This is a genomic window from Aquibacillus rhizosphaerae (assembly GCF_030282825.1).
Taxonomy (GTDB): domain Bacteria; phylum Bacillota; class Bacilli; order Bacillales; family Amphibacillaceae; genus Aquibacillus_C; species Aquibacillus_C rhizosphaerae.
Genome location: NZ_JASTZU010000027.1, coordinates 1 through 163,057, shown reverse-complemented (window position 1 = coordinate 163,057; position 163,057 = coordinate 1). Strand labels below are relative to the sequence as shown.

General features: G+C 34.2%; 141 protein-coding genes, 15 tRNA genes, 2 rRNA genes and 3 pseudogenes. 44 read left to right on the top strand and 117 right to left on the bottom strand.

The window, feature by feature from the left end; translation table 11 throughout:
* The 4 genes from QQS35_RS08400 to QQS35_RS08385 form a co-directional block, all read right to left on the bottom strand.
* Window positions 1-92: ribosomal RNA gene (locus QQS35_RS08400) — 16S ribosomal RNA — on the bottom strand; the annotation flags it as partial.
* A gap of 377 nt (window positions 93-469) precedes the next feature.
* The gene (locus QQS35_RS08395; RefSeq protein WP_285931513.1) at window positions 470-790 is read right to left on the bottom strand and encodes an MGMT family protein; all 321 of its coding nucleotides are present in this window, start codon (window positions 788-790) and stop codon (window positions 470-472) included.
* A 129-nt stretch (window positions 791-919) separates the two neighbouring features.
* Window positions 920-1,774: a DegV family protein gene (locus QQS35_RS08390; protein ID WP_285931512.1), complete on the bottom strand. Its 855-nt coding sequence runs from the start codon at window positions 1,772-1,774 to the stop codon at window positions 920-922.
* Between the two features lie 213 nt (window positions 1,775-1,987).
* Entirely contained in the window at window positions 1,988-2,986 is a 999-nt protein-coding gene (locus tag QQS35_RS08385; protein ID WP_285931511.1) for a DoxX family membrane protein, read from the bottom strand.
* Window positions 2,987-3,588: 602 nt separating this feature from the next.
* Between QQS35_RS08385 and QQS35_RS08380 the strand changes: the two genes are divergently transcribed.
* Window positions 3,589-4,287: a DUF421 domain-containing protein gene (locus QQS35_RS08380; RefSeq protein WP_285931510.1), complete on the top strand. Its 699-nt coding sequence runs from the start codon at window positions 3,589-3,591 to the stop codon at window positions 4,285-4,287.
* 314 nt (window positions 4,288-4,601) lie between these two features.
* Here the strand turns inward: QQS35_RS08380 and qoxD are convergent, their stop codons facing one another.
* From qoxD to qoxA, 4 genes are read right to left on the bottom strand one after another with little or no spacing between them, the layout of a single operon-like run.
* Window positions 4,602-4,904, bottom strand: a complete 303-nt coding sequence (gene qoxD, locus QQS35_RS08375; RefSeq protein ID WP_285931509.1) for a cytochrome aa3 quinol oxidase subunit IV — start codon at window positions 4,902-4,904, stop codon at window positions 4,602-4,604.
* A gap of 1 nt (window position 4,905) precedes the next feature.
* The gene (gene qoxC / locus QQS35_RS08370) at window positions 4,906-5,505 is read right to left on the bottom strand and encodes a cytochrome aa3 quinol oxidase subunit III (protein WP_285931507.1); all 600 of its coding nucleotides are present in this window, start codon (window positions 5,503-5,505) and stop codon (window positions 4,906-4,908) included.
* Window positions 5,505-7,448 carry a cytochrome aa3 quinol oxidase subunit I gene (gene qoxB / locus QQS35_RS08365; protein WP_285931506.1) on the bottom strand — a complete coding sequence of 648 codons (1,944 nt, stop codon included), beginning with the start codon at window positions 7,446-7,448 and terminating at the stop codon, window positions 5,505-5,507. The genes qoxC and qoxB overlap by 1 nt, the downstream gene beginning before the upstream one ends.
* A 2-nt stretch (window positions 7,449-7,450) precedes the next feature.
* Window positions 7,451-8,446: a cytochrome aa3 quinol oxidase subunit II gene (qoxA, locus tag QQS35_RS08360; protein ID WP_285931505.1), complete on the bottom strand. Its 996-nt coding sequence runs from the start codon at window positions 8,444-8,446 to the stop codon at window positions 7,451-7,453.
* A gap of 313 nt (window positions 8,447-8,759) precedes the next feature.
* On the opposite strand from qoxA, the gene QQS35_RS08355 reads away from it, so the two are divergent.
* From QQS35_RS08355 to QQS35_RS08345, 3 genes are read left to right on the top strand one after another with little or no spacing between them, the layout of a single operon-like run.
* Window positions 8,760-9,455, top strand: coding sequence for a response regulator transcription factor (locus tag QQS35_RS08355; protein ID WP_285931504.1), 696 nt, complete (start codon window positions 8,760-8,762; stop codon window positions 9,453-9,455).
* A complete protein-coding gene (locus tag QQS35_RS08350) occupies window positions 9,452-10,849 on the top strand; it encodes a sensor histidine kinase (RefSeq protein ID WP_285931503.1) in 1,398 nt (465 codons plus the stop codon). The genes QQS35_RS08355 and QQS35_RS08350 overlap by 4 nt, the downstream gene beginning before the upstream one ends.
* 18 nt (window positions 10,850-10,867) lie before the next feature.
* Complete coding sequence (locus tag QQS35_RS08345) at window positions 10,868-11,620, top strand: glucose 1-dehydrogenase (RefSeq protein WP_285931502.1); 753 nt, start codon at window positions 10,868-10,870, stop codon at window positions 11,618-11,620.
* Between the two features lie 73 nt (window positions 11,621-11,693).
* Here the strand turns inward: QQS35_RS08345 and QQS35_RS08340 are convergent, their stop codons facing one another.
* The 3 genes from QQS35_RS08340 to QQS35_RS08330 all read right to left on the bottom strand — a co-directional run bounded on the left by QQS35_RS08340 (window position 11,694) and on the right by QQS35_RS08330 (window position 14,412).
* Entirely contained in the window at window positions 11,694-12,155 is a 462-nt protein-coding gene (locus QQS35_RS08340) for a GNAT family N-acetyltransferase (RefSeq protein WP_285931500.1), read from the bottom strand.
* A 341-nt stretch (window positions 12,156-12,496) separates the two neighbouring features.
* Window positions 12,497-13,081: a YitT family protein gene (locus tag QQS35_RS08335; RefSeq protein ID WP_285931499.1), complete on the bottom strand. Its 585-nt coding sequence runs from the start codon at window positions 13,079-13,081 to the stop codon at window positions 12,497-12,499.
* A gap of 98 nt (window positions 13,082-13,179) precedes the next feature.
* Window positions 13,180-14,412, bottom strand: a complete 1,233-nt coding sequence (locus tag QQS35_RS08330; RefSeq protein ID WP_285931498.1) for a hemolysin family protein — start codon at window positions 14,410-14,412, stop codon at window positions 13,180-13,182.
* A 177-nt stretch (window positions 14,413-14,589) separates the two neighbouring features.
* Between QQS35_RS08330 and QQS35_RS08325 the strand changes: the two genes are divergently transcribed.
* Window positions 14,590-15,585, top strand: coding sequence for a TIGR00341 family protein (locus tag QQS35_RS08325; protein ID WP_285931497.1), 996 nt, complete (start codon window positions 14,590-14,592; stop codon window positions 15,583-15,585).
* Between the two features lie 68 nt (window positions 15,586-15,653).
* Here the strand turns inward: QQS35_RS08325 and QQS35_RS08320 are convergent, their stop codons facing one another.
* From QQS35_RS08320 to QQS35_RS08300, 5 genes are all read right to left on the bottom strand, one after another.
* Window positions 15,654-17,465 carry a bifunctional diguanylate cyclase/phosphohydrolase gene (locus tag QQS35_RS08320; protein ID WP_285931496.1) on the bottom strand — a complete coding sequence of 604 codons (1,812 nt, stop codon included), beginning with the start codon at window positions 17,463-17,465 and terminating at the stop codon, window positions 15,654-15,656.
* A gap of 55 nt (window positions 17,466-17,520) precedes the next feature.
* Complete coding sequence (locus QQS35_RS08315) at window positions 17,521-17,643, bottom strand: hypothetical protein (RefSeq protein WP_285931495.1); 123 nt, start codon at window positions 17,641-17,643, stop codon at window positions 17,521-17,523.
* Window positions 17,644-17,658: 15 nt separating this feature from the next.
* Window positions 17,659-18,243: a DUF5317 domain-containing protein gene (locus QQS35_RS08310; protein ID WP_285931494.1), complete on the bottom strand. Its 585-nt coding sequence runs from the start codon at window positions 18,241-18,243 to the stop codon at window positions 17,659-17,661.
* Between the two features lie 378 nt (window positions 18,244-18,621).
* Window positions 18,622-19,908 carry an ATP-binding protein gene (locus QQS35_RS08305; protein WP_285931493.1) on the bottom strand — a complete coding sequence of 429 codons (1,287 nt, stop codon included), beginning with the start codon at window positions 19,906-19,908 and terminating at the stop codon, window positions 18,622-18,624.
* A gap of 215 nt (window positions 19,909-20,123) precedes the next feature.
* A complete protein-coding gene (locus QQS35_RS08300; RefSeq protein ID WP_285931492.1) occupies window positions 20,124-20,597 on the bottom strand; it encodes a CBO0543 family protein in 474 nt (157 codons plus the stop codon).
* A gap of 193 nt (window positions 20,598-20,790) precedes the next feature.
* Between QQS35_RS08300 and QQS35_RS08295 the strand changes: the two genes are divergently transcribed.
* From QQS35_RS08295 to QQS35_RS08280, 4 genes are all read left to right on the top strand, one after another.
* Window positions 20,791-21,306: a CBO0543 family protein gene (locus QQS35_RS08295; RefSeq protein ID WP_285931491.1), complete on the top strand. Its 516-nt coding sequence runs from the start codon at window positions 20,791-20,793 to the stop codon at window positions 21,304-21,306.
* Between the two features lie 91 nt (window positions 21,307-21,397).
* Window positions 21,398-22,312 carry a cation diffusion facilitator family transporter gene (locus tag QQS35_RS08290; RefSeq protein WP_285931490.1) on the top strand — a complete coding sequence of 305 codons (915 nt, stop codon included), beginning with the start codon at window positions 21,398-21,400 and terminating at the stop codon, window positions 22,310-22,312.
* Window positions 22,313-22,332: 20 nt separating this feature from the next.
* Window positions 22,333-22,647, top strand: a complete 315-nt coding sequence (locus QQS35_RS08285; RefSeq protein ID WP_407933950.1) for an ArsR/SmtB family transcription factor — start codon at window positions 22,333-22,335, stop codon at window positions 22,645-22,647.
* An 87-nt stretch (window positions 22,648-22,734) separates the two neighbouring features.
* The gene (locus QQS35_RS08280; protein WP_285931488.1) at window positions 22,735-22,881 is read left to right on the top strand and encodes a hypothetical protein; all 147 of its coding nucleotides are present in this window, start codon (window positions 22,735-22,737) and stop codon (window positions 22,879-22,881) included.
* A 63-nt stretch (window positions 22,882-22,944) separates the two neighbouring features.
* Here QQS35_RS08280 and QQS35_RS08275 read toward each other — a convergent pair whose 3' ends face one another.
* From QQS35_RS08275 to QQS35_RS08225, 11 genes are all read right to left on the bottom strand, one after another.
* Window positions 22,945-23,772: an alpha/beta fold hydrolase gene (locus QQS35_RS08275; RefSeq protein ID WP_285931487.1), complete on the bottom strand. Its 828-nt coding sequence runs from the start codon at window positions 23,770-23,772 to the stop codon at window positions 22,945-22,947.
* Window positions 23,773-24,156: 384 nt separating this feature from the next.
* A complete protein-coding gene (locus QQS35_RS08270) occupies window positions 24,157-24,357 on the bottom strand; it encodes a cold-shock protein (protein ID WP_285931485.1) in 201 nt (66 codons plus the stop codon).
* A gap of 282 nt (window positions 24,358-24,639) precedes the next feature.
* Window positions 24,640-25,188 (bottom strand): hypothetical protein, encoded by a 549-nt coding sequence (locus QQS35_RS08265; RefSeq protein ID WP_285931484.1) that lies wholly within the window; start codon window positions 25,186-25,188, stop codon window positions 24,640-24,642.
* Window positions 25,189-25,378: 190 nt separating this feature from the next.
* On the bottom strand, window positions 25,379-26,794 hold the full coding sequence (locus QQS35_RS08260) for a SpoVR family protein (RefSeq protein ID WP_285931483.1): 1,416 nt from the start codon (window positions 26,792-26,794) through the stop codon (window positions 25,379-25,381).
* 155 nt (window positions 26,795-26,949) lie between these two features.
* Window positions 26,950-28,245: a globin-coupled sensor protein gene (locus QQS35_RS08255; RefSeq protein WP_407933952.1), complete on the bottom strand. Its 1,296-nt coding sequence runs from the start codon at window positions 28,243-28,245 to the stop codon at window positions 26,950-26,952.
* Between the two features lie 284 nt (window positions 28,246-28,529).
* Window positions 28,530-28,790 carry a metal-sensitive transcriptional regulator gene (locus QQS35_RS08250; protein ID WP_285931481.1) on the bottom strand — a complete coding sequence of 87 codons (261 nt, stop codon included), beginning with the start codon at window positions 28,788-28,790 and terminating at the stop codon, window positions 28,530-28,532.
* 25 nt (window positions 28,791-28,815) lie between these two features.
* Window positions 28,816-29,163, bottom strand: a complete 348-nt coding sequence (locus tag QQS35_RS08245) for a rhodanese-like domain-containing protein (protein ID WP_285931480.1) — start codon at window positions 29,161-29,163, stop codon at window positions 28,816-28,818.
* Between the two features lie 208 nt (window positions 29,164-29,371).
* Entirely contained in the window at window positions 29,372-29,533 is a 162-nt protein-coding gene (locus tag QQS35_RS08240) for a hypothetical protein (protein ID WP_285931479.1), read from the bottom strand.
* 101 nt (window positions 29,534-29,634) lie between these two features.
* On the bottom strand, window positions 29,635-31,005 hold the full coding sequence (locus QQS35_RS08235; RefSeq protein ID WP_285931478.1) for a dipeptidase: 1,371 nt from the start codon (window positions 31,003-31,005) through the stop codon (window positions 29,635-29,637).
* Between the two features lie 339 nt (window positions 31,006-31,344).
* The gene (locus QQS35_RS08230; RefSeq protein WP_285931477.1) at window positions 31,345-31,812 is read right to left on the bottom strand and encodes an S-ribosylhomocysteine lyase; all 468 of its coding nucleotides are present in this window, start codon (window positions 31,810-31,812) and stop codon (window positions 31,345-31,347) included.
* A gap of 116 nt (window positions 31,813-31,928) precedes the next feature.
* Window positions 31,929-32,666 (bottom strand): YhcN/YlaJ family sporulation lipoprotein, encoded by a 738-nt coding sequence (locus QQS35_RS08225; RefSeq protein ID WP_285931476.1) that lies wholly within the window; start codon window positions 32,664-32,666, stop codon window positions 31,929-31,931.
* A 306-nt stretch (window positions 32,667-32,972) separates the two neighbouring features.
* Here QQS35_RS08225 and QQS35_RS08220 point away from each other — a divergent pair, with 306 nt between their 5' ends.
* Window positions 32,973-33,212, top strand: coding sequence for a YhdB family protein (locus QQS35_RS08220; protein ID WP_285931474.1), 240 nt, complete (start codon window positions 32,973-32,975; stop codon window positions 33,210-33,212).
* A gap of 49 nt (window positions 33,213-33,261) precedes the next feature.
* Here QQS35_RS08220 and QQS35_RS08215 read toward each other — a convergent pair whose 3' ends face one another.
* From QQS35_RS08215 to QQS35_RS08190, 6 genes are all read right to left on the bottom strand, one after another.
* Window positions 33,262-34,827, bottom strand: a complete 1,566-nt coding sequence (locus QQS35_RS08215) for a bifunctional GNAT family N-acetyltransferase/carbon-nitrogen hydrolase family protein (protein WP_285931473.1) — start codon at window positions 34,825-34,827, stop codon at window positions 33,262-33,264.
* 649 nt (window positions 34,828-35,476) lie between these two features.
* Window positions 35,477-36,499 carry an anti-sigma-I factor RsgI family protein gene (locus QQS35_RS08210; protein ID WP_285931472.1) on the bottom strand — a complete coding sequence of 341 codons (1,023 nt, stop codon included), beginning with the start codon at window positions 36,497-36,499 and terminating at the stop codon, window positions 35,477-35,479.
* On the bottom strand, window positions 36,496-37,227 hold the full coding sequence (gene sigI / locus QQS35_RS08205; protein WP_285931470.1) for an RNA polymerase sigma-I factor: 732 nt from the start codon (window positions 37,225-37,227) through the stop codon (window positions 36,496-36,498). The genes QQS35_RS08210 and sigI overlap by 4 nt, the downstream gene beginning before the upstream one ends.
* A gap of 365 nt (window positions 37,228-37,592) precedes the next feature.
* A complete protein-coding gene (locus tag QQS35_RS08200) occupies window positions 37,593-38,420 on the bottom strand; it encodes a S1C family serine protease (RefSeq protein ID WP_285931469.1) in 828 nt (275 codons plus the stop codon).
* Window positions 38,421-38,599: 179 nt separating this feature from the next.
* On the bottom strand, window positions 38,600-40,627 hold the full coding sequence (locus QQS35_RS08195) for an ABC transporter ATP-binding protein (protein WP_285931468.1): 2,028 nt from the start codon (window positions 40,625-40,627) through the stop codon (window positions 38,600-38,602).
* Window positions 40,627-42,384 (bottom strand): ABC transporter ATP-binding protein, encoded by a 1,758-nt coding sequence (locus QQS35_RS08190; protein WP_285931467.1) that lies wholly within the window; start codon window positions 42,382-42,384, stop codon window positions 40,627-40,629. Before QQS35_RS08190 ends, QQS35_RS08195 begins: the two co-directional genes overlap by 1 nt.
* An 822-nt stretch (window positions 42,385-43,206) precedes the next feature.
* Between QQS35_RS08190 and QQS35_RS08185 the strand changes: the two genes are divergently transcribed.
* From QQS35_RS08185 to QQS35_RS08170, 4 genes are all read left to right on the top strand, one after another.
* A complete protein-coding gene (locus QQS35_RS08185; RefSeq protein ID WP_285931466.1) occupies window positions 43,207-43,761 on the top strand; it encodes a beta-class carbonic anhydrase in 555 nt (184 codons plus the stop codon).
* A 190-nt stretch (window positions 43,762-43,951) separates the two neighbouring features.
* Entirely contained in the window at window positions 43,952-45,475 is a 1,524-nt protein-coding gene (locus tag QQS35_RS08180; RefSeq protein WP_285931465.1) for a spore germination protein, read from the top strand.
* A 1-nt stretch (window position 45,476) separates the two neighbouring features.
* Entirely contained in the window at window positions 45,477-46,589 is a 1,113-nt protein-coding gene (locus tag QQS35_RS08175; RefSeq protein WP_285931463.1) for a GerAB/ArcD/ProY family transporter, read from the top strand.
* Window positions 46,586-47,710 carry a Ger(x)C family spore germination protein gene (locus QQS35_RS08170; protein ID WP_285931462.1) on the top strand — a complete coding sequence of 375 codons (1,125 nt, stop codon included), beginning with the start codon at window positions 46,586-46,588 and terminating at the stop codon, window positions 47,708-47,710. Before QQS35_RS08175 ends, QQS35_RS08170 begins: the two co-directional genes overlap by 4 nt.
* Before the next feature lie 71 nt (window positions 47,711-47,781).
* On the opposite strand, the gene QQS35_RS08165 is transcribed toward QQS35_RS08170, so the two are convergent.
* Window positions 47,782-48,123 (bottom strand): hypothetical protein, encoded by a 342-nt coding sequence (locus QQS35_RS08165; protein ID WP_285931461.1) that lies wholly within the window; start codon window positions 48,121-48,123, stop codon window positions 47,782-47,784.
* 331 nt (window positions 48,124-48,454) lie between these two features.
* On the opposite strand from QQS35_RS08165, the gene QQS35_RS22915 reads away from it, so the two are divergent.
* Window positions 48,455-48,742: a TIGR04104 family putative zinc finger protein gene (locus QQS35_RS22915; protein WP_407933951.1), complete on the top strand. Its 288-nt coding sequence runs from the start codon at window positions 48,455-48,457 to the stop codon at window positions 48,740-48,742.
* Between the two features lie 33 nt (window positions 48,743-48,775).
* Here the strand turns inward: QQS35_RS22915 and QQS35_RS08160 are convergent, their stop codons facing one another.
* Window positions 48,776-49,846, bottom strand: a complete 1,071-nt coding sequence (locus QQS35_RS08160; protein WP_285931460.1) for an undecaprenyldiphospho-muramoylpentapeptide beta-N-acetylglucosaminyltransferase — start codon at window positions 49,844-49,846, stop codon at window positions 48,776-48,778.
* 165 nt (window positions 49,847-50,011) lie between these two features.
* On the opposite strand from QQS35_RS08160, the gene QQS35_RS08155 reads away from it, so the two are divergent.
* Complete coding sequence (locus tag QQS35_RS08155) at window positions 50,012-51,388, top strand: MATE family efflux transporter (RefSeq protein ID WP_285931458.1); 1,377 nt, start codon at window positions 50,012-50,014, stop codon at window positions 51,386-51,388.
* 19 nt (window positions 51,389-51,407) lie between these two features.
* Here QQS35_RS08155 and QQS35_RS08150 read toward each other — a convergent pair whose 3' ends face one another.
* From QQS35_RS08150 to QQS35_RS08140, 3 genes are all read right to left on the bottom strand, one after another.
* Window positions 51,408-52,835 (bottom strand): aldehyde dehydrogenase family protein, encoded by a 1,428-nt coding sequence (locus QQS35_RS08150; protein WP_285931456.1) that lies wholly within the window; start codon window positions 52,833-52,835, stop codon window positions 51,408-51,410.
* A 141-nt stretch (window positions 52,836-52,976) separates the two neighbouring features.
* Window positions 52,977-54,161, bottom strand: coding sequence for a NupC/NupG family nucleoside CNT transporter (locus QQS35_RS08145; protein ID WP_285931454.1), 1,185 nt, complete (start codon window positions 54,159-54,161; stop codon window positions 52,977-52,979).
* A 94-nt stretch (window positions 54,162-54,255) separates the two neighbouring features.
* Window positions 54,256-54,768: a hypothetical protein gene (locus tag QQS35_RS08140; RefSeq protein WP_285931452.1), complete on the bottom strand. Its 513-nt coding sequence runs from the start codon at window positions 54,766-54,768 to the stop codon at window positions 54,256-54,258.
* A gap of 87 nt (window positions 54,769-54,855) precedes the next feature.
* Between QQS35_RS08140 and QQS35_RS08135 the strand changes: the two genes are divergently transcribed.
* From QQS35_RS08135 to QQS35_RS22905, 3 genes and pseudogenes are all read left to right on the top strand, one after another.
* Entirely contained in the window at window positions 54,856-55,023 is a 168-nt protein-coding gene (locus QQS35_RS08135) for a hypothetical protein (RefSeq protein WP_285931451.1), read from the top strand.
* A 75-nt stretch (window positions 55,024-55,098) separates the two neighbouring features.
* Window positions 55,099-55,209: pseudogene (locus QQS35_RS22910) on the top strand (spore coat protein); the annotation flags it as partial.
* A gap of 157 nt (window positions 55,210-55,366) precedes the next feature.
* Window positions 55,367-55,450, top strand: a pseudogene (locus tag QQS35_RS22905) (hypothetical protein); the annotation flags it as partial.
* Between the two features lie 134 nt (window positions 55,451-55,584).
* Here the strand turns inward: QQS35_RS22905 and QQS35_RS08130 are convergent.
* The gene (locus tag QQS35_RS08130; protein WP_285931450.1) at window positions 55,585-56,178 is read right to left on the bottom strand and encodes a CBO0543 family protein; all 594 of its coding nucleotides are present in this window, start codon (window positions 56,176-56,178) and stop codon (window positions 55,585-55,587) included.
* 176 nt (window positions 56,179-56,354) lie between these two features.
* Here QQS35_RS08130 and QQS35_RS08125 point away from each other — a divergent pair, with 176 nt between their 5' ends.
* The 3 genes from QQS35_RS08125 (at window position 56,355) to QQS35_RS08115 (ending at window position 59,359) form a co-directional block, all read left to right on the top strand.
* Window positions 56,355-57,428, top strand: coding sequence for a DUF3231 family protein (locus QQS35_RS08125; protein WP_285931449.1), 1,074 nt, complete (start codon window positions 56,355-56,357; stop codon window positions 57,426-57,428).
* A gap of 422 nt (window positions 57,429-57,850) precedes the next feature.
* Window positions 57,851-58,222: a DUF2294 domain-containing protein gene (locus QQS35_RS08120; RefSeq protein ID WP_285931448.1), complete on the top strand. Its 372-nt coding sequence runs from the start codon at window positions 57,851-57,853 to the stop codon at window positions 58,220-58,222.
* A gap of 129 nt (window positions 58,223-58,351) precedes the next feature.
* Complete coding sequence (locus QQS35_RS08115; protein WP_285931447.1) at window positions 58,352-59,359, top strand: sodium-dependent bicarbonate transport family permease; 1,008 nt, start codon at window positions 58,352-58,354, stop codon at window positions 59,357-59,359.
* 197 nt (window positions 59,360-59,556) lie between these two features.
* Here QQS35_RS08115 and yhbH read toward each other — a convergent pair whose 3' ends face one another.
* From yhbH to QQS35_RS08060, 11 genes are all read right to left on the bottom strand, one after another.
* Window positions 59,557-60,717, bottom strand: a complete 1,161-nt coding sequence (gene yhbH / locus QQS35_RS08110) for a sporulation protein YhbH (RefSeq protein ID WP_285931446.1) — start codon at window positions 60,715-60,717, stop codon at window positions 59,557-59,559.
* Between the two features lie 187 nt (window positions 60,718-60,904).
* A complete protein-coding gene (locus QQS35_RS08105; RefSeq protein WP_285931444.1) occupies window positions 60,905-61,054 on the bottom strand; it encodes a hypothetical protein in 150 nt (49 codons plus the stop codon).
* A 128-nt stretch (window positions 61,055-61,182) separates the two neighbouring features.
* Window positions 61,183-62,487, bottom strand: a complete 1,305-nt coding sequence (gene odhB, locus QQS35_RS08100; RefSeq protein WP_285931442.1) for a 2-oxoglutarate dehydrogenase complex dihydrolipoyllysine-residue succinyltransferase — start codon at window positions 62,485-62,487, stop codon at window positions 61,183-61,185.
* Window positions 62,474-65,335, bottom strand: a complete 2,862-nt coding sequence (locus tag QQS35_RS08095) for a 2-oxoglutarate dehydrogenase E1 component (RefSeq protein WP_285931441.1) — start codon at window positions 65,333-65,335, stop codon at window positions 62,474-62,476. The genes odhB and QQS35_RS08095 overlap by 14 nt, the downstream gene beginning before the upstream one ends.
* Before the next feature lie 962 nt (window positions 65,336-66,297).
* Window positions 66,298-68,193, bottom strand: coding sequence for a PrkA family serine protein kinase (locus QQS35_RS08090; protein WP_285931440.1), 1,896 nt, complete (start codon window positions 68,191-68,193; stop codon window positions 66,298-66,300).
* 620 nt (window positions 68,194-68,813) lie between these two features.
* Window positions 68,814-69,293: a tRNA (cytidine(34)-2'-O)-methyltransferase gene (locus tag QQS35_RS08085; RefSeq protein ID WP_285931439.1), complete on the bottom strand. Its 480-nt coding sequence runs from the start codon at window positions 69,291-69,293 to the stop codon at window positions 68,814-68,816.
* Window positions 69,294-69,374: 81 nt separating this feature from the next.
* On the bottom strand, window positions 69,375-70,238 hold the full coding sequence (locus tag QQS35_RS08080) for an amidase domain-containing protein (RefSeq protein WP_285931438.1): 864 nt from the start codon (window positions 70,236-70,238) through the stop codon (window positions 69,375-69,377).
* Between the two features lie 103 nt (window positions 70,239-70,341).
* The gene (locus QQS35_RS08075) at window positions 70,342-70,866 is read right to left on the bottom strand and encodes a methylated-DNA--[protein]-cysteine S-methyltransferase (protein WP_285931436.1); all 525 of its coding nucleotides are present in this window, start codon (window positions 70,864-70,866) and stop codon (window positions 70,342-70,344) included.
* Window positions 70,867-70,988: 122 nt separating this feature from the next.
* Complete coding sequence (gene queG / locus QQS35_RS08070; RefSeq protein ID WP_285931435.1) at window positions 70,989-72,128, bottom strand: tRNA epoxyqueuosine(34) reductase QueG; 1,140 nt, start codon at window positions 72,126-72,128, stop codon at window positions 70,989-70,991.
* A 40-nt stretch (window positions 72,129-72,168) separates the two neighbouring features.
* On the bottom strand, window positions 72,169-73,878 hold the full coding sequence (locus QQS35_RS08065) for an ABC-ATPase domain-containing protein (RefSeq protein ID WP_285931433.1): 1,710 nt from the start codon (window positions 73,876-73,878) through the stop codon (window positions 72,169-72,171).
* A 400-nt stretch (window positions 73,879-74,278) separates the two neighbouring features.
* Window positions 74,279-74,352: transfer RNA gene (locus QQS35_RS08060), tRNA-Gly, on the bottom strand.
* 480 nt (window positions 74,353-74,832) lie between these two features.
* Here QQS35_RS08060 and QQS35_RS08055 point away from each other — a divergent pair.
* The 8 genes from QQS35_RS08055 to hpaB all read left to right on the top strand — a co-directional run bounded on the left by QQS35_RS08055 (window position 74,833) and on the right by hpaB (window position 82,382).
* Entirely contained in the window at window positions 74,833-75,762 is a 930-nt protein-coding gene (locus tag QQS35_RS08055; RefSeq protein ID WP_285931432.1) for a metal ABC transporter solute-binding protein, Zn/Mn family, read from the top strand.
* 12 nt (window positions 75,763-75,774) lie between these two features.
* Window positions 75,775-76,527, top strand: coding sequence for a metal ABC transporter ATP-binding protein (locus QQS35_RS08050; protein ID WP_285931431.1), 753 nt, complete (start codon window positions 75,775-75,777; stop codon window positions 76,525-76,527).
* Complete coding sequence (locus tag QQS35_RS08045; protein ID WP_285931430.1) at window positions 76,528-77,397, top strand: metal ABC transporter permease; 870 nt, start codon at window positions 76,528-76,530, stop codon at window positions 77,395-77,397. It begins immediately after the preceding gene.
* Window positions 77,394-78,266: a metal ABC transporter permease gene (locus QQS35_RS08040; RefSeq protein ID WP_285931429.1), complete on the top strand. Its 873-nt coding sequence runs from the start codon at window positions 77,394-77,396 to the stop codon at window positions 78,264-78,266. Before QQS35_RS08045 ends, QQS35_RS08040 begins: the two co-directional genes overlap by 4 nt.
* 299 nt (window positions 78,267-78,565) lie before the next feature.
* Complete coding sequence (dat, locus tag QQS35_RS08035; protein WP_285931428.1) at window positions 78,566-79,429, top strand: D-amino-acid transaminase; 864 nt, start codon at window positions 78,566-78,568, stop codon at window positions 79,427-79,429.
* Window positions 79,430-79,523: 94 nt separating this feature from the next.
* Window positions 79,524-80,027 (top strand): DNA topology modulation protein, encoded by a 504-nt coding sequence (locus QQS35_RS08030; RefSeq protein ID WP_285931426.1) that lies wholly within the window; start codon window positions 79,524-79,526, stop codon window positions 80,025-80,027.
* A 33-nt stretch (window positions 80,028-80,060) separates the two neighbouring features.
* A complete protein-coding gene (locus tag QQS35_RS08025; protein ID WP_285931424.1) occupies window positions 80,061-80,648 on the top strand; it encodes a DJ-1/PfpI family protein in 588 nt (195 codons plus the stop codon).
* Window positions 80,649-80,954: 306 nt separating this feature from the next.
* Window positions 80,955-82,382, top strand: a complete 1,428-nt coding sequence (gene hpaB / locus QQS35_RS08020; RefSeq protein ID WP_285931423.1) for a 4-hydroxyphenylacetate 3-monooxygenase, oxygenase component — start codon at window positions 80,955-80,957, stop codon at window positions 82,380-82,382.
* 63 nt (window positions 82,383-82,445) lie between these two features.
* Here the strand turns inward: hpaB and QQS35_RS08015 are convergent, their stop codons facing one another.
* Entirely contained in the window at window positions 82,446-82,652 is a 207-nt protein-coding gene (locus QQS35_RS08015; protein WP_285931422.1) for a hypothetical protein, read from the bottom strand.
* Between the two features lie 125 nt (window positions 82,653-82,777).
* Here QQS35_RS08015 and QQS35_RS08010 point away from each other — a divergent pair, with 125 nt between their 5' ends.
* Complete coding sequence (locus QQS35_RS08010) at window positions 82,778-82,915, top strand: lmo0937 family membrane protein (protein ID WP_285931421.1); 138 nt, start codon at window positions 82,778-82,780, stop codon at window positions 82,913-82,915.
* 61 nt (window positions 82,916-82,976) lie between these two features.
* Here QQS35_RS08010 and zupT read toward each other — a convergent pair whose 3' ends face one another.
* The 5 genes from zupT to QQS35_RS07985 all read right to left on the bottom strand — a co-directional run bounded on the left by zupT (window position 82,977) and on the right by QQS35_RS07985 (window position 89,000).
* On the bottom strand, window positions 82,977-83,786 hold the full coding sequence (gene zupT / locus QQS35_RS08005) for a zinc transporter ZupT (protein ID WP_285931419.1): 810 nt from the start codon (window positions 83,784-83,786) through the stop codon (window positions 82,977-82,979).
* A 1,130-nt stretch (window positions 83,787-84,916) separates the two neighbouring features.
* Window positions 84,917-86,161 (bottom strand): ABC transporter permease, encoded by a 1,245-nt coding sequence (locus tag QQS35_RS08000; RefSeq protein ID WP_285931417.1) that lies wholly within the window; start codon window positions 86,159-86,161, stop codon window positions 84,917-84,919.
* Window positions 86,154-87,080: an ABC transporter ATP-binding protein gene (locus QQS35_RS07995; RefSeq protein WP_285931416.1), complete on the bottom strand. Its 927-nt coding sequence runs from the start codon at window positions 87,078-87,080 to the stop codon at window positions 86,154-86,156. The genes QQS35_RS08000 and QQS35_RS07995 overlap by 8 nt, the downstream gene beginning before the upstream one ends.
* 21 nt (window positions 87,081-87,101) lie before the next feature.
* Window positions 87,102-88,004: a M23 family metallopeptidase gene (locus QQS35_RS07990; protein ID WP_285931415.1), complete on the bottom strand. Its 903-nt coding sequence runs from the start codon at window positions 88,002-88,004 to the stop codon at window positions 87,102-87,104.
* Window positions 88,005-88,364: 360 nt separating this feature from the next.
* Window positions 88,365-89,000: a LysE family transporter gene (locus QQS35_RS07985; RefSeq protein WP_285931414.1), complete on the bottom strand. Its 636-nt coding sequence runs from the start codon at window positions 88,998-89,000 to the stop codon at window positions 88,365-88,367.
* A 194-nt stretch (window positions 89,001-89,194) separates the two neighbouring features.
* Between QQS35_RS07985 and asnA the strand changes: the two genes are divergently transcribed.
* From asnA to QQS35_RS07965, 4 genes are all read left to right on the top strand, one after another.
* A complete protein-coding gene (gene asnA, locus QQS35_RS07980; RefSeq protein WP_285931413.1) occupies window positions 89,195-90,214 on the top strand; it encodes an aspartate--ammonia ligase in 1,020 nt (339 codons plus the stop codon).
* 222 nt (window positions 90,215-90,436) lie between these two features.
* Window positions 90,437-90,853 carry a gas vesicle accessory protein GvpU gene (gvpU, locus tag QQS35_RS07975; protein ID WP_285931411.1) on the top strand — a complete coding sequence of 139 codons (417 nt, stop codon included), beginning with the start codon at window positions 90,437-90,439 and terminating at the stop codon, window positions 90,851-90,853.
* A 95-nt stretch (window positions 90,854-90,948) separates the two neighbouring features.
* Window positions 90,949-92,283, top strand: a complete 1,335-nt coding sequence (locus QQS35_RS07970) for an amino acid permease (RefSeq protein ID WP_285931409.1) — start codon at window positions 90,949-90,951, stop codon at window positions 92,281-92,283.
* 113 nt (window positions 92,284-92,396) lie between these two features.
* Window positions 92,397-92,627 carry a hypothetical protein gene (locus QQS35_RS07965; RefSeq protein WP_285931408.1) on the top strand — a complete coding sequence of 77 codons (231 nt, stop codon included), beginning with the start codon at window positions 92,397-92,399 and terminating at the stop codon, window positions 92,625-92,627.
* 97 nt (window positions 92,628-92,724) lie between these two features.
* On the opposite strand, the gene QQS35_RS07960 is transcribed toward QQS35_RS07965, so the two are convergent.
* The 13 genes from QQS35_RS07960 to QQS35_RS07900 all read right to left on the bottom strand — a co-directional run bounded on the left by QQS35_RS07960 (window position 92,725) and on the right by QQS35_RS07900 (window position 110,594).
* Window positions 92,725-92,928 (bottom strand): heavy-metal-associated domain-containing protein, encoded by a 204-nt coding sequence (locus QQS35_RS07960; RefSeq protein ID WP_285931406.1) that lies wholly within the window; start codon window positions 92,926-92,928, stop codon window positions 92,725-92,727.
* 241 nt (window positions 92,929-93,169) lie between these two features.
* Complete coding sequence (locus QQS35_RS07955; RefSeq protein ID WP_285931405.1) at window positions 93,170-93,337, bottom strand: hypothetical protein; 168 nt, start codon at window positions 93,335-93,337, stop codon at window positions 93,170-93,172.
* 372 nt (window positions 93,338-93,709) lie between these two features.
* Window positions 93,710-95,758: a methyl-accepting chemotaxis protein gene (locus QQS35_RS07950; RefSeq protein ID WP_285931404.1), complete on the bottom strand. Its 2,049-nt coding sequence runs from the start codon at window positions 95,756-95,758 to the stop codon at window positions 93,710-93,712.
* Between the two features lie 134 nt (window positions 95,759-95,892).
* A complete protein-coding gene (gene uvsE, locus QQS35_RS07945; protein ID WP_285931403.1) occupies window positions 95,893-96,846 on the bottom strand; it encodes a UV DNA damage repair endonuclease UvsE in 954 nt (317 codons plus the stop codon).
* Window positions 96,847-97,218: 372 nt separating this feature from the next.
* On the bottom strand, window positions 97,219-99,246 hold the full coding sequence (locus QQS35_RS07940; protein WP_285931402.1) for a bifunctional metallophosphatase/5'-nucleotidase: 2,028 nt from the start codon (window positions 99,244-99,246) through the stop codon (window positions 97,219-97,221).
* Between the two features lie 618 nt (window positions 99,247-99,864).
* A complete protein-coding gene (locus QQS35_RS07935) occupies window positions 99,865-100,401 on the bottom strand; it encodes a YdhK family protein (RefSeq protein ID WP_285931401.1) in 537 nt (178 codons plus the stop codon).
* A gap of 469 nt (window positions 100,402-100,870) precedes the next feature.
* Window positions 100,871-102,529: a glycerol-3-phosphate dehydrogenase/oxidase gene (locus tag QQS35_RS07930; protein WP_285931400.1), complete on the bottom strand. Its 1,659-nt coding sequence runs from the start codon at window positions 102,527-102,529 to the stop codon at window positions 100,871-100,873.
* 181 nt (window positions 102,530-102,710) lie between these two features.
* Window positions 102,711-104,207, bottom strand: a complete 1,497-nt coding sequence (gene glpK, locus QQS35_RS07925; RefSeq protein WP_285931399.1) for a glycerol kinase GlpK — start codon at window positions 104,205-104,207, stop codon at window positions 102,711-102,713.
* 90 nt (window positions 104,208-104,297) lie between these two features.
* Entirely contained in the window at window positions 104,298-106,691 is a 2,394-nt protein-coding gene (locus tag QQS35_RS07920; RefSeq protein WP_285931398.1) for a glycoside hydrolase family 31 protein, read from the bottom strand.
* Window positions 106,692-106,704: 13 nt separating this feature from the next.
* Entirely contained in the window at window positions 106,705-108,012 is a 1,308-nt protein-coding gene (locus tag QQS35_RS07915; protein WP_285931397.1) for a TRAP transporter large permease, read from the bottom strand.
* Between the two features lies 1 nt (window position 108,013).
* Window positions 108,014-108,499, bottom strand: coding sequence for a TRAP transporter small permease (locus tag QQS35_RS07910; RefSeq protein ID WP_285931396.1), 486 nt, complete (start codon window positions 108,497-108,499; stop codon window positions 108,014-108,016).
* A 209-nt stretch (window positions 108,500-108,708) separates the two neighbouring features.
* Complete coding sequence (locus QQS35_RS07905; protein ID WP_285931394.1) at window positions 108,709-109,740, bottom strand: TRAP transporter substrate-binding protein; 1,032 nt, start codon at window positions 109,738-109,740, stop codon at window positions 108,709-108,711.
* A 314-nt stretch (window positions 109,741-110,054) separates the two neighbouring features.
* A complete protein-coding gene (locus tag QQS35_RS07900) occupies window positions 110,055-110,594 on the bottom strand; it encodes a glycerol-3-phosphate responsive antiterminator (protein WP_285931393.1) in 540 nt (179 codons plus the stop codon).
* Between the two features lie 519 nt (window positions 110,595-111,113).
* Here QQS35_RS07900 and QQS35_RS07895 point away from each other — a divergent pair.
* Window positions 111,114-111,323 carry a hypothetical protein gene (locus tag QQS35_RS07895; RefSeq protein WP_285931391.1) on the top strand — a complete coding sequence of 70 codons (210 nt, stop codon included), beginning with the start codon at window positions 111,114-111,116 and terminating at the stop codon, window positions 111,321-111,323.
* 137 nt (window positions 111,324-111,460) lie between these two features.
* On the opposite strand, the gene QQS35_RS07890 is transcribed toward QQS35_RS07895, so the two are convergent.
* From QQS35_RS07890 to QQS35_RS07860, 7 genes are all read right to left on the bottom strand, one after another.
* Window positions 111,461-112,231 (bottom strand): SDR family oxidoreductase, encoded by a 771-nt coding sequence (locus QQS35_RS07890; RefSeq protein WP_285931390.1) that lies wholly within the window; start codon window positions 112,229-112,231, stop codon window positions 111,461-111,463.
* 20 nt (window positions 112,232-112,251) lie between these two features.
* A complete protein-coding gene (locus tag QQS35_RS07885; RefSeq protein WP_285931389.1) occupies window positions 112,252-113,520 on the bottom strand; it encodes a nickel pincer cofactor-dependent isomerase, group 22 in 1,269 nt (422 codons plus the stop codon).
* Window positions 113,521-113,864: 344 nt separating this feature from the next.
* A complete protein-coding gene (gene gndA, locus QQS35_RS07880) occupies window positions 113,865-115,274 on the bottom strand; it encodes an NADP-dependent phosphogluconate dehydrogenase (RefSeq protein WP_285931388.1) in 1,410 nt (469 codons plus the stop codon).
* A gap of 61 nt (window positions 115,275-115,335) precedes the next feature.
* Entirely contained in the window at window positions 115,336-116,733 is a 1,398-nt protein-coding gene (gene uxaC, locus QQS35_RS07875) for a glucuronate isomerase (protein ID WP_285931387.1), read from the bottom strand.
* Window positions 116,734-117,756: 1,023 nt separating this feature from the next.
* A complete protein-coding gene (locus tag QQS35_RS07870) occupies window positions 117,757-118,926 on the bottom strand; it encodes a toxic anion resistance protein (RefSeq protein WP_285931386.1) in 1,170 nt (389 codons plus the stop codon).
* A gap of 26 nt (window positions 118,927-118,952) precedes the next feature.
* Window positions 118,953-119,579, bottom strand: a complete 627-nt coding sequence (locus tag QQS35_RS07865; protein WP_285931385.1) for a 5-bromo-4-chloroindolyl phosphate hydrolysis family protein — start codon at window positions 119,577-119,579, stop codon at window positions 118,953-118,955.
* Window positions 119,580-120,537: 958 nt separating this feature from the next.
* Window positions 120,538-121,869: a DNA integrity scanning protein DisA nucleotide-binding domain protein gene (locus tag QQS35_RS07860; RefSeq protein ID WP_285931384.1), complete on the bottom strand. Its 1,332-nt coding sequence runs from the start codon at window positions 121,867-121,869 to the stop codon at window positions 120,538-120,540.
* Window positions 121,870-122,108: 239 nt separating this feature from the next.
* Between QQS35_RS07860 and QQS35_RS07855 the strand changes: the two genes are divergently transcribed.
* A complete protein-coding gene (locus QQS35_RS07855; protein ID WP_285931383.1) occupies window positions 122,109-123,713 on the top strand; it encodes a hypothetical protein in 1,605 nt (534 codons plus the stop codon).
* A 260-nt stretch (window positions 123,714-123,973) separates the two neighbouring features.
* Here QQS35_RS07855 and QQS35_RS07850 read toward each other — a convergent pair whose 3' ends face one another.
* The 7 genes from QQS35_RS07850 to QQS35_RS07820 all read right to left on the bottom strand — a co-directional run bounded on the left by QQS35_RS07850 (window position 123,974) and on the right by QQS35_RS07820 (window position 129,852).
* Window positions 123,974-124,507, bottom strand: a complete 534-nt coding sequence (locus QQS35_RS07850; protein WP_285931382.1) for a hypothetical protein — start codon at window positions 124,505-124,507, stop codon at window positions 123,974-123,976.
* Window positions 124,508-124,566: 59 nt separating this feature from the next.
* Window positions 124,567-125,373: a hypothetical protein gene (locus QQS35_RS07845; protein ID WP_285931381.1), complete on the bottom strand. Its 807-nt coding sequence runs from the start codon at window positions 125,371-125,373 to the stop codon at window positions 124,567-124,569.
* 98 nt (window positions 125,374-125,471) lie between these two features.
* On the bottom strand, window positions 125,472-126,014 hold the full coding sequence (locus QQS35_RS07840; RefSeq protein ID WP_285931380.1) for a hypothetical protein: 543 nt from the start codon (window positions 126,012-126,014) through the stop codon (window positions 125,472-125,474).
* 231 nt (window positions 126,015-126,245) lie between these two features.
* Complete coding sequence (locus QQS35_RS07835; RefSeq protein WP_285931379.1) at window positions 126,246-127,070, bottom strand: hypothetical protein; 825 nt, start codon at window positions 127,068-127,070, stop codon at window positions 126,246-126,248.
* 33 nt (window positions 127,071-127,103) lie between these two features.
* Window positions 127,104-127,694, bottom strand: a complete 591-nt coding sequence (locus QQS35_RS07830; RefSeq protein ID WP_285931378.1) for a recombinase family protein — start codon at window positions 127,692-127,694, stop codon at window positions 127,104-127,106.
* A 283-nt stretch (window positions 127,695-127,977) separates the two neighbouring features.
* Window positions 127,978-128,919 (bottom strand): bacteriophage abortive infection AbiH family protein, encoded by a 942-nt coding sequence (locus QQS35_RS07825; protein WP_285931377.1) that lies wholly within the window; start codon window positions 128,917-128,919, stop codon window positions 127,978-127,980.
* A 261-nt stretch (window positions 128,920-129,180) separates the two neighbouring features.
* Window positions 129,181-129,852, bottom strand: coding sequence for a hypothetical protein (locus tag QQS35_RS07820; RefSeq protein ID WP_285931376.1), 672 nt, complete (start codon window positions 129,850-129,852; stop codon window positions 129,181-129,183).
* A 454-nt stretch (window positions 129,853-130,306) separates the two neighbouring features.
* Here QQS35_RS07820 and QQS35_RS07815 point away from each other — a divergent pair, with 454 nt between their 5' ends.
* A complete protein-coding gene (locus tag QQS35_RS07815) occupies window positions 130,307-131,557 on the top strand; it encodes a hypothetical protein (RefSeq protein WP_285931375.1) in 1,251 nt (416 codons plus the stop codon).
* A 152-nt stretch (window positions 131,558-131,709) separates the two neighbouring features.
* Here QQS35_RS07815 and QQS35_RS07810 read toward each other — a convergent pair whose 3' ends face one another.
* Window positions 131,710-132,648 carry a four helix bundle protein gene (locus QQS35_RS07810; RefSeq protein WP_285931374.1) on the bottom strand — a complete coding sequence of 313 codons (939 nt, stop codon included), beginning with the start codon at window positions 132,646-132,648 and terminating at the stop codon, window positions 131,710-131,712.
* 240 nt (window positions 132,649-132,888) lie between these two features.
* On the opposite strand from QQS35_RS07810, the gene QQS35_RS07805 reads away from it, so the two are divergent.
* Both QQS35_RS07805 and QQS35_RS07800 read left to right on the top strand, forming a co-directional pair.
* Window positions 132,889-133,860 (top strand): ParM/StbA family protein, encoded by a 972-nt coding sequence (locus tag QQS35_RS07805; RefSeq protein ID WP_285931373.1) that lies wholly within the window; start codon window positions 132,889-132,891, stop codon window positions 133,858-133,860.
* Window positions 133,853-134,131 carry a hypothetical protein gene (locus QQS35_RS07800; protein WP_285931372.1) on the top strand — a complete coding sequence of 93 codons (279 nt, stop codon included), beginning with the start codon at window positions 133,853-133,855 and terminating at the stop codon, window positions 134,129-134,131. The genes QQS35_RS07805 and QQS35_RS07800 overlap by 8 nt, the downstream gene beginning before the upstream one ends.
* Window positions 134,132-134,198: 67 nt before the next feature.
* Here the strand turns inward: QQS35_RS07800 and QQS35_RS07795 are convergent, their stop codons facing one another.
* From QQS35_RS07795 to QQS35_RS07760, 8 genes are all read right to left on the bottom strand, one after another.
* Window positions 134,199-137,195, bottom strand: coding sequence for a type I restriction endonuclease subunit R (locus QQS35_RS07795; RefSeq protein WP_285931371.1), 2,997 nt, complete (start codon window positions 137,193-137,195; stop codon window positions 134,199-134,201).
* 18 nt (window positions 137,196-137,213) lie between these two features.
* A complete protein-coding gene (locus QQS35_RS07790) occupies window positions 137,214-139,049 on the bottom strand; it encodes a DUF262 domain-containing protein (protein ID WP_285931370.1) in 1,836 nt (611 codons plus the stop codon).
* Between the two features lie 4 nt (window positions 139,050-139,053).
* Window positions 139,054-140,418 (bottom strand): restriction endonuclease subunit S, encoded by a 1,365-nt coding sequence (locus QQS35_RS07785; protein ID WP_285931369.1) that lies wholly within the window; start codon window positions 140,416-140,418, stop codon window positions 139,054-139,056.
* Window positions 140,418-142,427, bottom strand: a complete 2,010-nt coding sequence (locus QQS35_RS07780; protein ID WP_285931368.1) for a type I restriction-modification system subunit M — start codon at window positions 142,425-142,427, stop codon at window positions 140,418-140,420. The genes QQS35_RS07785 and QQS35_RS07780 overlap by 1 nt, the downstream gene beginning before the upstream one ends.
* A 286-nt stretch (window positions 142,428-142,713) precedes the next feature.
* Window positions 142,714-145,809, bottom strand: coding sequence for a DEAD/DEAH box helicase family protein (locus tag QQS35_RS07775; protein ID WP_285931367.1), 3,096 nt, complete (start codon window positions 145,807-145,809; stop codon window positions 142,714-142,716).
* Window positions 145,810-146,292: 483 nt separating this feature from the next.
* On the bottom strand, window positions 146,293-146,583 hold the full coding sequence (locus QQS35_RS07770) for a helix-turn-helix domain-containing protein (protein ID WP_285931366.1): 291 nt from the start codon (window positions 146,581-146,583) through the stop codon (window positions 146,293-146,295).
* Window positions 146,584-147,052: 469 nt separating this feature from the next.
* Complete coding sequence (locus tag QQS35_RS07765) at window positions 147,053-147,223, bottom strand: helix-turn-helix domain-containing protein (RefSeq protein ID WP_285931365.1); 171 nt, start codon at window positions 147,221-147,223, stop codon at window positions 147,053-147,055.
* Between the two features lie 59 nt (window positions 147,224-147,282).
* Window positions 147,283-148,386 (bottom strand): AIPR family protein, encoded by a 1,104-nt coding sequence (locus QQS35_RS07760; protein ID WP_285931364.1) that lies wholly within the window; start codon window positions 148,384-148,386, stop codon window positions 147,283-147,285.
* A gap of 903 nt (window positions 148,387-149,289) precedes the next feature.
* Here QQS35_RS07760 and QQS35_RS07755 point away from each other — a divergent pair.
* Complete coding sequence (locus tag QQS35_RS07755; protein ID WP_285931363.1) at window positions 149,290-149,910, top strand: hypothetical protein; 621 nt, start codon at window positions 149,290-149,292, stop codon at window positions 149,908-149,910.
* A gap of 181 nt (window positions 149,911-150,091) precedes the next feature.
* Window positions 150,092-150,259, top strand: coding sequence for a hypothetical protein (locus QQS35_RS07750; RefSeq protein WP_285931362.1), 168 nt, complete (start codon window positions 150,092-150,094; stop codon window positions 150,257-150,259).
* Between the two features lie 127 nt (window positions 150,260-150,386).
* Here QQS35_RS07750 and QQS35_RS07745 read toward each other — a convergent pair whose 3' ends face one another.
* The 5 genes from QQS35_RS07745 to QQS35_RS07725 form a co-directional block, all read right to left on the bottom strand.
* Window positions 150,387-150,983: a HEPN domain-containing protein gene (locus QQS35_RS07745; protein ID WP_285931361.1), complete on the bottom strand. Its 597-nt coding sequence runs from the start codon at window positions 150,981-150,983 to the stop codon at window positions 150,387-150,389.
* 88 nt (window positions 150,984-151,071) lie between these two features.
* The gene (locus QQS35_RS07740) at window positions 151,072-151,323 is read right to left on the bottom strand and encodes a hypothetical protein (protein WP_285931360.1); all 252 of its coding nucleotides are present in this window, start codon (window positions 151,321-151,323) and stop codon (window positions 151,072-151,074) included.
* Window positions 151,324-151,418: 95 nt separating this feature from the next.
* Window positions 151,419-152,027, bottom strand: coding sequence for a hypothetical protein (locus QQS35_RS07735; RefSeq protein WP_285931359.1), 609 nt, complete (start codon window positions 152,025-152,027; stop codon window positions 151,419-151,421).
* Window positions 152,028-152,089: 62 nt separating this feature from the next.
* Window positions 152,090-152,272: a hypothetical protein gene (locus tag QQS35_RS07730; protein WP_285931358.1), complete on the bottom strand. Its 183-nt coding sequence runs from the start codon at window positions 152,270-152,272 to the stop codon at window positions 152,090-152,092.
* A gap of 126 nt (window positions 152,273-152,398) precedes the next feature.
* On the bottom strand, window positions 152,399-153,271 hold the full coding sequence (locus tag QQS35_RS07725) for a phosphotransferase family protein (protein ID WP_285931357.1): 873 nt from the start codon (window positions 153,269-153,271) through the stop codon (window positions 152,399-152,401).
* A 764-nt stretch (window positions 153,272-154,035) separates the two neighbouring features.
* On the opposite strand from QQS35_RS07725, the gene QQS35_RS07720 reads away from it, so the two are divergent.
* Window positions 154,036-155,271, top strand: coding sequence for an IS110 family RNA-guided transposase (locus QQS35_RS07720; protein ID WP_285931356.1), 1,236 nt, complete (start codon window positions 154,036-154,038; stop codon window positions 155,269-155,271).
* A 166-nt stretch (window positions 155,272-155,437) separates the two neighbouring features.
* On the opposite strand, the gene QQS35_RS07715 is transcribed toward QQS35_RS07720, so the two are convergent.
* The 3 genes from QQS35_RS07715 to QQS35_RS07705 form a co-directional block, all read right to left on the bottom strand.
* Window positions 155,438-155,929, bottom strand: coding sequence for a hypothetical protein (locus QQS35_RS07715; protein ID WP_285931355.1), 492 nt, complete (start codon window positions 155,927-155,929; stop codon window positions 155,438-155,440).
* 192 nt (window positions 155,930-156,121) lie between these two features.
* On the bottom strand, window positions 156,122-156,352 hold the full coding sequence (locus QQS35_RS07710) for a hypothetical protein (protein WP_285931354.1): 231 nt from the start codon (window positions 156,350-156,352) through the stop codon (window positions 156,122-156,124).
* 870 nt (window positions 156,353-157,222) lie between these two features.
* Window positions 157,223-157,639 (bottom strand): hypothetical protein, encoded by a 417-nt coding sequence (locus tag QQS35_RS07705; protein WP_285931352.1) that lies wholly within the window; start codon window positions 157,637-157,639, stop codon window positions 157,223-157,225.
* A 247-nt stretch (window positions 157,640-157,886) separates the two neighbouring features.
* On the opposite strand from QQS35_RS07705, the gene QQS35_RS07700 reads away from it, so the two are divergent.
* Complete coding sequence (locus tag QQS35_RS07700; RefSeq protein WP_285931351.1) at window positions 157,887-158,432, top strand: hypothetical protein; 546 nt, start codon at window positions 157,887-157,889, stop codon at window positions 158,430-158,432.
* Window positions 158,433-159,008: 576 nt separating this feature from the next.
* On the opposite strand, the pseudogene QQS35_RS07695 reads toward QQS35_RS07700, so the two are convergent.
* The 17 genes and pseudogenes from QQS35_RS07695 to rrf form a co-directional block, all read right to left on the bottom strand.
* Window positions 159,009-160,070, bottom strand: a pseudogene (locus QQS35_RS07695) (site-specific integrase).
* Between the two features lie 197 nt (window positions 160,071-160,267).
* On the bottom strand, window positions 160,268-161,272 hold the full coding sequence (locus QQS35_RS07690; RefSeq protein ID WP_285931350.1) for a tyrosine-type recombinase/integrase: 1,005 nt from the start codon (window positions 161,270-161,272) through the stop codon (window positions 160,268-160,270).
* Window positions 161,273-161,407: 135 nt separating this feature from the next.
* Window positions 161,408-161,489 (bottom strand) — tRNA-Leu (locus QQS35_RS07685).
* 5 nt (window positions 161,490-161,494) lie between these two features.
* Window positions 161,495-161,568, bottom strand: a tRNA-Cys gene (locus QQS35_RS07680).
* A gap of 4 nt (window positions 161,569-161,572) precedes the next feature.
* Window positions 161,573-161,647 (bottom strand) — tRNA-Gly (locus QQS35_RS07675).
* 6 nt (window positions 161,648-161,653) lie between these two features.
* Window positions 161,654-161,728, bottom strand: a tRNA-Gln gene (locus QQS35_RS07670).
* Between the two features lie 13 nt (window positions 161,729-161,741).
* Window positions 161,742-161,817: transfer RNA gene (locus QQS35_RS07665), tRNA-His, on the bottom strand.
* A 16-nt stretch (window positions 161,818-161,833) separates the two neighbouring features.
* Window positions 161,834-161,904: transfer RNA gene (locus QQS35_RS07660), tRNA-Trp, on the bottom strand.
* 26 nt (window positions 161,905-161,930) lie between these two features.
* Window positions 161,931-162,016: transfer RNA gene (locus QQS35_RS07655), tRNA-Tyr, on the bottom strand.
* A gap of 24 nt (window positions 162,017-162,040) precedes the next feature.
* Window positions 162,041-162,116, bottom strand: a tRNA-Phe gene (locus QQS35_RS07650).
* Between the two features lie 41 nt (window positions 162,117-162,157).
* Window positions 162,158-162,234 (bottom strand) — tRNA-Asp (locus QQS35_RS07645).
* Window positions 162,235-162,284: 50 nt separating this feature from the next.
* Window positions 162,285-162,361 (bottom strand) — tRNA-Met (locus QQS35_RS07640).
* A 39-nt stretch (window positions 162,362-162,400) separates the two neighbouring features.
* Window positions 162,401-162,476, bottom strand: a tRNA-Val gene (locus QQS35_RS07635).
* Between the two features lie 7 nt (window positions 162,477-162,483).
* Window positions 162,484-162,558, bottom strand: a tRNA-Glu gene (locus tag QQS35_RS07630).
* Between the two features lie 17 nt (window positions 162,559-162,575).
* Window positions 162,576-162,667, bottom strand: a tRNA-Ser gene (locus tag QQS35_RS07625).
* 1 nt (window position 162,668) lies between these two features.
* A tRNA-Asn gene (locus QQS35_RS07620) sits at window positions 162,669-162,743 on the bottom strand.
* A 13-nt stretch (window positions 162,744-162,756) separates the two neighbouring features.
* Window positions 162,757-162,872: ribosomal RNA gene (gene rrf / locus QQS35_RS07615) — 5S ribosomal RNA — on the bottom strand.
* Window positions 162,873-163,057 lie beyond the last annotated feature (185 nt).

Genomic DNA, 163,057 nt, shown 5'->3' with positions numbered 1-163,057 from the left:
CCGAAGGGATCCAGTTGCTTCACGCGCTCGACTTGCATGTATTAGGCACGCCGCCAGCGTTCGTCCTGAGCCAAGATCAAACTCTCCATAAAATGCGAGCTTGGTTGCTCATTACTTAACTAGCTTTTTTCTTACTTAACATACTGATTGTTTTGTTCAGTTTTCAAAGATCAATGTCGCGGTGTTGTTTTTGCGACAACTTAATTATCATATCAAATTTTCTTGATGAAGTCAACTACTTTTTATCATTTGTTTCGGAAGTTGATGTCTGTCTCAAAAGCGACTTTAACAATATACCATGTTAACAAGCTTAAAGTCAATGACTTTTTCAAACTATTATTACTTCAATTTATGTTCACTGCCCTCGTTTCTTGGGCGGATTAATAATATACCATGATAGCTATCTATTCGCAACACTTAGTTCAATCCAATGAAATTCAGAAGAATACTATATAATGAAGGAAAATAATCAATCATAATACAATTTGTTGCATTGTTGTTGATATACCGCTAAATAAACCTTGTTATTTCTATCAAATTCAACCCCCTCTTTCTCTAATAATATTCTTTGTGTTGTATAACCCTCATCCTTTAAACTAATCTTGCCTTGACTATTTATAACCCGATGCCACGGTAATTCATATTTTCTACTCATGGAATGAAGTACTCTTGACACTTGTCTAGCAGCCCTAGGATTACCAGCAACTTTAGCTATTTGACCATAGGTCATCACTTTTCCGTATGGGATACCTTTTATAATAGTAACAACTGTTTTAGTAAAATCATTCATAATATTGCCCCCTGTCACAATATACAATGGAATAATGTAATTTTACAGGGACAAAAATCCTCCCCATATCTCCATCTGCAAAGTAAAAGGATAAGTGAAATTTCACTCATCCTCAACTATTCTAATTATTTACTTTTTCTTTTCCTTAAGCCACGCAACACTCATCGTACCATGACCGGTATGAACTCCAGCTACTGGGACAAGCGTTTGAATTTTAACTTTTATCTGTTGATGTACCTTCTCCAATTCTTCTTTCCATTTATATGCTTGTTCTTTTACTCCTGCATGCGAGATACACAATTCTTTTAATTGATGCTTCGCAATTGCCTCATCAATAATCTGAAAAACTTTTCTTTTTGCTCTCTTTTTAATTCGAACCTTTTCTGATACGACAACTTTTCCATCGTCAAATTTTAAGATTAAATTTATTTGCATAAGGTTAGCAAAAACCGTCTGCGTAGTACTAACTCTTCCACTTCTTTTCAATTGTTCTAAACTTTCAGGTAGTAAATACATTTCAGCTAATTCAGGTAATGCTTTAACTTCAGTCACAATATCTTCATAGGAATAGCCTTGCTCTTGAAGTTCCAATCCTTTTTCAATCATTTTCCCTAATGAATAATCCCCAATTCTCGAATCAATCACTTCTACTGGGAACTCAACCATCTGTGACGCAGTTATTGAGCTCTGAAATGTGCCCGTTAGTTCACTTGAAGCGTGGATTGCGATACCGTAATCATAATCTTCTTCTTTTAATTTCTCGTATAACTCAACAAATTCCCCATATCCAGGCTGGCTTGTTTTTGCGCCTTCTCCATGTTCCTTTAGCAACTCATAAACACCGTCTTTTGTTATATCAATATTTTCTCGATAAAGCTTATCATTGATAATAACACCCATCGGTAATACATGGATATTATGCCTCTTAATATACTCTTCTGACAAGCCACAGGTACTATCTGTAATCCAAGCAATTTTATTCATCATGCATTCCCCATTTCAAAAAGTAATATCTCTATTTATTCTAAATAGTGCTCAATATAAGAAAAATTATGTTAAAATTACAACCTTGACTTTATATGTTTTTATTAATTTTACTCCATTTATTGTTACGTGTAAAATTAACACTAAATAAGCCCTTGAGTTGGTTTTTTGAATCGTCTTAACCGTTTAACGCCCCCCTTGCCTCTCATATAATCAAGCAAATCTATAGTAAACAAGGACGAATGTTGATAAGACAAATACGAAGTTCAAGAACACAAAAACCATCTGATCCAATCTTGTCTTATGAATTCGGATTGGAGGATGATAGAAGGATACACCTTCAATGATAAATATTAATAAAACAATATGAATCATTGCATGACCAATGATTTCTGTCATACCGAAAATCGTTGTAGTCAATATAAATATTATTGTTACTACTACTGCTAAAATTCTATTTAAAATGCCAACAACGAGTAAATACCCTACTACGAATTCAATAAATGCAGCAAGCACTATAAATACAGCAGGATCAAAGCCAAATGTAGGTACCCCGTGTGTTTCGACGATATTAATTGTCATATCTGGATACACCCATTTTTCAACGGCTACCCAACAAAGACTCAGACCCGTTCCAAGATACAGAAAAGGAAATCCCCAATTTTCCAACTTTGTGTTACCAACTAATAAAACACCTATTATTGCGATATAAAATCCATAGTCTAACATATAAAACCAACCGGTATTGGTCCACTCATAAGCAAATAATCCTAGCATGATAATTGCTGCAAATTTAGTTGCGATGTGATGAGGGATTAAAAGTCCTGCAATAATAATCCACATAACAATCGCTTCCCATGTATAGTCAATCGCAAAATCCGGTGCAAACATTGTCCCTGATAAAACTTGAATGATAAAAGCTATAGCTGTACCATATTTTAGTATATATCTTGAATATTTTCTTAACCCTGCTAAAGCAGTGTCTGCTTTTTTCGCTATTGGTATATCCATAAGCTTATTCATTACTTGAGATAGAATTGCAAGAAGAACTGCAATAAGTAAGGAGATTGTTATAAATAAAGGCGAAAGTATCTGCTCTATAGACACTTTTTCAGCTGGGACAGAGGCAAACCACTTTACATGCCCGAGAACTATCATTGGTGTTAACAACACAAGGAAGAACATAAATATAGAAATAAATTTTTTAGACATTTAAATTTTCACCCTTTACACTCATTTGCTAATATTGTCTTCATTTTCAGTGCAATTATGATATAAAAACGAATTAAGTACAAGCATCTACCATTAAGTTCCTTACGGGATATTAACTTTATTCTACTCTGTTCACAAATTAGACTAATTTTTCTTTTGTTTTTTATCAGTTAATTATAATAAAGTCACAAAAAAACCTTTTTCCAGAAAGTTAATTTGGAAAAAGGTTTTAATATTTTGAGAATTTCTTTGTTGTGTCCACTATACGTTGGTCTCCTATCAGATATATTTAGAATAAATATTATTGTGTACGTCGATCAATGACTTGTTGTTGAATTTCATATTCATTAAACATGGTATAACACTCCTTCTATTTCGGGCGGCGCTCGATTACTACTTGTTGAATCTCATACTCATTCATCTTCAATCACCTCATTTATTTGTTAAGTTAATTATAGCTATCTACTTCCTTAAAATTAACGGCTGTAAGGTTGAACAGGACTAAGACTGTAGTCTGATTTTGAAGTAAGACCTAAGATATTAATAATTTCCAGAATTAAATCACTGCCGTATGGAATTATATAAATGAAGGAGTGATCACTTTGGGTTTAAATGAACTAATAATAAGAATTGGATTATCATTTGTAGTCCTACTAGTTTTAACTAGGATAATGGGTCGTAAAGAATTATCACAAATGACTTTCTTTAATTTTGTTTCAGGTATTGCCATTGGTTCCATCGGTGCTAACTTAGTTGTAAGTCAAAACCTTAGCATTCGTAATGGGATTATTGCATTAGCTGGTTGGAGTATTCTAACTGTTGTTATGGGGTTAGTAGATATAAAGTCAAAAGCTGCAAGAAAAGTAATTGCAGGAGAGCCTTTAATACTTATTAAAGATGGCCAAATAATGGAAGGCGCATTACGTAAAGCTCGGTTAGACATTGACGCGTTAAATGCTATTTTAAGAGAAAAAAATACGTTTTCTGTTGCAGATGTTGATTATGCAATATTTGAAACAGATGGTAAGTTATCAGTAATGAAGAAACATTATAAGAAATCCGTAACAAAAGAAGATATGCATCTGCAAAAAGTTTCCGAGGAAGTTTACTCTATGCCAACAGAAGTAATTTCCGACGGTACAATAAATCAAAAAAACTTAGATACTCTAAAGCTTGATCAAGCATGGTTAGAAAATCAACTCGCTCAAGCTGGAATTGATGATTTATCTAAAGTTTTTTATGCAGAAGTACAAAAAGATGGCAGCTTATACATTGACAATCATGATGATGTCGTTCATTAGCCAAACAACTTTAAAAAGAGTATTCAAAAGCTAAGAGGGAATGACTACATTTTTTAAAAACTCATAAAAGAGTAATCAATTTCATAATACCAATTTTGTCGTCACCTACAAAAATATAGTTGGATAAAACCATTTCCAAACTATATATTGCCCTTAGATGACTCGATAAGGTAATTATGAAATTGACTCAGAGAGATGAATACACGGAATCGTATATTCTTCTCTCTTTTTGGAATGCATTTCTACTATTTCCAAAGGTTAAGGTATAGAAAAACAGCTCCTATGATAGGAGCTGTTCCAATTGAACAATATTATTAATGTGCGGCATGACCTGTAGTCAAAATCCAAATCGAACCAGCAACAATAACCGCCGCAATAAACACACTATATACTATATTAATCGTATTTATCATACCTGACTTTCCTTCATTAATATGCATAAACATAATCAGTTGAACACCAGCTTGAAAAATTGCTAACGCACCAATCATCCACATAATTACTGATTTTGAAAAGTCTGTGCCTAATGCAATCCAAGCTGCCAACACAGTCATAACAATTGATAATAGAAAGCCAATTACAAGTTTTCCAGGGAAGACTTTATTTGTTTTTTCCATCCTACATCACCAACCCTCTCAAATAAACGAAAGTGAAGATAAAAATCCATACAACATCTAAGAAATGCCAATAAAGGCTAATTATAAATGTTTTACGTGCAGTTACTGGTGTGATACCTCGGCGTGCAATCTGAATGATTAACAAAGTTGCCCAACCAAGCCCCAAAGTTACGTGTAATCCGTGTGTGCCAAGTAAAGTAAAGAAACTAGACAAAAATCCACTTGTTTGTAACGTTGCACCCTCATGAACATAATGAATGAATTCATTGATCTCCATGTAAAGGAAACCCAGACCTAATGCCATTGTAACGACTAACCAAGTAATTAGCCCTTTTACATTGTTATTGCGCATTTGATATATCGCCAAACTACATGTAAAACTACTTGTCAATAGTAAGAATGTTTGGATCATGACATCCTTAAAAATAAAAATCTCATGCCCTGCTGGCCCATTTGCAGTATTTCCTTCTAAGACAAAATACCCTGCAAATAACGTGGAGAACAGGACAATTTCTGCACCCAAGAAAATCCAAAATCCTAATATATTCATTTCATTTTGTTTTGTTGAATATTCCAATGGTAAGGATGTTTCTGTCGCCATTATAGATCACCTCTCCACTTACGTTCTGTTTCCTCTACTTCTTCAGCTGAGACATGATAGCCATCATCATAATCAAATGAATTTGCAACTAAACACGCAATTATTCCAAGCGACCATATAGCCGCTAATGTAAACCATTCGAATACAAGGAAGAAACCGACTATACCAAACGCTATACCCATCAATATAGGAATCGCAGAGTTACTAGGCATATGAATTTCTTTTATATCTTGTTTCTTAAGCTTAAACGTTCCTTTTTTCTTCATCTTCCAAAATGGATCTAGTGAGTCAACTTTAGGAACAACTGCAAAATTATAATGTTGTACTGGTGAAGCTGTAGCCCATTCTAGAGTTCTTGCATCCCACGGATCACTTCCTACATCACGAGATGCAAAACGGAAGCTCCAGTAGATGTTATAGCAAAGCGCAGCAAATCCAGCTGCCATTATTAAGGAACCGGCTGCCGAGAACCCTAACCAGCCTTCCCAGCCAAGTCCTTCTGAATAAGTGTACATACGACGAGACATTCCATCTAAACCAACGAAAAACATTGGCATAAACGTTAAATTAAAACCAATTACGAATAACCAGAAATGCCATTTACCAATTTTTTCATTAAGTGTAAAACCAAACATCTTTGGCCACCAGTAGTATAGGCCTGCAAATACAGCGAATACCACACCTGGAATCAACACATAATGGAAGTGAGCAACTAAAAACATTGTATTGTGATACTGATAGTCAGCAGCAGCCATTGCAAGCATTACACCGGTAACTCCACCGATTGTAAAACAAGGAATAAATGCTAACGACCAAAGCATTGATGTAGTAAATTTAATTCGACCTTTTCGCATCGTAAATAACCAATTAAATATTTTAACACCTGTAGGAATAGCAATCATCATAGTTGTAATGGAAAAAACGGAGTTAACAGCCGCACTGTTTCCCATCGTATAGAAATGGTGTACCCATACAAGCATACTTAAAAATGCAATACCAACAATCGATGCAACCATTGTCTTATACCCATATAAATTTTTTCTGGAAAATGTTGCAATAACTTCGGAAAACATACCAAATGCAGGCAATACAACAATATATACTTCAGGATGACCCCATAGCCAAAAGAGATTTAGCCAAAGCATTGGATCCCCACCAGCAGCTACAGTGAAAAAGTGTGCACCGAACAATCGGTCCATCGTCATAAATGCTAATGCAACAGTCAAAATAGGAAATGCTGCAACGATAAGAATCGATGTAACCAGCGAAGTCCATGTAAACATCGGCATTTTCATAAGTGTCATGCCAGGTGCTCTCATTTTAAGAATCGTAACTATAAAGTTAATACCAGTTGCTAGTGTTCCAATACCAGCGATTTGTAAAGCTATCGCATAATAGTTATTTCCGACTCCAGGGGTAAACTCTTTACCAGCTAGCGGAAAATAAGACGTCCATCCTGCATCCGGGGAACCACCGATAACAAATGATATATTAAACAGCATCGCTGCAACAAAAAAGGTCCAAAAACTTAAAGCATTTAGCTTAGGAAAAGCTACGTCTCTTGCACCAATTTGTAATGGTAGAACAACGTTCATAATACCAATTAACATCGGCATTGCCATAAACAAAATCATAACGATACCATGTGTGGTGAAAACTTCGTCATAGTGTTGCGCATCTAGAAATTCCATATTGGGTCGAGAAGTTTGAGCTTTCATCATTAAGCCATCTACTCCACCTCTAAAGAACATCGCAACACCAGCTAAGATATACATGATACCAATTTTCTTATGATCTACTGTTGTAAGCCATTCTTCCCATAAATAACGCCATTTTTTAAAATAAGTAATCCCAACAACAGCACCAATTATTGTCAGCAAAATTGCAATTTGTGAAGCCAGTATTAATGGATCACCTGTAACCAAAATTTGATCAACACTCATTCTTACTCGCCTCCATTTTCATCACTACCATGGTGATTGTGATCGTTGTGACTTGTAGAATCACTTTCATCCGTTTGTTCATCATCTGAAGATTCCTCTTCGTGATCTTCTTCCTCATGTCCATGGGGAGCTTTATAATCACTAAAATCTAAAAATTCATCAGAATAGCCATGTGAATGGTCAATCCATTGAAGGTGTGTCTCATTGAACGTCATTCGACCTACAATTCCAGGGCTAAGTATTTTTTTATATTCTTCTTTTGTAAGAGTTGATGCAGTAGCTTTTACTTCTTCTACCCATTCGTTAAAATCTGCTTGTGTTTGAGCTAGCACTTCAAAATCCATATGCGCATAACCAGTTCCATTAAAGCTTGTATTTCTACCTAGATATGAGCCTGGATTATCAGCCACTAAATAAAGTTCTGTCTGCATATTTGCCATTGTATATTTTTGACCACCTAACGATGGAACCCAAAAAGATTGCATTGTTCCGGCAGAAGTCATCTTAAACTTTACAGGCCGATCTTCAGGGATATTTATATAATTCACCGTTTCTATATCTTGCTCTGGATAACTAAACACCCATTTCCAATCAGCTGAAGTAACGTTAATTATAAGCGGCTCCGTATCCTCATAGCCTTCTGGTACATCTTCTAAGTCATAGGTTGTCATTACCGTAGGAATCGTCAGTGCAATAACAATGATAACCGGGATGACAAACCAGGTAATCTCAAGCCATTTACTACCTTCTTCTTCCTCTGGCTCATAGTCCATGTTGTCTGGTTTTTCACGATATTTCCAAACAATATAACCAAACAAAATAAAAACAACAAGTACAATCACTGCCATGAAAATAATTGAAAAAATGATAAGTTCTGTTAAGTTTCTAGCTACCGGCCCTTGAGGGTCAAAAACAACTAACTTACTTTCACAACCGGTTAATGCTACAGTAATACTTAAAAGGGATAACAAATAGAATATTCGGCGGAAATTCTTCACTAAAATAACTCCTTCCTAGACAGGGCATAATTATATTTCAAGCACAAGGCGTAAAAAAATAGTTAGTATACTTAAATGTATACAAAGTACATAAATAGTTCATTGACTATTGTCCCATTGTGACAGGTAAATTTGATGAAAGTATGAAGAAGTGTAATTTGACATAAAATGTTCATATTTTATGAACCTAAGTGTGAGGGAATTAACAGATGATAGGATGAATCGGCTATTATTTTACTATCCAAGCCTTTTTATTTATCATCAAAGAATGGAATGTTAACTTTACTAATGTGATTGAGAGTGTGATTGATCAATGAATAAACCAACAATTCTAATTGTCGACGATGAACCACAAATGAGAATGCTTTTAAACATTCATCTTCATGAATCTTTTCATTTATTGGAAGCAACTGGTGGACCAGAAGCAATTGATATTGTAAAAAAAGAGAAGGTTGATGTTGTATTGTTAGATATTATGATGCCTACATTAAACGGGAAAGAAGTTTGCAAGAAAATCCGTCTTTTTAACAAAAAAATCCCTATTATTTTATTAACAGCTTTAAATGAATCAAAAGACAAGGTAGAGGGACTAACAATAGGTGCTGATGATTATGTCGTTAAACCTTTTGATCCAGAAGAACTTGAGGCGCGTATATATGTTCAATTAAGGAAACAGCCAGGTGTAGCCAACAACCACTCGTTTATCACGATAAACGACATAACAATCAATTCCAATTCTAGAGAAGTTTTTGTGTTAGGCAACCTACTAAAATTGACTCCAAAAGAATTCGATTTATTATATTTACTGGCATCAAATTTAAATTGGGTTTTCACACGTGAACAACTGTTAGATAAGGTTTGGGGTGTTAATGACGTAGTCGACATAAGAACAGTTGATTCCCATGTTCGATATCTTAGAGACAAGTTTAAGAAAGCTGGAATCCACACTCAACTAATTAAAACGATATGGGGAGTTGGATACAAATTTTCTTCAGGTGATTCAGAGTGAAATTAAATAGTGTAGTTGTTAAACTTGGGGTTACTATCTTATTTCTACAATTAATAATTCTCGTTCCTTTGGGTTACATTATTGTCCAAATCATCTCTAATTACGCCTATAATGATGTGGAAACTCAACTCGTAGAATTGTCGAATCAATATGCACAAACCTTTGATTCTATTGAGGACCAAGATGCTTTAAGCACTGTGAAAAACCTAGCTGAGATGACCGATATGGAAATTGTATTATTTGATGTGAATGGTGAAATTAAATCAAATTTTGGAATTACTGATTTAAATAAATACCCACTGATTTCTCAGAATGAGTTACAAACATTACAACAAGGAGAGCCTGTCATAAATGAGTATACAAATAAACAAAACAACTATTTAAAAGTCGGCCAACCAATCTTGGACAATGGTAAACAAACTGGAAGTATCTATTTACTTTCCTCATTAGATTCGACTTACCAATCTATCTATAATGTATCAAAACTAGTTATTTTCGCCAGCATTGGGGCAGTTGTTTTAGCAATAGGATTTACTTTCTTTATGTCTAGAAAATTAGCATCTCCTTTACTACAAATGGAACAAGCAACAAAAAAAATAGCTGATAATAAAGACTTTAGTACTAGAGTCACCTATAAGGGAAATGATGAAATTGGATCTCTTGCAACAGCAATCAACAACCTTTCTAGCACATTAGAAAGGTACCAAACAAATCGAAATGAGTTTTTCGCGAATATAACACATGAATTAAAAACACCGCTCACCTATATAAAAGGGTATACACAAGCACTGAAAAAAGGGTTATATCAATCAGAGGAAGAAAAAAATAATTACTTAATGATTATTGAAAATGAAACGACACAAATGAATAACTTAATGGATGATTTAATGGACCTATCTAAAATAGAGGAAGGAAAACTAAATCTTCATATGGAAGACATAGACTTAATTGAAGTAATAGATATGGTTATTAACAAAGTAAAAATAAAAGCGAATCAAAAAGGTATTGATGTTGTCTTTAACAGTCCGTCCCATGGTGCGCTTATTAATGCTGACGGCCAACGAATGGAACAAATATTCACAAACTTACTTGAAAACGCAACTCGATATACGGAACAAGGAACGATTCAAGTAACTATAATCAACGAATTACAAGGCATTAAAATATCGATTGTTGACACTGGTATTGGTATAGCTGAAGAAGATCTTCCATACCTATTCGACAGGTTTTATCGAGTGGATAAGTCTCGGTCGAGGTCAAATGGTGGTACTGGTTTAGGACTTTCCATTGTTAAAAAGTTAGTTGAAATCCATGATGGGACGATCGAGGTCCAAAGTACCTTGGGTAAAGGAACTACATTCATCCTTTATTTCCCGATTGACTTAAACGAATAAAATAGAAAGGGTGTTATCATGAATTTTCAAAAGAAAGTAGTAATTGTTACTGGTGCCGGTAATGGCATAGGAAAAGCAATTGCAGTGGAATACGCGAAGGCAGGGGCATATGTAGTTATTGCAGATAATGATGACAAAGCAGCAAACCAGACACTAGACCTAATCCAATTAACTCAAATTGGAAAAGGTGTTTTCATCAAAACAGATATTCGAAATTATGATGAAGTAACACACTTAATGAAAGAAACGTTCAACCAATTTGGGAGAATAGATATCCTAGTAAACAATGCTGGCGTGTCACGATTTAAATCGATGTATGAGCTCACTTTAGAGGATTGGGATGATGTATTAAATACGAACTTACGTGGAACGTTCTTATGTGCAAAAGCAGCAGCAGCATATATTAGATCAAATAAAGCCGGTGGTTCTATTGTAAATATTGCTTCTACACGTGCTTTTATGTCAGAAAAAAATTCAGAAGCATATGCCGCTTCCAAAGGTGGCATAACTGCATTAACCCATGCACTTTCTATCTCTCTACAAGATGATCAAATAACCGTTAATGCAATTAGTCCAGGTTGGATAGAAACCGGTGATTACGCCGATTTACGAACGATTGATCATAAACAACATCCATCAAATCGTGTTGGCACACCAGAAGACATTGCACGTGCCTGTTTGTTTTTAACGAATCCAGACAATAATTTTATAACTGGTGAAAATTTAATAGTTGATGGTGGCATGACTAGAAAGATGATATATGAACATTAGTACGTACATTTTTTAGAAGCGAATTTGGATTCTCAACCTAATAGATGAGAATCCATTTTGCGCTTATCTAAATTCAAATATTTAAATATACGAATTCCCTTATTTTCTTAAATCCGTGGCTTTTATAAAAATTATGGGCGCTATCATTATTTGTCCAATAGTCCAGCTCAATTTTTTGCGCTTTTTTCTGTTTACCTATTGCATAGATTTCTTCCATTAACTTAGTACCATATCCCATCCCACGAACTGACTCAACAACACAAAGCTGATGGACATATATCGTTGTATAACTTTTTCGAAACGGATTCTCTGGATACTCCACTACTTCTGCCCAAGCATAGCCGAGCGCATTGTCCTCCTCTTTTAATAATAGAAAAATAAAGTTAGGCATTTCAATTATATTTTTGAAAAAGCTTTTGATTTCTGCATAATTATACTTTTTAAAAGTAGACGGATATAACTGGTAATGTAAATCATGTACAGATTTATTCAGCTTAGCTATCGTTTGAAAATCTTTTGAACTTTCTATTTCCATGTTAACGCCTCTTTCCTCTCTAATACGAAACAATCTATTATAAACATATTAGTCAAAACATTTGGTAAAGTGCACCTTTTTTGTTAAAAATAAGACGGTAATATCTATTTTTTTAGAAAAAATTAACAAATTACCATTGGCAGCATAGGCTAATGGTAATTTGGAGGTGACCGAAATAAACTATCATGATAACTCCCACGGTTATACCTGGTATTAACAAAATCAACGAGTTAGAACGCAACTCAATTTGTCTTCTTATTTAATTCCAATTAAAAGTATCTCACCCACAATAAACTCAATAGGGTTTGTTGTGCATTTTCGATAGTACTAACTACTGTTGGTTAAGTGTCTTTCAATGGTTTCCACGTGTACAGGCTTGTAGTTATACCAATTACAATAATTGCTACAACCGAGAGTAATAAGGTATTAGTAGATATTAAAAAACCACCTATTAAAATCACTAGTGAATCAATCACAAAGATGATGACACCTACGTTAAACCCAGAAATATCTGAAATGAACTGTGCAATTAAATCAGTACCACCTGTGCTAGTTTGTGCCCGGAGCATAATACCAATACCTAAACCGACAAAGACACCTCCTAAAACAGAACTAAATGGAGCCTCCAAGATAATTGGTGATTCTCGTAATGTTCTAAATAAATCAATAAAAAATGATGAAACTAACATACCATGTAAACTGTTATAAAAGTATTTTCGATATTTAAACCAAGCAATAATAAAGATAGGAAAACTCAATAATATAATGGTTAAGCCTGCTTTCCATCCCCAAATGTATTTTGTTATTAATCCAATACCTATCATCCCCCCATCCAAAACATGGTAGGGAATAAAAAAATAATTAATTCCAATTGATAACAAAATGCTTCCAACTACAATAGCTAGGCCTTTTTTTAACATATACATAAGATCACCAACTTTTTATACTCTTGGCACTATGTATATGCTTGTACTATCCAGTTAAAAACAATAAAAAAAAGCAGGTGAAATCATCCTGCTTTTTGCTATTCAACTGATTTTTTTGTGATTTTCACTTGAATTAATTTATTGTCTTCAATTTTTTGCACCTCGAAATGTAGATGATGGTACTCCAACTCTTCCCCTTCTTCTGGTATATATCCTAGCTCTTTGAATACAAAGCCAGCAAGAATATCTTCTTCTTCTGGAATTTTCGTTCTAAATACTTCGTTCAGTCGACGAATTGTAAGTTTACCATGACAAATAATATGTGATTCTGTTAACTCATCGATAAGGACGTCATCATCTTCGTCCGTTTCATCTTCAATCTCAAGACCTATCATTGCTTCAATAATATCCTCATTTGTAATAATCCCCGTAGTGCCTCCGTATTCATCAATAACAATAGCTAAATGCTTTTTCTCTTTTAGCATCATTTTAAAAACCTTTTCAATCGTAGTTGTTTCAGATACAAACAATGGATCAAGATCAGTAAATTCACTCAATTTTTTTGTTTGATCTATCGACCATTGCAGAAGAAGTTTCGAATGAAACACACCTACAATATAATCCATATTCTGTTTATAGACCGGATATCTTGTATAACTATTTGATAGTACACACTCTCTAGCTTGATCAAATGTTGCATCTAAAGGAATTCCTTCAATATCAATTCTAGGTGTCTTTAAAGCATCTCTAACGTCCTTACTATAGAAATCAATGGCGCCTTTAATATGATGCGTTTCATCACGATGGAATGTACCTTCCGTCAAGGCTATATCAACCATTGTTTTTAGTTCTTCTTTTGAAACCGTTGCTTCATTATTGCTACCTTTGGACAGTATTTTTATAATTGCATTTGTAAATTTTGATAAAAGAAATGTTAATGGTTTTAAAACTATTAACAATACTCGAATAACTGGTGATACTTTATAGGCTATTTGTTCCGAAAAAGTTGCAGCTATCGATTTTGGTACTACTTCAGCAAATACAATTAATACAACAGTTAAAATCCCTGTAGCCAAACCAACATTAAACCCTTGTTCAATAGCTACTATCGTTACTAAAGTCGGAAGCATTATATTTGATATATTATTCCCAATTAAAATGGCTGTTATTAGCTCATTCGGTTTAGAGACTAAATTCAGTAAATTTTTCGAACGCATATCTTCATTTTCTGCCTTTGTTTGAACTTTCATCCTATTTACAGCTGTTAACGCTGTTTCACTTCCGGATAAGAAAAAAGACATAAGTATAAAAAAACCAATCGCGATAAACAATTGTTTCCTCCTAAATTATAATGTAGATGATTGTATTCTAACTCATATGGCATATATTATCACACAATCATAGATCGTATAGTATTTTAAGCAACTAAATCAAGTCGTGAATAGCATCGATCATAAAAAACATACTACATTAATAGAAGTTTCCAAAGTGACAATAGGGGCGAAAAAATGGAACTACAATTAATAGAAGTATATTTACCTAAGAAAACACTAGAAAATTTTATAACTAAATTAGATGAATTTTCAATCATTTCACATTGGAATTCTAGCTCATCAGAAGAACAAGAAATTGTTAGAATACTCGTGAAAAAGACTCGTTCTGAAGAAATTTTAAATTTTCTAGAAATTGAAGCTAACTATAGTGACAGTTTTCATGCTTTGTTATTTAATGTGCATACCTATATTCCAAGAATTGAAGAGGAAGATGAAAAAGTAGAAAGAAAGAGTGACAAAGCAGAACTTATTCGTGCCAGCAGGCATGAGTTATATGCAGTTGTCGAATCTTCCAGTCAAATTTCTCGAAGCTTCACCTGGTTCTTATTGTTATCAGCCATTGTTGCTACTGCAGGCATAATAAAAAATAGTCCAGCGATAGTGATTGGTGCTATGGTGATTGCTCCGCTAATTGGTCCATTTACATCACTCGCGTTCGCTGCTATCTTAGGCGACTATAAACTAATGCGACAGTCTGTAATAACATCCCTATATGGATTATCTGTACCTTTAATCATTGCTGGATTAGTAGGAATCTTTTTCGATTTACCTGTGACTAGTGATGAGTTTCAGGCTCGTACTCAAATCGAAATTATGGATATCGTTGTAGCTCTCGCATCTGGAGCTGCTGGTGCTTTGTCTTTCATAAAAAGAATTTCAGAAGCACTTGTGGGAGTAATGGTCTCTGTAGCATTACTACCACCTACTGTTGTATTCGGTATGATGATAGGTTCAGGAAATTGGTCCGCATCAATGACACCATTCTTACTATTACTCGTTAATATAAGTTCAATTATATTGTCAGCAATTTTAGTGTTTTGGTTAAGTGGAATAAAACCTGTTAATTGGAAGAAAATTCAAATTGCAAACACTTCTCGCATATTCGCTTTAATTTTTATAAGCTTGGTAATTCTTATTCTGTTTATCGTTATTTATATTATCCAAATATAAATAACGATATTTCTTAACCATAATAAAAAGCAGGTTTCTACGCCTGCTTAAAAAAACATCTTATTAGTTTAGATAGTGGTCGATTCTTTCTTTTCATCTTCTATATAATTGTTTTCTATAAAATCAATAAAGCCTTCAACATAAAACGGATCAAACTGAGTACCTGAACATACCGATAATTCAGTGATAGCTTCACGATAGGATTTAGTTTTCTGATAAGGTCTCTCCGTAGTCATCGCATCAAAAGAATCGATAATACACAATATCCTAGCTAGTTTTGGTGTTTCTTCCTCTTTCAGTCCATGTGGATATCCTTTACCATCATAACGTTCATGATGTAATTCTACTAACGGAACAATTTCTTGATACTTTTTGTTTAAAGACACTATATCTTTACCCCATGTTACATGTTTTTTTACGAGTTCCCACTCATCTGCATTCAATTTACCTTTTTTGTTAATTACATCCCGCGGAACTTCTATTTTACCTATATCATGAATTAAAGCACCTAAGATAAGCACTTTCTTTTCATGGTCTGTAATATCTAAATGCTTGCTAAATTCAACAGCATATTTAAAAACTCTTTTACTATGACGGTATGTATAGATGTCCTTTGCCAACAATATATTCAATTGTTGCTCCAGCTCTTTCATCGGCTTATCAATACTAATAGAGTCGATTTCATTACCATAAATATGTGTATTGTTTTTCCCTTGTTTTTTAGCATAATACATAGCTTGATCTGCGTGGCTTATATATTCTGATGCATTGAGTATCTCTTTATTCCATTCCATAATCCCAGCTGAATAAGAAAGACAACCATACGGAAGCAACTCTACACCCTCAAAATATGTATCATTTACATCTTTTCTCAAATGATCTATAAACGATGCCGCCTCGTATTGATTCGTATTCGGCATCATAATGACAAATTCTTCGCCACCAAACCTTGCGACTGTATATTCGTACTTACTACAAGCTTTTTCTAATAACTGTCCAAAGAAGGTGAGTAAATGATCTCCTTTTAGATGACCATTCCCATCATTATATTTCTTGAAATCATCTATATCTAACATCGCTAAGCTAAGTGTAGCTTGACTCTGTTTTAATTCCAATAATTTATTAGTTAAAACCTCTTTAAAATAACCATGATTCTTCAAACCTGTTAAATGGTCAATATTTGCCTTATTTCTAACGGTTTGATACAGCTTAAAGTGTTGCCTGAAAATAAATGAAAGTAAGACTGCTATTCCAACAAATAGAGCTAGTCCAAAAAATGGAGAAGATTGTAATAAAAAGCCAAGTACTAGTGATAGCAACAAAGTACTTATATAGGTTTCGACAGTTCCTGCAATCATACCTTTAAATACAGTTAATAAACTTTGTTTTTTTGCTATCCAGAAAAAAAATCCAATTAAAATTACGTTAACCAAGAAGTATGGTACCATTGCTAATAAATAAGAAAATAATAATTCCTGATGAATTACCCCTATGGAACCACCCGTTAAAATGAAGGTGTAACCTCCACCTATAATCATCAATGTATAAGTTGAAAAATTAAAGATATGTTTCCACCATTTTGTCTCTCTTTCATAGAAGAAATTTACCAAACTACTAAAAAACAATACTACTAAGGTGACTTTAATACCGAAAACAAATATACACGCTAAATAAATAGCTGAATCCATGGAAAGAAAATTTCCTTCTGGGGGTAATTGTATTTGAAAATGAATAAGTATTAAGGTAGCCCCTATTAGAGCAAACCCTAATACCCATTCACTTAATGATACAAATGAAAAATCTCCATGTAGTAAAAACATAACAATCCCTAATATAGAAACACACGTTACATATATATTCTTTTTAGCCATAAACTCCATTTATACCACACTCTAATCTATAGAATAAAGGAAGAGTATGATACTCTCTTCCTTATTAACTTCCTCCACCAAGTCTAAAACCAGAAGTTAATCCCATTACTAATGATGCTATTATTATAGCATTAATTACGATTCCTGTAAGCTTGATTCCATTGTTACTTTGAAGTGCTTTTTTCATCTTAATTCACCTCCCTTAAATAGTTTCTGATGGAACAGAAGATACTTTCTTTTTATCATCCTTGTTTTCAAGCATTTTGTTTTGGATGAAAAGAAAAATACCTATATTCATAATTACATCACCAATACTTATTACTTGGCTTCTTGGATACGGTGACGTAATTGGAATAATATCTCCTAGAAATGCTAGTTTTGTAGATTCAGTTAAGAGGGCATGTTTACCATAAAAACCATCCTTGATTGCTTCAATATACATCGGATCTAAAATAATTGAAGCTTCTTCAGAAACCGGCATGCGTCCTCCGTTAATAGCCATAACAATAAAATTCAGTAATACACCGACAAACAATAAATTCATTCCCGGTTGGTGTCGATTCACCCAAAGAAAAAACAAACCTGTCATGTAAATAAATATAAAAATATAATTGCTTATTTCACCTAATAAAGCGATTTTATTTTGAAAATAAAAAGTTAGAATTTGTACAAAAAGTAAAATCGGAAAAATCCAACCCCATTTAAAAATCGGTTTTGCAAGAAACTTTAAATTTCCTTTACGGAAAAATCCAATGATTATCGACAATAATATTCCATCATAAACCATACACTATTCACCTTTTTCTTTCGAAAGAATCTTACAAATCTATTTTATAGCTGATATCTTGAATTTCAACTTCTTCTATTACATATTATCAAAGGATTGCGAAATATCAAACTTACTGTGGAAATTGCAAGAATTCCGCTTTAGGTCTATTGAATTATATGGACTCCTGTTTTTATAGTTAATTGTATAAAAATAATCAAATATTATACATTTCATACAAAATACGATTAGAAAGTGCTAGTTTTTTTCAATTAAACAGTAATAATAAGATAATATTACCATATTAACGACAAAAAAGAACAATGTATTCACATTGCCCTTTTTTAATTGATATTTTAATAGATTGTCGAAAACACCAGAACCTATAAATCAATTTCTTTAATGGTCTAATCCTTCATTTACTAATGGTAACGTAAAAGTGAAAGTTGTTCCTACCCCTTCATCACTATCAATTTGGACCTTACCACCATGGCTTTTTATAATATTAAATGAAATAATTAAACCTAATCCGGTTCCTTCCTTTTTTGTGGTGAAAAAGGGTTCACCAATTTTTTTCAAAACTTCTTTTGGAATACCAGGTCCTTCATCAATTATTTTCAAAATAGCGAATCCATCTATTTGATCAATTTCAATCGTAATTATACCTTTGTCCATAATTTCAATGGCATTTTTAACGATATTTATAATCACTTGCTTTATCTTTGTATCATCACATTCAACTATTAGCTTATCTTGTTTCAAATTTGTTTTTATCGCAATACTTTTCATTACAGCTTGCGATTCCAACAAAAGATACACTTCCTTTACAACGTCTATAAGATTATGATTCTCTCTTTCTTCTGAGTGAGGCTTAGCAAGTAATAATAATTCACTCGTAATTTGCTGTATACGCTCAAGTTCTTGCTCGATAACTTGGTAATACATTTTGTTATGGTTATCTTCTCTTAACAATTGGAAAAATCCCTTAATCGTTGTTAATGGATTTCTTATTTCATGACAGATTCCCGCTGAAAACTGCCCTGCGAAAGTTAGTTGTTCCGATCTCATAAGAACATTATCTGCACTTTTTTCTAGCTTGATTTGATCAATAATCGAAGGAGATGATTGCGACTGATTTCCGTACAAATTAGAAGGAACTAACGAATCATCGGTCATAAGGTATTCATGTACGCTTAACATTTCTGTTAATAATAAAGCTGAAAGGCTACGACCATCATATGCGCACACAGAAAAAATATGATAGTCACAAATATATGTATCACATTCATATTCGATAAGTTTCTCCATGTCTTTTATCTGCACATTCCTCCAAGTTCTTAGTGGGATACTACCTTTCAAATATGGATTTGCCAAAGATATAAAATCCTCTACAGAAGGACTAGGTTGATCAGCATTATAAAGCGTATCTGTTTCAGCAAAAGTTATTTGATTAAGCAGTTGATCGGATATATTATTGTTCCGAAGTTCAGCTTTCACACGATTAATTCGATCATTCGAATCTACAAAAATAACTCCCTCATCATTCAACAACCCTTCGATAATATAGTTCACAGCATTAACTATATACTTCTTTTCATTATTAAATACATAGATAATGTGTCCGCCATTTGAAAGACTATTATGCCTTAAATTTGATTCCACAACCATATCATTAGACAATCCCATATTTAGTTTCCTTTCATCTCACGTTATCAAGCCATTTTTAATGTAATTAAGTTAATTAATTATAACAATTATACCCAATTTATAAAAGGTGGTTGACATTTTTCTGTAAATTATTTAGTAAATTCAATATTTCACTTAATTGAGTCAATTTTATAACTACCTTATTCAGTCATCTGTGACAAAATTGGTATTATAAAATTGATTAAATTAACAAGTTATTGCTCAGACTTTGTTAATAATCTAATTAAACCAGTTATCCATCTGACGATTAAAAATGTACCAGTTAATGAAAAAAAAGTATAATACCATGTCCACTTGTGATAAGTAATGAGCTTGGTTCCTCTTTCTAAAATTATTTCTATTACTGTCATCGGAAGGCTATATATAATCGACTGATATAGCATACCGAATACACTTGATTTGTATGTTGTGCGGTTATAAAAAACGCACATTACAGGAAACAACAGGTTTTCAAATAACACACTACTTTGAAATGTTTTTGGAAATAAACGCACGGGGTATTCTATCCAGTTACGTACAGCTACAATATTCCCTAAAAATCCTGAAATGAAGGTTTTTAATAAGAATACTATAATCCAGTCTTTTCTTGGTTTTTTATTTAGTGCAAAAGGTAAAAGTGCTAAACCTAAAAATGTCAAACTATATAACATTGATTTCTCTTTATTCATAAGATAACACGCCCCCTAATCGGTTACATATACATCATCCAAATAGTATTTTCTCTTTTTTATGTTTTATTCTCATAGCATGTACGCAGAACAAAATGCTTTTATTATTTATGTACATAACTTTCCTACAATTTGAAAACATATAACTATATCTAAAAATTGAACTTACTTCAAATTGCGAGGGCGAATTTCTATGCACATTGGATTAGCTTTATTAATGATACTTTCAGTTTGGCTTCGTGGTGATTGGCGGAATTGGCAAAAATATCACACTGTTATGCTCTATTATGCAATAGGAAACTTAACATATAACTTCTTAACTGCGAATTACTTTTTATGGCGTATGGATGGAGATTTTATTTCGAATCATACACTTACTGAAATGATTTATACATTTATAATTTTCCCTGGAACTGCACTATTATTTATTTGTAACTATCCCTCCGATTTAAGAAAGATAATTAAACATTATTTATTCTGGATTGGTTTATATGTGGGTGTTGAAGCATTTATGACAATTACTGGCCACATTGACTATCAGTATGGCTGGAATTTAGTTTGGTCTGCTGCCTTTGATTGTATTATGTTTCCTATGATGAGATTGTTCTATAAACGCCCGTTATTAGCATATTTCATTTCCATTTTCATTGCTATTTTCTTTCTCTGGTATTATAAGGTACCCGTTCACTTACCTGTAGAAGAACGCTAAACCTTCACTATTTTTTTAAATCAACATTCAAATAGTATAATTTTTATGCTATCATATGAATATATGATCATATGATAAAGGGGTTGATGAATTGGGACATTCTCATGACCATAATCACCAACACGGGCATCATCATAATGCCAATAAGAAAGCATTACTTATTAGTTTTTTACTCATTTTTACGTTTATGATAGTCGAGGTTATTGGTGGATTTATTACAAACAGTTTAGCGTTACTTTCTGACGCCGGTCATATGTTGAGTGATGCAGCTGCTTTAGGTCTGAGCTTATTTGCTATCAAGTTTGGAGAAAAGGCTGCTACATCTAATAAGACCTATGGTTATAAACGATTTGAAATTATCGCAGCATTTATTAATGGTATTACATTACTTGGTATTTCTGTTTATATTTTTTGGGAGGCGTATCATCGTTTTTTCGAGCCCCCAAATGTAAGCTCTGGGATGTTAATCATTGCAGTCATCGGGCTAATAATTAATATCATTGTTGCATGGATTCTACTACAAGGTGATACGCACGATAATTTAAATATGCGAAGTGCTTTACTACATGTTTTTGGAGACCTTCTTGGCTCTGTGGGAGCTATTATCGCTGGAGTACTTATTATCATGTTTAACTGGAATATTGCAGATCCAATAGCAAGTGTCATTGTTGCTATGTTAATTTTGATAAGTGGATGGCGTGTAACGAAAGACTCCTTCCATGTTCTAATGGAAGGAATCCCAAACAATATCAATATTGATGACGTTGAGGAAAAATTATTAAAAATAGCTGGTGTTAATAGTGTTCATGATTTACATGTATGGACCATAACATCAGATTTTCCATCATTGACTTGTCACCTTGTTGTAAAGAAAGATATTGATCGTGACCATTTGCTTAACGAAGCATCAAACTTGTTGCATGATACTTTTGAAATTAAACATACAACCATTCAAATTGAAGGTGAAACATCAAATATTCGAAATCATGAAGATTGTTGTAATTAACATTAGGAGTGACCTTAATTGTGGGAAATAAAAATAATAATGACCATAGTGAGTTAGATGAAGAGACACTGTTTATTGTCTCGCAAACATTCAAAGCACTGGCGGACCCAACCAGAATAAGAATTCTATATTTACTTTTTGAAGGAGAATACGCAGTTAACGACATTGCGGAACAACTAAAACTTAGACAATCAAATGTCTCTCACCAGTTACGTTTTCTAAAAAATCTAAGACTAGTAAAATATAGAAGAGACGGAAAAACAATCTATTACTCCCATGATGATGTGCATGTTATAAATATCTTAGAACAGTCAATTAATCACGCCCTTCACTAATAATTTTAATAATCAGGAAGATTATCTGTATAAAATAACCTGCTTATAAGGATAATAGGTTTATCTATTATCAAAGGAGGATCTATCTTGGACGAAAAACAATATCAACCAAAAGATAGCGGTAAATTGACCAATGAGAATTATGGTACAAAAAAAGATAATCGAAAACAACATGCCATAACATCCGAAGGGACAAAAGATTTAGAAGAAGTCCAAAAAGATAATATGAAGTGATGTTTAATATAGGCTATTTTTATGTTTTTCAAAAGGGATGCAATAGCGCATCCTTTTTCTATACTATTTTTCAGATGTGTATGTAACAATGTCATTGTATAGCTTAAGGGGCCTTTCATGTGTCAATAAATGGCCAGTTTTTTCATAAGTAATTAACTTAGCGTTGGGGAGATCAGTTACCAGACGATTTCCTATCTCAACAGGGACCACCTTATCTTCACTGCCCCAAATCAATAAAGTAGGTACTTGTATTTCCAGTAACTGCTCCGTAGTAAAATCACCTTCTCGATGTCTTAATAGCCTTAATAGAGATATATAAAAATCTTTATCCATTAAAGGAATCTGAAATTCTTTAAGTAGTTCCTCTGTAATTAATTGGTGGTTATAAAACACGTTCTCAACGCTACTTCGAACATTTTTTCTCTTAATGTACCTCTCCAAAAAAAACCGAGAAAACGGCAAGTATGATCCAAAAAATAAGGGGTTTTTTACTTTTTCTAAATATCCAGAACTACTTAATAATATTAAGTTCGTTAATTTATCAGGAAAGTACTTTGCCATATAAAGTGCTATTTGCCCACCCATAGAATGACCTACGATTGTGACTTTATTTAGATTAAAAAAATTCAAACATTCTACAATTAACTTCGCATAATTTTTAAAGGAATAAATGAACTTTTTTGATTTTTCACTTCGTCCAAAACCTGGTAAATCGATAGCTACAACAGAAAATTTTTCTGCTAACAGAGGTATTATATGTTTAAACGTATAGGTGGAAGATACAAACCCATGAATTAAAATAATTGGAGGTTTATTGTTTAACACGTATTCACAATAGACATGAAGATTTCCAATAGTAATCATTTCTTTATGAATTTGTTTTGTTTTCAATCTTAAACACTCCAGTTAACGTATTTTTTAAAGAAAAGCGCAGGGGCTTCAATCAAGATAATACCCTGATTCTTCGATGTCTTTCTATGTAGCATTCCTTTAAGCGAGCCTTGATGTGAGATTGCCTCAAGATCTTTATGTGGAAGACGTTGGAGTTGGATGTAGTATTCTATGTTTTTCACATTTAGGAAATCTCGAAATTTTCTAGACCACTAGTTCTTATTTTTATTATTTTAACCCAAATAAAAGAAAAAAAGACGAAAGGAGTAACTTTTCTCCCTCGCCTATGTGTAATTATATTCATTATGTCAGGAAACCATCACTAAAGGGAGTGATAAACTCCTCTTAGTGATGATTTTAGCTTTATCTGAATAATTAAACGTATTATACTTTACTTACGTTTGTGGCTTGTGGTCCACGTTGTCCTTCTTCGATGTCAAAAGATACTTCCTGACCCTCATCTAAAGATTTGTATCCTTCACCTTGAATAGCAGAAAAATGAACGAATACATCATCACCATCTTCTCTCTCGATAAACCCAAAACCTTTTTCACTGTTAAACCATTTTACTTTTCCATGTTCCATGTCTTAAAAATCCTCCTAGATTGTACAAAAAATAAGTTAAATAGTTCTATTTAACCTTCGTAGGTAGTATAACCAAGTATATAAAAATTTAAACACAATTTTATTTGTTTTTTGAGATATAAATAGTTTGCGATTATAGTTACATGTTCAATAGCAAAATATTATGAGGGAATTTTTAAATAATCATTGATTACAACTCGCTGGCTTTTAGGATAGATTGGTTGGCGAATATAACAAAACTGCTTGTTGATCTGCGATAAAATGTTACCTATATTATAAACTTTATTGCACCTTAAAGATGTGTTGCAATGCTACCAATACGGTTAAAAATATAATGACGAAAAACGAAGGCCAATACCATTTGTTAACTGTATTGAGTGGTTGCCTATTTTCATCAGCAACCATCTTTTCGCCCAGAAATACGAAAATTCTCACGTAAATCCAATAAAGAGTGTAAGAATCCCAAAGATCCCATCCGTTTTTATAAGTGATAAAACCAATATGTTTAAGTAGAATTTCGAAAACAAACGTTATATTGATAATCATAAAAAAATAAGGAAATGTATGCTTGGTTGGTTTAAAGTAAATTAAAAAAAGTACCAAGAAACCAAAGCTACAAACAACAGCTGGTAAAATGTGAGGTAATGGTAATACAAATCGATAAAAACCTGTCATTACAAAAAAAGAACATAAACTAACTGCAATTACGATATTTGTTATAAAAATCCGACCATATTTCAGTGGTGATTTATTTATAATTAGTAAATTACCCACAGCTCCTAGCAGGGTTACCCCCATCACAATTAAATAAAACAGTTGATTTTGGTCCATTATATCATCACCTTTAAAAAATTATCCTATCTTTATTTACTTTCCGATTTCAAATCTGAAACATTTTTCATATGTATATATTGTTTCACTTCTCAACAATTATCATAAGTTTATTTCCATAGAAAAAAACACATGTGTTTGTACATGTGTTTAATCTGTAATTAGTACTTACTGTATGAAAGCTACTTCTTCACAAGTATTTCTTTACTACTTTATTACCCTCATAGGTAAACATACATGATTTATCTTCGATTATCGTCTCCATATGAACCGTTCGACCCCAAAGCTGATGAATATATGGTAATGTCTTTTCTAAATACGTTAGATCTAATTCAACACCTTCATAATGATGCTTTAAATAAAGCTCACCATTTTGGTAGTAATCGCCATTTTGAACAGTTATATAAGGAAATCCCCCGTTTAAACGCATCATAATTAATTGATCTCGTACATTTTCCCAATTTTTATCTGTAACCTTGTATTCATTGCCTTGTTTCTGGAATAGGTATAAATCTTCTCGATCAACAAAGTCTTTCGTCAAATAATTTCTTAAAAAACTAATATCAGATTCAATTTCACGTACTTCAAACATCTTCTCTCGGCCTTTGCCTGGAGTAGCACCCCATTTTTTCATTTCCTCCGTCGGGTTATCAAAACGGTCCTCAATATCTTCAAACATTTTAACACCTAGATAATATGGATTAATCTGTGTTTTTGATGGTTGAACCACTCCAGCATTAAGTGAAGCAAATTCAATCGCCTCATCAGTTGTTAAATCCATCTCTCGTAGTATCCGCTGATGCCAATAGGATGCCCAGCCCTCGTTCATTATCTTAGTTTCTAACTGTGGCCAGAAATATAACATTTCAGCGCGCATCATTGTTAAAATATCACGTTGCCAATCTTCTAAACTCCTGCTATGTTCTTCAATAAATAGTAATAAATCCTTTTCTGGTTTTGGTGGGATTCGTTTTTTTCTTTTTTTCGGGGTAGGGTTTATCATAGACTTATCATCATCTATTTGCCATAAATCATCGTATGGAGTTTCTTTTTTCACCGGTTCATACTCAAAGTCTTCCTCTGACTCCCAGTCAAGTTTTGGTTGACTAAGTGTTGGATCAATATGCTCTTGAATTGCTAATATTGCATCTAGAAAAGACTCCACTTCCTTGATACCATACAATTTTTCATACGCTGCTATTCGGTCGGCAGTTGCAGACATACTATCCACCATATCTCGTTGCGTATTTTGAAAACGTGCATTGTTCTTGAAAAAGTCACAGTGTGCTAAGACATGTGCAACAATAAGTTTATTTTGAACTAGACTATTGGAATTTAATAAGAAAGCGTAGCACGGGTTTGAGTTAATAACTAACTCGTATATTTTACTCAAACCTAAATCGTATTGAAGCTTCATCTTGTGGAACTGCTTTCCAAAGCTCCAATGTGAAAAGCGGGCTGGCATCCCGTAGGCACCAAAAGTATAGATTATTTCCGGAGGACAAATTTCATAACGCATTGGATAAAAATCAAGACCGAAACCTTCAGCAATTTCTGTAATCTCTTCAATCGCTCTTTCCAGTAGTTTTTGATCTGCTTGTTTCAAAAACAATCTCCCCTTTTGATGTATTACCTATAATATATGAGTGTGGCATCAAAATGATGAAGACATTGGACAATTATAGTTAACTATATTTATAATGATTTCTAAATTTTATAAAAATAAAAAAACTCACTTTTGTGAAAGTGAGTTTTTTATTATTACGTTGTCAGCCCGACTAAATCATCAATAGATGTTGCAACATGGGACATTGCATTATTCACTTCATCTAAACTAGTCCTGAACGTTTCAATTTCTTGTTCAATCGAATTACTTTGGCTCTTACTTGTCTTCATTTGTTCAACTATACGATCAAATAACTGATTGATTTGCTTGATACTTTCTGTTCCTTCTGTTACCGCTGCTCGTACTTCTTCAATATAAGAGGAAACCGAGTTAATTTGATTATCCGTTTTCGCAATAAGATTTGCGACACTAGATACTGACTGCTTTGTTTCTTCAGCTAACTTTCTAACTTCATCAGCAACAACTGCAAATCCTTTTCCATGTTCTCCAGCGCGTGAAGCTTCAATTGCTGCATTTAATGCAAGTAAGTTTGTTTGTTCAGCAATTCCTGTAACAATAGAAACAATTCCACCAATTTGATTTGAGACATCCTGCAATCCTTCTGTTTCTCGTTTAATATTATCCATTTTTTGGTTAATTTCATCCATTTTCACTTGTTGGTTTTCAACATCATTTTTCCCATTTGTGGATGTCTCTTCTACACTAACCGATGTTTGAGTCCCTTTTTTTGAAATTTCTAAGATGTCATCTAACTTAATTACCAATTCTTGAATCGAAGCAGTCGATTGCTGGAAAATTGCAGCCAAATCTTCGGAAGTATTGCCGATTTTTTCATGCAATTGGTTTTTTTGATCTTCTTGTATTTGATTAACACGATTATTCTCTGCTTGGAAGGCATCTAATACAAGTTGTTGTTCAATATTAAGTATCTTCGTAGTAGCACTAACAGCCATTGAAAATTCTTTTTTATTTTGAAACTTTTTATCAAATAACTCTATTAAAGACATAAGTAAATCTTGAAATGCACACATATACCATTTCGGCATTAAACCTATTTTAAAGTGAATATGAGCAATTCGGATTCTTTTTTCAACAAAAATATCATCTATCTTTCCATCAAACATTTCTTGAATATGAATTTTTAACGTTTTCTTTAAACGCTCTACCGAACTGTTATTTTCTATTATTTTCATTAACGAACCTTCATATTCTAGGTTCTTATAAAATTGACCAACAATTTGGTCTATTTGTTCGGTAACTAAAGGTTTAAGTGATGCTAAGATTTGTAGATCCGCTTCTGTTAAGTTAATCATTAAGAGTTGCTTATGAAAATCTGAATTCTTATCAATTTTTAAATGTGTTTGACCTACTAATGCTTCATTAGGCAATCTTATTTCATGATTTCCTTTTCGTTGCTTGTTAAATAACAAATTCATTTCCTACCCCCATTTTTCACTGAACATATAACACTTAATTTATTGCTTATTCTCAAATAATTATTTTACAGTAAAAAAGCAGTATATTCTATGGTCAATTTTTCAATTTAATCTATAAAATTACAGTTAATATTTTTAAAAACACTAAATGATACATACAATTATAATACCCGTGCCGGTATATAAAATAACAAAAATAAAAAAGGACTACTATTCCTTTTTAAATTATCTAATATAGCACTTGCTTTATTAAAGACGAGACATGCCGAATATATAAATTAGCGACTTTTCACTAACAAGTTTACTGCTTCTTTCACTAAATCTTCTGTATTTTCTCCATCTTGTTCTGCTTGTCGGACACACTCAACCAGGTTGGAACTCACTACTACACCCATAGTACGATCAATTGCTGTCCTTGCAGCTGACATTTGAGTAATTAGATCTCTACAATCACTGTTTTCTTCCATCATTTTTAAGATTCCGCGTAATTGACCTTCAATACGCTTCACTCTATTTTTCATTTGATCTGTATATTCCATCCTATATTTCTCCTTCCATAACTGTTTACTCACATTTACAACTAGTTAAAGTATAGCCAATTACTTTAAATCCTTTATTATGGAGAAAACGAATGCCTAAATTTTTCTCCGTTCGATCAGAAGCTATTACTACTAACTCTTTGCTCGGAATTTCTTTGTAGTATCTTTTAAGATAAGCAACTGGCATTACGATTGAACCTTCAACTTCCTGCTTAGCCGATGAGTTATAGTCCCTGATATCTAATTTAAGACTTATTTGATCCATTTGATTACTACTCACATCTATACAAGGTATCCCTTTAATTGGCACATATCTTAAATACATTAAATATAATATTATACTGACAAAAAAAGCAGTGATTCCTATAACCATGCTATTTCCCCCTGTCATTAATAACAACTAACAATTTACATCTTATGCCCTTAAGGGTATATATGTCAATAAAATGTCATCATTAAATTAACTATTTTACGTTTTATTTTGAATAGTCATTCTAGGGAGTTAGCGAACTATTAAAGGGGAATGATACTAAACACGGATGTGCACTAATTGTTAGTACACACCCGTAAGCTTGTATTACCTAAACATCATCATTTCTTCCAGATGCTCCAACGTTTGTATTTGAAATTTTTCTGTTGTTCGTTTTAGAATCGATATTTTTCCCTCGTTCACCATGTCCCAAATAAGAAGTCTTTTCTTTCTCTTGTGTCTTCACAAAACGATCAAAATCTTGATTTATCATACAAAAACCTCCTCGTTCATAGATTGCCCTTACTATGGTCCATTACTCCTTGATAAAACGAAAAAAACAAGGAGCTCAGGGTTAGAGCTCCTTGTTTTATCTTATATTTCTTTTACTGCTTCCCAATAGTGAACTAATGTTTCCATACCCTTATGGAAATTTTCTAATGGAAAACTTTCATTTGGTGAATGTAAACGATCTTCAGGAGTTCCAAATCCTAAAAGTACAACTGGCATATGGTAAATCGAATCAATCCATTCTACTACAGGGATGGACCCTCCCATTCGAACAAATACTGATTCTTTACCAAAAGCCTTTGTATAGCTACTCGCTGCTTTTTTGATTAAAGGATGATTCGGATCTACTTTGTATGCCTTAGCGGAAAGCGGCTCTCTTTTGATATCTAGAGTAACTCCAGACAATACGTTGTTTTCTAAATGGGATACTAATAAATCTTGAATACGATTTGGTTCTTGACCTGGAACAAGTCGACAAGTTAATTTTGCAGTTGCCGATGATGGAATAATTGTTTTTGTTCCTTCCCCCTGATAACCACCAAATAAACCATTAATCTCTAATGTTGGTCGTGCCATTGTATGTTCTTTTGCAGTATAACCTTGCTCAGAAACTGTTTCTTTAACTCCAGTAGATTTAGAATAGTCTTCACCTGGCACCTCTTTTATCAGCTGACGTTCCTCTTGTTCCAAGTCTTCGACACCATCATAAAATCCTGCTACTTGAATGACTTCATTATCATCTTTCAAAGATGATAATAAATGAGCCATCGCCATCGCAGGGTTTCTTACAGCACCGCCATAAATACCAGAATGGAGGTCACTAGAAGGTCCTGTTAACGTAAATTCAAGGCCCGTAAAACCCTTTAGTCCATAAAGAATAGTAGGTTGTCCACTGTCAACCATCCCCGAGTCAGAAATAACAGCAAAATCCGCTTCGAACTGTTCTTTTTTCTCCTCTAAAATTTCATATAAATTTTCACTACCAATTTCTTCTTCCCCTTCAACACAAACCTTTACATTAATTGGTAATTTTCCTTCTGTTTTCATAAAAGCTTCAAACACGGCCAAATGCATAAACACTTGACCTTTATCATCGCTAGAACCACGTGCATATAACCGTCCATCTCGAATTTCCGGTTGAAACGGTTCACTATCCCATAATTCTATAGGATCAGCAGGTTGCACATCATAGTGGCCATAAAAAAGAACTGTAGGCGCATCATTACCTGCACCTTTCCATTCACCGTAAACAAGCGGATGACCTTTTGTTTGTTGGACTTCTACTGTTTCAAAACCTATTTCAGTTAAATAATCTGCAACAAAATTGGCAGCAGCCCCAACATCCTTTTTGTGGATACTATCTGTACTCACACTTGGTATAGAGAGGAATGCAGCCAACTTTTTCAATAGAATTTCATTATTTTCTTGCAAATATGTAAGAGCTTTTTCACTCATAATGTCCTCATCCTTTATATGTTTTATTTTGACCTATTGTATCATATTGTACTCCTTTTCCACTGAAACAAAGCAACTTATCTAGTAAGAAAAGCGCAAGCGCCATGCTCACCCTAGGACAATTAAAACGAACATGTATGTGGGGCTCTTTACCATTGACTTAGGACCTCGAGGAGGGAGGCGCTAAAGCTAAACACCTCCGAATTTTAATGCTTTCTTAGCTTTTAAAAACAAACAAACAGTAATCTCCACTGAAAAGATTACTGTTTTCTTTATACCTTACTAATGGATATGTCTAATTTTTAGAATTATTTGTTTAACAGATGCTTAAAATAAAAATTATTCAGCAAAAACAATGTGCCATTCTTCTTTTCGATCAAGCATACGAGAAGCTATTTCTTTCGCTCCCTCTAAACTATGGTTAGCTGCCCATCCACATTGAACTTCATTACAAGCAGGTACCTCATCAGCTTCCAGAACATCTTGTAACGTTTTAGCTAATGCTTCTATAATTGCTTCAAAGCTATCGTTATTTAAAATAGCAAGGTAAAAACCTGTTTGACAGCCCATCGGTCCAATGTCCAAAACATTATCAATATGATTACGAATGTTTTCCGCCATCAGGTGTTCAATGGAATGTAAACCAGGCATATCCATATGCTCTTTATTTGGCTGACAGAAGCGAACATCGTATTTATAAACCTTATCACCACTTTGGCCTGTTGTGACACCAACTAATCGTACATAAGGTGCTTTTACTTTTGTATGATCTAAGTTGAAACTTTCTACATTCATTTTTTCAACCATTTCGTCCACTCCCTAAAAATTATACTAATCAGAATTGGGCTAATAATATCACATTAAATGATCGGTATCAATTTATAAAAATAAAGCGAGAGCAAAATATGCTCTCGCTTTACAAATTACCTAGCCTGTGGAAATACGCGTTCAATCATTTCTCCAAATTGTTGAAAAAATCCTTCTATAGGTTGATCATTATTAACGTTATCTGCATAATTATTTGTTAAATTAACAAAATCTGGGTTCGTTGATACGTAAACATTTTCAATATCATTATTTACATCTTTAACGGCACGAGAAATTCGTTTTTCAATTTGATCACTTACATTATCACCATTACCACCATTTTGAGCGTTTTTTCCATTATTATCTGTAGTTCTGTCTAACTCCACTGCTACATATGCATTGTTGTCGGTTGTTAACACATATGCTGAACCTACCTCATCTACCTGTTCAGTAATACGCTCTGCTGCATCATCTGCTACTTCAAAATTGTTTTCGTCGTTACGCGTTGTATTACCATTATTATTGGTTTGAGTGTTACGATCATTAATATTTGCTTGGTTATTTATATTTCGATTATTTACACCGTCACGTCTCAAATCGTTTTCTCTAACTGCCCCGTCGTAAGCACCTCGGTTTGCTCCATAGTTATCAATTCCGTTACGTGGGTTTCTAGTTTCATTATTAGTCATATATTCACCATGATTTTCCGTTGGAAAATCAGTGGCGTTATTAAATCTTGTCTGTTGTACACCATCATTTAATCCTTGACCAGTCTCGTTGCCGTTATTACCACAAGCTGTTAAGGCTAACGTTGATGTCGCCACAACAGTTAAACAAGCAGATTTCCAGTTCATTGGCTACTCCTCCTTTATAGAGTCAGTAATAGTATGCTACCTTGTTTTTTTCCTTATACGGTCTCAAAAAAACCAATGTTTGGATTAGTGATATTTAACAACTATTATAATTGCGCATAACAAATTATTTTTAAAGAACACTTAAGTAATACAAGGCATATATAATTTAATGAGTGCCTTCATGTGAGAACAATGTATGTTCCTTTAATTCACGTTAAGTTATGGAACGAAAACCAAAAAACTAACTATTTACAAACGACTTCTTTGGGCATATTAAAAATAACCCTTTCAGAAAGGGGAGTGTTTATGTATATCCCGGATTATGACAAAGCTTTATATTTCACCTTATGGGGACAATGGGATGACTTACTTGTCCTAATGGTACGAACCAATGATGATATGTTATCAAAAAAAATAGAAGTATTCTTACATGCTTTCCATTATAATTCAAATGAGCAGCAAGTAATGACCAGTCATGAGGAATTGCTACACTACATCGATCATGCAATGGGCCAAACGCCTGCTGCAGCTATGATGGAAGTATAATTATAATAAAAAGGGGGGTTATCCTGGATACCCCCCTTTTTACTTATTGCTATTTAATTGGTTTTACCTCTGTCTCGATGTTGTTATATTTCACTTCAAACAAATCTCTTCGTCGGTCACGTAATTGCCTAACTGTTCCTGATCTTCTTTGTCTCCGTAAAATTTCTAAGTCCACATCACCAACAACGACTGTCTCAATGTTAGGATGACATTCTCCAATAATACCATCCCTAGCAAATTCAAAATCGGACGGGGTAAAAATTCCTGATTGAGCATACTGAATATCCATATTTTCCACTTGGGTTAGGTTACCTACAGTACCTGCAATAACCGTATACACTTGATTTTCGACAGCACGTGCTTGTGCACAATATCTTACACGTAAATAACCTTGACGGTCATCGGTACAGAAAGGAACAAAGATTATATTTGCTCCTTGATCAACTGCATAGCGAGCTAATTCAGGAAATTGGATATCATAGCAAATTTGAATTGCAATTTTACCACAATCCGTATCAAATACTTTTACCGTATCACCTGGTTGAATTCCCCACCATTTTCTTTCATTTGGCGTTACATGAATCTTATATTGCTTCTCAATGGTTCCATCGCGCCTAAATAAATAAGCTATATTATAAATATGGTCCTCTTCTTCTACAAAGTGTGACCCACCAATAATATTGACGTTATACTTTACTGCTAAATTGGTGAAAAGTTCAATATAATCTTCTGTATATTCTGCTAGCCTTCGAACAGATTGGGAAGGAACCTTCTCGTCTAAGAATGACATTAATTGTGTTGTGAATATTTCTGGAAATACTGCAAAATCAGATCCAAAATCATAAGCAACATCTACATAATATTCTACTTGCTTGGCAAATTCATCAAACGATTCAATATTTTTCATCATATATTGAATCACAGTGATTCTTACTGGAAATGCCGTTTTAAAATGACGTTTCGATTTTGCACGATAGTCAATATTGTTCCATTCCATTAATGTCGCGTATTTTAATGATTGACGATCATCTGGTAAGTATCCAGGATTTATACGCATTATTGTAAATCCGTTCATTATTTGAAAAGTTAATACAGGATCAAATATATTTTGAGACGTGACTTCTTCCACGTACTCTCTTGGGGATAACTCTGCTTCATACTTATGATAATTAGGAATTCTACCACCTATAATAATACTTTTCAGGTTAAGTTCTCTAGCCAACTCTTTTCTCGCTTCATAAAGTCTTTTACCTATTTTCATCCCACGAAATTCAGAATCTACCATTACTTCAATCCCATATAGATTATATCCCTCTGGATTATGGTTTGTTATATAACCCTCATCTGTGATGTCATCCCATGTGTGTTTGTCATCATACTCATCAAAGTTAACAATTAAACTGGAACAACTACCTATAATTTCACCATCATATTCTACACAAAATTGTCCTTCAGGAAATTGGTCTAAATGACTTTCTAAATGCTCTCGTTTCCAAGGTTCCATGTTAGGAAAACAAACTTTTTGCATTTGTATAAGCTGATCTATATCTTCCGTTGTAATATTTCTTACTTCAAGTTTTTTTTCAAAATTCGACAAGTCTAATTTCTTTGACATTCTTTGATCGATCCTTTCATGTTTATTTCGCTGTAGTTATTAGTCTTTCCAATAGCTTCTGTGATTTTACAGCTTCATTAAAACCATAACTATTCGATTTTGGTCAGTTTGGATGCTTCTAATGAAGTGATGGACACAATCCTAAAAGCCTTATTTAAAATTGTATCCTGGATCCAGGAATCGATGTTTTTATGCTATCAACTTCTAGTGTATTCATATGCATCACTCTTATAATAGAGTTCTTAAGTAAAAAAGAAACCAATTGGTAGAGCGTACTAGTGGAACTATGAACAAAGAATGTATCACTTTAGTCTGCTAAGGGATACCAAACTCTTTTAAAACTATTCATTCTATATTGTCTACAAATTCTGTCTTTTTTGTGTTAGGTGAAAATACTCCTATTAAACCAACCATACTAACACAGGTTTTCTTTTCAAAGTAACTCTTCTACATTGATTTACTAAATCTAATTGTACTTGATGATGGAAAGTTCAACAAACAATTGCATCTTTTTAGAAGATATTACTTAATTATGCATAGCGAAAAAATTAATTTTGTCAATACAATATCATTAAAAAGTCTGTTCTCTAATAGAGTATTAATGGTTAAAAATCTATAAATGTCCTACAAGAGCCAAAAACGTCTGCAATTAATTTGCAGACGTTTTTTCCTTTTTCCCTTTGCTATTTTTATCACCATTCAATTTCTTCTCAAGCCCCGGTGGGATTTTATCATTTGCTCTATTTTCCATCACTTGATCGATTTTTTCATCAATAGATTTTCCAGGTGAATCAACAACTTTTTCCTTTTTATCAATGAGCACATCTTCGACCTTTAAACTATCTTCTTCTATGACCTCCGTTTGCATTTGAACTTCAGTAGGCTTACTTGGGAGCTCAGTTTGGTTATTGTCAATCGTATCTGTTGCTTCATTATGATTATAAAAAGATTGAATAAGTTCTTCTTCTTTTCGATTCATGTTTTCTTTTTCACTTAGAGTCACCTCTTCCGCTTCCAAGGAAGATGCCATTATTTTATTCATAGAAGTTTTACTCTTCTGGGCTTGTTTGCGAATTTCCTCTGGAATGACAAATGTAGCTATTTCAAAATCACTATTAGAATCGTCTATAAAATAGTTATCAAGTACTTTTGTCACATTGTTATTGCTTTTAGGCTTTTCCAAATAACTTACACCTATAATGACTGTGTTTGCATCTACATTCTTATCTTGTTCTCTAATAGTATTTATTATAATATCCGTGGCATTTTCTATAGATTCCCCTTCAAGAGAACTTAGATTAAATAGCATATCTTCAGCATCCTGATTTAATGGGTAAACACCCTGTACAACCATATTTTCATCTAATTCCAATTCCAAGCTCGGATTGATATCTATACTTACAAATGCGTACGCACTAGGTTCATCGTACCAAGCATATAGTGGCAAGGTCAAAATCATTAATACCATAACCATAGCTATGATATTCACTTTATGTTTCAGTTTCTGTTGTAAAAAAAACACCGTATGAAACCGACCTTTGTCTTGTAATTGGAAGTTAACCTCTTCTCCTAATTCTACGTTCTTTATTGGTTTAATTTTGTTAAAACGACCATTACGATCTAACACAATTGTATAACGATGACGCTGTTTAACGACGATCCCCTTTTTCACATTCCGACCCCTTTCAGGTAATCTTTTAAGTAAACATAGTCACCGCTTAAGATTATAAAAATAACTAGAATATATTTCCTGTTTCTTTCAAGCGTTTTTTTACTTACATTTACAAGATTAACTAATAATTTTATTGGGACTTTTTTCTTCTTAATTACATAATCTCTTAGTTGCTCATCATCATATAAAACACGTGCAACCTTAATCGCGGAAGCTCTTGCATCATTGTGCTTAGGGGAAATAATCGTTAACTCTTCAAACGATATTTTATATTCTTTCAATTGATTACTAAGCTGAACAATCTCCGCTTTCCGATGCCATTGATCATTCTCGTATTGATATAAATTCGTTGCAGCTTTGATTTGGGTTGGATTCTCCATTTGCTCTTCATCGTTAGATTCGTCGAGTGACAATGTCGCATATTTATTACTTTCTTTTCGAATGTAATCGATAACCTTTCTTTTGATAACAAGACTTGCAAAGGATAAAAATGAACTACCTCTATCAAACGAATACGAATTCATTGCTTCATTAAAAGCTGATAAACCAACACTAAACTCATCATCTCTCGTTGGACTGATATATCTTTTACATACTTGAGATACATTTTTAGCGATAAATGGCTGATAAATTTTCAATAAGTAATTTTGTATTTCGTGATCGCCTTGTTGAACTAATTCCACTTGTTGTTCTAAAGAAATGTAATCATTTTTTGGCTGGCATTCCATAGCTTTTGCCACCACCAATACTATAAATTTCGTAACTTCTATTGTTTTTTTGTCTGCACAAAACAATTTGTTTTATTTTTAACATATTTATATATAATTTCTTCAATTTACTCATTTGGGTTCTCCATCTTAATCATAATTAATAATAAGTACAATCATATATCAACTCTTTCTTTATATCTATTTGTTTTCGTTAACAATTTATTAAAAAGTTATATCAAAAATTAGTACTTAATGACCACTTTGTTAACGTAGTTTAAAATATTTGTCAGGTTTTGTATCAGAAAAGAAACCAATGAGTAATTAATCTTACTCATTGGTTTCTATACTAGATATCACGGTATATGACATTTACTTCTTCCCTATTAATCATTTGTATCTTGACTTTGATAGTAATAATCGATGGGAACAGCTAAACCTACTTTCCCATGTGTATCATGATTTAATGTAGCAAAAATGACACCAATTACTTCCCCATCACTATTGATAACAGGACTTCCGCTATTTCCTCGATATACTGGTGCTTGTAACATAAGCACTTGTTTATCCCAACTTTCAAGCTGAGTATATCCTAAAATTTCTCCCTCATTAGCAATACCATTGAATCTTAAAGGATTTCCAATAAAATAAATGTGTTCATTCTCGTTGAATGTTGTTTCTTTAGCCAAATTCAGGTGTGGAAGTTCTTCCCCATCTACTTGTAATACTGCTAAATCAATATCTGGATATGCATGAACAACTTCTGCAGCAAATAAACCTTGGTCCGGATAAGCTACCATTATATTGCTTTCATCCTCAATAACATGATGATTAGTAATGATTACACCATCAGCAGCAATGGAGAATCCTGTCCCCTTACTGTTACCAGCCTCTATTACAACAACTGACTCCTGATACGTATCAATAGTTGGATCCGAAACTAGTTTTGCTGATGTAACCAGGAAATCGATTGCCGGAATCGAATATGTTTGAGGAATAATCGCAATAACATTTATAAACATGGCTACTGCGATAGACCAAAAGGCCCATTTAGGAAATGGTCGCTTTACTTCTTTCCTTTCCTTTGCATCTGCCTCTTTTTGGTGAGCTTTTTTTTGTTCCATTTCAATTATTACAAGGAGCTCTTCTTCATCAATCTCTTCATATAAATCTTCGTCAATAATATCCTCATGAAAATTATCTGATTTGCTCATATACTCACCTCAAGTGCACAGAATTAAGCCTACAACAATGATTACTAACAAAATATATTATCTTAATCAATTTCATAATACCAATTTTGTCGTCACCTACAACAATATATAGTTGGATAAAACTATTTCCAAACTAAATATTGTCTTAGATGACTGAATAAGGTAATTATGAAATTGACTCAACTAACTGCTATTTTAATTTTACCTTGTTGCATTTGGTACATATTGTAATAAATACCTTTTTCTCTTATCAACTGGTGATGATTACCTTGTTCTTTAATTATACCATGATCCAAAACAAAAATATGATCTGCTTGTTGTATAGTAGAAAGTCGATGAGCAATCACTAATGTTGTCCTTCCATCTTTAATTACCTCTAGTGCTCGTTGAATCATGGATTCTGTTTCCGTGTCGATATTAGCTGTTGCTTCATCTAAAATCAGAATTGCTGGATTAAATGCTAATGCTCTAGCGAAAGATATTAATTGTCTTTCTCCCATTGACAATGTACTAGCACCTTCATTTACAGGTTCATCATAACCTTTAGGGAGTTTCGCTATAAAGCGATCTGCTCCCACTGATTCTAAAGCTTTAATCGCCATTTCCCGGGAAATATCTTGGTCATTCATGGTTACATTCGACAAAATCGTTCCGCTAAATAAAAATGGATCTTGTAAAACAATCCCCATATGACTTCTAACTTGTTGTCTCGACAATGTTTGAGTATCTATTCCGTCAATCATTATTCTACCTTTTTGTGGATCATAGAAACGAAATAAAAGATTCATTATTGAGCTTTTTCCCGAACCAGTATGGCCGACAAATGCGGCTGTTTTACCAGGAGAGATATTAAAATGAATATCCTTTAAAACAAAGTCTTCATCATTATAAGCAAAGGATACAGAGTCGAAAATAACATGCCCATCATACCGTTTAATTGGTTCGTTACGTCTTTCTTCTCCTTCGTGATCAATCAGTTCGAATACTCTGCTTGATGCAACTCGCGCTTGTTCCAACAGGGGTAATTGATTGACAATGTCATTAACTGGACCAAATAAACGGTTTAAATAATCTACAAAGGCATACAAAACCCCTGCACTTACAACACTTTCTATACCAAGTGACGAAGAACCAAAATACCATATCAATCCGACAAAAGCCAAATTTCTTAATACCGTCACCAAGTTATGAGATGTTAATGCACTTAACTTAACTAATTTCCGTTGGTATAAAAAATGTCTTTCATTTAATATCTCAAATTCACTTTTCACTTGTTTTTCTTTGCTAAAAGCTTGAATGATGGACATTCCCCGAATAGATTCATTAATATTGCCGTTTATTTCACTAATTGTCGATCGAATTACCGTATTGTATTTAGTCCCAAAATATTTATATAGTTTCATCCAATAGTAAACAATCGGAATTAATAATAGACAGAATACAGCCAATCGGGCATCTAATAGAAATAGTGCCACATAAATCCCTGCCATATATATGATACTAGTTATAAAGATAGATAATACTCTTTCATATAAGTCTCTAACGGCTTCTGTATCATTTGTTATTCTAGCTACTATTTTTCCGGCCGGTCTATCAACATAATAATTGATTGGTACTTTTTGCGTGTGATGAAAAACATCATTTCTCATTTTTTGCACGATACGATTAGATGCTTTTTGCAACAGAAAGGTTTTACCAAATTGAAAAGCTGCCGCAATGAGTAATAATAGGACATAAATGACCAACAAGTACACAATCGGGCGTTGTTCCGGTTTGAAAAATTGATAAAGCTGATTAAGTGATAATTTTTCAGGAGAATAACGTTTGTTTAGCTCAGGTGTTTGTATTATTAATTCACCATTACTTATGGTTCTTGTACCAGATAGGGGAACCGCTTCATTTACCCAATAAAAGTCTCTATTAACTTGTAATAGGGTTCCCTCTCCAATCTTTTTATCATCAGCATCAAATCTATCTGACCTTTTGTAAAAGTTACGTTTATAAACAACTGTTTCTTTATCTGCATTCTCCCCGACTTGATACCAGGTCGATTCAATTCCTGTTATGTGTTCATCGATGATACGTTTAGCGATAAAAGGCCCAGCTAATTCAAGTGACACTGCGATTAGCAAACAAATTAATCCAATAAAAATAGTTTTTTTATAGAACATGGCATACGCAAACAGTCTTTTTTCAGTGGATTTCATTAAGAGACCTCCCCCTGCTCTACTACCTGTTGTAATTTATATTGTCTGCTGTACCAGCCATTAGTATCTATTAAATCCTGGTGTGGGCCCATTTCAATAACCTTCCCCTCATGCAAAACAACAATCGTGTCAGCGTGCTGTACTGCTGACATTCGATGAGCGGTAATAAAGGTGGTTTTACCTTGGCGATCATTTTTTAGATGGTTAATAATCATTGCTTCCGTCTTCCCATCAACTGCTGACAAGGCATCATCTAGGAGAAGAATTTCTGGATCTTTTATAAACGCACGGGCCAAGGCAACCCGTTGTTTCTGTCCTCCCGACAAGGTGACTCCGCTCTCCCCTACTTTTGTATCTAGACCTTGAGGTAAGTTGTTAATATCATCTAAAAACGATGCCATTTCCATTACGCGATTTATTTCCTTATCTGTCGCATTTGTTCTCCCAAATTGGATGTTCTCTCGGATTGTTTTTGAAAACATCACTTGGTCTTGAGGAACATAACCAATCCAAGCTCGGGTTTGATCAATCGAAAATTCTTCAATTGGTACTCCTGAAATTGTTAACGTACCTTTTCGGCCTGGATACTCTCTTAATAGTTGTTTTAATAAAGTGGTTTTACCTGCGCCTGTTTTGCCAACAATACCGATTGTTTGTCCTTTAAGTACTTCCAAGTTAACATTAGTTAGACTCTGTACTTCACTTCCAGGATAAGTAAAGCTGAGTGTTTTAAATATTATATTGTTTGGGGAAAGAATAGATTTTGCATGTTTATCATATTTAGGTTGATCCAAATCATTCGGATAGGTTAATGTTTCATTGACACGATCTAAGGAAGCATTTCCTCGTTGCAATACATTAATTAATTCTCCAACAGCAAACATTGGCCAAATTAACATTCCTAAATATACATTGAAAGAAACAAGCTCACCTAAAGTAATGGCATTTTGAAATACGAGCGTCGTTCCGTATCCTAAGCCAATTGTATAGGATAACCCTACTAGAATTTTCATCGTTGGCTCAAACAGCGCATCAACTTTAGCTACCTCTAAGTTTTTTTGATACACATCCTCTGTCATATCATTAAATCGTTTTTCATCCTGGGTTTCTTGCACATATGCTCGAATCACTCTCACGCCACGTATGGATTCTAAAACCTCATTATTCATATCACTAAATGAAGCTTGCGCCTTCATAAACCGTTCGTGAATGATACTTCCATACTTATGCATGACAATTGCCATAATTGGTAGTGGAATTAATGCTACTAAAGTTAACTTCCAACTAATTGTAAATCCCATAACTACAATAATCATAAACATAAAGATACTAGAATCAACTAGCGTTAATATTCCAAAACCTGTCGTCGTAGCAATTGCTTTTAAGTCATTGGTTGACTTGGCCATCAAATCCCCTGTCCGAAACTTACTATAAAAAGTTGGTGTCATGCGTAAAAAGTGATGCATTAATCGTGTACGCATTAATTTCTCCATAATAGCGGCGCCACCAAACAGGGTGTAATCCCACAAAAAAGAAATCGTATAACTTAGGAATATAAGTGCCCCATAGAGCAATAGTAAATCTATAATTCTTTCCATTGTTAAGGTGTCAAATTGTATCTCATCTATCGCCATTCCCACTAATTTAGGTGGTATAATATCAATAAAACTAGCAACAATTAATGCTAAAATAGCAAACGTGTACCTTTTCCAATATTGTTTGAAAAACCAATCTAATTTTTTAAAAATCATAAACATATCCGTCACCTACCTATTTATTTAACTAACCGCTTTCCTTCCACTCTTCCATTAAAACCTCTGCTTTCTTTTTTATAATCATTCATGTTTCTCCTTTCTATTATTTACTAATTTTGTTTTGAAACGATCAATACCATTCGATCAATGATTGGGCTATTTTTCTTAAAGGTAATTACAAATACTAATTTATATCGCTTCATAAATTCTGTAAAAAACCAGTCAATCTTTCTGAATATTATAAACACAAACCTCACCTACTTATTCCATGAATTAAATTGTTATCCGCTCTCTCTCCATGCTTTCATAAACCAATGCTTTCTCATTTGCTTCATCATCGTTACCTCTCTCCTTCCAACTTTTTATTAGTTTTATTTCTAAAACGAATCATCGAAATAAAACCTAATTTATAGAAACTGGATAGTATCCAGACTTCGCTGAATTAAATTACATTTTTTTCCTTTTAATAACAAAAAAACGCACACGTCCCTAGACGTATGCGCTTCTTTAAAAAAGAATAGAAAAAGGCCACGGACAAATAGTCGTGACCTTAACAGTTATAAATAAAAACAAATAGTTTAATTATAGTAAGTTGCTCTTCTGAAGGTCACTTCACATATTAAGTTAGCTGAATGATTTACTACATGTACTTTTTTCATTTTCGTGACCTCCTTTCGATTTTTTAATGCGTTTTTATTATATTATGAAAATTTTGGTAAGTCAACATAATTTTTACTTTACTGTATGCATTTTAGGCTCATAAACTGTGATTACTATTCATTATCTGATATTATTATTTTAAGTTCTTTAAAAGGAGATGTAGTTATGTACTTAGATGAATTAATTGAATATAATAAGGCATTTGCTAAGGAACAAAAATATGTTCCATTTGAGACAGACAAGTTTCCGGACAAGCGAATCATTATTTTTAGCTGTATGGATACCCGATTGGTAGAACTTTTACCAAATGCATTAAACATTAAAAATGGAGATGCAAAAATCGTTAAAAATGCAGGAGCTATCATTAAAAACCCATTTGGGAGTATTATGCGAAGTTTATTGGTAGCTGTCTATGAACTTCAGGCAGATGAAATCTTAGTAATTGGGCATCACGACTGTGGAATGAAAGGCTTTAATGGTAAACAACTTATCGAAAAAGCCCAACAAAGAGGTGTTAAACAGGATACAATCAAAACACTAGAATACGCCGGAATTGATGTGGAAGATTGGTTACAAGGATTTGACAGCGTGGAAGAATCTGTTCAGCATAGTGTAAATGTCATTCGCAATCACCCTTTATTACCTGAAAGTGTCCCTGTTCACGGTCTTGTTATTGATCCAAATACGGGACAATTAGATGTCATTCAAAAGGGATATTAGAATAAAAACCTCCTACTCTTGGAGGTTTTTGTTTATTTTAAGCCTTAAAAACACCTTCTCTCGCCTTCATCAAATCCAACTAATTCCTATCTAGAAAAATTAAAAACATTATTCCACTTCAATTATCACATATTTTCACTTTAATTCTCCCATACTAAAGATAGAACTGTGCATATGTGGAGGGAAATTCTTGAATAAGCGACCACGTCCATTTCAGAAAAACAATAATGAGGGCAGTTTCCCTTTGTCCATTGAGAAGTTAAAACAAAAAATAAGAGATCACTTACACGATGAAGCAGACCTTACGTTTAAACAATTAGACGTACAGAATAAAAAAATAGTAGTATTTTATATTTCCCATTTGGTTGATAAAACTAGCTTAAATGAAAGCTTACTCACACCTTTAATATATGGACAAGAAGAATCGACTGCATCAAACCTAATAAATAATTTACCGTTAGGCAATGCAAAACAGCAGGATAAAGTAGAAGATGTATGCAATGAATTAATCAGCGGTTCTGTTGGAATCTATATCGAAAATGAAAAACAAGTTACCACTTTTATACTATTGAAAATGCACCAAAGACCGATAGAAAAGCCCGAAAGAGAATCGATTGTTATCGGTCCACAAACTTCATTTACGGAATCAATAGATATTAATTTAAACGTTGTCCGCTCTAACATCCATTCAACTGAATTAGTAGCCGAAAAATTTACAATTGGTGAGCGTTTACCAACAGAAGTACGTCTTGTCTATTTAAAGTCACTTGCCAATGATGAAGATGTTCAAACGATGCGACAACGACTGAATGATTTAAAAGTAGATGATATAGAGGACAGTTCTGTTCTCGCGCAATATATAGAGGATTCATCGTTATCAGTTTTCCCACAATTTTACTTAACAGAGCGGGTTGATCGTTTTTCCTACGGGGTAAGTAAAGGTAAAGTTGGTGTATTAACAGATGGTAGTCCTGAAGGAATAGTTGCACCAAGCACCTTTTTTAGTTTTTTTGAATCAACAGAAGATGTCTATTTTCGATGGAACGTTGCAACATTTTTCCGTATGCTTCGGTTCATCGCAATGTTTATTTCGTTTATAATGACCCCGGTTTATGTCGCTGTTGTTACATTCCATTATGAAGTACTACCCACTAATTTATTAGTTACGCTTGGGGAATCACGATCTAAAGTGCCTTTTCCACCGATAATGGAAGTATTGTTTTTAGAATTAATCATTGAATTACTTCGCGAAGCAGGGGCAAGGCTACCCACTAAAGTAGGACAAACCATTGGTATCGTTGGTGGGATTGTCTTAGGTCAAGCAGCTGTTGAAGCCGGTCTTACAAGTAACGTCTTGATTATTGTAATTGCAATGAGTGCATTAGCATCTTTTACAACACCAAGCTATCTTATGGGTTCTGCGATTCGAGTAATTCGTTATCCGCTAATCATTCTGGCCGGAATGTTTGGAATTATTGGCGTAACATTTGGATTATCACTTTTGATTATTCATTTATTGAGAATATCATCACTAGGTCGCCCCTATTTCTTACCAGTTTATCCATTTGTATATAAAGATTTAGATAATGCGTTGTTCCGGTTACCTTTTGGAGTGGGAAATAAACGTGCTTTATCCTACCGCTTAAAGGATGACATGCGTTATAAGGAGAAAAAATCAACAAAGAAAAAAGATATAGATGATTTGGAGGGATAGGATGGATGTCAATATAACTATTAGGCCGGGCCTACGTGTGAAAGCTTTCTATTTGTTTTTCATCATATCTAGCATCCAAACCGGAACGGGGATTATGAGTACACCTCGGTATATCTTTAAGGAAGCTAAACAAGATGCTTGGATATCTGTTATCATTGCAGGATTATGCATGCATCTTATCATTTTCGTCATGTTTGCTATACTTAAAAAATATAAAAACACAGATATTTTTGGTATTCAAACAGATCTTTTCGGAAAATGGATTAGTAGAGTGCTCGGTACAATTTTTATTATTTATTTATTTAGTAGTCTAGTGTCTATTTTGATTAATTACATTCAAGTTGTTCAAGTTTTTATATATCCAATGTTGTCTCCCTGGCTGCTAAGCATCATGATATTATCTATCGTTACTTATGCAGTGCTTGGTGGTCTAAGAGTAGCAGTTGGGGTTACGTTCACCTTCTTTATCCTGACATTATGGTTAATTTTTTTTCTTTATAAACCAATGACCTTAATGGATTTCGGTCATTTTAAACCGATGTTTGAAGCTACACCAATGGAGTTATTAAAAGGTGCTAGAGCAACCACTTACTCTTTTCTTGGTTTGGAAATTCTTTTCTTCTTATATCCCTTTATTGATAATAAAAAAAAGGCTCAACTACCTACTCAGTTAGGAATCGTGATGACTACATTTCTTGTTCTGTTAGTCACCTTTATCTCCATAGGTTTTTTTGGCGGTGATTTATTGGAGCGTTCGATTTGGCCTGTATTAATCTTGTATAAATTAATTGAATATGCCGTCATTGAAAGGTTCGACTTAATTATTGTGACTCAATGGATGATGGTTATTGTGCCGAATATGATATTAATTACCTGGATGATTTCTTACGGACTAAAACGTATGTACCAGTTACCTCAAAAGAAGGCGGTCTATGGTGTTGTATTCTTATTATTTATTTGTGGCGGATTAATTAGAGATCAATTTACAATCCAATTAATTATCGACTATGTTGCACAAGTTGGCTTTTGGATTGTATTTATTTACCCTTTTGTTCTGTATCCACTAGTAATTATTAAAAAGAAAATGAATAAAAACAGGGGGAATCATAGTTGAAAAAAAGGTCGCTTATAGTGCTTATGCTAACACTGTTAGTTGGATGCGCTCCTCCAAAACAAATTGAAACACTTGGGATTGTAAGCAGCTATGGAGCAGATTTACTTCATGAAGATAAAGCTTTAGACAACACATTTCTCTACAAACAATTTGATCCAGACATCCCAGAAGCGATTCAAGCCGTTGAAAGTCAAGCTAATACCTATGAAGGCGCACTAGACACAGCTAACTTAAAAACAAATTATAAACTCGTTACTGGACAAATACGGGTTAAAGTTTTTGGGAAAGAGCTTGCAGAAACCGGGATTATGCGTGTGCTAAGCCCGCATTTCAAAAATGCTGAGGAGCCAGCTAGTTTATATTTACTAGTTAGTGAAACGACAGCACGAGAAGTCCTAACAATTGATACGTCCATTGATTTAAGCAAGTACCTTTACAACTTAATTGATAATAATCAGAAGCGGGAGATTCTCCCTGAGAGTGATTTCTTTGATTTTGTTCATAAATATGAGGACATAGGCATTGATCCGATACAACCTTTGGTAACTATTGAAAAACAAAAGCCTGTAATTGAAAGCATTGCTCTATTTCAAAACGATGTATATGTTGATTCATTATCACCAAAACAAACATTCTTAGTTAAGTTAATGACTGAAAGCTTTAAAGCAGGTAAACAAGAAATGTCTTTATCCAAACAACCCTTTGAAGAATTTATCGAGGAAGATGAAGATAAGCACAAGGATGAAGAGTTTCATTTCGTATTAAGTGAAATCAGGAGTAAATCCAAGATATTACTAAATGACAAAAAAAATCTTTCATACGACGTCAATATTTCGTTAGATGCTCGACTAATGGAATTATCTGTTCCATTGCTTATTAAAGATGAGAAGGTATTAAAAAAACTAGAAAAACAAATTGAAGATAATTTTAAAGAACAATTACAAGAGGTAATGGATAAGACGAAAGAACTGAATGTAGACCCAATGGGGTTTGGAACCACCTATAATCAAGAAACACGGAATAATGAATTAACAGAGGAAAAATGGCGTGAAATGTATCCCAATATTGACGTTAATTTTAATATAGATGTAAATATAATTAGACATGGAATCTTTGACTAGATAAGTACCCTATAGTTTACATATATAGGGTACTCTTTACTGTCTAATTCTCAATCCAGTCGTGATAAGTTTTATTTATGTTTATAAGCTGGAAGTTTTCTCTCATAAAAAAAATATGAAATGCCTCGTAACAAAGATGAGAATAAAGCAATAATACCAATCAAATCTCCTATAGCACCTAAACTATTCGTAAAAAACATCCACAGAGCAAGTCCAAGCATAATAACTGATCTAATATTACCAGACACACCATTGATTGGTGTCCAAAAACCCCAAAAAGTTTTCGTTTCTGTTTCTATCTCATTGAAACATACATAATGATAAGATCTTACTCGTAACATGTTTGTTGCAGTAACGAGTTGATCCCTATTTTCAATTTCTTTATAGCAATATCTACAAATGCTTGGATTCATTATTCTTTTCCCTTCATCAAGCTTTTATATCTATTATATCAATTCAATCTACAGCTACAAAATCCCTTGGTATATCTACTAATTAAAACTATTGTACAGGAGTAGTTAACAAAATCCAAAGAATTGTTTCATGTAACCAGTTTCCTATACGTAGTACGAATAGGATTTATTCCACTAGCATTTTTAAAATGGTAAATAGTTTTTTCGAAAAGGTAGTAGCTCTTGGTAATTTGGCAAAATCAATTAAGTAGGATAGAATTATGAAAGTAGAAGTGTTCATTAAACATTTCTACTTTCTTTAGATAAGTATAGTAAAGATGAAGGTGATTATATCAAATTACAACAATGTACAACATGTAATAAGCAGTTTACTTGGAAACAAATTCTAAAGTCATTATTTTTAGGAAATCAACCGATGAAATGTGAAAATTGTGGTACTGTTTATCGGATTAGTAATAGCTCCAAATACATTTCTGTTTTCTTCATTCTTGGCCTTGCTTTTATTTTACTACTAATCGAACTTCCTACAAACATTCGATTTTCCATACTTTTATTCGCTTATGTTATATTTTTATTGATTTTTCCATTTATAGCTACCTATAATCGACAGAAAAAATAAAAAGGATAACAGGTCGTAAACCTGATATCCTTTTTATTTTCTTACCTCTTTGATTACTTTTATAACTTTATCCTTCGCCTCAAAGCTTTCATAGCGCCGCATATTTTCAAGCATATCTTGCTTTTTATTTTTTAGGTTTAATAGTTCTTTTACTAAACTTTCTTTTGTTAATTCTTCTTCTTCCAATACATTGGCATAGCCCTGTTTCTTAAAAGAATTTGCATTTAGAATTTGGTCACCCCTACTCGCGTTTCGTGACAACGGAATAAGCAACATTGGTTTTTTTAATGCTAGAAATTCAAAAATAGCGTTAGAACCTGCTCTAGATAATATAAAATCAGTTGCAGCTAACAAATCACTTAACTCTTCATTTACATACTCAAACTGTGCATATCCTGGTGCTTTAACAGCTTCATCAACATTGCCTTTTCCGCATATATGGATGATTTGAAATTCATCTAATAAAGTAGTCAACTGAGAGCGGACAGCATTATTAATTTTCTGAGCACCACCACTCCCACCCATAATAAGTAGCACCGGTTTTTCATTATGTAAGTTAGCAATCTGCAGTCCTTTTTTCTTACTACCTTGAAATAACTCATTTCGCACTACAGCACCTATCCACTCGGCCTTTTTTTCTGGTAAATGTTGCATCGTTTCAGGGAATGTAGCTAATATTTTTTTGGCAAATGGAATTGCTAATTTATTTGCTAGTCCGGGTGTATAGTCCGATTCGTGAATAATAGCCGGTATACCTCTCATTTTAGCAGCTGCAAGTACAGGAACAGAAACAAATCCACCTTTTGAAAAAATAACAGTTGGCTTCTTCTTTCCCAATATTCGGTAAGCTTGCATCGTTCCTTTAAGAACCTTAAACGGATCTTTTAAATTCTCTAACGATAAATATCTTCGTAACTTACCTGTTGAAATTGGGTGATAGGTTACATTTTCTAATCTTGCAATCAGTTCTCTTTCAATTCCATTTTTAGAACCTATATAGTCAATTTCCCAACCTTCTTTTTGAAAGTTTGGGATGATAGCTAAATTAACAATAACGTGTCCAGCAGTTCCTCCGCCTGTAAACAAAATTCGTTTCTCACTCATGTATGTGTTACGCCCTTTCTATATATCCCGCCTTAATAAGTTCTATTGCGCCCAAGCGTGATTTTTTTATCATAAGTTCTTTCATATAAATAAACACTAAAACTGTGTTATAATCCTATAACCCTCTTTATCCTAATCCAATTTAATTAAAAAAGGAAGAGTTACATGTATGAAACTAACACAAACAAACAAAAAATCAAATTATTCTTAGTTATCCTTATACCTATCTTAATAACACAACTAAGCATGTATGCTATGAATTTTTTTGATACGGTTATGTCAGGAAATGCTGGAGCCGGCGAATTAGCTGGAGTCGCAATTGGTTCAAGTCTATGGGTACCAATATCAACTGGTATAAACGGCATTCTAATGGCACTATCACCTATAGTTGCTCAAATGGTGGGAGCAAAAAAAGAACAAGATATACCTAAAACTGTCCAGCAAGGTATTTATCTTTCTATTGGCTTAGGATTAGTTGTATCCATTATCGGATTTTTATTCATAGAGCCCATTTTAAGTTTCATGGATTTAGAATCTCATGTTCGTTATGTAGCAAAGTATTATCTTATTACGATTGGAATTGGAATTATTCCTCTTTTTATTTTCAACTTACTTCGTTGTTATATTGATGCATTAGGGCAAACAAGAATGTCTATGTTTATTATCCTATTATCTTTACCACTTAATATCATATTTAATTATGTTTTTATTTTTGGAAAATTAGGATTTCCAGCATTAGGAGGAATAGGTGCAGGTCTTGCCTCAGCATTAACCTATTGGTTATGTTGTGGAATAACGATATTCGTTGTGTACAAGGTTAATCCTTTTAGAGCACACAAAATTTTCAGCAGTTGGACACCTCCATCTCTTCACGCATGGTGGGAACAATTAAGAATTGGAGTTCCGATTGGGTTTTCCATCTTTTTTGAAGTTAGCATTTTTTCAGCTGTAACCCTTTTTATGAGTGTGTATAATACATTTACAATTGCAGCCCATCAGGCCGCGATAAACTTTGCATCTTTTCTTTATATGATTCCATTAAGCATTGCTACGGCACTAACAATTGCGGTTGGTTATGAAATAGGAGCAAAACGCATTAATGATGCAAAAGCATATTCTTACATGGGGATTGCTTCTGGTGTTGTCATAGCCTTTCTAGCAGGATTTATACTTTACGCATTTGATGATCCTGTCGCTAAATTATATAACGCCAATCCTGAAGTAGTAGCACTGACAAAGAATTTTATTTTCTATGCGATTTTTTTTCAATTTGCTGATGCTTTTGGAGCACCTTTACAAGGGATATTACGAGGCTATAAAGATGTAAATATTACGTTTTGGATGTCCCTTGTATCCTATTGGTTAATTGGGCTTCCGAGCGGTTGGATACTTGCTAACTATGCAAGCTTTGGGCCATATGGTTACTGGATGGGATTAATAATAGGATTAAGTGCCGGAGCCATTACTTTATTTGGTCGGATGATTTATTTGCAGAATAAATTGTCTAAACAATTTAACAAAAAGATACTGAATCAATATTGATCCAGTATCTTTTGTGTTCCTATTTATTTAAATTTAAAACAATTAATCTTTCTTCTGTCATTTCTTTTATTGAATATTTCGGACCTTCTTTTCCGTTCCCGCTATCCTTAACTCCACCATATGGCATCAGGTCCACACGATATTGTGAGGCGTCGTTAATCATTAGACCACCCACTTCGATTTTACGAGCAGCATAAAATGCTCTATCCAAGTCTTGTGTGAAAATCCCACCTTGCAAGCCATATGGGGATTCATTAACTTCGTCAATACAGGTATCTAAATCATCAAAAGGTAATATGCTCACAACTGGTGCAAAAACCTCTTCACATACGACACGCATATCTTTTTTAACGTCAAACATTACGGTTGGTTGCATTACTGTACCTTTACGTTGGCCCCCTTGAAGAACAGTTGCGCCTTGATTAATCGCTTCATTTATCCAGTTTTCAGCTCTCTTTGCCTCTTGCTCCGCTATCATCGGACCAACATCAGTATCAGGATCATTTGGATCTCCAACTTTCAATCCTCTAACTTCGTCAACAAAACATTGCTGAAATTCACCGAGCACAGATTCATGAACATAAATCCGTTGTACAGAAATACAAACTTGACCTGCAAAAGCAAAGCTTTTTTGGGCTAATGTCTTAGCAGCTAATTCTACATCTGCATCTTTATCAACAATGACAGGTGAATTGTTCCCAAGTTCTAAGATTAATTTTTTCAACCCCGTATTCTGTTTTAATTTTAATCCGACTTCTGCACTTCCTGTGAATGTATATAAGTCAATACGCTCATCTTTCATCATTTGATTACCAACAGTTGATCCAGAACCAACAACAACATTAAATAACCCTGAGGGTAAGCCTGCCTGTTCAAAAATTTCTGCTAGTTTTAACGCAGAGATTGGCGTAGTACTAGCTGGCTTTAATATAACGGCATTGCCAGCTGCGATTGCCGGAGCTACTTTATGAGAAACAAGATTGAGCGGAAAATTAAATGGACTAATCGCTCCCACTACCCCTACAGGAACTTTAATCGTAAACGCCATACGATTTTCAGATCCCGGGGCAGCCTCTACTGGTACACCTTCCCCGTGAATCCGCTTGGCTTCTTCTGCAGCAACCTCAAAAGTTTGAGCAGACCGTTCAATTTCACTACTTGCTTGTTTTAATGGTTTTCCAGCTTCTTTTGTTATAACCAAAGCAAGTTCTTCTTTTCTCTCCATTAATAATTCCGATACACGTTTTAGGATTTCAAACCGTCTATATGGTGATAATTGTTCCTTTTTGTAAGCAACTCTAGCACTAGTAATCGCTTGATCCACTTCTTTTTCTCCAGCCTTATATACGCTTGCATACGTATCTTGGGTGTACTTATCTATTACTTCTAACTTTTCAGTTGTTTCTATCCAATTTCCATTTATGTAAAGCGGGTATTGTTTTGCCATAAATTACTTCCTCCCTTTTTCATCTCCTATCAACTATATTCCACGCATTCCTTTTTATAAACCTTTCTTCCCTACAACAGAAGTCTACAAAAAACCTAACAGAAAGAGGTCTCCTATACTAGGAGACCCTGGTTTTCCATTTTATAAAAATAGACCTGCCATCGTGGCAGAAAGGATAGACCCTAATGTTGCACCGATTAAAAGCTTTAGCCCAAATCGCGATACTGTTGCACCTTTTTCTGCATCAATTCCTTGCACAGTTCCAGCGATGATCCCAATCGAAGAAAAATTAGCAAAGCTCGTAAGAAAAACAGATACAATACCAACTGTTTTAAGAGATAGGGTGTCGACCAATGGTTGTAGTTCAAGCATGGCAACAAATTCATTCGTTACAATCTTTGTTCCCATTATTCCTCCTGCCTGAATCACCTCACTCGGAGCAATCCCCATTAATATACCAATTGGGGCAAAAATATAACCTAAAATTTGTTGAATGGTGGTACCAGCAAAAATAGCTTGAATAATCCAATTCACTAACTCTAAAGAAGCAATAAATGCAATTAACATAGCTGCGACAATCAGAGCAATCTTTCCACCATCTAGCGCGCCGTTTCCCATTGCTTCAAATATGCTTTTGGATGTTGATACTTCTTTTACATCTACATGGTCGTCCTTTTTATCCACTTTAACTGGTGCGATGATAGAAGCAACGATTAACGAACTGAACATATTTAATGGAAGTGCTACTAATACATATTCAGCAGGAAGCATTTGCATGTATGCACCGATAATGGATGCAGAAACAGATCCCATTGCTGAAGCACTTACAATGTATAATCGATTGTTTGATAAGTGTCGAAATTGTGATTTTATTGCAATTATTGCCTCAGATTGGCCAAAGAAAATACTATTTACCGCATTAAAAGATTCAACTTTTGGCAATCCAGTTATTTTTGAAATGAATCCACCTAAATAGCGAATCAAAGCAGGTAGAATTTTTAAGTATGTTAGTACAGATAAAAGAGTTGCAAAGAAAATTATGAGCAGTAACACATTAAAGAAAAATACATTACCACCTTCCATTAAGTCACCTACAACAAAACTTACACCTGCTGTACCAAATTCAATTAACTTATCAAAGCCATCAGCAATCCATCTAATAATACTACTTCCAATTGCTGTTTCAAACATAAACCAAGTGGTTATCACTTGGGCGATTAACATAATTATAATCCCCATATAATTGATGTTCTTCCGGTCATTTGACATTAAGTATGCAATACCCATGACAATTACAATTGCTAATAAGCCTAGAAGAATACTCAATTTTTATAATCCTCCTTTATTGTTTGTCTCTTTAACTAATTTCCCCACCAACCTTTATTTAATGCAAACAAAAAAGGCTGGAAACAGCCTTTTTTTAGGATTGAAACGAATTTGCAACTTCAACTAAATCTGATTTTGAAATGTTATTAGCATTATCTTCCTCCATTAGTGTACTGGATCGATAAGTCATTTTATATGTGATACCACTTTTCTCCCAATAGAGTACTTTAGCAAATGCATTATCTACATATATCCCTGTTATCTCATCCTCTAATGTCACAGATTCTGTATCTATCCATTCTTCATCAATATTACCGTCAATAAATTGAACGGATAACAGGTCATTATTTCTCGTATAAAAGCTTACGTCTAGAGCTTCCATATCAGTATCTTTTACAAAATATCGATCTGATATTAAAAAGTCTACTTCAATAGGTACATAGCTAGGTATTTCTGGTTGAAAGGACAGTTCATTTATGGCTGTTTTAACCTCACCTTTTTCATAGGAGTAAAAACCATCTGGTATTGTTTGATTGTTTTGACATCCTACTAAAACAAATAGTAGGGCGAGTGTCGAAATTATAAAAAAGTTATATTTTTTTGTCATTTTCTGTCCTCCTCACTCAATTAACATTTTACCATTATTACCCATATTTGAAAATGGTTTTCGTTAATTAGTAGGAGAAAACTTACAATGAAAAAGCCAAATCAAAGATTAAGTAGAAAGCTTAAAAACTCAGAACGGAAGCTTTTCTTGCTTATCAACAAAACAAAGATGGTGGATTATCATCAAGCTCGTCCCATGCATTACTGCAACAGCTTTAAAATGTTAGAAGATAGAAGAAATTCTAAATCCGAATAAATTATTTTAAAGGAGGAGTTTTAAATGGGGAAAAGTAAAAACAACTAAACCAATGCAACTGGAGTTAGTCAATATGCAAATCAAGTAGGTAATATTGAACAGTCCTCAAGAGAAGCAATCTATATTTTAAATTCAAATGAAGTCACCGTAGCTACTACCGACACACAAGTTGTAGTTTGTCTATAAGTTCGCCCTGCAAGTAGCCATTGCAATAGTCATTCAAATATCCATCGCTAATAGTGATCGTGCTGCACAAGTTACAGAAGATTTACTCGGTTATTCCCAAATTAATCAGGCAAATCGTCAGCTAATTGGTATTGATTGATTTTATAATGTCACTGTTACTACAACAGATACTGTAGCTGCCTCTATTCATGTACTACTTCAGATTCTTATAGCACTAGTTGGCCAACTAGATATTTTGTAAGAGTAAAGTGTTAAAACCTGAGATATCTCACAATTAGTTTATGCAGCTTTTAGTCTTATGACACAATAAATTTCAGAAATGGCAAGAAGGCATTTATACCTCCTTGCCATTTCTATGTAGATTTTCAAAAAAAACTAGTGAGCATTACTATGTAAAAACGTCTTCCTTTTTTTCCTTAGATATTTAAACAATTTAGTTATGATAATAGATAACACCAAGATAAGAAGGTAGTTTAAGAATAGATAAAAGTAATTCATTCCTTTATTTAATTGTATTATATCGACTGAAACTAACAATGGTTTTACAATAAATGAGAAAATTCCACTTAGTATTACTCCATAGAAAAATACATTTTTATTACGGTTTAAACACCATTGATATAAAAGCATGAACGCAACAGGAACCAATGAAGCATCTAAAGCAAAGTTTACTGGCATTATTGGTATTGCCTGAAAGGGGTAGGTAACATATGAGGTTCTCATCGCAATTGCATCCGAATAAGTGAACCAAGTATGTATATTAAATCCATAAAATCCTATATGAAATGCTTTACTTTTATCTATCGCGAAAATAACAATAATAAGCGGAATAATTAACATAAATACAATAGCCCAAAATTGCCATGTTTCCCAAGTAGAGTAATCCTTCCAATATTCCAACCACATTTTAACCAATTTGTCTTGTTGTTTAAGAATGGATTCTAACTGATTTGATTGATCTTCTGTCACAACCAACACTCCTATATACCAAAGTTATTACTTGGCTTAGTATCTCTTTACTACTTTCCTTTATACCATATGACAATCCAAAGATAGTAATTGTTTTTATGACAAGTTAACGCTTCATTAATAATTTTAAAAAAATCACTAATACTATCTTTATTGGATTTTTGGAGGGTTGCAAAATGGAAACAAACTCATCAAATTATGAAAAAGTATTGAAACAAATGAAAGAACATCAAAAAAACAAAAAGTTAGTTTCTTCGGAATTAGGAGATTTGTTTGCGAACTACCTTGGAGACTCTTTGTTCAGTTGTGTTTTCCAACATCATCTTCAAGTGGTAGAAGATGATGAAGTGAAGGAATTTTTGAAATATGCATTAGATACTTCAAAAAAACACTTGAATACCATTACAGATATATATATCAAAGAAGGTATTCCAGTACCTGTTGGCTTTGGGGAACAAGATGTTCGATTGGATGCTCCTCGACTTTTCAGTGATATTTTTATGGTCTTCTATATTACAGAAATGTCGAGAGCAGGACTGATGACTTATGGGAGTGCCCTTTCAAGCGCATCTAGATATGACATCATTGATTATTTTGACATGTGTATACAAGATACTATTACAACATATAAAAAAGGGTTACATTTATTACTTTCTAAAGGATTTGATATTGTTCCTCCGGCTATTCCTTATCCAAAAAAAGTTGATTTTGTAGAAAATGATTCGTTTATTTCCGTTATTGCGGGTAAGTCCAGACCGTTAACAGCATTAGAAATCAAACATCTTCAAGTTAATATAAATACAAATACACTCGGAAAGGCTTTTATGCTCGGATTTAGCCAAATCGCATCATCAGATAAATTAAGAAAGTATTTTCAAGAAGGTGCTCAATTAGCGGACAAACAAATTAAACAACTAGGAAAGGTTATGATGAATGAAAACGTCCCATCTCCCAAACTAATGGATGAACACCTTACCGACTCTACTACACCGCCATTTTCAGATAAATTAATGCTATATCATGCAGGCCTTGCGAATGCGATTGGAATGCAAAATTATGGAATTGCAGTTTCTAAAATTATGAGACACGATATCCATCTTCAATTTGTAAGACTCACTTCTGGAATAGCTAAATATGCCGATCAAGGGTTAAATATGATGATTGATTACGGTTGGTTTGAAAAACCACCCACTGCTGCTGATCGTAAAAAGCTTGCTGATCGGTCTACAGGAAGTAATCCAAAAGATTAATATACATTCCGAAGCTTCAAAAAAAGGGAAGAGTGGGACCGATGTATTTCTTACCAAAAAGGTATTGGACATGCACCAACTTTTATAGGAAGAAATATTTATATAATTATTAAAACTCCCGTTATATAAACTAATCATTACTAAATGGACGAGATTACCATTAAGTATTAGAAAATATATACCACAAAAAACTGTTTGACATACTAATCAAATAACGATATAGTATTAATAATTTCAGACCGAAAGATGATTATTTTAATTTCGTCATTTCTATTGAACTTTAGCATTTCGTTAACACCTCAAGTGCTGACCTAATGAAAAAGTATTCTTTAAGCGATAAGAATTAAAAGTAACATAAATCGGTATATTCCTTTATTAGTTAGTTTAGGAATATACCGTTGTTTTGTTGGAAAGGAAATCTCATGAATAAAACTAAAGGGTTTATTGAAGCAGAAATAAGCAAAGCGATTACGCAATGGGAAAAAGATTTCCTAGGACGTGGTTCCGTCTCTGTAAAGACTGATATTTTAAGGGATATGATTATTGTTAGTTTACAAGGAGTTCTTACTCCTGCTGAGTATTGTGTATGCGAAACAAAAGATGGAATCCTTTCAATCAAGAAAATAAGATCTAATTTGGTAGAAATCGGAATAGAAAATTTAAACGAAATAATTAATGAAATAACGAATGAAGATGTTCGAAGTTTTCACACTGATATTAGTACACTCACAGGTGAACGAATGATGGTGTTTAAATTATCAAGCGATTACGAGAAGAAGTTTACAACATCATAATATAGGGAGATCTTAAATAGCACATAAGCTAGTTAAAGATAAACCGACAATTGTAGTTCAAGTAGTGAAAAACACTTGAATACTCAATTGTCGGTTTTTTTTTATGGATAGTTTTGAGGAGGAAGCATCATGTCAGAAATCATATTAGAAAATCTATTATCACCCGTTGTTTTATTTTTCATATTGGGGATTATCGCTGCAATATTCAAATCTGATTTAAAGTTCCCGGATGGGCTTAGTGAAGGACTAAGTATCTATCTACTTATCGCAATTGGTATAAAAGGTGGGATTGAGCTTTCTCATTACTCAATTGAATCAGTTGTGGCTCCTATACTTGGGGCATTATTTTTAGGAATCATCATTCCGTTTATTACAATTTTTATTTTAAAGGTTATTAAATTAGATTTAAAAAACTCAATTGGATTAGCAGCTACATATGGTTCTGTAAGTATTGTCACCTATGGAGCTGCCATCTCTTTCCTAGAAAAGAACGGAACTGCTTATGAAGGTTTTATGAATGCGTTAGTAGTATTAATGGAAAGCCCCGCAATCTTAGTTTCTATTTTATTACTTAAGGTTATAGAAAATAAGAAGATTATGCCTGTTATGTCTTCTCAAAATATCGGATTTGTTCCAAATTCAGTGAATTTAATTGATAAGGAAGTAATTAAAGAAAGCCTTTTTGGAAAAAGTATATTACTACTACTGGGAAGTTTGATGATAGGTTTAGTCCTTGGGGAACGTGCTGTACCTATGGTAAAACCTTTATTTATGGACTTATATAACAGTGTTTTAATCCTTTTCTTGTTAAACATGGGATTAATTGCTGGTCAACGTATATCTGAAGTAAAAAAGCATGGCTTTAAGCTTTTGCTTTTCGGATTAATAACTCCCTTACTATTTGGATTTATAGGCATTGCTGTCGGAAACGTTGTAGGTTTGTCCTTAGGAGGTACAACATTGATGGGAGTCTTAGCGGGAAGTGCCTCTTACATTGCTGCTCCAGCTGCATTAAAAACTTCAGTACCAGATGCAAATCCTTCAATCTATTTAGGTTTATCTTTAGGTGTTACTTTTCCTTTCAATCTTATTATTGGAATACCTGTGTATTATGAAATAGCAAAGTTGATACAGTAACGGGATATAACTGGTGTTAATTTATTAATATCACCGATATACATTTTTTGAATAGTGAACAGTATTGGTATAGTCATCATGGTCATCTATTTTATTTCCTTTTAAGTTTTTACCAGATAAATTAAATAATTGATTATCTAAACTAGTCCAACAATATTCTACATTTAAAACCGTCCTACAATGAGGACGGTTTTAAATTAAGCATATACTTCTTCATTCTGTGTACCAAAAAACTTCTTCATTGCATAGAATACATCGGATTTGTTTTTTAGTACGTAATAATTGAATTTAGGATCTTCCATTTGCTTAAACACTTGCATTAATGTGGAGTGGCGGTTATATTGATTGACTTCACCATAGCCAAACATACTAGAACAATCAATTAGTTCCTGAACAAGTGAGGCACATCTTTTGTTATCGGAAGTAAGATTATCACCATCCGAGAAATGAAATGGATAAATGTTATATCGATCTGGAGAGTATTTATCATCAATTAACTCTAATGCTTTTCGATATGCAGATGAACAAATCGTCCCTCCACTTTCTCCTTTATGGAAAAATGATTCTTCATCTACTACTTTTGCTTCTGTATGATGCGCAATAAATTCAATTTCTACCGTTTCATATTTGGATTTCAAGAACCTATTCATCCAAAAGAAAAAACTTCGTGCCATATATTTTTCGAATTGTCCCATCGAACCGCTTGTATCCATCATTGCTAGCACAACAGCATTTGATTCTGGTTTTTGGATGTCATCCCACGTTTTAAACCTTAAATCATCTGGATAAATTGGATTGAATTGTGACTTTCCATCCATTGCATTTCGTTTGAACGCTTCTAGCATTGTTCGTTTTTTATCAATATTCCCATGTAACCCCTTTTTACGTACATCTCTGAACTCTACATCTGTTGTAATGATATTATCTTTTTCTTTCTCCTGTAAATTAGGAAGCTCCAATTGATTAAAAAAGGCCTCTTCCAATTCTTCAAAAGATACTTCAGCTTCATAATAATCTTCCCCTGGCTGATTACCTGCTCCTGGGCCCTTACCAGCACCTTGTTTAGGCTTCCCATCTTTGGCAACAACATCACCCACATTGCTACTCCCGTCACCTTGGCCAGCATGCTTATTTTTATCTTGACTATAACGGATTTTATACTCATCTAGTGAACGGATTGGAATTCTAACTACATCTTTCCCTCTCGACATAATGATGTTTTCTTCGCTTACTAAATCGGGGAGTTTCTTTTTGAGGACATCTTGTACTTTGTCTTGATGGCGTTTTTGATCATCATACCCTTTTCTATGGAGGGACCAATCTTCTTCTGAAATCACAAAACTTTTGGAATCAGTCACTAATTCCCCTCCTTTATTTGTTTAATCTATTATATGCAAGCAAACTTTATTTGATTAAACATTTTGAAAAGTCAGATCTAAACATCGAAATAATATTCTAAAAATTATAACTTTATCCTTCTTTATATAGTTGTTACTCAACAATATCACTCTTACTTTTCTATCAAATCTAATTACTTGGCAACCTTCAGAGAACTTTAGATACAATAAAACCAATTGCAATTGGAGCAACTGGTTTTATTAGAAAACTGAACGGACGGGGTAACAAGTGAACAATTAGTGATAAAACAACAGTAACTCCTGATAAATAGATTATAAGTTTATTTTTATTTTTCATTTACTTCTCCTTTAATCCTTTAAATTGCGTTTTCCGACTATACCTTAATATCATTCGACTAAAAACGACAAAAAGCGTTAATCTAATTAAATATTAGATTAACGCTTTTGACTATAAATTGCTAAATATTATCCCTCAAGTAATAAATCATACGGGTCTTCTAATAGTTCTTTAATCCTTACTAGGAACTGTACTGCATCTTTACCATCTACAATTCTATGATCATAAGATAGAGCAATATACATCATAGGTCTGACCTCAATAGAGTCATCAGGCATTGCAATCGGTCGTTTTTGTATCGTGTGCATTCCTAATATCCCGACTTGCGGTGTATTTAAAATTGGTGTGGAAAGTAATGATCCAAAAATACCACCGTTTGTAATCGTGAATGTTCCACCTTGTAAATCATTCAATTGTAATTGTTTGTCTTTCGCTTTCTTTCCTAAATTAGCAATCTCAGATTCAACGCCAGCAAAGTCTAAGCGGTCAGCATCACGAACAACTGGAACTACTAGACCATCATCTGTAGAAACAGCAATACCTATATCGTAAAATTTCTTTAGTACAATTTCATTATCTTGAATTTCCGCATTTATATTTGGAAAATCTTTTAGTGCCCCTACAACAGCTTTTGTAAAGAAGGACATAAATCCTAGTTTTACACCATGTTTATCTAGAAACTTTTCTTTACGTTGGCTACGTAATTTCATTACTGCAGTCATATCAACTTCATTAAATGTCGTTAACATCGCCGCTGTATGTTGTACTTCTACCAATCGATTAGCGATTGTTTGACGACGACGTGACATTTTAACTCGCTCAACCGGTTTATCAAATTCTGTTTTCTCAGAAGACTTGGACTCAGTTTTTTCCTTCTTCTTTGAATCACTTTGTTTTGAGGCTCCTTTAGCATGTGCGTCAACATCCTCAGGGCGAATTCGACCTAACGGATCACGTGGATAAATATCACTAAGATTGATTCCTAATTCACGTGCACGTTTTCTCGCTGCAGGAGAAGCAACTACTTCATCATTTTTACCAGCTGTTTTTTGATCTACATTAGATGTTTCAGTTTTTTCTTTCTTTTCATTGTTTTGTTCCTTTTGTTCTTTCGGCTCTTCTTTTTTATCAGAATCAGAGCTTGCCTCTTTCGTTTCCCCTGCAGATTCATCAGAAGAAGTATTACCACCGGATTCTCCATTTTCATCTACTTTTGCAACAACGTCTCCAACTTCAACGTCGTCTCCTTCTTCTTTTAGCACTTCACCGATGACACCGGTATAATCCGAATTAACTTCTACATTAACTTTATCCGTCTCTAATTCTAAAATCGGATCACCTTTTTGTACGTGATCACCCTTTTTTACAAGCCACTGAGCAATGGTGCCTTCTGTTATAGATTCTGCTAACTCTGGGACTTTAATTTCCTTCACTGGAATCTCCTCCTTTAGACAGTTCTAAGGCTTCTCTAACTATTCTATTCTGTTCTGTTTTATGAATGTTTGGTTCTCCTACTGCTGGAGAAGAACGTTCACAACGACCTATATAGTCTAGCTGTATTTCCCCATTTAGTAGTTTAAATAGTGGCTCTTTAACAAAATTCCAACTACCCATATTTCTTGGTTCTTCTTGTACCCATACCAACTCTTCAAGGTTTGGACAACCTTTTATTACTTTTTCAATTTCTGCTAGAGGAAATGGATAAATTTGCTCTAATCTCATTACATGAATCTCATCGTGATTATTATCAGAATTACTCATCGCTTCCTCGATATCTACCATTACCTTTCCGCTACCAATAATTAATCGCTTAGCTTTTTTATTTGTTTTTGGCAGTCCTGGTTGTGGTATTAACGATTTAAATTTACCTTCTGTAAATTCTTTTGCTTCAGAAGCAACACGTTGATTTCTTAATAAGCTTTTTGGCGTCATCACAATTAGCGGTCTCGCTGAATCACTGTCAACAAGTGCTGCTTGTCGTCTTAATAAGTGGAAATACTGCGCACTAGTTGTTACATTCGCTACAATCCAGTTGTTTTCTGCAGCAAGTGTTAGAAATCGTTCGATTCTGCCACTTGAATGCTCTGGTCCCTGTCCTTCATGTCCATGAGGAAGGAGGATAACCATATTAGACTTTTCTCCCCATTTCGCTCTACTAGCAGCGATAAACTGATCAAATATTACCTGGCCTGCATTGGCAAAATCACCAAACTGCGCTTCCCAGATAACTAATGTTTTGGGTGCTTCCACACTATAACCGTACTCAAACCCTAAAACACCCGTTTCAGATAATGGACTATTATGAATATCAAACGATGCTTTTGCCTGCTCAAGTCCATGCATTGGGCAATAACGTTCGCCTGTTTCAACATCGTGTAACACTAAATGACGATGCGCAAAAGTTCCGCGCTCCGTATCTTGACCAGTTAATCTAATTGGAATGCCGTCTTGTAATATAGAAGCATAAGCTAAAGTCTCGGCAGTTGCCCAATCAGCTTTCACGCCATCTTCAAATGCTTCCCCACGCTTTTTCAAGATTCTTTCTAACTTTTTAAAGCTATTAAATCCATCTGGTCGCTGCAACAATCCTTGGTTTAAAGCTTTTAACTGATCTAAAGGTACAGCAGTTTCAATATCATTTAAACCATTCCGAAGTGCTTTTGGAACTGGTTTAGCCTCTGCTTCTCCTGTACTGTTTTCTTTCATGTTTGCATAAATATCATTCAGCTTTTGATAAACTGCATCTTTCATTACTTCTAAGGCGTTTTCATCAATAATACCTTCATTTTGTAATCTTTCTGCATAAATCGATGCAACAGTTAAATGATTATCTATATCTTTATATAATTGCGGTTGTGTAGCTCTTGGCTCATCCATTTCGTTGTGCCCATATCTACGATAGCCGACTAAATCAATTAAAAAGTCCTTCTTAAACTTCATCCGATATTCGTAAGCAAGTTTCACCGCTGACACACAAGCTTCTGGGTCATCAGCATTCACATGTACAATTGGAATCTCAAAGCCTTTTGCTAAATCACTCGCATATCGTGTTGATCTACCTTGTACTTGGCTAGTTGTAAATCCGACTTGATTATTTGCAATCAAATGAATCGTACCGCCAGTACTATAACCAGGTAAAGCACTCATATTTAATGTTTCAGCAACTACACCTTCTCCGATAAATGCTGCATCACCGTGAATCAAAATACTAAGTGCTTTATTAATACTTTGTTCCGGATATCCACGTTTAAATCTAAAATCTTGTGCCGCTCTAGTAAAACCTGCAACCACAGGGTTTACAAATTCCAGGTGTGAAGGATTGTGTGCTAATGTAATGCGAGTAGGTGATGGCTTTTCTTCTCCAGCTTTCCTCTCTGCACCAAAATGATATTTCACGTCACCTGTCCATCCGTAAGTAATCGCTTGTGATCCTGCGGATGGGAGCAACTCTTTGTCTGATGAATGATGAAACTCAGAGAAAAGTTTATCAAATGGTTTACCAAGTATATGGGTTAAAACACTTAAACGTCCTCTGTGTGCCATCCCCATCAGTATATTTTCAGTCTCGTCATAGAACGATAGCTGAACAATTTGATCGAGCATTGGAACCATCATTTCTAAACCTTCAATGGAAAATCTTTTTTGCGCTACGAAGGTTTTTGCAAGAAAGTTTTCAAAGCCTTCTACATCTGCTAACTTTTCTAATAGCTGTTTTTGTTCTTCTGAATTAAAACTAACTTTATATGACCCTGTGTCAACCTTAGTCTGAAGCCATTTACGCTCTTCATCGTTGTTCACATGATCATACTCAAAAGATATTGTACCTGCATAATGCTCTTTCAATAACTGGATAGCATCTAATGCAGTCTTCACATGACTAGGTGATTTTTCCCAAATTAAGTCAGAAGGAATCGCTTCCAAATCATCATTCGTCAATCCATATGTTTTTGGATCAATTAGTGGTGATTTTCGATTTTTATCTAGCCCAACAGGATAAATATCTGCTTCTAGATGACCATAACGACGAATAGCCTCAACAAGTTTCATTGCAGAGGTAAGCTTCTTTATGTCTTTAGTTGATGTTGTGTACGATACAGTCTTTTCATTCTTCCCTGTTTGGTCTAGCCATTCTGGAGCACCGTGATCATCGAACATCGCTCTGATGGATGCATCAACTGCTTCCGGGTTCTCCAAGTATGTGTCATATTGTTCTTCTAAATACCCCATGTTTGGACCATGAAAATTTTTCCAGAATCTTTCACTAGATTCTTGCTGTGTCACGTCTTATACCCCCATTAGAAGTTCACTTTCTTCTATTTTCTTTCCCATCCATAATCATTATAGAATTACCGTTTAACTACATCAACTAATATACCCTATTTTCCATACAGAAACAACAACTTAATATTGATAATTCAAATGATTTCGCCAACTTAATTTATATCAATAAAAAATATATGTACAGAACATGTGTAACTCCTTATACAAGATTCCTAAAGAATTACACTCACTACTAGTCCCTGACAAGAATTATTGTTTTTACTAATCGCATTATTCGCAAAAATTGTTGTTTTTCAACCATAGAACTTGATACAAAATCTGCACTAACCCTAACGCGATATATTTTCTTTTCAGGATGACATATGGTCAGGCACTGCGGAAATTCACTACGCTTTCCACGGGCTTGCACTGAGCCTCGTAAATCGCAAAGAACGCTTCCTTGAAAAAGAACAACGCTTTTTCTGCTGCGATGTCATTTCACTGGAGCTTTCCTTACTCTGTGGGGTCTCATCGTCTTCTCTGTTCCCGTAATAAGGAAGGCTTCTTAGAACAACATCTCACGCAGAAAATTGTTTTGTATTTTCAAGGAGTCTCCGTGAATTTCCTTCGCTAGTATGATTTATTTAAAAACACGCAATAAATCCTCCTTGAAATGTAGATTTGTTATTAGAATTCAACTAATAGATTTAGTTTGAAACTAGAATGCGTAGACTCCTACCGGAACAGCGCGGGTTGAAGATCCACTCAGAAGTGAACTTCTTCTGAGTTAGCTGAAGCCGTGTCCGTGGAAAGCGGAGTATTCTGCCGGAACGGATTCTTACCATGTAATCCATTGAATCGGAAATATAAAAGTTAAGAATACTTTAGTTCAGACTTTATATTTATTTTTCATAAACAACAAACTTTTCGAAAACTGCATTATAAAAAGGTGATCCCGGAAAATTTAGGATCACCTTTTAGACCTATCTATTCAATAAACTTCCGACATACCTTAGTAATTCGTTTGCAGATGCTGAATTATACCCATATTCATCGACCAACGTAACAACAACTTCATTTATTTTTTTCAATTGTTGTTCATCTGGTGTTTTGGTTGAAGTAGTAATTTTCACTACATCTTTCAAGTCGGCAAATAACTTCTTCTGAATAGCTTCTCTTAGTCGTTCATGTGATTGGTAATCAAATTTCTTACCTTTCCGTGCATAGGCCGAAATTCGGATTAATATTTCTTCACGAAATGCCTTTTTGGCATTTTCAGAAATCCCTATTTGTTCTTCGATTGAACGCATTAACTTTTCATCAGGATTCATTTCATCACCGGTTAACGGGTCGAACATTTTCGATTTATTACAATAAGCTTCTACATTGTCTAAATAATTGTCCATTAACGTTTTTGCAGATTCTTCATACGAATAAACAAACGCTTTTTGCACTTCCTTCTTTGCCAATTCGTCATATTCTTTCCTAGCGGTGGAAATAAAATTCATATACTTTTCCTTGTCATCTTTTGAGATGGAAGGATGATCTTCTAGCCCATCTTTTAAGGACCTAAGCACGTCGAGTGCATTAATTGTGGTCATCTCTTTTTTTATTATTGTAGAAGATATTCGATTTATAACATAACGAGGGTCAATTCCACTCATACCCTCATCATTAAATTCTTTCTTTAATTCTGTTACATCAGCATCACTGAATCCTTCTACATTTTGACCGTCATATAGGTACATTTTTTTAAGTACACTTAAATTCCCACGGTCTGATTCCTTAAGACGAGTAAGAATGGTGAACATCGCCGCAACTCGTAAGGTGTGTGGTGCAATATGAACATCTTTTATGTCACTTTCACTAATCATCTTTTCATAGATTCGTTCCTCTTCTGTTACCATTAGATTATAGGGAACAGGCATAACAATCATACGAGAATGAAGTGCTTCATTTTTTTTATTGGAAATAAATGAACGATACTCTGATTCGTTTGTGTGGGCTACAATCAATTCATCAGCAGATATAAGTGCAAATCGACCAGCTTTAAAATTACCTTCTTGTGTCAAAGATAATAGATGCCAAAGAAATTTTTCATCACACTTTAACATTTCTTGAAATTCCATCATACCTCGATTCGCTTTGTTTAATTCACCATCAAAACGATAAGCTCTCGGATCTGATTCCGATCCGTATTCTGCAATGGTAGAGAAGTCGATGGAACCAGTTAAATCCGCTATATCTTGAGATTTGGGGTCAGATGGACTAAACGTACCAATTCCCGCTCGCTTATCTTCTGAGAAGAATACGCGTTCTACCATTACATCTTCAATACGACCACCATATTCTTCTTCTAGCCGCATCATATTAAGTGGTGACAAATTACCTTCTATCTTTATACCAGTTTCGTCTTCAAAATCGGCTCTTAAGTGTTGTGGAATAAGGTGAAGGGGATCTTCATGCATTGGACATCCTTTAATTCCATAAACTGCACCTTCATCTGTTAGGGTATATTCTTCTAATCCCCTTTTTAGTAATGAAACTAAGGTTGACTTTCCACCACTAACTGGACCCATTAACAATAAGATACGTTTTTTAACATCAAGTCGTTTTGCTGCAGGGTGAAAGTATTCTTCAACAAGTTTTTCCAACGCTTCTTCCAAGCCGAATAATTGATTTCCAAAAAATTTATAGATTTTCCTCCCATTCACTTCTTCTATACCCTTATGTTTAATCATATTATATACCCGTGAATGGGCAGATTGTGCCAAATAAGGGCGTTCCTTAAGAAGTTTCAAATAGTCCTCTAACGTACCTTCCCACTTCAGTCTCTCTTGGTCCTCTCGATAATCTTGGACCTTTTTTAATATATCCATAGGCGACCTCCCAAAAAATGATATGACACAAGCTGTTTACTATAACCTATGTCGCAACTTAAAGGAAAATGAGTAGATTAATCCTATTTCGCATTTTGCGTTTTTTGATTCATTAAAAACCTATTTTTATATAAGGTGTAAATAGTTGTCTAGGTTCTATATATATGCATGACATGTTTAGTTGTTTATCGATTTTAGATTTCTATATTGTAATCTTCACAATTGACCTTAAATTAGGTATAATGAATTTAGTCTACATATAAATTTGGGCAAATACTGAAAATCATTTGAAATTTACATACTTTTATAATGAATAAGCAATTATAACTTGAAAGGCTTTAATGAGGAGGTAATTAAGTGGGAATTGTATTAGTCCTAGGTGTTGGTGTTGTATTTTTAGTGTCTATCTTTGCTGCTGGCTATGATACGGACAGTATTTCAAAAAAATAAGTATTGTTTTTTGACACATGGGAATAGATCCATGTGTTTTTTGTTTGGTGAATTTATCTTAGTAAATTTAATAGAAGGCAAAAAAGCCCCAGAAAGTTCTTCACTTTACGGTGGCTTTTTAAATAGAGAATTTTTAAATAAAAAAAGTACTGCTATGAAAACAAAACTTTCTAATGTAATCCTGGAAATCCTTGTTGTTTTAACACATCATATACAATAATAGCTGCTGTGTTTGACAGGTTTAATGAACGCACTTTATCATTAGACGCCATGTGAACCCGTAAACACTTATCTTCTTTTCCTTCTAATAATTCTTTCGGAATTCCATTTGTTTCCCTGCCAAACACAAAAAATAAATCCTCGTCTGGGTTACTAAAATCATAATCGGTATAATATTTTGTTCCGAAGTTTTCAATATAATAAAAATCACCCATTGGATTTGCCTCGTATAACTCTTCTATTGAATCATAATAACGTATATCCGTATCATGCCAATAATCAAGACCTGCTCTTCTCAACATTTTATCTTCTGTAGAAAACCCTAGCGGCCTAATTAAATGTAAAACCGCATTTGTTGCTAGACACGTACGGGCTATGTTGCCAGTATTTGCAGGAATTTCTGGTTGAAATAGTACAATGTGTATGGCCATTCTTTTCACCTCTTACTACTGTTAATTTGACCATTATAGCATAAAATCATGTGTGGGCCACATTGTTATTTACAATACGGCTCACTCACCAATCCGAAAGAACTTATACTTACATTCAGATGTCCATGCGTAAGAGTCTTCATAGGACCAATAACGGTGCCGACTATTGTTCGTGTGCGCATTGACTAACGGCATTCCGTCGTTATCCTTATCAACAACAATTGTATTATGATCCCATTTCCCGTCCCCTTCAAAATCATAGCAGATGATATCACCGGGCAAAAGATCAATGGCATTTTCCAATTCCTTACCTTTAAGACCTTGGTTTGAACCACTTAAATACCATCGTAACGAATGTGCCACAGCCCAGCTGTAACTCCAGGTGTTATCTTCATACCACCATCCACTTCCTCTATTTGGCGCTCCTTTCATTGGCGCACCACCTGCATGTAAGCACTGGGAAACATAATTTGTACAATCAACACTAAACTTCTTATAATCTGGATTATAATCATTCCACCATCTCTCAGCATACTGAACTGCTGTTCTCCGGTCGTATTCAAACCGTTGATCAGGTCCATTCTCTCTTTGTAATGGATCGATGGTCGGTATTGGCTCTTGTTGTTCTTCCGAAAGAATTTCCTTGTCTTCTACAAGCGTTCCTTTATAAAATAATGCTTGATGAAATCTTTCATCCTCTTCATGATAAAATTTTTTTCCATTTTTAACAAAAAATATTACATTCAAGTTATACTCTACTTTCATCTCTTTACTTGCTGTTTCATAACTACGAAATAATCTACCTTTTCCTGAAATTCGAGGAACCTTATTCCCTCTTTTTTCATGATATTTCTTTTTATCAAGAATCCAATTTGGTAAATCATCTACTCGATCCATTTCTAATTGCTCTGACCAATATTTTTTAATTTGATCAACTACTTTCATCGACATCACTCCTTCTGTTTAAGCCTATGAACTCAACTCGGAAGCAATGATTATAAATTAACCTCTTGAATAAAAAACCAAAGACACTAGTTTGATTAATTAATCAAACTAGTGTCTTCTCTAAACGCAAAAGATGTTTTTTCTTTTCCATTCCACCGTTATAACCAACAAGTGCGCCATTGCTCCCGATAACACGGTGACAAGGAATGATAATAGACAATGGGTTTTTATTTATTGCACCTCCAACAGCTCTAATAGCTTTAGGTGCTTGAATACACTTTGCAACATCTTTATAGGATCTTGTTTCACCATAAGGAATCTCTTTAATTAGCGCTTCCCAGACCTTCTGTTGGAATGGTGTTCCTAGTAAGTGATAATCTATCGAAAATTCCTGTCTTTCCTCCTGGAAATATTCTATTAATTGTTTTTTGACCTGATCAAATCTTGATGGATCCTTGACTATAGAAGATGAAAGAAAAAATCTTTTACTCCACGTATGAAGAACCGACGATAATTGTTTCATTTCCCCAAAATCAATTCTGCATAAACCTTTATTAGTCATGATGATCGTTAATGGGCCGACTGGCGTTTCCATTTCATCATAATAAAGATAAGATTGATTCCCCATACGAAGCCTCCCTAAAGATATTTTTCATTCATTTATGCTTTTTTATCTTATGCATTTTCTTATATCTAATTGTACTAAAAAGATTCAGCAATAAAAAGCGCTATGGAAGAGTTTTACAAAATTTATACATGAATAGATTGAAATGCCAATCCTTTCTCCATTTCAACAAGAACCTCTGGATCTGATTCTTTTACCATCGCTTTCTTAATTTCTTCAAATCCATCTTTGGTACTAATTTTCCCAATTGCCCAAGCTGCTGTCCCACGGATTACTGGTCGCGGGTCTTCGTTCATTACTCGAACTAATTCACCTATAGCTGACACTTCCTTGTAGTGCGCTAAGCCAATAATTGCGTTTCTTTGAATCGGTTTTTTGCCACGCCAAGAACCTGCCATATCACCGAATTTCTCCTTGAATTCCCGGTTTGACATTGATAACAACGGAACAAGCCTTGGCTTAACTAATTCCGGTTCTGGTTCCATTTCAGGATGATGGTGGAAGTCTTTCCCTTTATTCTTTGGACAAACTACCTGACAGGTGTCAAACCCATACAATTGGTTCCCTATTTTTTCACGATACTCATCTGGTAAAAAACCTTTTGTTTGTGTTAAGAAGGCAATACATTTTTGTGCATTTAACCTGCCACCTTCCACCAAAGCACCAGTTGGACAACTATCAATACACTTTGTACATTCACCACATCCATCATCAACCGGTGAATCAGGAGGAAATGGAATGTTAGTAATCATCTCACCTAAGTAGACATAGGAACCAAATTCTGGAGTTATAATAGCACAATTTTTCCCACTAAAACCAATCCCAGCTCTTTCAGCTACAGCACGGTCAGACAACTCACCAGTATCTACCATCGGTTTGTAGGTAAATCCATTAACCTTATGTTTAATAAATTCACCTAACTTCTCTAATTTGTCTCTCAATAAGTGGTGATAGTCCTTCCCCCAAGACGCTCTACAAAAATTACCACGACGATCACCTTTAACACTCTTTGGGGCATCTTTCAATTTTGTAGGATAAGCAAGTGCAATCGCGATAATTGACTGTGCTTCAGGCATTAATCTAGTCGGTTCGGTTCGTTCTTCAATCGTACCTTTTTCAAATCCAGATTTGAAACCTGATTCTTGTTGGAGTTTAAGTCTAGATTTTAATTCTGTAAATTCGTCAACGGAGGCAAAACCAATTTTATCTATACCAATTTGTTTGCCGTAATTAATCACTTCTTCTTTAAGTGTTTCATAAGCCATTCCATTCCCCTCCTTTCTTTTTCCATAAAACTTATTTATATTAATCCAATATCTTTACATTAGCTGTACGTATTCGATTTAGTGTTGCTGCAATTTCAAAACGACGCGGTCTTGCTAAATCACCAGGATGTTGATTTGGAAAAGCAGCAAATGAAGCTAAGCCTTTTTCATCAATTTGTTCTTCTATCCGATTCAGTAGCTGTTCCAAGGATTGTTCGTTTTTTAACATCCCCTGTTTATCTAAATACCGAATGATTTCAGCAATCATGTTCGTTTGAGAACTATCCACTAATTGTTCTATATAGTGTAGCGATATATCTGTTTTGCCCATAATAATCGTAGATAAACCTTTAGCCTGAACCTTTGAATTCTTACCTCTCTGTGTTTGTAGACTAGCAGGTAGAAAGTATCGCTTGCTAATAGATCCGAAACCTTGTGCATCATAAGCATCTCTGACATTTGGATATTTTTCAGCTATTTCCTTCGCCTGCTCTGTGACATTTTTGGGTTCATATTGGTCCATCATGATAACTTGGTCAGCTACATCAAAATAATCACCTGAGCCACCCATTACTAGTATTGTTGAAACTTTTAGGTGGTCATTCATTTGTTTAACTTTATCAATAAACGGAGTGATTGGTTCTTTTTCTTTAGCAACTAATGCTTGCATTCTAGAATCTCGAATCATAAAGTTAGTAGCACTCGTATCCTCATCGATTAAAATGGTAGTGGCCCCTGATTCAATTGCTTCGACGACATTAGCCGCTTGTGAAGTACTACCACTTGCATTTTCTGTAGTAAATCGTTTTGTATCTTGTTGATGTGGAAGGTCATTTATAAATGAAGATATATTTACAGTACTTATTTGTCTTCCATCTTCGGCACGAACTTTAACGGCATCAGGGTTGGTCACAACAAATTCTCTACCGTCCCCTACTATATGATGATACACGCCACGTTCAATTGCATTCAACAGGGTACTTTTTCCATGATACCCTCCGCCAACAATGACAGTTACACCTTTCTTAATAGCCATACCCTCAAGTGGTTGATTTTGATGTGGTAAATGAATCTGAACCTTATTTGTGTCCGGACTTTTAAATGGAATTGCTTGTTTTAAAGGTTTATTACTTATACCACTTTGTCTTGGCAATATCGAACCATTCGCAATAAAAGCAATCCATTCATTCTCTTCCATTTTCCTCCTAATTGCTTGATGTTGATCAGCCAATTTTACTGCTGCATGGATGGAATCATCTTCTATAGAAAAAATAGATTTTGATAAAATCCCTGGTATTGCATCAAATAAAAGCTTTTCTGCTTCATTTCCGTTTATTCTTCGTCCATTAGCAGGTAAACCAATCGATAAACAAATTGTCACATGGCTTGGATCTATACTTACTGCGGTTCTATCTAATATTTCTTGTCCTGGGGCATCAATGGCAATCAAGCCACTTTTACCTGATCCTTTGCTTTGTTTATTATTTTTTGCTATAGCTGCCGCTACAGAACGAGCAATTGTGTCTTCTGCATATACTTTACGAAAATAATCATCTTTCCAAGATGAATCAATTTTACGATATACATTAGGAATTATAATCCTAATTTTAGATGGGGCAGCAAACGGATCACCTTGAACGTAATCAACCATTAATTCAAAATGATGAAAGGAATATCTACCTTGAATCGATTTATATGCTTTAAAACTTTTGCCATCTATTTCTGACAATAACTTTTGTAGTTTTTTCAATTCGTCATACCACCTTTTTAAAACACCTTTATACCATAGAATACAACCTATACTAATATAGTTTCAAGTGATGGCTATAACAAATGACACATTAAAACGGCATGCTTTCAAAGAAAAGCATACTTGCTCAAAACCAAAAGTTTAAGGTGAGTGAAAACAAGCTTTATTTGTTAACATTCATTTGCTCGCGAGGAGACTGAAACGTTCCCAATGGAAAGCGAGTCTTTTTACGTAGCGCCAATTTACCACTGTACTAGGAAAGTATTGTAGAAAGGTTAAGAATACTAATGCAGACTTTATGTTTATCTCTCATAAACAAAACTTATAGAAAAAAGCATAAAAATAAAACGCAATGCTTCGTTGCTTATTCAACGAAACACTGCGTTGCTCACGTGTTTAATGGAGCGGGTGAAGGGAATCGAACCCTCATCATCAGCTTGGAAGGCTGAGGTTTTACCACTAAACTACACCCGCATATAGGTAATATTAAAATTTTATATAAGTCACACACGATATGTCCCTGCATCTTCCAGCCTATTCAAAGAAGATTAATGCTTCGGGACAACTCGAAGCTTACTCGGTGGATGTGTCGCACGTGGCTGAGGTTTTACCACTTTCTACACCTGCATATACTAATATTTTTTATGTAAAGTTATTTTATGTTTCTGTCATATAATCTGTCAAAACTTATGTGATGTTTTATATTATAACAACCGAACAAAATGTATGCAAGAGAAAATCTACTTTTTTTGTCGAAAGTTTTAATAATTAAAATATTGTAAATATTATTGACTTTCTTTCATTATTGCATATAATTTGCCTTAGAGAAACTTTTTGCGACTACAGCAATTAAATTAACCATATGCACACTACTGAATTTCACAACATAATGTGAAATTATATTTTTTTAAAAAAGTTGCATTAAGGAAACAAAAATAGAGGAGGTAAATTAAAATGAAGAAATGGTTTATCAGTTGTTTATGTCTAGTAATAATAGGGTTAGGAGGGTGCTCGGTAAAATCAAACACTTCGGAGGAAGCAAGCAATGAAAATATTGAGGTAGTTACAACGATTGCTCAAATTGGTGATATCACAAAAAACATCGGAGGCGATCATGTAAATGTCAGCAGTTTAATGGGACCTGGGGTGGATCCACACTTATACAACGCCGTACAAGGAGATATTCAAAAATTAGATCAGGCAGATATTATTTTTTATAATGGATTACACCTTGAAGGACAGATGGGCGAGATTTTTGAAGAGATGAAACAAAACAAACCCACGATTGCAGTTGCAGAGAATATCCCCTCTGACAATTTACTGGCTGACCCTGCAAGCCCAGACATCTCGGATCCACACGTTTGGTTTGACATAAATATATGGAAATATGCAGTCGAAGCAGTTAGAGACGGATTAATTGAATTGGATCCTGATAATGAAGAGACGTATGTTGAAAACACCAATGCATATGTACAAGAACTAGATGAGGTAAATGACTATGCTATTAGTAGATTCGAAGAGATACCGAAAAAAAGCCGCGTACTCGTTACTGCTCACGATGCATTTAATTATTTTGGTGAAGCTTATGGTTTTGATGTACTTGGTTTACAAGGTTTAAGCACAGAATCAGATTATGGCGTAAGTGACATAGAACGAATCATCGATGTATTAGTGGAACGGAATATTAAAGGGGTATTCGTAGAAAGTAGTGTATCTGAAAGATCTATTAATGCAGTTGTGGAAGGTGCAAAACAAGAAGGCCACCAAGTAACTATTGGCGGGGAGCTATATTCTGATGCAATGGGCGAAGCAGGTACAGAGGAAGGAACCTATATTGGTATGTTTAGACACAATGTAGATACAATTGTTAACTCTCTAAAATAAGGAGGAATTAGAATGGATGCTTTATCAGTGAAGAACTTAGCAGTTACGTATGATAAACAGCCAGTATTAGAAAATGTATCGTTTTCTGTACCAGAAGGATCATTAACAGGAATCATTGGTCCAAATGGCGCTGGAAAATCAACGTTAATCAAATCTATACTACAATTACTTCCTACTTTATCAGGAAACGTAGAAGTTTTTAATCAACCGTATAAAAATCAAAAAAAACTTATAGGCTATGTTCCACAACGAAGTGAAGTAGATTGGGAGTTTCCTACCAATGCCTTAGACGTTGTATTAATGGGACGCTATAGTCACATTGGCTGGTTTAAACAGGCAAGTAAAAAAGAAGTTGAGTGGGCAAAAACCTGTCTGGATAAAGTTGGTATGGCTGCATTTGCGAAACGTCAAATTAGTCAATTGTCTGGTGGACAACAACAACGGGTATTTCTTGCTCGCGCACTTGCTCAGGATGCCAAAGTTTACTTTATGGATGAACCTTTCAGTGGTGTTGATGCCGCTACAGAAAACGCTATTATTAAACTCATGAAACAGTGGAAAGCAGAAGGGAAAACAGTCCTTGTTGTTCACCATGATTTGCAAACTGTTGAAGATTATTTTGATCATGTATTGCTATTAAACAAAACCCCCATAGAGTACGGGGAAACACAAGTAGTGTTCACGCTAAATAATTTAGAAAAAGCATATGGCGGAAAAATAGCTTTCTTGCAGAAAGGCACTGCTAGTTCTCAGGGGGTTAAATAAATGGACTTCATATTTGATCTATTTTCTGGAGCTAATATTAGATGGGTGCTGTTTGGAAGTCTGTTATTAGGTTGTGCCAGTGGAATCATTGGGAGCTTCGTATTATTAAAAAAACAAAGTTTGATCAGTGATGCCATGGCGCATGCCGCCTTACCGGGTGTATGTATCGTCTACATTATTTTTGAAATAAAGTCTGTTCCGATGTTATTAATAGGTGCAACGATTACGAGTTTAATAGCAACTCAATCGATACAAACAATTATTAAACATTCTAAGATTAAATCGGACGCTGCCATCGGGATAATCATTTCTGTTTTTTTCGGTTTCGGTATTGTATTACTCACATTCATTCAACAAAACTCTAGCGGAAACCAAGCCGGTCTTGATTCATTCATATTTGGTCAGGCAGCATCATTAGTAAGGAGCGATATTCAATTAATTACGGTTGGATCACTACTACTAGTCATCTTGACGACATTATTTTTTAAAGAGTTTAAGATTAGTATTTTTGATCCGCTTTTTGCGAAAGGGATAGGATTACCTGTTACTTTCTTTAACGGAGTATTGCTTGCACTAGTTGTAGGGGTTGTCGTAATTGGGATACAAATGGTAGGCGTTGTACTTATTGCTGCACTATTAATTACTCCCCCACTTGCAGCAAGGTACTGGACAGAACGATTAGGAATGATGGCTATTTTAGCTGGTGTATTCGGTGCAATATCTGGAGCATCCGGTGCTGTCTTAAGTACAATGATAGCCAATCTACCAACAGGACCGATGATGGTATTAAGTGCATCATTGATTTTCCTATTATCTTTGTTATTTGGTAGTAAAAAAGGAATTGCACTAAAGGCGGTGAGACATCTATGACCTATACGTTATGGATTATTTTAACAGGTTGTTTAGTCGGCCTCACTTGTGGTGTGACTGGTTCTCTTTTAGTATTAAGGAAAATGTCAATGCTTGCCGATGCAATTAGTCACACCGTCTTATTGGGTATTGTTGGAGCCTTCTTTGTCAGCCATTCATTAAACGGTTTACCCATGCTAATTGGAGCTGGAATTGTTGGAATCTTAACAGCTTTTTTTGTCGAGTCTTTACACTCATCCGGTGTACAATCCGATGCTGCAATCGGAGTTGTGTTCACCTCCCTGTTTGCACTTGGGGTGGTCTTAATCTCTTTTATTGGTGACCAAGTACATCTAGATACAAAGCATGCGCTTATGGGTGAAATAGCCTTTGTTCCTTGGGATATTTTAGAAATAAATGGTGTTAGTTACGGACCAATTGCTGTTTGGATGCTAGGTATTGTATTCATAATAAGTATTATATTAATATGGATCTTTTACAAACAGATTAAAATATCCACCTTCGATCCACAATTTGCGAAATTAATTGGAGTGCCAGTTGTCTTCATTCATTATTTGTTAATGACAATGGTATCTTTATCCACGGTTGCTGCTTTCGATAGTGTTGGAGCTATACTTGTAGTAGCAATGCTCATTGTACCAGGAGCAACTGCTTACTTGCTCACTGACCGATTTTTCATCCTCTTATGCTTAAGCGGTGTGATTGGTATTCTATCCGCAATTGTTGGTTATACACTTGCTGTGTATTGGAATGTTTCAATCGCAGGAGCAATGGCTTGTGCAGCAGGAATCTTTTTCTTATTTGCCTTTTTATTTAGCCCTTCAAATGGGTTAGTAGTTCGCAAAATAAAAAACTTAAGGTATTCTTGATTTTTTTGCTTTCAATGCGTCTAAAAGGTAACTTCTTTATAACTTTACTTTATGCATCAAGTGAAATCTTCTTAACGATTTCACTTGATGCTTTTCCACTATCAGAATGATGTTCGATTTTCTATATAGAATCTAAGTACAAAAAGTATAGAATCTAAGTACAAAAAGAGATTAATTGTTTCTAAGTCATATCAGAATAATGTATCATGTAACATAATGCATATTTAAATATTAATAAACAGTTCCTACAAGCACATACACTTAAAATAGAATAACTGTTTAAAAGGAGGTTCATTTTTATGACAGTCTATCAAAACATTTTAACGCAATCTGGATTCATGGATAACACACAGTTAACCTACCCCTTTGAAGAAAGAGGGTTACAATTCGGTGACGGTATCTATGAAGTAATTCGTATATACAAAGGCAGTTATTATTTACTTACAGAACATGTCAATCGTTTATTTCGGTCTGCCGATGCGCTAAAAATAACATTACCTTTTACGAAAGAAGAATTATATATAAATTTAGAACAACTTATAAAACAAAACAATATTACTAAGGATGCAAAAGTGTATTTACAAGTCACACGCGGATCCGCAGCTCGGGATCATGTTTTTCCAGATGTTGAAGCAAATTTTTACGCCTATGCACAAGATCTTCCAAGACCAACTGAAAACCTGCGGCATGGAGTTGCAGCAATCACGATTCCTGATATTCGCTGGCAAAACTGTTATATAAAAAGTCTTAATTTGTTACCAAATGTACTAGCAAAACAAGAAGCAAAAGAACAAGGATGCTTTGAAGCAATTTTGCATAGAGAAGAAACAGTTACTGAATGCAGTTCCTCAAACGTTTATCTCGTTAAAGGAGATACGATTTACACACACCCGGAAACAAACACGATATTGCATGGTTGTGTACGATCAAGAATAAAAACATTGCTAGACAACCATTCCATTGCATTTAGGGAAACAGCATTTAATTTAGAACAACTAGCAGATGCTGATGAAGTTTTCTTATCAAGCAGTACAGCTGAAGTGATGCCTATTATTATGATTAATAATAATAGTGTTAAAGACGGAAAACCAGGGAAAATTACACAACTACTTCAAAAGATGTATGAGCAAGATAGCAAAATCCATGATTCTATTTTCTCTTAAGCCACCAAATATGGTGGTTTTTTTACTTTAGTACTTTTTAACACCATCTTAGTGTATGATATTATTTCACACATAACGGAGGAGGCGGGTTTATATGAAGAGAATTATGATTATTGGTAGTGGTGGTTCTGGAAAGTCAACACTTTCGAAACAACTTGGAAGAGTGCTTTCTATTCCCGTACACCATTTAGATGCTTATTTTTGGAAGCCAGGATGGCAAGCTGTTTCAAGAGAAGAAATTTCAGCAATTCAACAACAAATATTTGAAAAAGATACGTGGATCATTGATGGGAATTATAGCGCAACGATGGATAAACGTATCGAAGCTGCTGATACAGTCATCTTTCTTAATTACTCTACCGCTCGCTGCTTATATGGGATTGTGAAACGTCGGATTCAATTCCATAGTAAAACACGTCCTGATATGGGGCAAGATTGTCCAGAAAAACTAGATTTAGAGTTTTTCATGTGGGTTGCTAGTTATCAAAAAAATAAAGTGCCAATAGTTAGGGAGAAACTAAAAGTCGCTAATAAAATTCAATTACTTGAGTTTAAGAATCCAAGACAAACAAAAAACTTTTTAAAAAATCTATCATAACAGCTTTTCATGACTTCTACAGGAGGTATTACAATGGCAATAACACATGTTGGTATACTATTATTCGATGAAGTGGAAGTGTTAGATTTCGCTGGTCCTTTCGAAGTTTTTTCGATAACAGAAAATAACGGACAGAAGCTTTTTTCTGTCACGACTGTTTCAGAAAAAGGGAAGTTAATCCATGCAAGAAATGGGTTAAAAGTGCAGCCGGATTGGAGTATTAGGACTGCGCCTGAATTTGACATCTTGATTATTCCTGGAGGATACGGTGCGGAAGCAATTGAAATTAATAATCAGGTGCTCATTAATTGGATTCAAAACCAAGCTCACGCCACTCGTTTAATAGCTTCTGTTTGCACAGGTGCTTTCTTATTAGCGAAAGCAGAGTTACTTATAGGAAAAACGGCGACAACCCATTGGATGGATATAGACAAATTACAAAAAGATTTTCCAGAATTAACTGTAAAAAAGGGCGTAAAATATGTTGATGAAGGTAATATCATTACATCTGGGGGAATTTCCGCTGGAATTAGCATGTCCCTATACATCGTCGAAAGATATTTTAGCACTACTATTGCTATACAAACAGCTAAGCGAATGGAATATGATTGGAAATTATAATAAAAGCGCGGGGCGCCTTCGAAATAAGAAAGACCTTGTTTCGAAAGGTGTCTTACTATAAAGTATTTCTTTGTGCTCATCTTAGGGCAATTAAGATGAACAACTATGTGGTGCTCTTTACCATATAGATGTTTGTCTCGGAAAGGCGCTAAAGAAAGCATCTCCGAATTTTTCATAAGTTTCATACCATTTTCCCCATAAATAAATTACAATCTTCCACTCTTTTATTGTTAGTCACATAAAAAAGCATCCCTTATATAATATAGAAAAAGAAATAAAAATTTAACTATATTAGGAGAGGAATCTATGCCAATTATAAACGGAAATCAATATATAAATCGCATAGATAATTTAAATGCAAGCATTTGGTATGACGGAAAACTTATAGATGAAAAAGTATCCGATCATTCTGCATTTAAAGGCGTTATAAAAAGTCAGGCAAACTTGTATGACTTACAACTAAAAGATGATTTAAAAGATACGATGACCTATATTTCCCCTACAACTGGAGAAAGAATCGGCACTTCCTATATGCAGCCTAAAACAAAAGATGATCTAGTTAAAAAACGTAAAATGATACAACATTGGGCTAAAACAAGTGGTGGTTTACTTGGAAGAAGTCCAGATTATATGAATACCGTTATTATGGCTTTTGCCGCTTCTGCTTCTATTATAGATGGAAAGGAAAACTGTTACCCTAACAATCTTATTAACTTTTATGAAAAAGCTCGAGAAGAAGATTTATCATTCACCCACACCTTTATTTCTCCTCAAGTGAATCGCTCGCAGTTATATTTTGAAGAATCCGATGAACCAATAGCTGCCAAGATTGTGGGTAAAAATGAGGATGGAATAATTATTAAAGGTGCTCGCCTTTTGGCAACGCAAGGTGGGATTACGGATGAAATACTTGTATTTTCACCAGGCGGTATTACAGATGAAGCACACGCTTTTGCTTTTTCCATTCCCTCCAATACAAAAGGTTTGAAATTTTTATGTAGAGAGTCATTTAGTGAGGGTGAATCATCTTTCAACTACCCACTTAGTTCACGATTTGAAGAAATGGACTCAGTTGTTGTATTTGATAATGTAACTGTTCCTTGGGAACGTGTATTTTTCTATCATAATCGTGAAGTAGCCAATTATTTTAAAAGTAGGAGTGCGTTTGTTCCATTCACACTTCATCAAGTTGTGGCAAGACAGATAGTCAAAGCTGAGTTTGTTTTAGGGATAGCACAAGCAATCGTTGATACAATTAACATTGGAGAATATCAGCACGTGCAAGAAAAGATATCTGAAATCATTGTTTCTGTTGAAACAATGAAAGCACTAATAATTAAAGCAGAAACGAACGCAGAACTTGATGAATTCGGACTAATGAGACCAGAACCAAAACCACTACACATTGCTATAAGCATATTCCCTAAGATTTATCCAAGATTAACTGAAATAATACAAATACTTGGTTCCAGTGGTATGGTTTCTATTCCGTCAGAAGCAGACTTTCAATCGGATATCAGAGATGACCTAGACCACTATTTACAAGCTTCAACCAAAAATGCATATGATAGGGTGAAACTATTTCGATTAGCTTGGGACCTTACCATGAGCTCATTTGGAACAAGACAAACACAGTATGAACGATTCTTTTTTGGCAACCCTATTAAACTCTCAAGTGAATTATATTATAGTTACGAAAGATCACATCTTATCAATTGGATTGAATCCTTTTAACACATCTGGAAGCAGATGTGTTTTTATTTTATACATTCATGGCAATTAACTGCTTTTATTACTTCATTTCTTCAGCTCACGTTCTAGACGCTCTTGATATATTAGGTCAGCGATCTCGTAAAATGCGTGAATACGCCCTATATAGTACATTTTGTTAATTGCAGTATTAGCTTGCTTCTCTTTTCTTTTATATTCCGCTAATAGCTCTTGTTCCTTCTCTGTTAACATTTTTCTTTTTTCTACTGGAAATGCTACTACCTCTCTAAGCACAATATTACCTCCCTTTCTGTTTTCTCCTAGTATCTCCATTTAGTGCTATGTCTTATACTCCCGTAATGTTTAATCAAAGCAACAATGGGAATAGTTACTAAAAGATAAAGAAAGGAATGATTTTTATGTTCTGGACAATTATTGGACTAATTCTTTTATTTTGGTTTGCTGGACTTCTTCTTGACCTTGCAGGTGGTCTCATCCATATCCTACTTGTAGTAGCGTTAGTAGTATTTATCGTTAAATTAATAAAGAAAGTTTGATAAATCTAAATAAAAAATAGCCTCTTGTCAAATCTGACGAGAGGCATAAGATAAATAAATGTTAAATAAATAATAGTAAACTGAGTGCCATAACTGCCATTCCACCTATTAAACCATAAATAGAAATGTGTGCTTCATCATACCTTTTTGCGGCAGGTAATAATTCGTCTAAAGAAATAAAAACCATGATTCCTGCTACTGCTGCAAAAATTATACCGAAGATTACATCGTTTAAAAATGGCATTAAAAATAGATACGCCACTATCGCTCCTACAGGTTCAGATAGCCCTGATAAAAAGGAAAGTTTGAATGCTTTCTTTTTATCACCTGTAGCAAAATAAATTGGTACAGATACAGCAATCCCCTCGGGAATATTGTGAATCGCAATAGCTATTGCGATTGCAATTCCTAAGTTAGGATCTTGTATTACGGATGTAAACGTAGCAATACCTTCCGGAAAATTGTGAATCGCTATTGCAAGTGCTGTAAAAGTTCCCATTTTTAATAAGTCAGGATCTTTTATCGCCGTTTCAGGCTTTTTCATATCTTCAACTTTTTTTAATTCATGTGGGTTTCCTTGTTTAGGGATAAACTTATCAATTAATGCAATTAAAAGCATTCCACTGAAAAAACCGGCGACTGTTAACCATTGTCCTACACTCGGACCCATTGCTCCAACCAATGAATCTTGTGCTTTAACAAAAATTTCAATCATAGATACATAAATCATAACACCTGCAGAGAAGCCTAATGCCAGTGATAAGAATTTAGTGTTTGTACTTGATGTAAAAAATGCGAGTATACTCCCTACACCTGTGGCAAGACCCGCCATTAATGTTAACCCAAAAGCTAACAGTAGATCTTCTGGCATACTCCAACCTCCCCTATTTTGGGTAAATTAACTCATTATCCATTTACTTTTATAATTCGAACAAAAACCATGAAAAATACTTACCACGTATATTCTATATATATATATATATAGAATTCTACTTTTCATTATACACATAATTATATGGACAACTTAAAAAATGTTTACTACAGTAAACATTTTACACCCGAGTAAATTTTATAGTCAACTATTATATTTTATTTTCAGATAAATGGAACACTTATAGTCTTACAGTTTACTCCTACCAAAAAAATATTTAAACAAACGTTTGATTAACATACCATTCTACATTGCATTGGTTTAATATACCAGAACCTCTTTCCTATAAAAGATTATATGCAGGTCTTTATTTACTTGTTAAATCTTTTTATAAATAATAATAATTAACTATGGCTCTTTTTGTATCCATTGTTATCTTACAACCGTAGAACTTGATAGAAAGTTTGAACTAACTTTATCGTTTCTTTCTAAGATGAGTGCTAAATCCAGCGCTATGGAAAAATACTCCCTTTGCGGGGAAAGCACCTTAGCCTCCACAGGACAAGGAAAGCTCCGGAAGCAATGCATCGCATGCAGAAAATTGGCCTGAATTTTCATGGAGTGTCGTATTTTTTCTCCGCTTAGTATAGCTTTACTATTCAAAAGTGAAGAAGAATTTCAAAAGCATTAGTTTTATCGAGTAAAGCTTATTATCAATTAGGAAAACTTTGAACCAGTGAAGGAGATGCGTAGACTCCTACGGGAACAGCGAATGTTTTAGCGTGGGGCGAGTAACCACAGTCCCACGAGCTGAAAATCCACTCAGAAGCTATATTCTTCTGAGTTAGCTGAAGCCATGCCCGTGGAAAGCGAAGTATTCTGCCGAAACGGAGTATTGCACTTAATTCTCATTCAACATAAAAAGATAGTTAAGAATACTAGTGCAGACTTTATATTTTATATGTTTTAATCTATTAGAAAATAACCATAATAAAATACTTTAGAATTTGCATTACTCAGATAAACGTAAAAGATTTGTTTTCATTGTTGCTTATACATGAATAGCCTACAGAATACCTTCCATATAAGGGTATTCTGTAGGCTATTTTTATCTTATCATCAGATACAAATTAAGCGCGAATCCACTTCCAAATCTCACTAGGCGTAGCATTTTTACCATACATTAAAATACCAACTTTAAATATCTTTCCAGCTAGTTTCATAAATAACCAAACACTTACTACTAATATAGCTAATGAAATGATTATTTCAATCCATGGCCATTCTTCTAGAATTGAGAGCCGAAGTAGCAAAACCCCTGGAGAAGTAAATGGGATATACGTACCGATTTGAGCCATCAACCCATTTGGATCACTGAAAACTGGACCAATAAATATAAATGGTAAGAACGGTAACATCATCACCATACCTTGGAAGTTACCTGCTGTTGAAATATCCTCCATTGTTGCACCAATTCCAACAAAAATGGCCGCGAATAACAAGAATCCCAAGACAGCAATACCTATTAATAAAATTAACTCAGGTACGAATAGGTATTCTATGATTGGCAAGTCAAATCTCCAACTTAAAAATGGCAGTACTAAAATAATTGAAATGATAGATTGAATGATTCCTAAAACAAAGTATCCAATAATCTTACCTTGCATCAAATCCGCGGGTGTTAATGATGATAAGATGATTTCTGCGATTTTATCTTTCTTTTCCTGGGAAGCACTTTGGAAAATTGCCATTCCAGTAAAAACAATGGAAAGCATAATAAATCCAGCAAAAGCTCCAGGGACGATGCGCTCCATTGAATTGATATCAGAATCACCATTTGCAACTTCAGCTTCTTGACTCGCTGACCCTGTATCTAGTGACTGTTCAGAAAATACAATCCCTCGAGATATGACCTCCAATTGTTCCTTAGACAAGCCTAGTTGTTCCATTTGTAAGGATTGAAGAGGTGCCTTTAATAATTGAACCTGATTTATAAAAAAAGAATCGATTTCTTCACTTGTATACACAGATACAACACCTTCGTCTATAACATTGTTATCTATAATTAAGTATGCAGTATCTTCAGTATTTTCCAATTCATCTTTTATTTCAGAATCAGTTAAATCAGTTAATTCCATTTCCCAATCAAGTTCACGTTCAGCAACCGTATTCTCAAGATTTTCATATATATTTAGTTGATCATTTATGAGAACCCTTGTACTACTAGCTTCCTCACTATCTGAATCACCAAACAAACTACTTATTAGCATAAATCCAATAATAATAACAGGAGAAGAAAACAATCCAATTAGAAATGTTTTATTCTTTAAATTACGTTTAATTTCCCATTTTGCAACCTTCCATGAGTTACGCATTGACTGCACCAGCTTCCTCTATTAGTTTTTTTCCGGATGCAATATCAATAAATATTTCATGCAGTGTTATTCGGTCAAAGATTAATTCCTGAATCATTATCTGATCTGGTAAATGTTTTAACCAAGTAGTAGGTTTAACATCTTTTGTTAGATAAAGAGTAGATGAATTCTCTCTTTGTTCCACTCGTTGTACTTCTGGTAAGCTCTCTAAAATAGTAATATCATTTTTCCCTTTAATCGTACACTTGAAGTTAGCATATTCTGTTTTAACTTCATCCATTGTTCCATAAATTACCTTCTGCCCCTGATGCATCATGAACAAACGATCTGCCATTTCCTCGACCAAATTCATTTGATGTGAAGACAAGAGAATCGCAGTGCCTTGATCTGCTAAATTTCGAATTTCATCTTTAAATAACTCCTGACTAACTGGGTCTAATCCAGAGAATGGTTCATCCAAAATAAGTAATTCGGGCTCATGAATAATTGATGCGATAAATTGCACCTTTTGTCCCATACCTTTTGATAACTCTTCAATAGAAACATTCTCTTTACCTTCTAAATTAAATTTTTTTAAGTAGGTAAGTGCCCTTTCCTTCGCATCTTTAAGCGGATAATCTTTCAGTTCAGCTAGATACAACAGTATATCCATTACTTTTACGTTTTTATATAATCCTCGCTCTTCGGGTAGATACCCAATCATATTACGGGGAATCTCCTGATAATTTCGAAACGATATACTCCCTTCGTCTGGATACATAATTCCCATAATATTTCGGATCGTTGTTGATTTACCTGCACCATTAGGTCCTAAGACTGCCATAATTTCCCCTTTTTGAACGTCAAACGAGATGTTTTCTAGAACCTTCTTCCCCTTAAATGTTTTACCTAAATTCTTCACCGACAACATAGTCTCCAAACTAGTTGCTCCTCTCTTCTGTTAATTTCGAATTAATCGATTTCTTGTGAGGAATTCACCATCAAATCGTATTGGAACTCCAGCCCCATCTTGTTCTGCATGGATATGCAAATGTGGCTCAGTTGTATTACCAGAATTCCCTACAGCACCTATGTACTGTCCATCCTGTACAGTATCTCCTTCATTTACTTCCATACTATTTTGTTTCATATGAGCAATATAAACGATGGCATCATTATTATCACAAGAAATTGCAACATAATTACCCTCTGGTTGATCTGGATTAGTATCAGGTGGTGTCAGATCAACTAATTCTCTTCTTGATTCGATTACTTCTCCTGTACATGGACTATATAAAGCATCACCGTATATCTCATACTTAGATAAGTCTTCTGGATATAGACCACTTGCTCTGATTCCAAACGAATTTAACGCTACAACGTCTAAAGCGTACTGTTGTGACTGGTAGGCATGGTGATAATTCATTTGTGTGTGACTTCCACCTTGGCCAACATAATATGTATTTTCTCTGAGTGGAAAGGATAATTCTACCGTCTCTTCCTGTACCGTATAACTAGTCAAAACAAACATGTTATACATACCAAATATGATAATCAAAAAAACATTTATCCCTAAGTTAAATTTCTCTTTCCTATTAAAACTTAATCGAAAAGTCTTATGTCGAACTTTCTTCCACGATAAGTATATAGCAAAAATCAGAAGAATTAATAGCAAATATCGCAAATAGTAACCGATCCAGTCCCACCGTCCAGATTGAAAAATCCAAAAGGTAACCAGCGTAGTCGAGGTCATTTGCACAATCCATTCAAGCTTGCTCTTAGATTTCTCTTTCCACAAACTTATCATTAAAAAAATGGGAAGAATTAATTGGATAACAATTATTTGGAAAATAGTAAGTAACATGAATACCCCACCTATGTATTGTTAGCCTCTTCGAATATGAGAAGAATAGACGATAATACTTTTTCGATTTTAATGCGTTTTTCTTTTTTACGATTAATTAATAAAATAGTTTCATAATAGTTTGAAATATTAATTTACTATTGGAGTTTTCCATTCATTATGTTCTATTTTATCCGATTTTCTTCCCTAGGTAGTTAAAAACCCGCCATATTATCTCGTTTAATGCGTTAATGTGCATTAAACGAGATAATATGACGAAAAAGTGGGGTGAATAATAATTTCGTTGGCCAATGGAATAAATAGTACCTATCTAGTATGGAACCTTGTCCAATCTTTCGGGATATGATACAGCTATATATCCTATCCGAATATTGTTTTTAGGCCATGAAAACCAAAATAAACTCCGAAACCAATTAAGGAAAATCCCGAGACAACAGCAATCACTTTAAGAGTTGTATCATTTAAAAATCTACGGAATCCTGTTGTTAATGCAGCAACAAAAACATCCCACAAAGCTAAGCCAATAAAAATCATACTACTATATATTAATAGCATACCTGAACCGCTCATCTCAGCTGTTTTAGCTAATACAGACCCATATATAGCTAGCCAAAACATAATAGATATCGGACTAGTAGCAGACATAATAAATCCGGTAACAAAACATTTTAACAATGACTCTTTTTTATTTGTTTTACGAGTTAAACTAATGGAATTTATGCCCATAATACTTTCTATTCCTGAATAGAGAAGGACAAAACCACCAAATAACCAAAGAAAAACTTGTACAATTGGATAATCTAGAAACTGCACCATTCCTAAATAAACAAGTAACATAAAGGAACCATCTGCAATCATAGAACCAACTCCAACAATCCATGCGTGCCAGAAGCCATGCTTAATCCCTTTATCTATTCTGGCAGAATTCACTGGGCCTACTGGAGCTGCTAAAGTTAATCCTAATACAATATAGCTTAATAATATATTTATACTCAAAGAAAATACTCCCTCCCGCAATAGAAGCTTGTACATTCTATGATGGGAATTGATATCTAAGACTCCATTTTTAAAATAGACCTCTATTTCAAACAAGTTTCTTCAACTCAATCCCTAATTTTCTGTAACAATAGGGAAATCATTTTCATAAAGTAAATCTAGTCATTAAACCCAATCAAAAAGGATGATTTTAAATGAGTAAAACGGAAACAATAGCAACCCCAAATCAATACAGATCGATACTAAATCTAACGGAAACAGAAATTGCCATCAGAGATATAAAACAATATTTCGAAAAAAGTTTCTCTAAGTCACTAAACTTAATGGAAGTGTCTGCACCTTTGGTTTTAAGCGAGGGAACAGGAATAAATGATAACTTAAATGGTGTGGAACGAGCAGTGTCCTTCGATGCATTAGATATTAAGCATAGCCAGATGGAAATCGTTCAATCCTTAGCCAAATGGAAAAGGATGGCCCTTAAAAAATATGGATTAACAAACGGCGAGGGAATTTACACAAAGATGAATGCAGTACGAAGAGATGAAATATTAGACAATTTACACTCCATGCAAGTGGATCAATGGGATTGGGAAAAAGTCATCTCAAAAGAACAACGAAATCAAGATACATTAAAAAAAGAAGTAAACAAAATATATGCCACAATTAAAGCTACGGAAAGTCACATCCATCAGTTAAACCCTATGCTTGAACCTGTATTACCAGAAGATATTTATTTCACTTCCACCCTTGAGCTTGAAACAATGTACCCTCAACTCACGCCAAGCCAAAGAGAAGATATAATCACGAAAGAACACGGCGCTGTTTTTATCATGCAAATTGGCGGGGCACTACGTTCTGGGCAAAAGCACGATGGTCGTTCTCCTGATTATGATGATTGGACACTAAATGGAGATATCATCGTTTGGAACCCATTTTTAGACCGGTCCTTTGAGATTTCCTCCATGGGTATAAGAGTAGACGAAGAAGCACTTTTAAGACAATTAAAACTAGCTAATAATGAGGAGAGGCTTAGGCTAACATATCATCAAGCCATTTTAAATGGAGACCTTCCTTATACAATAGGTGGCGGTATCGGACAGTCCAGATTATGCATGTTTTTGTTAAAAAAGGCACATATTGGAGAAGTTCAAGCTTCTGTATGGAATACTCAAATTTTAAAAGAATGTGAGGAAAATAATATTCCACTCTTATAATAGGCGGAATTGGACTAATAAGTGGAATCTAAAATAGATATTTGAAAATAGTGTACGATACGTTTTTAGCTTGGATAACTTATCCAAGCTTTTTTTCTGCAAATATTGTCAATCATAATTTGAAAAACAGTGGGGAAATTAATTAAAAAGAACTTTGGTAAAGCTAGCGACTGAGAATTGACTCGCAAAATATACAATAAATACAACGAAAGTGGTGAGTTTATGTCTAATAAAAAACAGGATCAGGTTACTACGGATGATGCATTACTTGATATGCTTTTGTCTTTAGTAGAGGAAGACGGAGTTGAGTTAGCAGTTACACTTACAGTTAACGGAGCAGTTATCTCTGGGTACCTCATCGGGGCAAGTGACTACTATGAAGGTATTACTGAATCAGCTTTAGCATTACAGGATAACACGTTATCTAAAATAATAGCTAAAAAGTTTAATGACATGAAAAATGCTTATGTGAAACAAAAACAAAATGACGAGGAGAACAACGAGAAAACACCTACTTTTATTCACATGAAAAATGCCACATATTTCAAACTAGATAAACAGGATACATCAGGAAACACCACTTGGTGGAGAGGAAGAATTTCTTCAGTTGATGCTGTTTCATTTGATTATTTTACCTAAATCAGCTAAGCAGGTTGCAAAATGGACGTTTAGTTCCAGATACATAATCAACAAATATATCGGAACAATAATACCAGTTTGAAGGAGGTATTATCATGAGTAGTTCTAGTGGCGATCTTAAATGGTGGCAGTTATCGTTAATTGGTATTGGCTGTACCATTGGGACAGGCTATTTTCTAGGGTCAAGTATTGGTATTAGTATTACAGGAGCCTCTATTGTTTTTTCTTTTATTTTAGGGGCAATCGGCACTTATCTTGTATATAATGCATTAGCAAAAATGACCGCCAAAGATCCACAGCAAGGTTCATTCAGTTATTATGCTGGGGTAGCATTTGGCAGATGGGCAGAATTTAGCTGCGGTTGGAATTACTGGTGTTCAAACATTCTAATTATGGGTAGTCAGTTAATTGCGCTATCTATCCTTTCACGTTTTTGGTTTCCGGCAATCCCATTATGGATATTTGCTGCAGGTTATGCTGTCCTTTCTATTTTAGTTGTTCTAACAGGTACAAAAGGTTTTGATAAACTTGAAAATCTTTTTGCTGTCATAAAATTTGCAGCGATACTTATGTTTATCATCCTTGCTATCGCAGCATTGATGGGCTGGATAGGTGGCGATAATGATCAGACTAATCTACCCACTACTAGAACTGAGTTATTTCCCGGGGGGTTAAAAGGCTTTTGGGCATCCCTTATCTACGCATTTTATGCTTATGGTGGAATTGAAGTCATCGGAATTATGTCCCTCCAACTTCAAAAGAAAGAGGATGCTCCTAAGGCTGGCAAGGTCATGCTCATTGCATTAGCAATCGTCTACGTGTTATCCATTGGACTTTCCGTAACGATGGTGTCTGTTGATGCATTTCATGAAGAAGAAAGTCCATTTGTAACAGCATTGGCAGATTACAACCTTGACTTTTTCCCTCATGTTTTTAATGGAGCGATTATTATAGCCGGTTTCTCAACGATGACCGCTGCTTTATTCGGTGTTACAAACTTGCTTGCAGCAATAGCAGAAGATGGTAATGCCCCCTCTTTATTCGCAAAAAAGAGCAAAAAGCTAAAAGACTTACCTATTCCATCGCTTGCACTTGCAACAGCTGGCTTATTAGCATCTATTATTACTGCTCTGCTTCTACCCGGAAAAATTTATGAATACATCACAACTGCAGCAGGTATCTTGTTGTTGTACAACTGGTTTTTCATCATTCTTTCATCCTTTAAAATAATTAAGGATAATCTTTTGCATAAAGTCTTTTCTTTTGTTGGATTAGCATTAATCCTTGCAGCAATCAGCGGAACGATGTTTGAAAAGAGTATCCGTCCTGGATTCTTTGTTAGTTTACTATTTGTATTGATTATTGGTTTGGTATGTCTGAGGATGAAGAAGGTCTGGAAAAAATCTAATAATGATATTCGATATTATTAACACCCTCTAGGGTAATATCTATTTCTTTCCATCATTAATTTAACTTGACCAAAGAATGGTTTGAAAACAAAGGGCACAATAAAGTTATCTTGTAGTAAACGAGAGATTTATTCATGCCACAACAAGGTCAAGAAGTAAGTGCACAACAGCAACAAAATCAAACACAGCAAGGTTTTCAGCATTCTACAAACAATTTTAGCACTGGTGCACAAGCAGCCTTCCAAACAGGTTTTGTAGGAACAGATCCCAAAAAGTTAAACAGCAGAATCAACAAGCTAGCCAAAATCAAAATGGTGGTAATGGATTTAGTTAATATAAATATTATTAACCCTGGGTTTTCTTGAAACTCAGGGTTTTTAGAAGACATTTGATAAGAGTTTAAATAATTTCTAGATAGGCTCTAAAATCTATTGATTAATATTTTCCATTTTGACTTACACATCAAACATAGTAATTGTTTTGTTCCAAGTTTATAATTATTTCTTCTTTAGAAACTTTTTGCTCGTCAAACCCAACTTTGACCTCACCATCGTCCGTATCAATTAACACCCGTTCTACTCCATCCATTTTATTTAAAATCTGTTCTATTTGTTGAATTTGCTTACTACCAGTTACTTCTTTAACAAATATTGTTGCTTCATTCATATACAATCATTACTCCTTTTAACTTCAGTTCCTTCTATTGTTACCAATTAGTAACTATTGGTTCCTATATAATTATTCCACAGAGAAATAAGTAGTAAACAAACCAAATTAAGGTAAGGGTTTATCTTAAAACCAATTGGAGCACCTTTCTCTTTATTTAAAAAGATTTCCCTAAAAAAAGTCCCACACTCTTAGTAAGAGCGCAGGACCTTCAGAAATAAACGATATTTCTTATACACTATTAATCTTCAGACTCTTCTGTACCTTCATCACTATTTTCTTCTGTTTCAGTATCTTCTCCGTCTGTGTCTGTGTCTTCATCCCCACTACATCCTGTTACAATTCCACTTACCATAAAAACTGTCAACAATGCTAATAACCCTTTTTTAAACTTAGTTAGCTCTTTCATTTTTATTGCCTCCCTTTAAATTAAATGAATGTAACATATTTCCATCATACTGTATTAAAGTCAATAATTTTCCCTAATTACGAATAATTTACATAAATAAAAGCTAGTGTTTACCTTTTTAATAATGGCTTAATTTATATCACACTACGTTAACTAGATTAGATAAAAAACCACATTTTATTACATTTAAACTGTGTTAACTTAACTGTAGTGGTTCATGTTGAAGGATGGAACATAGTTATCGTCTTTCATACAAGAGGTATCTTGACTGCTTAAAGTTGAGGACATTGTGCTGTGGAAACCAAAAAACTGCTAGCATAAGTGTCATGCTAACAGTTTTTTACATTTTCTCTTTTATAGATAGTTACAGACTTATATAGAGAAGCGTTTGACTATTCGCTCTAAGTTTGTTGCCATTGTTGCTAGTTGGTCCGATGCTGATGCAATTTCTTCCATAGCAGCCATTTGTTCTTCTGCAGCTGCTGATGTTGTTTGTGCGCTTGCAGCCGATGTATCAGACAGATTTTCCAACTCCTTCATATGACCAAGAACACTTTGTGTTTTACCGGAAATGTCTTGTGTCACATTTGCAATTCCTTGAATTTGCTGAACGATAAGTTTAGTAGATTGCTCAATGTTAACGAAAGCACTTGCAGCTTCTGAACTTCTTCGTTGTCCTTCCGTAATTTCGTTTTGAACACTCCCTTTCATCATCGAAGTCGCGTGTTCAATCAACTCCAACATTTTACTCATGGAACTTCCTATCCCCTCTGCCACATTTTTAGACTGATCTGACAGTTTTAAAATCTCATTAGCTACAACCGCAAAGCCTCGACCGTGTTCACCTGATCTTGCTGCCTCAATGGATGCATTTAATGATAAAAGATTAGTCTGTTGCGCAATATCACCAATCGCGTTATTCATTTGACTAGCTTCGTTGGAAAGGTTCGACAGCTTCGTTATCATTTCTGTTGAATCGTTAACAGCATCTAATATCTTAGCCATCTGACTTTGTACACTATCGATTGTTTGGCTTCCATTTATTACATCTTTATCTGTTTTATCTACAGAACTCACAATAACATTCACAGATTCACTAATCGTGTCCATAGCTTTTACCATCTCGTCAACTACTTGAGAGGTTTGTTGTGTAGCCTCTGCCCCAGCAGCTGCACTCTCAGACGTCTCTTGGATTGTTTCCACAACATTTTGCACAGATTTAGAAGTTTCTTCTGTACTCATCTGTATAGCCTGTGAGGAGCCTGCTAGTTGAGAAGAAGTTTGATTCAACTCAGTAACCATGGTTTTTAAGGAAGCTCTCATATCATTAAAGTCATCAGCTAATAAGCCAAATTCATCTTTTCGTGTCAACGTAATTTCTTCATTTAAATTACCATCTCTTATACTACGTGCGCCACTTTGTAATTTTTTCAATGGTTGAAGCACCATTCTTAGTGTCAAAACTAACAAACCAATACCTACTAAAACAGCAACAGCAATAACGATTAAAACCTTGTGTAAAATAGGTAATGCCGCTTCTTTATAGTCCTTAACTCCGATCATACCAATAACTTTCCATCCTGAAACAGGTTCAGTTACTTGGTATAATTCAGTAGCTAAATCTCTTTCACCATCATTCATAACCGTTTCTTTTTTGAAAATACCATTCATTTCTTCACTTGTACTTTCATCTATAGCAATTCCTTCGAAAGGTGCACCCGGAGCAAGAATACCCGCTTCAAAGAAAAAGCCTGTTCCTGTTACAACTTGTTCATTTGCATTAAGAACAAACATAGAACCAGTATCGCCAATTCTAGCATCCTTAACTGCATCAATCATCGTATTTAATTGCAGTGTCATTTTTAAGACACCTTCATTATTTGGTAAGGCTTTAATTATTTCAGTAGTATATTCACCAGTTGTTTCGCTTTGATTTATATTTGAAAATTGAATATTATCTGTCGTTTCTAATGCTGCTTGATACCACTCTTCGTTTAGTGGTTCATATTCCTCAGCGTTTTCAAGTTCTGGTGAAGCAATATAGCTACCGTCAGTGTAAACCACTTCAATTGATTCAAAGTCTGGATTAATTTCGATAAATCTTTGCATGTGATTATTTATTTCTTCTGTATTTTCGTCTGCAAGAGCAGGCTCAATTATGTCAGAAAATTGGTTAAACCTTTCTGTAGAAAGGCTTATAAATTGACTAGCATTGCTTTCTACTAATGATAAATTAGAATGAATACCCTTTACCATCTTGTCTTGTACTTCATCTAATGCCTGTTGATATCCAAAGTAACCAATAATTGCACCTGGAACAATCAAAATGATAAGAAACATTAAAATTAGCTTTGTTCTAACTAACTTTCTTTGTTGCTTTAACCAGACAAAAGCTTTGTTCAAATTCTGTTTGATTCTCATGATAGACTTCCTCTCCATATTATGCCTTACTTTTACATTTATCGACAAAATACGCAAAAAGTTTAGGCTATCAATGAAAACTCTCATTCTTTTTTCCATCTATATGGAATGAAATAAGGACCAAAGTTCTATATCTATACCTCTATCGCTCCACCGTTAATTCGCTTGAATTTTCGTATTTTCGCTAGGTTTTCCACCAACTTCAGTGCCGCTTTATCTTTTGCTTTGGCTTCGATCATGATGTCTGCTGATTTTCCATAATCCTTTAACGCTTTTATAAAAGGCATCGCAAAATCCATATCAACATGATACGCATGCGCTCGTATCATTTTTTCTGATCTAGGTGAAGACAAATGGAATTTAGGTAGCCTACCTGTACCTTCCCAAGTAGCAAAAATCCTAGGTAGTAAATCCTCAAAAGGCTTTTCACTAAGATTAACCCAATGATGATGATAGTCGAATACAAATGGGACACCATGTGCTTCACAAACCCGTAATGTTTCTTCTGCAGTATAAGTCTTATCATCGTTCTCCAGTGTCGTTTGCATTCGTATATCCTTACCTAGTTTCATAAAATTCTCGTTAAATTTAGCAATCGCTGCTTGCTTATTTCCATAAGCTCCACCAACATGAATATTTATACTTGCATCTTTATGTAATCCCATTGCTTCCAACATCTCATAATGATAGGTCATATCAATAATTGCATTTTCTGTTACGTGATTCTTTGAACTTGTAAATAATGTGAATTGATTCGGATGGAAACTAACACGTAATTTATACTTATGTACTAATGCACCAATCTCTTTGAATAAATGATCAAAAGGTGTTAAATAATCCCATTTCACCTCTGGATGTGTGGCAAGCGGTACGAGCGAAGAGGACATTCGATAAACATCAATGCCGTGAGCTATATTAAAATGGAGCATTCGAATCGTGTTTTTCAAGTTTTGCTCTGTAGCATGATAAAGTTTTTCTTTTCTATTATCCTTGTCTTTTTTCTTCCAATTTGTAAATGTGATTGTTCGAGAAGGAGATACTTCCCATAAAGAGAGCGCTGTTGAGACATAACCAAATCTGAGTATCATTGTTTTCACTCCAACCGCCTAGTTTAGATTATTATAGTGTGTGTGATTCAAGATAATTTTATAACGGTTGCTATAACGTCTCGATGATTCTTCTAGGTTGCAGCTCTTCGGAGCGAGGAGACAGGAAAGTTGTCCCAATAAAAAAGCGAGATCTATCAAATGGAAACGTGCTATCCATCTAGGAGATCTCGCTCAATTTTCAAAAAAGAGAAGTAGGTCAAAATCAAAAGATAGACAACGATTTTGTATTGCTACCCCTTGAAAAATTAATTGATGCCAGACTCGAATATTAGATTCGACGCCTGACACCAACTTTCATAATTATATTTTCGACTTTTTATTTAAGTACTAATTTACTAAAAACCACATGCATTACCACTTATTTAACCTTCTATATACGATAAAACCAAATCCGAACAAAAGCAGCATCCCACCGAATAAGATGATATTGTAGCTATTAGTTGCAGTATTAGGGAGGCGTTTGCCTTCTTTATTGTCATTAACCTTTTGGTCATTATTTTGCACTGAATTCGTATTTTCACTTTTAAGTGTAGGTTTTCCAGAGCCCGATTTGTTGTGATCATTAGGTGATTTATTTCCATCTCCTGATTCATCTTGATTCGTCTCACCCTTTGGCTTTTCTTGATCGTTTCCATCTCCTAAATCCTCTTCATCTTTGGGTTGTTCCGGCTGTTCTGGTTTCTCTGGTTCTTGCGGCTTCTCAGGCTCTTCTCCTAACAAGTCAACAATGCGCCCTTCAATAACAGGGTCAACCACACCATTCAATTCATTCACCATATAAGCACGTAATTGTTCCCAATCGATTTCACCGATATCTTTTGTTCGTCCTTCAGCATATGCTTCGATGAATACCTTATAGCCGTCTCCCCCTTTTCCAGTGAAGTTATTTGTCGTTACTCCATATGTTTGTTCAGCTCTGATTTCTTCATATTTACCATTTATCTCCACTTCCATCATCACTATCCTAGAGCCTGGATCTTTCGTGCTATCGTAAGTGAATTTCATACCAGCAACGTGTAAGAAACCTCCACTTTCTCCTGGAGCTTGTCTGACACTGTGCTCAAGTATTTCTTTAATTTCAGCACCAGTTAATTCAACGATCACTGGATCATTTCCAAATGGTAACACCGCGATAACTTCACCAACTGTAATTGGGCCTTCCTCTATCGCTGCACGAATTCCTCCACCATTTTGCATGGAAATAACAACATCAGGAAATTTTTCTTTTGCTTTTTCAAGCATAGCATCCGTGATTAGATTACCTAACTCCGTTTCATTGGCGCGAACACTGACATCGCTATCGCTAAGTCGTGGATTAGCGATAAGTTTTGCTGCAACTGCACCTGTTTCTTCATTGGTTAACTTTTCTACCTCTTGTTTATATGGAGCAAGAATGTCAACTGCTTCCTGATCTGCTTCTTTTTCACTGACATCAATCAATTGTCCTGTATAGCTTGTAACAACACCATTTTCATCAAAATCAATATCTAGCTGCCCTAAAAATTGAGCGTACTGATAAGCTTGCACAATCACAGTAGGGTCTTTTTCTGCACCATCCTTGTCAGTCGCAACCACTACTGGTTGCTCTAATCTTGAATGGGAGTGACCTCCAACAATGACATCTATACCGTCTACGTGCTTTGCAAGCTGTAGATCATTTCCGAAAGTAGGATTACTATTATATCCGATGTGATTTAATGCAATTATTTTATCAACACCTAGACCTTCAAATGCTGCAACGGCGCGATTTGCCTCTTCGATGTAGTCTAAGAACTTCACATTGACTGGACTAGATATGTTTGCTGTATCTTCAGTCACTAAACCGAAAATACCAACTTTCTCTCCATTAATTTCTTTGATGATTCCATCAAAGACTGAACCACCCCTCGGAGAATCAGAGTATTGCTCATTATTTATATAGTCATCCATAAAGGGATCAGCTGAAAAGTCAACGTTCGTGCCAAGCATTGGAAAGTTCGCGGTAGCCACAAATTCAGAAAGCGACTTATGTCCATTTTCTCCCGAACCAAGATCAAATTCATGATTACCGAAAACCATCGCATCAACATCCATCAAATTTAATAGACTTAAGTCCGCTTGTCCTTTAAATTGATTAAAATATAATGTACCAGAAAACACATCCCCAGCATGTAGTAATAGTGAATCTGGTTTTTCAGTACGTACTTCCTTGATGGCTGTTAACATTTTTGGTAATGGCTCCACATGTGCATGTGTATCATTCATGTGCATAATCGTTAATGAAAAGTCTTCCTGGAGCTCTTCCGCTGAAAGTTTACTAGTAGGCATAACAAGCGTGAATACTAAAACAATCATTACAAAAAATCTTAAAGACAACCCGTATCGTTTTTGATTAATCATAAAGCCAAAATACCTCCCCAAATTTTAAAATCCGGTACATTTAAATAGATTCAATCGTTTAACTAGCATCTCCCCTATTTACTAGATACACCTTCATTATAGAGAGTTATGTTTAAGAAATAATGTATAACTGGTAAAATTTGTGTAAACCAATATATAAGAGAGAATAACACTTCTCCTTAATAATAGACCAAAAGATAAGCAGGACCATTATTCAATAGCAACAGAAATAGTAAATGCTGGTACTAGTAAACTTAAAGCTAGAAATTCCATTTCTATTAACATTGCTTTATAAATCGGGTTGGGAATTCCCCCTTCATTTATCGATATACTATCCGAATTCACCAGTTGGAGTCGTTTAGCAAAGTAATACCCTTGCATTTCTTGACATTACATTTCTTTTGATCATGGAACTGTTTTAAGGTCTCAACACCTTCTGCAACGATGTTTAATTTCAAAGCCTTAGCTTTGCATTATCTTTATCCTCCTGAAGATTAGCGATAAATGTTCAATTGATCTTACTTCTATATGTGTTTCTATTATTCACCACACTTATTAAAAAAAAAGACAAGGTATTATACCCTGTCCCACTTCTACGATACTAATATTAATCCCTCTCTATTCCAAAGGCTCTAGCTCCTCTTCGGTTACCCATTTATGATTAATGGCCTCTTGCCCGTCAGTTGTCATAAAATCAACCATATAAACCGTTGTTTCTTCAGAGGAGACAATCTCCTGAAACGAGCCTTCCATGCCCATCATATGACTAGCTGTTGTTTTCACTTCGGTTCCCGGTTGCAAAGTTTCATTTCCAATGTCAATAAACTCTTCGTGTACAACCCACTTATGGTTTTCCACTCTTGGATGTTCATCGGAAGGTGTGTAAGAAGTTACATATGCCGTTGTTTCATAAGCACCAACGATTTCCACTTCAACTCCCATCATCATCTCACCCATGTGATCAGCCCTGCTAATTGCTTTACTACCCACTGGGTAAGTTGGATTTTCTGCTACTTTTAGATCCTCCGGCACTTCACTAGAGCCTTGTAAATTCATGTGAGAATGATCCATCTCTTCCATTTCATCCGCACATGATGATAAAACAATAACAAAAAACAAAAATAAAATAGAAACCAACCATTTATCCTTTTTCATTTTCTAAAGGCTCCTTCGTAAAAAGACTCTGTATAGATTAGACTTAGCAGTAGTATTAATATAAATACATTAACAGAATTTTTGTATAAATCATATGTATCAAGATAAAGCAGCAATGGAAGTTTTACAATTAATTTGTAATGATTATTAGTAATTAATTTTGACTATAGTCAAATGGGTGTAGAGTGCACAAAAATGTGCAAAAAGTAAAAGGGACGAATCTTTTTGTTCAATTGGAAACAAAAGACCGCCCCTTCATTCTCTATATATAAACTTGATACTCAACTGCTTTATGTGATAATAGCTTAATTATTACTCAGTGATATTACATCTTAAGCACCACAATTTTTCCGGCTCATTCACAAAAAGACGGTTTTCACACATACGTTTCCCTTAGGTTTGAAATCCCCATCCCTCTTGTTGACATATACTTGTTTTAACGTGGACTCTATAGACTGGTTCAATCCATTTATTCTTCAACAGGATGTGTTGCCTCATACAGCAATTGATCGAGTTCTTCTGTATAGGCAGTCGTTGTTTCCTCTGTCCAACCAAGTTGCTTTTGCATGTATCTAATAACGACATCTTTATTTGATTTCACCCAATTGATCGCAAAGAAAATGCCACCAGTTCTTCTGATGAAGAAATCTACAGGTTTATATGCTTGTTCATGTTCCAATGAATATTGCACCATTGCATACACAACTGGGTTAAGTCCTTCTTCAGATGCAATGTCCTTTCCATTTTCATATATGGAAAAAATAATAGGAACATTAGAGCCATATCTATTTATTAGAAAGGTTGCCTCTTTTTCATCGATTCCTACTTGCTTAGCTTCTATTAACTTCTCTTTCTTAAAATGAGTAAATCCTTTTGAACCACCAACATCCCCACCAGATAACCTTATTTGCTTTGTATCTGCTTTTGTATATAAGATCTCCTCTTCTTTTTTCAGCTGGTCTGTAACAAGGTCAACAACACTTTCTCCCATTTTTCTATAACCTGTTAATTTCCCACCAGCAATTGATATTAATCCTGAATCAGAAACAAATATCTCATCTTTACGAGAGATTTCTGATGGGTCTTTTCCTTCTTCATGAATCAGTGGTCTCAAGCCAGCCCAACTTGACTCCACATCTTCAGCAGTAACCTCTACCTCAGGAAACATAAAGTTTATTGCCTCTAGCACATAATCCCGGTCCTCAACGGTCATTGTTGGATGTGCGATGTCACCTTTATAAACAGTATCTGTTGTACCAACATATGTTTTTCCATCACGTGGAATAGCAAAAACCATTCTTCCATCCGGCGTGTCAAAGTAGACCGCTTGCTTTAGTGGGAAACGTTCTCCATTAAAAACAAGATGAATTCCTTTCGTAAGTCTAAGTGTTTTCCCTTTTTTAGAGTGATCCTTATCTCTTAATGTATCTACCCATGGGCCAGTAGCGTTCACGATTTTTCTAGCATGAACCTGGTGCTTTTCCCCATTAATTTGATCTTCTAGGTTAACTCCAACAAGCTTGTTATCTTCATAAACCATGTCAACAACTTTAGAATAGTTGATAGACAGCGCACCTAGTTCTACCGCCTTTTTCATAACCTCTATTGTTAAACGTGCATCATCTGTCTTGTATTCCACATAATAGCCTGCTCCCTTCATCCCATCTTTTTTCAATAAAGGTTCACGTTTTAAGGCCTCGTCGACACCAAATATCTTTCTCCGCTCTTCTCTTTTCACACCCGCTAAAAAATCATAGACTCTAAGACCAATATTCGTCATAAATGGCCCGAACTGCCCGCCTTTATAAAAAGGTAAAAGCATCCATTCTGGGGTTGTAACATGGGGAGCATTCTCGTACACAATCGCTCTTTCTTTCCCTACTTCCGCAACGACCCCTATTTCAAACTGCTTCAAATACCGCAGACCACCATGGACTAGTTTTGTTGATCTACTAGAGGTACCAGCAGCAAAATCTTGCATTTCAACAACCGCTACCTTCAATCCTCTGTTTGCTGCATCTAATGCGATTCCTGCTCCAGTAATACCTCCTCCAATTACAAGTAAATCCAGCGGTTTTTCTGTCATTTTTTCATAGTTTTCTTTTCGGTTAAAGCTAGAGAATGCCATAAAATGTATCCCTCCATATAGAATTTCACTTCTTTAAATCATGGTTTGTAATTACGTAAGTAGTACCTTGTTTTTTTAAAAAAAGAGACCACAATTCGCCTTAAGAAAACTTCCTAAGTAAAATGCGGCCTCTCATTCTCTAAGTGCAATATATTAACTTGTATAATAGAAATTTGGTAGTTTATTGTTTAAAAACTCTTGTTGCCTCAATTGCCTTTTTCCAACCACCATATAGTTCATTCCGTTTATCATCATCCATCTTAGATGTAAACGTTGCTTCTCGCTTCCACTGAGAAGCAATTTCTTCTTTATTTTGCCAAAATCCAATTGCTAATCCGGCCAAATATGCAGCACCTAGGGCTGTTGTTTCGTTTACTTCTGGTCGTTCCACTGTGTAACCTAAGATATCACTTTGGAATTGCATAAGGAAGTCATTTTGTACCACTCCACCATCGACTCGAAGTGTTTTTATCTGGATACCGGAGTCAGCTTCCATTACATCTATCACATCTTTTGTCTGGTAAGCAAGTGATTCAAGCGTTGCACGTATAAAATGTTCTTTCGTTGTTGCACGAGTAAGACCAAACATAGCTCCGCGAGCATCGGTATCCCAATATGGTGTACCTAGACCAACAAAAGCAGGAACTAAATACATCCCTTCCGTTGACTCTACTCGGTTTGCATATTTTTCTGTATCCTTTGCCTTCCTGATCATTCGCAGTCCATCTCGTAACCACTGAACAGCAGAACCAGCCACGAAAATACTTCCTTCTAGTGCATATTCCACTTTGCCATCAATACCCCAAGCGATTGTCGTCAAAAGGCCATGGTCCGAAGTGACTGGTTCTTCACCAGTATTCTTTAACATAAAGCACCCTGTGCCATAGGTGTTTTTTGCCATCCCTTTTTCAAAACAAGCTTGGCCAAACAAAGCTGCTTGCTGATCACCAGCTATACCGGCAATAGGAACGCGATAACCAAAGAAATGATAATCAATCGTGTACGCATAAATCTCTGATGATGGCCTTACTTCAGGTAACATGCTTTTAGGAATAGTTAATAAGTCTAATAGTTCATCATCCCATTGTAAATCATAGATGTTGTACATCAATGTTCGAGATGCATTGGAATAATCCGTTACGTGACGTTGACCACCTGACAGCTTGTAAACAAGCCATGAATCAATCGTCCCGAACATCAAATCACCATTTTCAGCTTGTTCCCTTGCTCCCTCTACATGGTCAAGAATCCATTTCACTTTTGTTCCACTAAAATAAGGGTCTATCAAAAGTCCTGTTTTGTTACGGAACAATTCACTATGCCCTTGTTCCCGAAGTTCCTTGCAAATGTCTTCCGATTGGCGTGATTGCCAAACAATTGCCTTATAAATAGGTCTTCCTGTATGTCTATTCCAGACAACAGTCGTCTCCCTTTGATTGGTTATGCCAATACTAGCAATCCGATATGCTTCTACTTCAGCTTTACGTAAAGCTTCCGCAATACATGCTAATACGGAAGTCCAAATTTCATTAGCATCATGTTCCACCCAACCAGATTTTTCGAAAAACTGTTGGAACTCTTGTTGAGCAACGCCTTTAATTTTTCCTTCACGGTTAAAAAGAATGGCCCTTGTACTCGTTGTCCCCTGATCTATAGATAAAATATAATCTTTGTCCAAGCTATCACCTCTATAAAGTACAGGCAATCACTACTCACTATAGATATCCATGGAGCCTATCCGGTAGTGATTGCTGTTACATCCACAATATTATTTGATATTCCATTGAAACGGCTCATTAATATCCACTTGTTGTCCATTAACGATTACCGTACGTGTTTCCTCTTCAGGGAAATACAACGTAACATTGTTATATGGTGGGTTATATTTACCTTCGATAGAAAGACTTACTTCTACTTGTTCATTTGTAGTTTTCATACTTGTATTAATGTAAGCAAATTCCCCATTCTGATAGTCAAGGCTTTCTCCATCATCTTCGTAAACTGAAGCAGTTGTATAATCTACTCCGATTGTTGGATACATTAACAGTCCTCGTGAATCTTCTTCTTTATTCACAAAGTTGATTTCCCCATCTCTAATTGGAAGCATGGCACCTGCTTGTGCAAACATCGGAATAACATCTATTGGTGCATCTACTTCTAGGTTTGTACCACCAGCATGATAGCTTCCACTATTTATGTCATACCAGCCTCTTTTATTATCCGGCAAGTAAACCTTTCGCTTCGTTGCACCTTTTTCAACCACATTACAAATAAGAAGGTCTTCTCCAACTAGGAAGTCATCATTTTCCTCAAATGTTTTTGCATCATGATCAAAATAGTATAACGTTGGTGTCAACATTGGCTGATAATCTTTATTAGCCTTGTGTAACAAGTGATATAGATATGGAATCCACTTCACTCTTTCTTCCATAAACTGTCGAATTGTATCGATATGATCTGGGTACATCCACGGAACATTTACCGTCTTGTCATCATTCCAAGAATGAATCGTAAACCTCGGATGAAAAATCCCATTTTGAATCCATCTAATAAATAACTCTGGATCAGGTGCGTTGCCTGAAAAACCACCAACGTCGTGACCAAAGTTGTACATTCCGGACATGCTTAGTCCTAATCCCATCTTAATATTATATCGAATGGTTTTCCATTCCGTATAGTTATCTCCTGACCATGTTTGAACATATCTTTGCATGCCAGGTATTCCTGACCTAGAAATCAAATATGGACGAGTATTTGGTGCATGCTCTATTTGAGCTTCATAGGATGCCTTCATCATGAGTAGTGTTTGGATTGGTTTGATATAGCTTACTGGAATCACTTCACCAAAACCATTTGCCAATGCATCTTCATCCCATATTTCATATTCGTTGTTATCATTCCATGTCGAATCAATACCAAGGTCCAATAATTGTTCTTTGACTTTATCTTTCCACCAGTCATAAGCAGCTTTATTGGTAAAATCTATATAAGATCCTACTTCATCCCAAAACTGCGACACTTCAGGGTTTTTCCCGTCTTTTGATTTTACAAAATACTCTAATTGTTTCAGTTGTTCATATAATGGGTGGTCATGTAACAGAACAGGTTTGATATTCGCACATAGATTAATTTTGTTCTCATGGAAGTTATTAATCATTTCTTTTGGATCTGGAATTCTAGACAAATCCCAATTAAATACATAGCGTTTATTTCCAATACTTGTGTATCCAGAAGAAAGCTGGAAAGAATCACAAGGAATATTATAATCTTTACATGCCTCAACGAATTTCTTTAGCTGTTCCTGTGCATCTGGGGCATCCGTGTATGTCATCGTAGAACCGGAATAACCTAAGCTCCATTTAGGAGGCATAATCATTTGACCAGAGAAGCGTGTGAACTTTTCCACCACTTCCTTGATACGAGGTCCCAGAATGAAGTAATAATCAAGGTTGCCTCTTTTAGCTTGATAATATCGATAATGTCCATGGTAGTTATCTAGTTCTGCTCCCATATCAAATACGGAGTCACTGTAATTGTCATAATAAAGACCGTAGGCCATTTCAGTATCATCATTATAAGTAATATAAAAAGGCATATGTTTATATAATGGATCCGTATGTTCTGCATCGTATCCCATCGCATCAATGTTTAGCATTCGATACCTTTTACCTTTTTTGTCCAAAGATCCGCCTTTTTCACCCAAGCCATAATAATGATCATTACGAGGTCTTTCTAAATAATGGAAGACACCTTCACCTAAGCTATCATCAAAATTATAGCTTTGTGTTTTTCGATCATTGGCTATGTTGATCCATTTCCCTTCAAACTTTCCATACCAGTTAAGTTGAAAGCCTTTTAAGTTGACGATTACCTTAAGTTCATTGGTTGAGATTTCAACTGTGTTGTTCTTCTCTTCCATTTGATAAGACGGAAGAGAAAAAGGACTTAAATCAAATTTATCTCTACCTTCTACAGGCACATCCTCCATCCCAGGTGCCACTGACCATGTACGGTTTAACAGTGGATGATTATCCGTTGGGACATATACTCGAAATGTATCTTGTTCGAGTATATAAAGTTCAACGACATCATTATCAGGAGTTGAAAATGAAATGGTGTTCTGTTGCTTTGTTTTCACGCTAAAATGCTTCTCTTGTAACATTGTTGTCTCCTCCCTAATTCATTAATCCTAAAAATTTTGGTAGTGCTAAACTGATCCATGGAATATAGGTAATTAACATTAAAGTAACGATTAGTGCAGCGAACATTTTTAGCAATGGTCTTAATACCGATTCAATCGAAACATTCGCTACACTACAGCCTATAAATAATGCACTACCAACTGGTGGTGTCATAATACCGATACAAAGGTTGAATAATAGTACAATACCAAAATGAACTGGATCCATACCGATTTCCACTGCAATAGGTAAGAAAATAGGTGTAAATATTAATACGGCTGGTGTAATATCCATAAAGGTACCTATAATTAATAAAATGATATTCATTAACAATAAAATAATAATTGGATTATCAGAAGCAGCTAACAACATGTTCGTTATTGCTGCTGGTATCCCAGTAAATGCCATTACCCAAGACATAATAGAAGACGCACCAACAAGAAATAATACAATTCCTGTCATCACAACTGTTTCTTTTAATATTGCTGAAATGTGCGAGAATTTAAGTTGACGGTAGAATAATGCCAAAATAACAGAATAGAATACAGCAACTGCTGCACCTTCTGTAGCTGTGAAAATACCAGCAACAATTCCACCAATAACAACAAAGATTAATGATAAGCTTGGTAATGATTGTAATACAACTATTAAACCTTGCCTAAAGGTTGGTCTTTCTGCTACCGGATAGTTGTTACGCTTTGCAATAAAGTAAGCGACAATCATAACGGCAAGTCCCATTAAAATACCCGGCAAGTAACCTGCCATAAACAATGCAGAAATAGAAGTCCCACCACTTGCAAGGGAATAAATAATCAGTGCTCCACTTGGTGGAATTAGCATTCCTGCAGGAGAAGATGCTATGTTCACCGCTGCTGAAAACGATGGGTCATATCCTTCTTTTTTTTGCAATGGAGTCATTACTCCACCAATCGCAGCTGCTGAGGCAACCGCAGAACCTGAAATCGATCCAAACAACATATTACCCACTACATTTGTGTGTGCTAATGAACCAGGTAACCTTCCACCTATTAGTTTTGCCAAGTTTATTAATCGAATGGCAATCCCGCCATTATTCATAATACTCCCGGAAAGAATAAAGAATATAACAGCAAGTAGTGAAAAAGTATTAATACCCTGAACCATCTTTTGAGCAGCAGTGAAAATTGCTACATCAAAAGGAATGACTGTTAATGCTGCAATAAAGGACGAAACACCGATACTAATTGAAATCGGCACACCAATGATTAGTAAAAGAAAAAATACACCAAATAATACGAGAGAAGCTAGTAATGCTGTATCCATATCACTCACCCACTTTTTCTGCTGGTTTTGCGTAGAATTTTATATTTAAAATTTTATAAAGAACAATAATAATGCCGCTTATTGGTAAGATGGAATAGACTACTCCCATAGGAATTTGCAGGATAGGAGTGAGTTGAGTCATCGTTGTCTCAACTAGTTGGGAGCCACCTTTTATTAAAACCAATATCGCAAAGGCTAAAATAAAAACATCATTGATAACGGAAACAACTAACCAACTCTTTCCTTTTATTTTATTTTTAACAAAAGTTAAAGCTAAGTGTTTATTCGATCCAAACGCATAGCTGGCACCGAGTAATGCAGTCCAAACCAGCAAAAAACGAAGTAATTCATTCGTAAAAGTACTTGGTTCTGACAAAACATACCGACTGAAAACTTGCCATAATGCGCCAATAACTAGAACAAATGTTAGGAAATAGGAAATGGATAGGATCAACCGATCTAGCCATTTTTTTATTGTGTACAGCATTCTTTTGACAACTCCTCATTAAAATTTATGAAAATGATATATAAAGACCTATTTGACTACCTCGTCTCTGTTATCATATCCACGATATGATTTTTACCATCTCTATAAAAGTACTATTATTTATTAACAAAAAATATACTGTAATAGTTTTCCTCATTCTGACTAGATAATATACAAGGTGCTCAAATAAATGAGCACCTTGTCCATTTTTACTTATCTAATTCTTTCATCTGATTAATAATCTCAGCGATTTCCGCGTCTTCACTGAACTCATCATGAAGAGGCTGAACTGCTTCAATGAATGGTGCCTTATCTACTTCGTTAAACTCTACACCCATTTCCTTTGCTTCATTAACAGCTTCTTCAATTGCTGCATCCCAAAGTTCTGTGTGTGATTCTCTAGCTTCGTTTGCAGCCTCGTTAAATGCTTGTTTTTGCTCATCTGTTAGACTATCCCAAGTTTTTGTACTAACGATAAGAATGTCAGGAATGATTGTATGTTCGCTATAAGAGAATGCCTTCGCAACTTCACCATGCTTCCCTGTTGTTAACGCTGTCGGATTACTTTCCGCACCATCAATAACCCCTTGTTGAAGTGCTGTATAAATTTCACCATATGGCAATGGAGTAGGTGTTCCACCTAGTAAATTCACCATTTCTATAGCTGTCGGACTATCCATTACTCTGATTTTAAGTCCATTTAAATCTTCTGGCGTTTCTATTGGCGTATCCTTTGTGTAGAAGCTACGTGCACCTGAATCAAAATAGGATAGACCTACAAATCCATTATCACTAGTTGATTGGTAAATCCCATCGACTACATCAGATTCCATTACATTACGATAATGTTCTTGACTCGTAAAGATATATGGAAGAGAGAACACAGAATACTGATTTGAGAAACTTTCTAGTGCACCAGCACTTACTTTCGTCATATCAACTGCGCCACTTTGCACTTGCTCTAATACTTCTTTTTCACTACCTAATACACCATTTGAGAATATTTCCATTGTAACAGTTCCATCTGTTTTTTCTTCAACACTTTCAGCAAAAGTTGTTAGAGCTGTGTGTATCGGGTGATCTTCACTTAGATTGTGAGCTAGCTTTAATTCTTTGGATTCTGCAGCACCATCTGATTCATTGTTTCCTTCACTTTCACCTTCACTTTCTGAATTCGTTCCACATGCCACTAGTGTCATGAAAAATAAAACGGATACAAATAACATTAAAATTTTCTTCAAGGTAAATTCCTCCTATTTTTTTCTAAATTACGTTTATTTGTTTTCCCAACAAACAAACATTCATAAAGTTAGTGTGAAGATAACCTATGGATAGTATGCCCATTATTCAAAAATGAACAACAAAAAACCTCACCAAAAACCATACTTTTTTTAAAAAAGTGGATTTCTAGTGAGGGGCTCCATTTCTCCGTCACATGTTTTAACTTGTATCCTTATATTAAACTAATTTGTAAGCGCTGTAAACAACTTTTTTATATTTTTTGTTTAAAAAGTATATTTTGTCGAAAGAACTCCCGATTATCAAGAATTTTAAATTATAAATTCCATAAATCACCATTAGATGTTGTTACAGCTTTTGCTCCTCCATCCAAAGCATTCCTTACATCTTCTTCTGTTCTAATAAGTCCACCTGCAATGACAGGCAACTTCGTATTATCGTAAACTTCTCTAATAATCTTAGGCACTAAACCTGGTAATACTTCGATGTAATCCGGTTTTGTCTTATTGATCATATCAAGATTGCGCTCTAATGCATGGCTATCAAGAACGAATAAACGTTGGATTGCTAATATGTTGCTTTTTTTGGCAATGGATATTACATTCCCACGAGTTGAAATAATTCCGTCTACTTTAACATTTTGAACTAAAAATTCCACTCCATATTCATCGTTTTTTAACCCTTGAATTAAATCTGCGTGCACGATAACCTTTTTATTACTTTTTTTTGCGTATTTTATAATATTTCCAATCTGAGAAATTCTAGTTTCTAAAAAGACTAAATATTCATGGTCGCTTTTCAGTAATTGTTCAAAGTCCTTCATATTTTTCACAGCAGGTAAAACACCAGTTAGCATATTGAAGCTCCTTTTCCAAAGCAGTTATATTTCTTTTTAAAAATCTTCAACCATCTATAGGGCTAAACTATATACTTTCTTTCACATTTTATCAAAGATTAAGAAAAAAAAAAGCTTTCTTTATGCTTCATACTTGAGTTATTTTATTAGGCTTATATACCTAGAAGAATGGCCTAATATACTCTAACAATTCCTTTTTCTAGCACTTCAGTTATATTCAGTAAGAAAGGTATAAATAATAGGATATGAAAGACAATAACTTCTTAACGCTGTGTAACGAAAGAGTATGAATTGAAAAGCGGAACATACGTTGCCAAGTAAGGAGCATTTTTCCTATAACCAACTTTTAGCATTCTTTATTCCTTTAGGATTTTCAGCGAGTTTAACTGCCATTACACATGTAATCATAAATGGGACGATGAGTAGAGGAGAAAATGAGGCCTTTATTAACGCCTGTTATGCAGTGGCTATGTCCATTTTTGGCATCATAGAAAAGCCGTTAATCATCTTTAGACAAACATGCTCTGCGCGCAAATCCCGAATCTTACTACAGTAATCATTGCGTTATTATTTCTTGTTCATTTGGTTCCGGAATGGAACGGATTAAATGGCTCTGTCGCATCAACACTCGGAGAAATTATTGGTTTAATCGTTGTCATCATCGTATTTAAAAGAATGGGAAGTGCACCAGGTGAAAAAGAGAAAACATCACTTTTTACTAGAATCTAGTCTTATGAAATAAAGAGTATTTGTAAGAACTATATTGTTTATGAAAATGAGGTGGAAGTGGTTCTTGGCTTAAGGATTAAAAAGACTTTGGGTTCTAGCCAAAGTCTTTTTGTTACTATGCGTATTAATTCATACAATTATATTGTCATACTACCAAATCCACCATCTACACGAAGGAGAGAGCCTGTAACAAAACTCGAAGCCTTATCAGAAGCTAGATAAATAGCTGCTCCCTTTAACTCTTCTGGGTTACCAAAGCGATCCATTGGTGTGTGTCCCATAATGGAGGCAATTCGTTCTTCACTTAAAATTTTACGATTTTGTTCTGCTGGGAAAAATCCAGGAATAATCGCATTAACACGAATACCATGTGGCGCAAATTCTTTTGCCAAAAATTGCGTTACGCTATTTACTCCTGCTTTAGATGCAGAATACGTAAATACTTTAGATAATGGTGTTGTAGAGGATACAGACGAAATGTTGATAAAGCTTCCTTTTCTACCTGTTTCAATCATGCGTTTTGCGAATGCTTGAGACGTGAATACAAGCCCTTTTAAGTTCACATCCATTATATGGTCCCATTCTTCCATCTCTAGCTCTAAGAATGGTGTTGCGCTATTTGTACCAGGTGCGTTAAGGACAATGTCCCATCCACCAGACCAAGCTTCTATTTCTTCAACCAAATTATGGATGGATTCCATGGAGCTAACATCGGCTTGAAATGACTTAGCCTCCCCACCATTTGCTTCAATTTCCTTTGTTACCGCTTCTGCTTTATCCATATTACGTCCAACAATGGCTACTTTTGCACCGTGTTCAGCAAGTCCTTCTGCCATTGAGCTACCAAGTACACCATTTCCCCCAAGAACAACAGCAGTTTTGCCTGTTAAGTCAAATAGATTTATCATATTTACTCCCCCTGTTTAGATTAAAATAAATTACCTTCGTTTTTAAAATTCATTTCATATACGTCTGAGATTAGTTCCATGTTTTCATGAGCATTTACTTCATCTAATAATGCCTCTGACACTTCTATTTCATCAATTTCCAATGTGTTTTTAATGCGTACCATTTTCACTTTTGTAAAATCTAAGATGTTACACGTCTTAATGGCAGCTTTGATTGCCTGTTTCTGTGTAGGTAATGCCGTAGATATATGCGTAGGTCCGACAACAGTTGATGTTAAGCCATTAGCATAAGTTGCCTCGCGATCCATTTTGGCAACCAAACGTTGTGTTGTGAAATCTGCAGTTCCAACACCGTTTGCATTGCCTTCGGTCTCATGTGTTAAATCTAAGACAACCATTTTTGTTACGTCAGGTCCACCGTATGGATATGGAGTTGGGTAACGACCAGTTATGTTCGGGTCCATTCCATCACCACTAATGTTTTTACCAATTTCATCTATAATAAGTACATCAATTTGGTCAAAATATATTTTCGGTAGAGATTCTTTTGCTAATTTTTGCATGTCAATCTCTTTTTCTTCTATTTCATTTGGTAACCATACTTCAATCTGTTTCACTTTATCAAACGCATTTTCTACAGTGGCCACAGAGAATAAAATCGGCATTTTCTCTAGCGAAATTTTTGTCATTGCTGGAACATATTCTGCCATGTGCTTAAAGCCTAACTGATGACAAGCTTCAGCACCTTTTTGTTTCCCTAATCCAATACTAATCATCTTCATAATTCCACTTTCTACAGGGCCACGAAAAGCAGTATGCGGTTTAACACGGTTAATGACAACAACTCCATCCGCTTCTGAAGCAATTTTATCAAAATATACTGGCAATCCATTGGATAGCTGATCTATTTTGATTACCTCCATCGAGGAGCGAATTTCACACCCGACGCTTTCTTTGGTAACTCCCAAATGCTCAAGCACAGCCTGTTGCCCTTCTGCAGTTGCTCCACCATGGCTCCCCATACAAGGTACAATAAATGGTTTCGCTCCTAATTCTTGGAGGAACTTAACCGTAACCGCAGTCGTTTCGACAAGTCGATCTAACCCTCTACTACCAACTGCAACGGCAATTTCCATCCCCGGTTTCACCGTTTGTTTTACTTCTTCCCTTGCTAATTCTGACTGCAATACTGCACCAAGGTCATCAATTTGACTAGCGTCAAATTCTTGCTTCACTTTTGCCATTTTAGGAATAGGTATGTCTTCTAAAAGTTCTTGTAGAATCCCCATGTATAGACACTCCTTTATTTAAGTTTTAAACGATTGGTCCATAGACACCTGCTAAAGCACTCGGCCATAGGAGATTGAAATATAATAAGTTCTTAACTAAGATACCCAAAATCCTATAAAGTATCCCCAATCATACTAGTATTTATCCCGGTATCTTTACTTTAATTTAAAGCCGGTTGTACATTGGGATTAACAACTTTATAGACATTCCTGTATTTGCGTTAGTTAAGCAAGCTAGTTAATTATTATAAACCTCCCTCTCTATACGGGGGAGGTTTTTGTTATTATCTATGTTGCACGTAAGTTTTTCTCAAACCGTGCAGGAGTTAACCAAGTAGCTCGTCTTACATCCAATTCGTGTGAAAGCTTCCTTCTTTGTCAACACGTTGGTAGGTGTGTGCACCAAAGTAATCACGTTGTGCTTGCAGCAGATTAGCTGGTAAAGTTTCTGTACGGTAACTATCATAATAAGCAATCGCACTAGCAAAAGCTGGTACTGGAATACCGTTATCAATCGCTACTTTCACTACTTCACGCAACGAAGATTGATAGCTTTCTACAATTTCCTTGAAGTAATCGTCTAACAACAGATTCGTTAATTTCGGATCACGATCATATGCTTCTTTAATATTTTGAAGGAATTGCGCACGGATGATACATCCTCCACGGAATATCATTGCGATATCACCATAGCGTAAGTTCCAATTATTTTCTTCAGAAGCAGCGCGCATTTGCGCGAATCCTTGTGCATAGGAAACGATTTTGCTCATGTAAAGAGCTTTTCTTACGGCTTCAATTAGTTCTGTTTTATTCCCTTTAAAGCTATCTGTAGATGGGCCATTTAAGATCTTGCTAGCTTTGACACGTTCCTCTTTCATCGCTGAGATAAAACGAGCAAATACAGACTCTGTAATGATTGGTAATGGCACGCCAAGGTCTAGAGAATCTTGACTCGTCCATTTACCAGTACCCTTTTGACCAGCCGTGTCTAAGATGACGTCTACCATCGGCTTACCAGTGTCATCATCTACTTTTGTGAAAATATCTGCAGTGATTTCCATTAAATAACTGTCTAATTCACCTTTATTCCATTCAGAGAATACTTCATGAAGCTCCGTAGCATCTAATCCTAGTACTCTTTTCATGATGAAATACGCCTCACAGATTAGCTGCATATCGCCGTATTCAATTCCATTATGAACCATTTTCACATAGTGGCCAGCACCATTTGGTCCGATATAAGTCGTACAAGCATCTTCTCCAACTTTTGCAGCAATGGCCGTTAAAATTGGCTCAACAAGGTCGTATGCTTCTTTTTGTCCACCTGGCATAATGGAAGGACCTTTAAGTGCTCCTTCTTCTCCACCGGAAACACCAGCTCCAATAAAGTGGATACCACTTTCATCCAACTCCTGGTTACGACGAATCGTATCCTTAAAGAATGTATTCCCCCCATCAATTAAAATATCACCTTTTTCCAGGTATGGCTTTAATGATTCGATCGTTGCATCTGTTGCTGCCCCGGCTTTTACCATTAATAAAATCTTTCTAGGTTTCTCTAGGGAATTGATAAACTCCTCGACACTATATGTGCCAGCAAAGTTCTTTCCTTTTGCCTCTTCTTGCAAAAATGCTTCTGTTTTTTCTGCTGAACGGTTGAAAACGGAAACTGCATACCCTCTACTCTCAATATTCAAAGCTAAATTTTTACCCATTACGGCTAAGCCAACTACACCAATTTGTTGTTTTGACATAACTGATTTTCCTCTCTTTTATAGAATCATTTTTCTATTTCTACCACCATGAATGATTAACTTAAATATTAAAATAACGTTCCGCATTGTAATAACAAATATTTTTTACGTACGTCTCTAGTAGCTTCTTGTCATTTGGCACTTTACCTTCTACTACCCATGTTCCTAGTAAGTTGCAAAGAATGCGTCGGAAGTACTCATGACGTGAAAACGATAGAAAACTTCTAGAGTCTGTTAGCATACCAATAAAGTTACTAATTAGACCTGTATTTGCTAATGTCTTCATTTGGTCTTCCATGCCATCAATATGGTCATTGAACCACCATGCTGTACCAAACTGAACTTTCCCCGGGATTTCACCATTTTGATAGTTTCCTGCCATCGCAGCTAACACATTGTTATCTCGTGAGTTTAGAGAATATAGCACTGTTTTTGGTAAATTTTCATTCACCTCTAATGCATCTAAAAACTTGGATAAAGGCTCTGCTAATAGACGGTCTCCAATCGAGTCAAACCCGCTATCCGGTCCGATTTTATCGAACATACGTGTATTGTTATTACGTAATGGGTTAATATGTAATTGCATAACCCATCCTTTTGCTGCATATAACTCTCCCAAATATATTAATGTATAGGTACGGTATTGATTCACTTCTTTCTGAGACAATGGATCGCCATTTAGTCGTTTTTCAAAAATCGTCTCCACTGCTTCTTTTGTTGCCTCTTCAAAGAACATAACATTTATGCCGTGATCAGAGCTGCGACAACCTAATTCGTCAAAGAAGTCTACTCGTTTTGCAAATGCGTCCAACAAAGCTTGGTAGTTTGTGATGCTGATATCCGCAGCTTGCTCAAGTTTTGTTATCCAGTCTAGAAAATCAGGTGTATCAATATTTAATCCTTTATCTGGCCTGAATGAAGGAGATACTTTACAATCAAAATCCTCCTTTGCCAATGCAGTGTGATATTCTAAACTGTCAGTAGGGTCGTCTGTTGTACCAACGAAAACTACATTATCTTTTTCCAAGATCGAACGCACAGATAAGTCAGACGTTGCCAGTTGACGATTAGCCTCTTCCCATATAGCGGGCGCCGTTTCCTCATTTAATAGCTCATCAATTCCAAAATATCTTTGAAGCTCTAAGTGGGCCCAATGATACATCGGGTTTCCAAAGGTGTTTGGAATCGTTTTCGCAAAAGCCAAGAATTTCTCGTAGTCACTCTTGTCTCCAGTTATATATTCCTCACTTATTCCATTAGCTCTCATCGCTCTCCATTTATAATGATCGCCTGCTAGCCAGATTTCTGAAATGTTGCTATAATTCTTGTCTTCCAGTATTTCTTTTTGGTTCAGGTGGTTATGGTAGTCTATGATTGGTAGTTTTTTCGCAACTTCATGATACAATTCTTTTGCTACATCGTTATACAAAAGAAAGTCTTCCGTAATAAACGTTTTCATTGTTTTAATACACCCTTCCTTGCTTTGTTTTATTGCGAACATGTGTACCTTATATACTGTAATTAGTTTGTTCGCTAAACAAATTAATCATTGTATACTATACTATAAGTATTTGGTTTATTTATCAAGACCTATTCATCTGAAAATGTAAATGTTTCGTTACGGAGGATTTTACCAGAAACCAATAATGCACATACATCAAACATTAGAAGAAATTTTAGAAATTAGATCTATTTGTAGAAGTGAATTAGCAACCGGACTAAACAAAGCTACTGGACTGCTTAAGTGAGTGATTTCTTAGAAGAGAAGATTGTGATAGAAACTACGGAAGGAAATTTATCAACTTGAGGAGGAAAGCATACTCTAGTGGAGCTACATGGAATTGGTGGTTATAGCATTGCAGAGCCCTTCCTGCTAGAAAAATATTTCTTATACTTTTGAGTCAATTTCATAGTTACCTTATTCAGTCATCTGCGAAAATATATAGTTTGGAAATGATTTTATCTAACTATATGTTGTTGTAGTTGACTACAAAATTAGTATTATGGAATTGACTATTTTATGTGAAAGTTAATTCTTTTTCAGTTCTTAACATACTATTAGCTAGTTCTCTATTTATACCTAGGATCATCCACCATATGTATAAGCTTGTTTAGCGTCTTCCAATTTCGGACTGTTGCAGGTACTTCAAGCTTTTTTAAATGATTATTTAACTTGGAATTTCGAATACTCTCGTAGAATAATACATCCCCTAAATTACACAACGTTCTCTCTCATTTGTATGGGATAAGAGCTTTTCACTATATTCTAGAGTGTGGGGTGTAGGCAACAAAGCAACATATAAACATTCTCCAACAGCAGATGCAAACGCCTCTGCTATCTTCTTAACGTAAAAAGGAGATTGAAGGACATATATCGTGACCTCACACAGTTACAACTGTTCTCTCAAATAAGAGAACGACATTCTATCCTTCTTTTATTTGAGAGATACCTAAATTTCCGCTTTATAGTTTAGACTGAATGTTAACCTTCTTTGATTTGCAACAGCTTCTGTTTTAAATCGCTCTCCATCCTGCTTAATTCTTGCTCTGCATCTCTTCGTTTTCTTCTTCCCTCATCCTGAATTTTTAGTGTTTCCTCAAGCGTAGTCACTAAGCTTTCTTGTGTTTTCTTTAATGTCTCGATATCAACAAGACCTTGTTCATTTATTTTTGCTGTCTCAATTGTATTTGTTTTTAGCATTTCCGCATTTTTTAATAATAGATCATTAGTTGTTTTTGATACTTGCTTTTGTGCTTCAACAGCATGATGTTGTCTAAACATCGTAAGGGCAATCGCAACTTGGTTTTTCCAAAGTGGAATGGCTGTCAAAATCGAGGATTGGATTTTTTCAACGAGTACCTGGTTCGTATTTTGAATCAGTCGAATTTGTGGAGCACTTTGAATTGTAATTTCCCGACTTAATTTCAAATCATAAACCCGTTTTTCCAAGCGTTCTGCAAATTGAATCATATCATTCACTTCTTGAAACTTCATTTGATCATTTGTAGTTTCTGCAGTTTTCTTTAAAGTTGGGATGACCTGATTTTGCAACTCTTCAAGCTTTAATTCTCCAGCTGCAATGTACACGTTCAAGGCTTGAAAATATTCCTTATTATTTTCGTAAAGTTTTTCTAGCATATCGATATCAGATAATAGGTTTGTTTTTGTTCTATCTAACTTAACACTGATACGGTCAATTTGTGCTCCTGTTTTCTGGTATTTCGACAGCATCTCTTGAATGGAACCTGACATATTCCCAAATATTCGCTTCAAAACACTTCTCTTCTCAGGCTTAAGTTCTTCAGGGTTCATCCCATTAAACTTCTTCATTAAATCACTAATAATCTCACCAACTTCACCCGTATCTTTCTTTTGGACATGGTCAAGCATCGAATGAGAAAATGCTAACAACTTGTCTTGCGCCTGGGTTCCATATGAAATCATTGCTTGATGGTTTTTTGGATCAATTTGTTTTGCTAGTGTATATGCCTTTTCCTTATCTTCTTCCGGGATATCATCAATAAGCCGCGGTGACTTATTTTCATTTGTTGCAGATTTAGCTTCATTTTGCAATTCGCCAAATGGGTTTACCAACAATTCATCCATTAAATTATTCTCATTTTCTTGCAAGGTATCCTTATTATCCTTCATCATTTATTCTCCCTTTCGTCAAATAGTTAGGATTCTTTATTTGAATTTATCGAATGTTTGGCGACATCTAATTCAAAGTCTAGTTGTTCTATGTCATTAGACAGAATTTGATAGAGATCTTTTTCTATTAATACTTTTAACTCTTTTATCGTTCTAGTTGTTTTATATAAAACCTGTTCAACCTCAGCATTTTTCTGGGGTTGTGAAGCTAACAGTGCATATTTTTCGATCATCTCAACTGCAGAATCTAAATGGGAAAAATAAAACTTGTCCCCTTGAAAAAATCTTTTTGGTTCTTTTGTTGTAACTGCATAAATCTTCCTAATGATTCTTAAAAGTTCAATCATATCTTTTAGGAATGAAATTTGCCGAATCGATAAAAACACTTTTTGTATCCGGTAAATTTTCTTTTTTGCGTCAGCTAAATTCTTTCGAATATATCTATCTTCTTTAACTGATAGATGGTGTTTTTTTAAAAATCGGATATAAAAAACAGTGGATACAAAACCATATGCTATAAATGCTCCTGCAAAGGCAATTACTGATGAAAACAAAAACGATTGTTCAAATGCGAAAAAACTAACTAGCCATGTACTAATCATCACTGGGATTGAAATCATTATTCTAGCTATGACTGTTAGAAACTTGTACATCATCTATCGACTCCTAACTTTATTCCTATAAATAATTTACGGTTTTACTATCACATAAGTTTCATTTCGAGCTAGAGAATAAACCAATAAGTAGTATCCTTACTATTTATAACTATATCTTTAAGGGTTTATACAATCAATAGACATTAAATGTACTTTATCCCAGGACTTGAGGAGTAGGCTTGTGGATGTGTTGTATAAGACTATTATAGAAAATTAATCCACGAAGATAATATTATTAGAGAATTCGATTACCAAATCGAACTAACAGCGAATTGGTCAAATGGATATGAAGTTTTTATTTAAACTAGGGTGTAATCAATCAAAACATGACTTAAAGCAATAAGCAACTGAAAGTAAAAAAGAAGAGAAAAAATAATTAATTAAATCTAGAAAATCTCAAAATATCTTGGAAGATGTTTGCAAAAGTAAGATATTAAGAAGACATCATCTATTTCTCCGTCCTTCCTATTAAAAGAGTAAATGAAGGAAATGGATGATGTTTTTCAAAATTAGGATATAAAATATTCAATTAGGTGACTTTCCAGCTAATTGAATATAATTAATAGTCCAATTGGTTATTATTTAAAACATAAAAAAAAGTTGGATTTTATTAATCCAACTTTTTTCACTATAAAAATATTTAATTATTAGTTTACTTGGATACCGGTGGCCGGGGTCGAACCGGCACTCCAGAGGAACACGATTTTGAGTCGGTTAAAATCCGATTGGTGGCAGTTAAGCCTTTGGTTTCAAGGGTTTATCTTACTTCGATACTCTCTCTTATAAAATCCCCGCACACGATTCGATAGTTTTGAGTGTACTATTTAATTATACTATATTTTTTCTCATATTTCTCTTCTTTTATTTCTTGCTTTATTCCTGCACGAATCTTATTAATTTAATAGATTAGGTTATATCACATAAAACATCTAAAAACCTTCGATTTTGCCCATTATTATAAGCTAAAAACTACTGAGTTGTTTTGTATTACTGTTATAGGTCCATCTTCTGAAATTACAATTCCTAATATGTCCTTGTTATGAGAAAAAGAAGCCATTGATTTATGCCTAGAACCACCTGGGATTTTAGCTTTTGCCTTTGTAGGTTTTAGTATTGAACCAAACCCCACTATTTCCATATTACTATTTAGCAAAACAGCACCATCTGTTTTGGTGAGATTAGGAAAAATATCCACAAATACTTTTTCACCGATGAATTGAACCTTTCTAGGCTTAATCCATTGAGTTTTTTCAACATCATCAATATATTTATTCTTAAAGTTAAATACAATTGATGCACCTTTACCCAAATGACTAATTTCAAGAATAAGTGCTGTCAGCTTGTTAGCGTTATCTATATTTAAGAGTAAGTATTCTCTAAAAATATTAGATAGTTCATTATAATTACGAATTCTTGGGGTATTATTTATATACTCCATTATTAATTCGTTTCCTCTACCTATTCTCAAACCCTTTTCTCTTAGTGAAAAAACAGGTGCATTAAATCCCTTAGTTGTGTTTCCAATTAAATTAGTCATTAACCCTTTTTCTGTAATAAGTAAACCTGAAACTATTAAATTACTATTTTCATGAGGTTCACAGATAAGAAAAGTATTTAATCCATCAGCAATCTCAAGAAGTGGTTTAACTTCCTTAAAACTTGTTAAATCTGGATTACTTTGTAAGTTAATAATCTCATAGGAACCTTTAATTGTAGAAGATTTAAGTGTCTCCTCTATTCTCAACAAATTATCGCCAATAATTATCCCTGTATGTATTTCTTTACCTTCTATAGTGTGATTTTTCCAGCCAAGAATTTCTCTAATAATTTTTCCATAATTAATTGATTCATGTTGAGTAACCGAACGAGCAATACGGGGAGTCGATTCTGAATAAAACTCTTCTAATACTGCGGGTATACTTAACCTCTTAATAAGATCTAAAAGTTCATTTTTATCAATGTTTGGATGTTGAAGAATAACTTCTTGTACCCTATTAGCTGCATGACATGTGTGTTTTATAAAGCATTTTATACTTTTGTTAGAATGATTCTTATGATACTTATGATATTTATTGGGTATATAGATTCTATAATCTGTATTGGGAATATCTTGTATATAAAAATCATAACTTCTATAGGTTAAACGATTAACATTAAAGTTCTTATCACCAAAGATAATTTTCGATTCAGTCTTAGAAAAAATAACAATACTATTCTTTTGTTCTGCTTTAATTCCTAGTACATCAGATATGTAAGTTACCAAATAGTTTAAAACTTGTTCATCCATCCCTTTTCTCCTTACTAATATTTTATATGTTAAACCTAAATAATCTATATTATTAGTTTATCCCCTATCGACAAAAAAATCTAATAAATAGTAGCCTACTCATGGAAAGTTAAGTATGGGGGAATGTTATTAATAATTTTTGAAGATTTTAAAGAAAAACTAGACATACTATTCTATTATATTATTATACAAATAAATTTAGATATTTAATTTAATTAAATATCTTGAGGAGTGAAAAAGTGACTACTTATAGACAACCCACTAAAAATATTGCTAGAAAGAAACTAATTAAAGAGTCAATTAAATATCTAACTAAAGGTAAAGATGATTCTATTTTAGTAAACGAAAAAAACTTTAGTATAATGACAGAACATTACACCAAACTTATTGACCAATTTTTAAGAAGTCAACGTAAATACTTGCCTGATAGCACATTAAGTTCAATCTTAGAAAACTGGAATTCCTTTTATAAATCTAAAGTAATTTATAAGAAACCGAGTGATTTAAAGGTACTATATTTGTCCGGTCCAGAGCCAACAAATGATTTAAAGGTGTTCTTAGAAAACGGTATTAGCCCTTATAATATTTGGGCAGTTGAAAAAGAAACCAAGTATTTTAATGACGCATTGTATGATTTAAAAAGTAATAATATTTTTATAAAAATTCATAAGGGATCTTTAAAGAGTTTTTTTGAATCTTATCCCGAAACGTTTGATATCATCTATTACGATGCGTGTAATAGTTTAATCTCAGATTCTAATAATCCATTGGATGTTCTACAAGAATTATTTTTAGGTAGGAGATTGGATTCACATTCTGTTTTAATTACTAATTTTAGTGAACCGGATATAAGCACTTGGGAAGAATGGAGCCAAATTTTTGCAAGTTGGTACTCTGTAAGAGATGAAGGCGTACCAACTTCATTATTTGAAAGTGAATTTGCGGATAAAGATTATAGATATAATAATATAAAGGAATTCGCTAAGTATACTAAAGGTAATTTACCTGAATTTTATAGTGATTTTATAAGGAGATTTATACCTATCTTTGCATCAGATATTATACCTTATTTAAGAATAATTTCTTTTGACTCCGTTAACTCAAAATTTTTTAAAGATAATAAAATACTTAATAGTTTATTAGCGGAAGAAAATGTAAGTATAGATTCCATAGAAGATTTATTAAAAAATGTACCACATCACCTACTGTCTGAATCTTCCTACCCACTATTTAACTTTGCTAGGATGATTAAGTCTTTATTTGAAGGTAAACCTAAAAATGGACTTTATAACTTTTTATTTAATAAAAAGGAAGTTGTCTTCAAATCAATACTTGTTTTCTCAATTTTAAAGAACTACGAAGAACATTATTCGGGCTATAATACATGGGTGAATAAAATATGTAAACCAAATTTAATGAAGACTATTCATGATAGTGATTTTTTTGACAAAGCAATACCTTTAACATGTGATGTTCCAATGAAAAATTTAATAATAGAATTAATTATAGGTCAATACGGATTTCCGTATATAGCTAATGCCAAAACTCAATTATCCTTAAAATATAAAGCTAAAGAAACATGGATGTATTCAGATGTATTTGTTCTTGACCAAAGCAGATATTTATATGACTTAATACCCTCTATTGATTTGTTTTCTGACTTTTTCAATCAAGACCTTTTCGACCAAATAAAAATTAGAGTATGTATAGATTTGATATTAAAAAATCATCACGACATTGATAATCACCTATTTCGGGGGGGAACCATAGAAAGTTTATATAACTTTAACAGTGTACCTTATTCTTCAATTAAAAAAAGAGAGAATATTAACAATAGCATCTAGTATGTGACAATACATTAAAATTTATAATATGAATATTGCTAACAAGTAGATTTGCCTTGCCCATTTTTTTGAGCACGAATATTAATGGGGTGAAATGGGGATATACTCCTATACAAATTGACTTGAATTCAATACAGTTGAAACATAATATATAACAACAAATTTTCTTAACCAAAAATCCCTTAAAAGTTCCGAAAACTTATATTTTGAGAAGTTATTACTAACAAGTAAATTTTCTTATTGCCTAGCTTTTGAATCTTCTATATACTATCTAATTGTTCAAAAGTTATATCTAAATTCCTTTTAAATTCTTTTTCATACTGCTGGAAAGAGAAACCGATGATAATATCACTAACTGATATACTGTTCTGTTTTAGCCATTTTTCAAATACAAAGACTATGTTTCTAGCCATCTTCAATTCTGGTACTTCATCTAATCTTCCTGGTAGTCTATGTGCAGAATGATTATTTCTCCAATCTGTTACTTTCTTCCAATAATATGAATACTCATCTTTATTTAATTTGAGTTCTGAATAAATAAAGGCTTTTAAATCCTTCGTAATTCCTAACTTTTTATAGTGTGTTTCATTATTATAAGTTCCAAAAACCATACACCATAAATTAATTGCCTGATAATAATGAGCATTTGCGGTATATACCCAAAACTCTTGCGAACCGAGATTTTTTAGCTTTTCAAGACTTCTATTTATTTGTCTATAACTTTCGTAATGAAATAAAAAATCTCTTAAAATGTATAATTGTTCTTTTAATACATTCTCATTAAATATTGGCAATTGAAACATCTCCTAATACTAGGTTTCGGTAAAAACACCTTTAGACGTAGCTATTTCCCTTATTCTACTTCTCCTAATGTCTTAATCGACAATATATCTTTGGGTTCGACAATTTGATCAGCTTTTAAAAATATCATTGGGTGGTCTTTGGGATACTCATACCTAATTGCATCAAAAATTAATAAATAATCTAGTGAATACTTTATGAAATGTTCTTGTTTTATATATAGAGAACATTCAAATCCAAATGTATCCTTATGAATATTGAATAGATTTGTTTTAAAAGAAATACCACTTGGAACAGAGATTGCCTCCCATTTAGCTTTTAGGTTTAAACCTACCACTTCACCTAAATGTTTTATAATCTCTGGGCACAATCGTATCTTATCAATATTAGTATCTTCTTTTAGCGAGTAAGAAAATAAAAAACCATTTATATTTGAATCTTTTTTATACCGTAATTCCAGGTAACGTGATGTTACTCTCTTATCCTTATATTCAAAAAATGGATATCCTTCTGAATCTAACTTAAAACTAATCCCATTATCTAACAAGAAATCTTTGAAAGAGTTATTCGTTTTTTTTGCCAGAGTTTTAAGGTTATATAAACCTCCATACTTATAGCTATCCTGGCTAATAATGGAAGCAGCATGATGAACAACAATTTCATTATAATCAAAAGTTGAGACTTTAAAATAATGTTTGATTTCTTCTATTGACACTCTGTCAAAATTTACAATTCCATGTTTGGATAATGAAAATCTATTTCTATGATCCCTTACAAAATGTCTAATCTTTGGACCAATTATTTCCTCTAAAGATTCATATATTGTTACTATGCTAGTACAGTCTAACAATTTATTCAACCTTTTCCCTCCAACCTATTTTTTACTCAGGATATCGAAATCTACGTTTATAGTAACTTTGACAAAAGATAGTGTTTAATAGTCTCCTAAAATCATTCTTATTTTTCAAAAAAGAATTTCCATAGATCTAGTATTGGACTCAAAAATTCAATGAACTTACTTTTGTTTTCATCACTTAATTGATAAAACAATGAAAAACCTGCAAAGATAGTTGCTGCTATAGATAATACAACTGTAATAATTGAAAGTACAAAAGACCTTCTTCTTAGGGAGTTGTTTGTTTTAATTTCAAGTAATCTTACAGTGTCGTCTATCAATTTTGCAAAGTGTTGAGAATGTTCATATGTTTTATCGACAATATACTTGGTGTTATCCACAACCATTTCAGTAGCACTTCTACTAATATATCTAGGTCTTGATGGTTCAAATTCAGTAATTTTACTTATCTTAGATTTTGCTCTATCAAAGTACTTATCACCAATTTCATTTCTAAATCTCTTAAGAATTTGTAAGTTTCTTTCTAAGTCATACCTTATTCTTATCAGTTTATGATAATTAGGTTTGTCATTTTTTATAGATGAAAATGTTTTATTTTGCTTTATAGCAATTTTCTCACTGGTATCAACAGCATACTCTCTCATCACCAGTATCGGCAGAAGTAAATTTACAAATTCCTCTAACATATAAACGATTTGAAAATCAATTGAGTAATATCCCGGAACCCCTTCTAATTTTGGAGTTACACATTACCTTTAATGAACTATCTATAAGATAAGGCCTTCTCCCTTCGGTAAATAGTTGCCAATACCCATCCTTGGATATATCACTAAAAGTACTATCCATTCCTATAGAATTCCAGAATGAACTTCTTTTCAATTTTCATCATGTTTAAGAGTACAAGAATATTGCTTTACCTTATAGACTTCGATACTTGGAGGAATTAGTCCCTTTTTAGTAAAATATAAGGGAAAGTATCTATTAATTTCTTTCATAGTCCTCCACTTTAATTCTATAATTAAATCTTCTAACATCTGATTCTTCACAATATCGTGTGATAAACCTTTTCCTCCCCAAAATTTTAAAATGTTCTTAAACCTAATATCAAAAGATTGACCATCTTTTATATCACTTTCTACCAACTTCTTATATTCGGTAGTAAATTCAGCTGATGGAGTTATGACAAACTGCAAGATAATTGAAGAAGATGATATATGTGTTCCGTTTATATGTATTTTTTGTACAAAATCTGAAACATTTCTTTCCTCAGTCAAGTCTATAAATCCGAAGTTACTCCAACGTCCACCTTGTATACTTTTTTTTACATCATTACAGAATTCATCTACTCGTTCTGCTTGCCCATGTTCGTAACCTAATGGATAATTCTTCACCAATTTTTTTAATCCTTTGTTCAGCTTATCAATGTCCTCAATGGGTATGTATTCAGCTACGTAAACAGAAAGCAAGTCTAGGTCGATATCTTGTGGAATTTCAGATGTACTACTCTTTTCCCTTTTCCATCCTTCTACACTAATTCTAGCTGATTCTATGACTTTTGGAATATATTTCGATTTCACCTTCCAGTTATCATCCAAAGCTATCTTCTCTATATAGGGGATAGTAAATTTAGTAAACTTTTTTTCGAACTTTTCTTTCATACTTAATCTAGTTCTACTATGTGGATTCTTTATTTCTATCATTTATACTCCCCCAAGGTAATTCTCAAACACTAATTATGTATTTGATTTATGTTTTTTTAACGCTCTATATATAGTAGCTCTGCTTATTTTAGTAATCTCACAAATCTCATTAACAGTCATTTTATTATTATCTCTTTCATAATACAGTTTAAGTGCATACTGTATTCCCTTATGACTTTGGGTGTATTTTCTTGGTCGTCCTTTATAAACACCTCGTTCTTTAGCAAGGACAATCCCTTCTATCTGTCTTTCCTTAATCATATCAGCCTCAAATTCAGCAATACCCGACAATACAGTAACCATTAACTTGCCTATAGCTGTAGTGGTATCTATCTTGTCACCACCCATATTTAAAACTACAAGTCCAACACCTTTATCATTTAATAGTTCAATAGTAGCCAACGCATCTTTTGTACTCCTGGCAAAACGATCCAATTTTGTTACTATTATTGTATCATTTTCTTCAACCTTTTCTAGCAGTCTATTAAATTCAGGTCTATCTTCTTTTTTTCTACCACTTGTCTTTTCCTTAAAAATATAATCACACTCGTATTCCTCTAACTGTTTTAGCTGTGATGATAAATTTTGGCTTATACTCGAAACTCTCGCATAACCATACCGCATTCTATCAAATCCTCTCTCCATTTATGAGATATGTATATGAGACACTTATAACCCTATTATACCAATAAATCCATTTTGTATCATTTGACTACACTCTATTGATACAAAAAAGCAGCTATTCTACCTATCAAGTTTTCTAAAAATATATGCGTGATAAAAAAACCTTTAGCTCTTATAGGTAAATATGAAGTTAAGTCTTCATTATCTCTTCTTGGCAAAATAAAAAAAGAACCCTAGAAATCCTTCCTATTAAGGGCTTCTAAGAGTTAAAAAAGAATTTATTTTATCCGCTAATATGATATATGTTAAAATGACCTTTAAATCCACATTTTTTCAAATATGTCTTGTATTGATCCACATTCCAAATGTCAAAATCATTAAAATGCCAGATAACATTCACAGTATTAATGCGTTTACAGATTTCTTCCAAATAAATAGCATCCACTTCATTAAACGAGAAACCATATGAATATATATTTGTTATATCAGCATCCGCTAAATTTTCAAAAAAATAAAATTTATATTTAAGGGCTTTTTCAGTTTCCTTCCTTAATTGTCTGTCAATACTACTTAGACCGTTCTCAGAACCGATATTACTCTGCATGTAACTTTCATAGTAATCCTCTTTGTTTCCATGACCAAAGAATATCTCTTCTTCTTGTTTTCCATGTACATGACATATATTTTCCGGATGAATATCATATACCATTTCTAATGTTTCAGTATAATTGAAGGTCAAATACTGATCTCCATCATTTAAAAGTTTTATAAAATCTCTCTTAGGGGTTGCTGTAATTAGATTAATAGAATTTACCCATTCTGAAAAGAATTCTTGTATTCTTAAAGCTGGAATGACTAAATGAGATACTAAGTCCTCATTTCTATATGATGTTTTCCACATATCTATATCCCCATCTTTATCCAAAATATCATCGTACCAATCAAATGCTTCACTAAAATCTAATTCACCTAGTGACTTTTCTATGTTACTCCACTTTTCCTCATTTTGCTCCGCAACATTAATTAAATAAAAAAGCATCGATAAAACTTCTATGTCATCATATTCTATTCCACCATCAGGTAAATCTCTTTCATTAGGCATTGTAAACTCATCAAACTTTATTTCTGGATAAATTGAAATTAGGTAATCTCTAAAATGATTGTATGATGTTTCTAACCTATGATCTAAATCGAACCCATTTCCAATTACAAAAAGATTAGCCATTATATCATTCCTTTGCCACTAGAATTAAATTTCTTACTTAGATAGTAACAAAAGAAATACAAGATTGTAATTGATATAAAGAATATTACACAACAAGTTAAATGCAGAGAATAAAGAACATTCAAAAGCAATGTTTTAATATACAAAAAAAGAAATGCTGTTGAATCAACATTCCTTTGTTCACACAACCTGTTTTTGTAAACAAAGATAAGGTTTTTATTCCCCTATCTTTGCTTTCATTGCCCGTCCTTATTTTTAACTTTATCTAGTTATTGTTTTTCTTTTAAACCAGTGAGAACATTCAGGATTCTCATCCAATACAAAAATATCAATTTCCCCACCAATAGTTTCGACCTTTTCCGTGACTTCAGCGAACCCTCTTAAATAAAATTCTAATGTTTCATCAAATGTCCAGTCGTCAGTATCCATTTGAAAATAAGGCATAATTATAGGATAGCATTCATCATCTCCTACGATAGCTTTCCTCCCACCATATTGGAATTCCTGAAAGTGAGATTGATAAGTATGAATTTTTGGTTTTGATACACCATTATCATTCTCAAATCTTGCAAATAATATTGAAAAGCGATTATGAACACTAAAAGGGTCCCGGCCAAGTTTCTCACGCAACGTTCTGTTCCACATCGTAACAAGTTCATTAAGTAACTGTTCGCTTGTAAAATTCGATAATACTGATTGATTTTGTTCTATAAAATACTCTGTAATTTGGCTATTATCAAAATACCGACTTTCACCTAAGTGGACTTTTCGTAATCCAGCATGTGCAAATACTAGGTGATTCTGAGCAGGAATAATCTTTTCTTGATCATCGTTATAGCTCACAATTTCCCCCTTATCATTATGTGCATGCTCTCGACTATCAGCCCTTACCACTGCCTTATTTTTCCATGTATAGGCTAATACCATTGTCATTAATCGGTTCCTCCATCCTCAGATTAGTTTACTTATATTCTACCATTTTTAGTGGGCTGCTCAGCTCTATATAAAATAATACAACTTACTCTATACAAAAATCATTTTCCAATTCAGCAAAACACCGTCTCTCTACTTCTTTTAAGCATTTATTTTCAGTTTAACAATATATATGAAGGCCTTGAAACATTCCAAAAGTAACAAGGTAATGTTTTGGAACTCTATCTTTTACCATCCCAAAAAGTATAGTTTTGTGCTATATATGTTGTACGTTTATTTATACTATAAGGTTTATAATCAAAGCCATCTTGTTAATGTTGCAATAGTCCTTCTTTTAATCAATATTTTGTTGTAAAACAACCAGAATTTACTTGTTTTGCGATTATTTACTTATATCAATTGCCATCCTCTGCCTTTATGCTTAATTAGTACAATTAATTAGGTTGGTGATACTATGAGGCTGATATCCTCTAAGGAATTAACTAAAGAAAATCTATTGGAAAATTTATCGTCTATTTTAGAAAAATGGGTAAGCTCATCTTCAAAAATATTAATAGAAGAAATGAAACTATCTTTTGTTGTTGATGGTGTGAAGTATGACCTAAGCAATAATGATGAAGAAGTCGTGTTTAATCTCAATTCTGAGTTAGATTTAAACACTGAAACTCCTATCATAAAAGATCATAATAGTGAAATTAATTCAGAAGTGTTTTTGGTTAATGATATAAATGAATGGATGTTTTCTATTGATCCGAATTTAAACATACCTCCTGAAATAGAAAACGAATTGGAATTTATAGGAAATACATCAAATTTTTATATTTATGATGAAGAAAAGTCTTTCCCTGTTTATTCAATTGAAAAATATTGCGTTAAACGTAAATTACAATTCTTAAAGAATTGTAATGAACAGTTCATCCCAAAATCTTTACTTGTTTCATTAATTCCTCTAAACAGTATTGAAAAAATTCCAACTGCCGCAATATATTTTTCAGATAATGAATTTCATAATTGTGTGCACCTAAGCGATATAGAAAATATTTTAGATACAAAAATTTATACAAACCTGAAGGATAAATTTTCATTAGTAACTGAGGATTCCATTAACAAATCCAAATTAATTAAACACCTCAAATCAATTGAACCTGTTGGAATGTTTTTCAGATGGAGCCCTTTTAACGACAACCATCTTCAGAATGTTTTTGATATATATTCAACAATGGAAGAAAACGGATTGTGCCTTGTAAGTAATAAGGAATTTGACGAAAAACGCTTGATTGATTATTTGTCTGAAAGCCATTTAAACTACTTTCCTAAAGAATTGAAGGTAAAAGAAAAAGCAGTAATTCACGGTGCAAGATTAGTAGATGATTATTTTTCAAGGGAACTCCGTCTAATTTATAAGACGGACCAAATTCTTAGCAAATGTACAACCCTTATACATGAAAAGGACTTAAACAATAAACATTTCCGATGTCCAATCGCCCTTCTACACAAACTTAAAGGGGAATTTAGTAGCCAAGAAAAGATGGAGGAGTATAATAAACTTTCCCCTACTGGCTTTACTACGAATAATGAATTGATATTTGACAGTATTCCTTCTAATATTCAGGAAATTATGAACCTGTATATATTAGAATATAAAGAGAAAGAAAAATTAGCTGAAATAAAAAAAACTAAAGCTAAATTAAAACAACCTGATTAATGCTATTAATGGCATACTGAAATCAACAAGATTATAAGGCATGTAGAACAAAAATTTAAAAACGTATATTTGACTCATTTAATCAAGAAAGGATAAAGAGTATTAATTAATTTCTCCTTATCCTTTCTAAAAGTCAACTTGCTTTCTCGTTGCTAATTTTTGACATTTTTGTAGTTAGCACATTCCGAATAGAAGAAACGGAATTTCTTTTTAATATACAATTGATGTGCTTCGGCAATATTAGCAACACATGAAGTTGCTTGCTTTCTCATTTCGCTTACAAGGTTCTTTTCCTTCCAATACTCTTTTTTTCTTGTGACTTCGTATATCTTTTCTACCAACAGCAAAGCATTATTATATGCTCCAAAGTTTCTTACATTAGGTGTGTATGGGTTGGGAAAATCTAATACTTTCCCCTCTTTTTCTTTAATATTGGATAAGGTTTTCGTCAGAATACTTACCACTTGATCAATCATGTTATCCAATTCCTCGAATTGAGTCTTGGTGATATACTTCTGTCCCAATGAGACTTTGAGCCATGCAGATGTTTCTTTTGCTGAGCCTATTGCAATACTGTATTGGTTAAATTTTTCTCGAACATAGATTTGCTCCCCTATTTGTATACTTTTTTTAATCGACTCTGCACTTCTCTCAATTTGTTTAACAATATGATCAACCTCGAAGGAGGGGAAGTTCTTACATAGTTCAATTATTCTTTTTTCTATTTCCTTTGCCTTCTTATAACCAATAAATTGTTTTACATCTCTTACTTCTAGGGTAGGTTGCTGTTTCTGTCGAGGGATAATTTTTTTTGAGGATTTTGATGGCGTCATTGCACACGCATCATTGAAAGGAGGGATTTGGATGAGATCTTCGAGATTATCGTATATTTGATCAACTCTGTACTTATTCAAGTAGTAGTCAATTACAATTCCCTCAAATTCAGTTATATCTTTTAGATCTTTGAGAATCCAAATTAATCCTTTCTCAGCTAGTTTATTTAGTGTTTCACCAACGTCCATGATGCTGTAATTAGACAATTCTCTTTCATTTCGATACCAGTTTTGTATTTCTTCTACTTTTTTATTCAATCTTCATTCGACTCCTTTTCTTTATAAAGTATAGATTTTTTTCTTCTTTATACTTCTATTGTACTGCCTCGTTTCTTTAATAAATAGTTTATTAGGTTCAACCATGTTCTAGCATTATTTATGAAACTTATGAAATTATCACACTTACTAGAACCATACTAATATGAATTTATCTTATATTTATGATTATGGTGCATAGTATAAATTGTTAAATCTATTAAACAAAGGAAGTGGTTTTACATGAAAGAACAGATCTTGATTGCCATAGATTGCGGCAAATCAAATAGCAAGGCTCTAGCAAAATATAAAGGTAATACTTACACAACAACTTTTCCAACGAGAATGCAACAAGTTAAAAGGTTTGGGGTAGAAATTCAACCGAATTCCTATCTAGTCGAGTTCAATGGAGATGAATTTCTTCTTGGCGAAATGGTCTCTGAAAGTTATTCTGATTTCAACTTAAACAAGAATTCCCTCATCCATAAAATAGCCATTTACACAGCCATTACTCGTCTTCTCCAAAAGGCAAATGCTCCAAGTAATGTTGATATTCGCTTAGCTGTCAATGTACCAATCACCACTTACAAGGATTCCATTCAAAAAAGGAACTTTAAATCTATGGTTGAAAATGAGAATCGAACAATCCACTTAATCGTAAATGGAAAAGCATTCTCATTTGACTTGTCGGATGTTACGATTGCATTTGAAGGAATGGGTGAAGTATACGCCAAACCTGAAAAATACAGAAAAGGATATACAACAGTGATAGATGTAGGAGGCTTAAACTGCACATTTTGCCAGTTCAAAGGCGTGCAGCCCATGGTTAACACGATGATCTCGTCAGATTTAGGGATTAACATTTTAAAGGGAAAAATTGGAAAATATATCAATGAACGTTATGGACTTTCTGTTTCTTCTGATGATCTGGAACACGTATTGCGATGTGGATACTTTGCAAGTAAAGGAGAAATCTTTGAAGAAAGCAAGGTGTTTATTGAAGAACTAAAGTATGATCACCTGCAACAAATCGTACAATTTGCCAAGAGTCGTGGATATACTTTCAATATGTCAGACATCCACTTTGTAGGAGGTGGATCCATTACTCTAAGAAGGTACATTAAGCAACTATTTTCCCATGCAGTCATTATCGACAATCCCCTCTACAGCAATTGCCTCTCTTTCCTAAAAATTCTCGAGGTCAAATATGCCTAATGCCAGATATACCATCAGCATCCTCTCTAAAGACTCTGATTTGATTCAGTACATTGAGAACAAAAGAAAGTCAATTGGATTAAGTGCCTATATTCGGGAATTGATTCGAAAAGACATGGAAAAACAAGATACCTCAGATTTAGAGCAAATATATGAATATGTAGCAAAACGAATTAAGGAAGATGGGTATATCTCACCAGAATTAAGTGCTCAAAAAGTGAATGAGCTTATTGATGAGCAAGATAAGGATATTATCAAGGACCTCTTCTAATTCTTCACACTAGAAAAGGACCCCAAACGCAGGGTCCTTTTCTAGTGTGGTTTATCACTGTGTTAATTTATGAAACTGTCCGCTCATTTAAGCCATCGTAAACTTCTTCAAACATATCATCCATAATAAACGATCTAAATTCACCGTTTTCTAACATCTTCATAAAGAAATTTTCATTTTGCGACATTCTCGAAATAACAAAATCCAAAAATGCTTTTTGGTAGGAAAATTTAAAATTCTCCCGTGTATTATTCTGTGCTTTTTGAGCCAAGTCCTCATTATTTATCATATCTTCTTTTATCTGATCTCGAGATAATTTATCTGTTTCTGAAAACTCTGTACCAAATCGATCATTAAGTCTGTCAATAATAGAAGAAAGTCTTTCTTTTTCCTCTTCTCCTGATTGTCCTTTCCCATGACTTTGGGGTTTTAATTTGGTTTCTCCATCAGGATTGAGTGATATGTTACCTTCAAATACTTTTTCGTTACGATAGTATTGCAGTGCAACATCATCTGCCAAATACACTCCGTCAGAAACGTTTTTAGGTAGTTTTCTTAATAGATAATTTAGATATACATATAACTTGTGAAGATCAATATCTGCAAATGGCCCTATCTGCAAAATAAAAGCATATGTTCTAACAAATTTAGTAGAGGCTCCCTTAAAGTCTTCTTGCTGCTCTTTTGATAATTCCTTGTTATAACGATTCACGGCTTTGTCCAGGATAAAATTCAACTTTTCCTGTGTCTTACTTGTCTTCTTTTTCTCACTAAATTCTAATGTACAAACCTCTTCGATTTCTTCCTTTGTGTACACCTGACAAGCATCTAATTCTCTTTCTAAATCATAGAGCAAGTTAGGATCCGTTGTACTTTCTAATCCCGTAACTTCGTAATATGGTTGAAAGGCTTTTTGTATATCTTCTGCCTCATTCACAAAATCAAGTACAAAGGTATCATTTTTACCCTTACAAGTTCTGTTTAGCCTAGAAAGTGTTTGTACAGCCTTTATTCCGTCTAGTGGCTTATCTACATACATAGAGTGAAGTAACGGTTCATCAAAACCTGTTTGGTACTTCTCCGCAACCAATAGAACTTGATAATTATCCGTATGAAACTTATCTGATAATTCTTTTTCTCCAAAACCGTTCATATCAGGTTCCGTATATGGCACACCTTTATCCTCAACTGTTCCTGAAAAAGCTACTAAAGTGTTTAAATCGCCATAGCCATTTGCTTTGATATACTTATCAAATGCTTGTTTATATCTTACTGCGTGAAGACGGCTCCCTGTAACCACCATAGCCTTAGCATGACCGCCAATCTTATGCCTAGTCACTTGTCGAAAGTGTTCCACAATAATTTCAGTTTTCTGAGCTATGTTATGTGGATGTAAAGATACATACTTCGCTATTTGCCTTGTTGCTTTTTTACTAGAAACTTCTGGATCATCTTCAATACTTTTGGCCACTTTATAGAAGGTTTTATATGTTGTATAATTCTTTAATACATCTAAAATGAAACCTTCTTCAATTGCTTGTCGCATAGAGTAGACGTGGAAAGCATGTGGTATTCCCTCTTTATCATAGGTTCCAAACCTTTCAATCGTTTTCGGTTTTGGTGTTGCAGTAAAGGCGAAGTAAGAGATATTATCTTGTTTTCCACTTTTTGCAATTGTCTCTGCAATTTTCTCATCTACGTCTTCTAAGTTCTCTTCTGCTAGTCTATCAGCCTCAAAAGCATCTTCTAACGATTTATCCGATAAGATGTTAGTCATTGCTGTCGAAGCCTTTCCACCCTGAGATGAATGAGCTTCATCTATTACTATTCCATATTTACCAGCAGAAAACTTCACTAGCTTTTCTATAATAAACGGGAACTTCTGCAAGGTAGTGATAATCACCCTAGTTCCTCCAGCAATAGCGTTAGCCAATTGGGTTGAATCTTTATCTATTTTCTCTACCATTCCCGCTTTATGCTCTAATTGATAGACAGCATCTTGTAGCTGCTTATCTAACACTCTTCTATCTGTAATGATAATAACGCTTGTAAACATTGCGTTATCTCCTTCATCATGGAGTTTAGCAAGACGATGAGCTAACCAAGAAATACTATTCGTCTTACCGCTACCCGCACTATGTTGAATCAAGTAGTTTTGACCAATTCCTTTCTCTTTCACATTTAGCTCTATCTTCCTAACTGCATCCAACTGATGGTAGCGGGGAAAGATAACCGTTTCTCTTTTATCTATAATTTCTCCAGTGGAATCCAATATGTCTTCTTGATTAACATAGACAAATCGAAAGAGAATATCTAGTAAGCTATCTTTTTGAAGAATATCATTCCATAAGTACGATGTGCGGTAGTCATTATAGACAATAGGGTTACCTTTCCCTCCATCGTTTCCTCTATTGAAAGGCAAAAAGAATGTTTTTTCTCGATTAAGCTGTGTTGTCATGTAAACTTCATCCGTGTCTACAGCAAAGTAAACAATTGCTCGTTTCTTGAACTGGAACAATAACTCCCTAGGGTCTCGGTCTTTCATGAACTGATTCTTTGAATTGTCTACTGTTTGATTGGTTAGTTGGTTCTTCAGTTCCATAACAACAATAGGCAATCCATTCAACAAAAGAAGCATATCAATACTATTGTTATTTTTACTGCTGTAATAAACTTGTCTGCTAACGGCAAAGATGTTTTTACCGTACAAATCAATAAGCATTTGATTCATATCACTAACCGGCTTATTGTATGCCAGTTTTAGGGTTACACCATAATCCTTCACTCCATGCCTCAAACAATCAATCATTCCACGTTTATCAAGTTCTTTTTGTACTCGGTCTAAAATCTTCTTTTTGTATTGGTCTTTATAGGCTTTTCGTAAACGTTCCAGTGATTTTGGTTGTGACTTCTCCAGAAATTCGAAAAAAGTCTCTACATCAATTGCGTACTTTCTAAAATCATCTAAGGCTTGACCAGAAATGGTTCGTTGATTATAACCTGAATAAATCAGATTCGCTTCTATATTAGCTTCAAAACCTTTTTCAGAATAGTCAATGCTCACCTTCTCACCCCCTTTCTTTTACATATTTACAATCTGCTCTATACGGTCAACATCCCAAATTCGTTTACAAATCTCTTTATATAATTGCTGTCTTTCTAATAGTTGATCCTTATTAAATTCATCATAAGGCATAAAGTCTAAATTACTCTCCTGCATAAACCGTAAAAATAGCGGGTTATTAGTATAGCAATTTTGATTTAGAGTCCTCGCCAATAGATTTTCACTGTCGTACTTCACGACCTTTTTATCATAGCTCATTGCTTGAAAACTTCTGTTCTTATCTTTAGACAAAATTAATAGACCACTAAAGCTATTCCTATACTCTCTAAATTCATCTTCTGTACTGAATTCAAGCTGATGCTTCCCTTGTGTATAATCATCTGCCCAAATATGCTCTATGTCATAAGGATTCTTTTGTTGACGATTTACATAATCACTGAATCTAATGTTTATCCCACTTTGCTGTTCAACATAATAAGTCATTCTGGATAAAATGTGTAACATGTACCTCCTGGTAAACTGATTCAAATAAAAATAATCAATTCCATCTAAGGTTTGTTCCATATTTCCAATATAATCTATAAGTATTTGAGCAAGCTCCTCTGCCGTCTTCCTTCGAATTGCTTTTGTCAAATTAAAAATTGTGTACCTAATAGAAGAATAATCAACTGTTTTGAAATTAAAAACACGCTGAGCAATATATTGATCTATAAAACAAGAGACCATTTTTATTTTCTTATCTATTATCTGTGTACTGTCACTTGGAGAAATAGATGCTAGGATTAATTGATATTGTAGAGTGAAACCTCTATCTGCGTTATAGAACACGCAATCATAATCATTGTGAAATTCTCTTGAATATTTCTTCAACCGTATATAAATGTCTGAGAACGTCTGAAATTCGTCCATAATAATATATTCGAAATCTTGGCTATTACTAAGGCCAATCACAGACTTATTTTCCCTTACCCACTTATGGAAAGTAGTCCCTATAATCTCAAAATCCTTATTTTCAGCATCCCTTTTACCTTCTCTAATTGTTTCAGCGTACTGGGACCTTAACCAATTTTTTATAAAATCAGCGTCCCCATCTTTTTCTATATCTTTTAATTTAAGGATTTTATCTTTCCATAGATCATTAGCTTCGTTTCTGACACTATTATGATTTATTTCCGATAATAAATATCCCTTTAACATTTCAGTAGGCGTTAGTCTAAGTCCACGGTCATTCATACTAACGAATATTTTATGAGCATCTTGTTCTGAGTCTGTCTTTATCTCAATGAATACAACTTTCTCTATTAACCATTCAATAAAAACAGGAAGGGCACCTCCTTTTAAATAATCATCGGGAAACAAAACCTCAATATCTTGATAGCGATTATATAGATTAATGACACTTTCCGATGTTTCATTAGTTAAATCATAGTAACCATTGTCATATAAACCCTCTAAACATTTTTCTCTCTCTTCCACATTAATGCAGAAGGTCTTCTCTCCATATTTTTCGGAATAAATCAGATTATCAATGTTTACCTTCTGTGTACCTACTTGATGTTGCAAATTGTTTAGGTATATAAGAAAGAGTGTTGTTGATGATAATCGTTGTTGACCATCAATAATAGCATTATCATTTGTTAGAATAATAGGGCCTAAGAAATAATCACCATACTGCTCCACATCTCTTTGCATATGTCCCTCTTGATAAAACTCGAAGAATTCATTTGTCAGGTCTTCTATCAATTCTTCTATTTGCTTCTTCTCCCAACCATATTCTCGTTGATAGTATTGAACTGTATATCGGTTATTAAAGAGAGTTCTTACGTTCGTTGCATTACCTGTAATCTTGTTCATGCAATCACACCTCTTCACCTTTATAGTTCCGCAAATCAATTTTTCCTGTCACTGCTTCATAGATGAGAGATTGACGGTATTCTTTTACTTTTTCAATTTGACTCCTAGTGTCCGATATTACAAAATCAATATCATTGGTTATTTCATTAAGGTATTTTACAATTGCCTTTTGTTCATCAATCCCTGGTAATGGGTAAGTAAAGTTAACGAATGTTTCTTGATATAAGTGTTTGATAGTTGAACCAGTTTCCATATATTTAATGTATCTATCAAATATATTGGAAGACAAAACCCAATACATGTATTCAGTCAAATACTTTTCATTTGAGCATCTAGTAACAAATATCCCACTATTCAAAATTGCCTTTTCAGGCTTATTCTTCACAGTAGCAACCTTTCCAATAGTACCATCCTTTGTGATTAGTAGATCATTTTCCTTTAATTGAATGGCTGGTGCTTCATTGAACCTTTCTTCACTAATATGATAACAAGTATTCCAATTCACCAACCCATTAACAAAATCTGTACCCGTAACAAGATAAGGACCTTCGTCAATGAATTCATCTGATCGAAGTCCTTGCCAACCAATTCTTCCTTTTACATAAGTGCTATATTTTACTTTATTCTTCTCCCAATGCTCCGGTATCTCCCCAATCCAATCCACACCTGAATTTTTCATTTTCATATCGGGATTCAACCCTTTTGTCACCGCCTCAGTAATAATTGCTTGACGTTTTTCCTCAAGTAATTCAATTAACTTTTCTTTATCAGTGATGAGCAAATCGATTTTAGAAGTTTTTTCATCTAAGAATTTCACTATTTCTCTCTGATTTTCTATAGAAGGGATGGCTATTTCTATATTAGATAATACTTTATTCGACAATTGCTTTTGAGCAGTTCCATAAGCAAAAAAATCTAAACAATTAAACCATGCTTTTGTTCTAGTATAATAAAATAAATATCTTGGTAACAACAAGCATTGTTTAGGTCTTATAATCATCATCTGAGCATTTATAAATGCTGTCTTATACTTAGAAATAACAAACAATCCAGCAGACCCAATTGTTCCCCTAACAGAGACAATTAAGTCCCCGTTTTTTAGTTTTCCCTGCCTTAGTCGAGAAAATTTCTCCTCGGTGATATACCTTACTTTGTTAAATGTTAAGCCTCGTTCGTTCAAATTCTCTCCTGATAAAAATGGAATTCCTTCATTCACTAAATTCTTATCATTTGGATATTCTGTTCCCCTATCACCATCAATAATTTTTGCAATATATTTAATCTTTTTAATTGACCAATTTGTAGGGACATTACCCAACCATTCAATGCCACTACCTTTATAGGCTGTGGAGTTCTTTACTTTTTCCATTACCCCATCACCTTCTTCAACTTCTCCAAAATACTCTCTTCTAACTCTTTTATCTCTTCTTTTATCTCGTCCGAACTTCTTAATTCTGTATATTCATAAAAGTGACGTGTAAAAGGAATTTCGTAACCTACTTTTGTCTTAGATTCATCAATCCAAGCATTTGGAACATGTGGTGTTACTTCTCTTTCAAAGTAATCTTGAATAGAGTCTTTCAATGGTACAATCTCTGTATCACGTAAATCAGCATCTGGTTCAGGGTTCCCTTTACTATCCAAACAAACATCAGCAGTCTCATCTTTATCAGATAACGCAGTTAGAATAGCTTTACATAAAGGGGCACCGATCTTTATATCGTTTTCTTTAAATTTCTTCTTCAGTTTTTTCGTGAACTCTTCTCTATTCTTATATGTCTCGTCCGATTTTATTGATAATAAGGCATCCACTATGTCTTTTTGCTGTTGTTCACCTAACTCTATCGCCTCTAAACCAGCTTCGCCTTTTTTCTTAGACTTTGCTAAGTTAGCAAAAGCAGTCTGATTATTTAATTCTTCTACTCTTTCTTCGTTAATCTCGAAATTTAAACGTAACGGTCTTTCTACTGTAATCTTTTGATAGCCAAAGTCTTCATTATCAAAAATTTTTACCTGTTTACCTTCTTTAAAGTCACCATACAATCTAATAATTTCATTAATATGTTCTTCTGTTAATTCCTTACGCTTACTACCCAAACTCTTTCTCATTTTTTGATAGAACTCTACAGCATTTACAAGTTGGATTTTCCCTTTACGAAATGGACTCTTGTTATTAGTTAGTATCCATACATAAGTTGAAATCCCAGTATTATAGAAAAGGTCCGTTGGCATAGCAACAATTCCTTCAACCAGATCGTTCTCAATTAAATATCTCCGTATTTCAGACTCACCACTACCCGCATCACCAGTAAATAAAGGAGACCCATTCATGATAATGGCAAGACGGGATCCCTTTGGATTATCTTCTGTTACAGGTTTCATCTTAGATACAAGGTGTTGTAGGAAAAGAAGTTGTCCATCACTAATACGTGGTAAGCCTGCTCCAAACCTTCCGTTATAACCCTTTTCCTCATATTCAGCCTTCACCGCTTTCTCAGCTGGCTTCCATTCCACTCCATAAGGCGGATTAGTTATTAGATAGTCAAAAGTCATTTCAGAAAAGGCATCATTTGATAAAGTATTCCCAAACCGAATATTCTTGGCTTCCTCACCCTTTATCAAAACATCTGCCTTACTAATCGCATATGATTCCTCGTTAAATTCTTGAGCAAAAAATTCTAATTCTGCTGTCGGGTTTAGTTCTTTTAAATATTCTTGAGCAACGGATCCCATACCCCCTGTACCTGCACATGAATCGTATAATGTTTGTGTTATACCTTGCTTCGTCAAGATATCTTCATCATCTAAGAATAATAGACTTACCATCAGACGCACGACCTCACGAGGAGTGTAGTGATCACCAGCCTCTGCATGCTCACTGAAACGACGAATTAACTCTTCAAATATGTATCCCATTTCTACATTAGATACGACACTTGGATGTAAGTCTATATCACTAAACCGTTTTACAACAAGGTATAGCAAATCGTTACGCTCCATCTTATCTATCTGCTTATCAAAATCGAAATACTCGATGATGTCTCTTGCTGTCTTAGAAAACCCATTTATATAATCTCGCAAGTTATCAGCTATGTTATCTGCATCACTTAGTAATTTAGAAAAGTCATATTTACTTACATTACTAAATCTTTGTTTTGCCACTCTATTAAGTATTTCATCTCTTGACTCTTCTGGGATATCCTTAAATTGCTCATACTGATTTAGCACCTCTTCTTTTGTGCTATCCAACACGCTGTCAAAACGTCTTAATACAGCCATCGGTAAAACTACTTTCCCATAGTCTTCAGGCTTATACGGTCCTCTTAGCAACTCTGCTATAGACCAAATAAACGAAACCTTTTCTTGAAAATTAATCATCCAAATTGCTCCTTTATGTTAAATAAACTATTTATAAATCTAATACTTTTATACTACCAAATATTTGTATAAATAATAAGACATAAGCTAGACAACTACATTAGTAATTCAAACCATTTATTAAAAGTTGATGTAATGGACAGATTATTGGAGCTTTATTCTATATAAACAATTCAAAAATCCTGCCCTAATGCAAGAAAAAAATTTTACTAGGGTTGGCTATGTATATCAGCCTATATAAAAAGAGGAAGTTGTGTATTTACAACGTCCTCCACAATTAGATTCATCATTGAAACTTTTCTATTCCGTATTTGTCCTTAATGTACTTTTCATCAATGAATCCTTCAATTGTATATGTTCTTATATTCCCTGATTTTCTCTCCTTTATGTTTAATAGGTTTTTGAAAGAACCAACCTTGTTAGGTATAACTCTAAAACCCTCATCCTTTAACTCTTCTCTTGCAACAGCTTGAAGGAAAGAATCAATTTCCTTTTTCCTACTGAACTTAACCAAGTTCTTTGTTTCCATTGACAGTGTCAAGTGTTTCGAAATCACCTTATACATTCTTCCGGATAAGGTGTTTCCTTTACCTCTCTTTATATCCTTTAACCAAGCCAGAGCCTCTTTGTCTCTAGTATATGATAGAGTTTCAGCCCTTTTGGCATTCAAATGTGCCTGTAAGACGAGCTTTGCGAATCCATATTCGATAGAATTTTCAAAGAAGTTCTGTAAGTCTTTCACAGTAGATAGCTTCATATATCTTTTCATTTCAGATGTGAATTGGCTTCTTCCGTAAATGAAATAATCGTGTTTCAGTTTATCGTAGAAAGCCTTGTCTTCAACTATTCTTTGTAGCATATCTTGAGATGTAACCTTACTCCTCTTGACTACTTCTTCCTTTTCGTCTATCTCTACTTTCCCATACATTTCAAGAAACTTACAATTAAATTTGTTCTCCAATTCCCGTAGCAACACATCTGGATTCTTGTAATTATAGTATGTTTTTGGGAGCACAATCTCGCTTTGAATTAGTGGAGTACACACATGCAAAGTCCCCTCTTCATCAGCGTATAGACTATTTTGCATCTCTAACTCATCGAGTGTTGTTCTACACTCTATCTGATTTTCACGCAACATCTCAATTGCCTGTTTAAAATTATCTGCTTTTTTGACCTCTTCATTCAAAATGGCATGATACGGAAATACCTTCTTCTTCTCTTGAGGTTTTGCCTTTTGAATAAATAATTTCAAAGCATGATAAGTGTTTCGAAAACGATGAGACATTTGAACAATCCTTGTCATTTCATGGTTCAATGATCTATGAGAGCAAAGAACCCATACTTCATCACTTACATTGTTATTCAAAATAGAGACTCCTGCTGATAGAGAGGTTGTAGCTAGAATGACCTGCACATTACTTGGAATCATCCCGTCACTTACAATCAATTTTTCTTCTTGCGACTTCAATTCTTCTTTATTCGATACCACTTCTATTGACTTGATTCCCTCTTTGTTTAGCTTTCTACTGAAGTCATTAATGATTTCCTTTCTTTCAACGAATACCAAAAGCCGTCTGTTAGGATCTTTCCTTGCTGCCATTTTGATGATTTCTAGCATTTTTAATTCTACTTGCCTAGAGGATCCATCCAAAAACAAATATCCTGTGTTTACAAATGGATTCTCTCGATCTATTTGGTTAATCTTTATGACGAAGTCATAGTCCTCTGAACGGAGATTTTCTGGTGTAGCTGTTACATGAAGGGAAATTCCTCGTGCTGTTAGCAAAGAAGTTTCAGCAATACAGAATTCTCTGACGGCATCTGGCTTAAAGTTAGCATCGAGAGATAACATATGGCATTCATCAAACACCATTATTTTTGGAGGTTCATTTTGTATTTTTTGTTCTTCTAGTCGAACAGTTGTCTCATCACAGTGTTCTTGTTCTAATTTTAATTTTAAGACATAAGGGAAATGATCAAGGGTGGTTAAAATATTCCTAGAGTTTCTAATTATTTCTTCTCGTTTGCCATTCGTATAGCTATCGCTACCTGTTACAGTTTTTGAACGTGTTATTCGTTCAAACTGATTCCTTAAATTATTCACGAGATTCCGACGTGGGATGATTAGTGTGGAAAAGCCTTCAGAAGAGCAAGAGGACAGTTGGGGATTTTCTGTTCTTTTCGTCATGTTTTCGAGGATTTTTAAAATAGCATAACTTTTTCCTGCTCCTGTGTCACTGGTCAGTAAAATACGTTTGCCTCTGTACTGTTCACTGCATAGAATTTCTTCAATCTTACGGAAAACTTTAGGATTTTCTGCTATTTTCCCTTGAATATCCATGGATAAGTCAGCTCTCAATTGAAAATTCTCAGACACAGTAAAAATTTTACTTGTTGAGATACCATATTGCTGCAATTTATAAATCAATGTTCCAATGGTAACTTCATCATACCTCTCTATCTTCTCCATTTCGTTACCATAACTTTTGTTTCCATCATCAATTGCTTCCGCTAACACTATCTTTTGCTCATCTGTGATAAGACCTTCTTTTTCCATATCATTAAAAGCCATCAAAAATCTAATCCACTCACGATAATCCGAAATTAATGGTAGTTTCTTTAACGCATTAAGGAGTACATCAAAGTTTATTGCTGATGTCACATATTCTTTGTTATATTCTTTTGTTATAATGTGATTTACAACCTCACCATTTGTTAATTCCTTACTTGTATTGCTTAACTTCATCTTCTCAGTGATAAAGTTTTCCAAGAACGGTTTTAGGTCAAATCCCCTCAGTTTCTTATTCACTTTCACTTCTTTTCCAGATGCAAAAATCGTCTTTACAGGATAGATGCTTTCATCAAAAGAAACCCCAATTTTTGCACTTAGTTTGTCTCTTACTTGCTTATAAATTAGAGCAATCACCTCATAATCCACCTGTAATGTTGTAACTACTAAATAGCAGTGAAACCTTTTTTGCTGCAGCTTTTTTCCACTTGAAAAACTTTCTTGAACGTAATGAAAGTATTCATACAGCCGATCGATGATTTTCCGTATTACAATGTCCGGAAAATTTTCCAAATGATCTATATCAAAGCAGAAAATATTTGTCCGGTAATCTTGGATTTCTCTCGGGTTTCTTTTGGAAGCAATCCATGATCCTGTTACATGTGGTTGTCCGTTTTTAAGTATTTGAAGAAACTGACTTTCCACTACAGAATTCAGTTTAGAATTGTTCCATACATTCGCATTATCTAAGTCTATTGTGATATTCCTTACATGGTGCATTGCTTCGTCCTTAGTTTTAAATCCTCGTTTGTATGGTTGGATCAGCATCTTTCTTTCTTTGGTTTGAATATTGTTTTGCACGGTGTTTCTCACTATAAGCATCCTTTCTATATTTAGATGCTTTATAGTAGATGTAGTGTAAAACAGATATATCGTTAAGTGAGTTCTACCTTGGTTGATACTTATTTTAGCTACATGAGGGCAAGAAAAATGAGTTTAATACTATATAAATAAATCAAAAATTCTGCCCTATTATGGAGTTATCTAAAATAAAATAGTTTTACTTGGGTTGCATATAGATTGGCATATCCATCCTATTCCATGAATTACGAATCACTCTACTAAACGGGTATTAGAGAAATTTTCTAAGTTATACTAACCCTAATATGGTTGTGTACTTTTCAGAGTCATAGAGAGCTCATCACCTCTAGGAAAAACTAAAATATTTTTCTTAGTACACAAAGGATTATTGTTTGGTAATCCTGGTTTAGAATTTAGACTCATATAGTATTCCATTAAAAAAAGCTACCGATTGAATGGGTACATTAATCCCCCATTATCAGTAACTTTTTTACATCAATTTGATTTTTCTTTCTCCAGAGCCTTTGTAGAGATAATCCGGTCTAAATATGCGTATATCTCATCTGTAGACCAACACATACCCCTAGTTAAGATGATAATTTTCGTGTCAAAATCCGGTTGCCGCTTTGACTGTTCGATTCTCCAACAGTAGGAACTGCTGTAGCCGATCACTTCAGACCATTCGAGTAAGGATAATCCATTAGCAACTCTATACTCTCTAACCAATCCCGCAAAATCATTCACCGCCATGTCGATTTTATCCATGTTCCTTTCCCTTTCAATCATTCTAGTTCTCCTCCTGTAAGTATTGAATCAAACAATACCTGTTTTATGGTTCTATATATAATAGACAAAGGAGCGAACTTAATAACTGTATCCAGTGAAACATTAAGGTCAAAAACTATGAATGGTTTTAAAGAAATAGGATTAAGGGTTTTACTCTTCTTTTGCCACAGAGCTCATTAAGACCTAATCATATGACTGATCATACAAGATGGTAGAGGAAAGTGGATTATTTTCGCTCTCTGAGTTTTTCCTTAAAAAGCAAAATCTTTATATGGGTGCCTTCACTATTTTCTATCGTTGATGCTTTTTTCTCTTAAAGATTCAATATTAACAACATTATCTTTCGGAACAAATATCCCTTCTCTTCTCTTTTCTTCATAAGTACAATCTGAATTTTCACTGTACCTATTTGTTATTTCATATTTCATAATCATCTCATCATCTAGGTTAAAGTATTCAATCAAAAGTTTTACAATATCATCTGGGGGATTTTTTTCCCTTTTTCAATACGAAATATATAACTAGGCGAGGTACCAATACCTAATCCAATATCTTTAAAAGTTAAAGATTTCTTTTTTCTTTCCTCGCTCACTAGCATCGATATATCTAACTTCTGAAAATTCAATTTTCTCAATTCCATCTTTCCTTTCCTCTTATATATGTTAGTTAGAAACAACGAAGGAACTTATAATTAATCTATTATAAGTAAATCCTTGTTTTTTCTTCTAAGTCCGCAACCAACATAATATTTTGTATTTCTTGATAGATGTTCTTTTCTCTACAAATTTCAGACACCTTCAACCCTTCATCTTCATATTTCTTTAGATTATTAACAATTTTGGGAAATACTTTTGTGGTTAAGATCTTTAAGCGATCAAGATCATAACCCTTTTTTAAACAGGGATATAGTGTCTTTTCAGGAATATATAAAGCAAAATTTATAGCGTTTAGAATATTGAACATCAAGGAATCAGTAATGACTCCTTTCTGTAGCCATCTCCCGTTTTTCAAATTTCTTTTTACAAAGGCTACACACTCTTCATCCAATCGTATAAATTGGTAAAAATCAATCAAATCTTTCAATATATAACGAGTTCTTTCAAGATTAAGTTTACCAGCGTTATGTTTTTTTACTGTCTCACCTTTTCTACGAAGATAACTTTGAAACTTTCTATAATCCTTATTAACAAAGTTGTGGGCTTTTTCATCAACTTGGAAAATACCCGCTATGTGCAAAATTGTAGCGATGTCCAAATCATGCTCATCGCTCTCCTTATACTTTATTTTATAATCAGGAAGAGTTTTTTTCACCCATTCATATCGGTCCAATTTTTCACCAATGCTAATTTCCTTCGTTGGTGTACTTGAATTCTTTCCAATTATAATATCAACTATTTCATCTTCTGGAACTTCAAAATATACTGCTATTAATACGTAGCTATTCTTACTACCATATTTCACCAATACTTCTTTGGTGTGATTGCCATTATAAACTCCTTCACCAATCTTAAAGAAAATTGTAGTTGTCCCATCATCATTCTTGATATATGACTCCGCAGTAATATGAATGCCGTTATTGATATATATAAATAGCTCCGGATTATATCGAAGTGTTTTTATCATCTCGGGAACATATTTATTTTTCTTTCCCATATATTCTCTAGGGTTTGGATTATTTGGAATATCCTCCTTCAATTCCATCAAAGCCCTTCCCGACACTATACCTATTAGCATCTTTTTGCTATTTACCATATATTCTCTAAAGTCCGCATTAATTGTCGCAGACATTAAGTTATCTTCCATTTCCCTTCAACCCCCTCTAATCTACTAAAAAATAGTTTACCCTGAGTAACCAACGTGAAATAGAATATCATAAAACACTTAAAATTGGAATATTATTACAATTGACTATATTCAATGGTAAATTAAAAAGGGGGCAGACACCTTGCAAATCCTATGTTTATATAAATTTATGTAATTCCTTCCAATAACTAAAAACACACTTTTACCATCCTTTTATATTTTCCTTACTTTTTTCATTATTAACGTAATAGCTAAGTTTTTTTCTAGCCTTTTATAAACCTTATAGATGACCTGCTCTATGAAAATAGTAAGTCCATAACTGGTGCCTTATTCTTTCTATAATTGTTATTCATAATTTTTTTAGTTTTTATTTACTATGTTATGTCCAGTCCCTTTAGTCCTTATATAGATGTTACCACTACACGGAGAAGTGCCTTTTTCAAAAGATAATCAATAGCTTATTTATCTTTATATACTTATATAGGGTTATGATTCGGTCATCCTGTTTTATTAATCTAGTAAGTATTCCTTGGATGAAATTAATCAAGTATTTTTCTCGATGTCTCCTTATTTTCAATTACAGTTTTCAAATATTGTTCAGACTCTTCTTTAGCACGAACCTAGCATTTTACTTTCTATTAGAACTTTAATGACAACACTCTTATAGACTAACAATCTTTATAGCAATACAGTATAATTAAAAGAGCCTAGGAATTCTTTAACTCCCTTTGACATAGACTTGCACTTCCGATGGATTAAAAAAGGTAAAAACCAGACAATGAATTGTTGTAAATCTATTAAGACCCAAATCAAACTACCTACATCAGTACACGACAAATAAAATCCACTTAAACTTATCTACTTCTGATAAGAATTTATTTCAGCATCTATGGAGGTTAATCAATGACTAACTACACCGTTCCAACACACAGGGATATCAACTTCAACGAGTATAAGGGTATATTTGAGAAGTACAAAAATAATAACGATATTCGTGAAATAACTTTTCAAAACGAATTAGTTAAGCCCTTCATCAGAGGGATACGAAATGACCTTGATGTTGAAAGCTGTGACACAAAACTAACAACTACTAGACATGACTACTTGCAGTATTGTGGTACATATATAAGTAATGGTAAAGAAAAGGCAGCTACACCCGACTTGGTAATAACTAAAAAGTGGAATTGGTTTAACAGGAAATACAGTCTTGACTATCGGGCAGTTGTAGAGGTTAAGTCACCTTTTGGAAAGGAGTCTATTTATTCAAAGGGTTACATTAATTACTCTTCTGATTTAAAATGCGAATTAAAACGTCACTTATCCGCTAAGATAAATAGTAAAGTAATCCTGACAGACTCTTTAAAGTGGGAGTTTTACAAAAGAAGTGGAGGTGGTAACGAATTAATACCGATTCGAACAATTGAATTGTATAATTTAATCGACGCAAGAGGTCACTGGAAGTGGGATAGTGTTGACTCGTTCAATAGTCTCAAATACTACTTAAAGGATTTTCTTGGTAGTTAAGTGTCACAAGAACTCGTCTAACAAAAAAACATTTAGAACACACCTTGATATGTTTTTTAAGCATATTAAGGGGCATTTATTCGTCCTTTTGCGTTTGGGATGGCAGCAAAACGAATTATCTATAATAGACAAATAATTATCACATCAGGTAGCTAAATTTAAAATTAAGGAGGAAAAAGGAATGCCTATTGGAGAAATCTTGAAAAGAAACCTAGCTAAAAAAGCGAAAACATTCCAAGCCCTACATCAGCAACATGTTAATAATTTGGAAAGATTCCAATTGAACAAGAGAGAAAAGGAATATCAACAAGATCAAGAAATATTAGAGCGATTAACAAGAAGGGATTAACACCGTTTCATATTGATAACATCCAGGCTATGCCCTTTTATCGCTATAACTTATCATAACTTTAGATCGTTGAACCGTTATAAACTGCTACTTTTCATAAACTTTGGATTAGTTTTCATTAATAATTTCACTCATATTTAAGAATGTATAATCTTGAATATTCTCCAGTTCCAGATTCCCAACCATCTTTTACCTTGTGATATAAGATTGATGCTAGACGACTATACATACCTCTTATAACTTCTCTCATTTCAGGAGTTATGCCTATATCTGGAGATATATTTGCTGCTTCCAAAGGGATGGGATATCTACCCCAATAAGGAATAGCTTCCTCTATTTTTTTACATATCTCTAATTCCTCTTCTGATAAGTTTATCTCACTTATTTCTTTAATAAGGTTAGTGATTTTATGTGTTTTAATTCTTTTAATCTTTCCACTTGTAATTGTTGTAGGGTCATCAAAAACAATTAACCCTTTTAACAAATTCTCGATAGCAAAACCAACCAATAAAAAATAGGATCTTGATATACCAGATACTTCTCTTGACTCAAGGACTTCAATTTTATCATGAGTAATTTCACTTCTTATTGTGCCATCATTTTGTTTCCATAAAATTTCTGCTGAATGCATTAATTCCTCAGCAAATGATAACCATTCACCAGGGGCACCATCAACTATAAACTTTGATATTCTGTTTTTTTCTTCATCACTTAGATCGTACATACAATTCACCTCCAACAAGTAAAATAAAAAGATACTTTTTTAGCTTCCTTATTCCCTAACGCCCCCTATAGTTGAAGATCTCTGTACACTAAAAATTGAATATACCTACTAATAGAATTACAAGAACAACCACAAGGCATATGTAGCTTTTCTTTATATAAAAAGTGATTGTAAATATAACAGAAATTAGAACCCAAAAGACGTTATCAGCTACTGGTGGAAACAAGTCAAAGAAAAAAAGGTCTATTGCATTCTTTAACAATAAAATTACTGCTAATGTCATTAAAATCGAATCAGTTATTGTTTTACTTTCTTTTTTCTTGTTTATATTTGATTCCATGAAACTCCTCCCCTTTAGAAATTACACATAACTACGCTGTAGCCCAACAAGGTTGCAAATCCTTATTGAAGATAAGCACCCGTTCGTTGAATAATTTAATTACCTTTTCTAACCACATTCACTCCATTGGGGTCAATTTTACTTGATATAAGAACTCCACTCATAACAGCCTTATTAATTGTAGAAGTCTCTCCTATAAATGAATGAATGTTATCAGCTTGTTTGTTAAATAATTGAGATAAATCTTTTTTAAATTCTCCATTTTCAACAAATAACTCCAACTCTTCAATTTTTGCAATATCAGTTGTTCCATCTATTGCATCCAAGTTACTTTGTAGTTCAATTCTAAATCCATAAGGTGTTCCAATAAAGGTTCTCCTATCATTCGAACTAACCTTCCAACTCATTTCTCTCGCTTTATTACAAATTTCATCGTGTTCATTTGGATTAACTAAAAATCCAATATGGTCAAATATAACCTTTTTTCCAAAGCCAAAAGTAATATTTATTGCACCTTTTCTTGCTTCAATAATCCTGAAAGTAATATCTTTTTCTCTGAAATTATCCCAGTCTAAAGGGGGATTGAATGTTTGGTATTCGCCTTCATATTTTCCCATCCGTAATGATATTCGGAAACCGTTCTCAATATAAAATTTTTCAGTTTCCTCTAAATAAGGAGTCCAAAAATGGTAATGAAATAACATTATAAAACCTCCATCTGTATTTTTGCACTTACACTAATGCACCCGTTAACACAATAACAAAATCAATTATCTCTTTTACCAATTTGCCCAAATGTATTTAATATCAAGTGAGTAATAATTAACGATAATAAATAAGCAATAACTGGTTCAGTTGTACTCCATATTGAAACTAAAGAGAAAAATAATATCGAAGATACACCAAATAGAACTATTAAATAAAGAAAAACACTGATGATTGCACTCATCAAAACACCTCCATTGAACTATACTAACATTACCTTTTTTAAACAAACCTTCCCCTTTAACGCAATAGGAGCTGTCTCATTTGCAGCCCCTTGTTCAACTTTTGCACCCGTTAGTGGAATAAACACCTATTTATAGCCTTTAATTCCGTTTTCAAAAGCGGAATTATCTTTATTCTCAATCCCATGAAGTGCTTCTTGTAATGCGAATGTACTTTTGTAAAACTTCACACGTTCAGAAATTGCATTTCCGTCAGGATAAAGGTTAATACACATATTAAAAAAATCTTCACCGTAACTGGACAATATTCCAGCAAAGTCATACGCTGGGTCTCCTAAACTTGAACCACCAAAATCTATTACCCCTGAAATCCGACTTGTTTCCGCATTCCATAAAATATTTGATGCTCCAAAATCCCCGTGTATAAGTGTAGTTTTAAAATCTAACGCTCTTCCGTTTAGAAACGTTTTAAAGGATTGAGTTATTTCCTTTTGACTTTCTTTTCTGATATAAGGAAACAATTTATTTTGTATTTTATCAAATAGTTCAGACATTTCTTCTCGTGGATTGTTATCATCCAGTTTCAAAACACCCTTTGCTTTTTCTTCTGAAATAGAATGAATTTCTATAAGAAAATCGACGAGTTGTAATGCCAGACTTTTTATCAATTCATCACTTTTAATCTTTTCTAAACTATCTAACCATAAAGGAACCCCTTCTATTAGACTGTAACCAGTAAAGACTTTTCCGGGCACTAATTCTTCAAAAGAGTGATATATTGGTTCTGGAATTGGAATTGAAACAATGTTTTTGATTTGTTCTAAAATTTCCGTCTCTCTTTTTAATTGCAATATTCCTTTTTGGTATTTCGGAAATCTAAATACTAAAGAGTTGTTTATTATTAACACATCGTTATTTTGTCCAATTTCATTAGGGTAAAAGTCTTCAATGAAAAGGTTTGGATAAACCTGTTTAATTCTTTCAATATGCTTGTTACTCATTAGTGAAACTCCCTTTTCAGTCTATTTCAATTTTTATTTAACTCAAAATGCTTATTAAACATTACTGCGTCTTTACTTTAAGATCATAAATTCACATTTTATTTTAGCATAAAACTCCAATAATTCTTGAAACTATTCAAAAAGAAAAGGATCGCTAATAGTATATGACGATCCTTTGTTGTACTAAGGCACCCGTTACTTTAAGTACATTGGTTCACAATCCTTTTTATTTAATGGATTCCAGCATAGCAGTACATTAGAGCAAAAATAAAAATAAAAGTAAAGAATGCTCCTAAAACATTTTGGTTATGAGTGCTTTTTCCATTCTTTAAGTTCTTCAAAAAAGTAGTGAAATTTAAAAACCATAAAACTCCTAATAACGGTACAACAAGCAAAAGCATAAATAACATAAATTAGTCCTTTCCTTCCCATTTACAAAATCTTATTCAACAAAACTGCTCTTATTGAAGAAGTTCGCCACTTTGACGAACTCCGTTATTACGTTAAAGCACCCGTTCGTAATATAAGGTTAGCCAGATTTTTCTGGTTGACCTTTTTTTATATGGTCTTATGATTACGGTAGTCGGGGTAGAACGGAGCACCCGTGGGACATAGATCCCGTTAGCTAAACTGTTCACCCCCTACTTGTATAAACGGGTTTCAGGCTGGTTGGGACATAGATCCCGTTTAACAAGCGAACCTACGACATTACAAGAAGCCTTAGGGGATACCGACATTACGTGTAATTTAAGGAGGAGAAATGTATGAATCCAGTCATTGGTCTGGATGTTGCCAAAGGGGAAAGTCAAGTTCAAGCCTTTTTAGATAAGGGAAAGCCATATCGCAAAAGCTTTAGTATCCGTCATAATGTTGAAGAATTGAATGAATTTCTCGAATTCTTACAGGAAATTGAGTCCCTAGCTGAGGGGAAACCTACAGTCGTGTTGGAGTCAACTGGACACTACCATACTCCTATTATTCAATTTTTAGAGGAACATCAATATGTATATATATTAGTTAATCCATTGATTGCTCATCGAGCGAAAAGTTCAAGTTTACGAAAGGTCAAGACGGATGCCATAGATGCTTATCATCTGTGTGAACTCTATTATAAAGAAGAACTGGAGCCTCAAAAGAAAAGGGGTATCCAACTCTTAAACCTTCGTAATCTAACAAGACAGCACGAAACGATTTCAAGTGTAGCAGCACAAACCAAACTGCAACTTCAATCGATATTGGACCAAGTATTCCCTGAATATAGAGGCGTATTTGGAAACTTATATTCAAAAGTTTCTTTACAGGTACTTTTAATATATCCAACATCAGAATCAGTTTTGAGTGTCAGTGAAACTATTTTAACAGACCAAATAGCTTCGCTATGTAAAAGTCGTTCAGATAAATGGGCAGAGGAAAAGGCAAAAAAATTACGGGATGCCGCCCTTCGCAACCCATTCCAGAACAATTTATATCAAAGTCATATCTTCAACCTAGAAATAATGATCGATATTGTTCTTCAATACCAAGAGCACCTATCAAAGTTAGCAGCTGAAATAGATGCCCTCGCTAAAGAAATTGAAGAATATGAGATAATCCAATCCATCCCAGGAATCGGAGAAAAAATCGCAGCAACAATAATCTCTGAAGTCGGTGAGATAGAACGGTTTAATCATCCTAAAAAGCTTGTAGCATTCACTGGAGTAGATCCCAGTGTGTACTCAAGTGGTAAGTTTACAGCTTCTGTAAATCGTATTACCAAAAGAGGATCTAGCAGGTTAAGACAAGCCCTATTTATGGCTGTCCAGTGTGGAATACGAGACGCTCGTAAAAAGAAAATAAGTGATGAGATTATTCCACGAAATAGAAGATTAAGAGAATTTTACGATAAGAAACGCAATGAAGGCAAACCTTTTAGAGTAGCGATCATCGCTTGTGTTAATAAGCTTTTACACTGGATTTATGCGATGTTTAAAAGCAAGACAACTTTCCTTGATATAGCTTAAAAACCACATTAATCCAAATAACACAAAACCTTCCAATTTGAAGGTAACGGAAGGTTATTTGGCGTGTTCAATTTTAGTATATCATTTATTTTAGAAGTTTTTAGTGAAAAATATTGACAAACTATTAGCTGGTTTAGCGAAACAAGCAGTTAAAAGTAATCCCTTTTTATTCGTTTATTTCATAAATCAAAGTATCAAATAATTCTCCGTCACTATAAAGCAACATTGCCCATTCTCCTTTCTTTGGAACTTTTACATTTGAAGGCATATGGGAGTCTGCTCCGTTATTCGGTCCAGCAACACTTTTTGTCCAACCGCTTTTTAGAATTTGGTGAACAGTCTTGGTTTCTTTATGATATCCGACGACAGTTAAATCAACATTTTCTACTCCCCATAGATGCCACATCCATTTCTGAACGTTTAAGCTCGGCATATCAACACCAATAACACCCGACTTGTTTTCATTTCCGATAATCCCTCTTTCACCAAATACCACTGCTTTTCTTTCCCAATCAATCGTCTCAAAATCACTTACCTGAACGAAATCAGGAATATCTTCAGGCAGATTTGATTTGTTTTCAACGGTTTCATCTGAAGTGCACCCAACAACAAAAAATAACAAACTTAAAAACATAAATAGCATAGATTTTCCCTTCAAAAAATCATCCCCCTAAAAAGAATTTTTCTCAATAATGTCTTCTTCAACTAAACTGCTGCGTTAATTTAAGTACAACTATTCACATATTTATTTTAACATAAAATCCCAATAAACCTTGTTGCTGTCAAAGAAAAAAGGAACGCCGATTGACGTTCCTCTTGTTTAACTCTTGCACCCAATAGTTGAAGAAGTTTATTTGTCTTTTGCAAAACCTACAACTGAAATTATTAAACCTATAAATACAATTAAGTATTCAAATCCCCCTAAATCAGAATTCCCATCAATCGCAATAACTCCACCTAATAAAAGAATGCTTAATCCTAACAACATAAATTTTGTTCCTGATGCGTTGCTTTTTTTGACCAGTAGAAAAACCAAATAAACTGCTAATATAAGAACAGGTATAGTTACTATTAAACTCATTTTTATTCCCCCTATAATGGATAAATTCTAGCATAAAAGATAAAGCCTTTATTAAACATTACTGCTTCGTTAGTTTAAGATCAATTCTTCACAAACTCTATATTTATTTTAACATAAAATAACAATTATCTATTTGTTATATAAAAATTATCATGGCAAATAGAAATTAATTAACATATGAATTTTCACGTTGACAATAACTATTGTCATAATATTAATTGAAAACTGTCTGAAGCTGTTATTAATAAAGGGCTTGAGGAAGTACTGAACATTGTAGCAATTGTAGGATGAAATTGACCATATGAAAAAAGAAGTGGAAATCCAACGTATTAGATTATGCGGAACCTCTCTGTTGAGCCTTTTTTAATTAATGACAGGATAACATATGGATGTCTCCATCTGCACAATAAAGCTAAATATAACAAATATAGGATGGCGTTTTATTTCATTTTTTTAGCTTAATCTCTATTAAATTTTCCAGTACCGGAAAGTGAATATACGCATGGTTGAGCTATTTCTCATTCATACAGTATTTCTAAAAAATACAATTTGTAGTGCTTAATTGAGCTAAATATAACACTTTTAGGATGAAATAGAGACTGAAACGAAAGAAAGTGTAGCAATTGTAGGACGGTGTTACAGTTAGGAAACCAAACTGAATGGAGATTGGAAATCTTACGGACTTAGGTATTGTAAAGGCGATTGAAACCCTTATTGGACAAGGGATTGAAGAATTATTGAAAACATAGAAAAAGACTGGATCACTAATGGATCCAGCCCGAATATTATTGTTTTTTGTTGAAAAAACGATTGAGTACATAACGGTCTGCCTGCTCTTTTTCTTCTCTCTTCCTTCTAACGAGACCATAATCAATTAATTTTTGCAAAATCGGATAAAACCCTCTCTCTCACATCTTTTGCGTTTTCTATTTTACTCTGCATAGATTGAGAACACTTACCTACACATAAATCATTAATTATCGCAAGAAAGTCTGACAATACATTGTCAAGATATAAATCAAAAATATCTTTTACAATTCTATAAATTTGAATATCTTGCAAATATTCTCCATTGTACACTGTAAATGAGACCGCATCTTTATTATTATAATGTTTTACCTCTATACAAGTTTCATCATTCCATCCTGTTTCTTTCGAAGAATCTTCGTAAGCAACCGTATCTGCATAAATAATTAGATTTTCCTCCAACATGTTTTTACTGTAATATACATACTCCACATCTGAACCCTCGACGTATTTTCTATTTAGTCCATTAATCAATTTCATATTCACTTCTCCATTCGCATTTATTTACTTTATTCTTTTACCATTGTTTTAAAAAGTTACCATTAAAAATGGTATTTTCCCTTTGTGAAACGGTGCTCCTTATAATTCAACTCTTAAATCCACTTTTATTATCATCTCCTATATTGATTTCTTGTGTGTTTCGTTCTATGATTCTATTGTATATAGTCAATGGAATTAAAAGGTTGCCTGGGAAGCTACATTTGAATTTTTTTGGAGGAATACAGAAATGAAAGAGCAACTTGATCCTGAACTACAAGAGGAACTAGACTTATTTATTAATAGCAACTTAATAGCAGAAAGAGTAAAATCTCTACATAGTGTCGAAAGAGCTGAGAATTCGTATGAACCAACATTTACTTTTGGTCACACATTTGGAAATTTTGACTTTACCAATGAATTGGATATGAGAATTAAAGAAGTTGAAAATACACAAACAATAGGGGAATATATCGAATCTCTTTACCGTGAAAAGGAAAAAGAAAGCCCGAATTTCCTTAGAAGTGTTGGCATTAAACGGGACTATAAATCAAAGGTAGTAAATGGTCGTATCCAACCATCAAAAGGAAAATTATTATGTTTTGCTATTGCTTTTGAACTAGACTTAGAAGGAACAGAGAAATTGTTACAAAAAGCAGGGTACACATTATCAAAGGAAAATAGTGTTTTTGATTTAATAGTTAGTTTTTTTATAGAAAAGGGGCACTATTATGGTATTGATATTGACATTTACTTAGAAGAATACGATCAGCCTACACTTTTCTCAGTTGCATAATCGCATAAATAAAGGACTAAATCTGTTTTGATTTAGTCCTTTAATAATATAAAATTTTATTTATCGTTCTCTTTTTAGATATATATCTTCTCTCAATTACTAACATTCCTCTTATCTCCAATTTTCACATTTTGGATGAAACATTACAAACTCAACTAAATTCGTATATCTAATATGTACCAAAATATTTAACACCTCCGAAATCCCCCACCTCCAACCCGTATTCCACCGTCGGAGTTAAAATATAGTTTTCCGACAGAACCCCTATTTCCACACTTTTTCGATTCAAAAATGACCGTTTTTCCACCCGTTTTTTCACCTTTTTTTCTGTTTTAAAATAAAGTTTTCCGAGAATAGAAGGAAGAGATAATCGGGAAAAGCCTGTTAGAACAAGGGATAATAGAAAAAAGACCCTGAAATCGGAAATGTTTATTTTCACGAAATCGGGGTCTTAATCGGAAATGTTTATTTTGTTTAGGTGATGTTTAAATTAACTTTACACTTTTAAAACAAGCTTCACTATCACTTCCACATGTCCAGTCTGCGGAAACATGTCAACTGATTACAAGTGCTTGCTTACTTTGTAATGAAACCATTGAAAATATCAATTGTTCTCTGTTCATCTTCTTGATATAATTCTTCAATTAAATGTGCATATTTATTTAATGTTGTTTTTATATTACTATGACCTAATCGCTTACTAACATATTGAATTGATACTTTTTTATAAAGTAGTAAACTAGCATGAGTATGCCTTAGTCCATGTACAGTAATTGGCTAGATTCCTAAACCTTTTAATAACTCTCCTAATTGTTTATTAACAAGACTATTTCCTAAAACCCTATATTTAGAGTTTGGATAATAAAAAACTAATTGATGTTTATTTGTTTTCTTGAACTGAGACAGTATGTAAAAATGGTTCATAGTCAATTCATTCATCTTAATTGTTCTTATAGAATTCTCATTTTTGGTCGGACAAAATCCATCAATGTTTCGTTTCATATAGCCCCAAGTCTTATTTATTGTAATAGTATTATTATTAAAATCAAAGTCTGACCAGGTTAATCCGACTAATTCACCAAATCGCATACCTGTAGTCAAAGCCAACAACAAGAGAGAAAAGACTAAACTTTCATTCCTTTTCTTCATTATTTCTGTTAATAGTAATTCACTATCACTATAGTTTAGTAGTTTATCCATTGAGTGTTTCGGTGGAATTTTCCAACTTAGAACTGCTTTCCTAGTAAAATCAATATTTATTATCTGCTCTTCAATAGCATCTTTAGCACATGCACGAATATGTGAATTAAGTTTTTCCAATGTTTCTTTTGATTTATTATTGCCATATTTATTTAAGAACAATTGATAATCATGTCTAGTTATTTCTTGCAACGGTCTACTTCCAAAGTGTGTTATTATTGCTTTCAATGTGTAATGATAATGTTTTTGAGTAGTTTCACTGAGGTGACTTTTATAAAGTTGTATCCACCGTTCGAAGTATTTATCAATAGGAAAAGGTCTTAGATAAGGTATTATACCTTTACCCAACTGTAGTTCTACTTCAGCTGCTGCAATTCTTGCATGTTTTTTACTGCGAAATCCCCCTTTCCGAATTGGCTTTGATTTTCCATTCTCCATGCGGCTAACTGTGTACTGGTAATTTTTTCCTCCTTTTTTTGAATACTCGCCATAAATCAATTCAGTCCAATCAAAATTATAAATACTATCACTAAGGGTATCCAAGTTCAAATTAATTCATAACAAAAGGCTGAATCAAATTGATTCAACCTTTTATTTTCGGTACGAACATACAAAAAGAAATATACCTACTTTTATTACAAATTTTTTAATGGACTAAACTTTGCATGTCCTTCTTGAACTTCACTACTAAATAAATTCACATATACCTTAGTTACCTCTAAAGTTGAATGTCCTAAAATCGCTTGCAACTGAAAAGCATTAGCACCATTCATAACACTTAATTTAGCGAATGTATGTCTAAAAGTATGAGGAGAACATCTGACGTTCTTTATTTTAGTTAATTTTCCATAGTGATTGATTCTATTTTGCAGTTGTCTTTTACTCATTGGTTCATCATCTTGAGTAATAAAAAGGTAATCTGTATCAATCTGTCCTCTTATTATTACATACTTCTTTAACTGATCAATCATTTTTTTCTGAATTGGAACAAACCGTTCATATCCACCCTTTGTGTTAGTGATTCGAATCAACTTTTGTGCCCAAATTATATCTGTAACTTTTATACCTACAAACTCATTTGCACGTACACCAGTTTCCAATAAAAGCATCATTGCTGTGTGGTCCCTGACTCCGACAAAAGTACGAAAATCACAAGCATTAAATAATGCCTTTATTTGCTTTTTATCAAAGGTTTCCACAATTCTTTTACGATCTTTCAATAGCTTTATGTCTTTCATTGGGTTTACTTTAATATAACTTTGCGATTCCAAAAGGTTAAAAAATGATCGTAAAGCTCGAAGTCGGGAATTGATACTAACGGCTTTTACACCTTTGTCTCTCATATACATAATGACATTTCTCTTAATTACCTCATTTGTAATATTATAAGGAGAAACTTCTAAACCTTGATCATATAGGATTTTCTTAAAGGTAGTTAATTCACTTTTATAATATTTTATTGTATGTTCCCTAAGATTTCTATACTCGCAATCCTCAATAAAAACATCTAATAGTTCGTCAAAGGAATACTCTATAGCTTCTGGATCATCTATAACAACCCTTAGCTCATCCTTACTTAAATCCCCCCTTCTTTCACCCTTGCGATTTTCCTGCACTTTCTCATTTTTTCTTCTGGTCATTTTACTTCACCTCATAGCACACGATTTGGTACACACGATTTTCTCTAACTGAATCGTGCGAAATGGGCAATAAAAAAAGAGCCCTCACAACTGTGAGAACCCTTGACCTTAAAGGCTTTTTCCCGCTTTAATCGATACCGGTGGCCGGGGTCGAACCGGCACTCCAGAAGGAACACGATTTTGAGTCGTGCGCGTCTGCCAATTCCGCCACACCGGCATAATTGGAGGCGGTAACCGGATTTGAACCGGTGATAAAGGTTTTGCAGACCTCTGCCTTACCACTTGGCTATACCGCCTTATTGGAGCGAAAGACGGGATTCGAACCCGCGACCCCCACCTTGGCAAGGTGGTGTTCTACCACTGAACTACTTTCGCGCTTAATGGCTGGGCTAGCTGGATTCGAACCAGCGCGTGACGGTACCAAAAACCGTTGCCTTACCGCTTGGCTATAGCCCAATGTGTTGTGTAATGGGGCGACCGGTGGGACTTGAACCCACGCGTGCCGGAACCACAATCCGGTGCGTTAACCACTTCGCCACGATCGCCACAATACAAAAAAAGCAGGGGTAGTAGGAATCGAACCCACACTGGAGGTTTTGGAGACCTCTGTTCTACCTTTAAACTATACCCCTATGTATTTAAATATATGATTTTAAAATGGTGGAGGGAGTAGGACTCGAACCTACGAACCCGATGGGAGCGGATTTACAGTCCGCCGCGTTTGGCCAACTTCGCTATCCCTCCATATTATATTGAAAGTGAAAAAAGTGGTGGCTCGGGACGGAATCGAACCGCCGACACACGGATTTTCAGTCCGTTGCTCTACCGACTGAGCTACCGAGCCATCTTTAAAACATGAGATAATAGAACAATGTTCTATATAAGTGGCGGTCCGGACGGGACTCGAACCCGCGACCTCCTGCGTGACAGGCAGGCATTCTAACCAACTGAACTACCGGACCAATGTTTTTTCATGAAGCAAATCATCTTACATTAATTATCTTAGATAATTTGGTTGCGGGGGCAGGATTTGAACCTGCGACCTTCGGGTTATGAGCCCGACGAGCTACCAGACTGCTCCACCCCGCGGTAATGTAGTTAAAATAACTACAAGATATAATTGTTATATGGTGGAGGATGCAGGGCTCGAACCTGCGACCCCCTGCTTGTAAGGCAGGTGCTCTCCCAGCTGAGCTAATCCTCCAATTAAGTGGTGACCCGTACGGGATTCGAACCCGTGATACCGCCGTGAAAGGGCGGTGTCTTAACCACTTGACCAACGGGCCAAAAATCTATCTGAAAGTGGCGGAGAGCGAGGGATTCGAACCCTCGAGACCACGTTAGCGGTCTACACGATTTCCAATCGTGCTCCTTCGGCCACTCGGACAGCTCTCCATGGCTCCACAGGTAGGATTCGAACCTACGACCGATCGGTTAACAGCCGATAGCTCTACCACTGAGCTACTGTGGAATAATGGATAAATGCCTGGCGGCGTCCTACTCTCGCAGGGGCAAAGCCCCAACTACCATGGGCGCTGGAGAGCTTAACTACTGTGTTCGGCATGGGAACAGGTGTGACCTCTCCGCTATTGCCACCAGACCTTTTGAATGAGCAAATCATTAAACTTAATTTATAGTGACAACAAATATTATACTTGTTTTCCAATATAAATCAAGTGTTTTTTGAAAATGCACCTTCAAAACTAGATAAGAAGTAAACAAGACAAGCAAACAGTTAAAAATTTAGTTAAGTCCTCGATCTATTAGTATTCGTCAGCTACACGT

What these genes read in the sequence shown, in the direction of transcription:
- QQS35_RS08395 (WP_285931513.1), bottom strand. Translation starts at nt 790, where the DNA reads ATGAATGATTTTACTAAAACAGTTGTTACTATTATAAAAGGTATCCCA.
- QQS35_RS08390 (WP_285931512.1), bottom strand. Translation starts at nt 1,774, where the DNA reads ATGAATAAAATTGCTTGGATTACAGATAGTACCTGTGGCTTGTCAGAA.
- QQS35_RS08385 (WP_285931511.1), bottom strand. Translation starts at nt 2,986, where the DNA reads ATGTCTAAAAAATTTATTTCTATATTTATGTTCTTCCTTGTGTTGTTA.
- qoxD (WP_285931509.1), bottom strand. Translation starts at nt 4,904, where the DNA reads ATGGAAAAAACAAATAAAGTCTTCCCTGGAAAACTTGTAATTGGCTTT.
- qoxC (WP_285931507.1), bottom strand. Translation starts at nt 5,505, where the DNA reads ATGGCGACAGAAACATCCTTACCATTGGAATATTCAACAAAACAAAAT.
- qoxB (WP_285931506.1), bottom strand. Translation starts at nt 7,448, where the DNA reads ATGAGTGTTGATCAAATTTTGGTTACAGGTGATCCATTAATACTGGCT.
- QQS35_RS08355 (WP_285931504.1), top strand. Translation starts at nt 8,760, where the DNA reads ATGAATAAACCAACAATTCTAATTGTCGACGATGAACCACAAATGAGA.
- QQS35_RS08345 (WP_285931502.1), top strand. Translation starts at nt 10,868, where the DNA reads ATGAATTTTCAAAAGAAAGTAGTAATTGTTACTGGTGCCGGTAATGGC.
- QQS35_RS08340 (WP_285931500.1), bottom strand. Translation starts at nt 12,155, where the DNA reads ATGGAAATAGAAAGTTCAAAAGATTTTCAAACGATAGCTAAGCTGAAT.
- QQS35_RS08335 (WP_285931499.1), bottom strand. Translation starts at nt 13,081, where the DNA reads ATGTATATGTTAAAAAAAGGCCTAGCTATTGTAGTTGGAAGCATTTTG.
- QQS35_RS08325 (WP_285931497.1), top strand. Translation starts at nt 14,590, where the DNA reads ATGGAACTACAATTAATAGAAGTATATTTACCTAAGAAAACACTAGAA.
- QQS35_RS08320 (WP_285931496.1), bottom strand. Translation starts at nt 17,465, where the DNA reads ATGGAGTTTATGGCTAAAAAGAATATATATGTAACGTGTGTTTCTATA.
- QQS35_RS08315 (WP_285931495.1), bottom strand. Translation starts at nt 17,643, where the DNA reads ATGAAAAAAGCACTTCAAAGTAACAATGGAATCAAGCTTACAGGAATC.
- QQS35_RS08310 (WP_285931494.1), bottom strand. Translation starts at nt 18,243, where the DNA reads ATGGTTTATGATGGAATATTATTGTCGATAATCATTGGATTTTTCCGT.
- QQS35_RS08305 (WP_285931493.1), bottom strand. Translation starts at nt 19,908, where the DNA reads ATGGGATTGTCTAATGATATGGTTGTGGAATCAAATTTAAGGCATAAT.
- QQS35_RS08300 (WP_285931492.1), bottom strand. Translation starts at nt 20,597, where the DNA reads ATGAATAAAGAGAAATCAATGTTATATAGTTTGACATTTTTAGGTTTA.
- QQS35_RS08295 (WP_285931491.1), top strand. Translation starts at nt 20,791, where the DNA reads ATGCACATTGGATTAGCTTTATTAATGATACTTTCAGTTTGGCTTCGT.
- QQS35_RS08270 (WP_285931485.1), bottom strand. Translation starts at nt 24,357, where the DNA reads ATGGAACATGGAAAAGTAAAATGGTTTAACAGTGAAAAAGGTTTTGGG.
- QQS35_RS08265 (WP_285931484.1), bottom strand. Translation starts at nt 25,188, where the DNA reads ATGGACCAAAATCAACTGTTTTATTTAATTGTGATGGGGGTAACCCTG.
- QQS35_RS08250 (WP_285931481.1), bottom strand. Translation starts at nt 28,790, where the DNA reads ATGGAATATACAGATCAAATGAAAAATAGAGTGAAGCGTATTGAAGGT.
- QQS35_RS08245 (WP_285931480.1), bottom strand. Translation starts at nt 29,163, where the DNA reads ATGGTTATAGGAATCACTGCTTTTTTTGTCAGTATAATATTATATTTA.
- QQS35_RS08240 (WP_285931479.1), bottom strand. Translation starts at nt 29,533, where the DNA reads ATGATAAATCAAGATTTTGATCGTTTTGTGAAGACACAAGAGAAAGAA.
- QQS35_RS08235 (WP_285931478.1), bottom strand. Translation starts at nt 31,005, where the DNA reads ATGAGTGAAAAAGCTCTTACATATTTGCAAGAAAATAATGAAATTCTA.
- QQS35_RS08230 (WP_285931477.1), bottom strand. Translation starts at nt 31,812, where the DNA reads ATGGTTGAAAAAATGAATGTAGAAAGTTTCAACTTAGATCATACAAAA.
- QQS35_RS08225 (WP_285931476.1), bottom strand. Translation starts at nt 32,666, where the DNA reads ATGAACTGGAAATCTGCTTGTTTAACTGTTGTGGCGACATCAACGTTA.
- QQS35_RS08220 (WP_285931474.1), top strand. Translation starts at nt 32,973, where the DNA reads ATGTATATCCCGGATTATGACAAAGCTTTATATTTCACCTTATGGGGA.
- QQS35_RS08215 (WP_285931473.1), bottom strand. Translation starts at nt 34,827, where the DNA reads ATGTCAAAGAAATTAGACTTGTCGAATTTTGAAAAAAAACTTGAAGTA.
- sigI (WP_285931470.1), bottom strand. Translation starts at nt 37,227, where the DNA reads ATGGAATGCCAGCCAAAAAATGATTACATTTCTTTAGAACAACAAGTG.
- QQS35_RS08200 (WP_285931469.1), bottom strand. Translation starts at nt 38,420, where the DNA reads ATGAGCAAATCAGATAATTTTCATGAGGATATTATTGACGAAGATTTA.
- QQS35_RS08195 (WP_285931468.1), bottom strand. Translation starts at nt 40,627, where the DNA reads ATGAAATCCACTGAAAAAAGACTGTTTGCGTATGCCATGTTCTATAAA.
- QQS35_RS08190 (WP_285931467.1), bottom strand. Translation starts at nt 42,384, where the DNA reads ATGTTTATGATTTTTAAAAAATTAGATTGGTTTTTCAAACAATATTGG.
- QQS35_RS08185 (WP_285931466.1), top strand. Translation starts at nt 43,207, where the DNA reads ATGTACTTAGATGAATTAATTGAATATAATAAGGCATTTGCTAAGGAA.
- QQS35_RS08175 (WP_285931463.1), top strand. Translation starts at nt 45,477, where the DNA reads ATGGATGTCAATATAACTATTAGGCCGGGCCTACGTGTGAAAGCTTTC.
- QQS35_RS08165 (WP_285931461.1), bottom strand. Translation starts at nt 48,123, where the DNA reads ATGAATCCAAGCATTTGTAGATATTGCTATAAAGAAATTGAAAATAGG.
- QQS35_RS08160 (WP_285931460.1), bottom strand. Translation starts at nt 49,846, where the DNA reads ATGAGTGAGAAACGAATTTTGTTTACAGGCGGAGGAACTGCTGGACAC.
- QQS35_RS08155 (WP_285931458.1), top strand. Translation starts at nt 50,012, where the DNA reads ATGTATGAAACTAACACAAACAAACAAAAAATCAAATTATTCTTAGTT.
- QQS35_RS08150 (WP_285931456.1), bottom strand. Translation starts at nt 52,835, where the DNA reads ATGGCAAAACAATACCCGCTTTACATAAATGGAAATTGGATAGAAACA.
- QQS35_RS08140 (WP_285931452.1), bottom strand. Translation starts at nt 54,768, where the DNA reads ATGACAAAAAAATATAACTTTTTTATAATTTCGACACTCGCCCTACTA.
- QQS35_RS08135 (WP_285931451.1), top strand. Translation starts at nt 54,856, where the DNA reads ATGAAAAAGCCAAATCAAAGATTAAGTAGAAAGCTTAAAAACTCAGAA.
- QQS35_RS08125 (WP_285931449.1), top strand. Translation starts at nt 56,355, where the DNA reads ATGGAAACAAACTCATCAAATTATGAAAAAGTATTGAAACAAATGAAA.
- QQS35_RS08120 (WP_285931448.1), top strand. Translation starts at nt 57,851, where the DNA reads ATGAATAAAACTAAAGGGTTTATTGAAGCAGAAATAAGCAAAGCGATT.
- QQS35_RS08115 (WP_285931447.1), top strand. Translation starts at nt 58,352, where the DNA reads ATGTCAGAAATCATATTAGAAAATCTATTATCACCCGTTGTTTTATTT.
- QQS35_RS08105 (WP_285931444.1), bottom strand. Translation starts at nt 61,054, where the DNA reads ATGAAAAATAAAAATAAACTTATAATCTATTTATCAGGAGTTACTGTT.
- QQS35_RS08090 (WP_285931440.1), bottom strand. Translation starts at nt 68,193, where the DNA reads ATGGATATATTAAAAAAGGTCCAAGATTATCGAGAGGACCAAGAGAGA.
- QQS35_RS08085 (WP_285931439.1), bottom strand. Translation starts at nt 69,293, where the DNA reads ATGGCCATACACATTGTACTATTTCAACCAGAAATTCCTGCAAATACT.
- QQS35_RS08080 (WP_285931438.1), bottom strand. Translation starts at nt 70,238, where the DNA reads ATGAAAGTAGTTGATCAAATTAAAAAATATTGGTCAGAGCAATTAGAA.
- QQS35_RS08075 (WP_285931436.1), bottom strand. Translation starts at nt 70,866, where the DNA reads ATGGGGAATCAATCTTATCTTTATTATGATGAAATGGAAACGCCAGTC.
- queG (WP_285931435.1), bottom strand. Translation starts at nt 72,128, where the DNA reads ATGGCTTATGAAACACTTAAAGAAGAAGTGATTAATTACGGCAAACAA.
- QQS35_RS08055 (WP_285931432.1), top strand. Translation starts at nt 74,833, where the DNA reads ATGAAGAAATGGTTTATCAGTTGTTTATGTCTAGTAATAATAGGGTTA.
- QQS35_RS08050 (WP_285931431.1), top strand. Translation starts at nt 75,775, where the DNA reads ATGGATGCTTTATCAGTGAAGAACTTAGCAGTTACGTATGATAAACAG.
- QQS35_RS08045 (WP_285931430.1), top strand. Translation starts at nt 76,528, where the DNA reads ATGGACTTCATATTTGATCTATTTTCTGGAGCTAATATTAGATGGGTG.
- QQS35_RS08040 (WP_285931429.1), top strand. Translation starts at nt 77,394, where the DNA reads ATGACCTATACGTTATGGATTATTTTAACAGGTTGTTTAGTCGGCCTC.
- dat (WP_285931428.1), top strand. Translation starts at nt 78,566, where the DNA reads ATGACAGTCTATCAAAACATTTTAACGCAATCTGGATTCATGGATAAC.
- QQS35_RS08030 (WP_285931426.1), top strand. Translation starts at nt 79,524, where the DNA reads ATGAAGAGAATTATGATTATTGGTAGTGGTGGTTCTGGAAAGTCAACA.
- QQS35_RS08025 (WP_285931424.1), top strand. Translation starts at nt 80,061, where the DNA reads ATGGCAATAACACATGTTGGTATACTATTATTCGATGAAGTGGAAGTG.
- hpaB (WP_285931423.1), top strand. Translation starts at nt 80,955, where the DNA reads ATGCCAATTATAAACGGAAATCAATATATAAATCGCATAGATAATTTA.
- QQS35_RS08010 (WP_285931421.1), top strand. Translation starts at nt 82,778, where the DNA reads ATGTTCTGGACAATTATTGGACTAATTCTTTTATTTTGGTTTGCTGGA.
- zupT (WP_285931419.1), bottom strand. Translation starts at nt 83,786, where the DNA reads ATGCCAGAAGATCTACTGTTAGCTTTTGGGTTAACATTAATGGCGGGT.
- QQS35_RS08000 (WP_285931417.1), bottom strand. Translation starts at nt 86,161, where the DNA reads ATGCGTAACTCATGGAAGGTTGCAAAATGGGAAATTAAACGTAATTTA.
- QQS35_RS07990 (WP_285931415.1), bottom strand. Translation starts at nt 88,004, where the DNA reads ATGTTACTTACTATTTTCCAAATAATTGTTATCCAATTAATTCTTCCC.
- asnA (WP_285931413.1), top strand. Translation starts at nt 89,195, where the DNA reads ATGAGTAAAACGGAAACAATAGCAACCCCAAATCAATACAGATCGATA.
- gvpU (WP_285931411.1), top strand. Translation starts at nt 90,437, where the DNA reads ATGTCTAATAAAAAACAGGATCAGGTTACTACGGATGATGCATTACTT.
- QQS35_RS07970 (WP_285931409.1), top strand. Translation starts at nt 90,949, where the DNA reads ATGAGTAGTTCTAGTGGCGATCTTAAATGGTGGCAGTTATCGTTAATT.
- QQS35_RS07965 (WP_285931408.1), top strand. Translation starts at nt 92,397, where the DNA reads ATGCCACAACAAGGTCAAGAAGTAAGTGCACAACAGCAACAAAATCAA.
- QQS35_RS07960 (WP_285931406.1), bottom strand. Translation starts at nt 92,928, where the DNA reads ATGAATGAAGCAACAATATTTGTTAAAGAAGTAACTGGTAGTAAGCAA.
- QQS35_RS07955 (WP_285931405.1), bottom strand. Translation starts at nt 93,337, where the DNA reads ATGAAAGAGCTAACTAAGTTTAAAAAAGGGTTATTAGCATTGTTGACA.
- QQS35_RS07950 (WP_285931404.1), bottom strand. Translation starts at nt 95,758, where the DNA reads ATGAGAATCAAACAGAATTTGAACAAAGCTTTTGTCTGGTTAAAGCAA.
- uvsE (WP_285931403.1), bottom strand. Translation starts at nt 96,846, where the DNA reads ATGATACTCAGATTTGGTTATGTCTCAACAGCGCTCTCTTTATGGGAA.
- QQS35_RS07940 (WP_285931402.1), bottom strand. Translation starts at nt 99,246, where the DNA reads ATGATTAATCAAAAACGATACGGGTTGTCTTTAAGATTTTTTGTAATG.
- QQS35_RS07935 (WP_285931401.1), bottom strand. Translation starts at nt 100,401, where the DNA reads ATGAAAAAGGATAAATGGTTGGTTTCTATTTTATTTTTGTTTTTTGTT.
- QQS35_RS07930 (WP_285931400.1), bottom strand. Translation starts at nt 102,529, where the DNA reads ATGGCATTCTCTAGCTTTAACCGAAAAGAAAACTATGAAAAAATGACA.
- QQS35_RS07920 (WP_285931398.1), bottom strand. Translation starts at nt 106,691, where the DNA reads ATGTTACAAGAGAAGCATTTTAGCGTGAAAACAAAGCAACAGAACACC.
- QQS35_RS07915 (WP_285931397.1), bottom strand. Translation starts at nt 108,012, where the DNA reads ATGGATACAGCATTACTAGCTTCTCTCGTATTATTTGGTGTATTTTTT.
- QQS35_RS07910 (WP_285931396.1), bottom strand. Translation starts at nt 108,499, where the DNA reads ATGCTGTACACAATAAAAAAATGGCTAGATCGGTTGATCCTATCCATT.
- QQS35_RS07900 (WP_285931393.1), bottom strand. Translation starts at nt 110,594, where the DNA reads ATGCTAACTGGTGTTTTACCTGCTGTGAAAAATATGAAGGACTTTGAA.
- QQS35_RS07895 (WP_285931391.1), top strand. Translation starts at nt 111,114, where the DNA reads ATGCTCTGCGCGCAAATCCCGAATCTTACTACAGTAATCATTGCGTTA.
- QQS35_RS07890 (WP_285931390.1), bottom strand. Translation starts at nt 112,231, where the DNA reads ATGATAAATCTATTTGACTTAACAGGCAAAACTGCTGTTGTTCTTGGG.
- QQS35_RS07885 (WP_285931389.1), bottom strand. Translation starts at nt 113,520, where the DNA reads ATGGGGATTCTACAAGAACTTTTAGAAGACATACCTATTCCTAAAATG.
- gndA (WP_285931388.1), bottom strand. Translation starts at nt 115,274, where the DNA reads ATGTCAAAACAACAAATTGGTGTAGTTGGCTTAGCCGTAATGGGTAAA.
- uxaC (WP_285931387.1), bottom strand. Translation starts at nt 116,733, where the DNA reads ATGAAAACGTTTATTACGGAAGACTTTCTTTTGTATAACGATGTAGCA.
- QQS35_RS07870 (WP_285931386.1), bottom strand. Translation starts at nt 118,926, where the DNA reads ATGAAGGATAATAAGGATACCTTGCAAGAAAATGAGAATAATTTAATG.
- QQS35_RS07865 (WP_285931385.1), bottom strand. Translation starts at nt 119,579, where the DNA reads ATGTACAAGTTTCTAACAGTCATAGCTAGAATAATGATTTCAATCCCA.
- QQS35_RS07860 (WP_285931384.1), bottom strand. Translation starts at nt 121,869, where the DNA reads ATGGATGAACAAGTTTTAAACTATTTGGTAACTTACATATCTGATGTA.
- QQS35_RS07840 (WP_285931380.1), bottom strand. Translation starts at nt 126,014, where the DNA reads ATGAGAGAGTATGCTGTTGATACCAGTGAGAAAATTGCTATAAAGCAA.
- QQS35_RS07835 (WP_285931379.1), bottom strand. Translation starts at nt 127,070, where the DNA reads ATGATAGAAATAAAGAATCCACATAGTAGAACTAGATTAAGTATGAAA.
- QQS35_RS07830 (WP_285931378.1), bottom strand. Translation starts at nt 127,694, where the DNA reads ATGCGGTATGGTTATGCGAGAGTTTCGAGTATAAGCCAAAATTTATCA.
- QQS35_RS07825 (WP_285931377.1), bottom strand. Translation starts at nt 128,919, where the DNA reads ATGGCTAATCTTTTTGTAATTGGAAATGGGTTCGATTTAGATCATAGG.
- QQS35_RS07820 (WP_285931376.1), bottom strand. Translation starts at nt 129,852, where the DNA reads ATGACAATGGTATTAGCCTATACATGGAAAAATAAGGCAGTGGTAAGG.
- QQS35_RS07815 (WP_285931375.1), top strand. Translation starts at nt 130,307, where the DNA reads ATGAGGCTGATATCCTCTAAGGAATTAACTAAAGAAAATCTATTGGAA.
- QQS35_RS07805 (WP_285931373.1), top strand. Translation starts at nt 132,889, where the DNA reads ATGAAAGAACAGATCTTGATTGCCATAGATTGCGGCAAATCAAATAGC.
- QQS35_RS07800 (WP_285931372.1), top strand. Translation starts at nt 133,853, where the DNA reads ATGCCTAATGCCAGATATACCATCAGCATCCTCTCTAAAGACTCTGAT.
- QQS35_RS07790 (WP_285931370.1), bottom strand. Translation starts at nt 139,049, where the DNA reads ATGAACAAGATTACAGGTAATGCAACGAACGTAAGAACTCTCTTTAAT.
- QQS35_RS07785 (WP_285931369.1), bottom strand. Translation starts at nt 140,418, where the DNA reads ATGGAAAAAGTAAAGAACTCCACAGCCTATAAAGGTAGTGGCATTGAA.
- QQS35_RS07780 (WP_285931368.1), bottom strand. Translation starts at nt 142,427, where the DNA reads ATGATTAATTTTCAAGAAAAGGTTTCGTTTATTTGGTCTATAGCAGAG.
- QQS35_RS07770 (WP_285931366.1), bottom strand. Translation starts at nt 146,583, where the DNA reads ATGATTGAAAGGGAAAGGAACATGGATAAAATCGACATGGCGGTGAAT.
- QQS35_RS07765 (WP_285931365.1), bottom strand. Translation starts at nt 147,223, where the DNA reads ATGGAATTGAGAAAATTGAATTTTCAGAAGTTAGATATATCGATGCTA.
- QQS35_RS07760 (WP_285931364.1), bottom strand. Translation starts at nt 148,386, where the DNA reads ATGGAAGATAACTTAATGTCTGCGACAATTAATGCGGACTTTAGAGAA.
- QQS35_RS07755 (WP_285931363.1), top strand. Translation starts at nt 149,290, where the DNA reads ATGACTAACTACACCGTTCCAACACACAGGGATATCAACTTCAACGAG.
- QQS35_RS07750 (WP_285931362.1), top strand. Translation starts at nt 150,092, where the DNA reads ATGCCTATTGGAGAAATCTTGAAAAGAAACCTAGCTAAAAAAGCGAAA.
- QQS35_RS07745 (WP_285931361.1), bottom strand. Translation starts at nt 150,983, where the DNA reads ATGTACGATCTAAGTGATGAAGAAAAAAACAGAATATCAAAGTTTATA.
- QQS35_RS07740 (WP_285931360.1), bottom strand. Translation starts at nt 151,323, where the DNA reads ATGGAATCAAATATAAACAAGAAAAAAGAAAGTAAAACAATAACTGAT.
- QQS35_RS07735 (WP_285931359.1), bottom strand. Translation starts at nt 152,027, where the DNA reads ATGTTATTTCATTACCATTTTTGGACTCCTTATTTAGAGGAAACTGAA.
- QQS35_RS07730 (WP_285931358.1), bottom strand. Translation starts at nt 152,272, where the DNA reads ATGAGTGCAATCATCAGTGTTTTTCTTTATTTAATAGTTCTATTTGGT.
- QQS35_RS07725 (WP_285931357.1), bottom strand. Translation starts at nt 153,271, where the DNA reads ATGAGTAACAAGCATATTGAAAGAATTAAACAGGTTTATCCAAACCTT.
- QQS35_RS07720 (WP_285931356.1), top strand. Translation starts at nt 154,036, where the DNA reads ATGAATCCAGTCATTGGTCTGGATGTTGCCAAAGGGGAAAGTCAAGTT.
- QQS35_RS07710 (WP_285931354.1), bottom strand. Translation starts at nt 156,352, where the DNA reads ATGAGTTTAATAGTAACTATACCTGTTCTTATATTAGCAGTTTATTTG.
- QQS35_RS07705 (WP_285931352.1), bottom strand. Translation starts at nt 157,639, where the DNA reads ATGAAATTGATTAATGGACTAAATAGAAAATACGTCGAGGGTTCAGAT.
- QQS35_RS07700 (WP_285931351.1), top strand. Translation starts at nt 157,887, where the DNA reads ATGAAAGAGCAACTTGATCCTGAACTACAAGAGGAACTAGACTTATTT.
- QQS35_RS07690 (WP_285931350.1), bottom strand. Translation starts at nt 161,272, where the DNA reads ATGACCAGAAGAAAAAATGAGAAAGTGCAGGAAAATCGCAAGGGTGAA.